The organism is Insolitispirillum peregrinum (assembly GCF_900156605.1).
Taxonomy (GTDB): domain Bacteria; phylum Pseudomonadota; class Alphaproteobacteria; order Rhodospirillales; family Rhodospirillaceae; genus Insolitispirillum; species Insolitispirillum peregrinum.
This window is the reverse complement of record NZ_FTOA01000005.1, coordinates 230687-461372: the sequence shown is the minus strand read 5'-3', so window position 1 is coordinate 461372 and position 230686 is coordinate 230687. Positions and strand designations below refer to the sequence as shown.

At 61.0% G+C, this 230686-nt stretch carries 194 protein-coding genes, 2 tRNA genes, 1 other RNA gene and 2 CRISPR repeat arrays (1 of these 199 only partly in view); of the genes, 72 read left to right on the top strand and 125 right to left on the bottom strand.

What is annotated here, in order from left to right; genetic code table 11:
- The first annotated feature begins 240 nt into the window (after nt 1–240).
- Nucleotides 241–1017 (top strand): ferredoxin--NADP reductase, encoded by a 777-nt coding sequence (locus tag BW995_RS15450; RefSeq protein WP_076401281.1) that lies wholly within the window; start codon nt 241–243, stop codon nt 1015–1017.
- Between the two features lie 606 nt (nt 1018–1623).
- Here the strand turns inward: BW995_RS15450 and BW995_RS15445 are convergent.
- The 4 genes from BW995_RS15445 to BW995_RS15430 form a co-directional block, all read right to left on the bottom strand.
- Complete coding sequence (locus tag BW995_RS15445) at nt 1624–2007, bottom strand: RidA family protein (protein WP_076401280.1); 384 nt, start codon at nt 2005–2007, stop codon at nt 1624–1626.
- Between the two features lie 43 nt (nt 2008–2050).
- Nucleotides 2051–3340: a D-amino acid dehydrogenase gene (locus BW995_RS15440; RefSeq protein WP_076401279.1), complete on the bottom strand. Its 1290-nt coding sequence runs from the start codon at nt 3338–3340 to the stop codon at nt 2051–2053.
- A 20-nt stretch (nt 3341–3360) separates the two neighbouring features.
- Nucleotides 3361–4551, bottom strand: a complete 1191-nt coding sequence (alr, locus tag BW995_RS15435) for an alanine racemase (protein WP_076401278.1) — start codon at nt 4549–4551, stop codon at nt 3361–3363.
- 253 nt (nt 4552–4804) lie between these two features.
- Nucleotides 4805–6379, bottom strand: a complete 1575-nt coding sequence (locus BW995_RS15430) for a sigma 54-interacting transcriptional regulator (protein WP_076401343.1) — start codon at nt 6377–6379, stop codon at nt 4805–4807.
- A 209-nt stretch (nt 6380–6588) separates the two neighbouring features.
- On the opposite strand from BW995_RS15430, the gene BW995_RS15425 reads away from it, so the two are divergent.
- The 4 genes from BW995_RS15425 to BW995_RS15410 all read left to right on the top strand — a co-directional run bounded on the left by BW995_RS15425 (nt 6589) and on the right by BW995_RS15410 (nt 11259).
- A complete protein-coding gene (locus BW995_RS15425; RefSeq protein WP_076401277.1) occupies nt 6589–7929 on the top strand; it encodes a GH1 family beta-glucosidase in 1341 nt (446 codons plus the stop codon).
- Nucleotides 7930–8260: 331 nt separating this feature from the next.
- Nucleotides 8261–9469: an FAD-dependent tricarballylate dehydrogenase TcuA gene (gene tcuA, locus BW995_RS15420; protein ID WP_076401276.1), complete on the top strand. Its 1209-nt coding sequence runs from the start codon at nt 8261–8263 to the stop codon at nt 9467–9469.
- Complete coding sequence (gene tcuB, locus BW995_RS15415) at nt 9456–10523, top strand: tricarballylate utilization 4Fe-4S protein TcuB (protein ID WP_076401275.1); 1068 nt, start codon at nt 9456–9458, stop codon at nt 10521–10523. The genes tcuA and tcuB overlap by 14 nt, the downstream gene beginning before the upstream one ends.
- The gene (locus BW995_RS15410) at nt 10513–11259 is read left to right on the top strand and encodes a cobalt-precorrin-6A reductase (RefSeq protein ID WP_076401274.1); all 747 of its coding nucleotides are present in this window, start codon (nt 10513–10515) and stop codon (nt 11257–11259) included. The genes tcuB and BW995_RS15410 overlap by 11 nt, the downstream gene beginning before the upstream one ends.
- Here the strand turns inward: BW995_RS15410 and cobJ are convergent.
- The 37 genes from cobJ to BW995_RS15225 all read right to left on the bottom strand — a co-directional run bounded on the left by cobJ (nt 11229) and on the right by BW995_RS15225 (nt 51791).
- Nucleotides 11229–12875: a precorrin-3B C(17)-methyltransferase gene (gene cobJ, locus BW995_RS15405; RefSeq protein ID WP_245821492.1), complete on the bottom strand. Its 1647-nt coding sequence runs from the start codon at nt 12873–12875 to the stop codon at nt 11229–11231. The two genes, BW995_RS15410 and cobJ, sit on opposite strands and share 31 nt — an antisense overlap.
- Nucleotides 12872–13606 carry a precorrin-2 C(20)-methyltransferase gene (locus tag BW995_RS15400; protein ID WP_076401272.1) on the bottom strand — a complete coding sequence of 245 codons (735 nt, stop codon included), beginning with the start codon at nt 13604–13606 and terminating at the stop codon, nt 12872–12874. Before BW995_RS15400 ends, cobJ begins: the two co-directional genes overlap by 4 nt.
- The gene (locus BW995_RS15395) at nt 13607–14233 is read right to left on the bottom strand and encodes a precorrin-8X methylmutase (RefSeq protein WP_076401271.1); all 627 of its coding nucleotides are present in this window, start codon (nt 14231–14233) and stop codon (nt 13607–13609) included.
- A gap of 123 nt (nt 14234–14356) precedes the next feature.
- A complete protein-coding gene (gene nikR / locus BW995_RS15390; RefSeq protein WP_076401270.1) occupies nt 14357–14836 on the bottom strand; it encodes a nickel-responsive transcriptional regulator NikR in 480 nt (159 codons plus the stop codon).
- A gap of 58 nt (nt 14837–14894) precedes the next feature.
- On the bottom strand, nt 14895–15242 hold the full coding sequence (locus tag BW995_RS15385; protein ID WP_076401269.1) for a DUF1491 family protein: 348 nt from the start codon (nt 15240–15242) through the stop codon (nt 14895–14897).
- Nucleotides 15235–15639, bottom strand: coding sequence for a lactoylglutathione lyase (gloA, locus tag BW995_RS15380; protein WP_076401268.1), 405 nt, complete (start codon nt 15637–15639; stop codon nt 15235–15237). The genes BW995_RS15385 and gloA overlap by 8 nt, the downstream gene beginning before the upstream one ends.
- On the bottom strand, nt 15639–16832 hold the full coding sequence (gene lpxB, locus BW995_RS15375; RefSeq protein WP_076401267.1) for a lipid-A-disaccharide synthase: 1194 nt from the start codon (nt 16830–16832) through the stop codon (nt 15639–15641). The genes gloA and lpxB overlap by 1 nt, the downstream gene beginning before the upstream one ends.
- Nucleotides 16829–17662 carry an LpxI family protein gene (locus tag BW995_RS15370; RefSeq protein ID WP_076401266.1) on the bottom strand — a complete coding sequence of 278 codons (834 nt, stop codon included), beginning with the start codon at nt 17660–17662 and terminating at the stop codon, nt 16829–16831. The genes lpxB and BW995_RS15370 overlap by 4 nt, the downstream gene beginning before the upstream one ends.
- A complete protein-coding gene (lpxA, locus tag BW995_RS15365; protein ID WP_076401342.1) occupies nt 17652–18479 on the bottom strand; it encodes an acyl-ACP--UDP-N-acetylglucosamine O-acyltransferase in 828 nt (275 codons plus the stop codon). Before lpxA ends, BW995_RS15370 begins: the two co-directional genes overlap by 11 nt.
- A 7-nt stretch (nt 18480–18486) precedes the next feature.
- A complete protein-coding gene (gene fabZ / locus BW995_RS15360; protein ID WP_076401265.1) occupies nt 18487–18972 on the bottom strand; it encodes a 3-hydroxyacyl-ACP dehydratase FabZ in 486 nt (161 codons plus the stop codon).
- Nucleotides 18973–18991: 19 nt separating this feature from the next.
- Nucleotides 18992–20017, bottom strand: a complete 1026-nt coding sequence (gene lpxD / locus BW995_RS15355; RefSeq protein WP_076401264.1) for a UDP-3-O-(3-hydroxymyristoyl)glucosamine N-acyltransferase — start codon at nt 20015–20017, stop codon at nt 18992–18994.
- A gap of 2 nt (nt 20018–20019) precedes the next feature.
- Nucleotides 20020–20673 (bottom strand): OmpH family outer membrane protein, encoded by a 654-nt coding sequence (locus BW995_RS15350; RefSeq protein WP_076401263.1) that lies wholly within the window; start codon nt 20671–20673, stop codon nt 20020–20022.
- A gap of 3 nt (nt 20674–20676) precedes the next feature.
- Nucleotides 20677–23184, bottom strand: a complete 2508-nt coding sequence (gene bamA / locus BW995_RS15345) for an outer membrane protein assembly factor BamA (protein ID WP_245821485.1) — start codon at nt 23182–23184, stop codon at nt 20677–20679.
- Between the two features lie 46 nt (nt 23185–23230).
- Nucleotides 23231–24337, bottom strand: coding sequence for an RIP metalloprotease RseP (gene rseP, locus BW995_RS15340; protein ID WP_076401262.1), 1107 nt, complete (start codon nt 24335–24337; stop codon nt 23231–23233).
- Between the two features lie 19 nt (nt 24338–24356).
- Nucleotides 24357–25553, bottom strand: coding sequence for a 1-deoxy-D-xylulose-5-phosphate reductoisomerase (locus tag BW995_RS15335; protein ID WP_076401261.1), 1197 nt, complete (start codon nt 25551–25553; stop codon nt 24357–24359).
- A complete protein-coding gene (locus tag BW995_RS15330) occupies nt 25544–26311 on the bottom strand; it encodes a phosphatidate cytidylyltransferase (RefSeq protein WP_076401260.1) in 768 nt (255 codons plus the stop codon). Before BW995_RS15330 ends, BW995_RS15335 begins: the two co-directional genes overlap by 10 nt.
- A 138-nt stretch (nt 26312–26449) precedes the next feature.
- Nucleotides 26450–26971 carry a ribosome recycling factor gene (gene frr / locus BW995_RS15325; protein ID WP_217696111.1) on the bottom strand — a complete coding sequence of 174 codons (522 nt, stop codon included), beginning with the start codon at nt 26969–26971 and terminating at the stop codon, nt 26450–26452.
- Nucleotides 26972–27027: 56 nt separating this feature from the next.
- The gene (gene pyrH, locus BW995_RS15320; RefSeq protein ID WP_076401258.1) at nt 27028–27753 is read right to left on the bottom strand and encodes a UMP kinase; all 726 of its coding nucleotides are present in this window, start codon (nt 27751–27753) and stop codon (nt 27028–27030) included.
- A gap of 349 nt (nt 27754–28102) precedes the next feature.
- Nucleotides 28103–29029, bottom strand: coding sequence for a translation elongation factor Ts (gene tsf / locus BW995_RS15315; RefSeq protein ID WP_076401257.1), 927 nt, complete (start codon nt 29027–29029; stop codon nt 28103–28105).
- A 115-nt stretch (nt 29030–29144) separates the two neighbouring features.
- On the bottom strand, nt 29145–29918 hold the full coding sequence (rpsB, locus tag BW995_RS15310; protein ID WP_076401256.1) for a 30S ribosomal protein S2: 774 nt from the start codon (nt 29916–29918) through the stop codon (nt 29145–29147).
- Between the two features lie 251 nt (nt 29919–30169).
- Nucleotides 30170–32155, bottom strand: coding sequence for a methyl-accepting chemotaxis protein (locus BW995_RS15305; RefSeq protein ID WP_076401255.1), 1986 nt, complete (start codon nt 32153–32155; stop codon nt 30170–30172).
- A gap of 13 nt (nt 32156–32168) precedes the next feature.
- The gene (gene dnaE / locus BW995_RS15300) at nt 32169–35654 is read right to left on the bottom strand and encodes a DNA polymerase III subunit alpha (RefSeq protein ID WP_084194892.1); all 3486 of its coding nucleotides are present in this window, start codon (nt 35652–35654) and stop codon (nt 32169–32171) included.
- A gap of 75 nt (nt 35655–35729) precedes the next feature.
- The gene (locus BW995_RS15295; protein ID WP_175617092.1) at nt 35730–36830 is read right to left on the bottom strand and encodes an EndoU domain-containing protein; all 1101 of its coding nucleotides are present in this window, start codon (nt 36828–36830) and stop codon (nt 35730–35732) included.
- Nucleotides 36831–36996: 166 nt separating this feature from the next.
- Entirely contained in the window at nt 36997–37686 is a 690-nt protein-coding gene (locus BW995_RS15290) for an ABC transporter ATP-binding protein (RefSeq protein ID WP_139332943.1), read from the bottom strand.
- A 10-nt stretch (nt 37687–37696) separates the two neighbouring features.
- Nucleotides 37697–38944, bottom strand: coding sequence for a lipoprotein-releasing ABC transporter permease subunit (locus BW995_RS15285; protein WP_076401339.1), 1248 nt, complete (start codon nt 38942–38944; stop codon nt 37697–37699).
- Between the two features lie 162 nt (nt 38945–39106).
- Nucleotides 39107–40420: a proline--tRNA ligase gene (proS, locus tag BW995_RS15280; protein ID WP_076401252.1), complete on the bottom strand. Its 1314-nt coding sequence runs from the start codon at nt 40418–40420 to the stop codon at nt 39107–39109.
- 397 nt (nt 40421–40817) lie between these two features.
- A tRNA-Lys gene (locus BW995_RS15275) sits at nt 40818–40893 on the bottom strand.
- A 135-nt stretch (nt 40894–41028) separates the two neighbouring features.
- Nucleotides 41029–41541, bottom strand: a complete 513-nt coding sequence (locus BW995_RS15270; RefSeq protein ID WP_245821483.1) for a peptidylprolyl isomerase — start codon at nt 41539–41541, stop codon at nt 41029–41031.
- Between the two features lie 146 nt (nt 41542–41687).
- Nucleotides 41688–42194 carry a pantetheine-phosphate adenylyltransferase gene (gene coaD, locus BW995_RS15265; protein ID WP_076401250.1) on the bottom strand — a complete coding sequence of 169 codons (507 nt, stop codon included), beginning with the start codon at nt 42192–42194 and terminating at the stop codon, nt 41688–41690.
- Between the two features lie 9 nt (nt 42195–42203).
- Nucleotides 42204–44924, bottom strand: a complete 2721-nt coding sequence (gene gyrA / locus BW995_RS15260; RefSeq protein WP_139332957.1) for a DNA gyrase subunit A — start codon at nt 44922–44924, stop codon at nt 42204–42206.
- Nucleotides 44925–45399: 475 nt separating this feature from the next.
- Nucleotides 45400–46005: a single-stranded DNA-binding protein gene (gene ssb, locus BW995_RS15255; RefSeq protein ID WP_076401249.1), complete on the bottom strand. Its 606-nt coding sequence runs from the start codon at nt 46003–46005 to the stop codon at nt 45400–45402.
- A 187-nt stretch (nt 46006–46192) separates the two neighbouring features.
- The gene (locus tag BW995_RS15250; protein WP_076401248.1) at nt 46193–47305 is read right to left on the bottom strand and encodes a branched-chain amino acid ABC transporter substrate-binding protein; all 1113 of its coding nucleotides are present in this window, start codon (nt 47303–47305) and stop codon (nt 46193–46195) included.
- Between the two features lie 276 nt (nt 47306–47581).
- Nucleotides 47582–47932, bottom strand: a complete 351-nt coding sequence (locus BW995_RS15245; RefSeq protein WP_076401247.1) for a DUF6867 family protein — start codon at nt 47930–47932, stop codon at nt 47582–47584.
- Nucleotides 47932–48645 (bottom strand): ABC transporter ATP-binding protein, encoded by a 714-nt coding sequence (locus BW995_RS15240; RefSeq protein ID WP_076401246.1) that lies wholly within the window; start codon nt 48643–48645, stop codon nt 47932–47934. The genes BW995_RS15245 and BW995_RS15240 overlap by 1 nt, the downstream gene beginning before the upstream one ends.
- Nucleotides 48645–49535, bottom strand: coding sequence for an ABC transporter ATP-binding protein (locus BW995_RS15235; RefSeq protein WP_076401245.1), 891 nt, complete (start codon nt 49533–49535; stop codon nt 48645–48647). Before BW995_RS15235 ends, BW995_RS15240 begins: the two co-directional genes overlap by 1 nt.
- Nucleotides 49535–50872 (bottom strand): high-affinity branched-chain amino acid ABC transporter permease LivM, encoded by a 1338-nt coding sequence (livM, locus tag BW995_RS15230; protein ID WP_076401244.1) that lies wholly within the window; start codon nt 50870–50872, stop codon nt 49535–49537. Before livM ends, BW995_RS15235 begins: the two co-directional genes overlap by 1 nt.
- 4 nt (nt 50873–50876) lie before the next feature.
- Nucleotides 50877–51791: a branched-chain amino acid ABC transporter permease gene (locus tag BW995_RS15225; RefSeq protein ID WP_076401243.1), complete on the bottom strand. Its 915-nt coding sequence runs from the start codon at nt 51789–51791 to the stop codon at nt 50877–50879.
- A 387-nt stretch (nt 51792–52178) separates the two neighbouring features.
- Between BW995_RS15225 and uvrA the strand changes: the two genes are divergently transcribed.
- On the top strand, nt 52179–55013 hold the full coding sequence (gene uvrA, locus BW995_RS15220; protein ID WP_076401242.1) for an excinuclease ABC subunit UvrA: 2835 nt from the start codon (nt 52179–52181) through the stop codon (nt 55011–55013).
- 276 nt (nt 55014–55289) lie between these two features.
- Here uvrA and BW995_RS15215 read toward each other — a convergent pair whose 3' ends face one another.
- Entirely contained in the window at nt 55290–55670 is a 381-nt protein-coding gene (locus BW995_RS15215) for a DUF4170 domain-containing protein (RefSeq protein ID WP_076401241.1), read from the bottom strand.
- A gap of 433 nt (nt 55671–56103) precedes the next feature.
- Between BW995_RS15215 and mazG the strand changes: the two genes are divergently transcribed.
- From mazG to BW995_RS15190, 5 genes are all read left to right on the top strand, one after another.
- Nucleotides 56104–56916, top strand: coding sequence for a nucleoside triphosphate pyrophosphohydrolase (gene mazG, locus BW995_RS15210; protein ID WP_281251141.1), 813 nt, complete (start codon nt 56104–56106; stop codon nt 56914–56916).
- A gap of 64 nt (nt 56917–56980) precedes the next feature.
- Entirely contained in the window at nt 56981–57439 is a 459-nt protein-coding gene (locus BW995_RS15205; protein WP_076401240.1) for a thermonuclease family protein, read from the top strand.
- Nucleotides 57440–57507: 68 nt separating this feature from the next.
- Nucleotides 57508–57807 (top strand): LysE family translocator, encoded by a 300-nt coding sequence (locus BW995_RS15200; protein ID WP_076401239.1) that lies wholly within the window; start codon nt 57508–57510, stop codon nt 57805–57807.
- Between the two features lie 256 nt (nt 57808–58063).
- Nucleotides 58064–59293, top strand: a complete 1230-nt coding sequence (locus BW995_RS15195; RefSeq protein ID WP_076401238.1) for an NnrS family protein — start codon at nt 58064–58066, stop codon at nt 59291–59293.
- A 221-nt stretch (nt 59294–59514) separates the two neighbouring features.
- Complete coding sequence (locus BW995_RS15190; protein ID WP_076401237.1) at nt 59515–60198, top strand: LuxR C-terminal-related transcriptional regulator; 684 nt, start codon at nt 59515–59517, stop codon at nt 60196–60198.
- 112 nt (nt 60199–60310) lie between these two features.
- Here the strand turns inward: BW995_RS15190 and BW995_RS15185 are convergent, their stop codons facing one another.
- Together BW995_RS15185 and BW995_RS15180 are read right to left on the bottom strand one after the other, a co-directional pair.
- On the bottom strand, nt 60311–62041 hold the full coding sequence (locus BW995_RS15185; protein WP_076401236.1) for a putative bifunctional diguanylate cyclase/phosphodiesterase: 1731 nt from the start codon (nt 62039–62041) through the stop codon (nt 60311–60313).
- 133 nt (nt 62042–62174) lie between these two features.
- Entirely contained in the window at nt 62175–63095 is a 921-nt protein-coding gene (locus BW995_RS15180; RefSeq protein ID WP_076401235.1) for a GAF domain-containing protein, read from the bottom strand.
- Nucleotides 63096–63421: 326 nt separating this feature from the next.
- Here BW995_RS15180 and BW995_RS15175 point away from each other — a divergent pair, with 326 nt between their 5' ends.
- The 3 genes from BW995_RS15175 (at nt 63422) to BW995_RS15165 (ending at nt 68467) form a co-directional block, all read left to right on the top strand.
- Entirely contained in the window at nt 63422–66130 is a 2709-nt protein-coding gene (locus BW995_RS15175) for an ATP-binding protein (protein ID WP_076401234.1), read from the top strand.
- A 111-nt stretch (nt 66131–66241) separates the two neighbouring features.
- Nucleotides 66242–67195, top strand: a complete 954-nt coding sequence (locus BW995_RS15170; protein ID WP_217696105.1) for a diguanylate cyclase domain-containing protein — start codon at nt 66242–66244, stop codon at nt 67193–67195.
- Between the two features lie 840 nt (nt 67196–68035).
- Complete coding sequence (locus BW995_RS15165; RefSeq protein WP_076401233.1) at nt 68036–68467, top strand: DUF423 domain-containing protein; 432 nt, start codon at nt 68036–68038, stop codon at nt 68465–68467.
- 339 nt (nt 68468–68806) lie between these two features.
- On the opposite strand, the gene BW995_RS15160 is transcribed toward BW995_RS15165, so the two are convergent.
- The 3 genes from BW995_RS15160 to BW995_RS15150 form a co-directional block, all read right to left on the bottom strand.
- Nucleotides 68807–69799 carry a lysine-2,3-aminomutase-like protein gene (locus tag BW995_RS15160; protein ID WP_084194884.1) on the bottom strand — a complete coding sequence of 331 codons (993 nt, stop codon included), beginning with the start codon at nt 69797–69799 and terminating at the stop codon, nt 68807–68809.
- Between the two features lie 56 nt (nt 69800–69855).
- Nucleotides 69856–70047 (bottom strand): hypothetical protein, encoded by a 192-nt coding sequence (locus tag BW995_RS15155; protein WP_076401231.1) that lies wholly within the window; start codon nt 70045–70047, stop codon nt 69856–69858.
- Between the two features lie 410 nt (nt 70048–70457).
- Nucleotides 70458–71795 carry a solute carrier family 23 protein gene (locus BW995_RS15150; protein ID WP_076401230.1) on the bottom strand — a complete coding sequence of 446 codons (1338 nt, stop codon included), beginning with the start codon at nt 71793–71795 and terminating at the stop codon, nt 70458–70460.
- Nucleotides 71796–71965: 170 nt separating this feature from the next.
- On the opposite strand from BW995_RS15150, the gene cysS reads away from it, so the two are divergent.
- Entirely contained in the window at nt 71966–73498 is a 1533-nt protein-coding gene (cysS, locus tag BW995_RS15145; protein WP_076401229.1) for a cysteine--tRNA ligase, read from the top strand.
- 185 nt (nt 73499–73683) lie between these two features.
- Here the strand turns inward: cysS and BW995_RS15140 are convergent, their stop codons facing one another.
- Nucleotides 73684–76005 carry a methyl-accepting chemotaxis protein gene (locus BW995_RS15140; protein WP_175617091.1) on the bottom strand — a complete coding sequence of 774 codons (2322 nt, stop codon included), beginning with the start codon at nt 76003–76005 and terminating at the stop codon, nt 73684–73686.
- A 322-nt stretch (nt 76006–76327) separates the two neighbouring features.
- On the opposite strand from BW995_RS15140, the gene BW995_RS15135 reads away from it, so the two are divergent.
- Nucleotides 76328–77047, top strand: a complete 720-nt coding sequence (locus tag BW995_RS15135; protein ID WP_076401227.1) for a PAS domain-containing transcriptional regulator — start codon at nt 76328–76330, stop codon at nt 77045–77047.
- Between the two features lie 150 nt (nt 77048–77197).
- Complete coding sequence (gene cowN / locus BW995_RS15130) at nt 77198–77515, top strand: N(2)-fixation sustaining protein CowN (protein WP_076401226.1); 318 nt, start codon at nt 77198–77200, stop codon at nt 77513–77515.
- Here cowN and BW995_RS15125 read toward each other — a convergent pair.
- The 5 genes from BW995_RS15125 to gcvA (BW995_RS15085) form a co-directional block, all read right to left on the bottom strand.
- Nucleotides 77440–77733 carry a ribbon-helix-helix domain-containing protein gene (locus tag BW995_RS15125; protein WP_076401225.1) on the bottom strand — a complete coding sequence of 98 codons (294 nt, stop codon included), beginning with the start codon at nt 77731–77733 and terminating at the stop codon, nt 77440–77442. The two genes, cowN and BW995_RS15125, sit on opposite strands and share 76 nt — an antisense overlap.
- Nucleotides 77730–79766 carry a CBS domain-containing protein gene (locus tag BW995_RS20310; RefSeq protein ID WP_175617090.1) on the bottom strand — a complete coding sequence of 679 codons (2037 nt, stop codon included), beginning with the start codon at nt 79764–79766 and terminating at the stop codon, nt 77730–77732. Before BW995_RS20310 ends, BW995_RS15125 begins: the two co-directional genes overlap by 4 nt.
- Before the next feature lie 210 nt (nt 79767–79976).
- Nucleotides 79977–80663, bottom strand: a complete 687-nt coding sequence (locus tag BW995_RS15095) for an alpha/beta family hydrolase (protein ID WP_076401224.1) — start codon at nt 80661–80663, stop codon at nt 79977–79979.
- Nucleotides 80650–81360, bottom strand: coding sequence for a TMF family protein (locus BW995_RS15090; RefSeq protein WP_076401223.1), 711 nt, complete (start codon nt 81358–81360; stop codon nt 80650–80652). Before BW995_RS15090 ends, BW995_RS15095 begins: the two co-directional genes overlap by 14 nt.
- 185 nt (nt 81361–81545) lie before the next feature.
- Nucleotides 81546–82469, bottom strand: coding sequence for a transcriptional regulator GcvA (gene gcvA / locus BW995_RS15085; protein ID WP_076401222.1), 924 nt, complete (start codon nt 82467–82469; stop codon nt 81546–81548).
- 169 nt (nt 82470–82638) lie between these two features.
- On the opposite strand from gcvA (BW995_RS15085), the gene phnN reads away from it, so the two are divergent.
- Nucleotides 82639–83211, top strand: coding sequence for a phosphonate metabolism protein/1,5-bisphosphokinase (PRPP-forming) PhnN (phnN, locus tag BW995_RS15080; RefSeq protein ID WP_076401221.1), 573 nt, complete (start codon nt 82639–82641; stop codon nt 83209–83211).
- A gap of 151 nt (nt 83212–83362) precedes the next feature.
- Here the strand turns inward: phnN and BW995_RS15075 are convergent, their stop codons facing one another.
- The 3 genes from BW995_RS15075 to def all read right to left on the bottom strand — a co-directional run bounded on the left by BW995_RS15075 (nt 83363) and on the right by def (nt 85017).
- Nucleotides 83363–83716 (bottom strand): RidA family protein, encoded by a 354-nt coding sequence (locus BW995_RS15075; RefSeq protein ID WP_076401220.1) that lies wholly within the window; start codon nt 83714–83716, stop codon nt 83363–83365.
- Nucleotides 83717–83779: 63 nt separating this feature from the next.
- Nucleotides 83780–84478 (bottom strand): COQ9 family protein, encoded by a 699-nt coding sequence (locus tag BW995_RS15070; protein ID WP_076401219.1) that lies wholly within the window; start codon nt 84476–84478, stop codon nt 83780–83782.
- The gene (gene def / locus BW995_RS15065; RefSeq protein ID WP_076401218.1) at nt 84478–85017 is read right to left on the bottom strand and encodes a peptide deformylase; all 540 of its coding nucleotides are present in this window, start codon (nt 85015–85017) and stop codon (nt 84478–84480) included. The genes BW995_RS15070 and def overlap by 1 nt, the downstream gene beginning before the upstream one ends.
- A gap of 353 nt (nt 85018–85370) precedes the next feature.
- Here def and rpsU point away from each other — a divergent pair, with 353 nt between their 5' ends.
- Nucleotides 85371–85574: a 30S ribosomal protein S21 gene (gene rpsU / locus BW995_RS15060; protein WP_076401217.1), complete on the top strand. Its 204-nt coding sequence runs from the start codon at nt 85371–85373 to the stop codon at nt 85572–85574.
- Nucleotides 85575–86149: 575 nt separating this feature from the next.
- Here rpsU and BW995_RS15055 read toward each other — a convergent pair.
- Complete coding sequence (locus BW995_RS15055; protein ID WP_076401216.1) at nt 86150–86917, bottom strand: DsbA family protein; 768 nt, start codon at nt 86915–86917, stop codon at nt 86150–86152.
- Between the two features lie 77 nt (nt 86918–86994).
- Nucleotides 86995–88323, bottom strand: coding sequence for a M48 family metalloprotease (locus BW995_RS15050; protein WP_076401215.1), 1329 nt, complete (start codon nt 88321–88323; stop codon nt 86995–86997).
- A 136-nt stretch (nt 88324–88459) separates the two neighbouring features.
- Here BW995_RS15050 and BW995_RS15045 point away from each other — a divergent pair, with 136 nt between their 5' ends.
- Together BW995_RS15045 and BW995_RS15040 are read left to right on the top strand one after the other, a co-directional pair.
- Entirely contained in the window at nt 88460–89824 is a 1365-nt protein-coding gene (locus tag BW995_RS15045) for a gamma-glutamyltransferase (RefSeq protein ID WP_175617089.1), read from the top strand.
- Between the two features lie 69 nt (nt 89825–89893).
- Entirely contained in the window at nt 89894–91051 is a 1158-nt protein-coding gene (locus tag BW995_RS15040; protein ID WP_076401214.1) for a pyridoxal phosphate-dependent aminotransferase, read from the top strand.
- A gap of 353 nt (nt 91052–91404) precedes the next feature.
- Here BW995_RS15040 and BW995_RS15035 read toward each other — a convergent pair whose 3' ends face one another.
- Both BW995_RS15035 and BW995_RS15030 read right to left on the bottom strand, forming a co-directional pair.
- On the bottom strand, nt 91405–92307 hold the full coding sequence (locus tag BW995_RS15035; RefSeq protein ID WP_076401213.1) for a hypothetical protein: 903 nt from the start codon (nt 92305–92307) through the stop codon (nt 91405–91407).
- A 457-nt stretch (nt 92308–92764) separates the two neighbouring features.
- Entirely contained in the window at nt 92765–94045 is a 1281-nt protein-coding gene (locus BW995_RS15030; RefSeq protein WP_076401212.1) for a flagellar hook protein FlgE, read from the bottom strand.
- A 347-nt stretch (nt 94046–94392) separates the two neighbouring features.
- On the opposite strand from BW995_RS15030, the gene BW995_RS15025 reads away from it, so the two are divergent.
- The 3 genes from BW995_RS15025 to BW995_RS15015 all read left to right on the top strand — a co-directional run bounded on the left by BW995_RS15025 (nt 94393) and on the right by BW995_RS15015 (nt 99339).
- Nucleotides 94393–95532 (top strand): MFS transporter, encoded by a 1140-nt coding sequence (locus tag BW995_RS15025; protein WP_076401211.1) that lies wholly within the window; start codon nt 94393–94395, stop codon nt 95530–95532.
- A gap of 86 nt (nt 95533–95618) precedes the next feature.
- A complete protein-coding gene (locus BW995_RS15020) occupies nt 95619–98672 on the top strand; it encodes a tetratricopeptide repeat protein (protein ID WP_076401210.1) in 3054 nt (1017 codons plus the stop codon).
- 292 nt (nt 98673–98964) lie between these two features.
- Nucleotides 98965–99339 carry a hypothetical protein gene (locus BW995_RS15015; protein WP_217696104.1) on the top strand — a complete coding sequence of 125 codons (375 nt, stop codon included), beginning with the start codon at nt 98965–98967 and terminating at the stop codon, nt 99337–99339.
- A 202-nt stretch (nt 99340–99541) separates the two neighbouring features.
- Here BW995_RS15015 and BW995_RS15010 read toward each other — a convergent pair whose 3' ends face one another.
- Both BW995_RS15010 and thiS read right to left on the bottom strand, forming a co-directional pair.
- On the bottom strand, nt 99542–100339 hold the full coding sequence (locus BW995_RS15010; protein WP_076401209.1) for a bifunctional sulfur carrier protein/thiazole synthase protein: 798 nt from the start codon (nt 100337–100339) through the stop codon (nt 99542–99544).
- A complete protein-coding gene (gene thiS, locus BW995_RS21425) occupies nt 100332–100541 on the bottom strand; it encodes a sulfur carrier protein ThiS (protein WP_076401208.1) in 210 nt (69 codons plus the stop codon). Before thiS ends, BW995_RS15010 begins: the two co-directional genes overlap by 8 nt.
- A gap of 382 nt (nt 100542–100923) precedes the next feature.
- Here thiS and aroQ point away from each other — a divergent pair, with 382 nt between their 5' ends.
- The 3 genes from aroQ (at nt 100924) to accC (ending at nt 103427) form a co-directional block, all read left to right on the top strand.
- Entirely contained in the window at nt 100924–101361 is a 438-nt protein-coding gene (aroQ, locus tag BW995_RS15000) for a type II 3-dehydroquinate dehydratase (RefSeq protein WP_076401332.1), read from the top strand.
- Nucleotides 101362–101488: 127 nt separating this feature from the next.
- Nucleotides 101489–101947 carry an acetyl-CoA carboxylase biotin carboxyl carrier protein gene (locus BW995_RS14995; protein ID WP_076401207.1) on the top strand — a complete coding sequence of 153 codons (459 nt, stop codon included), beginning with the start codon at nt 101489–101491 and terminating at the stop codon, nt 101945–101947.
- 139 nt (nt 101948–102086) lie between these two features.
- Nucleotides 102087–103427 carry an acetyl-CoA carboxylase biotin carboxylase subunit gene (gene accC / locus BW995_RS14990; protein ID WP_076401206.1) on the top strand — a complete coding sequence of 447 codons (1341 nt, stop codon included), beginning with the start codon at nt 102087–102089 and terminating at the stop codon, nt 103425–103427.
- Between the two features lie 257 nt (nt 103428–103684).
- Here accC and BW995_RS14985 read toward each other — a convergent pair whose 3' ends face one another.
- The gene (locus BW995_RS14985) at nt 103685–104593 is read right to left on the bottom strand and encodes a LysR family transcriptional regulator (RefSeq protein ID WP_076401205.1); all 909 of its coding nucleotides are present in this window, start codon (nt 104591–104593) and stop codon (nt 103685–103687) included.
- Nucleotides 104594–104711: 118 nt separating this feature from the next.
- Between BW995_RS14985 and BW995_RS14980 the strand changes: the two genes are divergently transcribed.
- Nucleotides 104712–105494 (top strand): sulfite exporter TauE/SafE family protein, encoded by a 783-nt coding sequence (locus tag BW995_RS14980; RefSeq protein ID WP_076401204.1) that lies wholly within the window; start codon nt 104712–104714, stop codon nt 105492–105494.
- Nucleotides 105495–105644: 150 nt separating this feature from the next.
- Here the strand turns inward: BW995_RS14980 and BW995_RS14975 are convergent, their stop codons facing one another.
- Nucleotides 105645–106790 (bottom strand): Mrp/NBP35 family ATP-binding protein, encoded by a 1146-nt coding sequence (locus BW995_RS14975; RefSeq protein ID WP_076401203.1) that lies wholly within the window; start codon nt 106788–106790, stop codon nt 105645–105647.
- 253 nt (nt 106791–107043) lie between these two features.
- Between BW995_RS14975 and hflK the strand changes: the two genes are divergently transcribed.
- The 3 genes from hflK to BW995_RS14960 all read left to right on the top strand — a co-directional run bounded on the left by hflK (nt 107044) and on the right by BW995_RS14960 (nt 110487).
- Nucleotides 107044–108177, top strand: a complete 1134-nt coding sequence (gene hflK / locus BW995_RS14970; RefSeq protein WP_076401202.1) for an FtsH protease activity modulator HflK — start codon at nt 107044–107046, stop codon at nt 108175–108177.
- A gap of 6 nt (nt 108178–108183) precedes the next feature.
- A complete protein-coding gene (gene hflC / locus BW995_RS14965) occupies nt 108184–109062 on the top strand; it encodes a protease modulator HflC (protein WP_076401201.1) in 879 nt (292 codons plus the stop codon).
- Nucleotides 109063–109287: 225 nt separating this feature from the next.
- The gene (locus BW995_RS14960; RefSeq protein WP_084194878.1) at nt 109288–110487 is read left to right on the top strand and encodes a cyclic nucleotide-gated ion channel; all 1200 of its coding nucleotides are present in this window, start codon (nt 109288–109290) and stop codon (nt 110485–110487) included.
- Nucleotides 110488–110612: 125 nt separating this feature from the next.
- Here BW995_RS14960 and BW995_RS14955 read toward each other — a convergent pair whose 3' ends face one another.
- Both BW995_RS14955 and BW995_RS14950 read right to left on the bottom strand, forming a co-directional pair.
- Complete coding sequence (locus BW995_RS14955) at nt 110613–111194, bottom strand: MlaC/ttg2D family ABC transporter substrate-binding protein (RefSeq protein WP_175617088.1); 582 nt, start codon at nt 111192–111194, stop codon at nt 110613–110615.
- Nucleotides 111195–111460: 266 nt separating this feature from the next.
- The gene (locus BW995_RS14950; RefSeq protein WP_245821479.1) at nt 111461–112264 is read right to left on the bottom strand and encodes an MlaA family lipoprotein; all 804 of its coding nucleotides are present in this window, start codon (nt 112262–112264) and stop codon (nt 111461–111463) included.
- 333 nt (nt 112265–112597) lie between these two features.
- On the opposite strand from BW995_RS14950, the gene BW995_RS14945 reads away from it, so the two are divergent.
- The 5 genes from BW995_RS14945 (at nt 112598) to BW995_RS14925 (ending at nt 122410) form a co-directional block, all read left to right on the top strand.
- Complete coding sequence (locus BW995_RS14945; protein ID WP_076401199.1) at nt 112598–113557, top strand: ArsR/SmtB family transcription factor; 960 nt, start codon at nt 112598–112600, stop codon at nt 113555–113557.
- A 52-nt stretch (nt 113558–113609) separates the two neighbouring features.
- Entirely contained in the window at nt 113610–114503 is an 894-nt protein-coding gene (gene metF, locus BW995_RS14940) for a methylenetetrahydrofolate reductase (protein WP_076401198.1), read from the top strand.
- A 57-nt stretch (nt 114504–114560) separates the two neighbouring features.
- Nucleotides 114561–118085: a methionine synthase gene (metH, locus tag BW995_RS14935; protein WP_076401197.1), complete on the top strand. Its 3525-nt coding sequence runs from the start codon at nt 114561–114563 to the stop codon at nt 118083–118085.
- 673 nt (nt 118086–118758) lie between these two features.
- Nucleotides 118759–121332 (top strand): PAS domain-containing hybrid sensor histidine kinase/response regulator, encoded by a 2574-nt coding sequence (locus BW995_RS14930; RefSeq protein WP_076401196.1) that lies wholly within the window; start codon nt 118759–118761, stop codon nt 121330–121332.
- Nucleotides 121298–122410, top strand: a complete 1113-nt coding sequence (locus BW995_RS14925; RefSeq protein ID WP_076401195.1) for an HD domain-containing phosphohydrolase — start codon at nt 121298–121300, stop codon at nt 122408–122410. The genes BW995_RS14930 and BW995_RS14925 overlap by 35 nt, the downstream gene beginning before the upstream one ends.
- Before the next feature lie 120 nt (nt 122411–122530).
- Here BW995_RS14925 and BW995_RS14920 read toward each other — a convergent pair whose 3' ends face one another.
- On the bottom strand, nt 122531–123451 hold the full coding sequence (locus BW995_RS14920; protein ID WP_076401194.1) for a tetratricopeptide repeat protein: 921 nt from the start codon (nt 123449–123451) through the stop codon (nt 122531–122533).
- A gap of 225 nt (nt 123452–123676) precedes the next feature.
- Between BW995_RS14920 and BW995_RS14915 the strand changes: the two genes are divergently transcribed.
- Nucleotides 123677–124711, top strand: coding sequence for a GGDEF domain-containing protein (locus BW995_RS14915; protein ID WP_076401193.1), 1035 nt, complete (start codon nt 123677–123679; stop codon nt 124709–124711).
- A 22-nt stretch (nt 124712–124733) separates the two neighbouring features.
- Here the strand turns inward: BW995_RS14915 and BW995_RS14910 are convergent, their stop codons facing one another.
- The 3 genes from BW995_RS14910 to BW995_RS14900 form a co-directional block, all read right to left on the bottom strand.
- A complete protein-coding gene (locus BW995_RS14910; RefSeq protein WP_076401192.1) occupies nt 124734–126167 on the bottom strand; it encodes an MFS transporter in 1434 nt (477 codons plus the stop codon).
- Entirely contained in the window at nt 126154–127269 is a 1116-nt protein-coding gene (locus tag BW995_RS14905; RefSeq protein WP_076401191.1) for an NADH:flavin oxidoreductase/NADH oxidase, read from the bottom strand. The genes BW995_RS14910 and BW995_RS14905 overlap by 14 nt, the downstream gene beginning before the upstream one ends.
- 107 nt (nt 127270–127376) lie before the next feature.
- Complete coding sequence (locus BW995_RS14900) at nt 127377–127892, bottom strand: SRPBCC family protein (protein WP_217696103.1); 516 nt, start codon at nt 127890–127892, stop codon at nt 127377–127379.
- A gap of 114 nt (nt 127893–128006) precedes the next feature.
- On the opposite strand from BW995_RS14900, the gene BW995_RS14895 reads away from it, so the two are divergent.
- From BW995_RS14895 to BW995_RS14885, 3 genes are all read left to right on the top strand, one after another.
- Nucleotides 128007–128948, top strand: coding sequence for a LysR family transcriptional regulator (locus BW995_RS14895; protein WP_076401189.1), 942 nt, complete (start codon nt 128007–128009; stop codon nt 128946–128948).
- Nucleotides 128945–129763, top strand: a complete 819-nt coding sequence (locus BW995_RS14890) for a helix-turn-helix transcriptional regulator (protein WP_175617087.1) — start codon at nt 128945–128947, stop codon at nt 129761–129763. Before BW995_RS14895 ends, BW995_RS14890 begins: the two co-directional genes overlap by 4 nt.
- Nucleotides 129764–129858: 95 nt before the next feature.
- On the top strand, nt 129859–130407 hold the full coding sequence (locus tag BW995_RS14885) for a YbhB/YbcL family Raf kinase inhibitor-like protein (protein WP_076401187.1): 549 nt from the start codon (nt 129859–129861) through the stop codon (nt 130405–130407).
- Nucleotides 130408–131137: 730 nt separating this feature from the next.
- Here the strand turns inward: BW995_RS14885 and cas2 are convergent.
- Genes cas2 through BW995_RS14850 form a run of 7 tightly spaced genes read right to left on the bottom strand, consistent with a single transcriptional unit; the run spans nt 131138 to nt 138739 of the window.
- Nucleotides 131138–131428, bottom strand: coding sequence for a CRISPR-associated endonuclease Cas2 (gene cas2 / locus BW995_RS14880; protein WP_076401186.1), 291 nt, complete (start codon nt 131426–131428; stop codon nt 131138–131140).
- Nucleotides 131429–131443: 15 nt separating this feature from the next.
- Nucleotides 131444–132466, bottom strand: coding sequence for a type I-C CRISPR-associated endonuclease Cas1c (gene cas1c, locus BW995_RS14875; RefSeq protein WP_076401185.1), 1023 nt, complete (start codon nt 132464–132466; stop codon nt 131444–131446).
- Complete coding sequence (gene cas4, locus BW995_RS14870) at nt 132463–133134, bottom strand: CRISPR-associated protein Cas4 (protein ID WP_076401184.1); 672 nt, start codon at nt 133132–133134, stop codon at nt 132463–132465. The genes cas1c and cas4 overlap by 4 nt, the downstream gene beginning before the upstream one ends.
- A 3-nt stretch (nt 133135–133137) precedes the next feature.
- Entirely contained in the window at nt 133138–134061 is a 924-nt protein-coding gene (gene cas7c / locus BW995_RS14865) for a type I-C CRISPR-associated protein Cas7/Csd2 (protein WP_076401183.1), read from the bottom strand.
- Nucleotides 134058–135806 (bottom strand): type I-C CRISPR-associated protein Cas8c/Csd1, encoded by a 1749-nt coding sequence (cas8c, locus tag BW995_RS14860; RefSeq protein ID WP_076401182.1) that lies wholly within the window; start codon nt 135804–135806, stop codon nt 134058–134060. The genes cas7c and cas8c overlap by 4 nt, the downstream gene beginning before the upstream one ends.
- Entirely contained in the window at nt 135803–136471 is a 669-nt protein-coding gene (gene cas5c, locus BW995_RS14855) for a type I-C CRISPR-associated protein Cas5c (protein ID WP_076401181.1), read from the bottom strand. The genes cas8c and cas5c overlap by 4 nt, the downstream gene beginning before the upstream one ends.
- A 15-nt stretch (nt 136472–136486) precedes the next feature.
- The gene (locus BW995_RS14850; RefSeq protein WP_245821477.1) at nt 136487–138739 is read right to left on the bottom strand and encodes a CRISPR-associated endonuclease Cas3''; all 2253 of its coding nucleotides are present in this window, start codon (nt 138737–138739) and stop codon (nt 136487–136489) included.
- A 272-nt stretch (nt 138740–139011) separates the two neighbouring features.
- On the opposite strand from BW995_RS14850, the gene BW995_RS14845 reads away from it, so the two are divergent.
- Entirely contained in the window at nt 139012–139473 is a 462-nt protein-coding gene (locus BW995_RS14845; protein WP_076401180.1) for a MarR family winged helix-turn-helix transcriptional regulator, read from the top strand.
- 260 nt (nt 139474–139733) lie between these two features.
- Nucleotides 139734–140219: a CRISPR direct-repeat array (repeat unit 31 nt; unit sequence GTTTCAATCCACGCCCCCGTGAGGGGGCGAC).
- Between the two features lie 307 nt (nt 140220–140526).
- Here BW995_RS14845 and phoB read toward each other — a convergent pair.
- From phoB to msrP, 15 genes are all read right to left on the bottom strand, one after another.
- Entirely contained in the window at nt 140527–141240 is a 714-nt protein-coding gene (gene phoB / locus BW995_RS14840; RefSeq protein ID WP_076401179.1) for a phosphate regulon transcriptional regulator PhoB, read from the bottom strand.
- Nucleotides 141241–141344: 104 nt separating this feature from the next.
- Nucleotides 141345–142067, bottom strand: a complete 723-nt coding sequence (phoU, locus tag BW995_RS14835) for a phosphate signaling complex protein PhoU (protein ID WP_076401178.1) — start codon at nt 142065–142067, stop codon at nt 141345–141347.
- A gap of 80 nt (nt 142068–142147) precedes the next feature.
- Nucleotides 142148–142999 (bottom strand): phosphate ABC transporter ATP-binding protein PstB, encoded by an 852-nt coding sequence (gene pstB, locus BW995_RS14830; protein ID WP_084194899.1) that lies wholly within the window; start codon nt 142997–142999, stop codon nt 142148–142150.
- A 22-nt stretch (nt 143000–143021) separates the two neighbouring features.
- A complete protein-coding gene (pstA, locus tag BW995_RS14825) occupies nt 143022–144359 on the bottom strand; it encodes a phosphate ABC transporter permease PstA (protein ID WP_084194874.1) in 1338 nt (445 codons plus the stop codon).
- Nucleotides 144359–145756 (bottom strand): phosphate ABC transporter permease subunit PstC, encoded by a 1398-nt coding sequence (pstC, locus tag BW995_RS14820; RefSeq protein ID WP_076401177.1) that lies wholly within the window; start codon nt 145754–145756, stop codon nt 144359–144361. Before pstC ends, pstA begins: the two co-directional genes overlap by 1 nt.
- Before the next feature lie 226 nt (nt 145757–145982).
- Nucleotides 145983–147023 carry a PstS family phosphate ABC transporter substrate-binding protein gene (locus tag BW995_RS14815; protein WP_076401326.1) on the bottom strand — a complete coding sequence of 347 codons (1041 nt, stop codon included), beginning with the start codon at nt 147021–147023 and terminating at the stop codon, nt 145983–145985.
- Between the two features lie 353 nt (nt 147024–147376).
- Nucleotides 147377–148021 (bottom strand): ribulose-phosphate 3-epimerase, encoded by a 645-nt coding sequence (gene rpe / locus BW995_RS14810; RefSeq protein WP_076401176.1) that lies wholly within the window; start codon nt 148019–148021, stop codon nt 147377–147379.
- A gap of 235 nt (nt 148022–148256) precedes the next feature.
- Complete coding sequence (gene fba, locus BW995_RS14805) at nt 148257–149321, bottom strand: class II fructose-bisphosphate aldolase (RefSeq protein ID WP_076401175.1); 1065 nt, start codon at nt 149319–149321, stop codon at nt 148257–148259.
- Between the two features lie 86 nt (nt 149322–149407).
- Nucleotides 149408–151402 carry a transketolase gene (gene tkt / locus BW995_RS14800; RefSeq protein ID WP_076401174.1) on the bottom strand — a complete coding sequence of 665 codons (1995 nt, stop codon included), beginning with the start codon at nt 151400–151402 and terminating at the stop codon, nt 149408–149410.
- Between the two features lie 49 nt (nt 151403–151451).
- Entirely contained in the window at nt 151452–152414 is a 963-nt protein-coding gene (locus BW995_RS14795) for a phosphoribulokinase (RefSeq protein ID WP_076401173.1), read from the bottom strand.
- A gap of 14 nt (nt 152415–152428) precedes the next feature.
- Complete coding sequence (gene glpX / locus BW995_RS14790) at nt 152429–153535, bottom strand: class II fructose-bisphosphatase (protein WP_076401172.1); 1107 nt, start codon at nt 153533–153535, stop codon at nt 152429–152431.
- 134 nt (nt 153536–153669) lie between these two features.
- On the bottom strand, nt 153670–154332 hold the full coding sequence (locus BW995_RS14785; RefSeq protein WP_076401171.1) for a LuxR C-terminal-related transcriptional regulator: 663 nt from the start codon (nt 154330–154332) through the stop codon (nt 153670–153672).
- Nucleotides 154333–154572: 240 nt separating this feature from the next.
- On the bottom strand, nt 154573–157041 hold the full coding sequence (locus BW995_RS14780) for a sensor domain-containing protein (protein ID WP_175617086.1): 2469 nt from the start codon (nt 157039–157041) through the stop codon (nt 154573–154575).
- Nucleotides 157042–157286: 245 nt separating this feature from the next.
- Nucleotides 157287–157946, bottom strand: a complete 660-nt coding sequence (locus BW995_RS14775; protein WP_245821474.1) for a protein-methionine-sulfoxide reductase heme-binding subunit MsrQ — start codon at nt 157944–157946, stop codon at nt 157287–157289.
- Complete coding sequence (gene msrP / locus BW995_RS14770; RefSeq protein ID WP_076401168.1) at nt 157930–158907, bottom strand: protein-methionine-sulfoxide reductase catalytic subunit MsrP; 978 nt, start codon at nt 158905–158907, stop codon at nt 157930–157932. The genes BW995_RS14775 and msrP overlap by 17 nt, the downstream gene beginning before the upstream one ends.
- Before the next feature lie 330 nt (nt 158908–159237).
- Here msrP and BW995_RS14765 point away from each other — a divergent pair, with 330 nt between their 5' ends.
- The 5 genes from BW995_RS14765 to BW995_RS14745 all read left to right on the top strand — a co-directional run bounded on the left by BW995_RS14765 (nt 159238) and on the right by BW995_RS14745 (nt 163134).
- Nucleotides 159238–159747, top strand: coding sequence for an invasion associated locus B family protein (locus BW995_RS14765; protein ID WP_076401167.1), 510 nt, complete (start codon nt 159238–159240; stop codon nt 159745–159747).
- A gap of 143 nt (nt 159748–159890) precedes the next feature.
- On the top strand, nt 159891–161015 hold the full coding sequence (locus BW995_RS14760; protein WP_076401166.1) for an esterase-like activity of phytase family protein: 1125 nt from the start codon (nt 159891–159893) through the stop codon (nt 161013–161015).
- 320 nt (nt 161016–161335) lie between these two features.
- The gene (locus BW995_RS14755) at nt 161336–162034 is read left to right on the top strand and encodes a response regulator (protein WP_076401165.1); all 699 of its coding nucleotides are present in this window, start codon (nt 161336–161338) and stop codon (nt 162032–162034) included.
- Nucleotides 162035–162262: 228 nt separating this feature from the next.
- On the top strand, nt 162263–162988 hold the full coding sequence (locus BW995_RS14750; protein WP_076401164.1) for an MgtC/SapB family protein: 726 nt from the start codon (nt 162263–162265) through the stop codon (nt 162986–162988).
- A 69-nt stretch (nt 162989–163057) separates the two neighbouring features.
- A tRNA-Asp gene (locus tag BW995_RS14745) sits at nt 163058–163134 on the top strand.
- Between the two features lie 47 nt (nt 163135–163181).
- Here BW995_RS14745 and BW995_RS14740 read toward each other — a convergent pair.
- The gene (locus BW995_RS14740; RefSeq protein ID WP_076401163.1) at nt 163182–163961 is read right to left on the bottom strand and encodes a class I SAM-dependent methyltransferase; all 780 of its coding nucleotides are present in this window, start codon (nt 163959–163961) and stop codon (nt 163182–163184) included.
- Nucleotides 163962–164182: 221 nt separating this feature from the next.
- Here BW995_RS14740 and BW995_RS14735 point away from each other — a divergent pair, with 221 nt between their 5' ends.
- Entirely contained in the window at nt 164183–165361 is a 1179-nt protein-coding gene (locus tag BW995_RS14735; RefSeq protein WP_139332941.1) for an acyl-CoA dehydrogenase, read from the top strand.
- A 162-nt stretch (nt 165362–165523) separates the two neighbouring features.
- The gene (locus BW995_RS14730; protein WP_076401162.1) at nt 165524–166732 is read left to right on the top strand and encodes a CaiB/BaiF CoA transferase family protein; all 1209 of its coding nucleotides are present in this window, start codon (nt 165524–165526) and stop codon (nt 166730–166732) included.
- A gap of 111 nt (nt 166733–166843) precedes the next feature.
- Here BW995_RS14730 and BW995_RS14725 read toward each other — a convergent pair whose 3' ends face one another.
- The 3 genes from BW995_RS14725 to BW995_RS14715 all read right to left on the bottom strand — a co-directional run bounded on the left by BW995_RS14725 (nt 166844) and on the right by BW995_RS14715 (nt 170185).
- Nucleotides 166844–169021 carry a protoglobin domain-containing protein gene (locus BW995_RS14725; protein ID WP_076401161.1) on the bottom strand — a complete coding sequence of 726 codons (2178 nt, stop codon included), beginning with the start codon at nt 169019–169021 and terminating at the stop codon, nt 166844–166846.
- A gap of 155 nt (nt 169022–169176) precedes the next feature.
- The gene (locus BW995_RS14720) at nt 169177–169476 is read right to left on the bottom strand and encodes a hypothetical protein (protein ID WP_217696102.1); all 300 of its coding nucleotides are present in this window, start codon (nt 169474–169476) and stop codon (nt 169177–169179) included.
- Between the two features lie 196 nt (nt 169477–169672).
- A complete protein-coding gene (locus BW995_RS14715; protein ID WP_076401159.1) occupies nt 169673–170185 on the bottom strand; it encodes a cache domain-containing protein in 513 nt (170 codons plus the stop codon).
- 192 nt (nt 170186–170377) lie between these two features.
- On the opposite strand from BW995_RS14715, the gene moaA reads away from it, so the two are divergent.
- The 5 genes from moaA to BW995_RS14690 all read left to right on the top strand — a co-directional run bounded on the left by moaA (nt 170378) and on the right by BW995_RS14690 (nt 178233).
- On the top strand, nt 170378–171388 hold the full coding sequence (moaA, locus tag BW995_RS14710; RefSeq protein WP_076401158.1) for a GTP 3',8-cyclase MoaA: 1011 nt from the start codon (nt 170378–170380) through the stop codon (nt 171386–171388).
- Nucleotides 171389–171465: 77 nt separating this feature from the next.
- Nucleotides 171466–174573 (top strand): PAS domain S-box protein, encoded by a 3108-nt coding sequence (locus BW995_RS14705; protein ID WP_076401157.1) that lies wholly within the window; start codon nt 171466–171468, stop codon nt 174571–174573.
- 2 nt (nt 174574–174575) lie between these two features.
- Nucleotides 174576–175805 (top strand): HDOD domain-containing protein, encoded by a 1230-nt coding sequence (locus BW995_RS14700; protein ID WP_076401156.1) that lies wholly within the window; start codon nt 174576–174578, stop codon nt 175803–175805.
- Nucleotides 175802–177046 (top strand): HD domain-containing phosphohydrolase, encoded by a 1245-nt coding sequence (locus BW995_RS14695; RefSeq protein WP_076401155.1) that lies wholly within the window; start codon nt 175802–175804, stop codon nt 177044–177046. Before BW995_RS14700 ends, BW995_RS14695 begins: the two co-directional genes overlap by 4 nt.
- Before the next feature lie 170 nt (nt 177047–177216).
- Nucleotides 177217–178233, top strand: coding sequence for a substrate-binding domain-containing protein (locus BW995_RS14690; RefSeq protein ID WP_076401154.1), 1017 nt, complete (start codon nt 177217–177219; stop codon nt 178231–178233).
- Between the two features lie 112 nt (nt 178234–178345).
- Here BW995_RS14690 and BW995_RS14685 read toward each other — a convergent pair whose 3' ends face one another.
- Nucleotides 178346–179299 (bottom strand): GSCFA domain-containing protein, encoded by a 954-nt coding sequence (locus tag BW995_RS14685; protein ID WP_076401153.1) that lies wholly within the window; start codon nt 179297–179299, stop codon nt 178346–178348.
- 316 nt (nt 179300–179615) lie between these two features.
- On the opposite strand from BW995_RS14685, the gene BW995_RS21250 reads away from it, so the two are divergent.
- A complete protein-coding gene (locus BW995_RS21250; protein ID WP_281251139.1) occupies nt 179616–179747 on the top strand; it encodes a hypothetical protein in 132 nt (43 codons plus the stop codon).
- A gap of 68 nt (nt 179748–179815) precedes the next feature.
- Here BW995_RS21250 and BW995_RS14680 read toward each other — a convergent pair whose 3' ends face one another.
- A complete protein-coding gene (locus tag BW995_RS14680) occupies nt 179816–181426 on the bottom strand; it encodes a fumarate hydratase (protein ID WP_076401152.1) in 1611 nt (536 codons plus the stop codon).
- Between the two features lie 269 nt (nt 181427–181695).
- Between BW995_RS14680 and BW995_RS14675 the strand changes: the two genes are divergently transcribed.
- From BW995_RS14675 to BW995_RS14665, 3 genes are all read left to right on the top strand, one after another.
- The gene (locus BW995_RS14675) at nt 181696–182460 is read left to right on the top strand and encodes a helix-turn-helix transcriptional regulator (protein WP_076401151.1); all 765 of its coding nucleotides are present in this window, start codon (nt 181696–181698) and stop codon (nt 182458–182460) included.
- A gap of 55 nt (nt 182461–182515) precedes the next feature.
- Nucleotides 182516–183481 (top strand): DMT family transporter, encoded by a 966-nt coding sequence (locus BW995_RS14670; protein ID WP_076401150.1) that lies wholly within the window; start codon nt 182516–182518, stop codon nt 183479–183481.
- Nucleotides 183482–183848: 367 nt separating this feature from the next.
- Nucleotides 183849–184520, top strand: a complete 672-nt coding sequence (locus BW995_RS14665; RefSeq protein WP_076401149.1) for a lysozyme inhibitor LprI family protein — start codon at nt 183849–183851, stop codon at nt 184518–184520.
- Nucleotides 184521–184637: 117 nt separating this feature from the next.
- On the opposite strand, the gene BW995_RS14660 is transcribed toward BW995_RS14665, so the two are convergent.
- Nucleotides 184638–185162: an SspB family protein gene (locus tag BW995_RS14660; RefSeq protein WP_076401148.1), complete on the bottom strand. Its 525-nt coding sequence runs from the start codon at nt 185160–185162 to the stop codon at nt 184638–184640.
- 58 nt (nt 185163–185220) lie between these two features.
- Nucleotides 185221–185560, bottom strand: a transfer-messenger RNA (tmRNA) gene (gene ssrA / locus BW995_RS14655).
- A 150-nt stretch (nt 185561–185710) separates the two neighbouring features.
- Between ssrA and BW995_RS14650 the strand changes: the two genes are divergently transcribed.
- The 6 genes from BW995_RS14650 (at nt 185711) to BW995_RS14625 (ending at nt 191680) form a co-directional block, all read left to right on the top strand.
- Entirely contained in the window at nt 185711–186505 is a 795-nt protein-coding gene (locus tag BW995_RS14650) for a thymidylate synthase (protein ID WP_076401147.1), read from the top strand.
- 73 nt (nt 186506–186578) lie between these two features.
- A complete protein-coding gene (locus BW995_RS14645; protein ID WP_076401146.1) occupies nt 186579–187094 on the top strand; it encodes a dihydrofolate reductase in 516 nt (171 codons plus the stop codon).
- Between the two features lie 170 nt (nt 187095–187264).
- A complete protein-coding gene (locus BW995_RS14640) occupies nt 187265–187702 on the top strand; it encodes a response regulator (RefSeq protein WP_076401145.1) in 438 nt (145 codons plus the stop codon).
- A gap of 175 nt (nt 187703–187877) precedes the next feature.
- The gene (locus tag BW995_RS14635; protein ID WP_076401144.1) at nt 187878–188414 is read left to right on the top strand and encodes a sugar dehydrogenase complex small subunit; all 537 of its coding nucleotides are present in this window, start codon (nt 187878–187880) and stop codon (nt 188412–188414) included.
- Between the two features lie 75 nt (nt 188415–188489).
- The gene (locus tag BW995_RS14630) at nt 188490–190196 is read left to right on the top strand and encodes a GMC family oxidoreductase (protein ID WP_076401143.1); all 1707 of its coding nucleotides are present in this window, start codon (nt 188490–188492) and stop codon (nt 190194–190196) included.
- 32 nt (nt 190197–190228) lie between these two features.
- Entirely contained in the window at nt 190229–191680 is a 1452-nt protein-coding gene (locus BW995_RS14625) for a multicopper oxidase family protein (RefSeq protein WP_076401142.1), read from the top strand.
- A 5-nt stretch (nt 191681–191685) separates the two neighbouring features.
- Here BW995_RS14625 and BW995_RS14620 read toward each other — a convergent pair whose 3' ends face one another.
- Genes BW995_RS14620 through metC form a run of 3 tightly spaced genes read right to left on the bottom strand, consistent with a single transcriptional unit; the run spans nt 191686 to nt 194449 of the window.
- Nucleotides 191686–192837: a CobW family GTP-binding protein gene (locus tag BW995_RS14620; RefSeq protein WP_076401141.1), complete on the bottom strand. Its 1152-nt coding sequence runs from the start codon at nt 192835–192837 to the stop codon at nt 191686–191688.
- Complete coding sequence (gene hisI, locus BW995_RS14615) at nt 192834–193238, bottom strand: phosphoribosyl-AMP cyclohydrolase (protein WP_076401140.1); 405 nt, start codon at nt 193236–193238, stop codon at nt 192834–192836. The genes BW995_RS14620 and hisI overlap by 4 nt, the downstream gene beginning before the upstream one ends.
- 23 nt (nt 193239–193261) lie before the next feature.
- On the bottom strand, nt 193262–194449 hold the full coding sequence (gene metC / locus BW995_RS14610; protein WP_076401139.1) for a cystathionine beta-lyase: 1188 nt from the start codon (nt 194447–194449) through the stop codon (nt 193262–193264).
- A gap of 499 nt (nt 194450–194948) precedes the next feature.
- On the opposite strand from metC, the gene BW995_RS14605 reads away from it, so the two are divergent.
- Nucleotides 194949–195224 carry a hypothetical protein gene (locus BW995_RS14605; RefSeq protein ID WP_076401138.1) on the top strand — a complete coding sequence of 92 codons (276 nt, stop codon included), beginning with the start codon at nt 194949–194951 and terminating at the stop codon, nt 195222–195224.
- A gap of 527 nt (nt 195225–195751) precedes the next feature.
- Here the strand turns inward: BW995_RS14605 and BW995_RS14595 are convergent.
- From BW995_RS14595 to BW995_RS14580, 4 genes are all read right to left on the bottom strand, one after another.
- Nucleotides 195752–197968 (bottom strand): sensor histidine kinase, encoded by a 2217-nt coding sequence (locus BW995_RS14595; protein ID WP_175617085.1) that lies wholly within the window; start codon nt 197966–197968, stop codon nt 195752–195754.
- Nucleotides 197969–198226: 258 nt separating this feature from the next.
- Nucleotides 198227–199657 (bottom strand): efflux transporter outer membrane subunit, encoded by a 1431-nt coding sequence (locus BW995_RS14590; protein ID WP_139332939.1) that lies wholly within the window; start codon nt 199655–199657, stop codon nt 198227–198229.
- Nucleotides 199658–199665: 8 nt separating this feature from the next.
- Entirely contained in the window at nt 199666–201618 is a 1953-nt protein-coding gene (locus BW995_RS14585) for a MacB family efflux pump subunit (RefSeq protein ID WP_076401136.1), read from the bottom strand.
- A gap of 3 nt (nt 201619–201621) precedes the next feature.
- Entirely contained in the window at nt 201622–202878 is a 1257-nt protein-coding gene (locus BW995_RS14580) for an efflux RND transporter periplasmic adaptor subunit (protein WP_076401135.1), read from the bottom strand.
- A gap of 185 nt (nt 202879–203063) precedes the next feature.
- On the opposite strand from BW995_RS14580, the gene BW995_RS14575 reads away from it, so the two are divergent.
- The 5 genes from BW995_RS14575 to darG all read left to right on the top strand — a co-directional run bounded on the left by BW995_RS14575 (nt 203064) and on the right by darG (nt 207641).
- Nucleotides 203064–203762 carry a response regulator transcription factor gene (locus BW995_RS14575; protein WP_076401134.1) on the top strand — a complete coding sequence of 233 codons (699 nt, stop codon included), beginning with the start codon at nt 203064–203066 and terminating at the stop codon, nt 203760–203762.
- Nucleotides 203759–205117, top strand: coding sequence for a HAMP domain-containing histidine kinase (locus BW995_RS14570; protein ID WP_076401133.1), 1359 nt, complete (start codon nt 203759–203761; stop codon nt 205115–205117). Before BW995_RS14575 ends, BW995_RS14570 begins: the two co-directional genes overlap by 4 nt.
- 183 nt (nt 205118–205300) lie before the next feature.
- Nucleotides 205301–205927 (top strand): DarT ssDNA thymidine ADP-ribosyltransferase family protein, encoded by a 627-nt coding sequence (locus tag BW995_RS14565; RefSeq protein ID WP_217696101.1) that lies wholly within the window; start codon nt 205301–205303, stop codon nt 205925–205927.
- Nucleotides 205921–206562, top strand: coding sequence for a type II toxin-antitoxin system toxin DNA ADP-ribosyl transferase DarT (darT, locus tag BW995_RS14560; protein WP_076401132.1), 642 nt, complete (start codon nt 205921–205923; stop codon nt 206560–206562). Before BW995_RS14565 ends, darT begins: the two co-directional genes overlap by 7 nt.
- The gene (darG, locus tag BW995_RS14555; RefSeq protein ID WP_076401131.1) at nt 206562–207641 is read left to right on the top strand and encodes a type II toxin-antitoxin system antitoxin DNA ADP-ribosyl glycohydrolase DarG; all 1080 of its coding nucleotides are present in this window, start codon (nt 206562–206564) and stop codon (nt 207639–207641) included. The genes darT and darG overlap by 1 nt, the downstream gene beginning before the upstream one ends.
- A gap of 103 nt (nt 207642–207744) precedes the next feature.
- Here darG and BW995_RS14550 read toward each other — a convergent pair whose 3' ends face one another.
- From BW995_RS14550 to BW995_RS14510, 9 genes are all read right to left on the bottom strand, one after another.
- Nucleotides 207745–209043 carry a glycerate kinase type-2 family protein gene (locus BW995_RS14550; RefSeq protein WP_245821472.1) on the bottom strand — a complete coding sequence of 433 codons (1299 nt, stop codon included), beginning with the start codon at nt 209041–209043 and terminating at the stop codon, nt 207745–207747.
- A 2-nt stretch (nt 209044–209045) separates the two neighbouring features.
- Nucleotides 209046–210011, bottom strand: a complete 966-nt coding sequence (locus BW995_RS14545) for a D-2-hydroxyacid dehydrogenase (protein ID WP_076401130.1) — start codon at nt 210009–210011, stop codon at nt 209046–209048.
- On the bottom strand, nt 210011–212020 hold the full coding sequence (gene tkt, locus BW995_RS14540; RefSeq protein WP_076401129.1) for a transketolase: 2010 nt from the start codon (nt 212018–212020) through the stop codon (nt 210011–210013). Before tkt (BW995_RS14540) ends, BW995_RS14545 begins: the two co-directional genes overlap by 1 nt.
- Before the next feature lie 102 nt (nt 212021–212122).
- On the bottom strand, nt 212123–213379 hold the full coding sequence (locus BW995_RS14535; RefSeq protein WP_076401128.1) for a TRAP transporter large permease: 1257 nt from the start codon (nt 213377–213379) through the stop codon (nt 212123–212125).
- Nucleotides 213376–213936 carry a TRAP transporter small permease gene (locus BW995_RS14530; protein ID WP_076401127.1) on the bottom strand — a complete coding sequence of 187 codons (561 nt, stop codon included), beginning with the start codon at nt 213934–213936 and terminating at the stop codon, nt 213376–213378. Before BW995_RS14530 ends, BW995_RS14535 begins: the two co-directional genes overlap by 4 nt.
- A gap of 2 nt (nt 213937–213938) precedes the next feature.
- Nucleotides 213939–214961 (bottom strand): TRAP transporter substrate-binding protein, encoded by a 1023-nt coding sequence (locus BW995_RS14525; protein WP_084194867.1) that lies wholly within the window; start codon nt 214959–214961, stop codon nt 213939–213941.
- A 132-nt stretch (nt 214962–215093) separates the two neighbouring features.
- A complete protein-coding gene (locus BW995_RS14520) occupies nt 215094–215858 on the bottom strand; it encodes an SDR family NAD(P)-dependent oxidoreductase (RefSeq protein WP_076401126.1) in 765 nt (254 codons plus the stop codon).
- 101 nt (nt 215859–215959) lie between these two features.
- Nucleotides 215960–216961, bottom strand: coding sequence for a transketolase family protein (locus tag BW995_RS14515; protein WP_076401125.1), 1002 nt, complete (start codon nt 216959–216961; stop codon nt 215960–215962).
- Nucleotides 216961–217806, bottom strand: a complete 846-nt coding sequence (locus BW995_RS14510) for a transketolase (RefSeq protein WP_076401124.1) — start codon at nt 217804–217806, stop codon at nt 216961–216963. The genes BW995_RS14515 and BW995_RS14510 overlap by 1 nt, the downstream gene beginning before the upstream one ends.
- A gap of 241 nt (nt 217807–218047) precedes the next feature.
- On the opposite strand from BW995_RS14510, the gene gcvA (BW995_RS14505) reads away from it, so the two are divergent.
- Nucleotides 218048–218974 carry a transcriptional regulator GcvA gene (gcvA, locus tag BW995_RS14505; protein WP_076401123.1) on the top strand — a complete coding sequence of 309 codons (927 nt, stop codon included), beginning with the start codon at nt 218048–218050 and terminating at the stop codon, nt 218972–218974.
- A gap of 341 nt (nt 218975–219315) precedes the next feature.
- Here the strand turns inward: gcvA (BW995_RS14505) and fghA are convergent, their stop codons facing one another.
- A complete protein-coding gene (gene fghA, locus BW995_RS14500) occupies nt 219316–220167 on the bottom strand; it encodes an S-formylglutathione hydrolase (protein WP_076401319.1) in 852 nt (283 codons plus the stop codon).
- 184 nt (nt 220168–220351) lie between these two features.
- Nucleotides 220352–221461 carry an S-(hydroxymethyl)glutathione dehydrogenase/class III alcohol dehydrogenase gene (locus BW995_RS14495; protein WP_175617094.1) on the bottom strand — a complete coding sequence of 370 codons (1110 nt, stop codon included), beginning with the start codon at nt 221459–221461 and terminating at the stop codon, nt 220352–220354.
- A gap of 147 nt (nt 221462–221608) precedes the next feature.
- On the opposite strand from BW995_RS14495, the gene BW995_RS14490 reads away from it, so the two are divergent.
- Nucleotides 221609–222505, top strand: a complete 897-nt coding sequence (locus tag BW995_RS14490; protein ID WP_076401121.1) for a LysR family transcriptional regulator — start codon at nt 221609–221611, stop codon at nt 222503–222505.
- A 282-nt stretch (nt 222506–222787) separates the two neighbouring features.
- Nucleotides 222788–223345: a CRISPR direct-repeat array (repeat unit 31 nt; unit sequence GTTTCAATCCACGCCCCCGTGAGGGGGCGAC).
- Nucleotides 223346–223640: 295 nt separating this feature from the next.
- Nucleotides 223641–224210 (top strand): DUF1850 domain-containing protein, encoded by a 570-nt coding sequence (locus tag BW995_RS20570; protein ID WP_175617084.1) that lies wholly within the window; start codon nt 223641–223643, stop codon nt 224208–224210.
- On the opposite strand, the gene BW995_RS14480 is transcribed toward BW995_RS20570, so the two are convergent.
- The 7 genes from BW995_RS14480 to BW995_RS14450 form a co-directional block, all read right to left on the bottom strand.
- Complete coding sequence (locus BW995_RS14480; protein WP_245821470.1) at nt 224189–225121, bottom strand: LysR family transcriptional regulator; 933 nt, start codon at nt 225119–225121, stop codon at nt 224189–224191. The genes BW995_RS20570 and BW995_RS14480 overlap by 22 nt on opposite strands.
- Before the next feature lie 61 nt (nt 225122–225182).
- Nucleotides 225183–226382, bottom strand: a complete 1200-nt coding sequence (locus tag BW995_RS14475; RefSeq protein WP_175617083.1) for a PepSY-associated TM helix domain-containing protein — start codon at nt 226380–226382, stop codon at nt 225183–225185.
- 11 nt (nt 226383–226393) lie between these two features.
- Entirely contained in the window at nt 226394–226828 is a 435-nt protein-coding gene (locus tag BW995_RS14470; RefSeq protein ID WP_076401118.1) for an ExbD/TolR family protein, read from the bottom strand.
- Entirely contained in the window at nt 226828–227292 is a 465-nt protein-coding gene (locus tag BW995_RS14465; RefSeq protein WP_076401117.1) for an ExbD/TolR family protein, read from the bottom strand. The genes BW995_RS14470 and BW995_RS14465 overlap by 1 nt, the downstream gene beginning before the upstream one ends.
- A complete protein-coding gene (locus BW995_RS14460; protein WP_139332937.1) occupies nt 227289–228032 on the bottom strand; it encodes a MotA/TolQ/ExbB proton channel family protein in 744 nt (247 codons plus the stop codon). Before BW995_RS14460 ends, BW995_RS14465 begins: the two co-directional genes overlap by 4 nt.
- Before the next feature lie 20 nt (nt 228033–228052).
- Complete coding sequence (locus BW995_RS14455) at nt 228053–228700, bottom strand: energy transducer TonB (RefSeq protein WP_076401115.1); 648 nt, start codon at nt 228698–228700, stop codon at nt 228053–228055.
- 22 nt (nt 228701–228722) lie between these two features.
- Nucleotides 228723–230686 carry the 3' portion of a TonB-dependent receptor gene (locus BW995_RS14450; RefSeq protein WP_084194865.1) on the bottom strand. It continues 322 nt past the right edge of the window, so only the last 1964 of its 2286 coding nucleotides appear in the window; its start codon lies beyond the right edge, outside the window; the stop codon is at nt 228723–228725.

The window sequence follows — 230686 nt, the reverse complement described above, 5'->3', positions numbered from 1 at the left end:
TTCCCCTGCAAAAATAATCACCATATTTTTACGTAATTATGTTGCATTTTACAGCAACATGGCAGATATTCGCCGCCACGGCGCACAGGGTGCTTGCTTTTTTTCCGTCCGGCCTTATGAAGCTATCTTAGCGTTCGCAGGTGCGGTTGTGGGGTCTTTCGCCAGGCGTTTCCCCATGCGGTCAGGGCAGCAATCTGGTCAGGCGCATTTCGTTGTCACTACAGTTCCCCCGGAAGGCCCATGTCCAATATCATCGAAGCCACGGTCACTGAAGTTCACCACTGGACCGACTCCCTGTTCACCATCAAGCTAACCCGTGATCCGGGTTTCCGCTTTGAGAATGGTCAATTTGCCATGATCGGCCTGCGGGTTGATGGCAAGCCGCTGATGCGCGCCTATTCGGTGGTCAGCGCCAACTATGAAGAACACCTCGAATTCCTGTCGATCAAGGTGCCGAACGGTCCGCTGACCTCGCGCCTGCAGCACGTTCAGGTCGGTGACACCGTGCTGGTCAACCGTAAGGTGACCGGGACGCTGGTGACCGCCAACCTGCTGCCCGGCAAGAACCTGTACCTGATTTCCACCGGCACCGGTCTGGCTCCGTTCCTCAGCATCATCAAGGACCCGGAAGTCTATGAACTGTTTGACCGGGTGATCCTGACCCACACCTGCCGCACCACCAACGAACTGGTGTACCGCGAGCTGATCGAACGCGATCTGCCGCAGAACGAGTTCTTTGGTGATGTGATTGCCAAGAAGCTGACCTACTACTGCTCGGTCACCCGCGAGCAGCATGAACGTCAGGGCCGCATCACCAGCCTGATCTACACCGGCAAGCTGTTCGAGGATCTGGGCGAAAAGCCGTTCGACCCGGCGGTGGACCGCGTGATGATCTGCGGCAACCCGTCGATGCTGGTCGAGCTGTCGAACTATCTGGAAAGCATCGGCTTTGACGAAGGCGCAGGCAACAAGCCGGGCCACTTCGTGATCGAAAAAGCCTTTGCCGAGGCCAAATAAGGCTTCCCTTTGCCGGGAAAAAGACGATAACGCCGGATGGGACCGCCCTGTCCGGCGTTGTTTTTTGGCCAAATCCCACCCAGACCAGCGTGTGTTACATCTGACGCCACAGTACACGACAGTCAGCGCAGGAGGATGGGCTACCGCCCATACCAGTTCGGAGGTGATGCCCCCGAACCCCCATTTTTTCTTTGAATATCAAATCAATGAGGTATGGGGCCGACTGGCCCCAGCGAGGTTTGGAGCAGCCCTCCATGATACTGTTTTCTATGTTGTTGCAAAAACCGGTTCCCACTTTTCGCACAATGCAGGTTTTTCCATGCCGCATTGTCGTTGCGAAAACCGGTTCCCACTTTTCGCACAATGCAGGTTTTTCCATGCCGCATTGTTGTTGCGAAAACCGGTTCCCACTTTTCGCACAATGCAGGTTTTTCCATGCCGCATTGTTGTTGCGAAAACCGGTTCCCACTTTTCGCACAATGCTCCAGACGGCTATAGCCCCCGCTCCGGCAGGCCGGGGCGAGGGCTATAGTTGCGTGGTAGGGTAGGCTTCGGTGAAACCCGTCAGAGGGACCAGGATCTGACGGGGCGGTGGAACCGCTGCGATCAGCCGATAACGGCAATCGCCTCGATTTCCACCAGCACGTCACGCGGCAGGCGGGCGACCTGCACGGTGGAACGCGCCGGCTTATGGGTCCCGAACGCCGCTTCATACAGGGCGTTGATGGTCCCAAAATGGGCAAGGTCTTGCACAAAGACGGTGGTCTTGATCACCGACGACAGGCTGGCACCAGCCTCTTCCAGCACCGCCTTCAGGTTGGCAAGCACCTGATTGGTCTGCTCTTCGACACCGCCGTCAACGAGGGTGCCGTCTGCCTTCAGAGGGATCTGGCCAGAGGTAAACACCAGATTGCCCAAGGCCATCGCCTGCGAATAGGGACCGATGGCGGCGGGGGCTTTGTCAGTGCTGATGATCTTGAGGTCAGACATGAAATCAGGCCTTGTCTTTAGGGTTTGTCAGGAAAAGCAGCGATTACGCCGCCGAGCGGCGGGATGCCGGGGCAATCGTACCGCCAAAACGGGCTACCGTCAGGCCTTCCATGTCGATAGCGGGGGTTTTTCCACCGATCACGTCAGACAACACGCGGCCCGAGCCGCATGCCATGGTCCAGCCCAAGGTGCCATGGCCGGTATTCAGGAACAGGTTACCGAACTTGGTCGGCCCCATCACCGGCACGCTGTCCGGGGTCATCGGACGCAGGCCGCACCAGAATTCAGACTGTTCAATCGGGCCGCCATCGGGGAACAGGTCGCGCAGCACATGTTCGACGGTTTCCCGGCGGCGCTGACGCAGTTCCAGATCAAAGCCCGCCAGCTCCGCCATCCCGGCCACGCGGATGCGGTCGCCCAGACGGGTCAGCGCCACCTTGTGGGCTTCGTCCATCACCGTTGAAACCGGGGCGGCGTCGGGGTTGGTCACCGGCACAGTGATCGAATAGCCCTTGACCGGGAACACCGGCACATGGATGCCCAGCGGCTTGAGCAGGAACGGCGAATAGCTGCCCAGCGCCACCACATAGGCATCGCCCGTCACCAGACCGTCGGTGGTGCGCACGCCGGTGATGCGGTCGCCGTTGCTTTCGATGGCAGCAATCTTGACGCCCTGACGGAACACCACGCCAGCGGCAGCGGCATGCTTGGCCAGCGTCTGGGTGAACTTGAAGCAATCACCGGTTTCATCGCCCGGCAGGCGCAGGCCGCCGACGATCTTTTCCTTCACGCGGGCCAGCGCCGGTTCATAGCGCACGCAGCCGTCGCGGTCGAGCACTTCATAGGGCACGCCATAGCTGTCAAGCACGGCCATGTCCTTGGCCACGCCATCAACTGCTTTCTGGGTGCGGAACACTTCGAGGGTGCCGAGGGTGCGGTGATCGTATTCCAGACCGATGTCGGCGCGCAGTTGCTTCAGCACGTCGCGCGAATATTCGGCCACCCGGACCATGCGGCCCTTGTTGATTTCATAACGCTCGGCGTTGCAGTTGCGCAGCATCTGCCACATCCAGCTCCACATCGACGGATCGAAGCGGGCATGCAGCACCAGCGGCGCGTGGCGCTCGAACATCCACTTGAACGCTTTCATCGGGATGCCGGGCGCGGCCCACGGCGTGGCATAACCGGGAGAGATTTCGCCAGCGTTTGCGAAGCTGGTTTCCATCGCCGGAGCGTCCTGACGGTCGATGACTTCGACCTGATGGCCGTCCTGGGCCAGGAACCACGCGGTGGTGACTCCGATAACGCCGCTGCCAAGGATGACGACTTTCATGGCTGGGTGCCCTTTTTGGCTCAAAGAGAAGAAGAGACTGAGGCAACACGACCCGTACCGTTGATATAGGTACGGTGATAGCGATTGCCGAGGCTGGTCAGAATTTCATAGCTGATGGTACCGGCTTCGGTGGCCAGATCGTCCACCGTGCGGTGGGTACCGATCAGGTCGATCAGCGCACCGGGATACAGCAGGTCTTCGGGGACCGCCGTCACATCAACGGTGATCATGTCCATCGACACCCGACCGACGATCGGCAGCGGCGTATCGGCCCAATAGGCCCGCGCCGTGCCGCCGAGGCAGCGGAAGAATCCGTCGGCATAGCCAACCCCCGCCGTCGCAATCCGGCTGGGGGCAGAGGTGATATGACCCCGACCATAGCCGACCGACGCCCCGGCAGGCACGGCGCGCATTTGCATGATCTTGGCCCGCAGGCGCACCACCGGCCTCATCGGGTTGGGCTTGCCCGGGGTCGGGTTGCCGCCATACAGGGCCACCCCCGGACGCAGCAGGTCGAAATGCCATTCCTTGCCGAGGAACACCCCCGACGAGTTGGCAAAGCTGGCCGGAACCTGCGGGAAGCGGGCGCGAATGGTGCTAAAAGCCTGCAACTGCTCGCGGTTCATCGGCGACTCTGGTTCATCGGCGCAGGCCAGATGACTCATGATCAGACGCAGGTCAAAGGCTGCGAGCAGCTCGGGGACGGCGTCCAACTCGGCCAGCTCGGCGGCATCCATCCCGGCGCGGGCCATGCCGCTGTCCACCTGCACCCCGGCAGGCAGGCGACGCGACCAGCGACCACACAGGGCCACCCACGCCCGCAACTGCGGCAGGCTGTTCAGGATCGGAATCAGGCCATTGGCGGCACAGGCTTCCTCGGCCCCCGGAGGCGCACCGTGCAGCACAAACAGGTTGGCTGCCGCAGGCAGATGGCGGCGCAAGGCGATGCCTTCGTCCACATGGGCAACAAAGAAGTTCCGGCACCCCGCCGCCGCCAAGGCCTGCGCCACCGGCACCGCGCCGAGACCATAGGCGTTGGCCTTCAGCACCGCAGCGCAATCGGCCCCATCGGCGGCCATCCCCTTCAGGGTCAGCCAGTTATCGACCACCGCGCCCAGATCAATGGTCAGCAGAGCACCGGCATGATCGGCAGCACCGACCGCGATATCAGCCTGTTGGCCCGGAGTGGTGAGAGAAAAGGCGGAGGACATGGGGAGCACCTGTCACAAAAAGAGAGGCACCGGCCCACCGGCACCATGCCCCTCCCAAAGCAACATGCGTGCCAACTGACTCCAGCACAGGAAACAGGCGGCTCTTCGCACCTGCACAGACTATATGCAACGCACAGGGTGTATACTTTTATGTACACTATAAAAATCAACATACTGATATAAAAAGATTTATAACGGAATTTGCAAAATACAGACTGTAACTAAAAAAATACAGTGTATATAAAAATTTACATCACCCACCCAACCCGTATTTCCGCAACTTATTGGCAATCATGGTGTGCGAGGTCCGCAACCGCTGCGCCAGCTTGCGGCTGGAGGGAAAGCGCGGATAAAGCTGTTCGAGCAGCCCCCGTTCAAAGGCATCCCGCGCCTGTTCCCAGTCCTCGGGCCAATCGCCACCCGCCGCATCTGGGGCAAGACTCACCGTTCCGGCCATTTCCCACGGCTCCGCCACCTGCCCCGGCAGGCTGAGATCAAGGTCTTCGCGCCCCAGCACCGAGCGGTCGCACATGGTCACGGCCCGGAACAGCACATTCTGCAATTGGCGCACATTGCCCGGCCAGGGATGCGCCAGCAAAGCCTGCCGCGCCGCCGGAGACAGCGACGGTGCCGGGCGACCGACCTGTACCGCCGCATCATGGACAAAGTGACGGGCCAGCAGGATGATGTCATCCCCGCGCGCCCGCAGCGGCGGCATTTCCAGCCGCAGCACGTTCAGGCGATAATACAGGTCTTCACGGAACGTTCGTTCGGCAACCATCGCCGACAGGTCGCGATGGGTCGCCGCCACGATCCGTACATCCACGGTGATTTCCTTCTCGCCGCCCACCCGGCGAAAGCTGTGGTCATTCAGAAAGCGCAACAGCTTGGCTTGCAGATAGGGACTCATCTCCCCCACCTCGTCCAGCAACACCGTGCCGCCATTGGCAAGCTCCAGCAATCCCGGCTTGCCGCCCTTCTGCGCCCCGGAAAAGGCCCCCGGCGCGTAACCGAACAACTCGCTTTCGGCCAGACTTTCCGGCACAGCGGCACAGTTCAGGGCCAGAAAGGGCGCCCCCTTGCGATGGCTGCCAGCGTGGCAGGCATGGGCCACCAGTTCCTTGCCGGTCCCGGTCTCCCCCAGAATCAGCACCGGAGCATCCAGCAGGGCAAAGCGTGCGCCTTGCTGCCGCAGGGCCTGCACCGCTGGCGAGGTCCCCAGAAACGACTCAAAGTCCGCCGAGCGGAACGGTTGCAGGATTTGCAGCTCCTCTCCCAGCCGGTTCGGCGGGCGCAGGGTCAGGATACCGCCAGTCCCGCTTTCTTCAGTCGGGCGACAGTCGAGCAGATAGGGCTCGCCGCCAACGGTGACTTCCCGTGGCGACAGACGAAAGGCACTGGCGATCAGCTCGGCCTGCAAGGCTCCAGCCCCTTCCGCGCCATCGACCATGCTCTGTAACGGTAGACCGGACAACTGTTCAGGACGCAGGCCGGTGGCCGTGGCCGCCGCCGCGTTCCCAACCACCACCAGCCCGGCGGCATCGACCAGCAGCACCGGGTCCGGCATCGCCGCCAGCAAGGCATCCAGATGCAACCGCCGCCGCGCCCCCGGCAACAGGTCCACCGGCTTGACATCCACCACACTGACCACCAGCAGCAAGGCATCACGCAACGCCCCAAAGGCCGACGTCCCCAGCCCCGGCGCATCGACGAACACATGCGGCGGATCAACCTCTACCGCCACCACATTCAGGCCATAGCCCGCCACCACCCCCAGAATTTCCTGGGCGATGCCGATCCGGTCCTGAAACAGCACATCAATACGCATCAAAGCCTCGCCAGACTGTGGGCCGCAGCCGACCAGCATAGCCGGTTGCGAGGGAGAGCGAAAAGGGTATGCCTCTTGATCTTTGCGCAACGCAGCCCCACACCAGAAGTATAGGGGTGTTGCCTGCCGCCGCTTGACGGAATTTTGAATGGTATTACAGTGAGTTCTACACCCTGACCGATAAACACACAAACCAGAGGGGAAGCGCCATGAGCCATGACACCACCACCGGCTGGCCCAAGGATTTTGTTTGGGGGGTTTCGACATCCAGCTATCAGATCGAAGGCGCTGCACAGGAAGATGGCCGCGCCCCCAGCATCTGGGATACCCGCTGCCGTCTGGGCAAGATCGCCAATGGCGACAGCGGCGATGTGGCCTGTGACCACTATCACCGCTATCGCGAAGACGTTGCCCTGATGAAAGAGTTGGGCATCGACGCCTATCGCTTCTCCGTCGCCTGGCCGCGCGTTCTGCCAAAAGGCAAAGGGGCGGTCAACTTCAAAGGACTGGAGTTTTACGATCGTTTGATCGACGAATTGCTCGCCAACGATATCGAACCGTGGCTGTGCCTTTACCACTGGGATCTGCCGCAGGCCCTGCATGATATCGGCGGCTGGGCGGTGCGCGACAGCGTCGGCTGGTTCGAAGACTATGCCACCCTGCTCGCCCGTCGCTATGGCGACCGGGTGAAAAAGTGGATCACCTTCAACGAATTTTCGGTGTTCACCCTGTTCGGCTATGCCATCGACTGGAGCGCCCCCGGCATCACCGACCGCGACACCCACCTGAAGGCCATTCACCACGTCAACCTGGCCCACGGCGCTGCTGTCGATGTGATCCGCGCCCATGTTCCCGGTGCGGTCATCGGGGCAGTCCATAACCGGCAGGCGGTCTGGCCCGAGCACGGCAAGGAAGAAAACAAGCACGCCGCCGCCCTGCTGGACGAGCACTGGAACCGTGCCTTCCCTGATCCGCAACTGTTGGGCTATTACCCGCCGATGCTGGGGCAGGCGATCGAGCCCTATGTGCAGGCTGGCGACATGGCCCGCATCTGCCGTCCGCTCGATTTCTTTGGCCTGAACCACTATGGCCCGATCTTTGCCAAGGTCGATGACAATCCGAACAGCACCTGGGGCTTTGCCTGGGGCGAAGCCCCCGCCGATGCCGACAAGTCGGAACTGGGCTGGGCGATCTTCCCCGATGCCTTCCGCGATGAACTGATCGACCTCACCCACCGCTACAAGCTGCCGATTTACGTCACCGAAAACGGCTGTGGCGGCGGCGACACGGTTGATGAAAACGGACAGGTGATCGACAACCACCGTGTTACCTACCTCAAGCGCTATACAGCCTCGATGCACGAAGCGATTGAAAAGGGTGCCGATGTCCGTGGTTACTTCGTCTGGTCGCTGCTCGACAACTTTGAATGGGGCTCGGGCTATGGTCCGCGCTTTGGTCTGGTTCATGTCGATTACGAAACCCAGAAGCGGACCAAAAAAGCCTCGTTTGACTGGTACGCCAACCTGATCAAGAGCACGCACGGGGCGTAACCCGCCCTGCTCTGCCAAGCCAGTTTCACCGCCCCGGACCCATCGGTTCGGGGCGGTTTTTCATGCGCCTGCGGCCTGCATACAGGGTCCCTGACCCGGACGCCCTTTTGCTGTAAACCTCTTGCGGCGGTTCAGGATCAGACGAGCAGTACCGTTGTGTCTTTCATGGAATCACGATGTCGTGGTTTAGTCGCATAATTTATCTTCTGAATAATGAAAAGGGGGCGAGCCATCGTCAGGATGACGCTTTCTCTTGACAGACCCTTCTGTAAGAATATTTTGATAAAAATCATACACCCTGTCTTCCCGATCCTGCGGAACACCGAACGCCATGGCCCACACGGACATTCTGGTCATCGGCGGCGGGCTGGCTGCCTTATGCGCTGCCATCACCGCACGCCGGGCCGGGGCTACTGTCCGTCTTGCCGAGGCCGCTCCACGGCCCCTGCGCGGCGGCAATACCCGCCATTCCCGTAACCTGCGCATCCGGCACGATGCCCCCGGCCCACTGTTTCCCCTCACCTATCCAGCAGCAGATTTTCTGGCCGATCTGCACACCGCCAACGCCGGAACAGGCAATCCGCAGCTATGCCACGTTCTGGTTGACCGCTCCGCCGAGTTGCCGGAGTGGCTGGCGGCGCAAGGGGTCGTCTTTCAGACCCGCGACATTCCGCCCTCGCGCAAGACCGCTTTCCTGCTGGGTGGCGGCATGGCGGCCCTGAATGCGCTGTATGCAACAGCAGAGGCGCTGGGGGTCGAGATCCTGTATGATCACCCAATCCCGTCGCTGCTCCTGCACACCCTGCCCGCCTCGGCAGTGATTGTCTGCTGTGGCGGCCATCAGGCCGACTTGCGCCATGGCTTGATCAACCGGGGAACCCCCTTTGCCAACGGAACCATGCTGCGCTCACTGCTGGCACAAGGCGTTGCCGCCGTCGGGCAGGATGGGGCCGCCCATCTGGTGGCCGTCGATGCCCGGTCCCCCAACCATGACGGCGGCATCGTCACCCGCGTTGATGGCATGAATCATGGGATGGTGGTTGACCGGGCAGGCAACCGGTTTCAGGACGAAGGCTCGGTCGTTGGACAGAACCGCTATGCCGTCTGGGGCCGCCTGATTGCCGCTTTACCAGACCGGCAGGCCACCCTGATTGTCGATGCGGACGGCCATACCACCATGCCGTTGTCGGTGTTTCCGCCACTGTCGGCCCCGTCGCTGCCCGCACTGGCGGCGCTGCTGCGCCTGAACGGCGACGCTCTGGCCCGCTCGGCCAAAGACTGCGGGCGGGTACGCCAGCCGCCCTTTTTCGCCTATCCCCTTCGTCCCGGCATCACCTTCACCTGTCTGGGGGTGCAGGTCGATCACACCACCCGGCTGATACTGCAGGACGGCAGCCGGTGCGATACCCTTTTTGCCGCAGGCATGATCATGGCCCCCAATGTGCTGGGAACCGGTTATCTGGCCGGAGGCGGCATGACCATCGGCGCCGTCTTTGGCCGCATCGCGGGCGAGGAGGCCGCACGCCATGTCCTTGCCTGACCCTGCCCGTGACGATTTGGCCGAAGCCCGCCGCATCCTGACCCTGTGTATGGTGTGCAACTATTGCAACGGCGTGTGCGACATGTTCCGAATGACACACCAGCTTAAAAAAGAGACTGTTGCCGGTACGCCCAGCGACCACGCCCAGCCGCTCGGCGATGGGCAACTGATCTGGCTGGCGCACCTGTGCCATGACTGCCGAACCTGCGGGTCGGTCTGCCAGTATGCCCCGCCGCATCCCTTTGCCGTCACCGTTCCCCGGACACTGGCCCGCCTGCGGCAGCAGTCATGGCGTGATCGCCCGTGGATTGCCTGGTCGGTGGTGGTGCTGGTACCGCTGCTAACCCTGTTGCTGGTCCCTTGGAACATCCTGTTTGCCCGCCACCTTGCCCCCGGCGCCTTTTACGCTGTCCTGCCGTGGTCGGCGCTGTGTGCGGTGGCGGGCGTGCCGCTGTTGTGGTCAGTCCTCAGCCTGTGGCGTGATTTGCGCCGTTTCTGGCGCGCAAGCGGCGGCGGAACACCATCATTGACGGCCCTTCTCACCGCCGGAAAAACCCTGATCACCCTGCGCCCCTTGCGCGGCACCGGCCTCGCCTGCGCCAACGGCACCGCCCGCCGCCGGTCCCATCACCTGCTGGTCTCGGGTTTTTTGCTGTGCTTTGCCGCCACCGTCATCGCCACCCTCTACCATCACCTCCTTGGCTGGCAGGCTCCCTATCCGCTGGACAGCCTGCCGGTGGTGCTGGGCAGTACCGGAGGCGTGGCCATGATCGCCGGCAGCAGCGGCATGCTGTGGTATCGCCCCTTGCCTGATCCCGCTGTCGATCCTCCTGCTGCGGGCCTCACCCTGCCGGTGCTGCTGTTTGCCATCGCCGCCACCGGTCTTGCCCTGTTGCTGTGGCGGGAAACGGCGGCGATGGGAATTTTGCTGGCGGTCCACATGGGCTGCGTGGCAGGATTCTTTGCCACTCTCGGGCAGGGGAAATTTGCCCATGCCCCCTATCGCGCAGCCGCTGTGCTGCGGGCCGCACTGGAAAGGCACAATGGTCCGTAACATCCTGATTCTCGGGGGCATTACCGAAGCTTATGCTCTGGCCAGTGCTCTGGTGGACTGCCCCGGTGTGCGGGTGATTTCCTCGCTGGCCGGACGGACCGGCACCCCGCGCCTGCCTGCTGGCGAAGTCCGCATCGGCGGCTTTGGCGGGCCGGAGGGTCTGGCCGGGTACCTAGCGGCGCAGAAGATTGCCGCCGTGGTCGATTGTACCCACCCCTTTGCCTCGCGGATGGGCTGGAACGCGGCGGCGGGCTGTGCCGTAGCGGGAGTCCCGCTGCTGCGGCTGGAACGCCCGGCATGGCGGCGTCAGGACGGAGACCTGTGGGATGAGGTCGATGACTGGCAGCAGGCGGTCGCCGTGGTCGCCAATCATTCCCGGCGGGTTTTGCTGGCCGTCGGGCGGCAGGAACTGGCCCCCTTCGCCACACTGGAGCGACCATGGTTTCTGATCCGGTCAGTCGAGCCCCCCGACCCAATGCCACCCTTTCCACAGGCTGAAATCCTGCTGGCGCGGGGACCGTTCACGCTGGCAGACGAACATGCCCTGCTGACCGGCCAGCGGATTGATACCATTGTGTGCAAGAACAGCGGCGGCCCGACCGATGCCAAACTGACCGCCGCCCGTGCGCTGGGGATACGGGTGGTGATCCGCAATCGCCCGCGCCGCCCCGAGACCGCAACGGCGGCCACCGTCACCGAAGCCCTCTACTGGTTGGGATACCAGCGCGGGGTATAAGCCCACTGCCCACCAGCCCCGCGCGGGAAGTGGCGGGTGAGTGACGAGCCGATGATCACCACCGTTCGCATGTCCACCTGCTGTGGATGCAGCTCGCGCAGGGTGGTGATGGTCATCGCCTCGGCAGGACGGCCAACGTCGCGCCCCAGCACCACCACCGTTTCCGGGGCCCGGTATCGCCGCAGCAGTTCCAGCGCCTCGCCCAGTTGCCACGGTCGCGCCCGCGACAACGGATTGTACAGGGCCAGCACCAGATCGGCCTGTGCCGCGTGGATCAGGCGATCAAGGATCACCGACCACGGTTTCAGGTTGTCAGACAGCGACAGGGTACAGAAATCATGCCCCAATGGCGCACCGGCGCGCGCCGCCGCCGCCTGCGCTGCCGAAATACCCGGCAAGACAACCAGATCCACCCCATGCCACAGCGGATCATCGGAGGCATGCAAGGCTTCCATCACCGCCGTTGCCATCGCAAAGACGCCGGGGTCGCCCGATGACACCACCACCACCCGCTCGCCAGCGGCCGCCAGCTGCAAGGCATGGCGGGCACGGTCCATTTCCACCCGGTTGTCCGAGCCATGCACCACCTGATCCGGACGGAACGGGCCTGCCATCTGCAGATAGGGGTCATAGCCGATCAGATGCCCGGCACGATGCAGTTCGTCCTTGACGGCGGGGGCCATCAGGTCCGCCGCCCCCGGCCCCAGACCAATCACCGCCAGCCGCCCTTGCCGCAGCCCCGGCAGGGACAGGGCGGTCGGGTCAGATGCCTGAGCGATGGCAATCGGGCCATGGTGTCGGGCGTCCGGCAGGTCGGCGTCACCGAAACGAAGCGGGCAGCCCAACAGGGCCGCAGCCTGATGGGCGGCGGGCTGCCCGGCAGCGACCACCGGCACCAGCAAACAGGCCACCGCCTGCACCGCCAGCCGCTCCGCCGCCAGAGCCGCCTGCACCTGTTGCGGCAGGTCGTCGCTCACCTCACGGGCCGCCAGCACCAGCGAGCGGGGATGGAACACCAGTTCCCCCACCTCCGGCTGATGGTCTTCGGTGGTGACCCGCAAAATCAACCGCCCGTTCGGATCATTAACCAGACGACTGGCCGCCAGCCACGGAGCCTGCCCGATCACCCGCACCGTTTCCCCGGCCAGCACGTCAGACATGAAGGCTTTTCCGTCTGCCGGATTGCGCAGCACGTACCCGGATGGCGGATGTTCCAGCGTCAGGGCCAGGCGAACCTCGCCGGTGGTGGTGATCGCCGGAGCCTGCCCCAGCGCCGCCCCGATCCGCCTCGCCAGATCATTGACCCCGCGCAATCCGCCCAGCAGTGGCACCACCGCGCTGCCATCCTCGGCCACCGCCAGCACCGGCGGCTCGACCCGCTTGTTTTGCAGCAACGGTGCCAGCGAGCGAATAATGATGCCGCTGGCACACAGGGCAATGATCGGCACATCACGCTGATAGAGTTCCCGCAGGGTCTCCCCGAAGCCGTCATAGACCCTGTCGGCACCGGTTACCCGCCCCTTCAGACCGTAAATGACCGCCTCCGGCAAGGCTGCTTGCAGACGTCGCGCCGTTGGCAGGCTGCCCTGCCCGAGGATCAGGATCGCCGCCATCATGCTTCCCATCGCGGGCCAGGAACCAGAATCATGGCGAAATAGGGCACACTGTCGGCGACCACCTCGGTCAGCGGCAGGGTGCGCTGGGCGCTCATGGTGGCACGTTCGACATACAGCGCCCGCCCCATCAACCCCAGATCTTCGATCACCTTGCGGGCCTTGGCAAAATTGCGACCCAGTTTCATGATCACCGCCGCGCCGGTATCCGCCAGACGACGGGACAGTTCCTGTTCCGGCAGAACCCCCGACAACACGGTCAGGGTCTGGTTGCGGTAGACCAGCGGAGCCCCCAGTACCGCTGCTCCGGCCAGCATCGAGCAGACACCCGGCACCACCTCGGTCTCAAAACGGTCGGCCAGCCGGTCATGCAGGTACATGAACGAGCCGTAAAAGAACGGGTCACCCTCGCAGATTGCCGCCACATCGCGGCCAGCCTCCAGATGCACGGCAATCTCTTCAGCCATCTGGTCATAAAAGGTGCGCAGGGTGGTTTCATAGCAGAACGGTGGCGGCAATGTTTCCGTTGTCACCGGATAGACCAGTGGCAAGCGAATCTGCCAGTCCTGCAAATACCCTTCGACAATGCTGAAGGCATTGCCTTTTTTGCCTTTGGCAACCGGATAGGCAACAACCGCCGCCGACTGCAGGTAGCGCAATGCCTTGACGGTGATCAGGTCCGGATCGCCCGGCCCGACCCCCAAACCGAACAGTCGTCCCTTGACCGCCACCATTTACTCGTCCTCCGTCGCCAGAGCGTTGAGGGCGGCAGCGGCCATCGCGCTGCCGCCACGACGACCCCGGACCGCCACAAACGGCACGCCCCGGCTGTCATCGGCCAGTTCCTGCTTGGACTCCGCCGCCCCGACATAGCCGACCGGAAAGCCCAAAATCAGCGCCGGGCGCGGTGCTCCGGCATCCAGCATGGTCAGCAGATGGAACAGCGAAGTGGGGGCGTTGCCAATCGCAACCACCGCCCCCGCCAACTGCGGACGCCACAGCTCCAAAGCTGCCGCCGAACGGGTGGTATCCATCTGCCGCGCCAGATCGGGCACCGAGGGATCATTCAGGGTGCAGACAACGCGATTGGCCGCAGGCAGACGGGCACGGGTGACGCCTTCGGCGACCATCCGGCAGTCGCACAGGATCGCTGCTCCGGCGGCCAGCGCAGCCCGACCGGCTTCCCCTGCCCCCAATGAGAACATCAGGCCATCAATGATGTCCGGCATGCCGCAGGCATGGGCCACCCGGACCGCCAGCTTTTCCAGATCGGCAGGAATGCGGGTCAGGTTTGCTTCGGCCCTGATGATGGCAAAGGACTGGCGATAGATATCATCGCCACGGCGGAGATACTCGAGCATGTCGGAGCCTCTGGTTCAAACTGGAGCCTGTCATTCAGGCGGCAGTCATACACCATGCGCTCGTCGTATGAAATATTTGAAAATCGTATGAAATCGTTTTACTGCACGGCCATCCCTACAGGATCAGGTCTTCGGGCGATGGTGAACGTGCGGAAGATCGTGGCCGGGGTGGTCGTGATGATGGTGGTCTTCGCTGACCTGCCGCTCGACCGGCACCGCATGCAGGGACCCGTGACGGACCCCGGTTTCAGCGGTGACCGCATCGGCAAACTGGCGCACGGCAGCGGTTTGCCCCTGCAACACCACCACTTCCATACAGTTGTCGTGATCCAGATGCACATGCAGGGTGGTGTGGGTCAGGTCATGATGGGCATGACTGACCTGCGTCAGTCGCCGCGACAGTTCGCGTTCGTGGTGATTGTAAATGTAGGACAGGCAGGCGATGCAGTCGCCATCCCCGACCTCCCCCAACCGCTCGGCCTCCAGCGTCTGGCGCAGGATGTCCCGTACCGCTTCCGAGCGGTTGCTATAGCCACGACGCTGACTGTACTGGTCAAACTGGGCCAGCAGGTCCTCGTCGAGGGAAACCGTAAAACGATCCATCGGCATGATCCTGAAGCAAGAAATTCGGTGAAGGGGCCACCTGCGGCTTACCCGCACCTTATCCGGCAATCACCGGCTCGACCATCGGGTGCCGTCCGGCGCGATCCTCGATTTCGACCACCCACAGGTCTTCGTCATAGCGAAGCTGGCGGGCAATGTAGTCGTCGGCGGAGGCTTCGCTGACCGGCTCGGGGCCGGTCCCCCGCAGCCATGCCGCCTGTCCGTCCCGATCCCTGATCTGGGTAAAGACAGTGCAACCACCAGCATCAAGGCGGTTCAGCTTGACCAGCACCGCCCCGGCATCGTGATCGCCCGCCCGCACGACGGCGGCAAAGATGTCCTCCGTCATGCAGCGGCGAATCAGGGCCTGTACCCACAAGCGGGCCTTCAGGCGGGCCTCAGTCATGCTGAGAAGCGCGCTCGATCAGTTCGACCTTGTAGCCGTCGGGGTCTTCGATGAAGGCAATCACCGTCTTGCCGTGCTTCATCGGGCCGGGCTCGCGGATGATCTTCACGCCATCGGCGCGCAAGCCGTCGCAGGTGGCGTAAATGTCGGCCACGCCAAGCGCCAGATGCCCGAACCCCGAGCCAATCGCATAGGGTTCCGCCTGATCCCAGTTATGGGTCAGTTCGATCACCGTATGGTCTTTTTCTTCACCATAGCCAACAAAGGCGAGGGTAAAGCGGCCATCGGGATAGTCCTGCTTGCGCAGCAGGGTCATCCCCAGATGGCGGGTATAAAAATCCAGCGACTTTTCAAGATCAAAGACGCGAATCATGGTGTGCAGAAACTGAAAGCTCATCAACCCTCTCCTGACGCAATGGCATCCAGCACCACGCGGGCGGCGCGGTCGCTGGGCAAACCTTCCCCGCCTCCGAACAGCATCATCGCCTGGGCAAAGGCATCACGTTGCCCGGCGCGCACAGATGCATCCGTCAGCAGGGTGTCGATGGTGTTGGCCAAGGTAAGAGCGGTACAGTCTTCCTGCAAGACCTCGGGGATGACAAACCGGTCGAGGACATAATTGATCAGGTTGGCATAGCGGAACGACGTCAGGCGGCGGAACAGCCAGGCCGTCGATGCCGCAACACGATAGGCCACCAGATGCGGCAGCCCGGCCATCGCCAGTTCCAGACTGACCGTTCCCGATGCAGCCAGCGCCACATCACCGGCGGCAAAGGTGTCATAGCGGGCCTGTTCCCCGCGCAGGACGACCGGCGTTCCGGCCCAGGACTGAACCTGCTGTTCGACCTGATCGGCGACGGTGGCAACCGTTGGCACCACCACCCGCAGGCCGGGATGGCGACGGGCCAGAATGGCAACCGCCTCACCGAACACCGGTAATAACCGGCTGGTTTCGCTGCGACGGCTACCCGGCAGAACCACCAGCAACGGGCTGTCATCGCCGAGATGATGGCTGGCGCGGAAACCTGTCCGATCCCCCTGCCCGGCCCCACCTTCGACCACCGGATGTCCGACATGGGTCACCGGCAAGCCATGGCGCTCGAAATAGGCCGGTTCATTGGGCAACAGGCACAGCAGGTGATCGACCGTTCGCGCCACATCGCGGGCGCGTTTTTCTTTCCACGCCCACACCATCGGCGCGACATAATGCAACTGCGGGACTTTCCAGCCTGCCGCAGCCGACGCCGCCCGCACCGAGCGATGGACCCGCTTGGTAAATCCCCAGGAGTCGATGGTAATCAGCACATCCGGGCGGCGGTCGAGAATGGTTTGCGTCAGTTCGCGCACCCGTCGCAGGATGCGGGGAATTTTCGGCACCACCTCGATAAAGCCCATCACCGCCAGCTCGCGCTGGTCAATCAGGCTGTCCAGTCCGCGGGCGGCCATGCTTTCGCCGCCGACGCCCATGAAGTCGACGGTTCCGCCGGTCGCCCGCCGCAGGGCATCCATCAGCCGCCCCCCCAGCAGGTCGCCGGATGGTTCGCCGGTAATGATGCACACCAGCGGCGGGCGGGATGGGGCAGCAGTCATGGGGCAGTCTCTCCGGTGACACCCAGAACGAACAACCCAAGGGCATCCGCGCGGGCAATGGTCTGCGTCCGGTTCACCAGCAACGCCCCCCCGGCGGAAACGGCAATGCCGCGCAAGCCGGCCGCATGGGCCGCTGTAATGGTGTTAACGCCAATCGTAGGCAAATCGGCACGGGCTTCCTGCTGGGGTTTGCGAACCTTGACCAGCACGCCGCCCGGTCCATCGCGCCGCAAGCCAGCACAGCGCGCCAGCATCGCATCGGTACCCTCGATGGCTTCGACGGCCAGAACCAATCCCTGTTGCACCACACAGCCTTGACCGACGTCCAGCACGCCCAGCCCGAGGGCAACCTCAACGCCGCGAGCGACATCCACCAGTGCCTGCTGGTCGGGGGCATGGCAGCCCATCACCCCTGCCGATGCGAGGATTTCCTCGCCCAGCACCTGCTCGACGCCCACCACGGTAAAGCCTTCGCTTTCCAGTTCGCGGATGACGCTTCGCAGCAGGCCATCATCCCCCAGAGCCCGCAAGCCGACACGGGCAAAGAATTTGGTTGCCTTCCAGTCCGGGCGCAGGTCGGCCAGTGACGGACGGCGCACCGGCCCGATCATCACCACCTCTTGCACGCCCTGCTGGTGCAGAATGCCAAAGCCCTTTCCAGCCGCCCCCATGCGGACCACCGCCAGCGGATGGCCGCTGGTCAGCAACGCCGGGTCGGCGAACCCGTCCAGAGCCAGCACAAAATAGGGGCGGCCCTGCCGCTGACAGGCTTCGGCAGCCTTCAGCGGCAGGTCGCCCCCACCGGCAATAATCCCCAGCTTAGGCCGCATCGCCTTCGGTGGCCTGATGGCCGTCGGTGGCCGGGCGGCACAACGCGCGGGAAGAGTGTCCGCCAATGAAGTCGAGAATGTCCCGCACCGCTTCGGCAGAACCATAGGTCTGTTCGACCGCCACCACCCGCTCGGCCATCACACCCTGAGCCGCGTCAAGGAACAGCATCTTGTAGGCGTTGCGGACCGCATGAATGTCTTCGCGACCAAAGCCACGACGCTTCATACCCAGAATGTTCAGGCCTTCCAGACGGGCGCGGTTGCCCATCACCGTGCCATAGGGGATGACGTCGTTTTCGACCCCCGACAGGCCACCAATCATCGCGTGCTTGCCGATGCGCACAAACTGGTGCACCGCCGAGCCGCCGCCCAGCACGGCATAATCACCGATCACCACATGGCCGCCCAGCAGCACATGGTTCATCACCAGACAGCCGTTGCCGATCAGACAGTCATGTGCCACATGCGACCCGATGGCCAGCATCACCCTGTCGCCGACCCGGGTGACCATGCCACCGCCTTCGGTGCCGGGATTGACCGTCACATGCTCGCGGATGATGCAGTTGGCGCCGATTTCCAGCACCGACGCTTCGCCTTTGTACTTCAGATCCTGCGGCGGCAGCCCGATCGAGGCGAACGGATAGATCGTCGTCCCCGCGCCAATGGTGGTGCGGCCATCAATCACCACATGGGACTGGACGGTAACGCCATCCCCCAGCACCACGTTCGGCCCGATGACGGCATAGGGACCAATGGAAACATTTGCACCCAGCTGAGCAGCCGGGTCAACAACAGCGGTAGGGTGGATCGTTACCATCGTCGGATCAATCATCCAGAATCATGGCCGCATAGGTTGCTTCGGCAACCAGCGTACCATCAACCCGCGCCTCGGCACGGAATTTCCACACGTTCCCGCGCGAGCGTTCCTTGAAGACGTGCAGTTCCAGGCGATCCCCCGGCCCGACCGGCTTGCGGAAACGGGCGTTGTCAACGCTCATGAAATACACCAGCTTGCCTTCGGCATCCGGCCCCAGGGTTGACACCACCAGAATGGCCGCAGTCTGGGCCATTGCCTCGATGATCAACACACCGGGCATCACCGGGCGCTGCGGGAAGTGCCCCTGGAAGAAATTGTCGTTCGCCGTAACGTTCTTGATGCCGATGGCGCTTTCGCCCTTGCGCACATCAATCACACGGTCCACCAGCAGGAACGGATAGCGGTGCGGGATCATCTGCATGATCCGATCAATATTGATCACTTCGCCGCCGGTCTCCGCCACTTGCTCGTGAGAGGCTTCTTCCTTCGTCATTGGCCCAATGCCCTCTTTCTCAATCAGTGCGCTTTTTGCGCGTTACCATAGCAGACAGCGCAGCGACTTCGCGCCAGAATTCCTTGATCGGCTTGGCTGGATAGCCCATCACCGCAGTGCCCTTGGGAATATCCCGCATCACTCCGGACTGCCCTGCGATCTGCACGCCATCTTCAATCGACAGATGGCCGGCCAGACCGGCCTGCCCACCGACTACCACGCCCCGTCCCAGCTTGGTGCTGCCCGAAATTCCCACCTGGGAGACCAGCACACAACCAGCACCGAGTTCGACGTTGTGCCCGATCTGGACCAGATTATCAATCCTGCATCCGGGGCCGATCACCGTATCCGGTCCGGCACCCCGGTCAATGGTGGTGTTCGCACCGATTTCGACATCATCGCCAATAATCACCCGCCCCAGTTGAGGCACTTTCAGATGCCCCTTTGGCCCCATGGCAAACCCGAAGCCATCCTGACCGATGCAGCAGCCGGGATAGATATGGACATGCGTGCCAATCAGGGCGTGGGTAATGGTGGCATTGGGACCGACCGACGAATGGGCGCCAATCATCACGCCATCGCCAATCACCACATTGGCGGCGATTTTGACATGATCCCCCAATTCGACATTGGCCCCGATCACCGCCCCGGCAGCAATTTCAACCCCGGTCCCCAGACGGGCCGAAGGATCAATCGTCGCCAGCGGAGACACCCCCGGCACCACCGCCGGACGCGGGTGGAACAGGGCAGCAATCACCGCATAAGCACGGTACGGATCGTTGGTCAGAATCAACGCCATCCCTGCGGGCGCACGGTCGACAAATTCCGGGCGGACAATCACCAGCCCCGCCTTGCTGACCGTAAACTGGTCAATATACTGGCGGTTATCGAGGAAACTGACATGCTCGGCCTGCGCCGTTGACAGCGGTGCCACATCCTGCATCAACGCATCAGGATCGTCCGCCTTTAGCTCACCACCAACGGCCTGTGCCAAAGAGGCCGCCGAAAACGGCCCCTTGTTTTCAAAAAAACGGGAATCAGCCACGACTACTTCGTCTCCTTGGTCGGCGGCAGGCTATCGGGATTGGGCATCGACACCGAAGGCAGCGACGCGTTGACCGCCGCCAGAACCTCGTCGGTGATGTCCATTTCCGGATCGAACAGGAAAACCTGCGACCGATAGACCACAATGTTCATGCCCCGCGCCGTTGCCAGATCCTTGGTATGGCGGATGACCGCCCCCTGGATCTCGTTCATCGCCTGCGTATAGGCACGTTCAAGGTTTCGGCGGCGGATTTCCACTTCCTTCTGGAACGCCGCCACCTTGGACTGGAACTCTTCACGCCGCTTGTTGAAGGTGGCCTGATCAAGCGTTGCCCGTTCCTGCCCCAGTTTCTGGTCAATATCGCGCAAGCCCTTTTCCTGCTCGGCGACACGGGCCTGATAGGCATTGAGATAGCTTTCGCGCTGGCTTGCCACTTTGCGGGCGGCGTCAGCCTTGGCGAGAATCTGCTGAAGGTCAATCACGCCAATCACCGGCTTCACGGCCACCGAGGCCGCCGGCGCCGCCGCAGGGCCTGCCGCCTGCGCAGGCATCCCGCCTGCAAGCAGCAGTACAGCCAACAGGGCTGCCCCACCCACCGGATGCAGGCTCCGCAGAGCCTGCCCGGCGCGTGCCGCAACACCACAGAAGCGAACCATTCCCTAGAACCTCGTCCCGAAGTTAAAGCGGAAGAATTCGGTCTTGTCGTAGTCTTCCTTCAGGATCGCCTGCGCCAGATCGATGCTCACCGGCCCCATCGGCGACACCCAGATCAGCCCGACACCGGCCGACATGCGCGGCGACGATTCCGCCCCGATGTTGCTGCCCGAAATGTTGTCCGGCTTGCCGATGGTGCCGACATCGGTAAAGGCTTTCCCGGTCACGCCCAGTTCTTCGGGCAGGCCGAGCGGGAAGCGCATTTCCGCGCTGGCGGTGGCAATCCAGGTACCACCAAGGGCATCATCGGTGCTGGTATCGCGCGGGCTGGCACCGCCGCTTTCAAAGCCGCGCAGGTTGTCCCCACCCAGATTGAAGTTACGCTGCAGACGCACGTCCTTGTCCAGAATACCGCCGATCACCCCGGCTTCACCGGAAATGGTCAGCACCACATCATCGTCAATCGGGAAGTATTGCGCCGCATCGATGGTCGACCGAACGAAGGATTCATTCCCGCCCAGACCGGCGAAGTCGGCACCAACGCGGATGAAATAGCCTTCACTCGGATCAACCGCGCTGTTACGACGGTCATAAGCGATGGATTCAGAGAACTGTGACAGCACGCTGTCGCCTTCGATCTGTTTGATGTAGATCGACGCATCGCTGGCCACGCTCTTGATGGTGGTCTTGGTCAGCGAGTATTTCAGGGTCTGGCGCAGATACTGGTTATAGTTGAACCCCAGACGAACCGCCCCACCCGTTTCCGAAATGTCATAGGAAGATTCGTCCTGCAGGTCCTGCGTGGTCGAATACAGGTCAAAACCGGCAGCCAGCGGACGATCAAGGAAGTACGGCTCGGTGAAGCTCAGGTCCACGCTCTGCTTGCGCTCGGCGATCTGCAGACCCAGCTTCAGGTCCTGACCACGCCCCAGCAGGTTGCGTTCGCGGATCGAGGCATCAAACAGCGCCCCGGCCGACGACGACCAGCCAACGCCGAAACTCAGTTCGCCGGTGGATTTTTCCTGCACATCAACCTGCACGACGGTCCGGTCGGCGGCAACTTCGGACGGAACGTTGGTCACTTCCACCTTGTCAAAGAAGCCAAGGTTACGGATTTTTTCCTTGGAACGGCGCATCTTGGCAGTGTTGAAGGCATCGCCTTCGACCAACTGCATTTCACGCCGGATCACTTCGTCCAGGGTTCGCACGTTGCCGGTAATGTCGATACGGTCAACGAACACCCGCGGGCCTTCCTGAATGGCATAGGTGATGTTGATGATGCGCTTTTCCTTGTCGCGCTTGACACGCGGACGCACATCAACAAAGGCATACCCCAAAGCCCCCATCGCATCGGTCATCGCCTGCACGGTATCTTCGACCTGATCGGCGTTGTACCAGTCGCCGCTCTGGCCAACGATGTGCGGACGCAGGCTGTCGGCAGACACGTCCGGAATTGCCACTTCGACGTTCAGATCGCCGAATTTGTAGCGTTCCCCTTCGTCGAGGGTGATGGTGACGAAAAAGCTCTCGCGGTCCGGGCTCAGCTCGGCCACGGCAGACACCACGCGGAAATCGGAATAGCCGTTGCGCAGATAATAGCGGCGCAGCAATTCGCGGTCATAGGTCAGGCGGTCCGGGTCATAGGTATCCGCCGACGAGAAGAAGCGATACCAACGCTCTTCACGCGAAGAGATCACTTCGCGCAGCTGGCTGTCGCTGAATTTCTGGTTACCGACAAAGTTGATCCGGCGAATATAGGTCGACGGCCCTTCGTTGATTTCAAAGGCCAGATCGACGCGGTTCTGTTCCAGCTGGATCACCTTGGGATCAACGGTCACGGCGAAACGGCCCGACCGGCGATAAACGTCCAGAATACGCTTGACGTCTTCCTGCACCTTGGTGCGGGTGTAAACCTGACGCGGATGCAGCTGGATTTCCGCCTGCAGCTTGTCGTCTTCGACGCGCTTGTTCCCTTCAAAGGCGATCCGGTTGATGATCGGGTTTTCGACCACCTTGACCACCAGATCATTGCCCCGGCGCGCCATCGCCACGTCGGCAAACAGGCCGGTGGCGAACAGGCTCTTCAGCGACTGGTCCATGCGGGCGCTGTCAAAGGTATCACCGTCTTTCAGCACCATGTAGGCGCGAACGGTGTCAGCCTCGATACGCTGGTTGCCGGTGACCGCCACGCTGGCGATGGTCCCGCCAGAAGCCTCGGGCACCACGGATGCCGCCGGTTCGGCAACAGGTGCCGCCGCCGGGGTGGTCGCCGCAACCGGCGACACCACCGGAGCCTTGCGCGCAACCGGAGCAACCGGTCGCGTCGGCGTTGGCGTCGGAGCCGCCTGTTGGCCGGGCACCCCGGTATTGACGGTAAACTGCGCCCACGCCGTCTGACCAGCCAACGGGCTGATCCCGACCGCGAGAACCATCGCACCAGCGAAAACCCTGCCAAGCCCCACACGGGACAGACGAGCCGCCAGCAAGCGACCACAAGACAGCGCACGACGCACCAAGGTAGCCCCCTTCACAACCGGACCGGATATCATCCTACAGTCCTTATCCACGGACCAGCCGCAGGATATCGTTCCACGTTGAAAAAATCATCAAGCCGATAACGAATACCAGCCCGATTTTTACACCGATCCCCTGGGCCTGTTCCCCCAAAGGACGTCCTCGGATCGCTTGAATAGCATACAAAGCCAGATGACCGCCATCCAGGACCGGCACCGGCAGCAAATTAATCAGGCCCAGATTGATCGACAAGACAGCGATAAAGGTCACAAAGCTCAAAAGGCCATTGCGCGCAGCCTGCCCCGAGAACTCGGCGATCCGGATCGGCCCCCCCAGATCTTCGGTTCCACGGTCACCGCGCACCATCTGCCCCATCGCCACCACCGTCGACGCGGTAATGGTCCAGGTATTTTCAAACGCCTGCCCAACCGCCTCGATCGGACCCAAGGATTTAACTTCTACCGAAGACTGGGAAATGACAACCCCCAGGATCGGGGCTGGCAGGCGGTTCCCCTGTTCGTCAAGGGATTTGGGGTGAGTTGTCACCGTCAGTTCGCCGCCGTCACGAACCACAGTGACCGGCATGGCATCCATTCCGTACAACGGCACCAGCCGCTGGACATCGGCAAATTCTTCTACCGGATGACCAGCGATGGCCACAATGCGGTCACCGGCCAGCAAACCTGCCGTTGCCGCCGCACTGTCAACCCGCACCGATCCGATCACCGCCGGAGCCATCGGACGACCGACGGTCATGAACACAACGGCAAACACCAGAATGGCAAACACGAAATTCGCCGCCGGTCCGGCAAAGACAATAGCCGCCTTGCGCCATAGCGGCTGGCAGGGGAAAGCGACCTTCCGCTCGTCCTCTGTCAGGCCGTTCAGGTCATCTTCGGTCGCGCTGGCGGCATCGGCATCGCCGAAGAATTTCACATAACCGCCGAAGGGCAACAGGCTGAGGCGCCAGCGCGTCCCGTGGCGGTCATAAAAGCCCACCAGTTCACGCCCAAAGCCAACCGAAAAGACTTCGACCTTCACCCCGTTCCAGCGGGCAATCAAAAAATGCCCCAGCTCGTGGACGAACACCACAACGGTCAACAGAACCAGAAACGACCCGCCGGTAGTCAACAAGGAGGAAAGAGCGTCCATTGCCTCAACTATCTACTGTTTATGATATGCCCGAGGCTGCTGCCTGTGACCGCTTCTGGCACAGGACCGCCGCATGGTGGCGCGCTTGCGTATCAAACGCAAACAAATCCTCCAGACTGGACATCGCCGGAGCCCCCAGATCGGCCAGGGTCTGTTCGACCACCGCCGTAATTTCCAGGAATCCCAATCCACCAGCCAGGAACCGGGCAACTGCCACTTCGTTGGCAGCGTTCATGATAGTAGGAGCCGCCCCCCCGCTTTGCAAGGCACCCCGGACCAAAGACAGGGCCGGAAAGCGGTGATGATCAGGAGATTCAAAGGTCAATTGCGCAACCGCCGCCAGATCGAGCCGGGGTGACGGCGCTTCCATGCGGGCTGGCCAGGCCAGCGCCACCGCAATCGGGGTGCGCATGTCCGGGGTGCCCAACTGGGCCAGCACCGATCCATCAACATAGGACACCATCGAATGGATCACCGACTGCGGATGGACCAGAATGTCAATCTGGTGCTCGGGCAGGCCGAACAGGTGGTGGGCCTCGATCAGCTCAAGGCCCTTGTTCATCATGGTGGCAGAGTCCACCGAGATTTTGGCCCCCATCGACCAGTTCGGATGTGCCACCGCCTGTTGCGGTGTGACACTGGCCATCGCGGAGCGTTCCCATGTGCGGAACGGCCCCCCCGAGGCGGTCAGGATGATTTTTTCAATTGACTGCGGACGGTCAAAGTCAAAGACCTGAAAAATCGCAGAATGCTCGGAATCAACCGGCAACAGGGTTGCCTGCGATTTCTGCACCTCGGCCATCATCAGATCACCGGCACAGACCAGCGATTCCTTGTTGGCCAGCGCCACCACAGAGCCGCGACGGACCGCGGCCATGGTTGGCTCCAGCCCGGCGGCCCCGACGATTGCCGACATCACCCACTCCGCTGGCCGCTGCGCCGCTTCGACCACCGCCGCCGCGCCAGCCGCCACCGCAATGCCGGTTCCGGCCAGACCATCCTTCAGGGCAGCATAACAGGCTTCATCGGCCACCACCGCGCACTGCGGACGAACGGACCGAGCTTGCGCAATCAGCAGATCGACGTTCCGGTGCGCAACCAGCGCCTCGACGCGATAGGCACTGCGGTTGCGTTCGATCAGATCCAGCGTGTTCCGCCCGATCGAACCGGTGGAGCCGAGAACCGTGACCGTCCGCTGCGTATCCGTCATCGCCATACCTCCAGCCCGCCATCCATGGCAAGCACCGCCAGCGCCACCAGAGGCGCAGCGGCAATCAATCCGTCCACCCGGTCAAGAACGCCGCCGTGACCGGGGATAATGTTACTGGAATCCTTGACCTGGAACCGTCGCTTGACCGAGGATTCAAACAGGTCACCAATCTGGGACACCGCGGCCAGCACGGCCGAAAACAGGCTCAAGACGCCCACATGCGGGATGTCCGTGATCCACAGAACCAGATCACCAACCAGAACAGCCGCGGTCACACCGCCGATCAATCCAGCCCAGGTCTTGTTCGGGCTGATCCGGGGGGCGAGCTTTGGCCCGCCAATGGTCCGCCCGGCAGCATAGGCACCAATGTCCGTTGCCCAGACAATCGCCAGCAACCACAGCAAAGTGGTCAAGCCGCCAGCTTCACGCACCCAGCTGAGCGCCACCACCGGCACGCCGATATACAACGCCCCCATCGCCAGCCAGCCCGAGCGCGAAAAGGCCGCCGCAGCCAGCATCCCGCACCACACCACCCCCAGAGCCGCAACAGGGGCATAGCCCCCCAACAGCCCGGCGGCAAACACGGCACAGGCGGCAATCTTGCCACTGTTGCTGAACCGGCCCCGGCAGATCCGGTCCCATTCCCACGCCATCACCGCAGCCGCACAGGCCACCAGCGCGTTAAAGACCGGCGACCCTGCCCAAACGGCCCCCAAAGCCAGCGGAGCCATCACCAGAGCCGAGAGGATTCGTTGACGAAGCACAGCTTTCCTTTCGCGCGCAGCCATTTCTGTGCAAGGGGGGAGCCCTCTGCGCAGCCATAAAGGAAAGGCGCCCGGATGGACGCCTGCCCTTTCATCATCAGCCGGACATCGGCCCGGCCCAACAGGTCAACCTGACGGTCAGACCTGCATGATTTCCTTTTCCTTGTGCGCCAGCGTTTCGTCGATGTGCTTGATCGCGTCATCGGTCAGCTGCTGGACTTCGGTCTGGTACTGGCGGGCTTCGTCCTGCGAGATGGTGTTGGCCTTTTCCATCTTCTTCAGGCTGTCGTTACCATCGCGACGCACGTTGCGCACCGCCACGCGGGCGGCCTCGGCGTACTTGGCGGCAACCTTGCCCAGTTCCTGACGGCGTTCCTCGGTCAGGGCCGGGATCGGAATACGCACCGACTGGCCATCAGCCTGCGGGTTCAGCCCCAGACCGGCATCGCGGATCGACTTCTCGACCGCCTTGACCATCGTCTTGTCCCACACCTGAACCGACAGCATGCGCGATTCGGGAACGCTGACGGTACCAACCTGGGCCAAAGGCATGCTCTGACCATAGGCTTCGACCATCACCGGGTCCAGCAGGCTGGTCGCCGCGCGACCGGTCCGCAGACCAGAGAATTCCTTTTTCAGGACTTCCACCGTCTGATCCATACGGTGCTTGATGTCCTTTTTCAGTGCTGCGTAGGTAACGCCATCTCCGGACACGGTTAATTCTCCTCGGTAATGATGGTATAGCGGCCTTCGCCGCGCATGACCTGGCCAAATGCGCCCTGACCATGCATGTTGAACACAACCACCGGCATGCGGTTTTCACGCGCCAGCGCGATTGCCGAAGCGTCCATGACCCGCAGGTCCTTGGTCAGGACTTCGGTATAGCTCAACGCTTCATAACGGGTTGCCTGCGGATCGGATTTCGGATCGGCGGAATAGACACCATCGACCTGCGTCGCCTTCAGCAGGGCATCACAGTTGACTTCGATCGCACGCAAGGCAGCAGCGGTATCGGTGGTAAAGAACGGATTGCCGGTCCCGGCGGCGAAAATCACCACCCGACCCTTTTCCATGTGGCGCACAGCCCGGCGACGGATATACGGCTCGCACACGGCAGACATCGGAATGGCCGACTGCACGCGAGTGGAAACACCGACCTGTTCCAATGCATTCTGGACGGCCAGCGCATTCATCACCGTTGCCAGCATTCCCATGTAGTCGGCGCTGGTGCGGTCCATTCCTTCGGCGGCGCCCTTGACGCCCCGGAAAATGTTACCGCCGCCGATCACCAGACAGACCTGAATCCCTTGCTGCACCACATCCTTGATGTCCTGGGCAATGCGCCCGACAATCGTGGTATCAAGGCCGTAGTCACGGGATCCCATCAACCCTTCGCCGGAAATCTTCAGCAGAACACGACGAAAATCTTTCAGGCTGGGCATGCGATAAGCCTCTGACAATCAAACAGGAAATCAGGAAAGAAAGCATCAGGGCACCCAGCCCCGGAGCATTCCCCCAACCGACGTGTCGGCATATTACACGAAACCGGGGCGCTGTCGTCCTTTTTTGCATGGACAACAGTATGCCGACACACCCGGACACCAAAAAGCCGCCCTGACAAAAGTGCAGGACGGCTTTTCGTTAGCACAGGCACCAGCCGACCTGCGGGGTGGAAAGATCGCCCCGACAAGACGAACAGGAGAGCGTTTTGACGACGCGCGAACAACGCTCTCCACTTTCGATGCCGCATTTTCCGAGCCGTTAACCATAAATGGTCAACTTGAAAATGCTTTAGCCCTTAACGGCAGCAGCCACTTCGGCAGCGAAGTCGCTCTCTTCCTTTTCGATGCCTTCGCCCAGGGCGTAGCGCACGAAACCGGTCAGAGCCACCGGCTTGCCAAGTTCCTTGGCCAGGTTTTCGACAACCTTGCTGATCTTGCTTTCGCCGTCGATCACGAACACCTGCTCCAGCAGGCAGACTTCTTCGTAGTACTTGCGCAGGCGGCCTTCGACCATCTTTTCGATGATCTCTTCCGGGCGACCCGAAGCGCGGGCCTGATCGACCAGCACGGCGCGTTCACGATCCAGAGCGCTGGTGTCAACGCTGTCGCGGTTCAGGAACTGCGGGTTGGCGGCAGCCACGTGCATGGCGATCTGCTTGCCCACTTCTTCCAGACGGGCGGCATCGCCCTCGGATTCCAGGGCGACCAGAACACCGATCTTGCCCAGGCCCGGAGCCACGGCAGAGTGGATGTACGAGGCAACCACACCGTTGGCAACCGACAGGCCGGTCGAACGACGCAGGTTCATGTTTTCGCCAATGGTGGCGATCATGTGGGTCACCTGGTCGGCAACGTTACGGCCGGTGTCCTGATAGGCGGCAACCTTCAGCTGCTCCAGATCACCAACAACGTCCAGCGCCACGGCGGCGACGCCCTTGACGAAATCCTGGAAGCCATCGTTACGGGCAACGAAGTCGGTTTCAGCGTTCAGCTCGACCACGGCAGCCTTGTTGCCAGCGCCGGCAACGGCAACCAGACCTTCGGCGGCAACGCGACCGGCCTTCTTGGCAGCAGCGGCCAGGCCCTTCTTGCGCAGCCAGTCAATGGCACCTTCGAGGTCGCCACCGGTTTCGGCCAGCGCCTTCTTGCAATCCATCATGCCAGCGCCGGTCTTTTCGCGCAGGTCCTTCACCAGGGCAGCAGTAATCTCGGCCATGAGAAAACCCTCTTTCCTATTTGTACGTCAAAGTGACCCCTTAGCGGGGCAGACGAAAGGATAAAACAAAGGCGGCGACCAAAAGCCGCCGCCATGTCACGTCACAGAAAACCGGTTAGGCGGTCTGTTCGGTTTCGGCAACAGCGGCTTCAACCGGGGTGTGCTCGGCAGCACCCAGATCCACACCGGCGGCCGACATCTGGGCCTGAATGCCGTCCAGAACCGAACCGGCCATCAGGTCGCAGTAGGCCTTGATGGCGCGGATGGCATCGTCGTTACCCGGAACCGGGAAGTCGATGCCCGACGGGTTGGCGTTGGAGTCCAGCACGCCGATCACCGGGATACCCAGCTTGTTGGCTTCCTGAACGGCCAGCGATTCCTTGCAGACGTCAATGATGAACAGAACGTCCGGCAGGCCGCCCATTTCCTTGATGCCGCCCAGAGCGCGTTCCAGCTTGTCCATTTCGCGGGTCAGGTTCAGCTGTTCCTTCTTGGTCAGCCCGCGCACTTCACCGCTGCCCAGCAGCTCTTCCAGCTCGCGCAGACGCTTGATCGACAGCGAGATGGTCTTCCAGTTGGTGAGCATGCCGCCCAGCCAACGGTGGTTGACGTAGTACTGGCCGCACTTGCGGGCGGATTCAGCAATGATGTCCTGAGCCTGGCGCTTGGTGCCGACGAACAGCACGCGACCACCGGCGGCGGTCACTTCGCGCACCTTTTCCATGGCGCGGTGCAGCATCGGAACGGTCTGCTGCAGGTCGATGATGTGCACGCCGTCACGCACGCCGTACAGGAACGGCGCCATGCGCGGGTTCCAGCGGCGGGTGTTGTGACCGAAGTGGCAGCCAGCTTCGACCAGTTGACGCATGCTAAAAGACGGAAGAGCCATGTCTTTAAACCTTTTCCGGTTATGCCTCCGCGGGACAAGTGACCGGGACCATTCCCGGCACCGGATGGACGCTGCCATAAGGACAGACGGCCGCAGCCCGCGTGCGTTGTTTCATGGGCCGCCTTTTAACCTCGCTTGATCGCGAAGGCAAGCCCTGATGTGTGACAGTTGGGGGTCAAATGCATTTTCATCAACCAGACACCCCCGCCAGCAGGAAAAAACACCCGCTGGCGGCATGGTCCGGCAGCCGGTCAGGTATTGCGAATCACATCAAGGAAGCGGTCAACCTCACCCCCCAGCGCCTCGGCCTGCCGGGTCAGTTCCGACGCAGACCCCAGCACCCCTTCCGAGACATGCTTGACCCGCGACACCGACGACGACATTTGCTCCATGTCTGCGGTCACTTCCATCGTTCCTTCAGCCGCCTGCTGTACGCTGTGGCTGATTTCCCGCGTTGCCGCACCTTGCTGTTCAACCGTTTGCGCGATGGTTTCAGAAATGGTGCTGATTTCCGCAATCACCGTGGTGATCGCCGCAATATCCTCCACCGCCACCGCTGTTGCCTGCTGGATCTCCGAGATCTGCGACGAAATTTCACCCGTTGCGCGGGCCGTCTGGCTGGCCAGATTCTTGACCTCGTTGGCCACCACCGCAAAGCCCTTGCCCGCATCCCCGGCGCGAGCGGCCTCGATGGTGGCATTCAACGCCAGCAGATTGGTCTGATTGGCAATATCGGTGATCAGGTTCACCACCTCTCCAATGCGGTGAGAGGCCTGTTCCAGCCCCTGAATGTTGTTCGATGTCCGTTCAGCCTGCCCGACAGCCTGTTGGGTAATGACCGAAGCCTGTGCCACATTGCGTGCAATTTCTTCGATTGACGCGCTCAGTTCCTCGGCCGCCGAGGCCACCGTCTGCACACTGGCATTGGCCATTCCGGCCGCCTGCGCCGCGGCATCCGTTCGCTGGACCGTATCAACCGAACTTTGGGTCATTTCCTGTGCGGCGTCTTCCAGTGACTGGGCAGCGTCCTTGACATTCCGCGCAATCACCCGCACCTGCTTTTCAAAGTCATCGGCCATGGCGACGTACTTGGTCACATCATCCCAGTTCAGCATCGGCCCCAGATAGTCACCCCGGGCGTCATAGATCGGACTGACGTAGTTCTCGATGGTGATCCCGGCCATGGTGAACTTGCCCTTGTAAGGCAGTTTTGACGGATCGCCCAAAATCTTGCGGACGAAGTCGCCGTTCTTGTGAAACGACATCACCGGGCGGCCAATCACATCCTCGGCAGCACAGCCCAGACGGTCACCGAACCGCTGCAGGATTTCCTTGGCGGCGTTGTTGGCATAGGTAATGGTCAGCCCGTCAGGCTCACACAACATGACGCGGGCGGGCTGGACATCGACCATTTGCTTCAGGCGGAATGCTTCGTCGACACTTTCCTTCAGCGTCGCCGCCGAGCGGGCCATGTCGCCGATTTCATCGCGTTTGCCGGTGGCCGGAATGGAGACGTTCTGCTCCTTGTTCGCCAGCGCCCGCATCGCTTGCGACAGGGCATTCACCGGACGAATGATCGACAAGGAGATCAGCCCTAAAGTCACGACCACCACCAGCAGGCTCCCCCCGGCAATGATCGAAACGGCGGTACTGGCTGCTGACAAGGTGTCCAAAGTAAACTGGGCTGACTTTTCACGATCGGCAATCACCTTTTGCCGAAAGGTGTCCAGAATTTCCGACAACTCGCCCGAGACCTTGTCCATGTCATCGTCAATGACCCCCAGAACCATCTGGTTGCCCCGCCGAATGGCCGACGGCAGACGCGTGGTGGCAATGGCAGTGTAGGTCTCGACCTTGGCAGCAAAGGTCTTCGCCAGCTCGACTTCCTCAGGGGTGGTCGCCCGGGCCTGTAGCTTATCGACATTCTTGCCCAGAAAGTCGGCGCCATCGACCATGATCTTCATCCGGTCGGGGTGGATCACCTTTTCGTCGGCATCAACCAGCGTATCCATTGCCGCCAGTTGTATGTCGTTGATGACCAGGTTCATGTCGGCAAAAATCTGTGCCTCGGCATCACGCTGTCCACGTTCATTCAGCGCATCAGACAGCGTGTGGTTTGTATACAAAGCCCCGACAGCAAGCGCACCCATGGCAACAGCGACAATGACCGCCACCAAAGCCAGTTTCACCTTGATCGTAAACCGCATCAGCACCCCCAGATGAATCAGACATGACATCTTTATTCGGGCATTATACTTCCCGCACGTTTATCACCCCAGGCGCATCTTTCAAAGCCCCAATGGTTGCACCAGCCAACTGGAAGCCTTCGTTGAGTTGTATTTCCACTTCCTGAGCCGCATTGCAAGCGACCAGAACAATGCGACCATGCCCCCGGCCATCCTGGCTGATGATCTGCCTTAACGTGGGGACGGCCCGTTCATCAGAAAAGTAAACCATCACTTTTTTCGTCGCTTTTGACACCGCATCGTCGAGATATTCGACATGCTGGCCACCCAACCGCAACTGCTCGCCATCCAGACGGGCGTCAATGGTGATCAACAAGGCCTGACCGGAATCCAGCTGCTCACGCGAGGCATTGAGGACTTCGGAGAAGAACATCGCTTCATAGGCCCCCCCGGCATCCGACAGGGAGACAAAAGCATAGCGAGAGCCGTTCTTGCCGACCTTTTCCTTACGCCCACCGACAATCGCCGCCATTTTCACCGGCGATTGCCCGCCATTGCGCAAATAGGTCACCAAATCCGATGACTTCACCACCGACAGGCGCTCAAGGGTAGTGGCATAGCTGTCCAGAGGATGAGCCGACAGGAAAAAGCCGATGGCGGCACGTTCTTCGTTCAGCATCTCGGTCTTGGTCCACGGGCGTTCCAGACGCGGCAGGGTGAACTTTGGCGTATCGTCAGCCCCCCCAAACAGCGAAACCTGCGCCGATAACCGTTCTTCGGAGGCCGCCTGCGCATACTTCATCAGGGCTTCAATGCCGTTGAACACCTCGGCCCGATCGGGATGCAGCGTGTCGAACGCCCCGGCCCGCGCCAGGTTTTCCAGAATGCGCTTGTTGACCGTCTTGGGGTCGATGCGTTTGGCGAAATCATGCAACGAAACGAACCGTCCGCCCTTTTCCCGTTCCTTCACCAGCCCGGCCATCGCCGCTTCGCCAACACCCTTCACCGCCGCCAGCGCATAGCGCACCGCTCCCTTGGGATAGGCATCGCTGAATTCAACCGAGAACCGCACCTCTGAGGCACTGACATCCGGCGGCAGCAACGGCAGTTTCAGGCGCTGCAATTCGGCCTTGAACCCGGCCAGCTTGTCGGTGTTCTGCAAGTCGTAGGTCATGATCGCCGCCATGAACTCGACCGGATAATTGGCCTTCAGATAGGCGGTATGATAGGCCACCAGCGCATAGGCGGCCGCGTGCGACTTGTTGAAGCCGTAGCCGGCAAACTTGGCGATGGTGTCAAAGATTTCAGCGGCACGTTTGCGCGGTGTCCCCCGGGACTCACAGCCGTCCTCGAACATCTCGCGCTGCTTGTCCATTTCCTCCTTGATCTTTTTCCCCATCGCGCGACGCAGCAAGTCAGCGCCGCCAAGCGAATAGCCCGCCAGAGCCTGCGCGGCCTGCATCACCTGTTCCTGATAGATCATGATCCCGTAGGTTTCCTTCAGGATCGGCTCCAGGTCCGGGTGCATGTAATCCACCACCTCGTCGCCCTTTTTACGGGCGATGTAGGACGGGATGTTATCCATCGGCCCTGGACGATACAGGGCCACCACGGCGATGATGTCTTCCAGACAGTCAGGTTTCAGCTTGGTCAGAACGTCGCGCATCCCCTGTGATTCCAGCTGGAACACCCCGGCGGTATCGCCACGGGCCAGCATTTCATAGGAGGGCGCATCGTCCAGCGGCACACGGGTCAGATCGATGTGGATATCGCGCAGTTTCAGCAACCGCACCGCTTCCTGCAACACCGACAGGGTTTTCAGGCCGAGGAAGTCGAATTTCACCAACCCGGCAGATTCCACCCATTTCATGTTGAACTGGGTCACCGGCATGTCGGAATTGGGGTCGCGGTACAGCGGGACCAGCTCGTTCAGTGGCCGATCACCGATCACCACCCCGGCGGCGTGGGTCGAGGCGTGCGAGTACAGACCTTCCAGCTTTTGCCCGATCGACAGCAACTGAGCCACGTTGGGGTCACTGTCACGCAGGGCCTGAAGCTGCGGTTCCTGCTCGATGGCTTCCTTCAGCGTCACCGGGTTGGCCGGGTTGTTGGGGACCATCTTGCAGATTTTGTCCACGTAGCCCAGCGGCATTTCCAGCACACGCCCAACCGAGCGCAACACCGCCCGCGCCTGCAGCTTTCCAAAGGTGATGATCTGCGCCACGCGATCAACACCATAGGCACCCTGCACGTACTGGATCACCTCTTCGCGACGTTCCTGACAGAAATCGACGTCAAAGTCAGGCATCGACACGCGTTCCGGGTTCAGGAAGCGTTCGAACAGCAACTGAAAGCGCAGCGGATCAAGGTCGGTAATGGTCAGCGCCCACGCCACCAGCGACCCTGCCCCCGAGCCACGGCCCGGCCCCACCGGGATATCATGATCCTTGGCCCACTGGATGAAGTCGGCCACGATGATGAAATAGCCGGGGAACCCCATCTGAATGATCACACCCAGCTCGAATTCCAGCCGTTCCCAATAGCTTTTGGCGAGGGCATCGCGTTCTTCCTGCGGCATCTCCTCCCTGTAGACTTGCGTCTTCAGGCGGAATTTCAGGCCGTCTTCGGCCATCTTGCGCAGGGTCTCTTCTTCGGACAGCTCCGCCGCACGGGCCGAGCGCGGCAGGATCGGGTTGATCTTTTCGACCATGAACGCGCAGCGCTGCGCAATCACCATCGTATTGTCGACCGCTTCGGGCAGGTCCTTGAACAGCTCGCGCATTTCCTCCGGCGAGCGGAAATAATGATACGGCGTCAGGCGGCGGCGGTCATTCTGGCTTAGCGTCGCCTTTTGCGCCATGCAGATCAGCACATCATGGGCTTCGTACATCCCGGCGTCGGGATAATAGCAATCGTTGGTCGCCACCAGCGGGATATCGAGTTTATAGGCCAGATCGATCAGATCGCCTTCAATGCGGTCTTCGTCCGGCAAATCATGACGCTGAATTTCGACGTACAGTCGTTTGGGAAATAACGCCTTAAGCCGTGCCAGCGCAGCCTGGGCCTCGTCTTTCTGTCCGGCCAGCAGCAAGCGGCCAATCGGGCCGGACACCCCGCCGGTCAGGCACAACAGCCCGTCATTGTACGCCGCCAGCTGATCCCAGGTAATGTGCGGGGTTTCGTGCCCCAGTGTCTCCATATAGGCCGAGGACACCAGCTTCAGCAGATTGCGATAACCGGCATCATTCTGGCACAACAGCACCAGATCATCGGGTTCAGGACCACGGGCATCGCGATTGCCAAACCCGCGCGGAGCCTCACCCACCTCCTGCTGTAGAGAAACCTGACAGCCAACGATCGGCTGCACGCCTTCCCCTGCCACCATGGTCGAAAATTCAAGGCCCGCAAACAGGTTGCGCGTATCGGTGATGGCCACCGCAGGCATGGCCATCTCTTTACACATTTTGCCGATTTTTTTGGTCGCAATGGCCCCTTCGGACATCGAATAGGCCGTGTGGACGCGCAGATGGACAAAGTTTGCGTAGCTCATGATGCTTTCATCGCAGACCCGCCCACAAAAAAGGCGGAGGACGTGACTTCCCTCCACCTTTTTTTTCCTGACACATTACTGGCAGGAGCGTTCCTTGGTGCTGGGGGAAGCCACCGGATAGAATGTGACAACAGCCTGCTTCTTAATAACCAGCAAAGCCGCATAATCGCCTTGTGTCGTGCTGATATTAGCGACACATGCAGATTTATCTTCTGGCTTTGCCCAGTTTCGAGCAGCTTTCAAAGCTTGAGTGCCATGGATAAGGATGTCAAGCGCCCCCTCGCCATGCACATAGCTTTTCGGGCAAGCCTTTTCCGCCCCGCCGTCGGGGGTCAGGAAAGACACCCCAACACTGTAGACCGGAGCCTTCACCTCGCCCTTGTCACACTGCGGGCCGTCCAGCCGCCCCGCCCAACCGGCGCGCTGGGCCTGCAGATAGCGCCCCTCGAAATGCAGACCGCCCAACGATTTCTTGTTCGGCTCGCCGCAGAAGACATGCTTGAACGCCTTGTTGTCAAACCATGCCGCCGTCAGTTCCTGCGCAAAGGTCGCGGTCGGTGCGTTCGGCGTGGTCAGGCCACCGCCGACCGCCTTCTGAATGGCAGAGAGTTGTTCCGGGAACACCGTCAGCAGGGCGCTTTCAAAGTCCTTGGCCTGCGGCGTGCTGTCCCACGGGCCACAGATGGTCAGGATTGCCGCATCAAAGGCACTGAGGGTTGGAACCGCCGGGGTGTCATCCACCGGGGTCTGTGCCACGCTGTCAAAGAACGGCGCAAAGGTCGGCTTGGGCGCATCGGACTTCTTTGCCTCGTCGGCGGCGGACTTTGGCTCTTTTTGTGGTTCGGCGGGTTTTTGCCCGGCGGGCTTGGCATCTGCGGCCTTTTGCTCGCCAGAGGCCGGAGCAGAAGCAGGCTCCTGCGCCTGCACCACCAGCGTGCCGCAGCTCTGATTGACCCACCGGCGTGGCGTTTCCACGCCGTCAACCGAGATATGCAGCCATTCACCACCGGTCGCATTGCGGCCACTGACTTTATAGGCCTTGCCGACTTCCAGCAGCACGTTGCCGGGATTGGCTTTGGTGTTTTTGCTGCTATAGGCCTCGCAGGCGGTGGTTGCGGTCAAGGTTCCCGTTTCACCAACTTCGGCATTGGCGGCGTGGCTGCCCAAAGCAGCCATCACCACACCGCTCAAAAGCAATTTATAAGAGCAGTTACGGAAAAATACACCCATTTTACACTCCCCGCACGTTATTTCCATACCGGGCGGGGAGTGAAACACACCCCCAGAGTGCAGACAAGAGAAGGCTCCCTAAAATGTAGCCCATCTCCCCTTTTTTCGCCCGTCAGGCAGGCGAAACCTCGCACACCAGACCATCGCGCAAGGTCACCATCCGGTCCATCCGGCGCGCCAACTCGGGGTTATGGGTGGCAATCAGGGCCGACAACCCTTCATCCCGCACCAACCGCAGCAACTCGGCGAAAACAGTCTCCGAGGTATTGGGGTCCAGATTGCCGGTCGGCTCGTCGGCCAGCAGCAGGGCCGGTTTGTTGGCCAGCGCCCGGCAAATCGCCACACGCTGCTGCTCACCGCCCGACAATTGTCCGGGACGGTGGTCAATACGCGCCGCCAGCCCCATACTTTCCAGCAGGGAAACCGCCCGCTTGCGCGCCGCCCCCCGCGAGACACCGGCGATCATCTGCGGCAGGATCACGTTTTCCACCGCCGAAAATTCCGGCAACAGGTGGTGATACTGATAGACAAAGCCCAGATGCGCCCGCCGCAACAGCGTCCGCTGGGCATCGTCCAGACCGTTGGCCTGCTGACCCCCGATCATCACCCGCCCTTCGGTCGGCGGCTCCAGCAGCCCGGCGATGTGCAACAGGGTTGACTTCCCGGCCCCCGACGGCCCGACCAGCGCGACGATCTCGCCACGGGCAATGGTCAGGTTTACCCCGCGCAGAACATCCAGCGTCCCGGCCCCCTGCGGGAACCGCCGCCAGACCCCCCCCAGATCGAGCGCGATTGCGTTCATTGCCTGTCCCTCACTCATAGCGCAGCGCCTCCACCGGATCGAGGCGGGCCGCCCGCCAAGACGGATAGAGCGTCGCCGCCAGACTGAGGCCAACCGCCATTCCCACCACCGACAGGACTTCGCTGTAATCAACCTTGGCCGGCATGGTCGACAGGAAATAGATTTCCGCCGAGAACAGCTCGCGTCCGGTCAGCCCCTGCAGGAACTGGCGAATGACTTCGATGTTTTCCGCGAATGCCAGCCCCAGCGTTACCCCGAACAGGGTTCCAAACACGCCGACACTGGCCCCGGCCAGAAAGAAAATCCGCATCACCGAGCCACGCGATGCCCCCATGGTGCGCAAAATGGCGATGTCGCGCCCCTTGTCCTTCACCAGCATGATCAGGCCCGAGATGATGTTGAACGCCGCCACCAGAATGATCAGGGTCAGGATCAGGAACATCACGTTGCGTTCAACCTGCAACGCGTTAAAGAAGCTGGAATTGGACTGGGTCCAGTCATTGGCGAGATAGCGTGATCCCACCTTGCTCTGGATCGCCCGGATCACCGGCGCCAGCCGTTCGGCTTCCTTGACCATCACTTCCAGATGGCTGATGCCACCGTCCATGCGGAAATAGGTCTGCGCGGCTTCCAACGGCATGTAGATAAAGCTGGAATCGTATTCATACATCCCGACATTGAAAATCGCCGCCACGGTATAGGACCGCACCCGAGGCACCGAGCCAAAGGCCGTCACATTGCCCTTGGGCGAAATCAGGCTGATCTGACTGCCGACCTGCAAACCATAGCGTTGCGCCATCCGCTGGCCGATCATCACCACATCGTCGCCCTGCAGGTTCTTCAGTGACCCGTCAACGATGTGATCGGCAATGGTGGCCCGCCGTTGCAGGTCTTCGGCATGCATCCCGCGCACCAAAGCCCCGCCAGCCGCGCCATTGGCCGAGGCCATCACCTGCCCCTCGACCACCGGAGCAACCGACACCACGCCTTCAATGGACGACAGCGGCGCGATCAGCTTTGGATAGTCGGGCATGGTGCCGCTGGCTTCATAGACCGACAGGTGGCCATTCAGCCCCAGAATGCGACCGATCAGCTCCTGACGAAAGCCGTTCATCACTGCCATCACAATGATCAGTGTCGCCACGCCCAGGCCAATCCCCAACAGGGAAAACCCGGCGATCACCGACACGAACCCCTCTTTACGGCGGGCACGCAGATAGCGCCAAGCCATCATCCGCTCAAAGGCGTCAAAGGCCATCATTCCCCCTGGAGTTATCTGGATAAAAAAACAGACGGCCACACGGGCCTGTCGAATGCTCAATAGAGGCTCTTTGCGTCAAAAATGCGGCGCAGCGCATATCGCAAAGACAAAACCCCTTCCGGACCAAACATGGCCCGAAAGGGGTGCCGTATCATGCTATCAACCAGCCAGCCTGGCCAAAATCGCATCGAACGACAGTTCAACACGCTCGCCAGTGGCACGATTCTTCAACTCGGCAACGCCAGCGGCGACGCCCTTCGGCCCGACGATCACCTGCCACGGCAGACCAATCAGGTCCATGGTGGCAAACTTCGCCCCGGCCCGTTCATCGGCGCGGTCGTCGTACAGCACGTCCACACCAGCCTTTTCCAGCTTGGCGTACAGGTCTTCGCAAACCGCATCGGTTTCCGCCGCACCCGACTTCAGGTTGATCAGGCCAACCTTGAACGGAGCAACCTCTTCCGGCCACACGATCCCGGCCTCGTCATGGCAGGCTTCGATGATCGCCCCCACCAGACGCGACACGCCGATGCCATACGAGCCCATGTGGACATCCACCGGCGCGCCATCCGGCCCGGCCACCGTGCAGCCCATCGGCTTGGAGTACTTGGTGCCAAAGTAGAAAATATGGCCGACTTCGATGCCACGCGCGGAGACCAGATCGTCGCCCAGCTCGGCGCCAGCGCCTTCCTCGTGCATTTCGTCGGTGGCAGCGTACAGGCTGGTCCAGTCGTCAACGATCGGCTGCAGGTCGCCATCAAAATCGACATCCGCCGGAACGGTCTTGTCCAGCACGCCCTTGTGCACGAACACGCCGCTTTCGCCGGTTTCGGCCAGGATCAGGAATTCGTGCGACAGGTTGCCGCCAATCGGGCCGGTGGCGGCACGCATCGGAATGGCCTTCACTCCCAGACGGGCAAAGGTATTCAGATAGGCCACGAACATCTTGTTGTAAGCGCGGCGGGCACCGGCTTCGTCCAGATCAAAGGAGTAGGCGTCCTTCATCAGGAATTCACGGCCTCGCATCACCCCAAAGCGCGGGCGCACTTCGTCGCGGAACTTCCACTGAATCTGATACAGGTTGCGCGGCAAGTCCTTGTAGGAGCGCGCAATCGAGCGGAACAGGTCGGTCACCACTTCTTCGTGGGTCGGCCCGTACAGCATGTCGCGTTCGTGGCGGTCCACAATGCGCAGCATTTCCTTGCCGTAGTCTTCGTAACGGCCCGACTCACGCCACAGGTCCGCCGACTGCACGGTCGGCATCAGAATTTCGACCGCACCCGAACGGTCCTGTTCTTCGCGCACGATCTGCTCGATCTTGCGCAGAACGCGATAGCCCAGCGGCAACCAGTTGTAAATCCCGGCAGTATGCTGGCGGATCAGGCCCGCGCGCAGCATCAGACGGTGCGACACAATTTGCGCGTCGGCGGGGGTTTCCTTAAGGACGGGCAGGAAGTAGCGGGACAGACGCATTCGGCGAACCCTAGCTCTTTATCGGTGAGACAACGTGCGGGGGACTTTAGAGCATCGTGTGAAAAAGTGGAAACCGGTTTTTCACATAAGCGATGCGACGGGAAAAATCAGGCATCGTGTGAAAAAGTGGAAACCGGTTTTTCACATAAGCGATGCGACGGGGAAAATCAGGCCATCAGGGCGCGCAGTTGAAAGAAAGAAGCAGGCTGCCGCCTGCACCGCTCGGGGCCTGAGGCCCCGAACCCCCATTCTTTCTTTCAATATCAAATCAATGGGGTCCGGGGCCTCAAGGCCCCGGCGAGGTATGGAGCAGCGCTCCATGATCCTGTTTTTTTTATCGCCCTGTCGACGAACGATAAAAAAGCCGCCAACCCATTGGATTGGCGGCTTTTTTGAATGGTGATCTCGGCGCGACTCGAACGCGCGACCCGCTGATTAAAAGTCAGCTGCTCTACCAACTGAGCTACGAGATCATACCCACCGGAGAGTTTATTTGACCTCCTCGGCGTCGGGAGGCGCACCATACTTGGAAGACCATGATCCGTCAACATATTATTTTCGGATCGGGTACTTTTTTCAGCGGTACGCCCCCAACACCAGACGACGCCTTACTTCGCGTCGGCGGCAACCTGCATCTTCACGATCTTGTCGGGATAGGCGACCATACCGTTGGCACCGGTGCCCTTTTTGATTTGATCGACGAATTCCATGCCCGAGGTCACTTCGCCCCAAATGGTGTACTGGCCATCGAGGAATGAAGCGTCTTCAAAGCAGATGAAGAACTGGCTGTCGGCGGAATTCGGGTCCTGGGCGCGGGCCATCGACACGGTGCCGCGATGGTGCTTGGCGGTCTTGGAGAATTCCGCCGGAATCTTCTTGCCCGAACCACCGGTACCGGTGCCGGTCGGATCGCCACCCTGAGCCATAAAGCCCGAGATCACACGGTGGAACACCACGCCATCATAGAACCCCTGACGGGTCAGTTCCTTGATCCGGGCCACATGTGCCGGAGCAAGATCGGGACGCATACGGATCACCACACGACCATAGCTCAGGTCCATGTACAGGGTGTTTTCCAGATCGTCCTTTTGGGCCGCAGGGGCTTCGGTGACAGTGCTCATCAGAAACAATACTCCAACCAGGAGGAATTTCAGGAATTTAGGCATTTCGCCCTCTTCGAGGATTGCGCGCAAAAAACGGCTGACGGTTTTTTTCGCACAAACTCGATGAGTTTAACAGGGCATACCGCAACGGACCCCGGTAAAGATCACTCTGCCTGCTCGGCAAAACGCTTCAGCAACGCCGCCTTGACCCCAACGGTCACAAAACTGTCGATGTTGCCCCCCAGTCGCCCGATCTCCTTCACAAAGCGCGAAGAAATGAACTGGCAGCGTTCCGAGGCCATCAGGAAAACGGTTTCGATGGTCGGATTGAGGCGGGCATTCATTCCGGCCATCTGGAATTCATATTCGAAATCCGACACTGCCCGCAGCCCGCGAACCACCACGCGGGCGTGCTGTTCGGCGGCGAAATCCATCAGTAAACCCTCAAAGGGTTTCACGTCGATGCGGGTACCGTTGACTGGCAGGGTGGCAATGGCTTCCCGGGTCAGGGCAACCCGCTCTTCCAGATTGAACAGCGGCCCCTTTCCGGCGTTGATTGCCACCCCGACCACCAGATGGTCGAGCATTTTTGCCGCCCGCTGGATGATATCCAGATGCCCGTTGGTAATCGGGTCAAAAGTTCCCGGATAGACGCCAATACGCTCGACCATTCATGCCCCCTATTCTGCGTCAGAGCTTGCGGCAGTCGGTTCCCCCGCTGCCTGAGCATCCGCCGCCTGCCCGTCTGCCAGTTCGGCATCCGCAGCGTCATCATCCCCCATCTCGGGCATCCATGCTGCCGAGACAACCTTTTCGTCCGAAGCCGTGCGGAACAGGGTCACCCCCTGCGTCTTGCGGCCCGCAATACGCACGTCGTTAACACCCATACGGATCAACTGACCACCGTTGGAAATCAGCATGATCTGGTCGCTGTGCCCGATCGGGAACGACGCCACGACGGCACCATTGCGTTCGGTCATTTCGATGTTGGCAAAACCCTGACCGCCGCGACCAGTCACCCGGTATTCATAGGCCGAGGTGCGCTTGCCAAAGCCGTTTTCGGTGATGGTCAGAATGAACTGGTCCAGCTCGGCAAAGCGCTGGAAGGTTTCGGCATCCAGCAGCGCCGCCGGAGCGTCGCCATCCTCAGCCGAGAACAGTTCTTCGCTGTCAGCCCCTTCGGTCCGGCGCGCCTGCGCTGCCATCCGCAGATAGGCGGCCCGCTCTTCGATCGAAAACTCGACGTGGCGCAGGATCGACATCGAGATCACTTCATCGCTGTCAGCCAGCCTGATGCCGCGCACGCCGGTCGAGGTCCGGCCCGCGAACACGCGCACATCACCAACCGGGAAGCGAATGCACTTGCCGCCACGGGTAGACAGCATCACGTCGTCATCCTGGGTACAGGTGGCAACACCCACCAGACGCTCGCCGCCCTCTTCCAGCTTCATCGCGATCTTGCCGTTCGACATCACGTTGGTGAAATCCGACAGCAGGTTGCGGCGAACATTCCCGGTGGAGGTCGAGAACATCACATGCAGGTTGCTCCAGCTTTCCTCATCCTCCGGCAGAGCCATCACGGTGGCGATGGTTTCGCCTTCCTGAATCGGCAGCAGGTTGACCAGCGCCTTGCCACGGCTGGTGGGTGTCCCCAGCGGCAGGCGATAGACCTTCATCTTGTAGACCATCCCCGAGGTGGAGAAGAACAGCATCGGAGAATGGGTGTTGGCGATGAACAGCGAGGTAACGAAGTCTTCTTCCTTGGTCGCCATCCCGCTGCGGCCCTTGCCGCCACGCTTTTGGGCGCGATAGGTCGATAGCGGCACGCGCTTGATGTAGCCGGTGTTGGTCACCGTCACCACCATGTCTTCGCGGGCAATCAGGTCTTCGATGTCGTGTTCAAACTCGGACTCTTCGAGGGCGGTCCGGCGCGGCGTGGCGTAGGCGTCACGCATTTCCACCAGTTCGCCGCGCAGAATTTCATACAGGCGGTCGTGCGAGCCGAGAATGTGCAGGAATTCCTCGATATCCCCGCCGATCCCGCGCAATTCTTCGTGAATCTTGTCGCGCTCCAGACCGGTCAGGCGGTGCAGGCGCAGTTCCAGAATGGCTCGGGCCTGAGCCTCCGACAGTCGATAGCGGGAGTCCACCACCTGATATTCCGGGTCGGCGATCAGCTCGATCAGCGGCTGCATGTCCGCCGCCGGCCAGTCGCGACCCATCAATTGTTCGCGGGCCGTCTGCGGATCGGGTGCCGAGCGGATCAGCGAAATCACGTCGTCCAGATTGGCAACCGCAATCCCCAGACCGACCAACACATGGGCCCGTTCGCGTGACTTGCCCAGTTCATAGATGGTCCGGCGGCGGATGACATCTTCGCGGAAAGCGATGAAGGCCCGCAGGATCTCCCGCAGGCGCATCATTTCCGGGCGACCACCGTTGATCGCCAGCATGTTGACGCCAAACGAGGTTTGCAGCGGGGTAAAGCGGTACAGCTGGTTCAGCACCACCTCGGGCACCGCATCGCGCTTGATTTCGACCACCACCCGCACGCCGCGACGGTCAGACTCATCGCGGATGTCCGAGATGCCTTCGATGCGCTTGTCGCGCACCAGCTCGGCGATCTTTTCGATCATCGAGGCCTTGTTGACCTGATAGGGCACTTCGGTAACGACGATCGCTTCGCGCCCGGCACGGATTTCTTCGATTTCCGCCTTGCCGCGCAGGATGATCGAGCCGCGTCCGGTGGTATAGGCCGAGCGGATGCCGCCACGACCCAGAATGATGCCGCCGGTCGGGAAATCCGGACCGGGGATGATGCGCATCACCTCGTCTTCGCTCAGGTCCGGGGTATCGATCAATGCACAGCAGGCATCAATCACTTCGCCCAGATTGTGCGGCGGAATGTTGGTGGCCATCCCCACCGCAATCCCGCCTGCGCCGTTGACCAGCAGGTTGGGGAAGCGGGCAGGCAGCACCACCGGCTCGAGGGTGCTTTCGTCATAGTTGGCCTGAAAGTTGACCGTTTCCTTGTCGATGTCATCCAGCAGGGAATGCGCCGTCCGGGCCATGCGGGCTTCGGTATACCGCATGGCGGCCGGCGGGTCGCCGTCCATCGAGCCAAAGTTCCCCTGACCGTCGATCAGTGGCAGGCGCATGGAAAAATCCTGCGCCATGCGAACCATGGCATCATAGATCGCGCTGTCGCCGTGCGGGTGATACTTACCCATCACGTCCCCGACGATACGGGCCGACTTTTTATACGGCTTGTTGAAGTCGTAGCCGCCCTCCTTCATCGCGTACAGGATACGGCGGTGCACCGGCTTCAGGCCATCGCGCACATCGGGCAGCGCGCGGGAGACAATCACGCTCATGGCATAGTCGAGGTACGAGCGCTTCATCTCGTCTTCGATGGTTACCGGGGTGATGTCCTGATCCGAAGGGGTCGGCAGTGCTGGCGGAGTAAGGGGCGTATCGGTCAAGGCTGATAGCTCGGGTTCTATGGCGCGATATGGCAAGCGGACGGGCTGACCGCACCCCCATGCGGGGCATGCGTAACCAGACAATCCGGCACACCGGCCGGGGGACAGCAGACCAGAGAAAAATCCGTCAGAAAACGGCCTCGGTCACGGATAGCAAAACTGGCGGACGGCAGAGAGACTCCCCGCACCGCACCCCCTGAAAGGGGCTGCAAAATGTACCATGCGCCCCACCCCGGAACAACCGTGCAGACGCCGGAGGCCGGGTTTTTTCAGCTTTCGCCGAATGGATATTTATCCGAATGAAATCAATCGACTATGCAGGAGAAATTCACCAGAAGCCCAAAGAAATGGCGGTGGCGCAAAAATAAGCTGCGCCACCGCCCATCTGTTTTCGTCAGAACGGAATTTCGTCGTCCAGATCCATCGGAGGCGGAGCATCCCAGCCCGAACCGCCAGCAGACGAGCGACCGCCGCCACCAGCCGCCGGACGCGTCCCGCCCGAGGCTGCACCACCGCCAAAGCCACCGCCGCCGCCGCCATAGCTGCCGCCGCCATAACCGCCGCCTGTGCTGCTGCCCGAACCGCCCATGTCACCGCCATAGCCCGCATCGCCATAGCCACCGGCATCAGCGCCGCCACCAGCCCCCGGACGACCGTCCAGCAGGGTCAGCTCGCCACGGAAGTTCTGCAGCACGACTTCGGTGGTATAGCGTTCCTGCCCGCTCTGATCGGTCCACTTGCGGGTCTGCAGGGCACCTTCGACATAGACCTTCGAGCCTTTGCGCAGGTATCGCTCGGCAATGTCGGCCAGATTGGGGTTGAACACCGCCACCCGGTGCCATTCGGTCTTTTCACGCCGCTCGCCGCTCTGGCGGTCTTTCCACGTTTCCGACGTTGCCAGCGTGAAGTTGACAATCTTGCCGCCGTTCTGAGTGGTCCGCACTTCGGGATCACGCCCGAGGTTCCCAATCAGGATTACCTTGTTTACGCTGCCAGCCATAGGATGACCACTCCACTAAAAGCCTCGTCTCTGCAGGGACGATGCCCTGCCACTGGCGCGGACTGTAGAAGGTTGGCGGAAAAATCTCAAGGACAGCCCACATTGCACGGCACCAAAAAGAGAACGCCCAGAGGTTTCCCCCTGGGCGCTTTCCGGTCGCAAGCGATTACCGATAGCGGCAAACAGCTTACATTTCAGAGGCGTAGCCGTACTTGCCGCCCTTCCAGGAGTACATCACGTACCCCGGAGCCGTGACGTCACCCTTGGCATCGAAGTTGAACTTGCCCAGAACGGTATCAAAGGTGCCGCTCTTCAGGGCGGCAGCCACCTTGGCGCCTTCGGTGCTCTTGGCAGCGGCAATGGCCTGCACGTAAGCCTGGATGGCACCATAAGTGTACATGGTGTAGCCTTCCGGCTCATAGCCGTCCTTGCGGAACTCGGCGACCACCTTCGAGGCGGCTTCCGACTTGCGCGGGTCCGGGCCGAAGGTCATCAGGGTGCCGTTGCCGGCTTCGCCGGTGATCGACCAGTATTCGTCGGTCACCAGGGCATCACCCGAGATCAGGGTGCTGGTCATGCTCTGCTCGCGCATCTGGCGCGCGATCAGGCCGGCTTCGGTGTGGTAACCACCGTAATACAGGACTTCGATGCCAGCCTGCTTCAGCTTGGTCACCAGCGCCGAGTAGTCCTTTTCACCCGGAGTGATGGTTTCATAGATCACTTCGGTGATGCCCAGACCGTTGAGGGTCTTCTTGGTTTCGTCCGCCAGACCCTTGGAATAGGCCTGCTTGTCGTGGACGATGGCGATCTTCTTGCCCTTGAAGTGGTCAGCAATGTACTTGCCGGCAACGATGCCCTGCTGGTCATCGCGGCCACAGGTACGGAACACCAGCGGGAAGTTCTGTTCGGTCAGCTTCGGGTTGGTCGAAGCGGGCGAAATCTGGACGATGCCTTCTTCGTTGTACACCGCCGACGCCGGGATCGACGAGCCGGAGCAGAAGTGACCGGCGACGAATTTCACGCCCTGGTTAACGAACTGGTTGGCAACGGCCACGGCCTGCTTCGGGTCACAGGCATCGTCACCGACTTCCAGCTTCAGCTTTTCGCCCAGGACACCGCCAGCGGCGTTGATGTCCTTGACGGCCATTTCGGCGCCCTTCTTCATCTGCTCGCCAAAGGCGGCGTAGGGGCCGGTCATCGGGCCAGCGGTCGCAATCACGATCTCGGCGTTGGCAGAGCCAGCGGCAAACAGGGCGACGGTGGCAGCGGCAGCAAGCAGTCCAGTCTTAAGCGTACCCATACGATGCTCTCCCTAGATTCGATAAAGATCGGTCATCCCCGCAGCGGGGAATGGACAAGCAAGGATGGCAGGAAAATGCGGGCGTTTTCCGGAAAGGAAATGCAACCGGATATATGATTTTCAGCGCCCTGCACACCCCCCAGCCCGTGAAGCACTGTTTCAACAGTGTGACGCAATGCGTCTGGAAAAACAAGGCTTTATCAACAAAACCCGCATCAAAAAGATGCAGGGACCGACCGTGATGAAAGTCTGTGCACGGCCGGTCCCGACAGGCCGTTACCGACCCTTGGCCCGCCAGCCGAACAGGCCGGCGCGCTCGTAATGCCACGGATATTGCAGAACCATCTTGCGCGACAGGGTCACGCGATAGGATCCAACCGCGATCAACATCAACAATGCCGTATCAATCAGGAAGCCGCTGAACGACAGCAAATCCCCACGGAACAGGGCATAGTTGAAAAACCGTTCCGCCGCACCCAGCAGAACAGCATAGGGAATGGCCTGCCACAGCGGACGCCACGTCGCCGCCAGCGCGTTGCCGGTCATGAACGCCAGCCAGCCGCCCGCAATCCCGGTAAACAGGATGAAGGTCAGCAGATTGCCGCCCAGAAGGTTGACATGCTCCATTAGTGCGATCCCCCTTCCAGATAGGCCGCCCGGATTTCCGGGTTGGCCAGCAGTTCCTGCCCGGACCCCTGCAGGGTGATCACACCGTTGACCATCACATAGGCCCGGTGCGCCAGCTTCAGGGCGTGAAAGGCATTCTGTTCGACCAGGAACACCGTCATCTTGTCCCGACGGTTGATTTCCTTGATCACGTCAAAAATCTGCCGCACCACCATCGGAGCCAGCCCGAGGGACGGCTCGTCGAGCAGCAACAGACGCGGACGGCTCATCAGGGCGCGCCCGATGGCCAGCATCTGCTGTTCACCGCCGGACAGGGTGCCACCGCGCTGTTCCTGACGTTCCTGCAAACGGGGGAACAGGCTGTAAACCATGTCCAGGTCTTGCTTGAAATACTTGGGATCGGTGCGCAAGGCCCCCATCTGCAAGTTTTCATAGACGGTCATGCGCGGGAAAATGCGCCGGCCTTCCGGTGACTGCGCAATGCCGGTGCCCACCAGATGGTGGGTCGGCATGCGGGTGATGTCACGCCCTTCAAAGGTGATGGTCCCCTTGGCGGCCCGCGGGCTGCCGCAGATGGTCATCAACAGCGTGGTCTTTCCGGCCCCGTTGGAGCCGATCAGAGTCACGATCTCCCCTTCGTTGACCGTAACGTCGATCCCCTTCAGGGCTTCGATCTGGCCATAGAAGGTATGTACGCCGCGAACCTCAAGCATCAGGCCGCTCCTCCTGCCAGATCCTGAGCCACCTCGGTGGGCAGCTCTTCGTCTTCTTCTTCGCCCAGGTACGCCTTGATCACCGTCGGGTCGTTGCGGACAAACTCCGGCGTCCCGTCAGAAATCTTGCGACCATGGTCCAGCACGACGATGTGGTCGGAAATTTCCATCACCACGCTCATGTCATGCTCGATCAGCAGGATGCCGACGCCCTCACTCTCGCGAATGCCCAGCAGCAGGTCGTTCAGCTGCAGGGATTCACGCGGGTTCAGACCGGCGGCAGGTTCGTCCAGACACAGCAGGACCGGACGGATGCACATCGCACGGCAGATTTCCAGCCGACGCTGGTCACCATAGGGCAGGTTCCCGGCTTCCCAGTCGGCGCGGTCATACAGACCGACCTTGTTCAGCCAGTACTTTGCCAGCTCCACCGCTTCCTTTTCGGCACTGGAGTAGCGCGGCAGGAAGGTCAGGCCCGCCAGGGAAAAGGCCGAAGCCTTCATCAAGGCGTTGTGCTGGGCCACGATCAGGTTTTCCAGCACCGTCATCTGCGGGAACAGACGAATGTTCTGGAAGGTACGCGCCACATTCGCCTGCTGGGCGATACGGAAGCCTTCCATCCGTTCCAGCAGGTGGATGCCCTTTTGCGGATGGACCAGGGTCAACCGGCCAACGGTCGGCTTGTAAAAACCGGTCAGGCAGTTGAACACCGTGGTCTTGCCAGCACCGTTCGGGCCGATGATGGCGGTGATTTCTTTTTTGCGGGCCGTGAACGACAGGTCATCGATGGCGGTCAGTCCACCGAAACGCATCGTCAGATGCTCGACTTCCATCAGGGCGTCCGACGGCACCTTGACATCGGTCGGACGCGCCAAGCTCTGGAACACCATTATGCAGCCTCCTTCACCGAAGCCTGATGGTCTTTCGGGTGCAGACGAATGGTCGGTTCACGGAACGCCAGCAGCCCGCGCGGACGCCATACCATGATCAGAACCATCGCCACCCCAAAGGCCAGCATGCGGTATTCCGCGAACTGACGGAACGTTTCCGGCAGCAGGACGATCAGGGCCGCAGCCATCACCACCCCCATCTGGCTCCCCATGCCGCCCAGCACGACGATGGCCAGAATCACTGCCGATTCAATAAAGGTAAAGCTTTCCGGGCTGATGAACCCGGCACGCACCGAAAAGAACGACCCGGCAAAGCCACCAAACATCGCCCCCAGCGCAAAAGCCGACAGTTTGATGTTGGTCGGGTTGATCCCCAGCGAGCGGCAGGCAATTTCATCTTCGCGCAGGGCTTCCCACGCCCGCCCGGCGGGCAGCTTGCGCATTCTCTGGGTGAACAGGTTGGTCAGAACTGCCATCCCGAGAATGACGAAGTACAGGAAGATGATTTTGTGCATCGAGCTGTATTCCAGCCCGAAATCACTGGCAAAGCCACCTTCGCCGCGCGAAAACTCGATCCCGAAGAACGAAATGGCCGGAATGCCGCCGATCCCGTTCGGGCCGCCGGTCACCGGACCCCAGTTGATCAGGATCACGCGAATGATTTCCCCGAACCCGAGGGTGACAATCGCCAGATAGTCACCGCGCAGACGCAGCACCGGGAAGCCCAGCACCACCCCGAAGAAAGCGGCAAACAGACCGGCCAGCGGCAGACAAATCCAGAACGACCAGCCAAAGTGCGTGGCGATCAACGCGTAGGAATAGGCCCCCACCGCATAGAACGCCACATAGCCCAGATCGAGCAGACCAGCCAGACCCACCACAATATTCAGGCCCCAGCCCAGCATGATGTAAATCATGAAGGTGGTGCTGATGAAGATCACATAGCGGGCATTGGCATCGGGAATGACGAACGGCATCAAAATCGCGCACAGCAGGCCCAGCAGACCCAGAACCTTGGCATTCTGGTTCAGCAGGCGCGCAATCGAGTTGTCCCCGGACTTTTTCTTTTCCTGCGGCAGACCACCCTGACGGGCCGCCTTTTGACCGCGCAGAAACGCCAGAACAAAGCGCCCGACGAACATCACCGCCACAGCGATGCCCAGCAGGTCCCAGCGCTTGGTCAGCACCAGATCCGGCCCCTGATTGTCAGCCTTCAGCCCCAACAGCGGCAGACCGAGGGCAACGATCAGCAGCGATGCAATGAAGGCTTCCTTGAGCGCAGGGAACAGCACGTTCGGTGCCGTGGCAGCAGAAGTATCTTTTACTTGTACTGTCATGGCCTTACACCTTTTCCACTTCGGGTTTGCCGAGCAGGCCGGTAGGCCGGAAGATCAGCACCAGAACGAGAATCCCGAAGGTCGCAACGTCCTTGTACTCGATGGTGAAATAAGCCGACCAGAACGATTCGATCAGACCGATCAGCAGACCGCCCAGCATCGCACCGGGCAGAGAGCCAATGCCCCCCAGCACGGCGGCGGTAAACGCCTTCATCCCGGCCAGGAAGCCGATATAGAAGTCGATCACCCCGTATTGCAGGGTCACCATCAGACCCGCCACCGAGGCCAGCACAGCCCCCATGACAAAGGTCATTGAAATGGTGCGGTCAACGTTCACCCCGACCAGACCAGCCATGGTCCGGTCCTGTTCACAGGCGCGCTGTTGGCGTCCCAGCGACGTCCTGGTGATCAGCCAGGTGAAACCAATCATCAGGGCCACCGTCAGCACCAGAATGAAAATCTGCAGATAGCTGACGACGACATCAAAATCGCCCTGATGGAACAGGGTCAAACCACCCTGAATGATGGGTTGAATGGGTTTTACGCGGGCGCCCTGACTGACCTGCACACCGTTCTGCAGGGCAATCGACATGCCGATGGCAGAAATCAGCGGAGCCAGACGGAACGAACCACGCAAAGGACGATAGGCGATGCGCTCGACAGTCCACCCCCACACCCCGGTGAGCACCATGGTGCACAACAGCACCACCACCAGCGCCAGCGGGATATAGCTGATACCCAGCTCCCCCAGCACCAGAAAGGTGATCACGGAAATGAAGGCACCGATCATGTAAATCTCGCCATGGGCGAAATTGATCATCCCGATGATCCCGTACACCATCGTGTAACCGATGGCGATCAGGCCATAAATGGAGCCAAGCGTCAGCCCGTTGATAAGCTGTTGGAGAAAGTAGGCCACCCTACCCCCTAGAGACTTGATTGTTATGTCTATAAAGCCATGAACGGGAGGCTCGACGACCCTCCCGGCCCTGAACCACGCCCTCCGAGCCTACCCCAGACACCCTCTCTGTCAAGCCGCATAACTCACTGTTTTGGGCACCCGAAAAGAGACATTATTCTGTCATACTGCCTGTCATTTTTGCACCCCAAAAATAACGTTAAGTAACACCTACTCTAAAGGGTTGGTCATTGCAGCATATAGTATACGCCGCCCTGTGTGATCATGTTCCCCCTTTGATCTCGATTTTTGCACTGCAAGCTGCTATGGCTATGGCGAACCATCGCTCTTATCTATGGGCAGCACGTCTGGACCACCCCGACCGACGGCCATCAAAGGATACGGACCATGCAAGACATCCGCGTGCGCGGCGCCCGCGAGCATAATCTCAAAAGCATCGACGTCACCTTGCCCCGTGACAAGCTGGTGGTGATCACCGGCCTGTCCGGTTCGGGCAAATCGTCGCTGGCCTTTGATACCATCTATGCCGAAGGCCAGCGCCGCTATGTGGAATCACTGTCGGCCTATGCCCGCCAGTTCCTTGAACTGATGCAAAAGCCTGATGTCGATTCCATCGAAGGCCTGTCACCGGCCATTTCGATCGAGCAGAAAACCACCTCGCGCAATCCGCGCTCGACGGTTGGCACCGTCACTGAAATCCACGACTACATGCGCCTGCTGTGGGCGCGGGTCGGCATTCCCTATTCCCCCGCCACCGGCCTGCCGATCGAGGCCCAGACCGTCAGCCAGATGGTTGACCGGGTGATGGACCTGCCCGAAGGCAGCCGCCTCTATCTGCTGGCCCCCATTGTGCGCGGCCGCAAGGGCGAGTACCGCAAGGAACTGGCCGAGCTGCAAAAAAAGGGCTTCCAGCGGGTCAAGGTTGACGGCACCCTGCACCTGATCGACGAAGTGCCTGCGCTGAACAAAAAGGTCAAACACGATATTGAAGTGGTGGTTGACCGTCTGGTGATCAAGGATGGCCTGCAAAGCCGCCTTGCCGATTCCTTTGAGCAGGCTCTGGCCCTGACCGACGGGCTGGCGATCATCGAGGATGTCACCAGCGAAGAGCGGACCATTTTTTCCGCCAAGTTTGCCTGCCCGGTTTCGGGCTTTACCATCGACGAAATCGAACCCCGCCTGTTTTCCTTCAACAATCCGTTCGGCGCCTGCCCGGATTGTGACGGGCTGGGGGTGCGGATGCACTTTGACCCCGAGCTGGTGGTCCCTGATCCGCGCAAATCATTGCTGCAAGGGGCGCTGGCGCCATGGTCGTCGGCAGGCCAGCCGTCGCCCTATTATCTGCAGGCACTCGAAAGCGTCGCTGCGCACTACAAGATTTCGCTCGATACCCCGTGGCAGGATATCCCTGCCGACATTCAGCACGCCCTGCTGTACGGATCGGGGAAAGAAGAGATCGAGATGACCTATCACGACGGTCGTCGCACCTTCACCGTCGAAAAGCCGTTCGAAGGCGTGATCCCCAACACCAGCCGCCGCTGGCGGGAAACCGACAGCCCGAACGTCCGCGAAGACCTGTCGCGCTATCAGTCCAGCACCCCCTGCCCCAGTTGCAGCGGCAAACGCCTGAAGCCCGAAGCGCTGGCCGTGCGTGTCGGCAGCAAGGACATTGCCGAGATTTCCGACCTGTCGATTGCCGACGCCCTGCACTGGTTCTCGCACCTCGACCAGCAGCTTTCGCCGAAACATCAGGAAATCGCCTCGCGCATCCTGAAGGAAATCAACGAGCGCCTCGGCTTTCTGAACAACGTCGGCCTTGATTATCTGTCGCTGTCACGCACCTCGGGCACCCTGTCCGGTGGGGAAAGCCAGCGCATCCGGCTGGCCTCGCAGATCGGCTCCGGCCTGACCGGCGTGCTGTACGTGCTGGATGAACCCTCGATCGGCCTGCACCAGCGCGACAACGACCGCCTGCTGGCCACCCTCAAGCGCCTGCGTGATCTGGGCAACACCGTCATCGTGGTCGAACACGATGAAGACGCCATTCGCTCTGCCGACTATCTGGTCGATATGGGGCCAGGCGCAGGCAGCCACGGCGGCACGGTGGTTGCCTGCGGCACCCCCGCCGAAGTGATGGCCAGCCCGGACAGCCTGACCGGCCAGTATCTGACCGGCAAACGCAGCATCCCTCTGCCCACCAGCCGCCGCCCCGGCAATGGCAAGACCATCCGCGTGGTCGGTGCGCGTGCCAACAATCTGGCCAACGTGACGGTGGATATTCCGCTGGGCACCATGACCTGCGTCACCGGCGTCTCGGGCGGCGGCAAGTCGTCACTGGTGATTGAAACCCTGTACAAGGGTCTGGCGCGCCAGTTGAACGGCGCGCGTGAACATCCCGGTCCGCATGACGGCATCGAGGGTATCGAGCATATCGACAAGATCGTCGATATCGACCAGTCACCGATTGGCCGCACGCCGCGCTCCAACCCGGTGACCTATACCGGTGCCTTCACCCCGATCCGCGAGTGGTTTTCAGCCCTGCCGGAAGCGCAGACCCGTGGCTACAAGCCGGGCCGCTTCAGCTTCAACGTCAAGGGTGGCCGCTGCGAAGCCTGTCAGGGTGACGGGGTGATCAAGATCGAGATGCACTTCCTGCCCGACGTCTACGTCACCTGCGACGCCTGCAAGGGCAAACGCTATAACCGCGAAACGCTGGAAGTCACCTATCGCAACAAGTCGATTGCCGACGTGCTCGACATGACCGTCGAAGACGGCGCCGAGTTTTTCCAGGCGGTCCCGGCGATCCGCGACAAACTGGAACTGCTGAAACGTGTCGGTCTGGGCTATGTCCATCTTGGGCAGCAAGCCACCACCCTGTCCGGCGGCGAAGCCCAGCGCGTCAAGCTGTCCAAGGAACTGTCCCGCCGCGCCACCGGCCGCACCCTGTACATTCTGGACGAACCAACCACCGGCCTGCACTTTGAGGACGTCCGCAAGTTGCTGGAAGTGCTGCAGGCACTGGTCGATCAGGGCAACAGCGTGGTGGTGATCGAGCACAATCTGGAGGTGATCAAGGCTGCCGACTGGATCATCGACATGGGCCCGGAAGGCGGATCAGGCGGCGGTCAGGTGGTGGCAGCCGGCACGCCGGAACAGGTTGCCCGCACCGCAGGCAGCCATACCGGCTATTACCTGCGCCCCTATCTGGGCCTGGAGCAGTGAGCCGTCACAGGACACGACAGTAAGGAAGCAAGAGCAGGCTGCCGCCTGAACCGCTTGGGGGATAATTCCCCAAACCCCCATTTTTTCTTTTATGATCAAAGGAATGGGGGTCCGGGGCCTCAAGGCCCCGGCGAGGTGTGGAGCAGCGCTCCACCTCCTTGTTTCTCAACTGTCGGAGACTGTGGCATCACGTTCAAGGCTCACGGCCCGCAAAAACAACGGGGGGATGGCCCAACCAGACCATCCCCCCGCCAGTCCGAGACCGCCAGCCGCAGATCAGCGGGCTTCGATCACATAGCGATGCAGGCAGCTGTCAACGGTCCGCCCGGTGATGTCGCGCCAGAAAGTCAGGGCCTGAGCATGGTCGAACGGGCCATAGACCTCGGCATCCTTGCCACCCGCCAGCACGCTGAACGACGGATCGGCGTATTCGCCGCCAACGACGAAATACTCCTGCACCTTGACCTCGTCGGCGGCCTTTACGGTGTACCGAACCATGGCGTTGTCGATGGTCTTGCTGGTGATGTTGCGCCAGAACGCATAAGCTTCCGCTTGCGGGAAGGGGCCGTGAACTTCCAGCTCTTTATCCACTGCCGGGGTCGTGAACCCGGTATCGGCGTACTCACCACCAACAACATAAAACATCTTCTCGCTCATCGCGTTGCATTCCCCAGTCAAATGACGAAACAGATACAGCCCAGACGATACCCCTGCCAATCACGGTTCACAGAAGCACACCCTGCGATGGCCCGTACCTGATGCAGCTGTTATACGCTGTAGCGCAGCAAATGGGAACTACCCGCCCCCACGGGTGGGCCCGAATCCATCCTTATGGGTAGCATGCTTGTTTTTTGGCCGCAATAGCGGTTTCCTCTGGCCCACGCTCAAAAAAAGCACACCAAAACACCCCTGCCCCGGCAGAAAAATCGCAGACAACGCATAGCAGACCTTCTTTTTTCCCATACCGCAGGACCAAATACCGATGACCATCCCCCCTGATGCACCCCGGTCACCATCGACCAGGACCGTTACATCGGCAACAACCCCAGTCGATAGCGGCTCCGAATCGGCATCTGTTGTCCTTGCACAATTGTTGGACCTGATGCGTCAACTGCGCACCCCGGAAACCGGCTGCCCGTGGGACATCGAACAAACCTTTGCCACCATCGCCCCACACACCATCGAAGAGGCCTATGAGGTTGCCGAAGCCATCGAGGCCGACGACCGTCACGCCCTGAAAGACGAACTGGGCGACCTGTTGCTGCAAGTGGTCTTTCACAGCCAGATTGCCAGCGAAGAAGGCAGCTTTGGCTTTCAGGATGTCGCCGCCGCCATCTGTGACAAGCTGGTCCGTCGTCACCCGCACGTCTTTGGCGACACCTCGGTTGCCACCGCCTCGGAACAAACCGTCGCCTGGGAGACCCTGAAAGCCGCCGAGCGCGAAGCCAAAGCCAAAGACAGCGCGACTCCGGTCAGTGCTCTTGATGGGGTATCGACCGCCCTGCCAGCCATGACCCGCGCCCTGAAACTGCAAAACCGCGCCGCCCGCGTCGGCTTTGACTGGGAACGGGCTGCCGATGTGGTGGGGAAAATCGAGGAAGAACTGGCCGAAGTGCAAGCCGAGCTTGGCAACACCATCGAAACGCAAGTGCTCCATGGCGACCATCCCAATGCCAGCCGCCTGCGTGATGAAATTGGCGATCTGTTGTTCTCGGTGGTCAATCTGGCCCGCAAGGTCGGTATCGACCCCGAAGGTGCCCTGCGCAGCACCAACCGCAAGTTTGACCGCCGTTTTCGACTGGTCGAACAGGGACTGGGCCAGCAGGGAAAGACCCCGGATCAGGCCACTCTGGCCGAAATGGAAGCCCTGTGGAAAGATGCCAAGCGTCTGGAAAAGCCGTAGCACCATCGGCAGCGGCGGTTGCTGGCCGCCCGGCTCTTCTCTACTTACCCGAAACGGAATCCCCATGCGCGTCCTGCTCGTTCTGCTCAGCCTGTGCCTGTTGCCTTTGCCTGCGATGGCCGCAACCGTCTCGGGCACGGCCCGGGTCATTGATGGTGACACCGTGGTCATCCGCAAAAAGCACATCCGGCTGATTGGCATTGATGCCCCGGAAAAGCGCCAGACCTGCATGCGCTGGCTGATCATTCCCAGTTCCTGCGGCAAGCAGGCAACATTGATCCTGACCGAGATGGTCAAGCGCAAAACCGTCACCTGCGACATTGTCGACACCGACCGTTATGGGCGGCTGGTCGGGCGCTGCTTTGTTGGCGACACCGACCTGAACCGCGAAATGGTCCGCCGGGGCTGGGCGCTCAGTTACTGGACCAATGACTACAAACAGGAAGAAGGAGAAGCCCGTCTGGCCAAAGCGGGGATCTGGGCCACCCGTTTTGAAAAGCCGTCGGATTTCCGCAAGAAGTAACCAGTGACAGGGCTGGATGTTTACTCTCATCTACAGATGATTTACCCTCTGCCGTCCGTGCCCCGGCGATGGCCTCGCTCTGGAAAACAGGCCTCAGCGCGTTTCTCACCCAGATCAGCAATCCCAAAACAGCCATCGTTTATGGTGGCATCTTTGCCGCACTGTTACCGCCAGTCCCCTCGACTGGGCAAAAGCTGGCTCTGCCCCCGATGATCCTGTGCGTTGAAAGTGGGTGGTACGTCATCGTTGCCATCGCCTTTTCTGCACCAGCAGCCCGCACGGTCTATCAAAGGGCAAAAACCGCCATTGACCGGGTGGCGGGCTGCGTCATGGCCCTGATCGCCATCGCCCTGATTGTGGGAAATTAGAGCGTTGTGCGCAAACGAGGTCGCAGCACACGACAAACAGAAAACATGATCGTGGAGCGCTGCTCCACACCTCGCCGGGGCCTCAAGGCCCCGGACCCCATTCATTTGATAGTGAAAAAAATGGGAGTCCGGGCGGTAGCGTGGTCTTGCGCCCTGCGCAGGCCCGCGTCGTGCTTTTGACCATCGTCAAGGACGCTTCGTTGTTTATCGCCGACAACAGGGATGCTCCCCGGCACCCCTGACAAGGTCAAAGACGATGGTCGCCTCATGGTATCGCTTTTTCTTCGCAGCAGGCTTTCGCCCGTTTTTCCTGCTCGCCGCCCTGCATGCTGCGGCCAGTGGCACTGTCTGGGCAGTCTGGCTGGGGTTGAACAGTCTGGGCCATGACCTTGCCTTCCCCATTGCTCCGCCGCCAACCCTGTGGCATGCCCATGAAATGCTGTTTGGCTTTTTGTCGGCAGCCCTGACCGGGTTCCTGTTGACCGCCGTTCCCAACTGGACCGGCACCGCACCGGTCAAAGGGCGTTGGCTGTTGGCACTGGTTTTGCTGTGGCTGGCGGGCCGCGTCGCCTTCTGGCTGTCCGGCTGGCTGCCCCCGGTTGCCGTCATCGTTGCAGATACCGCTTTCTGGCCTCTGCTGATCTGGCTGATCGGCAGCGCCCTGTTCAAAGCCCCGACCAAACGCAATCAGCCATTCCTGATCCTGCTGATCCTGCTGTGGGCAGGCAATCTGGCAGACCATTTGGGAATTATCGGCGTACTGGCTGATGGCGGCAGTCTTGCCCGTCAGACCACCCTCAACATCATCGTCCTGATGATGGTCATCATTGGTGGCCGCATCACCCCAACCTTCAGTCGCAACTGGCTGGTCAACCATCAGGCCGTCCTCCCGCCCGAGGCATTGCCGTGGCTTGAGCGGGCCACCATTCTGAGCGTCGTTGCCGTCGCCCTTATCGACCTGCTGGCAACCGCCCTGCCCGAGCAGGCCGGGCTGCTGGTCCGGGCCTCAACCGCCGCACTGGCTGCAGTTCTGCTGGGATATCGCCTGTGGCGCTGGCAACCCTGGCGCATTGCCGCCGAGCCCTTGCTGTGGGTCCTGCATCTGGGGGCGGGCTGGCTGGCTTTGGGGTTCGCCTTGCGCGCCTATGCCATGGTATCTGCCGCCGATATCCTGTCCTTGCCGGTTCTTGATCTGACGGCAGCCCTGCATGCCCATTTCATCGGTGCAGCAGGGACCCTGATCCTTGGGGTCATGGGGCGGGCCAGCCGTGGGCACAGCGGCCTGTCCCTGACCGCCGGACGCCTGATGTCCCTCAGCTATCTGCTGGCTGGCGGTGCTGCCGTGGTCCGGATTGTCGGGCCTCTGTTGTGGACATCCTCGCCTTTGGTTGCCCTGTCTGTTGCAGGAACCCTGTTTTCTATCGCCTATGCGGTTTTTCTTTACGACTTCATTCCCGTCCTGCTGATCAAGACCAGTAAGCAATAAGGACTACTCAGGAAAAAGATCACCCAACACCACACAAAAGGAAAAAGAAGATACACCTTTTAGCTGTTCAGGAATGACTCTGGTCTCCCCTATTTTCGGTACTAATCAACAAGCCTCCTGCATTACGCCCTTCGAACAGGCCTTTGCTGCCCACCGCAGGAGATCAAGAGGCCATCGGGTGCTGCCTCACCCGCCCCTCAGGACCGAGTTAGGAAGAGACGATGCGCATTGTATTATGGGACCAGCATCCCATCGTTCTTATGGCCTTGACGCAGATTGTCAGGGATATGGGAACCGACTGGGAACCCCTCCAGCTCTCTGGTGACATATCCTCGGGATTGGCGAGCGAGGTACTGGAAGGGCTGAGACCCTTTGATCTGGTCATTTGTGATCCACGTCCGTCGTCTTTTTCCCACCTGAACACTGCCGACATGATCCGCCTGAAGGCCGCCGTCGGAGACACCCCGCTGCTGATTTTTACCACCTCGGAACATCCCGATGACATTCGCAGCGCCCTCGGGAACGGGGCCAGCGCCTACATCCCCAAGACAACGGACGTCAATCTGCTGGGCACCATCATCAGGCTGGTCCATGCCGGGGGATTATACGTTCCCCCCAGCCTTGCCCATGCCCTGACCTCGCCGCATTTCAACAATGATCCGCTGCCCGGCAGCCCGACACCGCCAGACCGCAGCCATTTGCCATCCCTCACCCAGCGCCAGCATCAGGTTCTGCATTTGCTGTCCGAGGGATTGTCCAATGCCGAAATTGGCGAGCGGCTGCATCTGAACATTTCAACCGTCAAATCCCACGTCACCAGCATCCTGAAAACGTTGGGGGTTGAACGCCGGACGCAGGCGGTTCTGCTGTTCAAAAAAGCAGAGTGGGATCAGTCCCCCGCATAGAGCGTTTTTAGAGCATTGTACGAAAAGTGGGAACCGGTTTTCGTAAAAACAATGTGGCACTACAAAAGGTTGGATCAGCGTGCGTTAAATCTAACGCACGCTGATCTGGCGGTTATCCCCGCCGCTGACGGTTCAGAAAGGCGCTGAAATCACAGGCCGGCATCGGCTTGGCGTACAGATATCCCTGCCCCAGCGTGCAACCATGCTGGCGCAGGAAGTCCGTGTGTCGCGGCGTTTCAATGCCCTCGGCCACCGTTGACAGCCCAAGGCTTTGGGCCATCACCAGAATGGCGCGCACGATGGCCTGATCATCCGTGTCATCGGTCAGATCGCGCACGAACGACTGGTCCACCTTCAGCGTATCAATCGCCAGATCCCGCAAATAGGCCAGCGAGGAATAACCGGTCCCGAAGTCATCAATGGCCAGCGCCACCCCCAGATCACGCAGCGAGCCAAGCACCGTACGGGCCCGCTCCAGATCACGCATCAGGGCGGTTTCGGTAATTTCAACTTCCAGCGCACTGGCGGGCAGGCCGCTTTCTTTCAGCGCCGACAGCACGGTTCCTGTCAGGTCGGTCGCTTCGAACTGACGACCGGAAACGTTGACCGCCACCACCAGATCATCAAAGCCAGCCAGATGCCAGGCGCGGGTATCGGCACAGGCCTGCCGCATCACCCATTCCCCGATACCGACGATGGCCCCTGTTTCCTCGGCGATCGGGATGAACTGGACCGGGCTGACAAATCCCAGCTCGGGGTGGAACCAGCGCAACAGCGCCTCCATCCCGACCACGCGGCCATCACTCAAGGCGACTTTCGGCTGGTAGTAGACCTGTAACTCCCGGCGCTCGATGGCACCGCGCAGCTCCCGTTCCAACTGCAAACGACGGCGGGCGGTGTCTTCCAGTTCGCTGTTGAAGGCGCAACTGGGCACTCCCCTCTGACGGGCAAAGAACATCGCCAGCCCGGCGCGCTGGATCAGCAAGTCGCCTTCGTCACCATCCTGCGGAAACTGCACCGAACCCGACGCATAATCCAGCACCAGCTCGTTGCCATCCACCGCAAAGGGGCGAGCAAAAGCGGTATCGCAGATCGTTTCCCAATCCTGATCGTCAGGCGGCAGGATGACAATGAATTCGTTGTTGCTCCACGAGGCGACAAAGCCCCCCGGCGGGCATGCGGCAGACAGTCGTTCGCCAACGGAGCGCAGGGCCTGTTCCCCGACCACGTGACCAAGGGAGTCATTGACCGCCCCCAAACCATCCACCACCAGAAAGACCAGTCGGCCCCGCTGATCATGCAGATATTCGGCCAGGGTGTGGCGCACCCCTGCGCGGTTCGGCAGGCCGGTAATGGAATGGTGCGTTGCCATGTGGCGGAGTTCGGCGGTCCGTTTTTCAACTTCCCGCTCCAGCATCACTGCCTGATCGCGGTGCTGGGCGTACAATAACTGCGCCTCGATGGCGTTCCGTATCCGCTGGGTGGCCTCGGTGGTATCAAACGGCTTGCTGATAAAATCACGCGCCCCACCGGACAGCGCCCGCATCCGGGTTTCCGGGTCGGTCTGTGCGGTCAGCACAATCACCGGCACATAGCTTTTGACGGTATCGGGCAAACGGGCCAGCACCTGATGGCCATCCATCCCCGGCATGCGGATATCCAGCAACAGCAGGTCGAACTGCTCGCTGGCCAGCATCTCCAGAGCTTCAAAAGGACTGGTAGTCCCGATGACGTCCCTGAACCCCTCGGCTTCCAGCATGTCGCGGAGCAAGGCAACGTTCACCGGATTGTCATCGACGGTGAGGATACGGGCCGCCAATATCTTTTCTTCGGAAATAAACATTGCCTCTATTCCATTACGAGTATCAGGCATCTCCATTAGCATTTTGAGGATGTTACCAGAGCGCCTGCACAGGAAATCAAAAGTATGAGAATTTTCCCGTGTTTTCCATAGCGATAACAGGGATGGGGAACAATTATGTCCCTGACGGCCACAGAACGCCATAAAATCCACCCTTATCCGTCGGCTCGCCATGCATCATGACATGACCGCACTCCCCCGAAGCATCGGGAAGCAGCGTGGCTTCGAGGGTAAAGGGTATCCGTCGCCGAACCGCCCGATGCAGGCAGGCGACGATTTTGCGGCGCTCATCCAGCGGAAAGGCATGCAGAAAAGCATAATACGACGGTGGCATCTGCGGGGGTAAATGCAACGCCCCGGCAACGATCGGCGACCAGGAAACAGGCGCCTCGGCCTTCGCCGGATCATAGGACCAGCAACCAGCCTTGAGCGTCCGCTCAATCATCGACAGATGCAGGGCGGCCAGCCCGTCACTCTCCTGCGGCAGGTGATGCAATGCGGCAAGGCGCTCGGAGGCCAGAACCGCCAGATCCGCCAGTACAGACAGTTCCGTCTCGTCCATCACGTGGGGCAGAACGTCCCGCAAGGAAAAAATGCCAATCACCTCGCCATGTGACCCCATCAGGGGATAGGCCAGATAAAAGCGGACCCCGGCGTTGTGCGGCAACAACGCCAGATCATGGAACCGTTCATCTGTGGCAGGATTGTTGCTGATCACCACATCGCCAGCCCCCCGCACCAGCGTCCGGGACCGGGCACAAAATGACTGCGCCAACGGTACCATCAAGCGTGGTGCCCCGACCGAAGAGCGGCACACCACCCGATCGGCTTCCAGCACGGAAATCCGTGCAACCGGGCAGCCGGTCATGGTCGCAGCCAACGTTGTCAGGCGATCAAGATGTTCATCCCACAGATGGGCAGGCACCGGCAGCGGCCCGTCGAGCCCCCCTTCCTGGGTGGCAGCAAACACGACCGCAGTCGGGGGTACCCCGTCGGTGAAATAGTGATGACCCTCTCGTCCATGAACATGGCTCATGGTGTTGCTCTTTTGGCTGGGGCGGGAGCCGCGTGGGTATAGGAAAGCAGTGTTCATAGTGAACAGCAAAAATCGGGCCAGAAAGATTTCGCTACCCAATCAATGCATTGGCATTTCCCGGACACGGAAAATTCACTAAAATTCCCATTCTGCATTGCAAATTCAAAACTCCGGCCCGCATTGCAATCGCATCCGGCCTGCCATGGTACCCTCCTGCTCCGCCAGGGTGCAGGATGCAAAATCCTCTTCTGTCCCTGAACCCTTGCTGACTATACTATGACCTTCTTTTTGCTTTCATTTCCCACCCCATGCCGTCAGGAGGCACTGTGATCCACGCCACAGGCCAATGGGCCATCCTCGACGCCATCCCCGGCGCCACTGTCGTCATCGACGCCGAAGGCACGATGGCCGCCTGTACGCGAAGCTGGTACAGCCTGTGCCCACAGGCTCGCGGAGAAAGCAATTACCTCGACCTGTTGCGCCGACTGGCCGGTGACCCGAGCCTGCCAGCCGATGATCGCCTGACGCTCGCCTCGGCTGTCGGGCAAATCTGTGACGTGCTGGAAGGACGCAGCCTGGACGCCACCATCATGGTGCGCTGGCCCGCCCCGGATCAGGGCTCCCCCAGCCTTCACCTCGAGATTCATGTTGCCGTCCACGATGCCATGGCCGTCGTTTCCCATCGTGACCTGTCCGGCTTTCACCAGCGGATTGACGCCGCCGAAGACGCCGCCTTTCGCTATGACCGCCTGATCGCCGGCTTGCCGGTGGGGCTGTACTGCAAGGATCGTCAGTCCCGCTATGTCGCCGCCAATCGAGCCTTTGCCGATACGGTCGGACGCGCCCCCGAAGAGCTGATCGGATTGCGCGACGATGATGTGTTTGATCGTACCACCGCCCGCGAACGAACCGATGAAGACCAGCGCATCCTGTCGTCCGGCCGTCCTGAACAGCGCGAAATGGTCCTTGACCTGCACGGACGCCGGATGCACGTCCGTGAAGACAAACGGCCCTTGCGGGATGCCGATGGGACCATTCTGGGCGTCATCGGCCTGTTGACCGACATCAGCGACCAGAAAACCGCCGAACAAACGGCCCAGAACGCCCGCCATCACGCCGAGGCAGGCAACCGCGCCAAAACATCCTTTCTGGTCAACATCGGCCACGAAATCCGCACGCCGATGAACGCTGTGGCCGGCCTGTTGCACGTTCTGGAACAGACCTCCCTGTCAGGCCGTCAAAAGGAAATCGTGGCCCGCCTGACCGCGGCCAGCCAGTCACTGCTCAGCGTCCTCAACGATATCCTTGACGTTTCCGCTCTGGAGGCTGGTCGGCTGGAGCTGATCCTGTCTCCGGTTGCCCTTGATGATGCAATCGGTGAATTGATCTCGGCCTTGCAGCCGCTGGCCCATGATCAGGGACTGGACCTTCAGCTCGATCTGCCGGACAACCTGCCGCCCGCCGTTCTGGCCGACCGTTTCCGTCTGCAACAGGTTCTGGTCAACCTGCTGGGCAACGGGATCAAATTCACCCCAAAGGGCCTGGTCTCGCTGGCCGTACAGGTGATGGGCCAAGACCCTCAAGGGGTGCGGATCCGTTTCATGGTCAAGGATACGGGCATCGGCATGTCGCAGGACCAGCAGGCCGACCTGTTCCAGTTGTTCCAGCAGGCTGACAGCTCGCGCACCCGCCGCTATGGCGGCACCGGTCTGGGGCTGGCTCTGGCCTCGCGGCTGGTGGCGATGATGGGGGGAGCCATCAGTGTCTACAGCCGTCCCGGCGAAGGCTCCACCTTTGAATTTACCCTTGAATTTCAGCCTGTCTCGGCGATTGACCTGCCCCCGCCTGTCGACACACTCCCCCTCCCGCCCCCCTCCGGAGTCCTGCCCCCTGTTGACGCCGACCCGCATGGCACTGATGATCCCTCTCTTGCCAGTATCGAAGAATTTCTTGGCCTGATGGATGAGCTGGATGCAGAAGATACAGTGCAGGACAAGCCCCTGCTCTCCTGGACTGAGGAGGACGGGCAGGGTGACGGAGACGAAAACACCGATAACGAGGAGGAGGACGACGAGCCTCCGCTGGAGCTGACCCTTTCTCTGCCGCCCCTTCAGAACGATGATCTTCAGGATGAAGACGACGATGAAATTCTGGTGGTCGGCAGCACTTCTCCCAAAACCCCATCACCTCCGCCCGAGGAGCGTCACCGCCCCTTGTCGTTCCGCGCGGCCGCAGGAAAGCCGGTGGAGCTGGCCGAAATGGCGGCCCTTAGTGTCAGTTCCCTGCCGTTGCAGGATTTTGATGATCCGGCACCGGCACCGGCGCGCACGTCTCCGGCCAATCCTCCCCCCTTGCCCGCCTGGGCCAAAAACCTGCCAATGGCGTCTTTGGCCGGGCTGGATGTGGTGGCTGCCCTGCACCGGCTGGATGGTGACGGCGAGCTGTTTCTATCCCTGCTGGAGCAATTTGAAGACAGCAATGCCAACCTCATTCCCCAGATGAACAAACTGACCGAGGAGGGAAGCCTCGGGCAGGTTGCTGCCATTGCCCACACCCTGAAGGGCAGTGCCGCCAACCTTGGGGCCTCCAATCTGGCACGCGCGGCCGAAAGTGTCATGCGGCTGGCACGGGCAGAAGATCGGGAAGGCACCGTCGGTGTTCTGGTGCCTTTGCGGCGTCAACTGGCCCTCAGCCTGTACGCCATCGAGGCTCTGCGGCGGCACATCCAGAATCATGTACCGCCCCGCCCGCCAGAACCGCCCACCCCGCCCCCGGCACCGGCGACGGCCGCCGCCAAAGCAGGTACAACCCCACAATTCCGCGCTGAATTTGCCCGCCTGTACGCCTTGCTGAACGATAACAGCATGGCCGCCAACGACCTGTATCAGCACATCCGGCCCGATCTGGTCGCACTGGCGGGCGAAGCCCTGATCCGGGATCTGGGCCGGGCCATCCAGCGGCTGGATTATGCCCGCGCGCTAAAGATTTTGATGGAAGTCGCCATGGGGCTGGAAATTCCACCAACGGCACCTTAGTCTATTCCTTAAGGAAAAAAGGCGCTGCACGCGCGTGACAGCCCTTCCCCAACAGGCTCTTGCCACGCCCGGATTGTTCCCGATCCGGGGAATGCTTTGAGGATAAACAGCGTGGAACTACCGCAGGAACAACGGCTGGCATCAACCGGGTCCATCACGGGTGGGCGTATTCTGGTTGTCGATGACGTGCCCTCCAACATTCATATGCTCAGCAACATTCTGCGCGACGATCACGAGATCATTTTCGCCACGAATGGTCCTGATGCAGTCCGCATGGCCAAAGAGAAAAAGCCGGACCTGATCCTGCTTGACATCATGCTGCCGGAAATGGACGGCTATCAGATTTGCTGCATCCTGCGCGAATTGCCTGATACCCGTGATATTCCGATCATCTTTGTCTCGGCACTGGGGGAAGAAAAAGATGAGGCGCGCGGGCTGGAAATGGGGGCCATTGACTATTTCGTCAAACCCCTCAGCCCCCCCATCGTGCGGGCTCGTGTGCGCAATCACATCGAATTCAAACGCCAGCGCGACCTGTTGCGGGACATGAGCCAGGTTGACGGCCTGACCGGCCTGCCCAACAAACGCCGTGCTGACGATGCGCTGGCCAGTGAATGGCGCCGCTGCCAGCGGTCTGGATCACCGATCTCCATTTTCATGGTCAGCCTGGATCAGTTCAAGGAATACAATCTCAGCCACGGCCATCTCAAAGGCGACGATTGCCTGCGTAAAGTAGCGCGGACCATTGCCGGATACCTCTGCCGCCCCGGTGACATGGCCGCCCGCTATGATGGCAAAGTCTTTATCGCCATTCTGCCCGACACCGAACTGGAAGGCGCCATCCAGTTGGCCGAACAGGCACGCTCTGCCGTTGAAGCCCTGTCCATTCCCTATCCATTGCCGGATAATGACGAACATTCCGTCACCATTTCGTGCGGGGTCAGCACCTGTGTTCCCAGCCTTGACATGATGCCATTCCAACTGATCTCCCGCGCCAAAGAGCAGCTGGAAATGGCGAAAAACAATGGCCGCAATTGCGTCGAAGGCAACGAGCTTTTTGGTTGAACAAACCAGAGCATTGCCCGAAAAACGGGAACAAGTTTTCGCAAAAACAATGCGGCAATACAAAAGGCTAGATCAGCGTGCCTGCATCAGATTTAACGCACGCTGATCTAGCGCTGTGAGCATGAGTCACATCATGGCACACGACAGTTGGCGGGATCAGTGCGGGCTACCGCCCGAACCCGTTTGGTGGCGATGCCCCCCAAGCCCCCATTTTTCTTTAAAAATCAAATCAATGCGGTCCAGGGCCTAACCGCCCCAGCGAGGTGTGGAGCAGCGCTCCACGTCCTTGTTTCCTTACTGCCGTGTACTGTGGATTCACATTCAAGGCTCACAGCTCTAAACATAAAAAGCAGAAAAACACCCTCAGCAAAAATCCACAAGGGCACACGTTCATTATTGTTGTCCATTCGGACATATATCGTCTCGTCAAAAAGACAAAAAGTATTGAAAAGATGTGATTCTGTGATGGCTGTCACATAAATGCGCCCTCCGTTCTGCCACTGTGTTTTTACCGGGGAGCACCCAAACAGTTCAGAGCGTCCACCCATGCAGGGGTCGGAAGGCTCACTTGGGAACGCTGACGGTATCGGTATCCTCTTTCCCTCAAGAGCGCACTTTATGGCGGGGCCCCGTGGTCCCGCCTTTTTTTTTGCCTGTCGGGTCAGGCGCGGTAAATGCCGGAGATCCGTGGGGGGACATCATTTTTTAATGATTTTAAAACAACTCTACTGTGGGGCTCTCTGCCCAGCCATGCTATGACCACAGGCGGTCTCAGAGCATTGCGCGAAAAGCGAAAGCCAATTTTCGCATAATGCTCTCGCTCTGGAAGGACGCCCCTCCATGATTTCGCATCGCCTTGTACAAAAGCTCGCCGGCCTCTGGTTTCTTGTCGCAGGCATCCACGGAGCCTTGTCCGTCGGACTGGGAGCCTACGCCGCCCATGGGCTGGCCGATCAGCCTGCCGCCATCCTCGACCTGATGGAAAAAGCTACCCGTTATCAATTGATCCATGCTGTTGCCCTGCTGGCCGTTGCCATCGGCTCCCTCAGCCCTCTGGCCCGGATTGCCGGTTGCTGGCTGGCGGCGAGCGGGGCCTTGCTGGCCATCGGGACCACCTTGTTTTGCGGTGCTCTCTATGCCATTGCCCTTGGCGGAATTGCAGCGGGTCCGGTTGCCCCCTATGGCGGAACCTCGCTGATTCTGGCGTGGCTGCTGCTGTTTCCGGTCGGCATTCAGGTTCTGCGCCGTACCCCTGTGAAAGACGGAAAATAGGGAGGGCAGTGTACGTGCGTCACACTTGACGCAACACTGGTCCAAAGAACGGACCTGGAGCAGTGAGCGCAAAAGTGGTGCCGGTTTTGCGCTCACTGCGACAAATCAAAAGGTTAGACCAGCGTGCCTGCGTGAGATCACAGGACACGACAGTTGGCAAGAAAGTGCAGGCTGCCGCCTGAACCGCTCGGGGCCTGAGGCCCCGAACCCCCATTTTTCTTTCAATATCACGTTAAGGGGGTCTGGGGCCGACTGGCCCCAGCGAGGTGTGGAGGAGCGCTCCATGATCCTGTTGCACAACTGTCGTGTACTGTGGCGTCAGCTTTAACGTACGCTGATCTAAACCCCGTCATACAGGCTGATGTGTACCTTGCCCGCCCCTTCCGGACGATCGAGAATGTAGGTTGGCCGGGCCAGACCTGACAGTTGGGCATGGACTGCCCGCACGATTGCCCGCCCTTCATCGAGACTCAGGCGGAAATGGCTGGTTCCCGGAGCCGGGTCGGGATGATGCAGATAATAGGGTTTTACCCCATGGCGCACCAGCCCGCGAAACAGATCACACAGGGCCTGCGGGTCATCATTGACTCCCCGCAACAACACAGTCTGCGAGATCAACGGAATGCCCGCCACCTGCATCCGGCGCAGGGCCTGCACCACCTCGGGCGCCAGCTCCTGCCGGTGGTTGATGTGAACCGCCATCCACAGGGCCAGCCGTTCGGGATCACGCCCCTCCCCGGCCAACGCATCCATCATCTCGCGGTTGATCTTGTGTGGATCATGGACCGGCAAGCGGCTGTGAATGCGCAAAACCTCGACGTGCGGGATGTCTTCCAGTGCCTGCATGATCCGCCGCAACCGCCGGGGTGACAGCAGCAGGGGATCGCCGCCCGTCAGGACCACTTCCCACACGGCAGGCGTTTGCCGGATATAGTCCAGTGCCCGTTCCAGCTCCTGATCATTGAGGGCGTCGCCACCCGGTCCCACCTGCTCCCGCCGAAAGCAAAAGCGGCAATAGGCAGCACAGACATGGATCGGCTTCAGCAGCACCCGGTCAGGATAGCGATGGACAATACCCGGCAAGGGACTTTTGACATCGTCCCCGATCGGATCAGCCAGATCATCCGGGGCATCGTACAGCTCGGCGACCGATGGCTGGAACTGGCGAACCAGCGGATTCTCTGGCGGCGCATTGGCCATCAACTGATCAAGAAACGGAGTTGTGCGCACGGCATAGCGTGCCGCAACAGCCTCCAGATCGACAGAAGGGGCAGAGGATGACAGGCCTTCCGCTTGGGAAACCTGGAATGGCAGAGCGCGCTGTTCAGTCATGATGGCTTGAGGTACGCCCCTCTCGCGCTGAAATCAAGGGGCAATCAAACGGCGGCTTAAAGGCGGGAATGGTGGGGCTTTCCGAAATCGGGCCGCAGGACGATGCAGCCATCCCGCTCTTCCATCGCCGTCCGCGCCGGAATATCTGACTTTATTGCTTGGGCGGCCACGCTGCCAAAGCTTTCAAATGCCAGCAGGATATCATCCAGCTCATCGTCAGAAAGGGGAGCAGAGGTATCCATTGCCATGTCGTCTCTCCCGGGCACGGGGGTATGGGCGCTCGAGTCCGGGCCTGCAAACGCTTTCAGGGGCCCGTCAGCAGGAAATGACCCGCCGGGGATCACTGTGGCGCAAGAAAACAGTCATGGGAAGGGACTTCTACACCCCAGAGGCGTAAATGACCCAACCATAACAGAAATCTGGATAATTTCCGCCCCCATTGGTCGATAACAGGCAATTCCACTAGTGAATAAGTTGTCTCAGGGTGTAGCCCGTGCGAGAGCAAGGCGAATCGCACACTCCCGGAGCGGAAAAACACAGGCTCGCGTCACCCCGCACCCGTCGAGGGCCGCACGGAGGCCCTCGACACGATCACAGGCTCGCCATAACCCAGAAAAAAAGTTGGGAATAGAGGCTTCTGCCGCAAGGGGCTGGCAGATCAGGCTTCGGTCTTCTGGAAGATCGAGCCACCCTTGTCGGCCTTGTCCCGACCCGGCAGGATCAGGTTCAACACAACACCAACCAGCGTCGCCAGAGCGATGTTCGAAATGGTGAACGCCGATCCCAGACTCAGTTCCACCTTGCCAATCCCCATCACCAGAATCACCGACACGATGATCAGGTTCCGCTTGCGCCCCAGATCGACATGCCGGTCAATCAGCATGCGCAGGCCGGAACTGGCAATCACCCCGAACAACAGCATCGACACCCCGCCCATGACAGCGGTCGGCACGGTCTGGATCAGGGCCGACACGCTGCCCAGAAACCCGAACAAGGTCGCCAGCACGGCGGCACCACCGATCACCCATACGCTCATCACGCGGGTAATGGCAATCACCCCGACGTTTTCGCCATAGGTGGTGTTCGGCGGCCCGCCCAGCATCCCGGCCAGAGCAGTGGCCAGACCATCGCCCAGAATCGAACGGTGCAACCCCGGTTCGACCAGAAAATTCCGCCCGGTCACCTTTGACAGCACCATCTGGTCGCCCAGATGTTCGGTAATGGTCACCAGTGCCACCGGCGCAATGATCAGGATGGCCGACAGCGAGACGGTGAACGGCCCGGTCACACCGGGAATGGTAAAGGCCGGCATGGCAAACAGCGGCGCATTGATCACGGTGCTGAAATCCACCAGCCCGGCAGCAATCGAGGCAGTATACCCGGCAATGATCCCGAACAGCACCGGCACCAGAGCAAACACCCCGCGCAGGAACATCGTCGCACCGATGGTCACCGCCAGCGTAAACAGGGCAATGCCAAGATGGGTCGTCGAATAGGCCTTGGTCAGCGGATCATTCATCGCCATGCCCACCGCCACCGGCGCAAGGGACAGACCAATACACATGATCACCGGGCCGACCACCACCGGCGGCAGCAGCGCCAGCAGCCAGTCAATGCCCGCCCGCCAGATAAAGAAGGCGACGATGATATACACCACGCCCGACAGGGCGGCCGCGACCAGCGCCCCTTCAACGCCCGCGATCTGCGTCCCGGCAATCAACGGCGCAATAAAGGCAAAGGAAGAGCCCAGATAGGCCGGGATACGGCCACGGGTACAGACGATATACAGCAATGTCCCGATGCCGCTGGTGACCAGCGCCACTGACGGACTAAGGCCGGTCAGGTAGGGCACCAGAATGGTGGCACCGAACATGGCAAACAGGTGCTGGGCCGACAACGGCAGCCAGGCGGCCAGAGAGGGCTTTTCATGAATGTCCAGCACGATATCCGGTGCTGCAGCGGGGGCAGCACCATCGGGTCTGGTGGCGGAAGCCATGGAACGTCTCCGTTTTTGGGGGAGCGGCAAGGAGTATCCTCCTGCCAGATTGGGCGCTAACCTGCCGCAAATTCCCGTCCATCTCAATGGGGAGATGATTGCCCTGCCTGATCGTTCATGCGATGGTACGGCCCACCTTGTTTCCTCTGCCAAAAAGCAAAGTCAGGATCATGACGAAGACTCATCCCTTAATGCTCTTCAACTCCTATGGCCGCGAACTGTCCGAGTTCGTCCCCATCGACCCCGAGCATGTGCGAGTCTACAGCTGTGGTCCGACAGTCTATAACTACGCCCACATCGGCAACCTGCGCGCCTATGTGTTCGTTGACACCCTGCGCCGCACGCTGGCGTGGAAAGGCTATGACGTCACCCACGTCATCAACATCACCGATGTTGGCCATCTGACCTCGGACGCCGACGAAGGCGATGACAAGATGGAAAAGGCCGCCGAACAGCAAAAGCGGACCGTGTGGGACATCGCGGCCCATTACACCGAGGCGTTCCAGCGCGATCTGGGCCGCCTGAACATCATGTCGCCGTCGATCTGGTCCAAGGCCACCGACCACATTCAGGAAATGATCGCCTTCGCGCAAAAGCTGGAAGATCAGGGCGTGACCTACACGCTGGAAGACGGGGTGTATTTCGACACCTCGAAGGTCGCCTCCTATGGCAAGCTGGGTCTGCTGGATCTGGAAGGGCAAGAAGCTGGCAAGCGCGTTTCCGGCCCCGATGGCAAGCGCAACCCCAGTGACTTTGCCGTCTGGCGTTTCAGCCCGACCGACAAGCAGCGCCTGATGGAATGGCATACCCCGTGGGGGATCGGCGCACCGGGCTGGCATCTGGAATGCTCGGTGATGTCAACCAAGTACCTCGGCAAGATGTTTGACATCCACACCGGCGGCATTGATCACCGTCAGGTTCACCACTGCAACGAAATTGCCCAGAACCAGGCCCATGCCTGCACCGATCACCCCGGTGCCAACTGGTGGATGCACAACGAATTTCTGGTCCTGCGCGATTCAGAAAAAATGTCGAAGTCCAAGGGCAACTTCCTGACCTTGCAAACGCTGGTTGACCGTGGCATCCACCCGCTGGTCTATCGCCTGTTCCTGCTGACCGCCTCGTACCGCTCCAATCTGGAATTCACCTGGGAAGCCCTTGATGGCTCCCGCGCCAACCTGCGCCGGATGCTGCTGCGCGTGCAGCGCCTGCGCGATGAGGTCGGCCCGGCGGACTGGCTGCGCATCGCCAGCGAAGCAAAATATCAGAGTGGCGGCCCGTTCACCTATATCCGCAACGCCCTGTGCGCCGGACTGGACCGCGCCCTGACCGGCTATGTCAACGCGCTGGATCAGGCAATTTCCAATGACCTGCACACCCCGCAGGTGCTGGTCAAGCTGGGCGAAATTCTCGACCACAAAAAGATGCCCGCCGAGCAGGCCCTGCGTCTGGTGGCGCTGTATGATCTGGTGCTGGGCCTGAACCTGCTGGTGACCGACCCTGCCGACCTTGCCCTGCGCCCGGCGTCGGCAACCATCAGCGACGAGGAGATCAATGCGTTGATCGCCCAACGCACCGAAGCCCGCAAGGCCAAGGATTTTGCAGCCTCCGACCGCCTGCGCGACCAACTGGCCGAAGCCGGGGTCGCCATCAAGGACGGCCCGACCGGCACCGAATGGGAATGGGTGGTGGCAGGTGCCTAAAAAAACAGGATCGTGGAGCGCTGCTCCACACCTCGCCGGGGCCTTAAGGCCCCGGACCCCATTGACTTGATAGTGAAAGAAAAATGGGGGCTTGGGGGCATCGCCACCAAACAGGTTTGGGCGGTAGCCCGCACTGATCCCACCAACTGTCGTGTACTGTGGCGTCAGGTTTCACGCACACCATTCTAATTCTGCATCGCCTCCAGGAAGGTCGAGACCTGCTGGTCCAGCCCGTTGGCCTGACCGGAAACCTCGTCGGCGGCCATGTGGACGGTCCCGGCGGCATCGGCAGCCTGTTCCATCGCCGCCATCACCATCCCCATGTCGCTGGCCATCTGCTGGCTGTCTTCGGTCGCAACCCGCACGGACGAAGTGATGTCGCGGGTAAAGCTGCCCTGTTGGCTGACTGAATTCGCAATATCGCTGGTGATTTCCCGCATGTGCAGAATGGTTTCCACCACCGATCCGATGGCGATGGTGGCACTTTGCGCTGCCTGCTGCACTTCGCCGATCATGCTGCCGATATCGCTGGTTGCCTGCGCCGTCTGGGTGGCAAGGTCTTTCACTTCATTGGCCACCACCGCAAAACCCTTCCCGGCTTCACCAGCGCGGGCGGCTTCGATGGTGGCATTCAGGGCCAGCAGGTTGGTCTGGTTGGCGATGGTCGAAATCAGGTCGGTGGCCTCCCCGATCCGTTCCACCGCCCGCTGCAGCCCGGCCATCACGTCGGCGGTGGTTTCAGCTTCTTCGACGGCGGTACTGGCAAAGCCGCTGGCGTTCGCCACCTGTCGCTCGATGCCGTCAATCAACTGCACCAGATGGTCGGTGGAATTCTGGATCACGTCAATGTTGCCCATGGTCTTTTCAACCGCATCGGCGGCGGCGGCACTGCGGCTCTGCACGTCCCCCACCAGCCCGGCCATCGAGCGCGCCGACCCGGCCAGCTGGGTCGAGGCATCCAGCACCACCTGCGCCACCTGCTTGACCTGTTCCTCAAAGTCATGGGCCAGCTGCACATAGGCTGACACGTCGTCCCAGTTCAGCATCGCCCCCAGATAGCGCCCGCGCCGGTCATAAATGGCGTTGACAGCGTTCTCGATGGTCAGCCGCCCCATACGGAATTTGCCCTTGTAGGGGAGCTTGGAGGGGTCTTCCAGCACCCGCCGCACGAACGAGCTGTCACGATGGAAGTCCAGCAGGGACCGCCCCAGAACATCCTCGGCCTTGCAGTGCAGGAACGGTTCCATTTTGCGCAACAGCTCGAGGGCTGCCTTGTTGGCATAGGTAATGCGATAGGTTTCCGGCTCGCACAGCATCACCCGTGCGGGCTGAACCTCGACCATCTGCCGCAAGCGGAAGGCTTCGCCGACTGACTGGCGCAGCGTTTCCAGTGCCCGCGCCATGTCCCCGATTTCATCGTGGCGCTGCAAACCGGGAACCGCGATATCGTCGCTGCCATCGGCCAGGTCGAGCAGAGCCTTGCCCATCGTCTGGATCGGCCGGTAAATGGAGCGGGCAATGGCAATCGAAATCCCGGTCACCAGCAACGCGGCAGCGGCAGCAACGGCCAGCAGGACGGCCTTGGTGGTGGCCCGTGCCTGCGCCGCATCCTTGTCAGCTTCGGCGGCAAAGGCTTCGGCAGCGTCGGCGGTTCCTGCTGCCTGTTGTTCCAGCGTGCCAAACGATGCATCCAGTCCGTTCCATGCATCCTTACGGGCACTGACCGCCGCCGTGTATTCCGCCAGTGATTTGGTATAGCTGCTGATCTGGGCCGACAAGGTGGCCTTGGTGTCTTCGCCAAAGGGGCCACCAAAGATGGCAAAGTCCAGCTCGTTGGCTGTCTTTTTCAATTTCCCGGCGGCATCGTCATCCGGCGAGGTCAGGAACTGTTGCTCGAACCGCTTCAGCTTTTGCAAGGTCACGGAAATGGCCCCGGCATTCGGCCACATCGCCAGTTCGGTCTCGATGCTCTGGATCGGGCGGGTCAGCGTTCCCCGCAAACCGTCGGTGGCCGTCAAGCCAATCGCCTGCGTCGCCCCGACATAACGGGCAAACAGGTCATTGGCCTGATCAAAGGTCTGGTCAACGGTCTGCAGACGCGCAATCAGCGGCTGGCTTTCCGTTCGCGTCCCTGCGCGCTGAATCGCCTGCCGGGCTTCTGCATGAGCTGCGGCCAGAATGGCCTGAAACGCCTGCCGGGCGGCCTCCGGGTCATGGGAAACCTGACCGGCGGCCAGCCGCAAACGCAGGACTTCGCTGGCAATGGTGCGGGATTGCTGGGACAGGGCCTGTCCATGGGTCACTCGCTGGGCATACAACGTCGCATAGCCGTCACTGAGGAAATGGACCAGCACCCCAAGGGCCAAAGACAGCAATCCCAGCGCCACCAACGCATAGATGCGCAAGGCGATGGGAACCTTACGCCACGCAGGTGCAGAAGAAGGGGACAAGATATCGGGAGAGGGAGAAGGCGGCAAGGTATCGTCAGCGGTATCCGGCTGGCTCATCATTCTGTCCATTTGCAACATCGGCTGCCCAGCGATCCACCCCGCCCTGACATTGATTGTCCTGCAGGCCTGGGCATGTCCGAGACTGGTCGGACCATGGCAAATCCGGTGCCGTCAGTGTGTGAACTTTCCGTGATGACTTTCGTAGATACACGAATGGTTAACCGCTACCCTTTCGGGTATGCCCGCCATAACGCATTCGCAGCGCACAGAAAAACCGGTCACAGCAGATGGTGACTTGGCATTTTTTCGTCAGACATCCTATGATGACCAATACCTGACCAGCAGATGCACCGACCATGGCACAGCGGAGAAGCCCCCAGTGGATCACAATGCCCTGTACGGATTACAGCACGCTGAACTCGGCATCATTGTTCTCGATTCACACCGTCGCGTTCTGACTGTTTCCCCAGTCGCAGCACAGATGGTCGGCTTGCAGGCCGACGGGATGACTGGCCAGACCCTGGAACAAATCCATCCGCATGGCAGCACCGCCCGTATCCATGCCTTGCTGGATGCCGCCAGTCAGGGGCACAACGACAGCCGCACGTCGTTCCTGTTACCCGTTCCGGGCCGCCTGTTGGTCCTGAAAGCGGTCTTTCTGGTGTCATTGCCCGGGCTGACAGGGGGATGTTACCTGCTCTCCCTGCTCGATACCCGCCATGCCCTGACCCCGGACACAGCCCCTCCGCCTGCCCCAACGGTGGCCCTGCTCAAAATTCCGGTTGAAACGCCACAAGGGGCCTTGCTGATCGACCCGGCAGAAGTCCTGTTCCTGAAGGCCAGCGGACGCTATGCCGAAGTCAAAACCCTGACCGGCCGCCCCCGCCTGTGCAACCTGTCCCTGAAGGAACTGGAGGAACGCCTCGACCCGCAACGGTTCTTGCGGGTTCACCGGGCCTATCTGGTCAACGTCACCTTTGCCGCCGGATTTCGCCGACGGGGTGACAGTTGCGAGCTGGACATGGCCGATCAACCGGCATCGGTGATCCCCATCGGGCGCAGCCGGGTCCAGCTGGTGCGAGACAGGCTGGGGCTATAAAGTCGGACATGGCCTGCATTTGGTAGCCCCTCACCGTCTTTCATGCCAATAGACCGCCGTTCATTCTTCCTCCCCTTCCGCTGACCGCCCTGTCTCTGGCATGGAAAAGAGGCTCCCTCTCCCGCATCGTCAGCAACAGCGAGGACTACCATGAGCGAGGAGACACTTCTCAATCTCGACGGACTGGACCGTTACGTCACATTCAAGGGCATTGACTGCATGGGACTGGCCGATGCCGTCCTGAAGCGGACCACCGCCCTGATCGACGACCCAACCAAAAGCAATGAATTCTGGGAGCGTTTCAAGGTCAAGATGAGCGCGGCCTATGACCCGAACAGCCCGCTGGGAACTCCCGACCCGCTGTATCTGGTCTGCTCGCACACCTATTATCTTTACGACCTGTTCGAAGAATGGGACGACGAGTTGGGAGAGAAACTGGTTCGCGCCATCGAAGACACCTGCTGCTGATACCATTGCAGGGCATAGACCCGCAGCAGGCTGGAAAGGTTTTTGTCCTTTTCCCCGCTGCGGGTGCGGTCGATGTCTGCAATCAGGGCCGTCACCGTCCGCCCCTGCGCGGCGGCAATCTCGGCCAGAGCCTGCCAGAAGGCATCTTCCAGCGAAACCGATGTCGGGTGGCCCAGCAGGCGGATACTGCGCTTGGAGATTTGCGGGCCCGTGCTCACGCGTCCCCCTCTTCCGCCGCAGGCAGGGTAAAGACGACCACCGTCCCTTCCCCCGCAACGGACTCCAGATGGATTTCGCCATGATGGCGATCGACAATCCGCTTGCTTAAGGCCAGCCCGATCCCGTTGCCATTCCCGCGCCCATTGGCTCCGGCCTCTCCCCACTGTGGTTCAAGACGGGGGTGCAGACGCTGGAAAATCTGGAACACACGCTCGTTGTGTTGCGGTTCGATGCCGATCCCGTTGTCCTGCACGCGGAATTCCCACGGCCCGGACGGCAATCGTCCCGCGCTGATGCGAATGCGCAGCGGTCGCTGCAGGTCACGATAGATAATCGCGTTGTCCAGCAGGCAATAAAACAGCCGCTGAATCTGGAGCGGGTCCGCCTGAACCAACGGCAATGGCGCGATATCCACCGTTCCGCCGCACGTCTGCAAGGCAACCGCCACCTCGCGCACCGCCAGGGCAAGGCAGTCATTGCTGTCGCAGGGCTGGAACTCGCTGCCCCGCCGGTTGACCCGCGAGTATTCCAGCAAATCCATGATCATGGACTGCATCCTTTTGGCGCCATCAACGGCGTAGCCGATGAACTCCTGCCCCTCGGGGGGAACATTGGCGCTATAGCGGCGGGTCAGCAAACCAAGGTAGCTGGTTACCATCCGCAAGGGCTGTTGCAGGTCGTGCGACACCACATAGGCAAAGGATTCCAGATCGGCGTTTGACGAAGAGACCTGCTCTAACAGCGCCTGCAACTCGTTGCGCTGCCGCTGCTCCTCGCTCTGGTCGGTGAAAAAGGCAAATGCCCCGGTCACCTGCCCTGCCTCATCCCGCAAGGTGGTGGCATTCACCCGCAAGGGAATTTGCGTGCCGTCACGCCGGACAGCCATCAGGTCGTAGCTGCGGTGATCCTGCTGGTCGATGCGGGAAAACTGGCTGCGGAATTGTTCGACGCTGCTGGCCGTACAAAAACAGGCCGGAGTTTGCCCGATCAGGTCATAGGCCTGATAGCCCAGCATGTGACACAACGCGGCGTTGACCCGCACAATACGGGCCTCGCGATCAACCTCGGCAAAGCCTTCCAGCGTCGCCTCGATGATCTGCCGCTGGCGCTCCTGCCCCAGCCGGATCACCTGATGCTGGCGATCCAGTGCAGCCTGCAGATAGCGGGTATAATCCAGTTCGATCCCGGCCAGAATGTCACGGAACGACAGCAGGGACAGCAGCACCTGATCAGGCCCCAGAACCACCAGATGGCGGATTTTGTGCTGTTCCATCAGGTCATGGGCCTGAATAAGGGGCGTGGTGCTGGTGACGCTCAGCACCGGGTGCGAACACACCTCCTGACAGGTGGTTCCGACTTCCCGCCGACTGGCAACCAGCCGCAAGATGTCACGCTCGGTAATGATGCCATAGGGTTGGCCCTGCCGCAGAACCACTGCCGCATCCCCGCCACGATCGCGCAGGGTCCGCATCACGGCGGCAAGACTGTCTTCCCCCTGTACGGTCAGCGGAGCTTTTTCGACCAGCGACCCGACATCCCGCACGGTCAGATAGGCGTGTACCCCCTGACTGCGGATGACGTCGGTTTGAGAGATGACCCCGGCCAGAGCCCCCTGCTCGGTCACAACAAAATGGCGGGTTCCATGGTCCCGGAAACGAAGAACCAGCTCTTCCAGCGGCAAATCGGCATCAACGGTCAAGACCGGTGAGGTCATGACATCGGCAATCGAACGGCGGCCAGCGTCTGCCGAAGGCAGGTCCAGCGCCAGCGCATCATGTTCCGTCCAGATGCCGAGCGGAACCGAGGCCGCATCCACCACCACGATTGAGGAACAACGACGCGCCACCATCAGCTCTGCTGCCTGCCCCACCGACAGGTCGGGGGAACAGGTCAACACCTGCCGGTTCATGATGTGACGCACCGGCCAGTCACTGCGGCTCATGGAGAGATAGTTTGCCCAGTCGCCCTGCACCGGCGTCCCACGACGAGGTTGATCGGCTGTTATTGTTTCGTATTCTGCCACCGATACCACGCCGGGCTCCTTATCAGATACTCTGTCTTGTCTGCCAGAGCGTTGCATGGCACTTGCCGACGGCCAGATCATGCCCGTCGGGCCGACCCTGTCAGACAAAAGGACAAGAGGGCGACATCATCGCACATCAGCACCCGGAATGGTAGGTGTTTGCCCTGCTGTCCAGCATCCCGGAGCAGAACCGGCCCCCACTTTCCAGCCGATCCCACCCTATGCCAAAGACTGCAAAAAGCCTGTCATGGCGGTAAGCGCCTCGTCAAATGCCTGCACTTCGCTGCGCCCGGATGCCCGGCGCGGCTTGAACGAATGGTCGCCATCCTCCAACCAATGGAGTACGACGGACGGAGACAAGGCCAAAGGAGCCACCGTCTGGTATCCCCCCAAAGCATCCCGCGTCCCCTGACAGATCAGGGTTGGCGTTTGCAGGGCCCCCAGGTGCTGGCACCGCCCCTCCAGCGCCTCTGGCTTGCCTGCCGGGTGGAACGGATAGCCCAGAACCACCAGACCATCTGCCTGCTGTTCATCAGCAATCAGGCTTGCCATGCGCCCGCCCATCGACTTGCCCGCCAGCACCAGACGCCGGGGCTGCCAACGGGCGCGGACTGCGGCAATGGTTTGTCGCCAGCAGTCCAGCAAGGCCGGTTGCCGGTCCGGCGGACGACGCTTGCCGTCGGCGCCACGCCGTGCCGCCATATAGGGAAATTCGAACCGCACCACCAGCCAGCCAGCCGCAGCCAACCCGACAGCAAAGGTTTCCAGAAAGGGCGTATCCATCGCCGCCCCGGCCCCATGAGCCAGAATGATCACCCGTGCATCGGAGTCAGCGGGCGGCGACGGGGGCGTGACCAGCCATCCGGCCTCCCCCCCGTGTCCCGCTGAACCATCAGTCACGGACATCACACCACTCACCGCTGACCTCGATGAAGCCCCGGCTGCCGACCGTGGCCGTGAAATGGTATTCCTTGTCCTTGGAAATCAGCGCATGCTTCAGCGGCAGAACGCCGGAGACAACCTGTTCCTTGCCGCCCTGCGGTGTGAAGGTCAAGGTCACCGGAGCCGTCACGTCAAACCACTGCTCACGGCCGCCATTGGCCGCCGTCCCCTGCCCACTGATAGTGATCCGCTCGTTAAAGCGCACCCAGGTCGCCGAGCCGGTATAATTGCTGGTTCTGGCAAGAAAGCGGCGCGTTTCCGGCGTGGTGCAGTTGCTGGCAATCTGGGCCTGCCCGACAAAAAAGGCGATCCGGTCCGCCGGGACACCCTGTTTCAGCTTGGCCTGCACCTGGTCCAGAATTTCCTGAACATTGGCAGGGGCAACGGTCTGATAGCGGTTCTTCAGTTCCTGCAATTCCTGTCCGGTCTTTGCCAGCGACGCATTCAGTTCGTCAACCTTCTGCGTTTTCTCGCTGGCCTCGACGGTCAGCCGCTCGATTTCGCTCCGCAGGGCGGTGCCGTCCTGCGCCGCCAGCTTCTGCCCGACTTCGTAGGCATAATAGGCAATCGCGGCAGCCAGCCCCCCGACCAGCACCAGCTTAAACAGCCACCCCCAGAACAGGGCGGAAGCTTCACGTTGACGGCGGCTACGGCGGGCCATGGAACAAATCTCCTGTAAGCAACCTGATATATGGCGGCCCCAAACGGGCCTGAACCTCGTTGACGTACCGCCTTATTGTGACAACAACAAGGCAACATCTGATGAATTTTTCACAAAGCACCATGCGTGGAACGCACGACATCCCCAAAAACCGCGAGGACCGGGATCACCGTGCAGAAGATGTTTCAAAATACAAGCTGAGGATTGCCTTTGCGGAACGCCGTTGCTTCCTCGACCAGCCAGTCGCGAAAGGCTTCGGCTGCCGGGCGCAGCGGACGATCCCTGGCCCAAACCAGATAATGCCGCAAGGTTGACTCGCTGCTGACCTGAAACGGGCGCACCAAAGCGCCCCCCTTCAACTCGGCTTCGACCAGCGACCCCCGGCCCAGCGCCACCCCCTGCCCGCGCACAGCCGCATCCAGACACAGGGTCGAATGGCTGTAAGACAATTCTTTCAGCGGACGCAATCCGGCAGCACCAGCCCGCGCCAGCCAGCTGACCCAGCCATGCGAGCCGGTCGTTTTCTCGTAAAGAGTGTCATAAATCAACGTCTGCCGGGACAGATTGCTGGGGGCAGTCAGCGCCACCCGCAACACCGGGGCGCAAACCGGAAACAACCGGTCGGCAAACAGCGGAATGGTCTCCAGATCTCCCGGATTTTCCGACAGCCGGATCGCCATGTCCACATCTTCGGCATACAGATTGACCACCCGCTGATCGGCGTCGATCCGCACCGGATAGTCAGGATGGCGGGCCAGAAAACGTTCCAGACGCGGCATCAGCCATTTGGCGGCAAACGACGGCGAGGCGCTGATGGTCAACGGGCGGCTTTGATCCATCTGCCGGACCACATCATCAACGGTCCGCGCCATCCGGTCAAAGGCATCGGTCAGGCCGGGCAGCAGGGCCCGACCGGCAGAGGTCAACTCGACCGCGCGATGCATGCGGACGAACAGGGTTACCCCCAGCGTTTCTTCCAGCCCCTTGATTTGATGGCTGACAGCCGCCGGGGTCACCGCCAGTTCTTCGGCAGCGGCCACAAAGCCACCATGACGGGCAGCGGCCTCAAACGCACGCAGTGCGTTCAACGGCGGCAAACGTCTACGCATCCCTCATCCCCTGCTTTTTCACAACTCCGACACCTCCGGCGGGGCAAAAACCTATCATGCCGATCCCGCTGCGAGGACAAAAAAATACCACCTGAGCAGGAGAGGCGCTGCGTGGTGACAAGAGTATGCTATGAACGGCGGCTCATTTTCCCAGCCAGGATTCCCCCGGATGTCTGCCGAGTTTTGCGTCCCGCCTGCCCGCCCCCGCCTGTTTTACGTAATTGGCCCATCCGGAGCCGGAAAAGACAGCCTTCTGGCCTATGCCCGCCCACGGGTGGCTGGGCGACCGCTAGCCTTTGCCCATCGCTACATCACCCGTCCGGCCTCGGCGGGCGGCGAAAATCACGTTGCCCTCAGTGAAGCCGAATTTGCCGCCCGCGCGCTGGCAGGCTGCTTTGCCCTGACCTGGAACAGTCATGGCCTGTTGTACGGAATCGGCTGTGAGGTCGAAGACTGGCTGCAGCACGGCCTGAGCGTGGTGGTCAACGGGTCGCGGGAACATCTGCCACAGGCCGCAAGCCGTTTTCCGGCCATGGTACCGATTCTGGTCAGTGTCCATCAGGATGAGCTGCGACGGCGGCTGGAGGCTCGCGGGCGGGAAACCGCCGAGGGCATCGCCGAACGTCTGCGACGGGCCAGCGCCTTTCCGGTCCACCATCCCGCGCTGGTTCAGCTGGACAATTCCGGCCCGCTGGAACAGGCCGGAGAGCAATTGGTCCGGCTGTTGCGCGGCGAGATATAGAGCATTGCGCGAAAAGTGGGAACCGGTTTTCGCAACAACAATGCGGCAGAACAAAAGGTTAGAGCAGCGTGCCTGCTTCCGATTTAACGCACGCTGCTCTAAATAAAACGCCCCCCCCGGCACCGCTGGGCCGGGGGGTATGCGAGCGTTCTTACAGGGCCGCGATCACGATCACTTCGACCTTGTATTCCGGGGCCGCCAGCTTGGCTTCGCCAGTGGCGCGGGCCGGAGTGTGGCCGGGGATCACCCATTCATCCCACACGCTGTTCATTTCTTCAAAATCGGCAATATCGGCCAGCCAGATTTGCGCCTTCAGGATCTTTTCACGGCTGGAACCGGCATCGGCCAGCAGGGCATCAACCGCCGCCAGCGCCTGCCGGGTCTGCTCGGCCACCGAAGACCCCGGCTCGCCCACCTGACCGGCCAGATAGACGGTACCTTGATGGATCACCACTTCACTCATACGCGGGCCGACATGCAGACGGCGAATTTCCGAAGAAGACATGCGATGGAACTCGTCTCTTTTTGAGGGGGGAGGAAAACAGGATTGATCCGATCGAAACGGGCGTTACAGCCCGTTCCGCCGTCCACCGGAACGACGCGCACCAAGCCCCGATCCGGGACGGGGAATGAACGCCAGCGGATTGGGCAGCAGGCTCAATGCCTTGCCGACCGAGGTACCGACAGTCTGCCGCAGACGGATGGCTTTCACCACGTCTTCCACCCGCCGTTCCAGAAACAGCCAGGTTTCGGCAAAGTCTTCCGACTGGTCATCCAGCCAGTACAGCAGGGTCGCAGAATAAACCGCCGACAGCGTGGCGCGCTTGGTGTACCAGCTGAAATCCGCCGAACGATCACCAATGGCCTTCCACATTGCATCGGCAGTGTTCCAGGTGGCCTTGGCACCACCCGCCACCGTCGCAGGCATGGCATAGACCGCCAACGCCCGCCGGATCGATTCCTGATGCGGAGCCCACCGGGTCAGCCGGGCCTTGACCACCGCAATGATGCGATCACGGACGTTCATCTCGGCCAGCGGCAATGCCGCCACGTCTTCGGCCATCAGCCGGTCAGCCAGTACCGTAAAGCATTCAACAGCCGTCGTCACCCCATGGGGGAACAGCCGTTCAGCCGCCGAACTGTCCAGCCCCAGATCCTGACAGGCATGGCGCAACGCTTTGGTGCTCCAACCGTCGAAAGGAACGTGCTCCAGAGCCGCCAGAACCAGTCGTTCCCGCAGGGCGTCAAGGCTTTCTTCGTTGCTCATCACTGTTCTTCCTGTGCTTTGCGCAACTCGCTGACAAATCCAAAGGTGCTCAGGTCATCCATCTGCATCGGGTACAGGATACCGTCAAGGTGATCAACCTCGTGCAGCACCACCCGCGCATGAAAACCGCTGGCCTCGGCCTCGACCGGCTCGCCGTCCAGTCCGACGGCGCGATAGCGGATGCGCGTCGGACGCGGTACCACTCCGGCCATTTCCGGGATCGACAGGCATGCTTCCGGGCGATAGACCACCGTCGGGTCCAGAACCTCGATCTGCGGATTGATCAGGACCGTCAGCGGCACGCCACCGACCTCCCTCACCGCCTCGCTGTCGGCCCGTTCCGGCGGCACCATGAAGATCACCACCCGCGACGACACCGCAATCTGCGGCGCAGCCAGTCCGACCCCACCAGAGTCGCGCAACGTATCGACCATATCACCGACCAAAGCCCGGATTTCGGCGCTGGCCGGATCACCCACCGGTTCAGCCGAACGGCGAAGGACGGGATGGCCCATACGGACAATCTCGCGGACAGCCATCGGGTTCCTCCTGCAATAAGCAACGGATAATCAACGACCTGATTTGTTCTGTTGATAGCATACTCCCTCGCTGTCCGCAGGGAAATTCCGTTTCCGGGGGAGGCCCGCAGCACGCCCGGAAAGCATTTTTCGGGATCGCTGTTGAAAAGAGCCCGGTTTTGCGGCATTTTATGTTCACAAGGTTGCGTTGCTGTGTTACATCACTGCCCCTCCGGGAGAGGCTGGCAGACACACTCGCAGTCTCTTCTTACTGTTCCGCAGAAATCGGCACTCGCCCACTCTGGCAACAGGGTTTGGTGCGTGCGTGTTGGCTGGCTGGAACGCCCCGTAAATCAACAAAGGAGCTGAACCAAGTGCAGGTTCTCGTTCGTGATAACAACGTCGAGCAGGCCCTGAAGGCCCTGAAGAAGAAAATGCAGCGCGAAGGCATCTTCCGTGAAATGAAGCTGCGTCGCTCGTTCGAAAAGCCGTCTGAAAAGAAGGCCCGTGAACAGGCTGAAGCCGTGCGTCGCGCCCGTAAGCTGGAGCGCAAGCGCCTGGAACGCGAAGGCTTCTAAGCCTTCCGGTCCCTGCCGGACTCTCTGGCAGCTTTAGCATACGTTGCATTCTGCTCCCGGGCGTGCCGTTCCAAATGGCGCGCTCTGGTGCTCTTATCACGAAATGGGGTGAGTCCTGTCGCTCGCACCCTCAGGCACAGCCTGACGGGCGGGCTTGGTGAAAGCCGACAGACACCGGTGTCACTACCGGACAAAAAGGCCTTTTCCGCCCGGCGGAAAGGGCCTTTTTCGTTGCAATACAACCGCTGTCCCATGAAAAACGGGGGCCTTTAGAGCATTGTGCGAAAAGTGAAAACCGATTTTCGCAAAAACAATGTGACAGAACAAAAGGTTAGACCAGCGTGCCAGCATCAGGTCACAGTACACGACAGTAAGGAAACAAGGACGTGGAGCGCTGCTCCACACCTCGCTGGGGCCAGTCGGCCCCAGACCCCATTCCTTTGATCATAAAAGAGAAAATGGGGGTTCTGGGCCTCAGGCCCCGAGCAGTTCAGGCGGCAGCCTGCACTTTACTTACCAACTGTCGTGTACAGCGGCGTCAGGTTTAACGCACGCTGGTCCAGGCCTCCACCCCGTTACTTCGCCTTGTTCTCACGAGCGTCGGCGATCAGTTCTTTCAGGTCATCCGGCCCCATCGCGCCGGGAACCAGATGGTCACCGACCACAAAGGCCGGTGTTCCGTTGATCCCCAATTCCCGCGCCAACTGCATGTTGGCCTTCAGAATCTGGCTGATCTCGTCACTGTCAGCGGCAGCGGCGATCTTTTTGGCATCCAGACCGTTTTCCTCAGCCATCTTGGTCAGGCTTTCGGCGGTATAGGTACCCTTGTATTTCATCATCGCGGTGTGGAACGCCTGATAGGCCTTTTCCTTGCGCGCCGCCAGCGACCAGCGCGCCGCCATGATGCTGTCCGGCCCCAGGATCGGCAGCTCTTTCAGCACCAGCCGCACCTTGCCGTCACCCTTGATGACCTCCATCACATGCGGTGCCACCGCCTTGCAATAGCCGCAGCGGTAATCAAAGAATTCGACCACCGTCACATCACCGTCGGGATTGCCCAGCACCGGGTCGCCCTTGCTGTGGAACAGGGCATCAGAGTTGCTTTTCAGGGCGCTTTTGTTGCGCTCCATTTCCTCTTTCTGCTGGCGCTCGCGCAGCACATCAATGGCCTCGGCGATCACCTCGGGATGCTCGACCAGATACTCACGCACCAGCCCCTTGATTTCCGCCCGTTGGGCATCGTTGAAGGTATCGGCCGCACTGGCTGGCGCGGCCACCAGCAACGGAGCAAAACCGGCAAGCAGCATCAAGGCTCGCGGCAGACGAAAGGGAACACACACCATCGCGGAGGATCTCCAGCATTCAGAAAGGGGTCTATAGCCAAGGGGAGAGAGGAAAAGACTCTGCCCCGGAATTCATGTTAACGCCGCCCGCCGTTTTCACGATCGCGGCTGGCTTCGGCGGCCTGCTTGATGTCCTGCAGGCGCAGCCACAGCGGATCACTTTGCTTAACCCCGGCCAACGCCTTGTTGACATGGAACAGCGCCTGACTGTTGTCGCCGATCAGCAAGGCATATTCAGCCATCGCATAAGCGGCCTGTGTTTCATCCCCCCGCTGACCGTACAGCGTGCCCAGCAGACGCCAGCCAAAACTGGTGCCCGGTTCGGCGGTCAGGGATTTGCGCAGGTGCTTTTCGGCCTCGGCGCGGCTGGCATCAGTGCCCATTTCGACCAGCACATGCGAAAAACTGAGGTCAATCAGCGGCTCGTTCGGCGCAAGCTGAACCGCCTTGCGATAGGCATCCGCCGCATCGGGCAAACGGGCATTTTCAAACAGCATCTGCCCCTTCAGTTCCCAGAAATAGGCATCATTGGGATATTCGGTCAGCAGGCTGTCAATCTGCGGCAGCGCCTTGGTCAGCTCGCCCCGGCGGAAATAGGCAATCGAGCGGGCATAACGGGCTACGGCGCTCTGGTCACTCTCGCCGTATTTCTGCAAGGTGCGCGATTGCGGTTCGAGGAAGGCAAACAGCTTGGCCACCATGCGGTCATGGCGCAACTGCTTGTCGGTCGGTGTCTGATAGGGAATATGGACCTGCGCGACATGTTCGCGCACCGCCTCGATACGCTCGCTGGTCAACGGGTGGGTACGGACATAGGGGTCTTGACGGCTGCTGGACAGCATTTCCTGATCGGCCAGCGTCTCAAAGAAATCCAGCAACCCCTGCGCCGACTGGTTGGTCTGGTCCAGCACCTTCAGCGCGTACTGATCGGCAGAGGACTCCTGCGTGCGGGTATACGAGAAGAATTCACGCCCGACCACCTGCTGCCCCAGCGACATCGCCGCCATCCCGGCATCGGCCCGGCCCGCCGCCAGACCGGCCAGCAGCCCCAGAGCCATCGTTCCCATCGAGGCCAGCGTAGCCTTTTCCACCGCATCGTTCAGACGTACCAGATGGCCGCCGACGATATGCCCGGTTTCGTGCGCAATGACCCCGGTCAACTGGCCGGGGGTCTCGGTGCGCAAAATCAGGCCGGAATGAATGAACATTCGGTTGCCAGTGGTGACAAAGGCGTTCAAAACACTACTGTTGAGCACCCGGATGGTGACAGAATCCGGTGGCAACCCTGCTGCGCGGAACAGTGGATTCGCGTAGGAGCGAATGGTACTTTCCACTTCCGCATCGCGGATCACCGACGGAGCCGTTTCGGCTATCGCCCCCTGCAAAGGGGCCAACACTGCAGTCATCGACAGGACCCCGGCACGGATAATGACTTTTATCGAAGATAACGCGCGCAAGGTCTCTACCCCTTCTGTTTGGTCTCAAGGTAAGGTGTCGGCAGACCCGCGTCAATTCACTGCCCCGCGAGGAGGCCTCATCGCCATGCAGTCCGCTTTTGCCCATCGTTTCCGTTCACCGCTGCTGGGCGTGGCCCTTGCCTCGACCCTTGCCGTTACCGGCTGCGGCGACCCGGCCCACGACCTTAAGGTCGGAACGGTTGGCTATGTCAATGGCTTTGCAGGCATGGCTGTCTCGACGGAACCGCGTTCGGTTCTGGTCGCCCGCGATGTTCTGAGTGCGGGTGGTTCTGCCGCCGATGCCGCCGTGGCGATGGCCTTTACCCTTAGCGCCACCCTGCCGACATCGGCCGGACTGGGGGCGGGCGGGGTCTGTCTGGTGCATGATCACACCAGCAAGAAAACGCAGACCCTGTCCTTCCTGCCGCCGCCTGCTGGTGCCTCGATGGTTGGCGCTGCCGAACAGAGCGGCACCCCGATTGCCATCCCGACCATGCCGCGCGCCATGTATGCCCTGTATGCCCAGTCGGGCCGCCTGCGCTGGGAACAGTTGCTGGCCCCGGCGGAAAACATCGCCCGCTTTGGCGAGCCGGTGTCGCGTGCGCTGTCGCAGGAAATCGGCCAGAGCGCAGGCCGCATTGGCAACGACCCGATTGCCCGCCGCATCTTTGCCGCCGATGGCGGTCGCCGTCCGGTGCAGGAAGGCGATACCCTGACCCAGCTTGACCTCGCCACCGTCATCGGACGCCTGCGCCAAAAGGGGGCGGGGGACCTGTACAGCGGCCAGCTGGCCCGGCAATACGTTGACGCCGCCGCCCAACTGGGTGGCCAGATCACCCTTGAGTCCTTGCGCTCCTACAGCCCCGAATGGCGCGATACCATCACCGCCCCGTCGGGGAACGAGACCATCCACTTCCCCAGCGACGGGCTGACCGGCTCGGAAACGGCCAAGCTGTGGAACACCGGCAGCCTGACCTCCTCGCTGGGGGATGAACGGGCGCCGGGGATTGGCGCGACCTCGTTCATGGTGATGGACCTGCAAGGCTCCGCCGTGGTCTGCGGCCTGACGATGAACGGCCCGTTCGGTGCCGGACGCCAAATTCCGACCACCGGCATGTTTGCCGTTGCCCCCGGACCAGCCGATGGGCGCAGCCGGATGCCGCTGGCGGTGGCGATGGTGATGAACCACAACGTCAACGAATTCCGCTTTGCCGCCGCAGCGGCGGGCGGCGGGGCCTTTAATCAGGTGGCGCGGGCCGTTCAGGGCTTCGTCAATGAAACCCCGCTGGCCGACAGCATCAGCGCCATCACCAGCTCGGCCTCTGGCCCGGCCCTGCTGAATGCCGCCTCCTGCCCCGAAGGCTTGCCGTCCCATCCCGGGAGCTGCCGGGCGGCGATTGACAGCCGGGGCTCGGGCTATTCCCTGCTGATTGGTGGCCCCCGCTCGTAATCGCCGATCTCCTCTGTTTCCGTCCGGGGTACAGCCCCGGACGCACTGCTTTTGACCGGATGTGTTTGAATGACTCTCAAGATTGCTGACCGCGCCACCGTGCCGCCGTTCATCGTGATGGATGTCCTGCATGCCAGCGCCCAACGGGCGGCACAGGGCCTGCCGGTGTTTCACATGGCGGCCGGACAACCGTCTGTCGGCATCCCGCACGGCGTCACCGAACGCCTGAAAGACCTGCTCGACCGCGACCCGATGGGCTATACCGTCTCGCTGGGCATCCCCGAGCTGCGCCAGAAAATTGCCGACCACTACCAGACCACCCAGGGCGTCACCATTGCGCCGGAGCGGGTGGTGGTCACCACCGGTTCTTCCGGGGCGTTCATTCTGGCCTTTTCGTCCTGCTTTGCCCCCGGTGATCGCGTTGGTCTGGCCGCTCCCGGCTATCCGGCCTATCCCAGCATTCTGCGCTCCCTTGGCATCGAGCCGGTCCGCATCCCGGTCGGCCCCGACAGCCGCTATCAGCCAACGGTCGAGGTTCTGGAAAAACTGGGCGAAAAGCTCGATGGCCTGATCGTCGCCAGCCCGTCCAATCCGACCGGCACGGTGATGCCCGCTGACGAGCTGGAAAAGCTGTGCCAGTGGTGCGATGCCAACGGCGTGCGGCTGATCTCGGACGAGATTTACCACGGGATCACCTTTGGCGATCCGGCGGTCTCGGCCACCCGCTTTTCGCAGACGCCGGTGATCATCAACAGCTTTTCCAAGTATTTCTGCATGACCGGCTGGCGGCTGGGCTGGATGGTGGTGCCCGAAGACATGGTGCGCCCGATTGAATGCCTGACGCAGAACCTGTTCATCTCGGCCCCCACCCTGTCGCAGTACGCCGGGACGCTGGTCTTTGACCATCTGGAGGAGCTGGAGCAGCGCGTTCAGGGCTATGCCGCCAACCGGGCCTTGCTGCTCGATGCCCTGCCCGCCGCTGGCATCACCCGTTTTGCCCCGCCGGACGGAGCCTTTTACCTGTATGCCGATGTTTCCCACCTGACCAACGACAGCCTGTCGTTCTGTCAGAGGATGCTGGCCGAATGCGGTGTGGCCGCCGCGCCGGGGGTGGACTTTGACCCGATCGGCGGCCAGTCGTCGGTGCGTTTTTCGTTTGCCCGTGACCACCAGCACGTCAAGCAAGCGGTCGAGGCTCTCACCGGCTGGTTAAACCGTCAGTCCTGATAAAAGGGCAGAGGCGAGGGATACCTTGCCTCCGCCCCTTCTCACAGGTCGCGTGTGGGGACACTAGACCAGCATGCGTTAAACCTGACGCCACAGTACACGACAAAAAACAAAAAGATCATGGAGCGCTGCTCCAAACCTCGCTGGGGCCTTGAGGCCCCAGACCCCATTGACTTGATTTTTAAAGAAAAAATGGGGGTTCGGGGCCTCAGGCCCCGAGCAGTTCAGGCGGCAGCCTGCACTTTCTTGCCTAACTGTCGTGTACTGTGACCTGACGCAGGCACACTGATCTACCCTTTTGATCTGTCGCAGTGATAGCGCGCAAAACCGGAACCACTTTTGCGCTCACGGCTCTACAGCGAAGAAAGCAAAGTGAGAAAATCGGCGTAGACCTTATGATAGGTCATCAGGACATTGCGAGACTGCGCAAGCGGCGATGTGGCGAAATAATCAACGTCCATCACGCTTGCCGCTTGCGGAGAATTCCCCTCGGCGCTGACCTTGATGGAATGGGCGAGCACCAGCGGAGCCTGCACATAGTTGCCGGTATGCGACAGACGCCGGACATATTCAAACAGCTCGCCCCCCGGCTTCATCGCCGTATCGAACCGTTTCAGAATTTCTTCTGATTTCTTTTTGATCTCGCCCCCTTTCCGCTGGGCGGCAACAGGGCTTCGCGACAGGGCATTCTGCTCGGTGATCAGGCGATTGGTGTCGGCCACCGCCTTGCGCAAGAATTCATGGAACTCGTCAATTCTGGTACTGGCCGCCTGCAATTTCTTGGGCAGCAGCTTTAATTGGTTCTGCCCGTCATTCAGCAAGGTCAGCGCCGCATCAGCGGCCTTTTCCAGATCCTGAGTGGTGCTCAGGGATTTGGGCGGGCGCTGATCATCAACCAGATTCCACACATACTGGCTGAGTGTTTGATGGGCCTGTTCACGATTGGAATAGGCAGACTTGGCGAACATGACGATACCGGCAACACCGGCAGTCACCGCCACCTGTGGCCCGGCACAGGCTGCAAGGAAAGCCCCCGAGGCAATGGCTGATCCAGCAAGCGTTGCCGCTCCGGCAACCAGTCCCAAAGATCCCGAAGCGTTCCCGAAGGCCCCCAGAGTTTGATTGGTCACATTCGAGGCTGAAAAGCTGCCCCGGTCAATCGACTGGAACCAGTTAGTCAGGGAATGGGAAACACGGCGTACATTGGAGACTTCGATTTTCGCCAACATCGGCGTAAAGGTCGGATTCTCGGTCATTGGCACTCCCTTCATTCATAATATTCAGGGCGGTAAGCCTTTAACCTGACCCTACCCCAGCTCCAGGCTTGGCGCACGGCGGTCTAAAACTGACACGCTGAAACAATCCATTCTTTCTTACACAAATGATTGTGCAAATATAGAAACTTACAATGCCACCTCATTGCTTTGTCCAGAAAGACAAAATGCATCCAATATAACTATAAATTCACCATCAATGCGGGAAATTATAAATAATAACCCCCATACCACATGAAACAGAGTCACCTGCCCATGACTCCAGAAACGCCACAGGGCGGAGAAGGAAACCCTCTCCGCCCTGTGGCAGCAAATCAAGATGGTCGCAACGCAGATTTAGATCAGCGTGCGTTGACTCTGATGCCTGCACGCTGATCTAACCTTTTGTTCCGTCGCAGTGAGCGCAAAACCGGAACCACTTTTGCGCGCTATCACTGCTTTACCGCTTCATGTCGCGCACTTCCTGCGTCATTTCGTCGGCCGTTTTGAAGGCGGTCGAGGCCATGGTATAGGCCTTTTGGGTGACGATCATCTTGGTGAACTGGTCTTCGACGTTGACGTTGGACTGTTCCAGTGCCGTCGGCACAAAGCTGCCGACATCGTTACGGCTGTTGATGCTGCGCAGCGTCACCGCTCCGGATTCATTATTGGCGCGATACTGGTTGCCACTGATCGCCGTTAACTGATCCGGTGCCGCGAAGGTTGCCAGTGGCAACTTGTACACCGGCTGTACGGTATTGTTGGAGAAATATGCCGACAGTACCCCGAACTGGTCGAAGCTGGAGTTCACCAGGGTACCAGTCAGATAGCCGTCATCTTTCGGTGTTCCAACGGTAAAACCGCCAGCATCGGCATACTGGGTCATATCGCTGAGATCAAGCGTGATGTCTGACGCTACGCTGCCATCATTCCAGGTAATTTCCAGCCTGTAGCTGGAGGCATCAGCCGGATCGATAACCCCGTCTTCGTTAAAGGTCACCGTATCGGGGGTCAGATAGGCGGTGTCGATGTTGTCGTTGTTGCTGGTCCCCAGCGACAGGGTCCACTGATTGTCTTCCCCGGCGACCTTGGACCAGTTCAGCACGATATTGTTCCTGGTGGCCGCAGCCCCGCCTTCTGTGGCCGCCACCACGCTGATGCTGGAGTTATAGCTGGCCGCCGAACCATTGTTGTTCGGCACGTTCCCTGACAGGCTGATCGAGGTCGTGGCTTTGGCAGGTGCAATCACGTCTGCATTGACCACCACCGGCACAAGGGTTGAGCCGAAGCCGCCTGCACCATCCGAGAGCCACCCCATCAGGTACTTGCCGTCCTGCGTGGTCAGGGCGGCCCCCTTGTCACTCACGCCATCGCCATTGGTGTCAACGCCGAGATCAACGGTGCGGGTCGAGAAATTGCCCGCACGGGTATAATAGGTGTCACCGCTGCCTGACGGCGTGGTATTGACCACAAAGAAGCCCTGCCCGTTGATCGCCAGATCATAGGGATTGACCGACGAACTGATCGGCCCCTGCCCCGACACGCGCCGGATGTCCACCGGCTGTACCGAGAACGAGGTGAACGATGGGGTCGCGCCATTCTTCAAGGTCTGATAGTGGGTATCGACCTGCTTGTACGACACCGTATTCATGTTGGCGATATTGGAACTCACCTGTCCCATGGCATGGCCATGCGTTTGCAGGGCCTGCATGGAGGTGGAAAAGGATCCCCAAATCGTCATCGCTCTAAACCTCTGGCCTGTCGCCGCCCCGTGGGGGGCTTGCACCTTCTGGTGCGGGCGGAGCTATCGAACTGTTGCTGCAACAGAGGCAAATTTCATGCCACCACTGCAAATTATTTTAAATCAAGGAGTTAGATGCGGACGCACGCCTTAACTCTTTGTACTCTAGGCAGTTTTGGCCGTTTTGACCTGCTTTTTCTGCCGGTCCCGGCATTTTTTTCCGCCAGGTTCATCACCTTACCCCGTATCAGTTAGTTTTTCGTCAACATCGCCACAGGTTCTTGACAGGCCCCGACCTTTCGCCCGAGAAGGGCACTCCCCGTTGATTTCTGGTCTTTTCCTCTCCCATGCCCCAGCTTCCCCCTCTGCGTGCCCAGCAATACGCCACCCGATCCTCGTTCTTCATCGCCGGGTTCGGCCTTGCCGCCTGGGCACCGCTGGTGCCGTTTGCCAAGCAGAACACCGGGCTGGATGATGGCAGCCTCGGGCTATTGTTGCTGTGCCTTGGCTGCGGCTCGTTCGTTGCCATGCCGCTGGCCGGTGTCCTTGCCGCCCGCCATGGCTGTCGGCGCATTCTGCTGCTGGCGATGGTGCTGGTGTGCCTGACCCTGCCGCTGCTGACCCTCGCCGGGTCGCCGTGGGCACTGGCGCTCACCCTGCTGGCCTTTGGCGCCGGGATTGGCACCCTCGATTGCACCACCAACATTCATGCGGTGATGGTCGAACGGGACAGCGACACGGCGATGATGTCGGGCTTTCATGCCTTTTACAGCATCGGCGGACTGGCCGGAGCCGCCAGCATGACCGCCCTGCTGAGTGCCGGGCTGGTGCCGTGGCAGGCGGCCTGCGGGCTGGTTGCCTGCCTGCTGGTGCTGGCGGCCTTCAGCGCTGCGTCCCTGCGCGCCGACTGCGCCCCCGCTGGCGGTACCCGCATGGCCCGCCCGCGCGGCATGGTGCTGGTGATCGGCCTGCTGTGCTTTGCCGCCTTTCTGGCCGAAGGCGCGGTGCTGGACTGGGGTGCGGTCTTTCTGACCGAAGCGAAAGCCGTTCCGGCCAGCTATGCCGGGGCCAGCTTTGTGGTGTTTTCCACCACCATGACCCTCACCCGCCTGCTGGGCGACCGCATCGTTGGCGTTCTCGGCCACCGCCGCGCCATCACCATCGGCGGGCTGGGGGCCTGCGCCGGGTTTGTCCTCGCCGCGCTCGCTCCCGACTGGCCGCTGGCGCTGGTCGGCTATGGCGTGGTCGGCATCGGCTGCGCCAACATCGTCCCGGCGCTGTTTTCCCTCGCTGGCCGACAGACCACCATGCCGGACAGTCAGGCCATTCCCGCCATCACCACCCTGGGATATCTGGGGATTTTGGCCGGTCCGGCGCTGATCGGCTTCGTCGCCCATGCCACCAGCCTGCCGACGGCATTTTTTGCCGTCGCCGGAACGATGATGGTGGTCGCCGCCGCCATGCGCTGGATGCCGCGCGCAATCTAGCGCAGAAGGTTTACGGCTTTTCTCTTTTTTGAGGAGACAGAGGTCTGTACTCTCGGGGAACACGAGATTGATTGGACAAACCAAAGATGCCGGACCGCTCTGTTTCCGCCGAAGGTTCCATCAGCCACAGCATCATTGTCACCGGTGATGGAAGCAGGGTTTCACTGAGCTTCGGGGCATCCGGGCTGGTGCTGCCGGTCGAGCGCAAGCACAGTCGCAGACCGGATCGGCGGCGGCAGCCCCATGAGCTTGACGTGCTCGATCCGGCGCGGGGGCGAATGCCGCTGATCGGGCGGGAGCGCGAGCTGTCCGACCTGCGCGGCTGGCTGGAAAGTGACGCTGACATTTCCGTCCATGCGCTGATCGGCTCCGCAGGCACCGGCAAGACCCGGTTAGCGATTGGGCTGTGCGAGATGATTGAGGCCGAGGGTTCGGACTGGCTGGCCGGTTTCCTGTCGCCCAGCCATCTGCCGCGCCTTGCCGATGCCTTTGCCACCACCGCCTTTGAGTGGACCCGCTCGACCCTGCTGGTGATTGATTACGCCGCACAGGGCTACGAGGCCCTTGGCCACTGGCTCGATCATCTGGCCGCCGGTCCGGCACTGGACGGGGTGAAGCTGCGGATGTTGTTACTTGAACGGCAAGCCCCCGAAGGGTTTGGCTGGTGGCATGAGCTGACGGCCTCGCCGCTGAATGCCTCGGCGGAGCGGCGTGATCTGTTCCGGCGACCGCGCCCCGACACGCTGGCCGGGCTGGCCGATGTCGAGGTGCGGCGGCAGGTGCTGGCCGCAGCCCTTGCCGCGACGGCAGATTTGCACCAGACCACGCCGAAACCCATGCCATCGCCCGAGGATGATCCGGCCTTTGAGAAACGGCTGTCTGAGCCGGTGTTCGGCAACGCCCTGTCGCTGGTGATGGCCGGGGTGATTGCGCACGACATGGGCCTGCGCCCGGCGTTGGCGCTACGGCGGCTGGACGCGGCACGACGCCTCGGACAGCGAGAATTGACGCGGTTCGCCACTCTTGCCGGGCCGGACGCACAGGCGATGCGGCATCTGCTGGCGTTCAACGGCATGGCAGGCGGCCTGCCGGTTGCCGGGCTGACGCAGCAGTTGAACAATGAGCTGTCTGCGCTGGGAGCTTCGGCCCATACACAACGGCTGTCAGAGCTGCTGCAACAGGAACTGCCGCCCTCTCTCCCCCGTGATGGAGAGGCCAGACCGGAGCGACTGGCGACCATCCAGCCCGACCTGATCGGCGAAGCGGTGATCATCGAATCCTTCGAGACCACACCGGAACGGAAAGCCGAGGGGCTGGCAACGCTGCAACGAGCCTATGCGCTGACCGGCGCGGCGACGGCACAGGCCCTGATGCGGCTGATGCAGGACTACGCCTATGCGGTTGAAGACCCAACGGCGAGCGACCCGGAGCGCGCAACGGGAGAGCGGCTGCTGGGATGGCTGCGCGGCCTCGCCGCCTCGCTGACCGATCCCGAGGCGCTGGAGCCGCTCGCCTTTGCATTGCCAGAGAAGACGCTGGTGCTGCGCGACATCGCCGCCGAGATCACAGGACGGCTGGCCTCTGTCTATGAGGCTGCCCTACCGGTAGAGGGTGATGCTCTGGTCCGAAACCTCCATCGGGCGATGATCTGGAAAGGAAATTATGCGTCACGCCTCAGCAATCTAGGGCGACGGGAGGAGGCCCTGTCTGCCGCCGAACGGACTTCAGAACTGGCACGGCACTTGGCCGCTATTGCCCCGGAGACGTTCACGCTCGACCTCGCCACGTCACTGAGCAATCAAGCCAGCTTCCTCAATAATTTAGGGCGACCTGAAGAAGGGCTGGTGGTGGCACAGCAGGCGGTGGATCTGCACCACGCCCTTGCCACGACCCGGACCGGCTCCACCGTACCCAATTTGGCTGCATCTTTGAACAATCTAGCCAACGCCCTCAGCGCTCTCGGACAACGTGAAAAGGCGTTGATGATAGCGCGACAAGCAGAGACGCTATACCGCGACCTCGCCGCAGCCCGACCTGATGCCTTCACGCCCGACCTCGCCGCGTCGCTGAACAATTTAGCAGGTTTCCTCAGCGACCTTGGGCGGCGGGAAGAAGCACTGGCAATGGCGCAAGAGACAGTGGAGCTACGCCGCACTCTCGCCACGTCTCAACCTGACGCCTTCAAACCCGCCTTAGCCACATCATTGAATAATATGGCTAATTTCCTAAGCGATCTAGGGCAGAGGAAAAAGGCTATGGCGGTGGCTCAACAAGCTGTGGATTTGTACCGCGCCCTAGCCGTGGTTTGCCCCGATGCCTTCACCCCCGCCCTCGCCACGTCGCTGAACACTCTGGCCACTTGTATCAGCGATCTCGGGCAACGAGAAGAGGCGCTAGCGGTGGCGCAAGAAGCGGTGGGGCTATACAGTGCCCTCGCCACCGCCCGCCCCGATGCCTTCATGCCCGATCTAGCCGGATCACTAAACACTCTGGCGGTTTTACTCCATGATATCAGGCGACACGAAGAAGCACTGACAGTGGCGCAGCAGGCCGTGGATCTACGCCGCGCCCTTGCTGTGGCTCGGCCCGATGCATTCACGCCCGCCCTCGCCACCTCGTTGAACACTCTGGCCAATCGTCTCAGCGATCTCGGGCAACGTGAAGAGGCCCTGATAGTAGCGCAAGAGGCAGTGAGCTTGCGCCGCACCCTCACTGCAACACAGCCAGAGGCTTTCATGCCCGCCCTCGCCATGTCGCTGAACAATCTAGCCAATTCCCTCCGTTCTCTCGGGCGGCAGGAAGAGGCGAGGGTAATGGCGCAGGAGGCAGTGGATTTGTACCGCACCCTCGCGGCGGCCCAGCCTGATGCCTTCTCAGTGAATTTGTCGATCTCTTTGGGCATGTTCACTGACTTGATGATCTCTTTGGGAGACAAGCAGCGGGCACTGGAAACCTGCACCGAAGCGATACAGGCACTGATCCCAACATTCATGACGACACCACAAGTGGCGGCGCAGTGGATGACAATGCATTTACAGCGTTATAGTTCACTGTGCCAAGATTTAGAACAAGAGCTCGATGAAAGCTGGCTACAACCAATAGTCGATGCCCTTGGAAAAATAAATAACGAGATGGCCTGAAATGAGCCAAATAAAAGGTAAAATCTATGGCATACTCGTAGGGGAAAAGTCAGATAACGATGACTACTCTCTTGATGAGATATTTTCACAGACTAGAATATTAAGGGATAAAGGGCACATCAGGGAGGAACACCTACTAGAGATAAATGCCGACATACTCCGCGGACTAATTGGGACTATTTTTAACGGTGAGCGACCAAAAATTGAGGCCGCATTGGCTGCAATCAAACAGGAGGTTCATATTAGCATGATGACAGGTGATGACAGATCAGTGAAAGCCGGGGGCAATATCGTGGGCTCCCAAATCATCACCGGCGATAACAACATCGCCCAGATGAAGGACATCTCCGTGACCCTGACCTCGGGCGAGGGCGTGGATATTGTTGCCGAGCTGGCCGGGTTGCGGCAGGCGTTGATGGAACTGAAGGCCGGGGATCAGCACGGCAAGATCGACCGGGCGCTTCAGGACGCGGAAGAGGAAGCGGGCAAGCCTCAGCCGAACAAGGACGAGATCGGCTCCGCTGTCGCGCGTGCCGTCAAATATGCCAAGAACGCCAGCGATTTCGCCGAACACGGCAGCAAGATCGCCGAACGGCTTGCTCCGGTGGTGTCCTGGCTGGGAGAGAACGGAACCAAAATCCTGACGCTCGCCGGGATCGCCTTCTGAAGCGCGCCACAGCCCCCAAACGTGCGTCAAAAAAACGGGGTCCGGGGCCGAGCACTGTGAGCTTTGTCGCCCACAGTGCTCACTCTTTGAAGTGCCGTATTGTTTTTGCGAAAACCGGTTCCCACTTTTCGCACAATACTCTCAAGGCCCCGACGAGGTGTGGAGCAGCGCTCCACATCCCTCCCTCCCCCAAAAAAACCGGTCAGATCAGCCCGGACAGCGGCGAGCTGGGGTCGGCGTACAGCTTCTTCGGCATCCGGCCCGCCTGATAGGACAGACGACCGGCCTCGATGGCCAGCTTCATCGCCCGCGCCATGCGGATCGGGTCTTTCGCCTGCGCGATGGCGGTGTTCATCAGCACGCCGTCACAGCCCAGTTCCATGGCAATCGCCGCATCCGAAGCGGTCCCCACCCCGGCATCGACCAGCACCGGCACCGACAGGCTTTCCTTGATCAGGCGGATGTTGACCGGGTTCTGAATCCCCAGCCCCGAGCCGATCAGCGAGCCGAGCGGCATCACCGCCACGCAGCCCATGTCTTCCAGACGCTTGGCGACGATCGGATCGTCGTTGGTGTAGACCATCACCTTGAAGCCGTCCTTGACCAGCAGCTCGGCGGCCAGCAGGGTTTCGGTGATGTTGGGATAGAGGGTTTTCTGGTCGCCCAGCACTTCCAGCTTCACCAGATCCCAGCCACCGGCTTCGCGCGCCAGCCGCAGGGTGCGCACGGCGCTGTCGGCGTCAAAGCAGCCAGCGGTGTTCGGCAGGTAGGTATAGACCTTGGGATCGACATAATCGACCAGCATCGGCTGGCTGGGGTCGGACAGGTTGACGCGCCGCACTGCCACGGTGACGATTTCCGCCCCCGAAGCCTCGATGGCAAGTTTGGTTTCTTCAAAGTCCTTGTACTTGCCGGTACCCACCAGCAGGCGCGAGGTAAAGCGGCGGCCCGCCACCTCGAACCCGTCATCGTGCAGCATGTCAGACAGCGTGTCAGTCATGGGATCCACCCCCGATAAAATGAACAATTTCCAGAACGTCACCCTCAGCCAGAGCCACCTCGGCATACTGTGACTTGGGGACGATCTCGCGGTTCCGTTCCACCGCCACCTTGCGCGGGTCCAGTCCCAGACCCAGCAGCAGGCTGTTGACCGTGGAACCGTCGTCCACGGTGCGGCTTTCGCCGTTCAAAGTGATCTTCATCTGCCGTCCAGAATCAGCGGTTTGCTCTGCCGGGCCGCCCCGTTGCGCGTGACGGGGCCAGCCAGACAGACGAAAGATCGCCGGAGTATGGGGCGGCGGCCGTTGTCATGCAACCCGTCATCCATCACGGGTAATTCTCAAATCATGGCCCACCAGATGACAATTTTGTTGTTTAACCCTACCCGATCGGTCTGGATCAGCCTACCCGCGCCCCGCTCTGGTGGCTGAAAAACCGCCATCCCACCGGCCCTGCCGCGATGCAGTGTTGCCTGTTGGCCCAGAATTGCTATATCCCTACACCATCGAGATGACCGAAATGGCAGACGCGCCCTTGACTCTAGCTTCCGGCTCCACGGCCCCATCCCTTCAGCCTGATGGTTCTCTGCCATCGGTGCTGATCCTCAATGGCCCGAACCTCAACATGCTCGGCACCCGCCAGCCCGAGGTTTATGGTCGGGAAACCCTGGCGGACATCGAAACCCTCTGTCACGCCCATGCCGCCGCGCTGGGCCTGCGGGTTGACTTTCGCCAGTCCAACCACGAAGGCGAGCTGGTGACGTGGATCCAGCAAGCCCGCCTGGAACAGCGCGCCATCATCATCAATGCCGCCGCCTATACCCATACCTCGGTGGCCATTCTTGATGCCCTGCTGGCCGTCGCCCTGCCGACGGTCGAGGTCCATTTGTCCAACATTCACCAGCGCGATGCCTTTCGACACCATTCCTATGTGTCAAAGGCAGCCAAGGGAATGATCTGTGGTTTTGGCAGCCACGGGTACATTCTGGCGCTGGATGCGGTGGCCCGCCTGCTGGCGGTTTGACCGAACCTCTGGCTGGCTGACAGCCGCCGCGCCTGCCCTGTTTCACCCCCTCCCTGCGACCGGAGCACCGGGCCTGACCGTGATTTATCAAGGCCGCTCCTCAAGCATCAGGAACGAGATCAAAACAATGAGCAACGACACCACCAAAAACACCAGCATCGACAGCGAAGCGATCCGCCAACTGGCCTGCCTGCTGGATGAAACCGGCCTGAACGAAATCGAATACGAAAGCGAAAGCGTCCGTATTCGCGTTGCCAAGGGTGGCGGCATGGTGTCCTACGCGGCTCCGGCGGCTGCTCCGGTGGCCGCTGCCCCGGCGGCGGTTGCGGCCAGCGCCCCGGCTGCCGATCACCCGGGCACCCTGAAGGCCCCGATGGTGGGCATGGCCTATCTGTCGCCGGAACCCGGTGCCGCCGTGTTCGTCACCGCCGGCCAGATGGTCAGCGAAGGCCAGACCCTGATGCTGATCGAAGCGATGAAGACCTTCAACCCGGTGCGTGCTCCGCGCTCGGGCAAGCTGACCGCCCTGCTGGTCGCCGATGCCCAGCCGGTCGAATTCGGCCAGCCGCTGGCGATCATCGAGTAAGGTACGCTTCCACCTCTGGGGCTGTGAGTCGTTGATATCCATCGCGCTCACAGCCCCAGCTATTCATCTTGTCGCATTGGTTTTGCGAAAACCGCTTGCCGCTTTTCGCACAATGCTCTGACAGAGGGACGCATTCCCAATGTTTGAAAAAGTCCTGATCGCCAACCGAGGCGAGATCGCGCTGCGCATTCACCGTGCATGCCGCGAAATGGGCATCAAGACGGTGGCCGTCCACTCGACCGCTGACGCGGCAGCCATGCACGTCCGGCTGGCTGACGAAGCCGTCTGTATCGGCCCGCCGTCGGCCAAGGACAGCTATCTGAACAAGGCGGCCATCCTGTCGGCGGCCACCATCACCGGGGCCGATGCCATCCACCCCGGCTATGGTTTCCTGTCGGAAAACGCCGACTTTGCCGAAATGGTCGAAGACCACGGGTTCGTGTTCATCGGCCCCAGCCCGGCGCACATCCGCCTGATGGGCGACAAGGTGACCGCGAAAAAGGCCGCCATCGAGTCCGGCCTGCCGGTGGTGCCGGGCAGCCCCGGTGCCGTGGACAGCGTCGAAGAAGCCTTTGAAGTCGCCAAGGAAACCGGCTATCCGGTACTGATCAAGGCCTCGGCAGGCGGCGGCGGGCGCGGCATGAAGGTTGCCAACAGCGAAAAAGAGCTGGAAGAAGCCTGGCGCACCGCCCGCAGCGAAGCCCTGGCCGCCTTTGGCAACGCCGAAGTGTACATGGAAAAGTACCTCGGCAACCCGCGCCACATCGAAATCCAGATTCTGGCCGACAACCACGGCAACGTGGTCCATCTGGGCGAACGTGACTGTTCGTTGCAGCGTCGCCACCAGAAGGTTCTGGAAGAAGCGCCGTCACCGGCCCTGAACGCCGCCGAACGGGCACGCATCGGGGAAGTTGCCTGCGCCGCCATGCGCACGCTGGGCTACCGCAACGCCGGGACCATCGAATTCCTGTACGAAAACGGCGAGTTCTTCTTCATCGAAATGAACACCCGTTTGCAGGTCGAACACCCGATCACCGAAGCCATCACCGGCCTCGATCTGGTGCGCGAACAGCTGCGCATTGCCGCCGGGGCTCCGCTGGGCTATGGCCAGCAGGATGTCCACTTCACCGGCCATGCCATCGAATGCCGTATCAATGCCGAAAACCCGGAAACCTTCCGGCCCTGCCCCGGCACCGTTGGCGATTATCACCCGCCCGGCGGTCTGGGGGTGCGCGTTGATTCCGGCCTGTTCGCCGGTGCGACCGTTCCGCCGCATTACGACAGCATGATTGCCAAGCTGATCGTCCACGGCAACAGCCGCAACGAATGCCTGATGCGCCTGCGGCGTGCTCTGGGTGAATTCGTGGTCGGCGGCATTGAAACCACCATTCCGCTGCATCAACGGCTGGTGGAGAACACCGATTTCCAGAACGGCGACTATGACATTCGCTGGCTGGAAAAGACCATGCTGAACCTGTAACAGCGACTCTCCGGGCGTTTTCCTGCCGGTGGAAAGCGCCCGGAGTGCTAGAGCAAATCCCGAGCAGATGGACACATCTGCGACGACGTATTTGCTTAAATAACAAATCACTAGAGCATTTACCGTGATCCTTGGAGACCGAGAAATGCTCTAGAGCAGCGTGCGTTAAACCGGACGCAGGCACGCTGCTCTAACCTTTTGTTTTGTCGCATTGTTGTTGCGAAAACCGGTTCCCACTTTTCGCTCAATGCTCTAGTTTACCACTCGCGGCCATCCCGCTGGCTGGAAAACCGTTCGGCCAGAAAGTCCAGAAACAGGCGCACCTTGGCCGACAGCAGATGGCGTTGCAGGAACATCGCATAGATGTCCGCCGCCACCCCGGACCAGTCCGGCAACACCTGCACCAGATCGCCCGAGCGCAGGTAGGGCGCAATATCCCATTCCGAGCGCAACAAGACCCCATGACCGGCCAGTGCCCAGTCAACGGCGATTTCGCCATGGTTGGTCGAAACGGCCCCGTGGACCTTGACCGTCACCTGACTGTTGCCGGATTCCAGCGCCCAGGTATTGAAGGTGTTGAAATTCTCACGGATGAAGATGCACTGGTGCTGCGTCAGCTCACGCGGGGTCTGTGGCGTGCCGTTCCGGTGCAGATAGGCCGGAGCCGCACACAGTAAACGGCGATTGCTGGCGATCTTGCGCGCAATGATGCCGGTTTCGCTGCCCACCCCGAACCGGATGCCGATATCCATCGCCTCGGCTGCCAAATCCAGTGGCCGGTCGGTCAGGTGCAGCACCACCTCCACCGCCGGATGGGCGCCCGTAAACTGCGAAATCAGCGGCCCCAGATGGCGACGGCCAAAGCCGAACCCGGCATTGACCCGCAACAGCCCGCGCGGCGTCTCGCGGCTGGCGGCAAGGTCGTGCTCCAGTTGCTCCAGATCGGCCAGAATGCGGCGGCCTTCCTCCAGATAGCGTTCGCCCTCTGGCGTCAGGCTCTGGCGGCGGGTGGTGCGGTGGAGAAGGCGAACCCCCAGACGCTGCTCCAGCGCCGCCAGACGGCGACTGACCGCCGGAGCCGAGACGCCGAGCTGCTGGGCCGCCGCCGCCAGACTGGAATAGCGGGACAGCGTCAGAAAGAACGCCAAATCTCCGGGATCGCTCATCACAAAGCCCCCTCATTCGTGCATTAAACGCAATAGTTACGGAAATCATACGCCATTTAAGCCAATACAGCATCGAATTACGGTAGGGGTATCCCCTCCCCGTTTTGGATGCACGCCCATGATACCATCCTTTGCCGCCCTTCCCATCCTGCCCATCCTGTCCCTGTTGCCGGTCGGCGCGGTACTCGGCTTTTTTGGCGGGCTGTTCGGCATCGGCGGCGGCATCATCGCCATTCCGCTGCTGATGATGGTATTCGGCATGGAGCAGGCCACCGCGCAGGGAACCGCGCTGGTGATGATGGTCCCCAATCTGCTGATTGCCTGGTGGCGCTATATGCGCAAAGACGCTGGCGACCTGAAGGGGGCGCTGGGCGTGGCGCTGGTGGCAACGGTGATGACCGGCGTCTTTGCCCATCTGGCGCAACGGCTGAACAGCGCCGTGATGCTGTTGCTGTTCGCCCTGTTTCTGCTGGCCCTGGGCCTGAACCAGATCCACCGCAGCCGCACCACGCGGGAGACGCCACCGGCCCGTATCACCGGCCGCTGGCTGCCGCTGGTGGGGATTGTCAGTGGTGGCAGCATGGGCTTGCTGGGCATCGGCGGCGGGCTGGTGGCGACGCCGCTGTTCACCGGCCTGTTCGGCAAGGGCCAACGGGCAGCGCAAAGTCTGGCGCTGGCGCTGGTCACCCCCAGCGCGGTGATGGCGCTGTACACCTATGCCGACCACCAGCGGGTGGACTGGCCGGTCGGGGTGGCTTTGGGGGTCGGCGGGCTGGCAACGGTGGCCTCGGGGGTGGCGCTGGCCCATCGCTGGCCGGAACGGACACTTCAGCGTGCCTTCGGGATCATGCTGATTGCCACCGCTGCTGTTCTGGTGGTCAAAAAGGCGACGGGGATTTAGAGCAAATCCCGAGCAGATGGACACATCTGCGACGACGTATTTGCTTAAATAACAAATCATTAGAGCATCTATCGTGATCCTTGGAGACCGAAAAATGCTCTAGCAGAAAGCCCCGGAGCATGGCCTTGACACCATGCTCCGGGTTTCATCTCAGAAAATCTTGAAGCGCGGACGCGGCTTGGCCGGGGCCCCGCCAACCTTTTCCCACACCTTGCGGGCGATCTCGCCATAAGCCTTGGCATGCGCCCCTTGCGGGTCGGCAACCACGATCGGGGTGCCTTCGTCGGCCGTCTCGCGGATTTTGATGTCCAGCGGGATTTCACCGAGGAAATCGGCCTCAAGCTGCTCGGCGGCCTGACGGGCGCCGCCATGGCTGAACACATGCTCACGATGGCCGCACGACGGGCAGACGTAATAGCTCATGTTCTCGATCACGCCCAGCACCGGCACTTCGACCTTGCGGAACATGTTCAGCCCCTTGCGAGCATCCAGCAGCGCAATGTCCTGCGGCGTCGAAACGATCACCGCCCCGGCCAGCGGCACCCGCTGGCTCATGGTCAACTGGGTGTCGCCGGTGCCCGGCGGCATGTCGACCACCATCACATCGACATCGCCCCATTCGACTTCGCGCAGCAACTGTTCCAGCGCCCCCATCACCATCGGGCCGCGCCAGATGATCGGCGCATCGTCAGGCATCATGAAGCCGATCGACATCACTTTGACGCCGTGGTTTTCCAGCGGCAGGATGCGATCCCCCCGGTTGCCCGGCTTGATCCCGGCCAGACCCATCATCAACGGCATCGACGGGCCATAGATATCGGCGTCGAACAATGCCACCTTCAGCCCCATGCGGGACAAGGCCAGCGCCAGATTGGCGGCGGTGGTGGACTTGCCGACCCCACCCTTGCCAGAAGCAACGGCGATGATTTTTTTCACCCCCGGCAGCTCCAGCTTGCCTGCCCCGGCCTGTTTGGGGGCCTGCGGAGCCTGACCATGGTTGTGGCCACAACTATCGGAATGGGTGTGCGCCGCCGGAGCCGCTGCACGCTGGGCGGTCAGGATCACCGCTGCGCGGGTCACGCCGGGCATGCTCTGCACCACTTCCTCGACCTTCTGCCGCACCGGCTCCAGCTTCGGCCCCAGATCCGCCGGAACCTCGAGGGTCACCACCACGTCCGACCCGTTCTGGATGACGATATCGCCCAGCCAACCGGCGGAAACGACATCCCCCTGAGCGCCAGACAGGGCAATTTCGCGCAAAACCTGAACGACAGCGTCCTTTGTGAGGGCTGACATGCTTGCAAACTCCAAATCTGTTCCAATATGTGTCCAAGGGGTGGGGCAAACGCAGAGCAACAAAGCCCTGACAAAGACATAGCCCTGCCGGTGGATCACGGTTAAGGTTGCCCCATTAGGCCACGGGGAGCGCCTGTTGCAAAGAGGTGTAGCCCATCTTGTTTATAATTCATCTAAAAACTTCACGAGCATGATGAACAACACCCCTACCCTTCCTAAAAAGAACTCTCATTACCGTAAAGGAAAGTAGTCCATGGCTTGGAACAATCAAGGAGGCCCGTGGGGCGGCGGCGGCGGCGGTGGCCCGTGGGGCAACGGCGGCAACGGCGGCAATTCCGGGGGACGTGGCCCCGGTGGTCCAGGCACGCCTCCTGATCTTGATGACATGCTGCGCAAAAGCCAGGAAAAGATCCGCGACCTGTTCCCCGGCGGCAAGGGCGGCTCGTCCGGGCGGGGTGTGGCACTGCTGGTTCTGGGTCTGGCGGTCGTATGGGGCCTGACCGGCTTTTACCGGGTCAATCCCAACGAGCAGGGCGTTGAACTGCTGTTTGGCAAATACGTCAAGACCACCAATCCCGGCCTGAACTACTGGTTCCCGGCACCGATCGGTGAAGTCCAGACTCCGTCTGTCACCCAGACCCGCCAGTTGACCATCGGCTATCGCGGCACCGAAGGTGCCGGCAACGGGCAGGATCAACTGTCCGAAAGCATGATGCTGACCGGTGATCAGAACATCATTGACGTCAATTTCGTCGTTCAGTGGCGGATCAACGACGCTGGCAAGTACCTGTTCAACATTGCCAATGTCGAAGAGACCCTCAAGATGGCTGCCGAAAGTGCCATGCGTGAAACCATCGGACAGGTGCCGCTGGAATACGCCATGACCGATGGCCGCAGCCAGGTCGCCGAACGCACGCAGCGCCTGTTGCAGCAGGTTCTGGACGGCTATGGCGCGGGCGTTTCAATCATGGACGTCAAGCTGCAAAAGGCCGACCCGCCGCGCGAAGTGATTGACGCCTTCAACGACGTCCAGCGCGCCCGTCAGGACAAGGAGCGCCTGCAGAACGAAGCCACCGCCTATCGCAACGACATCCTTCCCCGCGCCAAGGGTGAAGCCGAACGCCTGATTCAGGAAGCCACCGCCTATCGCGAACAGGTCGTTCGTGATGCACAGGGCGAAGCGGCCCGCTTTGTGTCGGTCTATGACAGCTATCGCGGTGCCAAGGATGTCACAGCGCAACGACTGTACCTGGAAACCCTGCAAGGGGTTCTCGCCAAATCCGACAAGGTGCTGATCGACAACAGCGGCAAGGGCAGCGGCGTCATTCCCTACCTGCCGTTACCAGAAATCACCAAATCGGCCAAATCTGGCGGCAAGCAGGAGTAACCAGTCATGAAACAGCACAAACTCCTCCTTCTCGCCGTCGCCGCCATCGCTGTCGCGGTTCTGGCCGTTGCGTCACTGTTCACCGTCCGCCAGACCGAACAGGCCATCGTGGTCCAGTTCGGTAACCCGCGGCAGGTGATCAAGGAACCCGGCCTGCACTTCAAGATTCCGTTCATCCAGCAGGTTCTGTATTACGACAGCCGTATCCTGTCCCTGAACCCGCGCGGGCAGGAAGTACCGCTGGTCGACCAGAAGCGCATCATCGTTGACTCCTTTGCCCGCTATCGCATCGTCGATCCGCTGCAGTTCTACAAGGCGGTGGTCAACACCCGCGTGTTCGAAGACCGTTTCGGCGCCATCCTGAATTCAGCGGTCCGTGACAATCTGGGATCGTCCGAACTTGCTGACCTGCTGACCGAAAAGCGTGGTACGGTGATGCAAAACATCGCCAACTCGGTGCGCCAGCGTTCCAGCGAATTCGGTATCGAGGTGCTGGACGTCCGCATTGGCCGGACCGATCTGCCGGACCAGACATCGCAATCAGTCTACAACCGCATGCGCTCATCCCGTATCTCCCTGGCCAAGCAACTGCGCGCCGAAGGCGAAGAGCTGAAGGTGAAAATTCAGGCCGAAGCCGACCGCGACCGCACCGTTCTGCTGGCTGACGCCCGCAAGAATGCGGAAATCCTGCGCGGTGAAGGCGACGCCCAGCGGAACACCGTTCTGGCCGATGCCTATAACCGTGACCCGGAATTCTTCCGCTTCTATCGCTCGCTGGATGCCTACCGTGAGGCTCTGAACAGCGGCACGACGATGGTGCTCAGCCCGGATTCCGAGTTCTTCAAATACTTCAATACGCTGCCGGGTGACCGTTCATCGCGTTAAAGCAAATCCCGAGCAGATGGCACATCTGCGAAAGATAAAGACCCATTCTGCCCCGCATCCAAGGATGCGGGGCATTTTTTCATCCACCGGATACGACCTCTGGCTGAAACTGTAAGGGGTCATGCCTTTTTCCCGCCCGATTATCCCGAACGTCATAGAGGTTTTTGTTGCAGACTGGCCTGTCGTCCATACACTGGCACCCTTCTCTTTACGGGAGTCCCAATCTTGGCCGCCGGGTCCTCTTTTTCGCTGCTGCGCCGGAGCTGGCGCACCCGTTTGTATTCTCTCCTGATCGACACCGAGCGGCGGAATTGGTGGAACACTGTTTTTGATGGATCAATGGTGCTGTTGCTGTTGCTGTCCACCGGCGCGGTGATCATGGAAAGTGTGCCCGAGATCGAGCAGGAGTACGGCCTGCTGATTGAATGGGTCGATGCCATCACCGTGATTGCCATTTCCGTCGAATACGGCTTGCGCCTGTGGTGCTGCACCGACGACCCCTATTACGCCAGTCTCGGGCGGTTACGGGGACGGCTGGCCTATGCCCTGACTCCCCTCTCGATGCTGGATCTGGTCGCCTTGCTGCCCTATTACCTGGCGCTGATTTCGGCTGTTGACCTGCGTTTCCTGATGGTGCTGCGCCTGTTGCGCATCCTGAAACTGGCCCGCTACTCCCCGGCGCTGTCCACCGTACTGGCGGCTGTGGCTGCCGAGCGCAAAGCCCTGACCGCCGCGCTCTTCCTGCTGCTGGTCTCGCTGGTGCTGGTTTCCGGGGTCATGTATCACATTGAAGGAGATGTGCAGCCCGATGCCTTCGGCACCATCCCGCGCGCCATGTGGTGGGCCATCGTCACCCTGACCACGGTCGGCTATGGCGACGTGACGCCTGTGACCGCAGCCGGACGTATTTTTGCCGCCCTGACGGCTTTGCTGGGGATCATGATCTGTGCGGTCCCGGCTGGCTTGATGGCCTCATCCTTCATTGCCGAGCTGCGCAAGCGCGACTTTGTGGTCAGCTGCCGCCTGGTCGCCCGCGTTCCTTTTTTCCGCAGCCTTGAAGCAGCCCTGATTGCAGAAATTGCCGCAGCCCTGCAGCCGCTGGTCCTGCCGCCCAATTACGTGATCGTCCACAAGGGCGACAGGGGCGACCGGGTTTATTTCATCGTCGAAGGTGAGGCCCGTGTCGAACTTCCCAACAGTCAGGTGACGTTGCGGGCCGGGGAATTTTTTGGCGAAACCGCCCTGCTTTATGATCGCCCGCGTCAGGCTACCGTGGTCACCGCCAGCGAATGCCGCCTGCTCCATCTGGACCGGGAACCATTCCTCGAATTGCTCCGGGCCCAGCCAGCCATCCGCGATGCGGTCGAAAGGGTCGCTGAACAACGCATTGGCCGCCCGCCGGATCATGCAGACAAGCAAATTTAAGATGGACTCTACGAAAAAAAGAATGGGGTCTAGAGCATTGTGCGAAAAGTGGGAACCGGTTTTCGCACAATGCTCTAAAACAGACGCCCCCCGGACAGCCTTCTCCTCACGGAGAGGAGTCACGATCAGGCAGGCTGTTCAGCCTTCAGTCGCTCAATCTGCTGGCGCATCTGCTGCAACAGCGGGGCGACATCGCCGCCATTGTTCTGGATCACCGAAGTATAGTCGGAACGGTAGGTCACCGCCATCGACACGCCTTCAACTTCCAGATCAACCACCAGATACTTGTATTCGCTGTCCGGGCGCTTACGCAGACGCCAGCGCACCAGAATGGGCGGCTGGCCGTCGCCTTGCTCAACCCGGCTGTCAACATAGGCACCACCATCACCATCCTGGACAGCATCACCGATGGTCAGCTTCTGACCATCATAGTCCTTGAAGCGGCGGGCCCAGGTATAGATATTGATATCCTGGAACAGGTTGACAAATTCCTGCTGCTGCTCTGGCGAAGCGGTCCGCCAGGTGCGGCCCAGCACAAAACGGGCGGCGGCAGGCATGTCAAAATAGGTGGAGAAGATGGCGCGGAAGCGGGTGATTTTTTCTGCCTGTGGCAGAGAAACGGTCACAACTTCCTGAATTCCGCGGTTGGCGATGGTTGAAACCAGCGATTTCGCCTGAGCCAAATCATCGGCATCGGCCCAAGCCATCGACGGGACCACCGCAGAGGTGGCCAAAGCCGAAAGGAGCAGCCCAAAAGAACGTCTGGAAATCATGGAAGCCCACATGGTTCTGAAAAGGGGAGGCGAACGTCCGGCAGGATGACGAATATCCCGACAAATGGCAAGGACAGCATGCCCTTCAGGATTGGATCAAAGGATGGACAGACACCAAACATCCGGAAAAGAGACGGAGCGGCAGGATTTTTCTCCTGACCGCCCCGATCATGCCATGCCATCACACCGACAGGAGCAAGTTAGTTTTTCGGAGTGTCAAACTCGGAACCGTTGACCGTCGGAGCGACCGTTTCACTGTTACTGATTTCACGCACACGAATCTGGCGGTACGCACTGCGCATGCTGACATAGGTATCCAGCGACTGCTTTTCCAGCTCGTCGATGGTGTCGAGATAATCCTTGCGCATGTTCAGGGCTGTCGCCCCCATCCGGGCATAGTCGGCTTCTGGCGCCCACGACGGATTCCTGGTCGCATCGTACATGCGCATCGGGTCGACGAACCAGTCCACCGCACTGCCAACCGCATCACGTGCGTTCGACGGCCCCAGCAGCGGCAGAACCAGATACGGGCCTTCGCCCAGACCGGCCACCGCCATCGTCTGACCAAAATCTTCGTTGTGGTAGGGGTAACCCCAATCGGTGGCCACATCGAACACGCCCAGCAGGCCAATGGTGCTGTTGATCAGGAACCGCATCCCGGTATCACCGGCACGGACCCATTCCCCTTGCAGGCTGTCATTGGCCAGCACGACCGGTGCCTTCAGGTTGCGCAGCACGTTGCTGACCCGGCTTTGCAGATAGTCGGGCGTGCCGTCACGATAGGCATAGGCCAACGGACGCAACAGGGTGTGATCCACCACATAGTTGACGCCATAAATGGTCCGGTTCAGCGGTTCCAGCGGATCATTGTCCGAGAACGTGCCGGTGCTCTCTCCCTTGGAGGCACCCTCTTCACCAGCCACGGCAGCCTGCGGAGACATGCCCAGCAGCATCACGGCGAGCGCACCTGCGGCCACACTGGCCTTCAGGGCTCCCCACAGCACGCGGGAACTCTTCCGAGCCGCACGACGAGACGATACGAAGCGTATCATAGGATTCCGTTCCCACATTCGAGCCTGCCCACGCTGTTTCGCTTTCGGCAAAACCATCCAACACTGCGTGATTCTCAGGCGCTTTCCCCAACGAGTTATCTACAGCCGTATCATAAGATCAACAAAATTACCAGCCCGTTAAAGATGTTGTCGGTGTGCTGTCATGCTTTACCCCGGCACCCTCCCCTTTTTCCGCCTGCCGGTCAGAGAAGGGTATAGATTTCTATTGATATAAGGATATCTTTATGTCCATCTATAGCAACACCACTCAGGAAGGGATGCGGCATGAATGACATTCTGGCAGCTTTACGCGCCGCTGGCGAAGAAACCCGCCTGCGCCTGCTCGCCCTGTGTGATCGCGCCGACCTGACCGTCAGCGACCTGACCCGCATTCTGGGTCAAAGCCAGCCGCGCATCTCCCGCCACCTGAAAGTTTTGTGCGACTCAAACCTGCTGACCCGCCTGCGCGAAGGCTCGTGGGTCTTTTTCCGTCTGGAACGTCAAGGCCCCATCGCCACCCTGATCGAACAGATTTTGGCGCAACTGCCCGCTGATGACCCGGTCCTGCTGCGCGACCGCGCCCGACTGGAAGCGGTGCAAACCGAACGCGCCAGCGCTGCCCAAGCCTATTTCCGTGACAACGCCGCCCAATGGAATGCCATCCGGTCGTTGTACGTCGAAGATGCGGCGGTCGAAGAGGCGCTGGTCGCCATCCTGTCAGGCGGCAACGCCGATTACCGGCTGGGGCACCTGCTGGATATCGGCACTGGCACCGGCCGCATGCTGAGCCTGCTGGGTGGCCACGCCGACAGCGCGGTCGGCATCGACCAGAGCCGCGAAATGCTGGCGCTGGCCCGCACCGCCCTTGAAGACGCCGGTCTGCGCAATTGTCTGGTTCGACAAGGCGACATGTATGCCTTGCCGGTTGATGATGCCTCGATGACGGTGGTGATCATCCATCAGGTCCTGCACTTTGCCGAAACCCCGGCAGCGGCCATTGCCGAAGCCGCCCGCGTCCTGGCCCCCGGTGGCCGCCTGATGGTGGTGGACTTTGCTCCGCATGACCTTGAATATCTGCGCGACCAGCATAATCACCGCCGCCTTGGTTTTTCTGTCGAAGAGGTCGAAGACTGGTGCCGCCGGGCGGCGCTGTCTCCGCTTTCGACCCACGACCTTGCAGGCCGCCCACAGGCCGGGCAATCCCTGACCGTCCGCCTGTGGCTGGCCGAACGCCCTGCCACCTGATGCTCCCCTCCTTCACGTTCCTGATCGTTGTCCCTGACAGTGGAGACATTCCGTGACTGCCCCAAACTCCTCTCCGGCTTCGGCCTCTTCCCCGGTGCGTGTCAGCTTTGAATTCTTTCCGCCGAAAACGGAGAAGATGCAGGAAAGCCTGTGGGCGGCGATTGAACGCCTTGCTCCGCTGGCTCCGTCGTTTGCCTCGGTCACCTATGGCGCTGGCGGATCGACACGCGAACGCACCCATGACACCGTTACCCGTATCCAGAGCGAAACCGGCATCCCGGCCGCCGCTCATCTGACCTGCGTTGCCGCCACTCGCGATGAAGTCAATGCAGTGGCGCAAGCCTACTGGAATGCCGGTATCCGCCACATCGTTGCCCTGCGCGGTGATCCGCCGGAAGGAGCCAGCCGCTACCAGCCGCATCCGGGCGGCTATCCGTTTGCCGTTGATCTGGTGCGCGGACTGAAAGAGGTGGCCGACTTTGAAATCTCGGTGGCCGCTTACCCCGAGATGCACCCGGAGGCCAGCTCGCCGCAGGCCGATCTGGACAACCTGAAGGCCAAGATCGACGCCGGAGCCACCCGCGCCATCAGCCAGTACTTCTTTGACATCGACGCCTGGCGGCGGTTCCGCGACCGGGTGGCGGCGGCCGGGATCACCGTGCCGATCGTGCCGGGCATCCTGCCGGTGACCAACTTTGCCCAGGTGCAAAAGTTCTCTGCTGCCTGCGGCACCACTGTTCCGGCCTGGCTGGCCGACCGTTTCGAGGGGCTGGACGACGACCCGGAAACCCGCAAACTGGTCGCCGCCACCACCGCCGCCGAGCTGTGCGAAGCCCTGCGTGCCGATGGCGAACAGGATTTTCACTTCTACACGCTCAATCGGGCTGATTTGACCTTCACGATTTGCCATATTCTCGGCGTTCGCCCGCCGAAGAAGACCGCCTGAGCCTCCACTCCCGCCTCCTCCCGGCGATTTCCACTTTCTCACCATAGCGAGTATCCGATGAGCGATTTCCTGAATCACCTGAAAGAGCGCGTGCTGCTGTGCGATGGCGGCATGGGCAGTCTGGTGCAGGCCCTTTCCCTGTCGGTCGATGGCGACTTTGAGGGGCGGGAAAACTGCACCGAGATTCTCAGCCGCACCCGCCCGGATGTGATCCGCGACATCCACGCCCGCTATTACGCGGCGGGTGCCGATGTGGTGCAGACCAACAGCTTTGGCGGCAGCCCGATCACGCTGGCCGAATTCGACCTGCAGGACGAAGCCTTTGAGCTGAACAAGCGGTCAGTGGAAATCGCCCGCGAAGCCGCCGAAATGTTCGCCCACGATGGCCGCACCCGCTTTGTGCTGGGCGGCATCGGGCCGGGGACCAAGCTGCCGTCACTGGGCCACATCGACTATGACAGCCTGGAAGTGGCCTATACCCTGCAAGCCGCCGGCCTGATCGCCGGGGGCTGTGATGCGGTGCTGATTGAAACCTGTCAGGACCCGTTGCAGTTCAAGGCCGCCATCAACGGCACCAAAATTGCCCGTGCCCAGGCAGGCAAGACCATTCCGATCATGCTGCAGGTAACGGTGGAAACCACCGGCACCTTGCTGGTCGGCACCGATATTTCCGCCGCCGCCACTGTCGCCCACGCACTGGGAGTGGACAGTCTGGGTCTGAACTGCGCCACCGGCCCGGCTGAAATGGCCGACCATGTGCGCTGGCTGTCGGAAAACTGGCCGGGCTTCATCTCGCTGCAACCGAACGCCGGTCTGCCCGAACTGCGCGATGGCCAGACCTATTACCCGCTGCAGCCCAAGGAACTGGCCGACTGGCACGAACGCTTCCTGCTGGAAGACGGCATCAACATGCTCGGCTCGTGCTGCGGCTCGACCCCCGACCACACAGCCGCCGTCAATGCCATGCTCGACCGCATCGGCAAGGGCAGCCGCCCGGCGCCGGTCAAGCGCTCGGTCCACTGGGTACCGTCGGTGGCCTCGCTGTATGGCCGCGTTGAACTGCGGCAGGAAAACGCCTTCCTGTCGATCGGGGAACGCTGCAACGCCAACGGCTCGAAGAAATTCCGCCTGTTGCAGGAAGCCGAAGACTGGGACGGCACCGTCGCCATGGGCCGCGAGCAGGTCAAGGAAGGCTCGCACACCCTCGACGTTTGCACCGCCTATGTTGGCCGCAACGAAATTCACGACATGACCCAGCTGGTCAGCCGCATGCGCGGGGCAGTCAATGCGCCGCTGGTGATTGACTCGACCGAAACCCCGGTAATCGAAGCCGCCCTCAAGCTGTACGGCGGCAAGTCGATCATCAACTCGATCAACTTTGAAGACGGCGAGCATCAGGCCGACGAGCGCATTGCGCTGGCCTGCAAGTTCGGGGCGTCGGTGATTGCCCTGACCATCGACGAAACCGGCATGGCCAAGGACTGCGCCGGGAAAGTGCAGATCGCCAAGCGCCTGCGCGACTTTGCCGTCGCCCGCGGGCTGCCGGAATCCGACCTGCTGTTTGACCCGCTGACCTTCACCATCTGCACCGGCAACGACGACGACCGCCGTCTGGCGATCGAGACTCTGGACGCCATCGAGCAAATCCGCACCGAAATGCCGGAATGCCAGATCGTGCTCGGCCTGTCGAACGTCTCGTTCGGCCTGAAGCCCGCCGCCCGTCAGGTGCTGAACTCGGTGTTCCTGCACCATGCGGTTCAGCGCGGGATGACCTCGGCCATCGTGCATGTGTCCAAGATCCTGCCGCTGCACAAGATCCCGGCCATCGAAGTCGAAGCCGCCGAAGACCTGATTTTCGACCGCCGCAAGGGGGCCGATCATGATCCGCTGCATGCCTTCATCGCCCTGTTCAAGGACCGCGAAGGTGTCGCCGCCGTCAAGCGCGTCCTGCCGACCACCATCGAAGAGCGCCTGAAGCAGCGGATTGTCGATGGCGACCGTCAGGGGCTGGAAGACGATCTGACCGAGGCGATGAACAGCTATCCGCCACTGGAGATCATCAACAGCCTGTTGCTGGACGGCATGAAGGTGGTGGGCGAGCTGTTCGGCTCGGGCCAGATGCAGTTGCCGTTCGTGCTGCAATCGGCGGAAACGATGAAAACCGCCGTCGCCTTCCTTGAACCGCACATGGACAAGATCGACGGTCAGGAAAAGGGCGTGATGGTGCTGGCCACCGTCAAGGGCGACGTTCACGACATCGGCAAGAATCTGGTCGATATCATCCTGACCAACAATGGTTACAAGGTGGTCAACCTCGGCATCAAGCAACCGGTGCAGGCGATCATTCAGGCGGCGCGCGAGCACAAGGCCGACGCCATCGGCATGTCCGGCCTGCTGGTCAAGTCAACGGTGATCATGCGCGAAAACCTCGACGAAATGGCTCGTCAGGGTCTGGACCTGCCGGTGATGCTGGGCGGGGCCGCCCTGACCCGCAAGTTCGTCGAAGAGGATTGCCGTCAGGCCTATGCCGGCCATGGTGGCGCGGGCAACGTGGCCTATGCCCGCGATGCCTTTGATGGTCTGGACCTGATGGCCCGCGTTGCCAACGGCACCTTTGGCGAGCATGTCGCCGCGCAGGATGTCAAGCGCGCCGCCCGTCCGTCGGCGGCGGTCAAAACCGCCAGCAACGACGATCAGGCCAACACCCCCGAGGTCCATTCGATCAACCAGCGTCCGGTGGACTGGGACGAAATCAACCTGCGCCGTCAGGAACTGGCGGCGGCCAGCGAGGTTCCGCAGGCTCCGTTCTATGGTGCCAAGCTGATCGAAAACGTGCCGCTGAAGGCGCTGGTGCCCTATCTGAACGAAGTGATGCTGTATCAGTTCCAGTGGGGCTTTAAAAAGTCGGGCCGTGACCGCAGCGAATGGAAAGACTGGGTCAGCACCGAAGTCCGCCCGATCCTGAAGCGGATGGTCGAGCTGTGCGATGCCGAACAGATTCTGCACCCCAAAGCCGCCTACGGCTACTGGAAAGCCGCCAGCGAAGGCGACAACGTGATCCTGTTTGCCGAAGACGGCACTACCGAAGTCAGCCGCTTTGCCTTCCCGCGTCAGCCGTTCAAGGGTGGCCTGTGTCTGGCCGACTTTGTACGCGACGTCGACAGCGGTGAACGGGATGTGGTCGCCCTGCAGGTGGTCACCATGGGCGAACGGGCCAGCGATGTCGCCCGCGACTGGTTCGCCGCCAACCGCTATCAGGATTATCTGTACCTGCACGGCCTGTCGGTGGAAATGGCCGAAGCGATGGCCGAATACGTCCACAAGCGTATCCGCGCCGAACTGGGCTTTGCCGCCGAAGATCACCGCGAAATCGAAAAGCTGCTGAAGCAGAACTATCGCGGCTCGCGCTATTCCTTTGGCTATCCGGCCTGCCCGAATCTGGCCGATCAGTCCAAGCTGCTGGACCTGCTGGGAGCCGACCGGCTGGGCATCGTGATGAGCGACGAAGACCAGTTGCACCCCGAACAGTCCACCAGTGCGCTGGTTCTGTTGCACCCGCAGGCCAAGTATTTCAAGGTCTAGAGCAGCGCGCCTTAAACCTGACGCGACAGTAAAAAAACAGGATCATGGAGCAGCGTTCCATGATCCTGTTTTCTTTTGTAAAAGGGATTCCGCCTGGGGGAGGGACACTATCAACGGCAGGGTTTACCAAAATTGATGCACTCGCCTCTTGATGTTATACTGTTGCATATCTGATAGGTATTGCTGGCGGAATTAAAGGCACAAATACCCGGTCTCGAGCTCGATGATCCAAAGGAGATGCATGCCCCGGTAGAGGAAAAAGTGTTGCAGATCTCCATGGTATTTGTCTGTGGGTTGTACGTCACGTCACCGGCTTCCCCACACGATGGTCCAAAATTCAGGCACTCGCCAATCGCATTCATGCTGCGGCATTCCTGGGTATCGCCGGTTTCAGGATTATACAGACACCGGGCAAACGCAACGGGGGACAACGCCATCAGGACGATGACCAGACACAGTATCCTTGGGTTCATGATATTTCTCCTGACGTTTCGCGCCTGACCGGAACGGGCACCCGCTTTCCGGGCAAGTCTTCTCATACCACCGTATTACCATCAGTGCTCGGGGAATGTTCCCGGAACCACGGTGCGTTTACGCTGCCCGCCAGAAAGATGGCACAAACGATGCATAGCCTTTCAGCATCATGCAAAGACGGCACTGGAGACCCCATGCCATGCGCCAGCCTCGCTGCCCCGATCGACGGACCATACTGGAACATACCCTGCGCATTCTGGATCAGCGGTCGTTTATCGCGATCACTGTCTTCCTGCTGTCTGGCATGATTGGTTTCTTCGTTCTTTACAATGCAATGTCCAATCAGAAAGAGGATGGTGAGGCCTTGCGGTATGCGGGTCGCCAGGAAGTCCTGTTCCAAAGCATTGCCGCCGAAGCCCTGCGCCTGCGGGGAAGCACATCCGCATCGGAACAGCAGACATCGCTGCAAACCATACAAAATTTGCGGGCAGAGCTGGCTGAAGGTTCGACCTATCTCACCTCGGATATCGTCCCGGTGCAAATTGCAACGTATTATGCGAATCTGTGGCATACCAAGACCGGTGAGGCATTCCTGTTCTTGAAAACCATCGAGCGGGCGTTGTCTGACCCGACCGTTCCGATCCCTCAGCCCTCCCCCCTGCTGGACCAACTGGACACTGGTGCCCAGATGTATCTCGCCCACTATCAGGGCGAAATCCATCATCTGGAATGGTCGATTATCGGAGTGACACTGGTCCAGCTTCTGCTGGTCGCTGTCATCTACGCCACCGTTCTCAAACCGATGCGGAAAACCGTTCATCAGCAAATGCGCCGCATGCAGCTGTTCAGCAAGGCCGTCGAACAGAGTGGCTCGATGGTGGTGGTGACCGATGCCAACAGCATCATCTCGTATGCCAATCAACGCACCATCGCCTATAGCGGCTATCAACTGGATGAACTGGTCGGGCAGACTCCCAGGCTGTTCCAGTCCGACAAGACTTCGCCACACATTTACAAGTCCCTGTGGCAAACCCTGGAAAAAGGGGAGGTCTGGGAGGGCGAACTGCAAAACCGCCGCAAGGATGGCAGCCTGTACTGGGTGCAGGCCACCATTTCCCCCATCAAGACCGAACAGGGAGTCATCGAAGGCTATCTGTCGATTGAACACGACATCACCATTGTCAAACAGGCGCTGGAAGAAAACGAAGAGGTCCGCGAACAACTGTTAACCGCCATCGAGGCCATTGATGACGCCTTTGCCCTGTTCGACAAGAATGAACGCCTGATTCTGTGGAACAGCCGTTGCCAGATGATTTTCCACGGCGTTCAGGACCTGATTCGTCCGGGCATCACCTTTGAAGAGCTGTTGCGCGAAGGCGCCCGGCGGGGCCAGTACAGCGGCGTTGACGATCAGGAGCAATTTGTCCGCCAGCGTCTGGAGTCATTCCGCACCGCCGAAGGTGAATTCGAGATTCAACTGGCCAATGGAACCTGGTTGCTGGGGGCGGATCGCAAGACCGTTGACGGTGGCCGTGTGATGCTGCGGATTGACATCACCCGCATCAAGGAAGTCGAAGAGGCCTTGCGGGTTGCCAAGGGACAGGCCGATGCCGCCAATCAGGCCAAATCAGCCTTCCTGTCTTCGATGAGCCACGAATTGCGCACACCGCTGAATGCAATCCTCGGCTTTGCCCAGATGATGCAGATCATGCCGGGCGAATCCCTTACCAAACAGCAGGACAAGTGCGTCAACCATATCCTGAAGGGCGGGCAACACCTGCTGGAGTTGATCAACGAGGTACTCGATCTGGCCAAAATCGAGGCCGGCAAGGTCGAGGTCTCCATCGAGCCCCTGCATCTGGGAGATCTGTTGGCCGAATGCCTCAGTCTGGTCGCAGGCAGTGCCCAGGCCCGCAACATTTCCATTCACACACCAAAGACCACCTGCATCATCCGGGCCGACCACACCCGGGCCAGGCAGGTGATCCTGAACCTGCTGTCCAATGCCGTGAAGTACAACAGCCTGAACGGATCAATCAGCATCACGACGCACTTGCTGGATGATGGGGATCGTGTCCGCCTGACCGTCAGCGACACCGGACCGGGCATCCCGCTCGAAAAACAGGGAGACATGTTCAAGCCGTTCAACCGTCTGGGGGCCGAAACATCCGACATCGAAGGCACCGGCATCGGCCTGTCCATTACCCGCCAGCTGATCCGGCTGATGGGCGGTGAAATCAGTTTTGTCAGCGTCCCCGGCACAGGCAGTGCGTTCAGCCTTGACTTCCTGACCCACACCTCCCCCGGCATCAGCCTGCCCGCCATTTCCGACAGTGCGCCCATAGAGCGCCTTTATGCCGATCTGGCCGGCACCGTGGTGTGCGTCGAAGACAACCCGGCCAACATCACCTTGCTGGAAATGATCTTTTCGTCTGTGCCAAGGATCAGCGTCTCCATTGCCACCTCTGCCGAGGACGGACTGGAGATCATCGGTCGCACCCTTCCCGATCTGGTGCTGATGGACGTCAACCTTCCCGGCATCAGCGGCTTTGAAGCCGTTGAGGAATTGCGGAAAGACCCGACAACCAGCCACATCCCGGTGGTCGCCATGACGGCCAACGCCGCCAACAACATTATCCCTCGGGGTCTCAGTGCCGGGTTCACCTCGGTCCTGATCAAACCGATCGTCATTCCCGACTTGATGAACATCCTCGCCAACCACCTGCAGGGAGGCCGTCATGCGAACGATTCCAGCGCATCTGCTGCCGAGTAAAATCCTTATTGTCGATGACAATCAGGCCAATGTCGATTTGCTGGAGATGGTGCTGAGCTTCGCTGGCTTTACGTCCATTGACACCACCATCGATCCGACAGTCGTTCCTGACCAGCAGCGCAACAATCACTATGACCTGATCCTCAGCGACTTGCGCATGCCGGTCCTCGATGGCTTTGCCCTGCTCAAGCTGCTGCGGGAAGAGCACTGCACGGCGGAACTTCCCATTCTGGTGATCACCGCGCAGACCGACAACGAAAGCCGCCTGAAAGCTCTCGAACTGGGCGCAACGGATTTTCTCCACAAACCGTTTGACCAGTCAGAAGTCCTGAACCGGGTGGTCAACATGCTGATCACCCGCCACCTGTACAAGCTGCAGGTCGATGCCAATACCGAGCTGGAACGCAAGGTCATGGAGCGGACCAAAGAGCTGCACGAGATCACCAGCTATGTGATCACCAGCCTGGGGCGAGCCGCTGAATTCCGTGACAATGAAACCGGTCTGCACGTTGTCCGCATGAGCAACTATTGCGCCCTGATGGCCCGCGCCATGGGCTGTGACGAGGGCTATACTGAAATGCTGCGGCAGGCCAGCACCATGCATGATGTCGGCAAGATCGGCATCCCTGACGGTATCCTGCTGAAACCCGGCCGCCTGACCCATGACGAATTCCAGATCATGCAGGAACACCCGACCATCGGCGGTAAAATCATTGGCGAACATTCCTCTGGCATGCTGGCAATGGCCCGGATCATTGCCCTGACTCACCATGAAAAATGGGATGGAACAGGCTATCCCGCCGGGCTGAAGGCAGACGACATTCCCATCGAAGGCCGGATTGTTGCGATCTGCGATGTCTTTGATGCCCTGACCTCGGAACGCCCGTACAAAAAGGCGTGGTCGGTCGAAGAAACCGTTCTGCACATGCAAAAATCCGCCGGGAGCCACTTTGACCCCGCTTTGGTTGACGTGTTCTGTTCGATCATTGATCAGGTGCTGTCAATCAAGGACAAATATCAGGAACCGGATGAAGAGGCCCTGCTCTCCCCCTTGCAAGCCTTGGCCATGCGTGTTTGACAATGGAAATAGCGTTTCCCGCAACCAGTTAGAGCGTTTTCACACCGAGCGAAAACGCTCTTCCCTTTGAGTGCCGCATTTTCCGAGCCGTTGACCGTCGACGGTCAACTTGGAAATGCTCTAATGCACCGTGCGCGGACGCAGGAGAGAGGCCGCCCGTGCAGCCTCGATGGACAACAGGCGCGGTTCCAGCCCCTCTCCCCCATAAGGGAGCAATCGCGCCACCTGAACCAGATCATCCGCCGGGGATGCAGGCAGCAGGTTCCGTTCCAGCAACGCCAGTTCAACCAGCACATCGGTCTGGCTGACCATGTCATGACAGCGGGCATACAACGCACTCGCCCGCCGTAATGCCACCATCGCGGCCTCGCGGGTTTCCGTCGCCCGCAGCACACTGCCCAGCGCTGCCAGAGTATGGGCCTGATGCTGAATGTCGCCACAGGATTCATACAGTCCCAGCGCCTGCTCCAGAACAGTCCGGGCATCCTGCAACTGGCCGGATGCATTATGCAATGCGGCCAGATGACGCAAGGTATGAGCCTGTCCGACGCCATCCCTCATCCGGCCATACAGCCCCAGAGCCACGTGCAAGGTTTCACAGGCCAGGTCATCATGCCCCATCAGGCGTTCCAGCCGGGCCAGATGACACAGGGTGGCGGCCTCACCAGCCCGGTCACGCTGGCGGGTAAACAGCTCCAGCGCCTGATGGCACAAGACTTCGGCATCGTCATAGGCTTGCCGGGCTTCGGCGACACGGGCCAGCCCCAGCAGGGCATGCGCCTGATGATGTGGTTGCCCATGGTCATGCAACAGCTCGCGGGCACTGGAAAAATTCATCCAGGCCCCTTGCAGGCGCACATCCGCCAGTTCCAGATCCCCCAGCATCAACAGTGCCCATGCTTCGCCACAGGGGTCATCGTCATGGTGAAAATGATGCCGGGCAAAATCTGCCTTGGACCATGCCTGATCCGTCTCCCCCCGCAGCCACAGGCCTTCTGCCTCACTCATCGCCGTTTCGGCAAAGGATCGTTGGGTGCGCATGATGGCCTCCTGGCGCCTGCTGGTCCGGGCTGGTTCTGCCCCACCTCTCTGGTCCGATCATTGGACGCCTTTCAAGGGCCGCTTTCTGTGACGACACAGAGACAGAACGGCGCTCTTTAGTGGTTTTTTCGGGAAAAAGGTGTATTTATGAGCCTGTCTTAAGGGAACTTCGGGGCAGCGATCCCAGATGGTGGAACAACGACAATGGCATTCGCGCCGAGATCCATGAACCGTACACGATCCATCGCCTTGCAGGCCTTCACACGAATGCAGGAATTGGGTGTCACCCCGACTCCCGAGAACTATGCAACGTGGTTTGCCTATTACAATGGCAGTAACCCCGAGCTGAGCGCCGAGGTTGACCGTCTGGATTTGTCGGGGATGCTGACGGCAGAAAATACCGCCCACCTGCATGACGATTTTCTCGGCATGGCGCAGGAGCGTCGCGGCCTGCAAGATATTTCGATGAAAATCGAAGAGGCAATGCGCAGCCTGATCGAACAGGTCAATCAGGTCGAACGCGGAGCCCAGGACTATGGCAATGCCCTGAACAGCCTGTCCGGGGAACTGAACACCCATGACACCGACAGCGTCAACAGCCTGATCGCCATGGTCATCGGGGAAACCGAACGCATGGCCCTGATGAACCGGGACCTGGAAGAACGGCTGGCGCAATCAGCCTCGGAAATTTCCCGCCTGCGCACCGATCTGCAAACGGTTCGGGTCGAGGCCACCACTGATGGCCTGACCGGGCTGGCTAATCGCAAGGCCTTTGATCAGGACATCCAGACGCAGATCGAGGATGCCGCCCGTCAGGGCTATCCGCTGTCCCTGCTGATCCTCGACATCGACCATTTCAAGACATTCAACGACACCCACGGCCACCAGACAGGGGATCAGGTGCTGCGGCTGGTCGCACGGACCGTGCAGTCTGTCCTGCCTCCGCACTGCACCGCCGCCCGTCTGGGCGGCGAGGAGTTTTGCGTTCTGGCCCCCCGCTTCCCCCTCGGGCACGCCTGTCAGATCGGAGAAAGCATCCGCAAGGCGGTCGGGTCAAAGGTTCTGAAAAACCGCAAGACCGGCGAAGCCCTCGGTCTGGTCACCCTGTCTGTCGGTGTTGCCACCCATGTTTTCGGGGAAACCTCCAGCCAGTTGATCGAGCGCGCCGACGAGGCCCTGTACCTCGCCAAGCACACGGGTCGCAACCGTGTCTGTAGCCAGACCGACCTGCGCCCATCCTCTTTGCAGGCCGGAGCATAACAGCTGCCCCGGCGCTGCCGCGTTACCCTGCGGCAGCATCCGTGGGCTTTTCGATGAAATGATCTCCTGCCCCTCTGGGCAGCCTCAGCAGGTCAAACACCCCCAGAACGCCAACACCAGCTGTCAGCAGAAACGCCGCCCGATAAGCGATACCGTCACCGGTCAGCGTTCCCTGTCCTGCCAGCACTCCGCCCAATCGGACACCGATCGCCCCCAGTGTAATCCCTGCGGCCATCGCAATCTGTGACAAGGTGTTGAACAGCCCGTTGGCATCGGCCATCTGCTGTTTTTCCACATCAGCAAAAGCAATCGTGCCCAGCGCGGTGAACTGCATCGATCGGGTCACCCCGTTGATGAACAGCACCAGCAGCAAAACCACCAAAGGAGTGTCAGGAGTCAGGGTAGCGCAGGCTGCCAGACAGGCGGCGGCCAACAGGCTGTTGGCAATCAGCACCGGGCGATAGCCAAAGCGGCGCAGAACCGGCGTGGTGACACTTTTCATCGCAAAGTTGCCGGCAAAGACCACCAGCAGCAACAGGCCGGAATGGAACGGGCTGTAGCCGAAACCGACCTGAAACAGCAACGGCAACAGGAACGGCGCACTGCCAATGGCCATGCGGGAAATGGACCCGCCGACCATGGCCGCCCGAAAGGTCGCAATGCGGAACGGGGCCAGCGTCAGCATCGGCGCAGAAGCCCGCCGAAGGTGACGCAGGGCCAGCCACCCCATCAGCAGCCCCCCGCCAATCAGCACCAGATTGACCGCTGTCACTGCGGCGGCCAGCCGTTCCAGACCGCTCAGGACGGCAAAAGTGGCCGTCCCGCACAGCACAAAGCCCCGCCAGTCAAAGGGTTGCCGGGCCTCGGGCTGGATGCGTGGCACCAGAAACAGGGCAGCCACAAAGGCGATCAGCCCCAGCGGAACATTCAAAAAGAAAATCCAGTGCCACCCGGCATGGGTGGTGATAAATCCCCCCAGCGGCGGCCCGATCACCGGTGCGGCCAGCGCAGGCCAGACCAGACTGGACATCGCCCCCATCAGCTTGTCCTGCGGCGTATAGCGCAAGATCAGCAGCCGCCCGACCGGAACCATCATTGCCCCGCTGGCGCCTTGCAGGATGCGCAGCGCGATGAAGGTTGGCAAATCGGTACTCAGGCCGCACAGGGCCGAAGACAGGGTAAACAGCGCAATCGCCGAGGTAAAAATCAGTCGCGGCCCGAAACGGTCGGCAAACCAGCCGCTGACCGGAATCAGCACCCCCAGCGCCAGCAGATAGGCACTGATCCCGACATTCAGCTCCACCGCCGACAGCCCGAATGACGTCGCCATTTCAGGCAGGGCGGTGGCGATGATGGTTCCATCCAGCACTTCCATGAACAGCGAGCCGGTGACGAGGAACGTCACCAGCCGCAGACGGAATGCTGTCAGGCCATCGGCCTGCTTATTCTGTAACATTCGCCGACCCACGATAGCGGGACAGCCAGTGCGCATAGGGGGCGGGCATCACCCACGCCGGATTCTGTTCCTTCAGCTTTTGAGCCAGCACATAGGGATAATGCGGATTGGCAAGGTGGGCCCGCCCGATCATCACCAGATCCATCTGCTGGTCGGCAATCACCCGCTCGGCGATTTCGGCGCTGTCCATCGACCACGACGACGCCACCGGAATGGCGGCTTCGCGGCGGACCCGCTCGGCAATCGGGGCGAGGAACGCCGGGGTCGCCCACGGAATTTGAGCATCCGGGATGCCGAAATTGACGCTGACGTTCAGCAGGTCCAAACCGTTTTCACGGAACAGGCGGGTCAGGTCAATCGATTCCGCCAGGGTTTCCTCATCGCGGCCATCATATTCGATCACCCCGAAACGGGCGGTCAGCGGCAGGTTTTCCGGCCACACCGCCCGCACGGCGGCCAGCGTTTCCAGCAGGAACCGGCTGCGCCCGGCAAAGTCGCCGCCATAGGCATCATCGCGGGTGTTGCTGTGCGGCGAAAAGAAGCTCTGCGCCAGATAGCCATGGGCAAAGTGCAGTTCCAGCCACTCAAAGCCCGCCGCCAGTGCGCGCCGGGCGGCAGCCACAAAGTCAGCCTTGACGCGGGCGATATCGTCCAGCGTCATCGCCTTGGGAACCTTCGGCAGATTGGCACCAAAGGCAATCGCCGACGGAGCCAGCGTATCCCAGCCGCGCGGATCATCCGCCGGGATGTGGTCATCGCCATCCCACGGGCGGTTGGCACTGGCCTTGCGCCCGGCGTGGGCAATCTGGATGCCCGGCACGGCTCCGGCGGCCTTGATGCCTCGGGCAATGCGCGCCATGCCTTCGGCCTGCGCGTCAGTCCACAGACCGGTGCAGGACGGGGAAATCCGCCCCTCGGGCGAAACGGCCGTGGCTTCGACAATCACCAGACCGGCCCCACCCCGTGCCATGCCGGTATAATGGGCTTCGTGCCAGTCGGTGGTCAGGCCATCAACGGCGCTGTACTGGCACATCGGCGGAACGGCAATCCGGTTCCGCAGGGTGACGTCTTTGAGGGAAAAAGGAGAAAACAGGGCTGACATGGCACGCCTTCCAGCAATGGGCCGAAACAGGTGGAGACTTAGGGAGCGTTCCGCAAAGCCTCAAGGGTCAACAGAGCAGCCTTTTCTGAGGAGGCCGAAAGCAGGGATCACACGGCCTGAGCGTTGCGGGCACTGAAGATCAAACCAACCAGCCATTCCTGATGGCCATTGATCATCGGGTTGGGCACGGCCACCGCCAAATCCAGTGCGGGCTGGCCATTCTGGGTTTCCTGCGTCAGAACCCGCACTCGCCCCTGCGGCAGGTCTTCGATCAGCCAGGCGTGATGCACATCCAGACGATGCTCTGCATCTCCCTCGACCCAGCCGTGCCACGCTAGCCGCGCCGGAGCCCCCGGGCGGGGCGGCTCACATTCGGTCACTTCCGCCTCGACCGGAAAACCAAAGGTGGTAAAGCGGAACCGTGCCCCCTTGCCCAGTTCCGGGCCAGAGCCATCATGGAAACGAACATCGGCCACATTGCTGTAATAAGTCGGCCAAACATCGGTATTGACCAGATACGGCCAGATATCGGCACAGGAAAGATCGGCCTCGATCACCTCGTTCGAGGCAAAATTGTCACTGAAACCGGGAAGATAGCCATCCGGCCAGATGATGCTGTTCATGGACATTCTCGTCATGTCGGGGCCTGCTGGACAGGCCGTTGAAGCGGATGTCGGTGACAATAGGGGATGCCATGATATAAAAAGAAATCACCATCAAGGATCACAGGCATCAGAATGCGTGATATCAAGACACTTGACCTTAATCTGTTGAAAACCCTCGATGCCTTGCTTGACGAGCGCAGCGTCACCCGCGCTGCCGACCGCCTCGGCCTGACCCAGCCTGCGGTCAGCGGCATGCTGACCCGCCTGCGCCACAGCTTTGATGACCCCCTGTTCGTCCGCAGCCAGCGCGGCATCATCCCCACCCCGCGCGCGCAAAGCCTCGCCGGGCCGGTGAAGCACCTGCTGGCCGACGCCAGCGCCCTGCTCCGGCCGATGGCTTTTGATCCGGCAACGGCGGACTTCAGCGTTTCCGTCGCCGCAACCGACTATGCCGTGCAGGCGGTGATGCTGCCGTTTCTGACCACCCTGCGGCATTTGGCCCCCGGTGTGCGAGTGGCCGTGCGGCCCGTTGATCCCCTTGCCCTGTCCACACAGTTTGAACGTGCCGATGTCGATCTGGCCCTAATCACCCCCGACAGCGCCCCGCCCGAACTGCACGCCCGTCGCCTGTTCGATGAAGACTATGTGTGCGTCCTGCGCCATGGTCATCCCGATACACCGCCCCCCGGACATGCGCTGTCGCTGGACCGGTTTTGCGCCCTTGACCATGCGCTGGTCTCCTATGCCGGACAGCCCTTTCGCGGCATCACCGATGATGCCCTTGCCGCCATCGGTCGCCACCGGCGGGTGGTTCTGTCGATGACCAGCTTTCTGGCCTTGGCGGCCGTCCTGCAAACCACCGACCTGATCGCCGTTGTTCCCCGTCGTCTTGCCTGTGATATCGCTGGCCTGATCATCACCGAACCTCCCCTGCCAATTGCAGGCTTTACCAAACTCGCCGTCTGGCACGACCGCACCCATCGTGCACCAGAATACCGCTGGGTCCGCAGCCTGCTGTTCGATGTGGTCGCCGGAACCGGAGCCGCACGGCATACCGGAGACCGCACGCCATGACGCCTCCTGTTCCTGTACCCTCGTCAGATGACAACAACCATGGCATGCGCGTCCTGCCGATCACCCAGGCAACGGCAGCGACCTTCCCCGACCTGTTCATCCAGTTGACTTTTTTGTGTTTCGTCCGGACCGGCAGCAAGCGCATCCTCTGCCCCCTGACCGGCGAGATGATCGCCCACGAAGGGGATTTGATCCTCTTTCCGTCCGGCTCCGTCGTGACGCTGGAAAACCGCCCGCTGATCAATGCCGACTATCGTGCGGATGGCGTGTACTTTCCCCACGACATGGTACGAACGATTTTCCCCGACAGCAGAGTGGACAGCGAACCACCAGGGATCCAGATCATCCGGGCCGATCCCCTGCGCCCGCTGGAGCTGTTGACGCTGATTGAGGAAACACTGGGCAACGCCACCCTGCCGCCGCCCATCCGCCAGCACCGCCTGCTCGAACCGCTGATCTGGCTGCGCCATCATGGTATCCGCCTGTCGGTGCAGGATGAAGAAGGGCCGCTGGCCCGCTTGCGCTCCCTGATCGAGACCGACCTTGAGCGGCCATGGCGAGCGATGGACGCCGCCAGACATTTTGCGATGAGCGAGCCAACCTTTCGCCGCTGGCTGGCCAGATCGGGCTACAGCTTCGCCAGGGTGCTCCACCATACCCGGCTTGAGAACGGTCTGGCCCTGCTGCAAAACACCCGCACGCCGATCGCGCAGGTCGCCCTGGAGTGCGGCTTCAAAACCCCCTCGCACTTTTCGGATTCGTTCAAGAAGAGATTTGGCCTGAAGCCCACTGCTATCCGCTCCCCCGCAGAATGATCGTTTTTCGACAGTTTTTGAGCGAAGACCGGAAGCGGAAGGCCCGACCAACCCGTATGCTCAGGCCATCACGGATCACACAGAGGAAGAGCATCATGCGTGTTACATCTGTCGTTGTCGGCCTTGCCCTTGCTGGCGCGCTCGCCACCCCGGCCATCGCACAGGACTTCAAACTGACCAGCCCGTCTGTCGCCGAGGGCGCTCCGTTGTCCCCGGCTCAGGTCTTCAAGGGCTTTGGCTGCGACGGCGGCAACACCTCGCCGCACCTGTCGTGGAGCAATGCCCCCACAGGCACCAAAAGCTTTGCCGTCACCGCTTATGATCCCGATGCCCCGACCGGCTCTGGCTGGTGGCACTGGAACGTGGTGAACATCCCGGCCACCATTTCCGAATTGGCCGCCGGGGCCAGCGGCTCAAAGGCTGTGCCCGCCGGAGCCAGCGAGTTGAAAAACGATTACGGCGTCGCCGGGTTCGGCGGGGCTTGCCCGCCCCCCGGCGAAGTCCACCGCTATGTGTTCACCGTCTACGCTCTGGGGGTCGAAAAGCTCGATTTGCCGCAGGATGCCAGCAATGCGCTGGCGGGCTTCATGGTCCGCGCCAACAGCATCGGCAAGGCAAGCATCACGGCGGTTTACACCCGCTGAGGCCCTGTGCGGCGCGGCGGAGAGCGGGGAGGAGGGAAGGATTGTGGAGCGCTGCTCCACACCTCGCTGGGGCCTTCAGGCCCCAGGCCCCGTTTTTTCAGGCATCAGAGTGTGGGTGGGCATACGCCCCCTTCCAGCAGGGGCGGACAGCCCTACTGGCGTGAGGAGGCAACGCACGCGGTCAAAGAGGCCGCAAAATTTTCCGTTGTTTCAATCCACGCCCCCGTGAGGGGGCGACACGCGAGACAGGCCACCACGTGAACCATTAGACGTTTCAATCCACGCCCCCGTGAGGGGGCGACAACGCCGCCCCGGATGCCGGGCAGAAAAAAACGGGTTTCAATCCACGCCCCCGTGAGGGGGCGACGGCCCCCACTATAACAATCTGATGCTGCAAAAGAAAAGAGGCTTGTTGCGCGAACCTCCGGCCTTTTTCCGTAAAAATATATGTACACATATGATATGAAAATGAAAATCAAATATTTTCAATGACTTGGAGCAGCGCGAACCTCCCCGGACAGAGGAGACGGCACTCCAGTTCTGGAAACGGGCGACCAACCGAACCCGCCCGAGGCCCGCCCTCAGGTTTTTCATTTATAATCAAAGGAATGGGGTCTGGGGCCGACCGGCCCCAGCGAGGTGTGGAGCAGCGCTCCACGGTACTGTCGCAGACCGAGCCCCCCAAGGCTCACGACACGCTTGGGGTTCGCGCGGCGATCCCGCCCACCCCTCACCAGATCAAGGGGCCGTTCAGGTCGGTCGCCGGTTTGGCACCGACATGTTCCACCCGGCGCTGCCAGTTTGCCCCCAGATGGTAATAGCGCAGACTGTCGCAGTCGGGGTTGATGATGCCCTCCAGACGGCTTTTCAAGGCCACCCACTGCGCCGGATCGACCTCGATTTCAAAGACAGAGTATTGCACCCGCTGCCCATAATCCTGACAGGCTTTCGAGACGGCCCGCAGGCGGCGGGCTCCGCCCTCATCGGAGGTTTTCACATCATAGGTGACCAGAACCAGCACCGCAGCCCCCTTGCCTTATTTCCACAACCATGACGGATAGGCGTCCAGATCGCCGCGCAGATGGCGGGCGAGCAATTGGGCCTGTAGGTAGGGCACCAGTCCCAGCGGAGCCTTTTCCTGCAAGAAGGGATGCATCCGCTCTTCCTTTTTGCGCTCCTGCCAGGCGGTCAACACCAGCTTGCGCGCCTCATCGCTCAACAGGACCGCCCCGCCCTCGCGCACGGTAAAGTCACCGGCGCGCAATTGGCGGCGATTGAACAGTGACAGCACCAGACGATCCACCAGCACGGGCCGCAATTCTTCCATCAGGTCGAGGGCCAGACTGGGTCTGCCGGGGCGGTCGCGGTGCAGGAAGCCCACCGCCGGATCAAGCCCGACCGCTTCGGCGGCGCTGCGGCAGTCGTGGGTCAGCAGCGTATACAGGAACGACAACACCGCATTCACCGGGTCCAGCGGCGGACGGCGTGAGCGACCCCGGAAACATATCTCGGGGTCAGGAGAGCGGAGCATTGTATCAAAGGCCCCAAAGTACCGCTGGGCGGCCTCGCCTTCGCAGCCCCGCAACTGGTCCGTATCCAGCGCCGTCGCCGCAACATGGCGCATGATCTGCCCCAGACGCTCGCCGGCCTGCTGTAAACAGTCCTGCTGCTGATCGGTCAGGCTGTCGCCATGGTCGCGCAGCGCCCGCAACAGCACTGATCGTTGGTTGGCGATTTTTCCCAGCACGATCTCGTCCGGCTGGTCGCTGGCTGCATACTGGGCGCGACGCAGCAGGACGTTCCCGCTCACCGGGCCTTCAATGCGGGCCTGAAACTTTCCTGACCGCTCCAGAATGACGATGGTGATCCCGCCTTCGGCGCACGCTCCAATCAACGGCGGCGACAAATACAGTCCACCGAACACCACCACCGAAGCCAGCATATGGAAGGGAACCCGCCCTCTGGTTTCCCCCTCCACCTCGATCACCAGATTTTCGCCGTCCTTGCGTAGACTGGCCCCTTCGGTGGTGACATAAACGGTATTGAGCAGCTTTTTCATCGCGTATCCCCGGTATCGTCCTCTGCCAGCATCGCCGCCACCGCCACTTGCCGCCAGTCATCGACCGAACGGCGGACAATCGACGGACGACAGAGTTCGATCAGGGAGCAGGACCGGCAGCGGGTCAGCTTTGCCGGAGGCGGTGGCGTCTGCAACGAGGCGAAGACCGCCGCCAGATCGGCGATGGTTGCCAGCGTCAAGCGGCGCAACGCCTCATCAAACGGAACGGTTTGGCGCCGTTTGGTTTCGGCATAGTACAGCGCGCCCTCGGGGACCGGACGCCCGGTCATCTCCTCCAGACACAGGGCCTGCGCGCACACCTGCACCTCGTCCGCCCGGTGCAGCTTGGGCTTGCCGCGCTTGTACTCGACCGGGAACGGCGTTTCGCCGCCGTCCGCCGCTGGCAGGAACTCGACCAGATCGGCCACGCCCGCCAGATTGAGGCCGCGATGGGTCAGCGGTAACGCCTGCACCCGCCGCACGCCACGACCGGCGCGGCTGGCCGGTTTGTCAACGACGGCGTGCAGGACATGACCTTCGGCGGTAAAGCGGTTGTCGTCCCACTGGCGTTCCAGATGGATCAGCGCCGCCTGCCGCAGGCAGTACACCGCATGCTGGAGAGCCGACAGCGGGATCGGCTCTCCCTCTCTCCCTCCGGCGGGAGTCATGCGTTACAGCCGTTCGATCAGCTCGACCCCAGTCGGCAGGCCGTCGCGGTCAATCTGGACGAGGTAGTCGGAAAAGGCCCGTGCAGGCGGCAGATTGTCGAGACCCCGTTCGCCCGGCAGGCGGAATTCGCCATCGACATTGCGGCCAACGCGCACCCGGTCGAACAGTTGATGTGCCGGAGCATTGCCCAGCGCCGTTTCATGTTTGAACACAATCAGTTTGCGGGTGGTCATTTCCCCCCGTGCCGCCGAGTGGTCATGTTCAAACATGTTGGCCAGCGCCTCGAACAGCAGTTCCTTGTCCTGCTCGCCAAAGCCGGTGCGCTCCGACAGCTTGGCCGAAACGAAGCCGTGCGCCCGGTACAGGCCATAGGGAACGATATGCTTGCGCCCCATGGTGCGGTTGTCGCTGCGCTTGGTGTCGTCCTTTTCCTTTTCGCTGGTCGCCGCCATGCGGGTGATGGTGATTTCCAGCGGCATGATCGGTTCGATCGAGCGGGCAAAAGCCATCTGCACCGGCCCGCGCACCTGACCGCAGTTAATCCCGGTCCCCATCACTGCGCCAAAGGTGCGCACGTCGAAAAAATTATCGCACATGAACTGCCGCAACAGGATGGCTTCGGCGTCATCCTTGGGGGTCAGCTTGTCGCCGGTGCTCTGCTCCGAGCGGATTGCCTTGTAAGCCTCGCGGTGCTTTTCGTTCAGGACCGCCCCGTCCTGCACGTAAATCGCATGCCCCGGCTGGCCGTCGCGGGCGAATTCCACATAGTTGCGGATTTTACGCTTCAGGCTGACGTCAGACACCAGACCATGGTTGGTTTCCGGGTCCATGCGCGGCAAGTTCCCCGCATCCGGGTCGCCGTTCGGATTGCCGTTGATGACTTCGAACAGCACCACAAAATCATAGCGATTGGTCAGGCCACTCATGACGCAGCATCCTTTTGCTCGGTATCGGATTTTTTGAAGAAGCGCTGATGGTAATAGCCCAGAGCGAACAACGCCTGTTCGGCGCTGGACAGCGTTACCGGAAACGGATCAGCCCCCGGCGACATCCGCCCCATGATTTCGCCAATATCCTTCTCGAGATTCACCCGATAGCCCGGGCTGTCCTTGCCCAGACGAGACAGGTGCGGCACCGCACCCTTAGCCAACGCAGGAAACACCCGCCGTGGCTGGGCCGAGGCCGCACCGTAATATTTATCCCTGATGGTCGAATTCAGCTTGTCGCCGAGGGCCGCCGACTGCACGCGTTCATAGACCGCAAACAGCCGCCCCAGCAGATAGCCCTTGTTGTCGTTGTCCGGGTCGAATGCCACCGGCACCTCCTCGTTTTGACGGTTGAAATTACGCAGCAGCAACGCCTTGAGAATACCGACCCGCAGGGCGTTGATCTCGCCATCGGCGCGGATGCGCATCAGCACGGTGGCAAACAGGGTCTGCGGATAGGGGGTGCCGGTCAGGATCGAGCGCATCCAGTTGCCCGCCAGCAACGGCGAGATGTTCTCTTCCTTGCCCAGCGCCGCAGTCTCGCGCAGGTATTGCCACAGTTGTGGCACCTTTTGCCGTGGCCCCGGCTCGACCCGGATATCGTCCAGAAACCGCTGGTAATGGTCGATCAGCGCCCCAAAGGTATCTTCCAGATAGAACCGGACTGACAGGCGGGCCGCATTGGGGGCCAGCCCCAGAACATAAAACCGTACCTTGTCCGACAGTGCAGGATTAAAGGTGGCAATCCGCTCACCCTGCCGCACCTTCTCCAGAATGTCCCCGACCGCTCGGCTCTGCTTGTCTTCATCGACCGATGACAGAAAGCTGCCGAACACACTCTCGGCCTGCTCCGCCAGCTCGGCATCACTGGCATCGGCCCAGAACACCGTCGAAGCATCGCCAATCTGCACCCGATGGCCGCTGTCACGGGCCAGAAAGGCGTTCAGCACGGCGGTATAGCGGGCCGCCACCGCCTCGGACACCGGAGCATTCGCCCCCTGCTCGTGACCATAGGAGGTGAAGGCGTCGAGATTGAACGACACCAGTGACGCCCCGGACGACTGCGCCCCCCATACGCCCTTGATCGACGGATGCAACCGCGCCACCGGTGCGCGCTCGCCAGTCACCAGACAGATCGCGCTTTCACCGCTGTCATCGGCGGCCAGCCGCGCCCACAGGGCTTTCGCTGCCGGACGGTCGTGTAAAAACAGCCGATGGCGTTCGTCTTCCAGTGCGAACACCACGTTCTGGTCTTTCAGCTCCTCGGGCCATCCCAGAGCCTCGTAGTGTTCGGGCCGCCAGTTTTGCAGGAATAGCAGCAGGGCATGCAGACCGATATCATTGCTGCCCGCCAGCGCGGTCAGGTGGCGATCAACAAAGGCCTCATGTTCCTGCGCCAGCCGCTTGCCATTCCCTGCCGTCACCCCCAGCACATAAGATGTTTTGTCCCACAGAAAATTCGGCTTCACGCCTGCCGTGCGCTTGACCGCTTGCGGCACCCCCATCACACGCGGGACCGGCTTCTTTTTGCTGACGTCCCGCAAATCATGCAGCCCGGCCACCGAGCCATCGGCATTCAGCGAAATGCAGCAGGAAATCTTTTCCGACGAAAAGCCACCGGTGGGCAACGCCCCGCGCTGCTCCATCCGTTCACCAATGCGGTTCAGCGATGATAACAGCGTCATCGGCAAATCTCCGCCGCACCGGGTTGCGGGATATTGACCACCCCGTTGGTCATCGTCGCACGAAAGAACATCGCCGACCGTTCCGCCGAGGCATGGTCGATATCCCACAGCATATAACCAAGCTCACGGTCTTCGGTGATCGCAGGCGGCATGGCTTCGGCCGGGTCCAGCAGGCGGAAACGGGCGTCGAACTCCCGCGTCCCCAGACAGGGCTGGTGGAAACATTGCCCGCGTTCGGCCCGGCGATTGAAAATATCGAGGTGCTTGCCTTCGTTGTCACCGTCTCCGGCCCGGCTGGTCATCTCGAAATGCGCCTCGATCACATAGGCGACATTGGTCAACACCGTCGAGGCCCGTTGCTGGCGGTCCTGATCACACAGCAACCGCAAGCCGTCCAGGCTCCGGTGTTTCAGCGCGCTTTTGACCTTGTTCACCGGCACCTTTTGGCCGACCTCGTTGCGGCGGATCGACTGAAAGCGGATCGGTTCCAGCACATGAATCCGGTCAATCACCCAGCGAATGGCCGGCTTCCAGTGAATGGCCTCCAGAATGCCGCGCGCCGCCGATGGCGTCATCACGTCATAGGACACCCGTTCAACCTTCATTTCCGGGCGGGTAAAGCAGGCATAGGGGCCAGAAACGTGCAGCTTTATGCCATAGGGCATCGCGGGGCATCCTCCCTAAAAAAATGAATCACCAAGATAATCGGCATCTTCCCACCGCAGGCCGATGGTCGTTTCATAAAGCTTTGGGGTTTGCAGAACGGGAAACTGCTGCCCGCGCAGATCAGGTGCCACAAACGCCACATGGCCGTTTTCAATCAGCCGCCCCCGGTCGCGGTCTGGAACCTGCACGATATAGGCTTGTAATTCCCGCGCCAACATCCCCGACGGGATTTCCGCAACCGACAGCTTTTTGATGGCCTCGTCCGCCCGCGCATCAAAGGGGATGATCACCGGCACCAGCGCCGTTGAAATCATGCGAAACCGCTCGGCGACCGAGCGATAGGCGAAGTCCACCCCCGATCTGTCAATCCGGAACGCTGTCAGAATCTGTTCAGCGTCCAGACCATCCCCTTTTTGCCAATAGACCTCTTGAAAATAGGCCCGAATGGCCGCCGGAGACAGCCAGTCCTGATGCCGGGCCGCCACATGGCGAAAAGCGGCGATCAACGGCGCAAACGCCTTCAGCGGCGGAGCCTCGGCGGGCTGGAAAATGCTCACCACACTGTCATCCGTGGGCCGCAGCCCCTCGCGGTTGCAGCGACCAGCCGCCTGGGCAATCTGGTCCAGACCAGCCTCGGCCCGCCAGACACGCGGAAAGTCAACATCCACCCCGGCCTCAATCAGCGACGTCGCCACCACCCGGCACGGCTGGTCCGTGCGCAGCCGGTCACGCACATCGGCCAAAATCTGCCGCCGGTGGGCAGCGCACTGGCGGGTGGTCAGGTGGACCATGCCCTCCAGCCCCTTTTTCCCGCCCAGTTCAAACACCTCCAGCGCATGGCGACGACCGTTGACGATCACCAGTCCCTGCGCCGCCTCGGCCAGTTGCTCGCACAGCTGTTCATCGCTCAGCACCCCCGCATCATGAAACCGCACCCGGCGCAAGCGTTGCGCCAACTGCGCCGGATCAGGCGCCAGTTCCCGCCCGGCCACATCCAGCCCCATCAGCGCATCCGCCGGATAATCCTGCTGGTCGAGCGCCGGTTGCGTTGCCGTACACAGCACAATCGTGCAACCGTAATTGCGCGCCAGTTCCTTCACCGCCAGCACCGACGGCTTCAGCAAGCCCAGCGGCAGGGTCTGGGCTTCGTCCAGAATGATGATGCTGCCCGCGATATTGTGCAGCTTGCGGCACCGTGAAGGCCGGTTGGCAAACAGGCTCTCGAACAATTGCACGGTGGTGGTCACGATCACCGGCGCGGCCCAGTCGGCCATCGCCAGCCGCAGCTTGTCTTTGGCCTCACGCCCGATGATCGTCGGTTCATCGAGTGCCGAATGATGTTCCAGCACCACCTCGTCCCCCAGAACCTTGCGAAAAATGGCCGCTGTCTGGTCAATGATCGAGGTAAACGGAATGGCGTAAATGATCCGCCGATGGTCGTGGCTGGCGGCATGGTCCAGCGCAAAACCGAGCGACGCCAGTGTCTTGCCACCGCCGGTCGGGACGGTCAGGGTAAACACCCCGGCAGGCAGGGTCGCCCGTTCCCGCACATGGGACAGGATGGTCCGGCGCAGGGTGTTCACTTCGCTGTCCGCCTGCGGCGTGCGGTCAAAAGCCGCCATGTGATCGTCAAACCGCTGACGCAAACCGGCGAGGCAATCCCGCAGCGCGGGCCACTGGCGGTCGGCGGTCGTGCCGTCAATCCGGCCATAAAAGGCCTCGGTATCCTTGAAATCGGCATCGACCAGAGTGGAGAACAGCATCCGGCCCAGAAATGCCAGCTGGAACCCCGGTACCTGTTTGTCGGGCGTGAAGTTCGCGGGCAGCAGGTCGACAGCCTCCAGCGGGATTTCATCGCGCCACTGTGGTGCCAACCGGGAGGTATCACACTCCGCCAGCCGGTCCTTCAGGCCCCGCCCGTTCCCCATGCCCAACCAGTCGGGCAGCCCGCCATGATGACCGGCAATGGCATAGGCGAGGATTTGAACCAGCAGGCGGTCTTCAGGTTTGGTCATCAGCAGGCCAGACACAACCACCGCCCCCGGCGTTGCATGGTCAACGCTGTCGCTGGCGCCTTCCAGCCTGCGCTGAAAGTCCAGCAGGTACTTTCCGATATCGTGCAGAATTCCAGCCAGCCATGCAGCGCGTTCGCCACCGAAAACGGCAGCAAACATGCTCGCCAGACGGGCAACCGCAAACAGGTGTCCGGCCAGCGTCTGCCAGTCCTGTTTGCTGGCATCCGTCGTCGAATGGGCATAGAAAATCATGCAGATCACCCCCATAAGATGTTCAGGCTAAGGGATAATCCGCACAGGTTCAAGGCCGAAAACGTGTATCCATCCCACCACCACCCGCAAGGGATAGGGGTGGACATCCCGCCTCCGCCAGCACGGATTCCCGCCACCCCTCTGCTACCAAACACCCGCTCTGTTTTCCCTTGCCCACCCCGCAAAGTGATGTAGTATCCCTTTTCTCTGCAGTCCATTTTTCTCGCGGACTCCCGAGACTGTCGTGTGTTCTCCTGCAACTGTCAGATACCGTGATTCAGTCCTACTTTGACACCGTCCAACTGGTCGAACGCCTGCACCGCCACTTTCTGGACGTGCTGCGGACCGAGCTGCGCCGCCTGAGCATCGAAGACATCAATGCCGTTCAGGCCCTGCTGCTGGCTAACATTGGTGCCGAAGACGTGGTGATCCGCGACCTGAAGGACCGGGGATATTACCACGGCTCCAACGTCAGCTATAATATCAAGAAGCTGACCGAAACCGGCTATCTCGAACAGGAACGCTGCTCCCACGACCGCCGCGCCATCCGCCTGAAGCTGACCGACAAGGGCATGACCCTGTGCGATCACATCCGCGAGCTGCAAACCTATCTGTCCGACGAAATGGGCAAGACCGGGCTGTCCGCCGCCCAGATGGATAGCGCCATCCATACGCTGGAAAGCGTCGAGCGGACGTGGACCGACTTCATCCGCTACGGACGCCGTCCGGGCTGAGGGTTTTTAGAGGAAAACACGGTCGTGGAGCGCTGCTCCACACCTCGCCGGGGCCTTCAGGCCCCGGACCCCGTGAGTTTTACGCTTGCCGCAGGTCGCATCAGCCCCAGCCGTCAAAATCAAATACCCCCTGCGTGATCGCGCAGGGGGTATTTGCTGTGACAGGCGCGGTGTATCCGGCGGGGGTTAATACATGCCCCGCGCCCCCGTGAGGGGGCGACATCCTCAATTGGGCGCTTGCCGGGTATGTGGAGTGGTGCGTTTCAATCCACGCCCCCGTGAGGGGGCGACTTTGCCTTAAAGCCGGAACTGGATCTGCCCGGCGTTTCAATCCACGCCCCCGTGAGGGGGCGACCCAGGGTGATGGCCGACGCCATGGCCAGCGGGCAGTTTCAATCCACGCCCCCGTGAGGGGGCGACGGCTGTTCGCATGACACAGGGCAGTTTTGCGCCTGTTTCAATCCACGCCCCCGTGAGGGGGCGACGGATGGGAGACGGCCTTCATCGGCCTGCCTCCCAGTTTCAATCCACGCCCCCGTGAGGGGGCGACTGGCGGTGCGGGTATACATCCGCACCAGTCACAAGTTTCAATCCACGCCCCCGTGAGGGGGCGACCGACCCAGACGATCCCCCACGACCCGGATACCGGCGTTTCAATCCACGCCCCCGTGAGGGGGCGACCGGCGGTCTTGCCGCAGGCCTGAATCTGCTTGACGTTTCAATCCACGCCCCCGTGAGGGGGCGACGGCCACCACTATAACAAACTGTTTTCATTAAAGAAAAGAGGCCTCTTGCGCGAACCTTGGGAATACTTGTGCATAATGATATGTACGCATACATTCACAGAATCAAAATCCTTATATTCCAATACATTACCTCAGCGCGAACCTCCCGGGATTTTCTGACACGCTTGGGGTTCGCGCACCCTGCCGACATGAAAATGCCGCAGGGGATGATACCGGTCTGGCATCATCCCCTGCGGCTCGATCATTTTTACCCGGTCACAGCCGCGCCGTCATGGAGCACGACCTGAAAAAACGGGGTCCGGGGCCTTCAGGCCACCCCGCTGCCCTGCAACGCCGGGTCCGCATCCAGCGCATAGCCCGCGGCGCGCACCGTGCGGATCAGGTCGCTTTCGGTATCGCCGTTCAGCGCCTTGCGCAGGCGGCGGATATGCACATCCACGGTGCGCGGCTCGACATAGATATCCGGGCCCCAGACGGCATTCAGCAGTTCTTCGCGCGAGAATACGCAGCCCGGGTGCTCCATCAGGAATTGCAACAGGCGGAATTCGGTCGGGCCCAGATGGACATAGCGCCCGCCACGGGTGACCCGGTGGGCGGTCAGGTCCATGCTGATGTCTTCAAACCCCAGCGAGCCCTTGTTGGTGGCCGGTTGCGCCCGCCGCAGCAAGGCCCGCACCCGCGCCATCAATTCCGGCATCGAGAATGGCTTGGTCAGGTAATCGTCGGCACCGACATTCAGGCCACGGATCTTGTCCTGCTCTTCGCCACGGGCGGTGATCATGATGATCGGCACATCGCGGCTTTGCGGACGGCGGCGCAACTGGCGGCAGACCTCAATGCCCGACATCATCGGCAGCATCCAGTCGAGCAGGATCAGGTCGGGATTGTTTTCCTCGACCACTGTCAACGCTTCTTCACCATCCGAAGCCTCACACACCCGGAAACCGTCTTTTTCCAGGTTGTAGCGCAGCATGGTCATCAGCGCGCTTTCATCCTCAACGATCATCACCAGAGGCTTCATCGAACAGCTATTCCCTTGAGGGCATCAGGCAAAGGCCCCACGTCGGCCCTTGCCCATGATGCGACAAAACAAAACCCAAAGCACCGGAAAAGAGACCGGGGCGGCTACGCCCCTGTCTCCGGCATCGGCATCTCATCGACCGACGCACCTTTGGGGCGGGGCAACAGGATTGACTGCCCCTTGACCAGAAAATGGATCGTTTCCGCAATGTTGGTGGCGTGATCACCGATGCGCTCGATATTCTTGGCAATGAACATCAGGTGCGTGCAGGCGGTGATGTTGCGGGGGTCTTCCATCATATAGGTCAACAGCTCGCGGAACAGGGCCATGTGCATGGCATCGACATCTTCGTCCCGGTGCCAGACCGCCAGAGCCTTTTCCACGTCGCGCTCGACATAAGCATCCAGCACGTCGTTGATGATCTGCTGCACCATCCGCCCCATGCCGGGAATGCCAGCCACCGGCGTAACCTGTGGCAACTGGTTCAGCACCATCGCCCGCTTGGCGACGTTGGCGGCATAGTCGCCGATCCGTTCGATGTCAGCCGAGATTTTCAATGCGGCCACAATCGACCGCAAATCGTCAGCCATCGGCTGGCGCAGGGCAAGCAGGCGGACGGTCAGGGCATGGACTTCCTTTTCCATCTCGTCAACTTTGCTGTCCCCGGCAATCACCCGCGATGCCAGATCGGAATCCCGGCGGGTGATGGCGTGGATGGCGCTGGCCATCTGGGCTTCGGCCAGTCCGCCCATGCGAACGATAACATTGGTAAGCTGGGTCAGTTCGTCTTCAAAAGACTGAACTGTATGTCCATCATGTGCGCCCACGGCGAACGTTCCTTATGGCGTTGCAGACCGGCAGCAAGGAGCCGCAGCGCAGCCCCCCGCGCCAGATGTTGCAGGGTCCATCAACCAAAGCGGCCAGTGATATAGCCCTGCGTCAGCTTGTGCAGCGGATTGGTGAAAATCTGTTCGGTGTCGTTGCACTCGACCAGATTCCCCAGATGGAAGAACGCCGTCCGCTGGGACACGCGCGCCGCCTGCTGCATCGAGTGGGTGACGATCACGATGGTGTAGTTCTGGCGCAGTTCGTCGATCAGCTCTTCGATCTTTGCCGTCGCAATCGGGTCGAGGGCCGAACAGGGTTCGTCCATCAGGATCACTTCGGGCGACACCGCAATGGCGCGCGCGATGCACAGACGCTGCTGCTGACCACCCGACAGGCCGGTCCCCGGCTGGTCGAGGCGGTCTTTCACTTCGGTCCACAGACCGGCACGTTCCAGCGACGACTGAACCACGTCGTCCATCTCGTCCTTGGTCGAGGCCAGACCGTGGATGCGCGGACCATAGGCCACGTTTTCATAGATCGACTTGGGGAACGGGTTCGGCTTCTGGAACACCATCCCGACACGGGCGCGCAACTGCACCACGTCAACCTTGCGGGCGTAGATGTCTTCGCCATCCAGGGCAATCAGGCCGGTGACCCGCGCCCCGTCGATGATGTCGTTCATCCGGTTCAGCGAGCGCAGGAAGGTCGATTTACCGCAGCCCGACGGGCCGATAAAGGCGGTGACTTCGTTGACCTTGATGTCCAGCGACACACCCTTCAGGGCATGCTTTTCGCCGTAATAGACGCTGCAATCGCGCGCCGACACCTTGGCGTCTTCACCGGGGCCGACCAGCGGCGAACCGGCGGTGCCTTCGCTGCGGGTGGCATCCGGACGGGCGGTTTCCGGGGTGCGGGTCTGTTCGGGAGTCATCGTTTCAACCATCGCCATTGTCTTACCAGCGCCTTTCAAACTTCTTGCGCAGCAGCACAGCGGCCGCGTTCATCGTTACCAGGAATGCCAGCAGCACCATGATCGCCGCCGAAGTGCGTTCGACAAAGGCCCGTTCCGGGCTGTCGGCCCACAGATAGATCTGCACCGGCAACACGGTGGCGGAGTCCATCGGGGTCATCGGAATGTCCACCACAAAGGCCACCATCCCGATCATCAGCAGCGGTGCGGTTTCGCCCAGGGCATGCGCCATGCCGATGATGGTTCCGGTCAGCATGCCCGGCATGGCCAGCGGCAGGACGTGATGCAGGATGGTCTGCAGCTTGGAGGCCCCAAGGCCCAGAGCGGCCTCGCGGATCGACGGCGGCACCGATTTCAGGGCAGCCCGGCTGGCAATGATGATGATCGGCAGGTTCATCAGGGTCAGCACCAGACCGCCTGCCACCGGGGCCGAGCGCGGCATGCCAAAGAACTGCAGGAACACCGCCAGCCCCAGCAAGCCGAACACAATCGACGGAACCGCCGCCAGATTGTTGATGTTGACTTCGATCAGGTCGGTCCAGCGGTTTTTGGGAGCAAATTCTTCCAGATACACCGCCGCCGCGACACCGATCGGAAAGCTGAGGGCCAGCGTGACGATCAGGGTATAGAACGACCCGACCGCAGCGCCCCAGATTCCCGCCAGTTCCGGCTGGCGCGAGTCCCCTTGCGTGAACAGGGCGGTGTTGAAGTGCAGGCCAATGGTGCCCATCGACACCCAGCGGTCATAGATGCCGATCTGGAAATCGTTCACCTTGCGCTCGGCTTCCGCGACGGTCCGGTCGATCTGCCCTTTGTGCAGCATGTCGATGTCCGACGCCACCGGCACCTGCAGGGTGACCTTCTGGCCGATCAGGGCCGGATTTTCCGCCAGCGCATCGCGCAGGGCATAGGCTGCCCCGTCCGACACCATTCCGTACAGATCACGCCGTTCCTTGCGCCCGGTCACATCCGGGAACATGTCGCGCAGCGAGGCCTTGATCTGTGCCTGATAGTCGGCGCGGTTGAGCGCCGCCGCATCGCGGTCATTGCCAATCCCCAGTGCTTCGCCCGAGGTGGCGATGGTCAGTTGCAGTTCGGTCTGCACAAAGGCGGTGTAACCCTTGCCGATAATGGTCACGAACAACAGCACCAGCATCACCAGGGCCAGCACGATCGCCCCCGCCCCATAGGCCCGGAAACGGGCCTCGGAACGATAGCGGGACTTCAGCCCGGCATTGACGGTTTCAGAAATCCGGGACTGTCTGGAAAGAATGTCTTTTTGGGAGGTGGTCATTTCGACCTGCTGCTCTGCGGTTGCCATTATTCATACTGCTCCCTGTACTTGCGAACGACGTGCAAGGCAACAACGTTCAGCGCCAGCGTCACCATGAACAGCACCAGTCCCAGCGCAAAGGCGGCCAATGTCTTGGGGCTGTCAAATTCCTGGTCACCGACCAGCAGGGTTACAATCTGAACGGTCACGGTGGTCACGGCTTCCAGCGGGTTCACCGACAGGTTGGCCGACAAACCGGCCGCCATCACCACAATCATCGTTTCACCGATCGCGCGCGATACTGCCAGCAGCACACCGCCGACAATCCCCGGCAGGGCAGCCGGGATGATCACCCGCTTGATCGTTTCGGACTTGGTTGCGCCCAGACCATACGATCCCTCGCGCATTGAATTCGGCACGGCAGTAATCACGTCATCGGACAGCGAGGACACGAACGGCACGATCATGATCCCCATCACGATCCCCGCCGCCAGCGCACTTTCCGACGACACATCCAGCCCGATGCTTTCGCCCAGACCACGGAAGGCCGGAGCCACCGTCAGGGCGGCAAAGAAGCCGTAGACCACGGTCGGGATACCAGCCAGAATTTCCAGCAGCGGCTTGACCACCGCCCGCACCTTGCGCGGGGCGTATTCGGCCATGTAAATCGCTGACAGCAGGCCAACCGGCACCGCCACCGCCATCGCAATGCCGGAAATCAGCAGCGTACCGAGGAACAGCGGCACCGCCCCGAACGCCCCGGACGACCCCACCTGATCGGCACGCAGAGCCATCTGCGGGCTCCAGTCCAGACCGAACAGGAAGTCGGTCACCGGCACCACCGCAAAGAACCGCATGCTTTCAAACAGCAACGACAGGATGATCCCGACGGTGGTCAGGATGGCGACCATCGAGCAGGCAATCATGAAGCCCCGGATGATCATTTCCACCCGGTTGCGCGCCCGGAAATCGGCATGAATGAAGCGGAACGCCCAGGCTGCCCCGGCAACAGCCAGTGACAGCACCACCACCGCCATGGCGGCGTAACTGGTCTGTTGCAGGCTTTGATAGCGGGCCGCCGCGTCCTGAATATAGGCATTGGCCGTCGAGGCGACATTGCCCGCTGCCGTATTGCGGATATCGTTCAGCAGCAGCTCGAGACGGGCCACGCCCAGCGGCGAGCCATCGGGCTTTTGCAGCATCTCGGTGGGCAGGGCGCCCAGCACCAGATGTTTCAGAATTGTCGGTTCCAGCGACAGCCAGACAGCCAACAGGATCAATGCCGGTCCGCCACACCACAGGGCCACATACAGGCCGTGATAGCCCGGCAGACTGTGCAGGCGGCGTGCATTTCCTTCGACGACCTTGATCGACTGCCCCCGCCCAAAGCGGAAACCGACCACGGCCAGCACCAGCACAACCAGGATCAAAGCGAGACTTTGCATGAACTGCGCGTTCCCCAGATAAGGCCCGTCCGGCATGCCGGAACGGTGATACAGACAAAGTGCGGAAAAAAGGGTTCTGAATGTCGGCTTTCTGCTACCGCATTATGATACTGACAGAAAGTCTTTCCTTTTCCCCGCACCGGTCCCCCGCCACATCATCAGCAGGCGCACCAGAGCGGCAGGAAGCCCGCAGGCTCCCCGCCGTCCGGTACACGGTCAGGAAACCTTAGAGGTCGCCAGCGGTCAGCGTCTTCAGCTTGGTCGCGGCTTCCTTGTACTTGGCGCGCTCGGCGTCCGGCATCGGGATCAGACCCTTGTCAGCCAGATAGCCTTCCGGGCCCCAGGCCTTGTCCGCAGTGAATTCGTTCAGGTATTCCTGAATGCCCGGAATGGTCCCGATGTGGGCCTTCTTGACATAGAACTGCAGCGGACGCGACACCGGGTAGGCACCCGACGAGATGTTGTCGAAGGTCGGCTCCTTGCCGTCAACCTTCGCACCCTTGATCTTGTCGGCGTTTTCTTCGAGGAACGAGTAGCCAAAGATACCGACGGCGGTCTGGTTGGCACCCAGCTTCTGAACGATCAGGTTGTCGTTTTCACCGGCTTCGATATAGGCGCCGTCTTCGCGCACCGACTGGCACTTTTGCTTCAGGGTCTTGTCGTCGCCAGCGTCCTTCAGGGCCTTGGCGGCCGGCAGCTTTTCGCAGGCGGCATCCATCACCAGTTCGGTGAAGGCGTCACGGGTGCCCGAGGTCGGCGGCGGGCCGAGGACTTCGATTTCTTCGTTCGGCAGCGACGGGTTGATGTCGCTCCACTTCTTGTAGGGGTTGGCGACCCACTTGTCGCCCTGCGGAACTTCCTTGGCCAGCGCCATGAACAGCTGCTCGCGGGTCACGTCGAACGCCGGGGCGGCCTTGGCATTGGCAATCACGATCCCGTCGTAACCGACGCGGACTTCGACGATGTCCTTGACGCCGTTCTTGTCGCAGGTTTCAAATTCCGACTTCTTCATGCGACGCGAGGCGTTCACGATGTCCGGGTGCTCGGTGCCAACGCCAGCGCAGAACAACTTGATGCCGCCGCCCGAACCGGTGGACTCGATCACCGGGGTCTTGAAGCTGGTCGACTTGCCAAAGTTTTCGGCAACGACGGTGGAAAACGGGTAAACAGTCGAGGAACCGACGATACGGATCGTGTCACGGGCTTCGGCAGCGCCAGCGGTGGCAACGGTCGCCAGCACGGCAAGGGCGAGGGTCTTCTTCAGCACGGAGGCCTCCAATCGTTGCGCCGACCCTGTGGCCGGGCGCGTCCAGTGAATTCCGGTAAAGCGCGTCAGGAAGGTCCATTTCCTGTCGGCTTGTTGCGAGGCACACTGTAGCGACGGACCGAGACGCCCTTGTGACAGAATGATGAAAGTTTGATGACAGTGACAGCCGCGAGGCATTTTTCTGACAGGCCGTCACATTTTTTTAACAGGAAAAACAATAAGATAACAGAAATGGCGGAAACAGGATCGCCCCCGTTTCCGCCATATCCCTGTCACAAACCGAAAAGGAGATGTCACAATGCCCCTTGTGAACCACAGGGCGCGCACATCCCCTGCACCGTCAAGGCAGGTGATTACCGCAGCGCAGCAATGTTGGCCGCATAATGGTCCGGTCCACCCTTAAAGGCCGCACTGCCCGCCACCAGAACCGTCGCCCCGGCATCGCGGCACAGTTTGGCCGTTTCGGCGTTCACCCCACCGTCAACCTGAATGTCAATCGGACGCTCGCCGATCATCGCCTTGATCCGGCGAATCTTCTCGACTTGCGAATGGATGAAGCTCTGGCCGCCAAAGCCGGGGTTCACCGACATCACCAGCACCATGTCGATCTTGTCCAGCACGTATTCGATCACGCCTTCCGGGGTGGCCGGATTCAGCGACACGCCGGCCTTCTTGCCCAGACTGCGCACCACTTGCAGGGTACGGTCAAGGTGCTTGCCCGCTTCGGCATGGACGGTGATGATGTCCGCACCGGCATTGGCGAAGTCCGCCAGATAGCAATCGACCGGATCAATCATCAGGTGCACGTCAAACACCTTTTGCGAATGCGGGCGCAGTGCCTTGACCACCGCCGGACCGATGGTGATGTTCGGCACAAAGTGGCCATCCATCACGTCGATATGAATCCAGTCAGCGCCAGCGGCATCAATGGCGCGCACTTCCTCACCCAGACGGGCAAAGTCCGCCGACAGGATCGACGGGGCAATCAGAGTGCTCATAAAGGGGGCTCCCGTTTGTCCAGAGCAACAATTGAAACGTGGGCCTGACCCCACAAGACACGGCAAAAAGAAAGCAGGATCATGGAGCGCTGCTCCAAACCTCGCTGGGGCCAGTCGGCCCCAGACCCCATTTTTTGATCATGAAAGAAAAATGGCAGGTCTGAGCCTCATCACCCCGGAACAAAAACAGGCCGCCGGATATTCCACCAGCGGCCTGTTCCTGTTTTACAACGCCTTACTGAACCTTGGGGTCCAGCGAGCCGCTGGCGTAGGCCGCAGCCATCGCATCCAGCGGCAGCGCCTTGATCTTGCTGGCCTTGCCAGCAGCGCCAAAGCGTTCAAAGCGGTCGATACAGACCTTTTCCATCGCCGCCATCGCCGGCTTCAGGTACGAACGCGGGTCGAATTCACCCGGCTTTTCGGCGAAAATCTGACGGATCGCACCGGTGATCGCCATGCGGTTGTCGGTGTCGATGTTGATCTTGCGCACGCCGTACTTGATGCCTTCTTCGATTTCTTCCAGCGGCACGCCGTAGGTCTGCGGCATTTCGCCACCGAACTTGTTGATGATGTCCTGCAGGTCCTGCGGCACCGACGAGGAGCCGTGCATCACCAGATGGGTGTTCGGCAGACGGGCATGGATCGCCTTGACGACGTTCATCGCCAGAATGTCGCCGGTCGGCTTGCGGGTGAACTTGTAGGCGCCGTGGCTGGTGCCGATGGCAACGGCCAGCGCGTCAACCTTGGTGCGGGCCACGAAGTCGGCGGCCTGGTCCGGGTCAGTCAGCAGCTGGGAGTGGTCGAGGGTGCCTTCGAAGCCGTGACCGTCTTCCTTGTCGCCCTGCCCGGTTTCCAGCGAGCCGAGGCAGCCCAGCTCACCTTCGACCGACACGCCGACCATGTGCGACATTTCGACCACCTTGGCGGTCACATCGACGTTGTAGTCGTAGGAGGCCGGGGTCTTGGCGTCGGCTTCCAGCGAGCCGTCCATCATCACCGAGGTGAACCCGCTCATCACCGCCGAGGCGCAGGTGGAGGGCGAGTTGCCGTGGTCCTGGTGCATACACACCGGGATTTCCGGGTACATTTCGCTGACCGCCAGGATCATGTGCTTGATCATGATGTCGCCAGCGTACTTGCGGGCGCCACGGCTGGCCTGCAGGATCACCGGAGCATCGGTCTTGCGGGCAGCGTTCATGATGGCCAGCACCTGTTCCATGTTGTTCACATTGAACGCGGGCATGCCATAGCTGTACTCGGCGGCGTGGTCGAGGAGCTGGCGCAGGGTAATAACGGCCATAATGCTGTACTCCAAGGGCGTCTGGAATTATCAGGGAAGCGCCACAGGCCCCACCTTTTCGGGCAGGGCCTGTGGCCGGGTATCTTTTAGGCGTTTTGCTTCAGGCGCGCCACTGCAATATCAGCGACCGCTTCGGCAGTGATGCCAAAATGCTTGTACAGTTGATCCGCCGGGCCCGAGGCACCGAACGAGGTCATGCCGACAACCGCGCCGTCCAGACCGACATAGCGTTCCCAGCCAAAGGTCGAACCGGCTTCGACGGCAATGCGCAGGCCATCGCCCAGAACCGCCTTGCGGTAGGTGGTCGGCTGGGCATCAAACAGCTCCCAGCAGGGCATCGACACCACCGCGGCCTTGATGCCGACGGCGTTCAGCAGGACCTGCGACTTCAGGGCCAGCTCGACTTCCGAACCCGACGCCAGAATGGTGACGTCGCGCTTGCCGTCTTCCGGCTCGGACAGCACATAGCCGCCCAGCTGGCAGAGGTTTTCCTTGGTGTAGGTGCGGACGGTCGGCAGGTTCTGGCGGCTGAGGGCCAGGAATGACGGACCATGGGTCCACTGCAGGGCCAGCTGCCAGCATTCGGCGGTTTCGATCGGGTCAGCCGGGCGGAACACACGCAGGTTCGGCATGGCGCGCAGCGAGGCCAGATGTTCCACCGGCTGGTGGGTCGGGCCGTCTTCGCCCAGACCGATCGAGTCATGGGTCATCACATAGATCACCCGCTGTTCCATCAGGGCGCTCATGCGGATCGACGGACGGCAGTAGTCCGAGAACACCATGAAGGTGCCGCCGTAGGGGATCAGGCCGCCGTGCAGGGCGATGCCGTTCATGATCGAGCCCATGCCGTGCTCGCGCACGCCATAGTGGATGTAATTGCCGGTGAAATCGGTCGGCAGGACCGACTTCATGTCCTTGGTGATGGTCAGGTTGGAGTGGGTCAGGTCAGCAGACCCGCCAACGATCTGCGGAATGGTCGGAACGACCGCTTCCAGCACCATCTGGCTGGCCTTGCGGGTGGCAACCTTCGGAGTGTCTGCGGCCATCTTCTGCTTGAAAGCGTCAATGGCGGCGTCGGTGGCGTCGGGGATGCGACCCTGCAACGAGGTCACGAAGGTCACCTTGGCATCCGCCGGCAGGGCGTCAACGCGCTTTTCCCACTGCAGACGCTCGGCGCTGCCACGGGTGCCAGCGGCACGCCAGACCGACAGGATGTCGTCGGGAACCTCGAACGGAGCATAGGGCCAGCCCAGCGCGTCGCGCATGCCAGCCAGTTCCTTGTCACCCAGCGGCGCGCCGTGGGTCTTTTCCGAACCGGCCAGCGTCGGGGCGCCCTTGCCGATGGTGGTCTTGCAGGCGATCATGGTCGGCTTGTCGCTGCTGCGGGCCTGTTCCAGCGCCGCCGCAATCGCCACCGGGTCATGGCCGTCGATGGCGATGGTGTTCCAGCCCGACGCCTGGAAGCGCAGGATCTGGTCATCGCTCTGGGCCAGCGACACCTTGCCGTCGATGCAGATTTCGTTGTCGTCCCACAGCAGGACCAGCTTGTTCAGCTTCCAGTGGCCAGCCAGCGAGATCGCTTCCTGCGACACGCCTTCCATCAGGCAGCCGTCACCGGCGATCACATAGGTGAAGTGGTCAACCACCTCGCCGCCGAAACGGGCGGCCAGCATCTTTTCGGCCAGCGCCATACCGACCGCGTTGGTGATGCCCTGCCCCAGCGGGCCGGTGGTGGTGTCAGCCATCTGGATGTGGCCGAATTCCGGGTGCCCGGCGGTGACGTGGCCCAACTGGCGGAAGTTTTCCAGCTCTTCGCGGGTCACATCGCGGTAGCCCAGCAGATAGCCCAGCGAGTACAGCAGCATCGAGCCGTGACCCGCCGACAGCACAAAGCGGTCACGGTCGGGCCAGCGCGGCTGATCCGCATCGAACTTCATGAAGCGGGTGAACAGCACCGCTGCCACGTCGGCCATGCCCAGCGGCATCCCCGGATGGCCGGAATTCGCCTTTTGCACGGCATCAGCGGACAGAAAGCGAATGGCATTGGCAAGTTGGGCGTGGCTTACGGTTTCAGAAGTCATGGTCAATGTTCCCGGCTCACTCGGCATCAGTTGGATGGGACTGGGTGTGTTAAATGGCATAATGGCCCATGGCAGCCTTCACCAGATGGTAGGTGATCAACAACTGCGACAGGGCCAGCGGGTGCGACATGCGGGTTTCCTGACTGGCGTCCATATACTGCCCAAGGTTGGACCGCAAGTGGTTCGCTTCGGGAATCAGGTTCCACAACAGATCCTCCATCGCCTTTGCCCGCTTGTCATCCACGTCGCCTTCGATCTCCAGGACGTCGACGGGCTTGCCGTCAATATCACGAGCAAGCTCTAGCCGGATACCGTTTTTTGACCCCTCGACAATCGGCGTCAGGTCGGGATGCGGCAGGGTCGGGCGCAGCGTATGGCGGGCATTCAGGTAAGAGGCAGTATCCTTGTCGTCTTCCTCGGGTTCCCCCAGAGACGACGCCACAGGATGGCGAAAAGACAGCACCAGATCGGCAAAGGTTCGTTGCGGGCGGATAAAGGTAATACCATCACGCAACCGCTTTTCGATTTGGCGGCGCACTTCATCGGCGGTGTAACCGCGCTTGCTGACGTCGCGCTGCATTTTCCACGCCGCCCGCAATTCTTCCTGCGGTTCGAGGTACAGCTTGACGTCATAGCAGTCCCGCATGGCGCGCGTGGAATAGCCCAGCAGGCCCTCGACGATCATGTATTCGCCCGGCTCGACATATTCCGGCGCGTCCAGCGTGCCGTTGGTATGGTTGTAGACCGGCTTCAGGATCGGACGCCCGGCGCGCAGCAACTGGATGTGCTGCTCCATGATGTCCATATAGTTGCCCTTGGGATCCAGCGCCGACACGCCGCTGAGGGCCCGTTCCTCACGGGAATAGCGGTGATAGTCGTCGGTGCAGATCATCGTCACCCGCGATGGCCCGAGGATCGAGGCAATCCCCTGCGCCAGAGTGGTCTTACCGGCACCAGAGTCGCCGACAATCCCCAAAATCACCGGACGGTTAAGCTTGCGGTTCTTTGGCATGGCGCTCTCCCCGCTCAGGCCCGGCTGTGGCTGGCGGCATCAGCGCCCGGCGGAACGCCGAGGGGGCCGAGGGGGCGGCTGCGATGATAGGTGGTCAGGATCTGGCGCTCGGCCGACTGACCGCAAATCATCAGGGTCTGGGTGCGGACACTGCTGCCTCCTTGCCGCTCCACGCCTTGCAGCAACAAGCCGGTGGTGATACCGGTGGCACAAAAGAACACCTTGTCCGAGGTCACCAGCGTCTCGCAGGGCAGCCAGTCGGTGGTGGAAATCCCCGCCGCCTTGACCGCCAGACGCTCGCTGTTAAGCTGGGGATTCATCCGCCCCATGAATTCTCCGCCCAGCGCGCGGATGGCGCAGGCGGTCATGATCCCCTCCGGGGTTCCCCCGGTGCCCATCAGGCAATCGACGCCTGAATCCGGGATTGCCGCCATCAGCGCCCCGGCAATGTCGCCTGCCGGATAGAGCAGTACTTTGGCTCCGGCGGCATAAATCTCCTGCACCAGATCACGGTGGCGCGGCTTTTCCAGCACGAACACCGTCAGGTCAGACACCGCCTTGCCAGTTTCCCGTGCCACGGTTGCCAGTTTGTCAGCCACCGGTGCCTGCGGATCGATTTTGCCCTTGACCTGCGGCGGCCCAACAAATTTTTCCATGTAAAAACAAGGGCCTGGCTGCAACATTGCCCCGCGCGGAGCCAGCGCGATCACCGCCAGCGCATTGGTCATACCGCTGGCGACATAGCTGGTGCCTTCGACCGGATCGACCGCAATATCAAACTGCACTGGCGCTGCCGGATCACCGATCTGCTCGCCGACATACAGGCTTTGACCCTGTTCGCGGTTGCCTTCGCCCAGAACCACCATCCCGTTGATCGGCAGGCAATCCAGCTCGGCCCGCATGGCAGCGGTGGCGGCGCGGTCGCTTTGTTCCTTGTCGCCCTGCTCGATCCCGGCAGAGGCGGCGCGGGCAGCGGCTTCGGTGATGGTACGCAGGCCATAGGTGAACAGCGGCGCCCGCGGGCGGCGGGACGCACCAGTCTTGCCAGCCTCACCAACAGCCGGAGCCGCATTCGAAGCGTCGCTATGGAAAAGCCCGTAGGGGTCCATCGACCACGGCATCACCGCATCCCTTTATGACTGTCGCAAAAGTGGGCGGGTGATAGCGTACTGTGGGCGGGATGAAAAGCAAAAGGCTCGCCAACCCCGCCAAAAAACAGCGGAAAAGGGCAGTGAGGTCCCTTTTCCGCCCGACATCATCGTCCTTCCCGCCCTTTCAGGTAGTGGGCCACCGCCTGCGCACGGTTCGACACACCCAGCTTGTCATACAGGTTTTTCAGGTGGAACTTGACCGTGTTCAGGGAGATATCCAGCTTTCCCGCAATCTGGGCGTTGGTCAGGCCACTGGCCAGTGCCGCCAGCAGTTCCCGTTCACGCGGGGTCAGCCCCGAGAACGGATCATTGGCCAGCTGGCTGACATCAACGAACGGGAACATCATCCGCCCATCGGCCACCGCCGCCACCGTTTCCAGCAATTGCGCCGGCGGATCAGACTTGGAACAGAACCCGGCAGCGCCCAGCGACATGGCAACACGCGGAATTTCCGGGCTGGCACTGCCGGTATAGACGATCACCCGCGGGGCCGCCGAGCGCCCTTGAAGGGCCTGCAACACGCCACGACCATCCATATAGGGCATTTCCCAACCGATGATGGCGACATCAAAGGTCAGCCGCTCGACGGCTGAAATGAAACGTTCACCATCGGGGGTAGTCGCCACCAACGCGAAACGGTCATCCCCGGCAAACAGCTTGATCAGGCTGCTCATCAGCAACGGGTTCTTTTCGGCGATCACAATGTCGATAGGGCGGCGGCGCTTGTTGCCGGAGCCTTGGCCGTCTTCGTTATTTTCTTCCGACATTCCTGTCTCATCCATTCCCGACGTCAGCAACGCGGCGGAGATTTTCTTATTTCATCCAACGGTTCACAACGACACGGGCCGTGTCATCGATATGTAAAAGAACCGTACCGCAAACAGCCCCCAGAACACCAGCCCCGCCACACCGGCTTTCGTCGCTTTTTAAATTTTAGAGCGATTCCAACTGTTGCGGGCGTCGGTCCTGTTCGTTTTCCGATTCTGTTTATGGGGCTTCTGCGTCGATTAGTCCAGAAGCTCTGGCCGGAAAAACTGGTAATTCGCCTTTCCCTGTTCCTTGGCGTGGTACATCGCCGCATCCGCATGGCGCAGAATATCGTCCGATGTATCGCCATGGTTCGGCAGGACGGCAATCCCGATCGAGGCCGAAACACGCCCCTCACGGACTTTCCCGTCATCAACCGACAGGTCAAACGGCACCGTCAGACTCTCGATGATCCGCCCGGCCACCTGCCCGGCGCCTTCGGGGCTGTCGAGGTTGCCCATGATGATGGTGAACTCGTCACCGCCCAGACGGGCCACGGTATCGGATTCCCGCACGCATTTGCGCAGCCGCCCGGCAGCACCTTTCAGCAGCAGGTCCCCGGCATCGTGCCCCAGCGTATCGTTGACCGCCTTGAATCCGTCAAGGTCGATGAACATCAGCCCGACCATCGTCCCCGCCCGCCGTGCCGCCGACACCGCCTGATCCAGCCGGTCATTGAACAGGGCACGGTTGGGCAGGCCGGTCAGGGAATCATAGTTGGCCTGGAAACGGATGCGCTCTTCGTCGCGTTTGCGCTGGGTGATGTCGTTGACCACGATCACAATCCGGTGCGAAGTCCCGACGCTGTCAGGCACCACCGATGCCGCCAGACGGGCAGCATATTCGCCACCGTCCAACCGGGAACTCCAGAATTCCAGTTCACAGCTCTGGCGGGCCATCAACTCGGCCACCATTTCTTCAAAGACCGGCTCGTTTCCAGGGAACAACACCTCCTGCACCGTGCGGTCCAGGCATTGTTCCGACATCCAGCCGGTGATGCGGGCGCAGGCCGCATTGGCCATTGAAATGCGCCCCCGCGCATCACTGACCAGAATGCCCTCGGCGGTGGTTTCAAACACCGTCCCGGCGACCTTCAGGCGGGCCTCGGCAGCCTTGCGGTCGCTGATGTCGCGGAACACCACCACCACGCCCGAAATGTCGCCGTCATCTTCGATTGGACTGGCGGCATATTCGGCATCAAAGGTATGCCCCGTGCGGGCAACCAGTGTCTGCTCGATCCGCTGGCCCATCACCCCCAGCCGCATCGCAGCCCGGATCCGCAGCCCCTTGCCCTTGCGGCGACCTTCCCCGGCCAGGAACACCTCGTTGGCGGCCCGGCCCTGCAGGTCGCCTTGCTCATAGCCCAGCATTGCCGCTGCCGCCGGATTGGCAAAGGTAATCTTGCCATCCATATCCAGGCCGACAATCCCGTCCCCGGCAGAATCAAGAATGCCCTGCGTCTGCCGCGACAGACGCCGCAGGTCACGGGTTCGTTCCTCGACCTTCTGCTCCAGCTCTTCCTTGTACCGGCGTTCGGCCTCTTCGGCGCGCTTGCGGTCGGTAATGTCGCGGATGATGCCGGTCAGCAAGCGGTTCCGGCCCAGGCGCAACTCGGTTACATTCAACTCCAGCGGGAAGATCGAGCCATCCTTGCGACGGCCCTCCAGCTCGCGCCCCTTCCCCAGCACCCCCGAGGCACCGTTGCTGCGGAATGTTTTCATATAACCGTCATGATGCGATGCATGGGGCTCAGGCATCAGCACTGACAGGTTCCGCCCGACCACTTCACTGCTGCTGTAGCCGAAAATGGCTTCGGCAGCCCGGTTGAACGACTGGATGATCCCCATGTCATCGGCAGAAATAATCGCTTCGGCAACGGTATCGAGAATACCCTGCAACCGCTGTTCACGCTCGCGCACGGCCTCGGCGGACCGCAACTGCTGGCGAATGTCGCGCGCTTCCAGCATGAAACTGTCGGCCCGTCCCAGCGCCGTAAAGCGGGCCTCGACGTCGATTGCTTCACCCTGACGGTCAACAAATTTCAGCGGCAGCAGGCCACTTTCCCCGGCCAGCGTTTCCAGCCCGAGTTCGATCATCGCCTGATAGTCCGGGTGCACGATATCGGGCAGCGTCCGTTCCATCAGGGTGTCGGCATCCAGATCCAGCAGAACCTGGGCCGATTTGTTGGCAAGGGTGATCCGCCCCTGCCCGTCAACCAGACACATGAAATCGAGGGCAAGATTGACCAGCGAGCGATAGCGGCGCTCGCTTTCCAGGATTTCCTGCACCGCCTGCATGCGCTCACCGACCGGATGGGCATGCACCAGATAGGCAGGCCCACGGGCAGCGGCCAGCGTTCCGGCCATTGCCCCCTGCCCCAAAGCCTCGGCGGGGATTGGCAGCACACGCATTTCGACTTCGACCGGATGGCCGCAGGCATCGACCAGCATCAGGGGCAGTGAATCGGCCTCGACCAGTTCGCCCAGGCCGTCTTCGAGAATTGGCTGATAGTCGATATGGATAATGTCGATCAGCGGCTTGCCGATCAGGGATGCGCCATCGGCCTTCCTGTCCAGCAATACCCGTCCGGCGGGATTGAGGTAGGTGATCACCGAATCAACACACAGACAGATCATGTCCGGGCTGAGATCGGCGACATAATCAGCCAAGTCTGAACGGCTTGTGCAGCTGCCCATCGTTGCGCGTTCCCCCCCCGTCATCATACCCGTGACATCCAAATCAGACAGACCCATCACTCTAAGAGTATGCGGCATCACCCTGCAAGTCGAGGGATACCCCGGAGCCATGACCGCGCTGGCTCACGGCTCCGATCCTGTTGATGCTGAATTATTCTTTGAAAGAATGACCGCAGCTACGTTACCGGTAGTCTTTATCCGCTGATAGCGCGCGATATTCAAGACTTAAGTGCTGGGTTTCTCCGGTGCGGGAAAGGAAGGCGAAGGACAAGCAGAAACATCAGACAAACAGCATAGAGCCACGGTGAAGATGTATCCGCTTTGACCATCCAGAAGTAGTGCAAAATCCCTAGAACACTGGCCAGATAGACACTTTTATGCAGAAACACCCAGCGCCGCCCGCCCAAACGGCGAATCAATGCCGGGATCGAGGTCACCGCCAGAACCAGCAGGATCACCGCCGAAGCCATTCCCAGCGTAATATAGGTCCGCTTCAGAATATCGCCCCAGATCACAGCCCAGTCAAAATACTGATCCAGCACGACATAGGACAGTAAATGTAAAAGGGCGTAAGCAAAGGCCCACAAACCCAGGGGCCGCCGCAACCGCATGACCGCAGTCCAGCCGGAAAAACGCCGCAGGGGCGTCACCAGCAAGGCAACCAGCAGCCCGCGCAAGGCCCAGTCTCCCAGAAAGCGGGTGATGGCCTCGATCGGGTTTGCCCCCAGCCTGTCCTGCCACGCCGCCAGCACAACCCATACCAACGGCAGCAGGCAGGCAGCATGCACCACCGGTTTCAGCCAGCGGGGAAACCAGCGCGGATTGATCAGCCCGCCGCCCTGCTGACGCCCACGCACGGCCTCAGTAGAATTTTGCAAGGTCCATCCCCTTGTACAAATCCGCTACCTGCTCGCCATAGCCATTGAACGGCAAGGTTTCCCGTCGGCGAAATTCCCCGATCCGGCGCTCTCGTGCCTGGCTCCAGCGCGGATGATCGACCGCCGGGTTGACGTTGGCATAAAAACCGTACTCGGTCGGACCAGCCTTGGCCCACGAGGTCAGCGGTGCCGTTTCAACAAACGAAATCCGCACGATCGACTTGATCGACTTGAAACCGTATTTCCATGGCACCACCAGCCGCGCCGGGGCACCATTCTGGTTGGGCAGAACACTGCCGTACAGACCCACCGCCAGAATGGTCAACGGATGAACAGCCTCATCCATCCGCAGCCCCTCGACATAGGGCCAGTCGAGAACCGCCCGCCGCACCCCCGGCATCTGGACCGGATCATTCAGCGTTTCAAAGCGGATGAAGCGGGCCGACGACAACGGCTGAAAACGGTCGATCACCGCCTTCAGCGACACCCCGACCCACGGAATGACCATCGACCAGGCTTCAACGCAGCGCAGGCGATAGATGCGTTCTTCCAGCGGCATGCCCAACAGGGTTTCGACGTCCAGAACCCCCGGTTTGGCACAGGCCCCGTCAACGGTGATCGTCCACGGGCGCGGCTTCAGACTGGCCGCATAGCGGACCGGGTCGCCCTTGTCGGTACCGAACTCGTAGTAATTGTTGTAGCTGGTGGCGTCCTTGTACGGCGTCAGCGTCTCGCCGGATGTTGACAACGGGCTTTCCTGCACTCCCGGCAAGACTGCCAGCCCTTCCCCGTCCGCCGGGCGGGACACCGCCGCCTGCGCACGACCGCTCCCCAGCGCCAGGGCACCGCCAGCAATCACACCTGCCGTCCCTTGCAGAAAGGTCCGCCGGTTGAGGTAATCATCATAAGGAGTGACCGCACTCTCGCGTTCCATCCAACGCGCCAACGACCGGATCAGCATAACCAGACGCTCCGTACTGTATAAGGAAGTATTGCGGACACTATGCCATGCCCGTCACCCTTCTGCCTCTCACATGCCCGTGACCATCACTCTCAGCCGCAACACCGGGGCTCAGGGATAAAAAAATTGCAAAAAAGCACAAAAAAGAGTTGGGTCATGCGGTCTACAGTTGCAAGACAGCGCAGAAAGGCCCACTGTCGCGCCTAGCCGATCCACCATGGACCAGACCGACAGCAGCCCCCCGCCACAAGGGAGGCTTTCGGGTTGTTTCCACGGAGGCAGTCGGACTTTTTCTTTCTCTTTCGAAAGCCATCGAGCGAAGGAGTCATCGTGCGTAAGCTTTCTCTGGTTGCCGGCGCTATCGCCGCTACCGTCTGTGCCCTGTCGGCCGCCTCGGCCATGGCTGAAGTGAAGCCGAACCAGAAGTTCGGTGATTGGACCGCCAACTGCGAAGGTGACGGTGCCAAGCGCATCTGCCACATCGCCCAGGCCCCCACCACCAAGGAAGACAAGCGGACCATGCTGGCCGTTGTTGTCGCCATGGTGCCGCAGCAAGATGGCAAAAAGGCCCCCCAGATGACCATCATCGCCCCGCTGGGGACGCTGCTGGTTCCGGGTCTGAACCTGCAAATTGACGACGACAAGCCCAACCGGGTGCCGTTCGTTCAGTGTGCCCAGCCCGGCTGCCGGACCACCCTGACCCTGGATCAGACCGGCGTGCAGAGCTTCAAATCCGGCAAGACGTTCAAGGTGTCCTATGTGATGCCAAACGGTCAGTCGATCACCATTCCGGTCAGCCTGAATGGTTTCTCGGCTGGTCTTGACGGACTGAGCAAGTAACCCCATTTCGGGTTTACCTGCGACACCCTGCCAAAAGGCGCCCGGAGGACTGTCCCCGGGCGCCTTTTGTGTCCAGAATGTTGCACACAGGGCGTCGCACGAAAAACGGGAACCGGTTTTCACAAAACCAACAGGACCATCTCATGCACGCCATCCTTCACACCTTGCGGCGCATCTTTGGCATTCGCCGGATCAAGGGGCTGGTGCTGGCGGGCTGCATGATGGGCGTGACCGCCAGCTGCGCTCCGATCGAGACGGAACTGCTGATACCGGCCCGGACCACCCTGTCAACGTCCCCTCTGTACAAGGCACAGCACCCCTGGTCCGGCCCCCTGCTGGGTGATGGAACGGCCAGAGCGCTGCCGCAGGTCATTGGCGCGGTCGAACTGACCTCGACGGATCCACGGGTGGGGGGATTGTCCGGGCTGACCATCGCGCCAGACGGAACCGCCACCTTCATTTCCGACCGGGGCTACTGGCTTCGCCTGCCACTGCCCGGACAACAGGACCGTTTTCCTTCCGCCATTCCGGACTGGTCGATTGATTTTCTGCATCAGGAACAGGGCCTTCCCCTGAGTGGCAGCAAGGAACTGGATGCCGAAGAGGTCACCAGCACCCCCAACGGCGGGCAGATTGTCAGCTTTGAACGCCATCACCGGCTGGCGTATTACCCACCCCTTGAAAACGGCAGGCCGCCCCTTGCGGGCAACGCCCACCTGCTCCCCCCTCCTCCGGGCCTGCAGGAAGCGCCTTACAACGGCGGCATTGAATCCCTGACGGTCCTGCCCGACGGTCGGCTGATTGCATTGCTGGAGGGCGATCAGGGCGGAGACCACACCACCGGCTGGCTGGCAACGCCGCAGGGCCCATGGTCAGACAGCGTTCCCCCGCTGGTCTGGAGCAGCTTTTCGCTCGCCCTTGACCATGACTTTGTCCCGACCTCCCTCGCCGTTCTGGGAGACGCCCCGGAGACGATGACCGCCATCATTCTCGAGCGCAGCTTTCACCTGACCAGCGGCTTTGCCGCCCGCCTGACCCGTGTGCCGCTGCGTGATCTCCTGAACGCGACCCCAAAGACGCCCCCGATCCGTAGTGAGGTCATCGCCTGGTTGACGCAGGATCCGGTTCAGGACAACTGGGAAGGCCTGACCCGTGACCCGCGAAACCCGCATACTCTGTGGATGGTGACCGACAACAATTACCTCTCCCTTCAGCGGACAATGATTCTGACTGTTGACTGTAGCCTGTGCCTCATCGTCTCCCCTTAAAGTACTCCCTTGGGCCTTTTCGGATTTTTAGAGCAGTGAGCGCAAAAGTGGGAACCGGTTTTGCGCAAAATCACTGCGGCACGACAAAAGGTTAGACCAGCGTGCCTGCGTCAGATTTAGCGCACGCTGGTCTAGGCCGCTTGACCCATTGCATGTTTCGTTCTGATATGCCTAAATATTCACGGATTGCAAATCGGAACCCTTCCTGAAACGCTCGCAATCTGACATGCCAGACGGCCGCATCAACCAGAGGGGTATCCGTGTCCAATAACCGACTCTATACTCGCCGCAGTAATCGCACCCGGGGACGGAATACGTGAATGAAGTTTTTAATTGCCGATGATCACCCTCTGGTCCGTCGGGCCCTGTCCTTGACGCTGGAACGCGTTAGCCCGGGTGCGACGGTGCTTGAAGCCGATACCCTCTCTGCCGCTCTGCGCAGCGCAGAGGAACACCCCGATCTGGACCTGTTCCTGATCGACCTGTTCATGCCCGGCAACAATGGTCTGGAAGGATTGACCCTGGCCCGTTCAGCCGTGTCTCCGGTCCCGGTTGTTGTGGTCTCGGCGGATGAAAGCCACCAATCGGCCCTTGGTGCCCTGGAACGGGGAGCCGCAGGATACCTGCCGAAATCCCTGCCCGAAGACGTCATGCGGGCGGCACTGGCGCTGATTCTGGCCGGAGGCATCTATGTTCCGCCGATGATCGCAGAACGTGCCCTGCGCAGTGCGGCGGACTCCCATGCCGCCAGCAGCCCGTCAGGACAGCAGGGCCTTGAGCATGGGCACGGCCCGTCAATTTCGACACCGGGCATCAACGCCCTGACCCCTCGCCAGCGCGAAGTGCTGGATCTGGTGGTTGAGGGGCTGTCCAACAAGGAAATCGCCGAACAGCTGACACTGGCAGAAGCCACTGTCAAGGTGCACGTCACTGCCATTCTGCGCGCCTATGGTGTCAACAACCGCACCAAGGCGATCAGTGCCGCCCGGCGTGAACGTACCGAACACAGTGCAGGGTAAGCGCCCCTTTCCCCGAACAGGGTAAAAAAGCGCAGAACAAATCCCGAGTGGACAGGCCCCCACTCGGGATTTGTTTTGTCCTGCGCCGGGATGAAGCACAAAACAGGCCTGCCTCTCTGGTACGAAAGACTTTGATCTCACCACCCCGCACAGGCATCGTACCCGATCGACATTTTCCGGTAATACCCCTGACCGGTACCAGTCCAGGGGTAAGTGACGAGTGCAAGTATGGAAACCCTGAAATCCTATTGGTCTGCCCCGGAAATCATCGCCAACAGCCTGATCTTTCTGCATTTGCTGGGGGCGCTGGCGGTGGGTATCGTCCTTGGATACGAACGGTCGTACCATGGGCGGGCCGCCGGAATGCGCACCTATGTTCTGGTCTGCCTGACCTCCACCGCCCTGACGGTGATCAACGGCTTCCCCGGTGCCTGGTACGGCGGCCTGACCCAAACCCCGGCCATTGGCGACCCGACCCGGGTCATTCAGGGCATTCTGGCCGGGATGGGCTTTTTGGGGGCCGGGGTGATCATCCGCGATGGCATGACCATCCGCGGACTGTCAACCGCCGCCTCGCTGTGGATGACCGCCGGGGTCGGGGTCTTGATTGGCGTTGGCTTTTATGCGGCAGCGCTGGCGGCGACCACCATCGCCATCATCGTGATGAGCAGCTTTCGCTGGGTGGAGCGCATCCTGCCGCACCAGACCACCGTCCACCTGTCCCTGACCTATCCCCGCCACCACACCGCCGAGCGGGACGAGATCGTCGCCATTGTCGGCAAGTACGGTTACGAGGCGCAGGACTGGAGCTATACCCTCGACGGCGATCATGATCACTTCAAGTATGACCTGATCCTGCTGGGGCCACGGATCGACCATACCGCCGGGCTGGCTGACGAGCTGAAGGCCATGAATGCGCTGATGAATTTCACTCTGGCCCCTGCCCGCACATAAAAAATCAGGACACTGCATTTTTCTCTTGCCAGCCATCGCACAGGCAGCCTATAAAGCGCCTCCCACAGCGCGGGTGTAGCTCAGTTGGTTAGAGTGCCGGCCTGTCACGCCGGAGGTCGCGGGTTCGAGCCCCGTCACTCGCGCCATTATCAAAAAGGCTCCTTCACCAGAAGGAGCCTTTTTGTTGCGGCGATCACACCGCTGTTGCCACAAAAACCGCCGTGTCCAGTGTAAAGGTTCCGTCGGCCTCAAAGGCAAAATGCTGACGCACATCGGCACTGGCGCACTGCTGCAATGCCCGGATGGCCTGCCGGTGGGTTTCAGGGGTTGCCATCCGCTCGACCCACGAGGTGAATTCCAGCCGTAGCCGCCCCGGGATGACCCGCTCGACGCGGAACCCCGCCTGCTGCAACACCTGCTGCCACGCGCTGACCGAGGCATTGCGCACATGCGATGGATCGCGCAGCAGTTCCAGACTTTGCAGCCACGTATCACACAAGCGGTCCTCGGGTGCCACCACGTCACTGAAAAAGGCCATCGCTCCCGGCTTGGCCACCCGCCGCAAACTGCGCAGGCCGGGCAACAGGTCGCGCCAGTGGTGGGCACTGTAACGACTGGCCACCAGATCAAACGAGGCATCCGGGCAGGTCAACCCCTCGACCGGCAGGCATTTGGTGACCAGAGTGTCAAAGCCGCGCCGCTTCACCTCCTGCTCGACCACCGCCAGCATCTGCGCCGACAGGTCACAGGCCACCACCCGACCGACCAGCGGGGCCAGACAATAGGTGACATGGCCGCCACCACAGCCCGCATCCAGCACGGTGGCCTGTGGCGGCAGGGTTTGGGCGATCTCGGCCAGCAGGCGCAGGTCTTCGCCGTGGGCATGCACGGCACTGGTCAGATAGTCGTGCGCCCGTGGCCCGAAATGGCGGTCAACGACCGCATTATGCGCTGTCTGAGTGGGTGTTTGCATCAAGGCCTCCTGCGGCGGATTGAATGGTCGCACAGCTTTGACCGGTTTTCTGACTGGTACAAGATAAGCATTTATCATGGTATAAAATCTGCCTGCCGTGGAACCCATATGAAACTGATATGGCAGAAAGAGATAAATTGTTTTTGCCTTATATCGAAAGCCAGCGCACCCTGAGCACCAGCCCTCCCAACGAGGGAATGCATCATCAGGAGGATAGGTCCGTGCAGTCGTTTCAATGGGAAGACCCGTTTTTGCTCGATGGCCAGCTGAGTGAAGACGAAAAACTGATCCGCGATTCCGCTCGTGCATATTGCCAGGATCAACTGCAGCCGCGCGTCCTGTCCGCCTACCGAGAAGAACGCTTTGACCGCGAAATCATGTCCGAAATGGGCGAGCTGGGCCTGCTGGGCGCCACCCTGCCGGAAGAATTCGGCGGCGCCGGGGCCAGCCACGTTGCCTATGGCCTGATCGCCCGCGAAGTCGAGCGCGTGGACAGCGGCTATCGCTCGGCGATGAGCGTGCAGTCGTCGCTGGTGATGCACCCGATCTATGCCTATGGCAGTGACGAGCAGAAAAAGAAGTATCTGCCGAAACTGGCCTCGGGCGAAATCGTCGGCTGCTTTGGCCTGACCGAACCCGACGCCGGTTCCGATCCGGGCAGCATGCGCACCCGCGCCAAAAAGGTTGATGGCGGCTATCTGATCAGCGGCCAGAAGATGTGGATCACCAACAGCCCGATCGCTGACATCGCTGTGGTGTGGGCCAAGTCCGACGCCCATGACGGCAAGATCAAGGGCTTTATCGTCGAACGCGGCACCAAGGGCTTCACCACCCCGAAAATCGAAGGCAAGCTGTCGCTGCGCGCCTCGGTCACCGGTGAAGTGGTGCTGGACGAAGCCTTTGTCCCCGAAGAAAACCTGCTGCCCGGCGCCACCGGTCTGGGTGGTCCGTTCGGTTGCCTGAACAAGGCCCGCTATGGCATCGCCTGGGGCGTGATCGGCTCGGCCGAATTCTGCTGGCATGCCGCCCGCCAGTACACGCTGGACCGCAAGCAGTTCAACCGTCCGCTCGCCGCTACCCAGCTGGTACAAAAGAAGCTGGCCGACATGCAGACCGAAATCACCCTCGCCACCCAGGCTGCCCTGCGCGTTGGCCGGATGATGGACGAAGGCACCTGGGCCCCCGAAGCGGTGTCGCTGATCAAGCGCAACAACGTCGGCAAGGCTCTGGACATTGCCCGTCTGGCCCGCGACATGCACGGCGGCAACGGCATTTCCGACGAATTCCAGGTGATCCGCCACATGGTCAATCTGGAAACCGTCAACACCTACGAAGGAACCCACGACGTTCACGCCCTGATCCTGGGTCGTGCACAGACTGGCCTGCAGGCGTTCGGGTAAGGTTTACCCCGTCAGCCTGTTGTCTCCGGGCTGACAGCGCGCCTTCCTGACAGGCTCTTCTCCGGCATTCACAGTGTTGCCCCACGTCCAGCGCCGGGGGAGAGCCTGCCTTTTTTATACCGTTTCCCCACATCGCCCGTTTCCCCGCAAAGGATACCGATCATGGCCGATACTCCTGCTGGCCCCTTGTCGCACCTGCGTATTCTCGACCTGTCGCGCGTGCTGGCCGGTCCGTGGTGCGGCCAGTTGCTGGCCGATCTGGGAGCCGAGGTGATCAAGATCGAACGCCCGCAGGGCGGCGATGATACCCGTGGCTGGGGCCCGCCGTTTCTGGCCGACAGCACCGAAAGCGCCTATTACCTGTCCTGCAATCGCGGGAAAAAATCGGTCACCATCGACATGGCCTCGCCCGACGGTCAGGCGCTGATCCGCGATCTGGCGACCAAATGCGATGTGGTGCTGGAAAACTTCAAGGTCGGCGGCCTGAAAAAATACGGCCTCGACTATGACAGCCTGAAGGCGGTCAAACCCGATCTGATTTACTGCTCGATCACCGGCTTTGGTCAGGATGGCCCCTATGCCCAGCGGGCGGGCTATGACTTCATGATTCAGGGCATGGGCGGCATCATGAGCCTGACCGGCGAGCCGGACGGCCTGCCGACCAAGACCGGGGTTGCCTTTACCGACATTTTCACCGGCCTGTATTCGACCGTCGCCGTGCTGGCTGCGCTGACCAAACGCGACCGCAGCGGCGAAGGTCAGCATATCGACATGGCCCTGCTGGATGTACAGGTCGGGGTGCTCGCCAATCAGGCGATGAATTACCTGACCTCGGGCAAAGCCCCGCGCCGGATGGGCAATGCGCATCCGAACATCGTTCCCTATCAGGCCTTTGCCACGCAGGACGGCCACCTGATTCTGGCCGTTGGCAACGATGGTCAGTTCGCCCGCTTCTGCACGCTGGCCGGTCGCCCCGATCTGGCTGAAGACGAGCGGTTCCGCACCAACGCCAGCCGCGTTGCCAACCGCGCCGAGCTGGTGCCGGTCGTCGCCGGGCTGGTTGCGATGCGCACCACCGCCGACTGGATTGCCGTGCTGGAAGATCAGGCGGTTCCCTGTGGCCCGATCAACACCCTTGATCAGGTGTTTGCCGACCCGCAGGTGATCGCGCGCGGCCTGAAACAAACCCTGCCGCACCCACAGGCCGGAACGGTCGATCTGGTCGCCAACCCGATCCGCTACAACGAATGGCCGTCGGTGGCCACCTCGGCTCCGCCCACTCTGGGGCAGGATACCGCGGCGGTGCTGGGCAGCCTGTTGGGCCTCAGCGACGACCAGCAGACCGCGCTGCGCGAAAAGGGCGTTCTGTAAAAAATATACATCCCGAGATACGGCAGCCCTGGGCAGAGGGTCTGCCGCAGGCTCCCCGGCAGACATCCCCTACCGCCTGCCGGGGAGCTTTTTTTTATTTCCGCGTCGCCGTTATTTCAAGGTCATTACCAGCCGCAGCGCTCCCCAGTGCTGGCCACAAATGATCAGCGGCATCGAAATGTCCCGCATCATCACCACGTTGCCGTCCCCGATGTCACGGGCATAGGTCTGTAACAGGAACGGCTTGGTGTTGCGGGCGGCAGACAGGCCGGTGCGGTCATTAAAGATGCGGCGATTGCGGCAGTACGCATTATTCCACGCCGGATCATCGCCTTGCGGCTGGGAGTACTGACTGTTATGGGTCGGCAAGTACCCGTTGCGATCGACCGCACAGCACAAGGCAGCCTTTGGCAGTTCCTTTAGAACTTCGTCCTGCAACGCTGGCAGAATGGCATCAAAGACCGGCAGATAGCGCACGGTAAACTGTGGCGGATTGCTACCCGGAATCAACTGATACTGCGTATCGAACAGCTCTTCGGGCTTCAGACGCCGCTCTTGCACCGCCTTTTCGATCACCTGTACGACCATGTCCCGCCGCTGCGCCAGATAGGTCTTGATGCTGTCGGTTTCAGCGGCAGCCTGTTGCAAAATCCCCTGCAACCGCCCACGCAGTTCATCGCCCACGTTCAGGAATTCCAGTCGGTATCCATAGGGCAACTCACCAGCCACCCGTACCCGGACTTTGCCCAGCCTGGAAATATCGAGGGTCAACAAAGCCCCGGGCTGGACGTCTTTGGCGGCAATCCGTGCCTGAGCCCCGCCCAGCGACACTTCGATCAGGGTCACCCGTGCCCCGCTTTCAACGATGCGGCCATCCATTTCAATTGGCATGCGCAGCGAACGGCGGCGGTCTGCCGACGGAAAACCACGGACGGTTACCGTCAGGCGGGAATGCAGTTGTTCGACTTCCGAAGTTACTTTCGCCGCACAGGTCTGCAGTGAACTGGCTGTATCGGCTGAATGGTCAACTTGTTCCATGATGCCAAGGACGCCTTTTTCCGCCTCGGATGCACTGGCGGCGGCGATCCCGGCGGTCTGATTGATTTCTTGCGCTGACCGCATCTGTTCGGAGGTCGACTTCTGAACGGTTTCGGTGATATCGCGAATGCCGCCAATGGACTGGGCAATTTGCTCGATGGCGCTGACCGCTGCACGCACCGCCCCGGTAATATCATTCACCTGCACGGCAATTTCCCCGGCGGCAGTTTCGGTTCTGCGGGCAAGATCCTTCACCTCGTGCGCGACAACGGCAAAGCCTTTGCCGTATTCACCAGCGCGAGCCGCTTCGATGGTTGCGTTCAGGGCCAGCAGGTTGGTCTGCTTGGCAATCCCCTGGATCAGCTCCAGCCCGTTGGCCACCCGCCCTCCCACTTCAGACAGGGCCTGAATGACACCGCTGGCTTCATTGGCCTGCTCGACGGTAGACGAGACATAAAGGGTAGCCTGATCGACGCTGCTGCGGGTTTCCCGCGATGTGGTTTCCATCTCCATGGCGGCATCGGCAACAGCCTGAATACAGGACGACGCCGACTCAACAGAGTTCTGGACCGTTTGGGCATCAAGGCGGATCACATCCATCGTCTGGGTCATCGCCGACGACAGCTCCAGCAGGATCGCGTTTTCTTCGGCCGCCACCCGCGAGGCGGTGGTCATTTCCTCTTCGATGAACGAAGCCATCGCTTCGCTTTCCTGCTGGCGGTTTTCCCGTGACGACAGATCAAAATAAGCCCGCAAGGCAACACTCATGTCCAGCATCACCGCCCGGATGAACGTCTGCATACCAGTGACTGACAGGCCGGCTTTTTTCCCGAAGAGACCGGTGATTCTGGTGCCATCCCCCTGTAACTCACCAAGCATCGCGGTCAACAGGCGGGCATAGCTGCCGATGTACCAGTCGGGAGTCAGTCCGACCCGGACATGGGCAATGCCGATCCGCTCGGCCCGGCGGAAATAGTCCGGCCCCAAACCGCCCGTCAACAGCGCTTTCCAGTGGTTTTTCTGCGCGGCCTTCAGCTGCTCGAGGCCCGGCCCCTTGCCCAGTGTTCCCCGCAGTTCCTCGGTTTGCTGAATGTCGCTGTAAAAGCGGTCCAGGACACCATCCAGATACGGCTCGATTGCCCCCCACACCTGCCGTAGATCCTCGGCACGGTCTCCCCCCATGCCGAAAAAGGCAAGTATACGGTGCTCGGGGCTATCGTCCCTGTCGTGCTGTGGATTGGGTCCCGGCATCGCTGCCCCCTTAAAGACGGTTCCTGTGATCCGTCAGGGAATGCGAATTGTATGCCAGATGCCAAAGACGACCCCCGGCATAACCACAGCCTCAAAAGGCGATCAAAAATACACGGAAATGCACTTTGCTTCGCAATATGCAATCCATCTTGCAGTTAGTTGATGCCGACCTCGGGGGGACGCGGCAGGGCAATCGTCCGGTCAGAGGCGCCCTCGGGCGCGTCGGCATGGGTCATAAGGATGGTCATCGCCTCCATCGAGGTATCGATGGTCCAGCGCACCTGCGCTTCTCCCCGGCCATTTCCGGCAGCGACCACTTCGGGCAGAACATGCTTTTGCAGCAATCCGGCCACCCCGGCCAGCGCCCGCGCAGCCAGCCGCAGGTCTCCGGCCTTCACCGTATAGCTCCCCTGTGCCTCGACCTGCGATGCAATGGCAAGCAGAACATCCATCATCGCCGCAACATCAGGGGAAATTCGCTCGGTGGTCCGGGCAAAATACCGTAACTGCGCGCAATAAAACCCATACCCCGACATTGACCGCTATCCATTCCATGAGTCAGCACCAAAAATCCCGGACAGGCCCGCAGTTCCTGTCCGGGATTTTCCTTACTACAGCCTCGCCGGAAGGAGAAGCCCCGGTAACCGTTGCTTATTCGTGGTAATAGCCAACGCCGACAATGCTGTCGCCGACCTTCTGGATCAGCGAGCGCTTGTGTTCCACCTTGTTGGTCGCCCGGTTCAGCCAGACGTAATCGACGCTGCCTTCCCCCTTGCCTTTAGCCAGAGCAACCATTTCCCGCACCAGCGCCTTGCCTTCGGCATCCTTCAGGTCGATTGCATCCATGCCAACCAAAGCGGGGTTCCCGCCCGAGGCCAGATAAATGCCTTTCATATCAAAGACAAAGACATACAGCTCGCCTTCGATGAACCCACCTTGACGGTCACTGAAAGCCTTAAAGGCCACATCCTGTCCATCAGCCTTGATTTTTGCCACCGCACGGGCCAGCAAGGCCTGAGCCTGTTCAGCGGTCGCCGTCCCGGCCTGAGCCTGCTGCCCCACCACCAGATGACCCGCCGGAGCCACGGTCACCCCCTGCATCACAGTCCCGCCGATGGTCAGCGCCAAGGCTGCGAGACCGAGCGAGCGCAGTTTCGTCTTCATGTTTTCAGCCCCTTTTCCAGCTATGCAACAAAGAGCAGCAGTGTCGAATATCCCTGCAAGACGCGCTGTAGGACTTTGGTTGCATGACCGGGGGCTTTATCTCGCCGGCCTGTCTGCCCCCAGCCCCAACAAGACAATTTGACGACAGACAACAAGCTCCCTAGGTTAACAGTAAACAGGAGCACCGTTCGCATGATCGACCCCTTTGGCCGCCGAGTAACCTATCTGCGCGTTTCCGTTACGGATCGCTGTGATTTGCGCTGCGTCTATTGCATGTCCGAGGACATGACCTTTCTGCCGAAAGCCGACCTGCTGTCGCTGGAAGAGCTGGCGCAGGTCTGTAGCGGCTTTATTGGTCTGGGAATCGAAAAAATCCGCATCACCGGCGGCGAGCCGCTGGTGCGCAAGAACGTCATGCACCTGATGGAGCGGCTGGGGTCATTGCTGGTGCCCGCCGGTCACAGCGGGCCGGGGTTGCGCGAACTGACCCTGACCACCAATGCCACCCAACTGGACCGCCATGCCAGCGCCCTGCGGGCCTGCGGCGTGCGCCGGATCAACGTGTCGCTCGACAGCCTGAACCCCGACCGTTTCCGCACCATCAGCCGCTGGGGCGATCTGGACAAGGTGCTGAAGGGGCTAAAGGCAGCCCGGCAGGCCGGATTACAGGTTAAAATCAACATGGTCGCCCTGCGCGGGGTCAATGATGACGAGTTGCTGCCGATGGTTGCCTGGTGCGGTGCCGAAGGCTTTGACCTGACACTGATCGAAACCATGCCGATGGGGGAGATCGACATCCATCGGGCTGATCAATACCTGTCGCTGGCCGAAGTCCGCCAGCGGATTGAACAGCGCTATACCCTGACCGACATCCCCGACCTGAACACCGGCGGCCCGGCCCGCTATGTCCGCTGCCATGAGACCGGGGGACGGATCGGCTTCATCACCCCGATGTCGCACAATTTCTGCGAAAGCTGTAACCGCATCCGTCTGACGTGTACCGGCCAGCTATACATGTGCCTTGGGCAGGATGATCATCTGGACCTGCGCGAGGTCGTCCGTCAAAATCCGGATGCGCCGCACGCCGTGCAGGATGCCATTCTGGGGGCCATCGCCCGCAAGCCGAAAGGGCATGATTTCGTCATTGACCGTTCGGTGTCGGCCCCGGCGGTGGTTCGCCACATGAGCGTAACCGGCGGCTGATACTGGCATGGTTTTTGCTGTACATCCCTGCAGAGCCCTGCCTCCCGAACGCAGCGGCCTGTGGACGGAGGAGCAGCATGAACCCCATCCTGCGCCAGCAACTGGCATCCATCAGCCTGCAGATCGCTGCCGGTCAGACTGATTTCACCTGCCTGTTTCGTGACATCAACGAGACGTACACCACGCTCGAACGCCAGCACAGCTCTGACGAACGCCTGATTGAGCAGCTGCGGGACGATCTGGCCCGCATCCAGAAAGACCGCCAGCACGCCGTCGAGGTGGAAACCAGCCTGCTGCTGGACACCATCGGCGATGCCGTTCTGTTGCTGACACCGGACGGAATGATCCAGCAGGTCAATCGGGCCGCCCTGCAAACCTTTGCCTGCAAGGCCGCCGAGCTGATCGGCAAATCAATCGACAGCCTGCTGGTTTCCTCGAAAGACCTCGATCCTCCCCAGCAGGACGACGATGGCGATGACCTGCCCGCTCCCCGCTCGACCTCCTCCGGGAACGAAATGAGGGCCCAGCGCCTGAATGGCGAGACCTTTCCGATCGAAATCAAGATCGGTGAAAAGCCCGGCGGCAGCGGCCAGGTCTATGTCGCCATCATCCGCGACATCACCCAGCGCAAACAGCATGAATACGCCCTGCGCGAAAGCGAAGGCCGGTTGCGCGATCTGGCCGGATCGGCCTCGGACTGGTTCTGGGAAACCGACCCCGAGCACCATTTCAGCTTTCTGTCCAAAAAGACCCGCGAGGTTCTGGCCGTAGACCCCGAAACGCTGATTGGCAAGGGTTGGTACAACACCGGCCTCAGCATCGACAGCAAACAGGGCCTGAAACTGGCCGCCGACCTGCACCAGCACAAACCGTTCCGTGATCTGGTTTACGAATTTTCCTTTGGTGACAGCCATCGGACCATCCGGATCAATGGCGTGCCCCATTTCGGCCCGCACGGGCAATTTCGCGGCTATCGCGGAACAGGGCGGGATATCACCCACGAAGCCGAAATCGAGCAGCGGGCCAACATGGTGGAACGCCAGTTTGCCGCCGCAATGGAGGTGATCACCGACGGCTTTGCCCTGTATGACAAGGACGACCGGCTGGTGATCTGCAATCGCCCGTACCGCGAGATGTTCAGGCAGGTGGCCGACACCCTGACCCCAGGCACCAGTTTTGAAATCATTTTACGGGCCGCTCACGCCAAGGGTATTTACACCGACGAGAATGGCACTCCGCAACCTGCATCCTTTATTGAACGGCGCCTGCACGATCATCGCCACCCCAGCGCCGAGGGCGTCATTCACCGCACTTCGGATGGACGCTGGATTCATAGCCGCGAGTTTCGCATGCCCGATGGCGGCACCGTCGGGCTGCGCAGTGACATTACCGCCCTGAAGGCCCGCGAATCACAACTTCAGGCCCTGCAACGCCAGACCGAACTGGTGCTGAATTCGGCGGGGGACGGCATTGTCGGCATCGGGCTGGATGGCCGGATTACCTTTGCCAACCCGGCCGCCCGCCAGATCCTGAAAGCCGGAGACGTGACGCTGGAAGGGTCATCGGCCTACGTCCTGTTCCCCGACACCGCAACCATGCCCCTGCAAAGCACGCTGAATGGCGAGCAAGGAGTTGCCAACCTGGCGCAAACCCTCAATTGCCTTGATGGCAGCAATTTTTCCAGTGAATGCATGATTGCCCCGATGCTGGACAACAACCGGGTGGCCGGGGCGGTGATGGTTTTCCGCGATATCACCTTGCGCAAGCTGTATGAAGAAGCCGTCACCACCCATCAGCGCCAGCTTGAACATCTGGTTGCCGAGCGCACCGAAAAACTGCGTGCCGAGATCAAGGAACGGGAACGCACCGAGCAGGCTTTGCGAGGCAGCGAAAACCGCCTGCGCAGCATTACCGACACGCTGGTCGAAGGCGTTCTGGTGATTGACTCCGAAGGTCGCATCCTGTTTGCCAACACATCGGCCCGCCAGCAAATTCTGGCCGATACCCATCTGTCATTATTCGATACCCATTTTCAGGATCTGTTGAGCGTGGTCGAAAACGACGCCCCCGTACCGTTTGAAGGCAGCCCCATTCAACAGGTTCTGCACGATCACCGGATCATCCGCAACGACGATGCCCTGTTTTCGACCACCGATGGCCGCACCCTGCAAGTCGGCTATGCCTGCGCCCCCCTGCCAGAAGGGGACAATGAGCATTATGGTGCCGTCCTGTCGTTCCGCAACATTCAGGCCCTGAAGCTGGCCCAGCAGGAAGCCTTGCAGGCCTCGCGTTTTGCCAGCGTTGGACAGCTGGCCGCCGGCATCGCGCACGAGATCAACACCCCGATCCAGTATATCGGTGACAACCTGCAATTCATCGCGGACTCCTTTAACGGGCTGCAACGCCTTCATGAAGGCCAGAACGGGCTGCTTCAGGCATTGTCAGAGTCTCCTGATGATTCTGAGCGCCTGCGTCAACTGGCCGCCACCGTGCAAAAGCAGGCAGACGAGATTGATCTGGAGTACCTCACCGAAGAAATCCCGACCGCCATTCAGCAATCGCTGGAAGGCGTGGTTCAGGTCACCCGGATCGTCAATTCCATGAAGGAATTCTCGCATCCCGGAACAACAACCAAAATCGCCACTGACATCAACAAGGCCTTGCAAAGCACGCTGGTGGTCAGCCGGAACGAATGGAAACATGTTGCCACCCTCAGCACAGACTATGCCAATGATCTGCCCAGCATTCTGTGCCATCCCGGCGAGATCAACCAGGCATTCCTGAATCTGGTGGTCAACGCCAGCCACGCCATCGAAGATTGCCACCTGCCCAGCGAAAACGGGCAACCATCCGGAAAGATCAGCATTTCCACCCGGTTACTGCGTGATGCCAATCAGCCAGATGAAGAATGGATTGAAATTCGTATTGCCGACAATGGTGGCGGCGTTCCCCCAGCCATCAGGGACAAGATATTTGACCCGTTTTTCACCACCAAAGATGTTGGCAAGGGAACCGGACAGGGACTGGCGATCAGCCGCGATGCCATCACCAACAAGCATCATGGCAAAATCTGCTTCGAAGACAACGAAGTCGGCGGCACCACTTTTATTGTCTGCCTGCCCGTCCATGACGAAGACATCAGCACGCCGACCGAACAGCCTTCAGATGCCACCGGGAGGGCCTGATCATGACCACACCTACCCCCCGCATCCTTTTCGTCGATGATGACCGCAACATCCTGCAAGGCCTGAAGCGCATGCTGTACAGCCAGCGGGATCAATGGGAAATGCACTTTGCCACCGGCAGCGCCGACGCGCTGGCGGCGATGGATCGGGCACGCTATGACATGGTGGTTTCCGACATGCGGATGCCGGATCTGGATGGTGCCGACCTGTTGTCACTGATTGAAAAACAGTCCCCCTCAACCATCCGCATCATTCTGTCGGGCTACGCCAAAGACAACAGTATCCTGCGCACCGTGGCCCCAGCCCATCAGTACATGGCCAAGCCCTGCGACCCCCGCAGCCTGATTGCCATCCTTGATCGGGCACTGGCCCTGCGGCGCAGCCTGCAGAACGAAGGATTGCGCCATCTGGTCACCTCGTTGCGCAACCTGCCAACACCCCCGACCATCTTTTCCGAGCTGATGCGGGCCATTGACTCGCCCACCGCTTCGGCTGCCACCGTGGCCGAGGTGATCGGGCGCGACGTCGCCATGACCGCTGCCCTGATGAAAATGACCAACTCGGCTTTTTTCTCCACCCACAGCGCCGTTGCCAGCCCCTTGCAGGCCGTCCGCCTGCTGGGACTGGAAACCGTGCGCGCCCTGTTGCTGTCTGCCGGGCTGTTCCGCCAGTTCAGCGGGTCATCGGCAACAGCGTCCCTGCTCGATACCATCAACCGTTTCAGCCTGCATCTGGGGATGATGGCCCACAGCATCGCGAAGGATCTGTCTCTGGACTCCCAGGCCTGCACCATGGCCTTTTCCGCTGGTATGTTGTCCCATATTGGAACCCTGTTGCTGGTCGATCAGATGCCACACCGCGTCCTTCAGGTGCAAGCCCACATCAAGGGCGGTCAAACCCTGGAACAGGCCGAACAAAACAATCTCGGTGCCTCTTATACCGAACTGGGAGCCTATCTGCTGGGCCTGTGGGGTTTTGACAAACCCATCCTCGAAGCCGTGATGTACCAGAACCACCCGGATCGCTGTCCGGCCCCGGCCATCAATATTCTGACCTGCCTGCATATTGCTGTCGGTCTTGCTCCTGAATTCCCCCTGTTTGCCCCGGCGCGGGCCGACCTGCCGCCCGAACCATATCTGAATGAAGCCTATCTCGACTCCCTCGCCCTTACGCCCCGCCTGGCAAAGTGGCGCCTTCGCAGCCAGCAGACATTTATGGAAGGTGTGGCATGAAAGGTAAAATTCTTCTCGTTGACGACGATGCCAACCTGCTGGCCTCCCTGAACCGCCAGCTCCGTCGCCATTATCCGGTTGATGTCGCCGAAGGTGGCCAGCAGGCCCTGTTCGCCATCCAGACCCACGGCCCCTATGCCGTCGTGGTCTGCGACATGCGCATGCCCGGCATGGACGGAGTGCAGGTTCTGCGCAAAATCCGCGACCTCAGTCCGAATACCATCCGCATCATGCTGACCGGCAATGCCGATCAGCAGACCGCCATGGATGCGGTCAACGAAGGGGCCATCTTCCGCTTTTTCAACAAACCGTGCAGCACGGAAACCTTGTGCAAGGGGCTGGACGCCGCACTGGAGCAATACCGCCTGCTGACCGCCGAAAAGGAACTGCTGGAAAAAACCCTCTCTGGCAGCATCAAGCTGTTGATGGATGTCCTCTCGCTTGTTGCCCCCGAAGCCTATGGGCAAGCCACCCGCATGCGAGACTGGGTCCATCGCCTGATCACCGAATGGAACCTGCCCTCCCGCTGGCAACTGGAACTGGCCACCATGCTGTCGGCCATCGGCCATGTCACCATTCCGACCGAAATCACCCAGAAAATGGCCGATGGAGTCATTTTATCGCCCATTGAGGAAGGCATCGTTGTTCACGCCCCCGAAGCCGCCCGCAAGCTGATTGGAAACATCCCCCGCCTGTCGGTGGTTGCCAATATCGTGGCCTTGCAAAATCGAGGCTATGACGGCAGCGGCTTTCCGGTTGACGCTCCGAAGGGAGATGCCCTGCCTCTCGATGCCCGCCTGCTGTACCTGATCAAGGATGTTGCCCGCGTCTGCGGAGAGAAAGAGCCAACCGCGGCCACCTTCAGGACTCTGGAGGCCCACAAGGAACGCTATGACCCGATCCTGTTCCGCAAGGTGCGCGACGCCATGTCACGCTGGAACAATACCCCTGAACTGAGCGACATCGAACGGGAAGAGGTGAAAATCAGTGGGCTGACCGCCGATCAGGTGCTGGCCGAAAACATGGAACTGGAAAACGGCCACATGATTCTGGCTGCCGGAGCCCGCCTGAATGTCGCCCTGATCGAACGCATCCACAATCTGGCCAAAATCCACCCGATCAAGCAGCCGATTGTCATCATTCAGCCGTGGGTCATGCGAGCGCATCAGGCTGGTGCCATTGCCGGGGTTACGCCTGCTGTGGCAGCAGGAACGGGAGTCTCCCCATCAGGCAATAATTGAACTTTTTATGATATCCCCCCCTTTCCCTTGCGCAGACGATCAAAAAAGACCATTAACGCCTCTATGGTTTGGTCTTTTCCGTCTGCCGATCATCAATGGCTGCAGATGGCGCTCTGTCGTGCTGTAGTCGATGGCACAGAAACGATCCGTTACAAAGGGGCCTTGCGGTTATGAGATCAGTGCGTTCCCTGTTCACCGTTGCCGCCGTACTCGGCCTGGCTGCGACTTCGGCAGCAGAGGCCGCACCCCGGCAGGAAATCCGCATCGTCGGCTCGTCAACGATGTTCAACATTACTTCCGAAGTGGCGGAACAATTCGGCATCCGAAAACAACATCCATCCCCGGTGGTGGAATCCACCGGGACCGGTGGCGGGTTCAAGCAGTTCTGTCAGGGAATTGGCGACAGCACCCCCGACATTGTGACCGCTTCGCGCCAGATGACTGACGCCGAAAAGGACCTGTGTGCCCACAATGACGTTGGCACCGTCCTGGAATTTCCGGTCGGACAGGGCGGTCTGGTGATCATCAATGCCCGTGAAAAGGGACCGTTGTTCAACCTCACCCGCGACCATCTGTGGAAAGCTCTGGCGGCCCGCCTGCCCGTGCAGGGAAAAATTCAGGCCAACCCCTATCACAGCTGGCACGAAATCGATCCGATCCTGCCGGACCTGCCGATTCTGGTCTATGGACCGCCGCCGACCTCGGGCACCCGGGATGCTCTGGTCGGGATGGTGATTGAACCCAGCTGCCTTGCCAACGACAGCATCCAGTCCATGCCCGAGGCAGACCGCCTCCCGCTGTGCATGAAGCTGCGCGAAGATGGCGCTTATGTTGATGCGGGCGAGAATGATGACACGCTGCTGCGCCGGACCTCGGCCAACCCCAAAGCCGTCGCCGTCATCGGTTTCCATGCGCTCGGCGATGATCCAACCCTGAAAGCCGCCCCGATCGAAGGTGTTCAGCCATCAGCCGTCAGCCTGATGAGCAACAGCTATCCGTTGATGCGCGACCTGTATGTCTATGTCAAGAAAGACCACCTGCCGCGCGTCCCCGGTCTGGCCGATTTCGTCCGCCTGTACCTGAGCGAAGACATGATCGGTCCCGGTGGGCGTTTGCAGGATGACGGGCTGGTTCCCTTGCCTGCCAAACAGCGGCAGGACAGCCAGAAAGCGGCTGAAAATCTGTAACCCTGTGCGGTAAGCCCTGTGTGGTAAACAAGGTATGGGGCCTTTCTGGCCCCGGACCTTTGAACGGGCGCCGTGTTGCGTGAAAACCGGCACATCGTTTTCACGCGGGTCCTTATTCCCCGGAACAATAATTCCGCCCGAAAATCTTCATGATCATTTCGATCAGCTCGGGCTTGACGTGCCGATTATCCTTCAGATACGGATCGGCAAAGACTTCCTTGACCAGCTCATAGGACGGGAAGTAGTAGACGTTCTCGATATTGCGCTGCATCAGTTCATCAAGGGCAACCCGCAAAATCGCCTTGGAAACCGAATTTGCCGTGATGCAGCTGACCGGGCGAAAGGTTGCCATCAGCGGGATCGGCGACAGGGTGAAAATCACATTGCAATCCGGTACGTGTTTCTTGACCAGCGCGCAGATTGCCAGCAGGTTTTCGCGGTTTTCCTCGACCGTCGTCAGGCGGAACCCATGGTGCTCCTCATCAAACATCGACGCCGGAATAGCCCGCCAAAAAGCCCGCCCTGATTGTTTGTCGTACCAGATTTCCGACAGCCCAAGCGTGATGATCAGGGTCGAGGTCTGCCGCAACAGGTCGGCGGTCGTCTGGCGGACGCTGTCATCCGGGGTGACAATTTCCTTGTGTTCCCCGAACCACAGTCCATCGACCAGGCTCTTGTTTTCAAAGGCCCATTCCAGTTGCTCGCGGATCGAAAAGGTGTTTACGATCCCATCCCCAAAGCGGATGATGTGCGATTGCAGGTTCAGCTTTTTGCCCAGAACGTTATAGCCCTCGCGCAGCAGCCAGTCGGAGATGTTCTGCGCAAAACAACTGCCAAACGCTGTTACCACCGACGTTTTGTCAATCAGTGGCGCAGGCGGCAACCAGCCCTTCAGGACATAGCGCTCGGCGGCGTCTTCCTCGGCAAAATTCATCCTGGTCGGGATGTAATTGATCGTTGATCCGCGATACCACGTTCCATGGAATCGCTGGTTATGGTCCCCCATTTTCACCACGATTTCCTGCAGAGGCGTTTCCTCTTGCAGGGTTTCCAGTGTGTCATCCATGTCATTGCACTCCCTTGGATAAACCACGGTCATGGTGCAGGCGTTTGGTTAAGAAATCAGCTCTGGTCGCGCTACAAAGGGAGACTTCGCCTCGGAAGAGAATTTATTTTCCGAACAGGGCTTGAGGATTATCCTCCCGGCCTCATATCAGGCGGAAGGATCAAAAACCTATCCTTGCATCCCCTCCCCCACCCCTGACAGTATGAGGTTCCTCGTGTCTCCGGCGTGCCCGCACATTCTTCGTATCGAGCACCACTCAGACCACGACCGCTACGGCAATCCCCGGCGCAGCGTCGTCGTGTGGTCGGCTGTTCCCATGGACCCTCATGCTCACGGCTATGATGCCGCCTCGGCGGCGGCTGTCCTGCAGGCTGCCCGCTGGCACAAGTCCTGCCACCCCGATGCCGAGGTTCGCATCGAGAGTGCCTGCCATCACACTCCGCTCTGACCGCCCCCGCGACAAACAAAACGGGGGCTTTCGCCCCCGCTGTCTTCGCACCGTAATCTGCCGCAGGCTTACAGCTGCTTGAAGAAGTCGTTGCCCTTGTCATCAACGATGATGAAGGCCGGGAAGTCTTCGACCTCGATCTTCCACACCGCTTCCATGCCCAGTTCGGGGTATTCCAGCACTTCGACCTTCTTGATCGCGTTCTGGGCCAGAATGGCCGCCGCGCCACCAATAGAGCCGAGGTAGAAACCACCGTGCTTTTTGCAGGCCTCGGTCACCCCCTGACTGCGGTTGCCCTTGGCCACCATCACCATCGAACCGCCATGGGCCTGGAACAGGTCAACGTAGGCATCCATGCGGCCCGCAGTGGTCGGGCCGAACGAGCCGGACGGCATGCCTTCCGGGGTCTTGGCCGGACCGGCGTAATAGACCGGGTGGTTCTTGAAGTAGTCAGGCAGACCGGCACCGGAGTCCAGACGCTCCTTCAGCTTGGCGTGGGCGATGTCGCGGGCGACGATCATCGTTCCGCTCAGGCTGACACGGGTCTTGATCGGATACTGGGCCAGCGTCTTGCGGATATCGTCCATCGGCTGGTTCAGGTCAATCTTGACCACCTGTTCCGACATGCGGTCGGTGCGGACTTCCGGCATGTATTTGGCCGGATCGCGTTCCAGCGCCTCGAGGAACACACCGTCTTTGGTGATCTTGCCCCACATCTGGCGGTCAGCCGAGCACGACACGCCAATCCCCACCGGGCAGGATGCCCCGTGGCGCGGCAGACGGATCACCCGCACGTCATGGCAGAAGTACTTGCCGCCGAACTGCGCGCCGATGCCCAGCGTGCGGGTCAGTTCCAGCACCTTCTGTTCCATTTCGATGTCGCGCACGGCATGGCCCTGATTGCCACCGGTGGTCGGCAGGCCGTCGAGGTAGCGGGCCGAGGCCAGCTTGACGGTCTTCAGGTTGGTTTCCGCCGAGGTGCCACCAATGACAATCGCCAGATGGTACGGCGGGCACGCCGAGGTGCCGATGTAGGGCAGCTTTTCCAGCAGGAACTTTTCCAGGCTGGCCGGGTTCAGCAGCGCCTTGGTTTCCTGATACAGGAAGGTCTTGTTGGCCGAGCCACCGCCCTTGGCCATGAACATGAACTTGTAGTACATGCCTTCGGTGGCATAGAGGTCAATCTGGGCCGGCAGGTTGTTGCCGGTGTTGACTTCGTCGAACATGTTGAGCGGGCTCATCTGCGAATAGCGCAGGTTGAGGCGGCTGTAGGCATCGACCACGCCCTGGCTCAGGTAATGGGCGTCGTTGGCGCCGGTCCACACCTGCTGGCCTTTTTTGCCCATGATGATCGCGGTGCCGGTGTCCTGACACATCGGCAGAATGCCGCCCGCCGAAATGTTGGCGTTCTTCAGCATTTCCAGCGCCACAAAGCGATCGTTGGGCGAGGCTTCCGGGTCATCAATGATGGCGCGCACCTGGGCCAGATGGCTGGGACGCAGCAGGTGAGACACATCGTGGAAGGCTTCATCGGTCAGACGGGTGAGGGCCTCGGGGGCCACCACCAGCATGTCCTTGCCGTTAAAGCTCTCGACACGGACGTAATCGCCCTCGAGCTTGCGGTATTCGGTCTTGTCCTCACTCAGAGGGAACATTTCAGCAAAGGCGGCGTCGATCATTCCAACCATCCCTGGCAATCCGGTGGCGCACCAGCGGGCCTCGCCCACGCCCCCTGCCCGCCCTTTCCTGACCAGCGGCACAGGGTGGGAGACAACCCGCCCGTTTGGGCAGAGGGTATAAAAGGAATCCCTGCAAAGGTCCAGTGTTGTTGCGCAAAACCAGCCCCACTTTTGTGTTCACTGGCCTATGCACGTCGGCCTATGCACGCTGACGGCAATCCACTATTCTGCCCCTTCCCATCACAAGGTCCGTGTCAGGAGTGGGTGCGATGACCGTTTCATCCTTCTTTGCCCTCTCCTTGCGGGAGTACAGCGCCGACAGTCTGGCGCATCAGCACGATCACGCCCAGTTGGTCCTGCCGCTGATCGGGTCGCTGGACATTGACATTACTGGCCGTGGGGCGCAGCTAACCCGCCAGCTTGCCGCCTATGTCGAGCCGGGCCAGCGCCATGCCCAGACCAGTGCCCAGCCCAACCGGTTTCTGATTGTTGACCTTGACAGCAACCGCCTGCCCCCGACCCTTGCCGATCACTTCACCGACCAGACCTGGCTGCCGCTCAGCCCGGAGGCCAACAGCCTGATCGACTACATGGGCGCATCGCTGCAAAAGGGCGGCATCCCGGACCAGCGCCTGCAACTGTGGTCCCCGTTGCTGCTCGAAGCTCTGGCGGGTGACAGCCTTCCTCCTCCCTCACGCCTGACCCCTCTGCTGGCGGCCTTGAGCAAGGACCCGTTCCATCCCTGGACCACCAGCGAAATGGCGAACCGCGTGGGCCTGAGCAACAGTCGTCTCCATGCGGTCTTCCGCGCCGAGTTGCAGACGACCCCCAAGGCGTGGTTGGCCGAAGCCCGTCTTGGCCGCGTCCGGCACTGGCTGGCATCCACCCGCTTGCCGCTGGCCGAGATCGCCTATCGCGCAGGCTATGCCGACCAAAGCGCCCTGACCCGCGCCTTGCGCAAGGCGACCGGCATGACCCCTGCGGCCTATCGCGCCTGCCATCAGGAGTCCCGGCCCAAACAACAAGAGTCCTGATCAAGACTGCCTCCCGCCATGGTGGCCATAGTGGGCGACCATTCAGGAGACTTTCATGGTCAAGACACACAATACCATTGCGGGCGTCCTCTTTGGCATGGGGGCAGGCATGATGTGGGGGCTGGTGTTTCTCGCCCCCGAAGTCATCCGCGATTTCAGCCCGCTTCACCTGACCGCCGGGCGTTATCTGGCCTATGGCCTGCTTTCCCTGCTTTTGATTATGCCGCGCTGGCGGGCCATTCGCCATCACCTCACCCGGCGGGAATGGGCCGCCCTGTTCCGGTTGGCATTTCTGGCCAATACCCTTTACTACGTCCTGCTTGCCAGTGCGGTCCAACTGGCAGGGATCGCCCTCACCTCTCTGGTGATTGGTTTCATGCCGGTTGCGGTGACGATCATCGGCAGCCGTGATCGCAATGCGGTGCCGTTGCGGGCGTTAATCCCGTCGTTGCTGCTGTGTGCCGCCGGGGCGGTGTGCATTGGCTGGTCTGCCCTGCGCGATTTTTCCGCCGCCCCGGACACAGTGATCGGCCTTCTGTGTGCCATCGGGGCGCTGGCATCGTGGACAACCTTTGCCGTCAACAATAGCCGCTGGCTTGCGCGCGTAGAGCCTCTTTCCGCTCAAGACTGGAATCTTCTCACCGGTCTGGTAACCGGGGTTCAGGCGCTGGGGCTGATTCCGCTGGTGCTGCTCTTTGCCCCCACCGCATCGCACGATCTACAGGCATGGGGAAAACTGACAGCCGTCTCCCTCATCGTGGCCCTGCTGGCGTCGATTGTCGGTAACAAGTTCTGGAACCAGATGAGCAAGCTGTTGCCGCTGACGCTGGTCGGGCAGATGATCCTGTTTGAAACCGTTTTTGCCTTGCTGTACGGCTTTTTGTGGGAACAGCGCTGGCCGACGGCTCTGGAAGGCACCGCCTTTGCGCTGGTGGTCCTCAGCGTTCTGTCGTGCCTTTCCGGCCATCAGCGCCACCACCGTCGTCAGGAGATGCAAGGCGTGCCGGGCCTAAATACCTAGCAGGGTGCGTTCAATCTGACGCTACAGGACACGACAATTGGGGGGATCAGTGTGGGCTACCGCCCAAACCCGTTTGGTGGCGATGCCCCCAAACCCCCATTTTTCTTTAAAAATCAAATCAATGGGGTCCGGGGCCTCAAGGCCCCGGCGAGGTTTGGAGCCGCGCTCCATGATCTTTTTGTTTTTTGTCGTGTACTGTGATCCGACGCAGGCACACTAATCTAACCTTTTGTTCTGTCGCATTGTTTACGCGAAAACCGGTTCCCACTTTTCGCACAACGCTCTAGACCAACTCATGGTAGTATGACACGAGTGTATATGCAGTGCATGAAGCCCGTTCTCTGCCCTCATCCGACAGGAGCCTCCCATGACCGTCCATCCCATCGCCGGAGCTGCCATCGCGCTCGGCCTGCTGACGATTGCCCCGGCACACGCCGCCAGCTTTGACTGTGCAAAAGCGGGTACCATGATCGAAAAGGCCATCTGTGGAGACCCTGCCCTCTCGGACCTCGATAGTCAGCTTGCACAAGCGTACAAGGGAGCACTGGCAACAACCAGCAACAAGGACGGGCTAAAAACTGAACAGAAAGCCTGGCTGGCCCAGCGCAATCAGTGCCAGACGCCGGCCTGTCTGACCGGTGCCTATCAGGCACGCCTGAATACCCTGCAGGGGAAAAGCAACCTGACGGCAATGACCGGAACAGCGACCTCGGGTATCACCGGAACCTATCTGGTCCAAAAGGGCGATATCTTTTCCAGTGAAGTCAAGGTGCTGCAGACCAACAGCGCCACCATCAGGTTCTCGATCTCTGCCGTCTACCGGATGAATACCGGCGAACTGAGCGGCGAAGCGGCCCTACAGGGCAATCGTGCCACCTATTCCAGTACCGAATACGGGGAATGTTCGCTGGCCCTGACCTTTGGCAGCCACAAGCTGGACGTGGTACAAACCGGCGATTGCGGAATGGGGATGAACGTGTCCAGCACTGGCAGCTACAAGCAAACCTCCAGCGCGCCTCCGACAATCGAAGAAAACTGAAGCGTGGAGCAGCGCTCCGCAGTCTTGTGTTCTTCCTGTCGTGTATGGTGGTCAATGGCACAAAAAACCCCGCAGTCCGAGGCTGCGGGGTTTTTTGTCTGATCCAGTGGGACCGGCTTACTTTTTGCGGAAAGCGTCCAGCGTCGCCACTTTGCTGTCACCGCCCTCGGTGGTCTTGGCGTCGGCGGCGGGCTTTTTGCCAGCGGCATCACCAACACCATTTTCGTCCAGAATACCGTCAATTTCCAGATCGTCTTCGTCGAGGAACTCGTCGAAATCGCCATCAAGTTCGATCTGGAACTGCAGGCCGAACTTGGCGTAGGGGTCAGCGAAGGCGGTCACCGCTTCGAAGGGGACCTTCAGGTATTCGCGCTTGCCCGAGAACGACAGCTCGATCGAAAACCACTCCGGCTCGACAGTCAGTTCCCAGAACTGGTGCTGGAGCACGATGGTCATTTCGTCGGGGTGCATCGCCTTCAGACGCGGCGGCATCTGCACGCCGGAATGGCCGGTGCGAAAGGTGATATAGAAATGGTGCTGACCGGGCAGACCGCTGTCACGGGTCATAATCAGGGCTTCGCGCAGCACACCGCGCAAGGCACGCTCGACCAGCTGTTCATAGGAGATGCTCGGCTCGTCCACTCTACTCGAGTCCTTACGTCAAAGGGCGGCCTGCCACCTTGACACCGCCCGAAAAGCAAGTGGAGGGCTTCTGTTGCCCGGTGCCCTCCGAACCGCGCTTACCGGTTATTAAGCGGCAGCGGCATACTCAACGTTGTCGTTGGCATGTGTAAATATAGCCCGATGACGGCGGTACAATGCCGGATACAGTCTAGCCCTTTACCACGCATGTCGATCCTGTTTCGCCCCCACAGCGTCCGTCGGGATCGCAATCCCTTGAGTGACGAACCTTGGAGTGGTGGAGGCGCCGGGCACTGCCCCCGGGTCCATAACGATTATTTCGACTAGAGTTTAGCATCATAGACAGGGCGAACCCTGACAGGGCCAAATATAAGGCGTTCCTCTGACAGCGCAAGTGTTATTGTGAAGACTCCGTCCCGGCCTGTCCTGCCCCCCCTGCCTGCGGGCAATGGTCAGGGCGCAGCAGGCTTGTTATGTTATGGTCCGCCGTCTATAAAGCCGCCCCTATCGGCTTTCTGTCCTGACCCCAGCACCGCAAAGATTCCATCATGCAGCAATATCTTGACCTGATGCGCCATGTGCTGACCAACGGCACCCGCAAGGAAGACCGGACCGGCACCGGTACCCTGTCGGTATTCGGCCATCAGATGCGTTTTGATCTGGCGCAAGGCTTTCCGGTGCTGACCACCAAGAAACTGCACCTGCGGTCGATCATCCACGAATTGCTGTGGTTCCTGAAGGGCGAAACCAATATCGCCTACCTGCGCGACAATGGCGTGACCATCTGGGATGAATGGGCCGATGAAAACGGCAATCTGGGGCCGGTCTATGGCGCCCAGTGGCGCTCGTGGCCAACCCCCGATGGCGGCAGCCTTGACCAGATCAGCGCCGTGCTGGAGCAAATCCGCCGCAACCCGGACTCCCGTCGGCTGATTGTCTCGGCATGGAACCCGGCGCAGGTGGACTCGATGGCCCTGCCGCCCTGTCACTGCCTGTTCCAGTTTTACGTCGCAGAGGGCAAACTGTCCTGCCAGCTGTATCAGCGCTCCGCCGACATTTTTCTCGGCGTGCCGTTCAACATCGCCTCTTACGCCCTGCTGACGATGATGATTGCGCAGGTCTGCGGCCTGCGGCCGGGGGAATTCGTTCATACGCTGGGGGATGCCCACCTGTACCTCAATCATCTGGAACAGGCACAGATGCAACTGGCACGAACACCCCGCCCGCTGCCGCAGATGCACCTGAACCCCGCCATCACCGACCTGTTCGCCTTCCGCTACGAAGACTTCACCCTCGAAGGCTATGTGGCCGAGCCCTCGATCAAGGCGCCGATTGCAGTTTAGGGCACCCCACCCTACCCTACACCTCACCCAGTCCCTGTGGTCTGTTCCGTCCCTATAGTCAAATGAGCAAACGATGACTTTGTCGCTGGTGGTCGCGGTGGCCGATAACGGTGTGATTGGCCTGAACAACAGCATGCCGTGGCATCTGCCGGATGATCTGCGCTATTTCAAACAGACCACCATCGGCAAGGCGGTGGTGATGGGGCGCAAAACCTATGACTCTCTCGGTCGCCCACTGCCCCAGCGCCATAACGTGGTGCTGACCCGCAGCCAGAGCTGGACACCCGCCGCCGACCATGCCGACCGCATCACCATCGCCTACAGCCTGCCGCATGCGCTGGAGCTGTGCCGCCAGCATGACCCCGGGCAAGAGGTGATGATCATCGGCGGCGCGGATATTTTTGCCATGGCCCTGCCGCTGGCCGACCGGCTGTATCTGACCGAGGTCCATCTGGACCCGGCGGGCGACACCTATTTCCCGCCCTTTGACCGCAGCGAATGGCACGAAATCAGCCGCCAGCCGGGGGCCCCCGCCGAAAATGGTCGCTGCACCCACGAATTCGTTGTCCTGGAACGTCGCGCTGTATAAAATTACATACTCCTGTTGACATTTTTCTGTTACCGCTTGACGAGCCTCTTTGCGACCGCACAAAGTGAGAGCAGGCTGCTGTGGTTTCACCGTTGTTGGACCACACCTCTGCCTGCCCCGTTCCCCTTGTCTTCCCCCGTACAAGGCTCAGCCGCCGGAGAAATGGTGAGATGGCCCTCAATCGACCGATCGAAATTCTGCTGGTGGAGGATAACCCGGGGGACGCCCGCCTGACGTTCGAGGCTTTGCGCCATGGGACAAGCACCAGCAACATCCATCACGTCAGCGATGGCGAACAGGCTTTGCACTATCTGCGCAAAACCGGCCCGTTCGTCGATTCACCAACGCCGGACATCGTGCTGCTGGACCTGAACCTGCCCCGCCGCAATGGCCGCGAAGTGCTTGCCGACATGAAAAGCGATCCCGCCCTGCGCTCGATTCCGGTGGTGGCGCTCACCACCTCGTCGGCCCGTGACGATGTGAACGCCTGCTATGCGCTGGGGGCCAACGCCTACATGGTCAAGCCGGTAGAATTCGACCGCTTTGTCGAAGCCATTCGCAGCTTTGAAGAATTCTGGCTGCGCACCGTCACCCTGCCCAAGACCTGATACTGCCTGATTTTGTCCCCCGGTTGATCCCTGTTGCCCTTTAGCCATAACCCGGCAGGCAACGGGACAACCATTTGACAGCTCCCCCAACAGACACAATCATGAAGGGAACACATCAGAGCATGCCGCCTGTGCATGATCTCTGGGGGGAACCATCAAACAGGGGGACAGGGGCATGAACACCCACGATGAGCGACCTGCGGATAGCAGTCGCCGCACGGTGCTGGAAGGATTGGGAGCCTTGGGCGTGGTCAGCGCAACAGCGGCGCTCCCCTTTGCTCCGGCCAGTGCGCACGCAGCCCTGCAAGAATCGGCAGCCGATGACGAAATCCGCGAAGCCCCGGCCGATTTCCTCGCCCTTTCCTCCAAACTGACCGGCATTCCCCTCGATAACAGCTATATCGAGCTGGGTAACCGCATCTGGACCGCCCTCACCCCAACCGCGGCGGCGGAAAAGGAATTGCGCGCGCTGTTCTACTTCATGCGGATGGGAAAAGGCCACTGGGAAGACAACATCAGACTGGCCGGGAAAACCGCCATCGCTGGCAAGGTCGCGCTGATCTGGTACACCGGTGCCGTTGACTTTACCGCCACCACCGGCGGCGAGCGGGTGATCACCTATGACAACGCTCTGGCCTGGCGCGCCTGCACCTTTACCAAACCCCCGGCCAACTGCGGCGGGCCGTTTGGCTACTGGCACGATCCGGCCTGATTTTTCCATTCCTTTGACAGACCGTCACGCCTGCATTTTTCCCACCTGCGTTTTTTTAACGGGGAACCCTTTGCCATGACCTATCGCCCTGCCCCCCTGCCCAGCCAGCCAGAAGAAACCATTACCGCCGACGTGATCGTGATCGGAGCCGGCGTTGCCGGTGGCATGAGTGCCTGGAAACTGGCGCAGGCAGGCCATTCGGTGGCCATTCTGGATGCTGGTCCGAAAATTCGCCGCGATGAAGCGGTGGCCCGCTTTCACCGCACCCCGTGGAAAGACGCCAATTCGCCCTATGTCAGCCCGCCGTGGGCTCCGGCCCCGGATGGAGCCTGTGACTATTATGTCCAGAATGGCTGTCCCCTGCCGGGGGCCAGCAGCGACCTTGACCTGTTTCAGGGGATTTATGTCCGTGGCGTCGGCGGCACCTCGTGGCACATGACCGGCCACGCCGAACGGTTCCAGCCCAACGATTTCCGCACCCGCAGCGCCTATGGCGTCGGCGATGACTGGCCGATCAGCTATCAGACCCTCGAGCCCTGGTACTATCAGGCCGAAATCGACTGGGGGGTGGCGGGCAGCATGACCGACACCATCGCCCCGCCGCGCGAAAAGCCCTATCCGATGCCGCCGGTTCCCCTGACCTGGCTGGACCGACAAGTGGCCGCCGCCGCCGCCACCCTGTCGCCGCCGGTCGAGGTCAAGGGCTATCCGCACGCCCGCAACTCGGTGGCCTATGACAACCGCCCGCAGTGCTGCGGCAATGCCAACTGCCGGATCATCTGCCCGATCGGGGCAAAGTACGACGGCAGCGTCCATGTGATGAAGGCCGAACAGGCCGGAGCCCGCCTGTACCCCGAACGGGTGGCCTGGCTGATTGAAACCACCCCGCCCAGCGCCGGACAGCCCGAACGGATCACCGCCGTCTGGTTCAAGCACCCTGATGGCCGCGTCGGCGTCGCCCGGGGCAAGCTGTTCATCATTGCCTGCCACGCCATTGAAACGCCGCGCCTGTTGCTGCTGTCCGCCTCGGATCGTCACCCGAACGGCATCGCCAACAGCTCGGGGACCGCTGGTCGCTACCTGACCGGCGCGGTGGATGTCGATACCTATGGCTGGAGCCCCAACCCGGTCTATCCCTATCGCGGCCCGGTGACCGCAACCGGCGGTTTCCTCGGGCTGCGCGACGGCGAGTTCCGCAAGAAATTTGCCTCGGTGGCAACCTTCATCGTCAACGGCGGCATCAACATGGCGCTGGGCCCGATGATCGAAGCCCAGACGGCGATCAACGATGGCCTGCTGGGCGAGGCGCTGGCAAAGGAAGTCGCCAGCCGCAGTTCCCGCGAAGTTTATCTGTCGAGCACCGTCGAGGTGATGCCGTCCGCCGACAACCGTCTGACGCTTGACGAGCACCTGACCGATCCGCTGGGCCTGCCGCGTCCTCACCTGCACTATCACGTTGATGACTATACCCGCGAAGGCATCAAGGAAGCCCGCGAGCGCGACCTGTCGGTATTGCGGGCGATGCGGGCGACCAACATCACCCAGTCGCCACCGATGGGGTCCGCCGCCATCATCGCCGGGACCACCCGCATGGGGGATGACGCCAAGACCTCGGTGGTTGACAGCTTTGGCCGCAGCCACGATCACCCGAACCTGTTCCTGCTGGGCAACAGCACCTTTGTCACCACCACCGTCTGCTCTCCGACACTGACCAATGCCGCCATCACCTTGCGGGCCGCCGATCACATTCTGGCCACCTGGCGGGACAGCATTGCGTCCTGAAATCCCCTTTCCGTTGTCGCAGGATCATCCCCATGAGCACACCGCGCCCCCCGTCCCTGCTGTCCCGTCGTACCATTCTGAAAGGTGCCCTCGCCGGAGCGGGCGTCCTGTCGCTGACCAGTTGCGCTGGTCAGGATGGTCTGATCTTTGGCCCGCCGCTGGTCGAACCAAAGCCCGCCCCGCGCACCGCAGACGGCGAGGTGGTCATCGAAGCCAACGAGCGGCCTTACGCGCTGGCGGGCCAGACCGTCAGCCTGCGCCATTACAACGATCTGGCGGTCGGGCCGGTGATCCGGGTGCGCGGCGGCGAGACGCTGCGCCTGCTGTTGAAAAACGCCCTGCTGCCCACTGGCGGCGACTATCTGTGTACCGCGACGCCCGACGACCAGCCGGACAACGTGCCGCATGGGCTGGGGACCACCAACATGCACCTGCACGGTTTGCATGTGTCGCCCAACTCGCCCGCCGACAACATCCTGATGATGGTCAAGCCGGGGGAGTCCTACCATTACCGCTATGACATTCCCGCCGACCACCCCAACGGCACCTATTTCTATCACGCCCACTTCCATGGCTCGGTGGCGTTACAGGTGTCGGGCGGGATGGCCGGGCCGCTGATTGTCGAAGGCCCGCTCGACGACATTCCAGAAATCAAGGCTGCCCGCGAGCGCATTCTGGTGCTGCAAAGCCAGCGCTTTGATGGCGCCGGGCGCTGTGATGACTATGCCCTGCTGGACCGCAACGGCCCGACCTATGTCAACGGACAACAGGCCCCGGTGATCAGCCTGCAACCGGGTGAAGTGCAGCGCTGGCGGATCATCAACGCCACCCATGCCAGCTTTTACAGCCTGCAGGTCGCCCAGCACCTGCTGGTCGGGCTGTGCTATGACGGCAACCCGCTGCCCTACACCCAGACCACCGAGCGCCTGCGGCTGTCCCCCGGCAACCGGGCCGATGTGCTGATCAAGGGCGGTGCCCCCGGCATTTACGCCCTGACCGGCATCGACACCCAGGAACTGATTGCCTGGGTGCGGGTGGAAGGCCCGCCGCAGGACATGCCGCTGTATCAGGGCAGCCTGCCGGTTCCCCCCGAGCTGCTGCCAATCAGCGACAGCGACGTCACCTATGGCCGCCGCCTGACCTTTGGCATGACCGGTGCCCCGGACCATGTACTGTTCACCATCAATGAACAGCCGTTTTCCTGCTCTGATACGTGGAAAATTCCGCTGAACGCGGTCGAGGAATGGCACATCACCAACCAGACCGCCGACATTCACCCGTTCCACATCCACGTCAACCCGTTCCAGATGCTCAGTGGTGGCCGGGTGCCTGCCGGGCGCTGGCTGGATACGGTTGAAATCCCCCCGTATCAGAGCATCGCCTTTCGCACCCGCTTCCGTACCTATACCGGCACCTTTGTGTTCCACTGCCATGTACTGACCCACGAAGACATGGGGATGATGCAGGGGATCGAGGTGGTTTGACCGCCTTACACCGGCGACTGCCCGAGGGTATCGACCAACAGGCGTTCAATCAGCGCCCGGTCGATATCGCGGGTGATGAACACAATCCGCGAGCGATGATCATCACTCGGCCAACCGGGCAAACCGGCAGGCGGATGGAAAACATGTTGCACGCCGTGAACCACCACCGGCTTGGGCTCGTCCTTGACGTTCAGGATGCCCTTGATGCGCAGAAGGTCTTCGCCCCGGCTGGCAATCAGGATCTCCATCGCTGTCACAAAGGCATCCCAGTCCAGCGGCTGTTCAAAGGCCAGTGAGTAGGCCCGCACCCGGTCGTCATGGCGATTGACGTCGTGGTGGTGGTGATGCTCGTGGCCCTCATGGTCGTGGCCGTGGTGATGATCCGGGTGGTCACAGTGCTCGTGCGTACAGTCATGCCCATGATGATGATCATGGTGATGGCCCTCATGGGCCTCGGCCTCACGATAGGCTTCTTCGCGCAGCCAGCGCGCCACATCCGGATGCTTGCTGGCCGACGAGAACAGCCCGGCGTTGATCAGCTCATCCGGCTCGGCCTGCCCATGCTCCACCCACAGCAGCGGAGCCGCCGGGTTGATCCGCCGCAGGCGCGCCACCAGTGCCTCCCGCGCCGCCGGACCGGCCAGCAGGTCGCCCTTGGTCAGCACCAGACGGTCAGAGACCGCAATCTGCTTCACCGCCTCGGGCTGACGGTCGAGCTGGCTGGTGGCATTCACCGCATCAACGGTGGTGACAATCCCGTCCAGCCGATAGCGCGCCGACAGCAGCGGGTCGGTCATCAGGGTGTGCAGGATCGGCGCCGGATCGGCCAGCCCGGTGGTTTCAATCACCATGCGGGTGAATTCCGGCACCACACCGCGCACCCGTTTCAGAAACAGGTCGCGCAGGGTGGTCACCAGATCCGAACGGACGGTACAGCACACACAGCCGGAATTCAGCAGCACCACATCATCATCGACCGCTTCGACCAGCAGATGATCAAGGCCGATTTCGCCGAATTCGTTGATCACCACCGCCGTTTCGCCCATCGCCGGATGCTTGAGCAGGGCATTGAGCAGCGTGGTCTTTCCGCTGCCCAGAAAGCCGGTCAGGATGGTGACGGGAATGGTATCAGCCAGCGGCAGCGGGGTATCACTCATTTTCCGTACAAGTCCTTTTCACTGACCAGCGGCTCGCTGATGGTGGTCAACTGGTTGCCGCGAATGGCGAGAAAGAAGCAGTTGCGGCGACCGGTATGACAGGCCACGCCTTCCTGATCGACCAGCGCCAGCAGGGTGTCGCCGTCGCAATCCAGCCGCAGATCGACCAGATTCTGCACCTGCCCCGAGGTTTCGCCCTTGCGCCACATCGCCTGCCGCGAACGCGACCAGTAACAGACGCGGCCCAGCCGCAGGGTTTCTTCGATGGCGTCCCGGTTCATGTAGGCCATCATCAACACTTCGCCGGTGTCATGCTGCTGAGCGATCACCGGCACCAGACCGTTGCTGTCGAATTTGACAGCGGCCAACAGCTCGTACAGGGCAGCGGTAGAAACCGTCATCGTCCTCTTTCCTTACACAAAAATCACAGCGCGGCCACAGCGGCCTTCAATCGGTCGAATCCCTGTTCCAGATCGGCAATCAGGTCATCGGTATCTTCGAGGCCAACGTGATAACGCACAATCGGCCCGGTTCCGGCAGGCAGCGGAGCAGCGGTCCGCAGCGGCGTTGCCGGAACCACCAGACTTTCAAAGCCGCCCCACGAATACCCCAGCTTGAAGAAATGGTAATGGTCGAGCATCTCGTTCACCGCCGCCTCGGGCAGATCACCCGACGCCGGCAGCGCCAGTTCAATCGAAAACAGGCCGCAACCGCCGGTGAAATCGCGTTTCCACAGGTCATGACCGGGACAGCCCGGCAAGGCCGGATGCAGGACACGGGCGACCTCGGGACGGCTTTCCAGCCAGCGCGCCACCGTCAGACCGGCCTCGAAATGCTGCCGCAGGCGAATGGGCAACGTGCGGACACCGCGCAGCCCAAGGTACACTTCCTCGGTCCCCACCGCGTGGCCCATCAGGCAGACGTGGTTCTTGATACGCTCCCACAGGGCGCGGTCGGCGGTGGCAATGGTCCCCAGCATGGCATCGGAATGGCCACCCAGATATTTGGTCGCCGCCTGCAACGACACATCCACCCCTTTTTCAAACGGCTGGAACGACAGCAGGCCCCAGGTATTGTCCATCACCACCAGCACCCCGGCGGCATGGGCGGCCTCGGCAATCGCCGGGATGTCCTGCACTTCAAAGGTCTGCGAACCGGGGCTTTCGGTAAACACCACCCGCGTGTTGGGCCGGATCAGGTCGGCAATGCCCGCACCGATCATCGGATCGTAATAGGTGGTCTCAATGCCATAGGTGACCAGAATCTGGTCACAGAAGGCCCGGGTCGGGTAATAGGCGCTGTCAACCATCAGCAGGTGATCCCCCTGCCGCAGCAGGGCCAGCAAGGTCGAACTGATCGCCGCCAACCCGGAACTGACCAGAATCGCCTTGCTGCCGCCTTCGATCTCGGCCACCGCTTCCTCGAGGGCGCGGGTGGTTGGCGTGCCATAGCGGCCATAATAGGTCACGTCGAATCGCTGGGAATGACGGGCTTTCAGCTCGGCCACTGTCGGAGCCAACACTGTCGACGCCCGGAAAACCGGCGGATTCACCACGCCTTCAAAGCGGTCAGGGTGCAGACCGGCATGAACGATACGGCTTTCTTTCTTCATCAGACCAGGCTCCGGGGTGGCGGCTGTCGCGGATACAAAGGGTCGCATTGTGCCTGCCCGGACAGGGTCGGCACAAGGGGGCAGTTCTGTTTACTCCTTGAAAAACAGCCCTATCACCCCGATTTTCTACGACTTTGGGTGGAATGTGTGCATACGCGGGTATGGCGACTTTCCGCCACCCCCTTTCCATGGGAATGGCGGAATTGGTGACATGCATATGACGCATATCCGACCCGTCGTTTTCAAGCATCTACCGCAGCGCAGAAAAGTATACCAATGCCGTGCGCTATCAAGGCCATATGGGAGCACAACCCGCACAGCGGGTCTTAGGTAACTCTTTCCTGATATAGACTTTTTGGTAGTGTGCAGTCGCAGCATATGTTATGTTGCACTGCAATGAAGAACAGAAAAGAGTTCTTCAAAACCGATCGCCCACGATCGGTTTTCACTGACAAAAAGGCCCCGACAGGGCCGCCACTATGGGTAAGGAGTCACCATCATGGCCGTTACGCCGACCGCAACGCACGCTTACAACCTTTTTGCCCTGACCATGGAAAGCCGCTATGGCAACAACTGGCGCGCCAGCATCGCGCCGGAAACCATTGCCGCGCTGGCTGATGAAATCGTCATGGGCTTTGGCGGCCACGCCGTCAGCCCGACCCTGACCCAGAGCGGCGGCAGCGCCCCGACCGTCTGGCGTTTCCCCGATGGTTCCCATGCGCGCACTGGCCATTTCGGCCTGCGCCGGGAAGACCTGGAAGAACAAGCCGCCTGATTTTCCGCAGCAAGATGCGCAAAAGCGGAATCCCTTTTGCGCTCGCTGCCCTCGGCTGCCTGCTTTTCCCGCGTTTACCCATCGCGGCAAAACCTGAAAATCCCCGCCAGCAATGACGGGGATTTTTTCTTTAAACTTACTTGTCTGGGTGCACGGTAATTACCGCTATCTTTCGGGGCAATTCCTTAAATCGTGTCCTGGCTTACCGCATTTTGAACAACGTCGCACATTAGGACAGTTCCTTATGTCATGCCCCGGCTTACCACAGCCAGAACAACGTCGTACATTGGGGCAATTCCTTATATCATGTCCCGGTTGACCACAACCAGAACAACGCCTCACATTAGGGCATGTCTGAGAATTATGCCCTTCCTCACGGCAAAGAGAACAGGCCATTACACATTTCTCCTAGAAAAAAATTCTATCTGCAATCATCAAGGTTAATTATATGATGCAGATAAATACGATTGGCAACTTCAAAATCTACACGTTTCAGGCAGTATAGCCAGTACGCTCCTACGAATTTTCTACCCCGTCAGGGCATCCACCACCGGCAACCACACCTTCAGCGCACACCCCTGCCCCTGCGCACCACACCCGCCATCGGGATCAACCCAGATCCGGCCCTTGTGCTGTTCGACAATCTTGCGGCAGATGGCAAGCCCGATGCCGGTCCCGCTGTATTCGCCCTCGCCATGCAGGCGCTGGAACATTTCGAACACCTTGCTGCGATAGTCTTCGGGGATGCCGATACCGTTATCGGCCACGGTGATTTCCCATCCGCCATTATCCTGCCGGGCGAACACGCGAATATGGGGGGACCGATCGGTTGCATGGTATTTCAACGCATTGCCGACCAGATTCTGGAACAGGCGGACCAGCTCCCCCCGCTCGCCTTTCAGCACCGGCAGACTTTCGGCCACATCCAGATGGCCCTGCGTTTCGGCAATGGCGACCGACAGGATTTCCTGCACATCCCGCAGCACTTCCTGTAACGGAACCGGCTGAGGCACCGCCGCATCACGCCCGACATGGGAATAGGCCAACAGGTCGAGGATGACTTGCTGCATCCGGCGGGCGGCATCGACGGCAAAGCCCAGAAACTCCTGCCCCTCGGAGCTGAGGGCGTCTCCGTTGCGCATTTTCAACAGTTGGAGATAGCTCATCACCAACCGTAACGGCTCTTGCAGATCATGCGAAGCAACATAGGCGAACTGCTCCAGCTCGCTGTTGGTGTCCTCCAGATCCTGCACCAGTCCATGGAGACGGGTTTCATAGGCCCGCTGTTCGGTGACGTCGTAAAAGGCCGAAAGAACCACCTGCGTCCCATCCAGAACCACCGTACGGGCTGAAATGTTGGCCCAGAAATCACTGCCCTGCGAGGTCAGCATGTGGGTTTCAAAGCCGTTCACGCTGCCATTCTGCTCCAGAAACGAGATCATTTCCTCGCGATGGCGGGAGTGAATCCAGAATTCACGCATCAACCGCCCGACGAAGGCATCTTTCTCCAGACGGAACAGGGCACAGGCAGCATCGTTGGCGGCAATGACCTCGGAGGTCGCCACGTTGTTGAGGATGAACGGAACCGGCGAAACATCAAAAATGAACTGCAACTGCTCCTGCGTCCGCAGCGCGGCTTGCTCCTTGACCTTCAGCTGGGCCAGCACCGTTCCCAATTGCTCGACCGACTGGCCGATGGCGTTGAATTCCCGCAGGGATGACGGCTCGACATGCACGGCGGTTTCGCCACGGCGGATGGCTTCCAGCGCCGAATGGGCGCGCAAAATCGGCCCCATGGTATGGCGGACCAGAAAGACCATCACCGCCCCCAGCACCAGCAAGGCGATGCCCGACGCCAGACCGACCAGAATGACCCCGCTATGGCCCATCGCCACAATATCAGAGGCAGACTGGCTGGCATTGGCCGCTGCATCGGCAGACAGGCTGTTGGACAGCTCGGCCAACTGACGACGGGCGGTGGCGGTTTCACTGCGCACCTGTTCCCGCACCGCCAGGGATTCCGCCCGCAGGTCGAAAATGACCGAAAAACGGTTCATCTCCTCCAGAGTAAAGGCCCGTCCCCCGGTGCGGGGCACGGCCCCGTTCTGACTGACGGTGGCCATTTCCTGCCCCAGAACGGCAAACCGTTCGCGCAGGTTCTGCAAACGGGCCTCGGTCGGCGCAATGGCGGCCTCGTACAACACATGGCGGGTTTCAAACAACAACTGGGTGGCATAGCTGTCGGCCTTGCCCACCGTCCCGCCCAACGGCGGCAACAGGGCATCGACCCGAATCAGATGCCCGGTGATCGACTGGTCCAGCGCATCGCGCATGTCGGCCCGATAGGCGCTGCGCCGCACCGCGTGCAGCGCGGCGTCCAGTTTGCTCTGCACATCAATGTTGGCCACCAGCGCAAACTGGTGGGCAATGCTTTCCGATTCATTGAGGGCGCTGGCCCGGTCATCACGGTCGGTGGTGCCAAGGATCATTTCAGCGACCCGCGCCAGATCCGCCGCCATCACCGCCTGTTGCTGCTGGAGCAGAACCTGCGGCACCACCTCTTGCTCGGCCTTGTCAGCGATGGTGACAATGCGCAGAAAGGCCATCACCACCATCAGGGCCGCCACCCCCAGCAGGGCGGCAGCGCCAAGGGACAATCCCCACATCGCCGAACGATACGACAGCTTGCTGTCCGGCTCTCCGGGCACGGCTCCACCACGGCCTTCAGCGCCAACTGAAGACATGATCATCGGCCCGGTATTTGACGGACTTTTTTGACCAGAGTGCATCGCCCCCACAACGACCATCAGAAACAGACTGGTCATGCTATCATTGCCATTTCCTGCCATCCGACAGAAAAATGGCAACCATGGCTAAGGGAACACACTTTGTCAGGGGTTAGAGCGTTTTCACACCGAGCGAAAACGCTCTTCCCTTTTAGGGCCGCATTTTCCGAGCCGTTGACCGGAGACGGTCAACTTGAAAATGCTCTAAAGGGGGGCCTATTGCTGCACAGCCCCCATGCCACCGCCCAGCGCCTTGTACAACGTTGCCTGTGCCTGCAGGCGGTTAAAGCGGTTTTCCAGCAAAGACACCTGCAACGTGCGGCGCTTTTCCTGTTCGTCCAGCCATTCCTGCATGGTGGCCGCCCCGGCGTTGTAGCGCACCTGATAGATGTCCTCGACCTGTAGGGCCGCATCCAGTGCCCGCTGTAAACGGTCGGCCTGATCGGCATAGGTCCGGCGGGCCGACAGGGCGTTTTCGATTTCGGCAAAGGCGGCGTAGAGGGTTTGGCGGAACGACACCACCGCATCCTGATAGTCGGCCTCGGACACCTTGACGTTCATCTGCATTTCGTTCCAGTTCAGGAACGGCAGGGTCAAGCCAGCCCCCAGCGTCAGCACCGGATTACTGAGCAGATTGAGCAAGGTCGCACTTGAACTGCCACCACCGCCGGTCAGCGTCAACTGAGGCAGGTAATCGGCCTGTTTGGCATCAACGGTTGCCAATGCTTCACGCAGGCGCAATTCAGCCGCCCGGATATCGGGGCGACGGGCCATCACCGACGACGGTACTCCGGCCTGCACCGCCGGAATGGGGGTGGTGGGCAAATGCAGCTCATCCAGCCCCATCGCCCTGGGCGGGCCATCAAACAGCACCGCCAGCGCGGTCTGGCTTTCGATCAGGCTTTGCTCGATCTGGGTCGCCTCGGCCTCTTGTGTTTCAACACTCTGCTGGGCCTGCAACAGCTCCAGCGGCGAGGCTGCACCGCTGTCCACCTGCGCCTGCACCAGATCCAGCGACCGCTGGGTATAGGCAATGCTTTCGCGCGCCAGCCGCATCCGGTCCTGATAATACAACACCTGCCAATAGAGGGTGGCGGTGGTGGCGGTCAGCGACAGGGCAGTGCTGGCGCGGTCCTGTTCGGTGGCTTCGGCTTCCCAGCGGGTGGCGTCGGCGGCCCGGCTGAGGCGGCCCCACAGATCGGCTTCGTAACTGACCGAGCCATTCAGGCTGTAACTGCGCTCGGTGCCCTTGCTCGAACCGGCAGAGCCGCTGCCGCTTTGGGTATTGCGCAGGGTCTTTTCCGCCTGCCCGGAGCCATCGACCGACAGCGACGGCCACAGGGCGCGCTCGGACAGACCCGCTTGCAGGCGCGCCTTGCGCACCTTGATCGCCGCCGAGGCCAGATCATTGTTCTTCGTCAGGGCCTCAGCGATCAGGCGGTCAAGCAGCGGGTCGTTGAAGTCCCGCCACCACGGGTCAACACTGACCTGATCAACCGACACACCACCAGCAGTCTGCCACCATTGCGGCGGCGCCTGCACCGTCGGGGCCTGGTATTCCGTTTCCAGTAATGGCCCGCAGCCTGCCAGCAAAAGGGCGGTACCCGCCAGCAGAACCCAGCGCAGGGGCATACGATATTGTTGCATCTGGACCATCATTCCCGCGCCAAAGCCTCCACCGGATCAAGCCGCGCCGCATTGCGGGCGGGCAGAAAACCAAAAATCACCCCGATCAGGGTCGAACAGACAAACGCCGCTACAATCGAGGTGGTCGAATAGACCATTTTCACCGAGCCGATCAGATCGGTCAGAACCAGCCCCAGCGACAACGCCACCAGCACCCCCAGCACGCCACCCAGCAGGCAGACCAAGACCGCTTCGATCAGGAACTGGCGCAGAATGTCATTCTGCCGCGCCCCGACCGCCATGCGCACGCCGATTTCGCGGGTTCGTTCGGTCACCGACACCAGCATGATGTTCATCACCCCGATGCCACCAACAATCAGCGAAATCACCGCGATCATCGACACCAGCAAGGTCATGGTGCCGGTGGTGCTTTGCACCGTCTGGCGGATGCTGTCGGTGTTCATGATGAAGAAGTCTTTCAGCCCGCCATGACGACGCTGCAACAGCTTGGTCAGCGCCCCTTCGGCGACCGTCATGTCGTAATCATCGCGCACACGGATGATGATGTTACCCAGATAGGACTGGCCGCTGATCCGGCTCATGGCGGTGGTATAGGGCACCCACAGCCGCAAGGTTTCCGCATTGCCGAACGGGCTGGTCTTCGGCTTGGTCACCCCGATGATCCGGTGTGGCACCTTGCCGAGAAAAATCACCTCGCCGACCGGATTGCCGCCGGATGGGAACAGCTTTTTATAGGTGGTGTCGTCAATCACCACCTCTTGCGACCGCCGTTCGACGCTCTGGTCGTTAAAGGCGATGCCGCGGGCCATCTCATAGCCCTGCACGCGGAAGAACTGTGGCCCGACACCGGACACTGAAGCGCTCAGGTCCAGATTGCGATAGCGCAACACCACCGTACTCGACACGCTGGGGGTCACACTGTCCACGTAAGGCTGTCCGGCCAGCGCGGTGGCATCATCCGGCACCAGCGTTTGCACCTTGGCCGAATCACGGTCACCAAAGCCCTTGCCGGGGAACACCTGAATGGTGTTGGTCCCCATCGCATTGATGCTGGACAAAATCTGTTGCTGCGAGCCGGTACCCAGCGCCACCACCGACACCACCGAGGCGATACCGATGATGATCCCCAGCATGGTCAGAAAGGTACGCATGCGGTGGAACAGCATCGCCTTGACCGCCATCCGCAGAGCTTCGCCATAGCGGTCCAGTTCTGCCCGCAGGCCGCTCTTGCCCAGCGCCGACGGCGGAGCCTTGGCGGCTCCGGCACGCACGGCTTTCTGGCGGCGGTCAGCGATGATTTCGCCGTCGCTGATTTCGATGATCCGCTCGGCATGGGCGGCCACGTTCGGATCATGGGTCACGATGATGATGGTGTGGCCTTCGCCGTGCAACTCGGCCAGCAGCTTCAGCATCTCCTGCCCGCTGTGGGTATCGAGCGCCCCGGTCGGCTCGTCGGCGAGGATCACGCGCCCGCCGTTCATCAGCGCGCGTGCCACGCTGACACGCTGTTGCTGACCGCCGGAAAGCTGGCTTGGCCGGTGTTCCAGCCGGTCCCCCAGCCCCAGACGGCGCAGCAAGCTGTCCGCCCGGCTGCGGCGGGCCTCGCGCGGCGCGCTGGCATAAATAGCCGGAATTTCAACGTTTTCCAGCGCGGTCAGCGTCGGCAACAGGTGGTACCGCTGGAAAATGAAGCCGAAATGTTCGCGGCGCAGCTCGGCCAGTTCGTCACCGTCCAGATCGCGCACGTCGCGCCCGGCAATGCGATAGCTTCCCCGGGTGGGCCGGTCCAGACAGCCGAGAATGTTCATCAGGGTCGATTTCCCCGATCCCGACGTGCCGATGATGGCCACCATCTCGCCAGCCTCGATGGTCAGCGAGACCTTTTTCAGCACGGTGATTGTGTCGTCTCCGGCGGGAAATTCCCGCTCCAGAGCCTCCAACTCAAGCAAGGGTGCGCTCATCGCTTAAAACCCCATCGGCCCGCGTGGCCCGCGCCGCTCGCCACTGCTGGCGGCGGATTTGGCGCTCTGGTCGGTGCTGATCACCCAGTCGCCTTCTTTCAGACCGTCCAGCACCTGCGCCGTCACGTTGTTGTTGATGCCAACCTTGACCGTGCGGGTCTCGATTTTCCCCGGCTCGCCGCCATCGACCTGCACCTGATAGCTGCCATCCTTGCGACGGTCGCCCAGTGCCGAGGCCGGAATGGTCAGCGCCCCTTTGGCTTCGTTCAGAATGATCGACACCTCGGCGGTCATGTCGATGCGCAGCTTGTGCTCCGGGTTCGGCACATCAAACACGCCGTTATAGTAAATGGCGCTGCTGGAGGACGAACTGGACGAGGAACTGGAGGAAGAGCTGGACGACGAACTGGAACTGCTGGTCGTTTCGCTGTACGAGGTCGGCCCCGGTTCGATCGAGCGTAACGAGGCTTCATAACGATGATCCGGCTCGCCCAGAATGGTGAAGTACACCTTTTGCCCCGGCTTCACCCGCACCACGTCGGCTTCGGAAATTTCCGCCTTGATGGTCATGGTGTCCAGTTGCGCCACCTGCACGATGGTCGGGGTGGACTGGCTGGCGTTGACCGTCTGCCCGACTTTCACCGGCACCGACACAATGGTGCCGTCCATCGGTGCGGTGATTTCGGTATAGCCCAAATCGAGCTTGGCGGTATCAACCGCAATTTCCGCCTGCGCGATTTCCGCATCCAGCGCGGCAATGTCGGCACGCGCCGTCGCCAGCGTGGCTTCGGCGGCATCATAATCCTGCCGCGAACTGGCGTTACGGCTGATCATCTGCTGCTGGCGGGCGAAATCCAGCTCGGCCTGCCGCAGCGTCGCCTGTTTGGCGGCCTTTTGGGCCTTGATGTTGGCCAGCTCGGCCTGAGCCTTGCGCAGGCTGTTCTGCTGGGTCAGCGAGTCAATCTGCGCCAGCTTTTGCCCGGTCGTCACCCGGTCGCCAAGCTGCACGTTGATGGCGTCAATCTTGCCCGACACCTGCGCGCCGACACTGACCATCTCCAAGGCTTCCAGCGTACCCGAGGCCAGCACGGTTTCCGAAATGTCGGCCTTTTGCACCTGCACCATCGGCGGCAGGCTGGGCGGTGCGGGCGGGAACATCAGCATCCAGCCACCGGCCCCAACCGCCAGCACGACGGCCAGAACAGCGGCCCGTTTCAGCAAACGCGCCCGTTTCGTCGAGGGGGATTTTGTCTCAGTCACCGTACCGCACCATCGTTGATAAAACTCTGATCGATACGATACCCCGTCGGCCCGCAATCCCGAGGTTAAGTCTGTGCAAGCGGATGGTAAAGGTTGTGTAAAGAGCCGCCACCCCATGGTGCCAGCCCCCTGACAGGCCCTGTTTCCTCGCTTATGATGCAGGCAGAGCATGATAAGGAGCAGGCATGCGGATCTTGCTGGTTGACGATGACGTGCAACTGACCTCGCTGCTGGCGGAGTACCTGACCGCCGAAGGCTTTGAGGTCGAAGCGGTCCACACCGGCGACGCCGGAGTAACAGCGGCGCTGTCCGGGCGTTTTGCTGCCGTGATCCTTGACATCATGCTGCCACGGATCGGCGGCATTGACGTGCTGCGCCACATCCGCCACAGCAGTTCGCTGCCGGTGATCATGCTGACCGCCAAGGGCGACGACATCGACCGGGTGATCGGGCTGGAAATGGGCGCTGACGATTACATGCCCAAGCCCTGTTACCCGCGTGAACTGGTCGCCCGCCTGCGTGCGGTGCTGCGCCGGACGCATGAACCGGCAGCCCCGGCCCCGGCGGCTCCGCCGGACGAACTGGTCAACGGCCCGTTGCGGCTGGCCTCCGGCTCGCGGCGGGTGTGGTGTGGCAGCGTGCAGCTTGAGCTGACCGCCTCGGAGTTCAACGTGCTGGAAGTGCTGTTGCAGGCTATCGACACGGTGGTCAGCAAGGATGAACTGTCGTTGCGGGTGCTGGGCCGCCCGCGTGAGCCCTATGACCGCAGTATTGATGTCCACATCAGCAACCTGCGCCAGAAACTGGCGGCGTCGCTGGGGGCCGAGCAGGTGCCGATCGAAACGGTGCGCGGCGTTGGCTATCTGATGAAGGCCCTGCCATGACCCCGCTGCACCAGCAAGGCCGCCACCTGTTCCGTCTGGTGCTGGGGCAGCGGCTGTTCTGGAAAATCCTGCTCGGGTTCTGGCTGACCTTCATCCTGATCGTCGAAGGCCTGTGGATTTACATCGCCCTGCTGGGCGACAGCCACCGCCCCGGCGATACCTATTACCTTGATGCCTCGGCCAGTTCCCATGTTGCCTCGATCAGTTGGGCCATTTCCACCGGCGGGCTACAAGGAGCCACCACCCTGATCCAGAGCTGGCCCGAGCGTGACCAAGCGATGGTGGCGGTGGCAACGCCGGAAACCCGCTCGCTGTTACCCGAGACCGTGCGCTACCGCGATGCCGAGGCTGTCGCGCCTGATGGCACCCGCTATCTGATCCGCCACCGCCTGCCCGACGAGCCGCGCCGCCCGCGACAAATTCCCTATCCGTGGCAGATGCCGCCCGAGCTGTGGGTGATGGGGGTGGTCGGCGGGCTGGGGTTTGCCTCGGTGCTGGCGTGGTACCTGATCCGCCCGATCCAGACCTTGCGCAGCGGCTTTGGGCGCCTCGCCGGGGGAGATTTGCACGCCCGCGTGCAGGGCGTGATGGGCAGCCGCCGCGACGAGCTGGCCGATCTGGCCCATTCCTTTGACCGCATGGCCGAGCGGCTGGAAAAGCTGGTCGCCGCCCGTGACCAGTTGCTGCACGATGTCTCGCACGAACTGCGCTCGCCGCTGGCCCGCCTGCACATGGCGGTTGGCCTCGCCCGCCAGTCGCCGCAAAAGCTGGAGGCAACGCTGGATCGCATCGAAGCCGAAGGCAAACGGCTGGACGACATGGTCGGCGAGCTGCTCACCCTGTCGCGCGCCGAAGCCGGTGGCAAGGACGGCGAGAGCTATTTCGCCGTCTATCACCTGATCGAAGCGGTGCTGGCCGATGCCGCCTTTGAGGCGCAAAGCTCGCAGGTCCAGATCACCGCCCGGCTGCGCGAGCTGACCGGCGTCGATGCCGAAGACGGCCCGATCCTGTCCGGCAACGCCAGACTGATCCGCCGAGCGCTGGAAAACGTCGTCCGCAACGCCCTGCGCTACAGCCCCGGCGGCGGTACCATCACCGTCACCGCCGCCCCCGACACCGTGCAGGGAACACTGGTAATCACCATCGAAGACGACGGCCCCGGCGTGGCCGACGACGATTTACCCAACCTGTTCGAGCCGTTCGTGCGCGGTAGCAACAGCAGCAGCGACAGCGGCTTTGGTCTGGGGCTGGCCATCGCCCGCCGCGCCATCGAGGCCCACCAGGGCACCATCTCGGCCCGCAACCGCGCCCATGGCGGGCTGGCGGTGCGGATTGCGTTACCGATGGGGGAGTGAGGGGTATTCACTCTCATCATACCCCCCACACAAAGGGCGAAGACCATACACACTTAAAAGATGATTTAATTACAAAATAATCAATTTTTACATTGACATCACAGCATCAAAGAATGCACAAATGAACATGCACTCAATAAGTGTATATTTTCATCAAAAACATATGGAAGGATATCCAATAAAATGGCAAGACTCTCCGAGATAAATAAAATGAAAGATTCAACAAAAGATAAAAAAGATTCAATAAAAGATAAAAAGCTTATATATCATATAACAACTCTCGATAATTTTGAAAAAATACTTGAAAGAGGATTATTGCCAAGATCGCACGCATCCAATTTTATGGATATCGCTGATCACAACATTCTTCAAAAAAGGAAAAAAAATGGTTTAGACGAATGCGTTCCATTTCATTGGTTTGCAAAAAACCCGTTTGATGGACGTGTCCAAACAGATTACCCAAAAAAAGATTTTGTTTTGATCTCTGTTTACAGGGACACAGCCAAAAAGAACAACTGGAAGATCATTCCCCACCACCCGTTGGCAACTGGTGAATTGGAGATCATGGACTATACAGACGGCTTCTCCGCTATCGACTGGGAAACGATGGACACAAGAGATTACCACAATGAGCACACAAAAAGCGTCTGCATGGCCGAATGCCTTGCCCCGGGAGTGGTGCCAGTGAGCATGTTCGCCAAAATTTTTGTCAAGACCGACACCGTTGCAGCGACTGTCCGTGCAATGATAAAAGAGGCAAACGCGACCACTGGTATTACCGTAAATCCTGGAATGTTTATTTCTTGCTGACGAAGCTCAACCCAAAAAAAGCGCTGATATGGCGGATACTTCACCGGGATAACATTCCTTGGGTGCTGGATAACGGCCTTCACTGTGCGAATAGCGCCGTAAAGGCTCCCGCTTGGACTGACATCGGCAACCCGGAATTGATCAGTAAGCGTGCAGAGCGTCCCGTCCCGATCGACCCAAGAGGCTTTTTGGGAGATTACATTCCGTTTTATTTCACACCACTTTCACCAATGATGATGAACGTCCTTACTGGGCGAGGTGGAGTATCAAAAAGAAAGCACGAAGAAATAATAATTCTTGCCTCCAGTCTCCCAAAAATAAATTCCATGGGAACTCATTTTGTGTTCACCGATAGCCATGCATATTACATGTGGGCAAATTTTTACAATGATTTAAATGACCTCCACAATATTGACTGGCAAATCATACAAAACCGGAATTTCAATCGGGATGCTGATGATCCTGTCAAATTCGAACGCTATCAAGCTGAAGCGCTGATTCACCGCCACTTGCCCGTTGAGGGACTTTTAGGAATGGTGTGCTACAATGACGACGTTAAAGCTGACCTCGAGCATGAGGTACAGAAGCGCAAGCTGAGCTTATCGGTCCATGTTCGAACGGGGTTGTACTTCTAATGATTCAGTATGTTCAAGGCAATTTGCTAGACACGCAAGCTGAAGCATTGGTGAACACGGTAAATACGGTTGGCGTGATGGGAAAGGGGATCGCTCTGATGTTTAAGGAGCGCTTTCCGGAAAACTTCCGCCTGTATGCATCAGCCTGCAAATCTGGTGGTGTCCAGGTCGGAAAAATGTTTATCACCGAGGTCAATGAGTTAGGCGGGCCTCGATGGATTTTCAACTTTCCAACCAAACAACACTGGCGAACGCCATCGCGCATGGAATGGATTGTTAATGGCTTGCAGGATTTGCGGGCTGCCTTAATCGAAAAGAACATCAAATCCGTGGCGATACCCCCGCTTGGCGCTGGAAATGGCGGTTTGCGGTGGGAGGAGGTTCGGCCAGCAATCGAATCTGCTCTGGGAGACATGCCCCTCGACATCATGGTATTTGAGCCAACCCAAAAATATCAGAATGTCGCAAAAAGAGCCGGAGTCGAAAAATTAACTCCGGCACGAGCCTTGATTGCAGAGCTGGTACGAAGCTATTGGATATCTGGCATGGAATGCAGCCTGTTGGAGATCCAGAAGTTGGCATGGTTTCTTGAAAGAATGATTGAATACTATAACCCAGAAGACAATCCCCTGAATCTTCATTTCACCGCCCATAAATATGGGCCCTATGCCAATCGGCTTGACAAGCTGCTCAACAATCTTGATGGAAGCTATTTACACTGCGAAAAACGCATCAGCGATGCAAGCCCTCAGGATGTCATTTGGTTCGATGACAGTCGTAGGGAGCATCTTCGCGTGTACCTGAACAGTGAGGCAAAAGCATATTTGCCAGCCTTAAGAGCAACCATAGACCTCATTAATGGCTTTGAATCTCCTTTCGGAATGGAGCTTTTATCCACAGTTGACTGGCTCCTAAATCGGGACGGTGTTGCCGATACGGTAGAGTCCATACGTGCAGGATTGCAGCACTGGAAAGCTGGGCCTGAGTTTGCTCGCCGTAAAGATAAACTATTTAATGACGATGCACTGCAAATTGCCCTCCAGCGCCTGAGAAGCACCATCCCGAGCACAGCCTCCTAATCCGCAACCGTTTCCGCCTGTAACATAAGCCCATTCATGGGGCCTAGGGCCGACTGGCCCCAGCGGGGGGCGGGGCAGCGCCCCGCACACTTCCCCCCCCCCCCTACACCACCAGTATCGCCCGGAAATCGTTGACATTGGTGCGCGTCGGGCCGGTGGTCACCTGATCACCGATAGCGGCAAAGAAACTGTGGGCGTCGTTGGTATCCAGCGCCTCCAGCGGGCGCACTCCGGCGGCCAGAGCGCGGTCGAGGGTGTCGGGGGTGATCACCGCTCCGGCGACCTCTTCGCGGCCATCGACACCATCGGTATCCGCCGCCAGCCCGTACACGCCAGCCTCCCCGGCAAGGGTGATCGCCAGCGACAGCAGGAATTCAACGTTGCGCCCGCCACGTCCATTGCCGCGCACGGTGACGGTGGTTTCGCCGCCGGACAGCAGGATGCAAGGCGCAGTAAAGGGCTGTTGATGGCGGGCGACATGGCGGGCCAGACCGGCCATCACCTTGCCAACGTCGCGGGCCTCGCCTTCCAGAGCGTCACCCAGAATGTGGACCGCAAAGCCTGCTTCGCGCCCGACGGCGGCGGCAGCCTCGAGGGCCATCAGCGGCGTTGCAATCAAGTGGATTTCGGCCCGTTGCAAACGCGGATCATCGGGCTTGACGCTCTCCCCCGCCCCCGAGGTCAGGATATCGAGCGCCGCCGCTGGCAGGTCGAGGCCATACCGGCGCACGATGGCCAGCGCATCGGCGCAGGTGGTCGGGTCGCCGACGGTCGGGCCAGAGGCGATATCGACCGGGTTATCGCCCGGCACATCGGACAGCACCAGTGTCACCACCCGCGCCGGGTGAAAGGCGGCTGCCAGACGCCCGCCCTTCACTGCCGACAGGTGGCGGCGGACGACATTCATTTCACTGATGGTCGCGCCCGAGGTCAGCAGCGCCTGATTGACCTGCTGCTTGTCGGCCAGCGTCAGCCCCGGCAAAGGCGCTGCCAGCAATGCCGAGCCGCCGCCCGAGATCAGGCACAACACGGTATCCTGTTCGCTCAGGCCCTCGGCCAGCCGGAACAGGCGCTGCGTTGCCTCCAGCCCGGCCTGATCGGGGACCGGGTGGGCGGCTTCGACGATTTCAATCCGCTGGCACGGCTCGGCATAGCCATAGCGGGTGATCACCAGCCCGGACAGCGGGCCGTCCCAGTGGTCCTCCACCGCTTTGGCCATCGCCGCCGAGGCTTTGCCAGCGCCCACCACCACCAGCCGACCGCCCTGCCGTGGGAGGGATAACGCGGGCAGCAGAGGGGGGATGGCGAGCGCTGGCTGGGCCGCACCCACCGCTGTTGCAAACAGGCGCCGCAGCAGGTCGCCTGCCTGCGCAGAGGTCATGGTACGTCCCGGTGTGGTCATGATCAGAAGCTCCCTGCCACCAGATTGCTGGGGGTGCCGTTGACGAAGTTCTCGATATTGTCAATCAACTGGTCAGACAGGGTTTGCATCGCCTCGTCCGACGCCCACGCCACATGCGGGGTCAGGATGACGTTCGGACGATGGGCCAGCCGCATCATCGGGCTGTCGGCGGCGGGCGGTTCGCCGTCGGTGACATCAAAGCCGATGCCGCTGATCAGGCCCTCGTCCAGTGCCGTCACCAGATCATCCTCGACCACCAGACCACCGCGAGCGGTGTTGATGATCAACGGCTTGCGCTTCATTTTGCGGAACTCGGCCAGCCCCAGCAGGTTGCGGGTGGCCGGAGTCAGCGGGCAATGGATCGAAATGATATCGCTGGTTTCCAGCACCTCGTCCCACGGCGTGTACAGTGGTCCCATCGGCGGCGCATTCTTGTGGGCGGCAAACAGCGGGGTCATGCCAAAGGCCCGCCCCAGCTCGGCCACCCGCTGGCCCAGCACACCCTCGCCGATGATCCCCAGCCGTGAACCGCCAAGGTCGCGGATCGGGTGATTGAAGAAACAGAACTGGCTGGCCTTTTGCCATTCGCCCGCCAGCACGTCCTGACGATAGGGCACGATCGACCGCCGCAGGGCGAGGATCAGGGCAAAGGTGTGTTCCGGCACGGTGTTGATCGCATAGCCCCGGATGTTGCTGACCGCAATGCCATGCTGCTGGCACCACGCCTTATCAACACAATCGGTGCCGGTGGCGGCGACCGCCACCAGCTTCAGGTCCGGCAACTGCGCCAGCACCTCGGCGGTCAGCGGCACCTTGTTGGTGATGGCAATCGACGCCCCGGCCAGCCGCTCGACCACCTGATCGGCGGTGGTCTTTTGATGTTCGACGTACTCATGCGCAAACGCCGGGCGACGCACGGTGATTTGCGGTGCAATGGTCGAACGGTCGAGGAAGACAATCTTGTGCATCACGCAGGTTCCTTGCAGCAGGAGGACGAGGCCAACAGAGAATGGGCCTGTTGTACAATGGCTTCAACGGTAATGCCAAAATGTTGGTACAGCTGGTCTGCCGGGCCGGAGGCTCCAAAGCCGGTCATGCCGACAAAGCCGCCCTGCCGCCCCAGATAGGCATCCCAGCCAAAGCGCAACGCTGCCTCGACCCCGATACGAACACCGGTGGTTCCCAGCACCTCGTCACGATAGGCGGCGTCCTGCTGGTCGAACAGCTCCCAGCAGGGCATCGACACCACCGCCGTTGCAATGCCTGCCGCCTGCAACTGCTGACGGGCAGCGACGGCAAGATGGACTTCGCTGCCAGTTGCCAGCAACGTCACCTGACGCGGGCCACCCTCGGCGGGTTTCAGCAGATAGGCTCCACGGCGGACGCGGTTTTCCACGCCACCATCACCGCGCACTGGCGGCACCGGCTGTTTGGCAAATACCATGGTGGACGGCGTGCGGGTCTGTTCCAGCGCCACTTCCCAGCATTCGGCCACTTCGACCGCATCGGCCGGACGGAACACCAGCATGTTCGGCATCACCCGCAGGGCGGCCAGAATTTCCACTGGCTGGTGGGTCGGGCCGTTTTTGCCGACCCCAATGGAGTCATGGCTGAAGACGAATTTGGCGGGCAGTCCCATCAGTGCCGCCATCCGCATCGCGGGCCGCTGGTAATCGGAAAAGGCCAGATAGGTGACACTCAGCGGATTGACGCCGCGATGGGCGGCCATGCCGTTGACCATCGCCCCCATCAGGTGCTCGCGCACGCCGCAATGGACATAGCGCCCGGCGGGATTGGTGGCGGTGAAGGCCGCCAGTTGCCGCTTGTGATTGGTCGGAGCTTCGAGGTCGGCACAGGTCACCAGCAGATCGGGAGCCACCGTACACAGACGGCTGATCACCTCGCCGGAACACTGGATGGTCGAGAGCGGCTGAGGATTGGCGGCCATTTCGCTGGCGTAATCCGCCAGCACATCCTGCCAGCATTCCGGCAGTCGCCCGTCCTGCCCATCGCGGAAGGCTGCCGCCTGCGCTGCGGGCAAAGCCGCCAGCCGGGTATGCCAGCCGACATAATCCTGCGCGCCATGCTCGCCCGCCGCCCGCCAGCCCGCCAGAATGTCCGACGGGATGTCGAACCCGCCATGCGGCCAGCCCAGCGCCTGCCGGGTGGCGGCGAGGTCTTCGGGGAACAGGCGGGCACTGTGGCCGCCACGCTGACCTTGCAGGCGCGGAATGCCCTTGGCGATCACCGTTTTACAGGCAATCATCGACGGACGCGGGTCGCGGTGGGCCAGAGTAATCGCCGCCGAGACGGCTTCGACATCGTGACCATCGACCTCGATTACCTGCCAACCGGCCACCCGGAAGCGGTCCGCGACATTTTCACTGATCGACAGCTCGGTTGATCCGTCGTCGGTGATCTGGTTGTCGTCCCAGAAGAAGGTCAGCTTGCCCAGCCCCAGATGCCCGGCAAGCTGAATCGCTTCCTGACCAATGCCTTCCTGCAAACAGCCGTCACCGACAAAGGCATAGGTGCGGTGATTGACCACTCCTTCACCGAAACGGGCGCGCAGGTGGGCTTCGGCCACTGCCATCCCCACCGCATTGGCAATCCCCTGCCCCAGCGGGCCGGTGGTGACTTCGATCCCCGCCGCCGGGTCGTATTCCGGGTGCCCGGCACAGTGCGAGCCCAGTTCGCGGAAGCTCTTGACCTGCTCCAGGTCGATTTTCTGATAACCAGTCAGATGCAGCAAGGCGTACAGCAGCATCGACCCGTGGCCGTTCGACAGCACCACGCGGTCACGATCCGGCCACAGCGGGTCTTGCGGATTGAACCGCAGGTGGCGGGTATAGAGGGCGGTGGCAATTTCGGCCATCCCCAGCGGGACGCCCTGATGGCCTTCGGTTGCGCGTTCGATGGCATCAATGGCCAGCACGCGGATGGCATCGGCCAGATGCCCAGGGGTTACAGGTGCCATCACACCAGTCTCCACAAAGAGGAAAGGAGGGGGCCGTCACTCCCCCTCACACAGTCAGGAGGAGCGCACATCAGGCCAGCAAGGGAGAGGGAGAGAGAATACTCAGAGCGTCATGAAGGGAACGAAGGCAAACAGCAGCACGGTTCCCAAACCAACCGCATAGTACGGCCACAGCTCGCGCATGGCGGCGATGATCGACACCCGCGCAATCGAACTGGAGATGAACAGGGTGGTTCCCACCGGCGGGGTATAAAGGCCAATGGCCAGCGTCAGCACCATCATCAGGCCCAGTTGCAGCAGATCCAGACCGATGCTCTGCGCCAGCGGGACAAAGATCGGCCCCAGCAGCAGGATGGCGGCGGCCAGATCGATGAACATCCCCACCACCAGCATGATCACGATCATCGCCAGAATGATCAGCCATGGGGATTGCAGGGTTTCCAGACACCAGGTGGCAAAGGCTTGCGGCACCTGGGCATAGGTGATCAGCCAGCTGACCACTGCCGAGCCCATGATCACCAGCATCACCACCCCGGTGGCAACACAGGCCGCGATCACTGCCTGGGCAAAGCGGCGAAAGGTCATGTCACGGTAGATGAACACCCCGGCAGCCAGAGCATACAGCACGGCCATCACCGACACTTCGGTCGGGGTGGCAATGCCAAAGCGCAGCAGCACCAGAATCAGCAGCGGCATCGCCAGTGCAGGCAGGGCATCGCGGAACAGGCGCAGGCAGCGGGCGCCGTCAAACGGCTTGCGGGACAAGGGGAACCCGCGCAACCGGGCCGAGACATTACACACCGTGACAAACCCGGCGGTCAGCATCAGGCCCGGCAACACCCCGGCGAGGAACAGCTCGGACACCGAGACACTGGAAATCAGCGAATAGAGGATGAACGGGATCGACGGCGGGATCAGAATGGCGATGGTCGAAGCCGCCGCGTTGTTGGCGGCGGTAAAGGCCGCCGGATAGCCTTCCCGCTTTTGCCACGGGATCAACATCCCGCCCAGCGCGGTGGCATCGGCAACCGCCGATCCAGACACGCCACCGAACACGCAACTGCCGACCACACTGACCGACCCCAGTCCACCGCGATAGCGTTGCACCAGTTCGGTGGCGAAATTGACCAGCTTGTCGCCCAGCGTGCCACTCATCATCAGGCTGCCGGACAGGATGAAGAACGGCAGGGCCAGCATCGGGAACGACTGGGTCTGGCCGACCATCTGCTGGGCCAGCACCATCACTGGCAGGGAAGACCCAAGGGCAATGGCCCCGCCCGAGGCAATCACCAGCACATGGGCCACCGGAACGGCCAGCGCCAGCAAGCCAAAGAACAACAGGATCAGGATCGAGATCATTGCACACTATCCTCCGGCCTGCCTTGCGGTGCCGCGTCGGCTCCCAGAATGAACACCCGTACGGCAATTGATGCCGCGCCAATGGCGGTCAGGATCGAGCCGATCGCCAGCGCATAAAACGGCAAGCTGCCCGGCGTTCCCAGAACAGGGTTGATTTCTGCTGCGGCAATGATCGCCAGATCCAGTGCCGTTTTGCACAGCATCACATAGGCAACGGCAACCACCGCATTGATAAACACCACCAGCGCCGTACGCAGGGCCGGGGACAGCACCCGCATGATCAGGTCAACGGCGATGTGATTGCCACCGCGCACCGCCAGCACCACCCCGGACATGATGAACCACGGGAACACCTGCTTGGGCAACTCTTCTGCCCAGTCGATGCCGCCGACATGGATCACGTAGCGGGCTCCTACCCCCACCGAGATCAGGAACAACAGGGCCAGACCGGTGGACAGCGCCATGCCTCGGCACAGCGCTTCCACAGTACGGTCGATGGCGTCGAGAACCCGGAGGACCGGAGACCGACCCTCAGTGGCGTCCACAGCCGCCATCATGATCAGGCCCCCGCCGCAGTGCGCAGCTTCTTGACGAAATCACCAAACGGCTTTTTCTGCCAGTCGTCGTACACCGACGCCGTCTTTTTGCGGAAGGCTTCACGGTCGATGGTGTTGAGCGCCACCGCCGGATTGTTGGCAAAGTCGGCCTGCAGTTTGGCTGTTGCCTCGCCCACCAGACTGATCTGCAGCAGGCTGGCTTCGCTGACCGCTTCACTCACAATGTCGCGGGCTTTCTGGTCCAGACGGCCCCACGCCGCCTTTGACATCAGCACCGGCGTTGATTCCCACTTGTGGGCCGACAGGCTGATGTACTTGTTGACTTCAAACAGTTTCGAGCTGGCAATGTTGGTCAGCGGATTTTCCTGACCGTCCACCACCCCTTGCTGCAAGGCGATATAGAGTTCCGAGAACGGAATCTGGGCGGTTGCCGCCCCCAGCGCCTTGAAGATGTCAATCGTCATCGGATCGGACGGGGTGCGGATTTTCAGACCGGAGAGGTCTTCGGGGGTGTTGATCGGGCGCTTGCTGTTGGTGATGTGGCGAATGCCGTTGTCCCACCAGTCGAGCGGGACCATCCCCACCGCATCAAACTTTTCAGCCAGCGGCTTGCCCAGTTCGCCCTTCAGCAACAGGACCGCTGCGGCGACTTCGGGGAACAGGAACGGCAGGCCAAAGGCGGCCATTTCCGGCACCAGTGCCGATGCCGTTCCTTGACTGTTGGCGGTGATGTCCAGCGTGCCCATGCGGACCGCGGTCAGCATCGCCGCATCATTCCCCAACTGTTCGGCCCCGGCAACGAACACCTCGATGGCACCGTTGCTCTTGGCCTTGACCACTTCGGCAAACTTTTCCGCCGCCAGCGAGCGCGGGTTGCCCGGCGCGGCACCGTGCCCAAAGGTCAGGCGCATCGGCTGGGCGGCCCGCAGAACGGACGGGGCTGACAACGTGGCCGCACCGGCGACCATGAAACCACCCGCCCGCAGCAGCGAACGACGGGAAACGGAGAAGGTGTTTTTGGACATGGGGTCCTCCCTGAGGATGGGATTGTTTGTATCCGCTGTTGTTTTTGCTCGCGGCTTTGGAGCCTGTATGGCTCGGGCAGGATGATGTTATTATGCGAAAACAGGCCGTTAAGGTCGTAACCGTTAGCCGGGTTAACCGTGGATCAGCATGCCTCCGTTCACGTCAATCACCGCCCCGGTAATATAGGACGACAACGGCGAGGCGAGGAAGAGGAAGGCACCGGCAACGTCCTTCGGCTCCCCTAAACGGTTGAGGGGAATCCCGGCCAGGATCTCGGTCCGCTTCTCATCGCTGATCTTGCCGGCGTTGATGTCGGTCTGGATCAGGCCCGGCGTAACGCAGTTGACGCGAATGCCGTCGATGCCGAATTCACGCGCCATCGCCTTGGCCAGCCCCAGCACCCCGGCCTTGGCTGCCGAATAGTGCGGGCCACCCAGAATGCCGCCACCGCGCTGGGCCGACACCGACGACATGCAGGCAATCGCCCCGCCGCCGTTTTTCTGCATGAACGGCACCACCGCTTGCGACAGGTACAACACGCCGCGCAGGTTGACGTCCAGAATGCGATCCCAGCTGGCCGGATCAATGTCCAGCGTCTTGACCGGCTGGGTGATCCCGGCGTTGTTGATCAGGATGTCAATGCTGCCCAGATCGGCGGCAATCTGTTCGGCAGCGGTCTGGCAGGCCGCGCGGTCGGTGACGTTGCAGGCATAGCCACGATGCTGCGGCCCGATCAGCGCCGCCGCTTCGGCAGCCGCCGCGCCGTCAAGGTCAAGAATGGCAATGGTTGCGCCGTGTTCGGCAAACAGGCGGGCGGTGGCCATGCCGATCCCGCGCAGGGACGCAGCGCCGGAAATGGCGGCAACCTTACCAGCGAGAAGAGAAGAAACCGTCATCGTCAGATCATCCTTGGAAAACGTTTTGAAAGGGAAGTCGGGGGCGTTGAGTGCCAGCGGTCGGCAGCACCCGTTTCAGGCCCGGACAAAGGAGGAAAAGGTCAACCCAGCCAGTCCTTGAGGCGGCCAGTCATCACCGAGGTCGAAATGCCATAGCGGTCATGCAGCGTCGGCAAGGCCCCGGCATCAAGGAAGGCATCCGGCAGGGCAATATGGCGGAAGGCCGGTGAAACGCCTGCCTGCAACAAGGCCAGCGCCACCGCTTCGCCCAGACCACCAATCACCGTGTGGTTTTCGGCGACCACCACCAGACGACCCGGACGGCTGGCTTCGCGGACGATGGTGCTGATATCCAGCGGCTTGATGGTCGGAACATGCAGCACGGCGGCGCCGATCTGGTCCTTGTCCAGCGCCCCGGCCACTTCCAGCGCCCGCATGGTCATGATGCCCGACGAGATGATCAGCACATCCGGCCCGTCGCGCAGCATCCTGGCCTTGCCGATTTCAAACTGATAGCCGTATTCGTCCAGCACCAGCGGCACGTTACCGCGCAGCAGGCGCATGTACACCGGCCCCTGATGGGCGGCCATCGCCGGAACGGCCTGTTCGATTTCCAGCGCATCGCAGGGGTCGATCACCGTCATCCCCGGCATGGCCCGCATCAGCGCCAGGTCTTCGGTCGCCTGATGGCTGGGACCATAGCCCGAGGTCAGCCCCGGCAGGGCGCAGGCAATCTTGACGTTCAGGTGTTCTTCGGCAATCGACTGGTGGATGAAATCATAGGCGCGCCGGGTGGCAAACACCGCGTAGGTGGTGACAAACGGCATCGCGCCTTCGCGTGCCATGCCTGCTGCGGCCCCCATCAGCACCTGTTCGGCCATCCCCATCTGGTAAAACCGCTCGGGATAGGCTTTGGCAAACAGATGCAGGTCAGTGTATTTGCCCAGATCGGCGGTCATGCCGACCACATCGCTGCGCTGTTTGCCCAGTTCGATCAGAGCATGGCCGAACGGAGCGGACCTGGTGCGCTGACCTTCGGAGGCAATCGAGGCAATCATCGCCGAGGTGGTCAGGCGCGGCTTTTGGGGGGTGGTGGCAGACATCAGAAAGTCCTCCCGGCGTCCAGAGCCTGCAAGGCCAATTGCCATTCATGCGGCTCGACGCGGATGAAGTGGTTCTTTTCGCGCTGTTCGAGGAACGGCACCCCCTTCCCCATCAGCGTATCGGCGATGATGATGCGCGGGCAGGCTCCCGGATAGGCGCGGGCGGCGTCAAAGGCGGCGCGGACAGCATCGATGTCGTTGCCATCAACCCGCTGGGTGAACCAGCCGAACGCCTGCATCTTTTCCACCAGCGGCTCAAAGGCCATCACGTCCGAAGACGGGCCGTCGGCCTGCTGGTTGTTGATGTCAACGATGGCGATCAGGTTGTCGAGCTTCCAGTGGGCGGCGGACTGGATCGCTTCCCACACCGAGCCTTCATCCAGCTCGCCGTCGGAAAACAGGGTGTAGACGAAGGAGTCCGATCCCTTGCGCTTCAGGCCCAGACAGCGGCCAACGGTCAGCGCCAGCCCCAGCCCCAGCGAGCCACCCGACATTTCCATGCCCGGCGTATAGGCCGCCATGCCCGACATTGGCAAACGGCTGTCATCGCTGCCATAGGTTTCCAGTTCATCCTGCGGAATGATCCCGGCTTCGATCAGGGCGGCGTACAGGGCAATGGCGTAATGCCCGTTCGACAGCATGAAACGGTCACGGCCTTCCCATTCCGGGTCTTCCGGGCGATAGGTCATGGCGTGGAAATAGGACACCGCCAGCACATCGGCGATATCAAGAGCCTGAGCGATATAGCCTTGTCCCTGCACTTCGCCCATCAGCAAGGCGTTGCGCCGGATGCGATAGGCCCGTTCTGCCAGCGAAGCATTATGCCCGGGAGGGGGTGTGGTCACGGTACTCTCCTTTTTGCCAGAGCAAATCCCGAGCAGATGGGACCATCTGCGACGACGCATTTGCTTAAACGACCAAACCAAATCCCGCCCTGCTCTCTGCCCCGACAGCAGGGCGGGCGGGCTGTGTAGCCTGAGGCATGAGTTTATTGAATGCCTGTCATCAAAAGATAAGGGCTTGTCTTTTCAGGCTCAAACGAATAAGGATCACTCTCAGGTGAAATGAATTCATGTATTTGCTACAATGCAACATCGGGTCTCTCTCAAGGCAATCCAAGCCTTTGAAGCCGCCGCCCGCCACGGTTCTTTCGCGCTTGCAGCAGAAGAATTGCTGGTCACGCCGTCGGCTGTCAGTCATCAAGTGAAATTTTTAGAGGAACAGATCGGTGTCCGTCTGTTCCACCGGGTGCACCGCGCCGTCACCCTGACCGACGCCGGTCGCCGCTATGCCGAAGAAATCGCCGCCGCCTTTGCCCGCATCGATGCCGCCACCCGCAATGTCGGACGCACCGAAAAGACCGACATCCTGACGGTTCATTCCACCCCCAGCTTTGCCACCCAGTGGCTGATGCCGCGTCTGGCCCGTTTCAGCGCCCGCCACCCGGACATTGACGTGCGCCTGAACGCCTCGGCAACGCCCAGCGACCTGCTGAGCGAAGATGTGGATGTCGATATCCGCTATGGCTCGCGGTTACAGCCGACCGGAACGATCGTTATTCCCTTTCCGGTCGAAACCATTGTGCCGCTGTGTGCCCCGCACCTGCTGGAAGGGCCACACCCGTTGCGCACGGTCGAAGACCTGCGCCATCATGTCCTGATCCACAGCGAACGCTGTCTGGTCGGCTGGGCCGACTGGCACCGCGACCATCGCAAGGTGAAGCTGGACATTGCCCACGGCCCGCGCTTTGACCGTTCGTTCATGTCGATCAGCGCCGCCGTTGATGGCATGGGGGTCTGTCTGGAAAGCCTGCTGCTGGTCCAGCGCGAGCTGCAAACCCGTCGGCTGGTGGCTCCGTTTGGCCTCAAGGGGCTGCAAGTGCAGGGCTATACCCTCAACATCCTGAAAACCCGCAACGATCTGCCCAAAATCCAGCGCTGGCAGGAATGGCTGTTCGCCGAGCTGGAACGCCCGGCGAACGACAGCAGCCCCCGGCAGCGCAGTGGCGGATAGACCAGCGTGCGTTAAACATCACAGGATACGACAGTTGGCAGGGAAGCGCAGGCTGCCGCCTGAGACCGCTCGGGGCCTGAGGCCCCGAACCCCCATTTTTCTTTTATGATCAAAGGAATGGGGTCTGGGGCCTTAGAGCATTTTCAAGTTGACCGTCTCCGGTCAACGGCTCGGAAAATGCGGCACTCAAAGGGAAGAGCGTTTTCGCTCGGTGTGAAAACGCTCTAAGGCCCCAGCGAGGTGTGGAGCAGCGCTCCATGATCCTGTTTTTTGTTTTGTCGCAGTGATTTTGCGCAAAACCGGAACCACTTTTGCACTCACTGCTCCAAGGCGAGGGGGAACTACCCCTTCAGCGCCTCGGCGTGATACCGCAGGTGGTCTTCGATGAACGAAGCGATGAAGTAATAACTGTGGTCATAGCCAGCCTGCATCCGCACGGTCATCGGGTGGCCGACGCGGGCCGCTACCTCTTGCAGGATTTCCGGGCGCAGTTGCGTATCAAGGAAATCGTCACGGTCGCCCTGATCAATCAGGATCGGCAGGCGCTCGGCGGCAGTTTCCATCAGCACACTGGCATCCCATTCGCGCCAGCTCTGGCGGTCCAGCCCGAGATAGCCGCTGAACGCCTTTTGCCCCCACGGCACCGCCATCGGATTGACGATCGGCGCAAAGGCCGACACGGCGCAATAGCGGCCCGGATTGCGCAGGGCACAAATCAGCGCCCCATGGCCGCCCATCGAATGGCCCATCACCGAACGCACGTCACTCACCGGGAAAGCCTGCTCGATCAGGGTCGGCAGCTCGGCAACAACATAGTCGTACATCCGGTAATGACTGGACCACGGCTGTTGCGTCGCGTTCAGATAGAACCCGGCACCCAAACCGAAATCATAGGCCTTGTCCGGGTCATCGGGCACGTCTTCGCCGCGCGGGCTGGTATCGGGGGCGACCAGCGCCAGCCCCAGTTCGGCAGCAATCCGCTGCGCTCCGGCTTTGGTGATGAAATTCTCGTCAGTGCAGGTCAGGCCGGACAGCCAGTAGACCACCGGCACCGGGGATTCGGCACTGGCTCCGGGGGGCAGGAAAATGGTGAACACCATCTCGCAGCCCAGCGTCGCCGAGGTATGGCGATAGCGTTTGTTCCAGCCGCCAAAGGTCTTGTTGGCGGCCACCAAGGTCAATTCACCGGTCATCATCATACCCCTGTCACATGGTTGGGCACACACACCGGAGGGGCCTGCATCGCTCTGACACAGGTCCCCCCGATCATGGCTTTAGAGCAAATCCCGAGCAGATGGACACATCTGCGACGACGTATTTGCTTGGATAACAAGTCACTAGAGCATTTATCGTGATCCTTGGAGACCGAGAAATGCTCTAGTAGATCACCACACTGCGGATGCTCTTGCCTTCGTGCATCAGGTCAAAAGCGGTGTTGATCTCGTCAAGGCCCATGGTGTGGGTGATGAAGGTGTCCAGCTCGAAGTCGCCCTTCAGGTAGCGTTCGACGTAATCGGGCAACTCCGACCGGCCCCGCACGCCGCCAAAGGCCGAGCCGCGCCACACGCGGCCAGTCACCAACTGGAACGGACGGGTGCGGATTTCCTGACCGGCACCGGCAACGCCGATGATCACCGACTCCCCCCACCCCTTGTGGCAGCATTCCAGCGCCGAGCGCATCACATCGACGTTGCCGATGCACTCGAACGAGTAATCAACGCCGCCATCGGTCATTTCGACCAGAACATCCTGAATCGGGCGGTCGAAATCCTTGGGGTTGATACAGTCGGTGGCCCCCAGCTTGCGGGCGATATCGAACTTGTCGGTGTTGATGTCGATGCCGATGATCCGTTCGGCCTTCGCCATCACCGAGCCGATAATCGCCGACAGGCCAATGCCGCCCAGACCGAAAATCGCCACCGTCGAGCCGGGTTCGACCTTGGCGGTATTGATCACCGCCCCCATGCCGGTGGTGACGCCACAGCCCAGCAGGCAGACCTTTTCCAGCGGCGCCGCCTTGTTGATCTTCGCCAGCGCGATTTCCGGCAGCACGGTGTATTCCGAGAAGGTCGAGGTGCCCATGTAGTGGAACACCTCTTTGCCACCGACCGAGAAGCGGGTGGTACCATCGGGCATCAGGCCCTTGCCCTGGGTGGCGCGGATGGCCTGACAGAGGTTGGTCTTGCCCGACAGGCAGAACTTGCACTTGCCGCATTCCGGGGTGTACAGCGGGATCACATGGTCCCCCACCGCCACCGAGGTCACCCCCGGCCCGATTTCCTCAACGATCCCGGCGCCTTCATGGCCGAGGATCGCCGGGAAGATGCCTTCCGGGTCATCGCCGGACAGGGTGAAGGCGTCGGTGTGGCAAACGCCGGTGGCAACGATGCGCACCAGCACTTCCCCGGCACGGGGCGGGGCAACCTGCACCTGTTCGATGGTCAGCGGCTGGCCTGCGGCCCAGGCAACGGCGGCGCGAGACGTAATCATGGACAAGACTCTCCTGCAAAAACATGGTGCTCAGTCTGCCATGCCGTTCGCCTGCTGATTAGCCTCTGTTGTCGCAAGACATTATTGCACAACAGGGATAATCTTTGGCGATTGCCCATCATTAACCATTTTCAGGGAGAAAGCATGAGCCACTGGGAAGGCATCGACGAATTCGCCGCCGTCGCCGATTGCGGCAGCTTTACCCGCGCCGCCGAGCGGCTGGGCGTGTCGTCCTCGCACGTCAGCCGCCACATTGCCGCCCTCGAAGACCGCCTGCAAACCCGCCTGTTCTACCGCACCACCCGCTCGGTGCAGTTGACCGAAGCCGGTCGGCTGCTGCACGGCCATTGCCAGCGACTGATCGACGACCGCGACGAAGCCTTTCGCTCGCTCAGCGAGCTGCAACAGACCCCCACCGGCCTGCTGCGCATGACCTGCGCCGTCGCCTATGGCGAACGCTTTGTCGTGCCGCTGGTTAATGATTTCCTCGAAAAGTATCCCCGCCTGCAAGTCGATATCGTCCTCAGCAACCAGACGATGGATCTGGTACAGGATGGCTTTGATCTGGCGGTGCGGCTGGGGCGTCTACAGCCGTCGCGCCTGATCGCCACCCGTCTGGCTCCGCGCCAGATGTACCTGTGTGCCGCGCCGTCCTATCTGGAACGCTATGGCACGCCGCACAGCCTGTCGGACCTGCAAACCCATCGCTGCCTGTCAGGCAGCACCGACCACTGGGTGTTTCAGGTCGATGGCGAAGACTGGCTGTTCAAGGCCCATAGCCATGGCAACGGGCACTGGCGCTGCAACAGCGGCACCGCCATCCTCGACGCCGCCCTGCGCGGGTTCGGCCTGTGCCAGTTGCCGGATTATTACGTGCAGGACCACATGGCCGCCGGGCGGCTGGTGTCCTTGCTGCCCGGCCATCAGCCCCCGAACACGGCAGTGTGGGCGGTCTACCCGGAACGGCGGCATACACTCCCCAAGGTGCGGATGATGGTTGATCACCTGCGACAGGGATTGCGCCAGTGTACGCCCCCGTAAGGGGAGCGCAGAGCGGCAGAGTCACGGGACACGACGGTTGAGGAACACGATTGGGGAACACAGTTGAGAAACAAGAACGTGGAACGCTGCTCCACACCTCGCCGGGGCCTTGAGGCCCCGGACCCCATGAAGACAAGCGTAACGCAGAAAGGCTGCCCCCGTACAGATTCGAGGGCAGCCTTTTTTGGTCGGTGATCCAAGAACAGAGGCGGTGTTGGATGCCGATACGCCCCCGTGAGGGGGCGACGGCCCGAAGGCCCCCATCAGGCTCGACCATAGGGGGTTTCAATCCACGCCCCCGTGAGGGGGCGACCACCCGGTCCCTCTCGAAGGACCAGATCGCGAAGCTGTTTCAATCCACGCCCCCGTGAGGGGGCGACGTCTCCAGCGCTTTCCGTCGCTCTGGATCAGCGACGGTTTCAATCCACGCCCCCGTGAGGGGGCGACGGGCGGAAACCGGCCTTGGATCGACCTTTGCGCCCGTTTCAATCCACGCCCCCGTGAGGGGGCGACACCAGAACGTCAATTGGGTCATAGTCGCCCCCTTGTTTCAATCCACGCCCCCGTGAGGGGGCGACCACTTGGGCCACCTCATCAATCGCGTAACCAGCCTCGTTTCAATCCACGCCCCCGTGAGGGGGCGACAAAGGCTTGGGCATCGAGACGACCAACGAACTACGTTTCAATCCACGCCCCCGTGAGGGGGCGACCGTAGCGACCTTCGGCGATGGCCCGACGCAAGAGGTTTCAATCCACGCCCCCGTGAGGGGGCGACGTAAAGCGTGACCGCCTTTAGCTTGCGAATACCAGTTTCAATCCACGCCCCCGTGAGGGGGCGACGGCTTCTACTATAACAACCTGATGCTGCAAAAGAAAAGAGGCCTGTTGCGCGAACCTCGATAATTTTGGCGCATAATAATATGTATACAAACAATATCAAGAACACTCTTCTTTATTTTCAATGACTTATCCCAGCGCGAACCTCCCCGGAAGCACAGACGGCCCACCGCCGGTAAATACAGCCCAACAGCCCGCCGGAGCCGTCACTACCTGGGGCCTTATCATACTGAAAAGAAACAAAACGAATCCCCAGCCAGCAAAGGACTCAACCTCTTGGCGGGATCGGCAGACGGCCATGAGCCTCCTCGGATGGAAAAACACGCTTGGGGTTCGCGCAGGCGGCGTTATCGCCTACACTGCGGCGTCTTCCCCCTGTCCCCCCACCGCCGGAACCATCCCCACCATGAGCAGCAGCCTCGCCATCGCCCTGTGCATCAGCCTGCTGGGAGGCAAGGGAGCCGCCCCCTTGCCGTCGGAAACGGCCACCCTCCACTGGGATCACAAGGCCGAGGCCGTCCAGCGGGAAGAACGCTGGAGCCTGTCGCCGCAGGGCCTGAGCAAGACGCTGAGCCGGGTAAAGGCCGCCGATCCGGCGATGACCTTCATCCCGCCCGATGCCCGCCGCGAGGGGGAATGGTATGTGCAGACCCCGCAAGACCCGCCGATTGCGCAACTGGTGCTGCCTGCCAGTGATCATGTCGCCACTGCCACCCTGTGCAGCGGCAAACGCTGTGCGCCGTTGCGATCGTGGCTGACCAGGGCCGGTCAGGGCAAAAATGCCGAAGCCCCCAAACCGGCCAAAGGCGAGCCGATCCGGCGGTCGACCCTGTTGCCGGTGGTGCTTTACCCCTGTTCGCGCCAGTAACCGGCAGTGATCAACTCGTCCAGCCGGGCCGCCATCAGCGACCGCACCGCCTGTGCTGCCACCGACAAGGGCCGGGTCGAGGCATGGGCGAGCGAAATCCGCCGTTCGATGCGCGGGTTGACGATTGGCACCTGCACCAGCGTTGCCCCCACCGGGCCACTGCTAGCCACCCGCTTGGAAACGATGGTATAGCCGACGCCTTCGGCCACCAGCGCCTTGATGTGTTCCAGCGAGTCGATTTCCAGAATGACATTCGGGCTTTGGCGCGCCACCAGCGCCGCCTGCTCGACTTCCTCGCGCACCCCATGCGGGCGGCTGGGCAAAATCAGCGGTAACGGCAGAACCTCGGCCAGATCAACGCCAGCCGCCCCGCGTGCCGCCAGCGGATCACCGGGCGGAGCGGCCAGTTGCAGGTATTCTTCGGCGATGAACTCGCTGGCCAGCCCCGGCACGCCTTCGGCCCCGAACACCAGCGCCACATCGACCATCCCGCTGTGCAGCCAGTCCAGCATGTGGCCGGACAATCCTTCGACCACCCGCAGATGCACCGCCGGATACAGCCGCCGCACCGCCAGCGCCAGCGGCACGGTCAGCAGCGGCCCCAGCGAGGTCGGGATACCCACCGACGCCGGGCCAGCCGGGGCGGCTTCCAGTCCGCGCACCTCGTCACGCAGGGCAGACACCTGTTGCAGGATCACCGCCGCCTGCTGGGCCAGACGGCGGCCACTTTCGGTCGGCACCACCCCGCGCGGCGTGCGCAGCATCAACTGGCAGCCCAGATCATCTTCCAGTTTCTTCAGGTGCTGGCTGAGGGCAGGCTGGGCCACATGCAGGGCCTCGGCAGCACGGGACACCGAACCATATTCGACGATGCCGACAAAATAGCGCAGTTGCCGCAGATCCATGTTCATCCCCATCCCATGCCATAACATTTTCTTATGGTATGGGACGGGGAAAGACGAATGTAAAGGGTCAGGCGCGGGACACCTCGCCTGACCCCACAGCCGCACCGACGTTTTTACGTCGTTTCTGCCGTCGCAAAGCGGCTTTGCGCGCCCACATCCACAGGCCGCTGACCATCAGCACCACCGGTACCAGCCCGGCCAATGATGCCACCACCCGCCCGAGGGTGCCAAAGCTGAGACCATAGTGCAGCCACACCTGTTCGGCCAGAAACAGATCGCCCGCCGAGGCGGTGGCCGGGGAACGTTGCTCGATCACATGCCCGTCATCCGCCGCCAGCAACAGCGTCACCCGTCCCCGGCTGCTGCCGCGATAAAAGTCCGGGTTCATCAGGATGCGATAGGGGTCTCCGGCCATCACCGGCGGCAGGATCATGGTCATCTCATAGCCGGGAAAGGCCTGTGCAGCATGTGCCATCGCCGACGAAAACGCCGCCAGCGGCTGGTCTGCCTGCCTCTGGCCGGGTCCGCTCCCCATTCTCATCATCGACGGCAACGGCGCAGCCAGCGGGGAAAAGACCCCGACCACCGTGCGCGTTGCCTCCCGATAGCCCAACGTCATGGCGGTAAAGCCAAAAATAACCAGCGGGATCATCGCCCAGAAGCCAAAGCTGTTATGGATGTCCAGCAGCAGGCGGGCTTTGGGCGTCCCGCGCCGCCAACTGACCGAGCGCCAGAACTTTTTCCGCAAGGGCCACCACAAGTATAACCCGCTGAGGGCGGAAAACAGGGTCAGCACCCCGATGGCCCCAAGGATTTCCTTTCCCCACCAGTCACGCAGCAACAGATTGTGGTGAAATTGCCCCATGAAGGCCAGAAAGCCCTGTCGCGGCACATCGCTGCCGAGGATACGGCCATCCGCCGGATCAACCATGTAATTGGTCATCGGAGCCGAAAAGCCGCCCTGCGCCGACACCGACACCACCCACACCGGCCAGACCTCATTCGGCGGAGCAACGGCCCGCACCGGGCGGTCATCGCGCAGCCTGACCGCCGCCAGCACCGCGTCCGGCGGCGCCCCTTGCACTCCCGGTGCCGACGAGGCAAACAGGGCGGGGTCGGTCAGTCGCAGAATTTCCCGTTTCCAGGTGATCAGCACGCCACTGATGCACACTGCGCACAGGACCACCCCCATCACCAGCCCGATCCAGCGATGCAGCGAGGCCCACAGCCGCCGCCCCGCAGCGCGCGGCTCCCTCTTTCCATTCACGGGTTTCCCGCTCATTGTCCGTGGTCTCCACTATCGGGCGGCTGAGCCAGCGCCAGCGTCGTGACCCCTTGCCGCTGGGCGCTGGCCAGAATGGCGGCCACCGTATCCCAGCGGGTGGCATGGCGCGGGATCACCTGCACTTCCGGCGGTGTTGGCTGCGCCGCCAAAGCATGGAACAACGCCTCCAGCGCCGCCGGGTCTGTCACCGGCGTTTCGTTCCAGCGCCACTGCCCGTCGTCCTGCGCCACCAGTCGCACCGGCGGCGGCCCAACCGGGGTTTCCGCCTCGCCCGGCGCGGGCAAGGCCATCTCAAGGCTGTGCGTGGTCAACGGAATGGTGATAATCAGCATGATCAGCAACACCAGCATCACATCAATCAGCGGCGTGGTGTTGATATCGGCCAACAGCTCGTCTCCCGAACCGTCCGCCCCGGTCATCATCGCCATCAGTGGCCTCCGTCCGTCGGGTCGGTCACAAAGCCGACAGGGCTGATCCCCAGCCGCTCGCACAGGGCCAGCACCGGAGCCACCGCCCCATAGGCCGCTGCCCGGTCGGCGCGGATCTGCACTCGCAGATGATCCGCTGACGGCGCGGCCTGCGTGGTCAGGCGTGCGTCCAGGGCGCCCAGATCGGCCAGCGGTTCATCGTTCCAGAACAGGCGTCCATCCGCCGTCACCGCCAGCGTCACCATCCCCGCCGTCGGCTGGTTGGGGGCGCTGCGCTCGTGCGGCAACGACAGCGGGATGGACTGCACCGCCACCGGCACGGTGATCAGGAAAATGATCAGCAACACCAGCATCACATCGACCAGCGGCGTGGTGTTGATCGCCGCAGTCACCTGCTCCGGGGCCTCGTCAGCAGACCGCAGGCGGCGGCTGGAGGCGTGGGAGGAGAGGAAAAAGGTGCTCATGAGGGACGTCCCCCCACCAGCACCGCGTGCAGGTCGGCGGTGAACGACCGCAACTGGTCCTGTGCAATTTTATTACGGCGGACCAGAATGTTATAGCCCATCACCGCCGGAACGGCGACCGCCAGACCGATGGCGGTCATGATCAGGGCTTCGCCCACCGGCCCGGCCACCTTGTCAATCGACGCCTGCCCGGATACGCCGATGGCGGTCAGGGCGTGATAAATACCCCAGACGGTCCCGAACAGGCCCACAAACGGGGCCGTTGAACCGACCGTCGCCAGCAGGGCCAAACCGCCCTGCAACTGGCTGGTGGCGTCATCGACCGCCCGTTGCAGGGTCATGGTGATCCAGCCATGCTGATCCAGCGTTCCCAACAGCCGGTCTTCCGGGTGCTGCGCAGCGGCGATCCCGCTGGCGGCAATCTGGCGGAACGGGCTGGTGGCGGCAAGGCAGCCTTCCCCCTGCGCCAGACTGGCGGCATGCCAGAACCGGTTGCGGGCCTGACGGGCATGGCCGAACAGCCGCCATTGCTCGCAGGCCTTGGCGGCCATCAGCGCCCAGCTTGCCAGCGACATCAACAGCAAAAAGACCAGCGTGCCACGGGCAACCCAATCCCCCTGCCCCCACAAGGCATGCAGGCCATAGGGATTGGCATCGCTGGAGGTCTCGGCCAAGGCCGCCGTATCGCTCAGCCCCCACAGGACAAGCGCCATCACGGCGACAGACAACAATTTGTTCATGGTGATATCCTTTGCGCCGCTCATGTCAGGCGCCATACGTAACGGATTTTCGCCCACGCCTGCGTCGGGACGCCGCCCTGGGTTCCGGGTTGAAAACGACAGCGTGCCAGAGCCACGCGGGCGGCTTCGTCCAGCCGCTCAAAGCCACTGCTTTCGGCGATTTTGCTCTCCAGCACCTGCCCTTGCGGGCCGATCAGGAACATCAGCACCACCGCCCCGCTTTCCTGCAACCGGCGCGAAGCCGCCGGGTAGTCCGGTGCGGCACAGCGTCCGGCCGGATCAACCTTTGGCGCCACCTCGGTCGGGGGCGACGGAGCAGGCTCGGGGCGGACGGCAGATGCCAGAGGGACAGCAGGAGCCGCCTGCTCTGCCACCACCGGCGGACTGTCTGGCGGCTTGGGTTTTGCCGGGGTCGCCCGGGCTTTCTGGACCACGGTCGGGGCTTTGGGTTTTGGCGGCACCACTGGCGGCACCGCAGCCACCTGTGGCGCGGGCTGAGATTCTGGCAGCGGAGCAGGCGGCGGCACAGGTGGGGCAACCACCGGGGCCGCGATGATCCGCGCCATCAACACCGGCGGGGCTGATGGCGGGAGCGGGGGCGGCTTACCCCAGACCAGCGCCAGCGCGCCACCGTGAAGCAGGGCCGCAAACGCCAGCCCTGCCATCATCGATCCTCGCCAGCCTTGTTGCCTAGTAATCAACCTTGACCCCGGCGAACAACGTCGTCGAAGGATAGGGGTGATAGACATAGGCGCGGGTGGCAAAGGCATTATCAATGCCGCCGTTCAGCGTCACCCAGTCGGTCAGCTTGTAATTCACCTTGGCGTCGGCAATCAGGTATTCGCTGTTGCCGCCATAGACACCATGATTGATGTCCGAGTTGTCCAGATTGGAATAGGACGCCGAGGCATAGCGCAGCCCGCCGGAATAGCTGAGATCGTCATCCTGATGCCACGTCGCGGTCAGCGAGGCCCGCCATTCCGGGATACGCGGCACTTGCCGCCCTTCGCTGGTCAGGTTGGTGGGGTTTTTCAGGATTTCGCTGTCAGTATAGGTGACGCTGCCGCTGAGGTCCAACTGGTCCCACACCACGCCGTTTTGCGTAAAGGCCGTTTCAATCCCGCGCATGCGCAGGGATTCAACGTTCTGGTAGGTGGTGGTGTTCAGGGCGGTATCAGTCTGGGAAATCAGCGCACTGTGGACGTTTTCCTGGAACAGCGACACCCGCCACGTCCCGTCATTGACCGCGTACTCGTTGGTAAAGTCATAGGCCCATGCCCGTTCCGGCTGGAGGTCGGGATTGCCGGTGATGATCGTCGAGCCAGAGGTGATCTGCTGGAACATTTCGGTGACGGTCGGGAAACGATAGGCCCGCCCGACCGAAAGACGGTGTGACCATTCCGGCGACGACTGATAGGCCAGCGCCGCCTTGGGGGAGAACGTCGTTGCCGAGCGGTTTTCATAGTTGGCATCGCTGGCCGCCGAATGGTTGCTGCCGTCAAAGGCTTCCCAGCGTTCGCCGCGCCCGCCCAGAGTCAGCGTCCAGTCGGGGTGCACCCGCCAGACATCCTGCACGTACAACGCCTGTGTCCGTGTCTTGCCTTCCGACGACGACTTGAACGAACTTTCCGTACCCTTTTGCCATTCCAGCGTATTGCTGACCGTCTGGTCAAGGCTGTACTGGTCAACATGATAGCCGACCGAAACCTCGTGGCGGCTTTGGCGGTTGCCATCCGGACGCCAGATGCCGCCGACATTGGCACTGGCCCACCCAGACCCGTTCATCGAGGTGATCGTCCCCACCGAGCTGTTGCCATAGTTGGTCGCCGCGCGGGTTTCATCGGTCAGATAGCTGTACAGGCTGGCATCCACCGCCCAGTCAAACGTCCCGCCCGCATCCTGTTTCAGCGCCACCCCGTTCATCAGGTGCAGGCTGTCCGACTGGCTGGGGTTCATCGACACGCTGTAAACCTTGCCGCCGATGTTGACTTTGCCGTTATACAGCGGCTTGCCGTTGGCACCAGTGAGGTAACTTTGCACAGAGGTATCAGAGTCATTCGACCACAGTCCGACCTGATAGGTCGCCGTCAGCGTCGGTGTCACATCATAAACCAGCTTCAGCTTGCCATTGTCCTGAATCGAATGGTCAATGCTGGTCGCCCCGAACACATAGCGGTTGAGGCCTTTTTCGCTGATGTCCTGCGCATAGCCGGTGACCGTCTGCCCAACGCCGGTGGTGGTGGTCGTTGCGGTGGCAAAGCTCATCGGCTGGCCCTGATTGTCCAGATGATCCGCCCCCAGCCGGATATGCAGGCGATCACTCACCTTTCCCGCCGCCGACGCGGTCAGGTGATCACCCGTGACGGTTTTCTTGCTGTTGTACAGGTCATAGGACTGCTGGATCAGTTGCGCCGAGCCGTGAAACTCGGTCTTGTCGGGGACTTTGGTTTCCAGCACCACCACGCCACCGATCGAATTGCCCGGATAGAGGACCGAGAACGGCCCGTAAATGATGTTCACCCGCTCGATTTCCTCCGGCGAGACCATCCCCCAGCGCGGCGGGTAGCCATAGCTGTTGCCGAGATAGTTGGAAATCAGCATCTCGTCGGCATAAACCGCCGTCTGGGCGCTGGAGGTGGTGCCGTTGGTCCGCA

Bases quoted from the DNA above. Each gene is read 5' to 3' on its own strand.
- BW995_RS14715 (WP_076401159.1), bottom strand. From the start codon at position 170,185: ATGAAGACGAAACTGCGCTCGCTCGGTCTCGCAGCCTTGGCGCTGACC.
- BW995_RS15010 (WP_076401209.1), bottom strand. From the start codon at position 100,339: ATGACTGACACGCTGTCTGACATGCTGCACGATGACGGGTTCGAGGTG.
- cas8c (WP_076401182.1), bottom strand. From the start codon at position 135,806: ATGACGCTGTTATCATCGCTGAACCGCATTGGTGAACGGATGGAGCAG.
- BW995_RS14690 (WP_076401154.1), top strand. From the start codon at position 177,217: ATGAGATCAGTGCGTTCCCTGTTCACCGTTGCCGCCGTACTCGGCCTG.
- proS (WP_076401252.1), bottom strand. From the start codon at position 40,420: ATGCGTCTGTCCCGCTACTTCCTGCCCGTCCTTAAGGAAACCCCCGCC.
- BW995_RS14675 (WP_076401151.1), top strand. From the start codon at position 181,696: ATGACCGTTTCATCCTTCTTTGCCCTCTCCTTGCGGGAGTACAGCGCC.
- BW995_RS15215 (WP_076401241.1), bottom strand. From the start codon at position 55,670: ATGAGCGAGAAGATGTTTTATGTTGTTGGTGGTGAGTACGCCGATACC.
- tcuB (WP_076401275.1), top strand. From the start codon at position 9,456: ATGTCCTTGCCTGACCCTGCCCGTGACGATTTGGCCGAAGCCCGCCGC.
- BW995_RS14635 (WP_076401144.1), top strand. From the start codon at position 187,878: ATGAACACCCACGATGAGCGACCTGCGGATAGCAGTCGCCGCACGGTG.
- BW995_RS14680 (WP_076401152.1), bottom strand. From the start codon at position 181,426: ATGATCGACGCCGCCTTTGCTGAAATGTTCCCTCTGAGTGAGGACAAG.
- BW995_RS14470 (WP_076401118.1), bottom strand. From the start codon at position 226,828: ATGGCGATGATGACCGGGGCGGACGGTTCGGGAGACGAGCTGTTGGCC.
- BW995_RS14900 (WP_217696103.1), bottom strand. From the start codon at position 127,892: ATGAACAGCATCATCTGGCCGGATGGCTATCTTCCCGGTTTCAGTGAC.
- BW995_RS14585 (WP_076401136.1), bottom strand. From the start codon at position 201,618: ATGAGCGCACCCTTGCTTGAGTTGGAGGCTCTGGAGCGGGAATTTCCC.
- BW995_RS15160 (WP_084194884.1), bottom strand. From the start codon at position 69,799: ATGACTGAACAGCGCGCTCTGCCATTCCAGGTTTCCCAAGCGGAAGGC.
- BW995_RS14695 (WP_076401155.1), top strand. From the start codon at position 175,802: ATGAAAGGTAAAATTCTTCTCGTTGACGACGATGCCAACCTGCTGGCC.
- hflC (WP_076401201.1), top strand. From the start codon at position 108,184: ATGAAACAGCACAAACTCCTCCTTCTCGCCGTCGCCGCCATCGCTGTC.
- BW995_RS14885 (WP_076401187.1), top strand. From the start codon at position 129,859: ATGCGTGTTACATCTGTCGTTGTCGGCCTTGCCCTTGCTGGCGCGCTC.
- BW995_RS14750 (WP_076401164.1), top strand. From the start codon at position 162,263: ATGGAAACCCTGAAATCCTATTGGTCTGCCCCGGAAATCATCGCCAAC.
- accC (WP_076401206.1), top strand. From the start codon at position 102,087: ATGTTTGAAAAAGTCCTGATCGCCAACCGAGGCGAGATCGCGCTGCGC.
- BW995_RS14460 (WP_139332937.1), bottom strand. From the start codon at position 228,032: ATGAACAAATTGTTGTCTGTCGCCGTGATGGCGCTTGTCCTGTGGGGG.
- BW995_RS14515 (WP_076401125.1), bottom strand. From the start codon at position 216,961: ATGTCTGCCACCACCCCCCAAAAGCCGCGCCTGACCACCTCGGCGATG.
- BW995_RS14700 (WP_076401156.1), top strand. From the start codon at position 174,576: ATGACCACACCTACCCCCCGCATCCTTTTCGTCGATGATGACCGCAAC.
- cas7c (WP_076401183.1), bottom strand. From the start codon at position 134,061: ATGAGTGGCCTGACCAATCGCTATGATTTTGTGGTGCTGTTCGAAGTC.
- BW995_RS15425 (WP_076401277.1), top strand. From the start codon at position 6,589: ATGAGCCATGACACCACCACCGGCTGGCCCAAGGATTTTGTTTGGGGG.
- BW995_RS14975 (WP_076401203.1), bottom strand. From the start codon at position 106,790: ATGTCAGCCCTCACAAAGGACGCTGTCGTTCAGGTTTTGCGCGAAATT.
- BW995_RS15095 (WP_076401224.1), bottom strand. From the start codon at position 80,663: ATGTCCGTGACTGATGGTTCAGCGGGACACGGGGGGGAGGCCGGATGG.
- BW995_RS14490 (WP_076401121.1), top strand. From the start codon at position 221,609: ATGAGCCACTGGGAAGGCATCGACGAATTCGCCGCCGTCGCCGATTGC.
- BW995_RS14665 (WP_076401149.1), top strand. From the start codon at position 183,849: ATGACCGTCCATCCCATCGCCGGAGCTGCCATCGCGCTCGGCCTGCTG.
- cobJ (WP_245821492.1), bottom strand. From the start codon at position 12,875: ATGATGGCGGCGATCCTGATCCTCGGGCAGGGCAGCCTGCCAACGGCG.
- livM (WP_076401244.1), bottom strand. From the start codon at position 50,872: ATGACAGTACAAGTAAAAGATACTTCTGCTGCCACGGCACCGAACGTG.
- BW995_RS15205 (WP_076401240.1), top strand. From the start codon at position 56,981: ATGCGCGTCCTGCTCGTTCTGCTCAGCCTGTGCCTGTTGCCTTTGCCT.
- BW995_RS14895 (WP_076401189.1), top strand. From the start codon at position 128,007: ATGCGTGATATCAAGACACTTGACCTTAATCTGTTGAAAACCCTCGAT.
- BW995_RS14985 (WP_076401205.1), bottom strand. From the start codon at position 104,593: ATGAGCGATCCCGGAGATTTGGCGTTCTTTCTGACGCTGTCCCGCTAT.
- BW995_RS14850 (WP_245821477.1), bottom strand. From the start codon at position 138,739: ATGATTTTCTATGCCCATTCGACGACGGATGCCAGCAAACAGGACTGG.
- msrP (WP_076401168.1), bottom strand. From the start codon at position 158,907: ATGCTGATCCGGTCGTTGGCGCGTTGGATGGAACGCGAGAGTGCGGTC.
- BW995_RS14595 (WP_175617085.1), bottom strand. From the start codon at position 197,968: ATGTCTTCAGTTGGCGCTGAAGGCCGTGGTGGAGCCGTGCCCGGAGAG.
- cysS (WP_076401229.1), top strand. From the start codon at position 71,966: ATGACGAAGACTCATCCCTTAATGCTCTTCAACTCCTATGGCCGCGAA.
- BW995_RS14795 (WP_076401173.1), bottom strand. From the start codon at position 152,414: ATGCCAAAGAACCGCAAGCTTAACCGTCCGGTGATTTTGGGGATTGTC.
- BW995_RS14550 (WP_245821472.1), bottom strand. From the start codon at position 209,043: ATGACCACACCGGGACGTACCATGACCTCTGCGCAGGCAGGCGACCTG.
- BW995_RS14465 (WP_076401117.1), bottom strand. From the start codon at position 227,292: ATGAGCACCTTTTTCCTCTCCTCCCACGCCTCCAGCCGCCGCCTGCGG.
- tkt (WP_076401129.1), bottom strand. From the start codon at position 212,020: ATGGCACCTGTAACCCCTGGGCATCTGGCCGATGCCATCCGCGTGCTG.
- BW995_RS14545 (WP_076401130.1), bottom strand. From the start codon at position 210,011: ATGCACAAGATTGTCTTCCTCGACCGTTCGACCATTGCACCGCAAATC.
- BW995_RS14785 (WP_076401171.1), bottom strand. From the start codon at position 154,332: ATGTCGGAAGAAAATAACGAAGACGGCCAAGGCTCCGGCAACAAGCGC.
- BW995_RS14525 (WP_084194867.1), bottom strand. From the start codon at position 214,961: ATGTCCAAAAACACCTTCTCCGTTTCCCGTCGTTCGCTGCTGCGGGCG.
- BW995_RS15180 (WP_076401235.1), bottom strand. From the start codon at position 63,095: ATGAGCCATGTTCATGGACGAGAGGGTCATCACTATTTCACCGACGGG.
- BW995_RS15040 (WP_076401214.1), top strand. From the start codon at position 89,894: ATGACTCTCAAGATTGCTGACCGCGCCACCGTGCCGCCGTTCATCGTG.
- BW995_RS14720 (WP_217696102.1), bottom strand. From the start codon at position 169,476: ATGATGGATGTTCTGCTTGCCATTGCATCGCAGGTCGAGGCACAGGGG.
- frr (WP_217696111.1), bottom strand. From the start codon at position 26,971: ATGGATCAGACGGTGGAAGTCCTGAAAAAGGAATTCTCTGGTCTGCGG.
- BW995_RS15440 (WP_076401279.1), bottom strand. From the start codon at position 3,340: ATGAAAGTCGTCATCCTTGGCAGCGGCGTTATCGGAGTCACCACCGCG.
- BW995_RS15335 (WP_076401261.1), bottom strand. From the start codon at position 25,553: ATGGCGATGACGGATACGCAGCGGACGGTCACGGTTCTCGGCTCCACC.
- thiS (WP_076401208.1), bottom strand. From the start codon at position 100,541: ATGAAGATCACTTTGAACGGCGAAAGCCGCACCGTGGACGACGGTTCC.
- BW995_RS15035 (WP_076401213.1), bottom strand. From the start codon at position 92,307: ATGACCGAGAATCCGACCTTTACGCCGATGTTGGCGAAAATCGAAGTC.
- BW995_RS15245 (WP_076401247.1), bottom strand. From the start codon at position 47,932: ATGGAGCATGTCAACCTTCTGGGCGGCAATCTGCTGACCTTCATCCTG.
- BW995_RS15270 (WP_245821483.1), bottom strand. From the start codon at position 41,541: ATGAGCACTGTCACCGAAGCCCCTGCGGCCCAAAAGGACGATCTGGAA.
- tsf (WP_076401257.1), bottom strand. From the start codon at position 29,029: ATGGCCGAGATTACTGCTGCCCTGGTGAAGGACCTGCGCGAAAAGACC.
- rpsB (WP_076401256.1), bottom strand. From the start codon at position 29,918: ATGGCTCTTCCGTCTTTTAGCATGCGTCAACTGGTCGAAGCTGGCTGC.
- BW995_RS15290 (WP_139332943.1), bottom strand. From the start codon at position 37,686: ATGAACGCAATCGCGCTCGATCTGGGGGGGGTCTGGCGGCGGTTCCCG.
- BW995_RS15385 (WP_076401269.1), bottom strand. From the start codon at position 15,242: ATGACTGAGGCCCGCCTGAAGGCCCGCTTGTGGGTACAGGCCCTGATT.
- BW995_RS14650 (WP_076401147.1), top strand. From the start codon at position 185,711: ATGCAGCAATATCTTGACCTGATGCGCCATGTGCTGACCAACGGCACC.
- BW995_RS14915 (WP_076401193.1), top strand. From the start codon at position 123,677: ATGAACCGTACACGATCCATCGCCTTGCAGGCCTTCACACGAATGCAG.
- BW995_RS14685 (WP_076401153.1), bottom strand. From the start codon at position 179,299: ATGGATGACACACTGGAAACCCTGCAAGAGGAAACGCCTCTGCAGGAA.
- BW995_RS15285 (WP_076401339.1), bottom strand. From the start codon at position 38,944: ATGGCCTTTGACGCCTTTGAGCGGATGATGGCTTGGCGCTATCTGCGT.
- BW995_RS15150 (WP_076401230.1), bottom strand. From the start codon at position 71,795: ATGGCTTCCGCCACCAGACCCGATGGTGCTGCCCCCGCTGCAGCACCG.
- BW995_RS15350 (WP_076401263.1), bottom strand. From the start codon at position 20,673: ATGGTTCGCTTCTGTGGTGTTGCGGCACGCGCCGGGCAGGCTCTGCGG.
- BW995_RS15250 (WP_076401248.1), bottom strand. From the start codon at position 47,305: ATGGGTACGCTTAAGACTGGACTGCTTGCTGCCGCTGCCACCGTCGCC.
- hflK (WP_076401202.1), top strand. From the start codon at position 107,044: ATGGCTTGGAACAATCAAGGAGGCCCGTGGGGCGGCGGCGGCGGCGGT.
- fghA (WP_076401319.1), bottom strand. From the start codon at position 220,167: ATGACCGGTGAATTGACCTTGGTGGCCGCCAACAAGACCTTTGGCGGC.
- metC (WP_076401139.1), bottom strand. From the start codon at position 194,449: ATGAAGAAAGAAAGCCGTATCGTTCATGCCGGTCTGCACCCTGACCGC.
- glpX (WP_076401172.1), bottom strand. From the start codon at position 153,535: ATGCCGTGGTCGATGGACCCCTACGGGCTTTTCCATAGCGACGCTTCG.
- alr (WP_076401278.1), bottom strand. From the start codon at position 4,551: ATGTCCTCCGCCTTTTCTCTCACCACTCCGGGCCAACAGGCTGATATC.
- BW995_RS21250 (WP_281251139.1), top strand. From the start codon at position 179,616: ATGGACCCTCATGCTCACGGCTATGATGCCGCCTCGGCGGCGGCTGTC.
- BW995_RS15195 (WP_076401238.1), top strand. From the start codon at position 58,064: ATGGTCGCCTCATGGTATCGCTTTTTCTTCGCAGCAGGCTTTCGCCCG.
- BW995_RS14945 (WP_076401199.1), top strand. From the start codon at position 112,598: ATGAATGACATTCTGGCAGCTTTACGCGCCGCTGGCGAAGAAACCCGC.
- BW995_RS15430 (WP_076401343.1), bottom strand. From the start codon at position 6,379: ATGCGTATTGATGTGCTGTTTCAGGACCGGATCGGCATCGCCCAGGAA.
- BW995_RS15055 (WP_076401216.1), bottom strand. From the start codon at position 86,917: ATGGTGTGTGTTCCCTTTCGTCTGCCGCGAGCCTTGATGCTGCTTGCC.
- BW995_RS15305 (WP_076401255.1), bottom strand. From the start codon at position 32,155: ATGTCATGTCTGATTCATCTGGGGGTGCTGATGCGGTTTACGATCAAG.
- BW995_RS14605 (WP_076401138.1), top strand. From the start codon at position 194,949: ATGGCCGTTACGCCGACCGCAACGCACGCTTACAACCTTTTTGCCCTG.
- BW995_RS14630 (WP_076401143.1), top strand. From the start codon at position 188,490: ATGACCTATCGCCCTGCCCCCCTGCCCAGCCAGCCAGAAGAAACCATT.
- uvrA (WP_076401242.1), top strand. From the start codon at position 52,179: ATGCAAGACATCCGCGTGCGCGGCGCCCGCGAGCATAATCTCAAAAGC.
- BW995_RS14640 (WP_076401145.1), top strand. From the start codon at position 187,265: ATGGCCCTCAATCGACCGATCGAAATTCTGCTGGTGGAGGATAACCCG.
- BW995_RS15295 (WP_175617092.1), bottom strand. From the start codon at position 36,830: ATGGCTGCTTTGGGCAGCCACGCCGCCAATGCCGAAGTTGGTGAAACG.
- BW995_RS15400 (WP_076401272.1), bottom strand. From the start codon at position 13,606: ATGGTGGCGGTCAAGGGACGACTGTTCGGTTTGGGGGTCGGGCCGGGC.
- BW995_RS14925 (WP_076401195.1), top strand. From the start codon at position 121,298: ATGCGAACGATTCCAGCGCATCTGCTGCCGAGTAAAATCCTTATTGTC.
- BW995_RS14995 (WP_076401207.1), top strand. From the start codon at position 101,489: ATGAGCAACGACACCACCAAAAACACCAGCATCGACAGCGAAGCGATC.
- BW995_RS14480 (WP_245821470.1), bottom strand. From the start codon at position 225,121: ATGAACATGGATCTGCGGCAACTGCGCTATTTTGTCGGCATCGTCGAA.
- pyrH (WP_076401258.1), bottom strand. From the start codon at position 27,753: ATGCCCAGCCTGAAAGATTTTCGTCGTGTTCTGCTGAAGATTTCCGGC.
- BW995_RS14740 (WP_076401163.1), bottom strand. From the start codon at position 163,961: ATGCAAACACCCACTCAGACAGCGCATAATGCGGTCGTTGACCGCCAT.
- dnaE (WP_084194892.1), bottom strand. From the start codon at position 35,654: ATGAGCTACGCAAACTTTGTCCATCTGCGCGTCCACACGGCCTATTCG.
- tkt (WP_076401174.1), bottom strand. From the start codon at position 151,402: ATGACTTCTGAAACCGTAAGCCACGCCCAACTTGCCAATGCCATTCGC.
- BW995_RS14570 (WP_076401133.1), top strand. From the start codon at position 203,759: ATGACCCCGCTGCACCAGCAAGGCCGCCACCTGTTCCGTCTGGTGCTG.
- BW995_RS15155 (WP_076401231.1), bottom strand. From the start codon at position 70,047: ATGGCAATGGATACCTCTGCTCCCCTTTCTGACGATGAGCTGGATGAT.
- BW995_RS15050 (WP_076401215.1), bottom strand. From the start codon at position 88,323: ATGACTGCAGTGTTGGCCCCTTTGCAGGGGGCGATAGCCGAAACGGCT.
- gcvA (WP_076401222.1), bottom strand. From the start codon at position 82,469: ATGCGTAGACGTTTGCCGCCGTTGAACGCACTGCGTGCGTTTGAGGCC.
- tcuA (WP_076401276.1), top strand. From the start codon at position 8,261: ATGGCCCACACGGACATTCTGGTCATCGGCGGCGGGCTGGCTGCCTTA.
- BW995_RS15020 (WP_076401210.1), top strand. From the start codon at position 95,619: ATGCCGGACCGCTCTGTTTCCGCCGAAGGTTCCATCAGCCACAGCATC.
- BW995_RS14755 (WP_076401165.1), top strand. From the start codon at position 161,336: ATGAAGTTTTTAATTGCCGATGATCACCCTCTGGTCCGTCGGGCCCTG.
- BW995_RS14520 (WP_076401126.1), bottom strand. From the start codon at position 215,858: ATGACGGTTTCTTCTCTTCTCGCTGGTAAGGTTGCCGCCATTTCCGGC.
- moaA (WP_076401158.1), top strand. From the start codon at position 170,378: ATGATCGACCCCTTTGGCCGCCGAGTAACCTATCTGCGCGTTTCCGTT.
- BW995_RS14455 (WP_076401115.1), bottom strand. From the start codon at position 228,700: ATGATGGCAGGGCTGGCGTTTGCGGCCCTGCTTCACGGTGGCGCGCTG.
- BW995_RS14920 (WP_076401194.1), bottom strand. From the start codon at position 123,451: ATGCGCACCCAACGATCCTTTGCCGAAACGGCGATGAGTGAGGCAGAA.
- BW995_RS15410 (WP_076401274.1), top strand. From the start codon at position 10,513: ATGGTCCGTAACATCCTGATTCTCGGGGGCATTACCGAAGCTTATGCT.
- BW995_RS14530 (WP_076401127.1), bottom strand. From the start codon at position 213,936: ATGATGGCGGCTGTGGACGCCACTGAGGGTCGGTCTCCGGTCCTCCGG.
- ssb (WP_076401249.1), bottom strand. From the start codon at position 46,005: ATGGCTGGCAGCGTAAACAAGGTAATCCTGATTGGGAACCTCGGGCGT.
- rseP (WP_076401262.1), bottom strand. From the start codon at position 24,337: ATGGACGCTCTTTCCTCCTTGTTGACTACCGGCGGGTCGTTTCTGGTT.
- cas4 (WP_076401184.1), bottom strand. From the start codon at position 133,134: ATGACTCCCGCCGGAGGGAGAGAGGGAGAGCCGATCCCGCTGTCGGCT.
- cowN (WP_076401226.1), top strand. From the start codon at position 77,198: ATGAGCGAGGAGACACTTCTCAATCTCGACGGACTGGACCGTTACGTC.
- BW995_RS14890 (WP_175617087.1), top strand. From the start codon at position 128,945: ATGACGCCTCCTGTTCCTGTACCCTCGTCAGATGACAACAACCATGGC.
- BW995_RS14565 (WP_217696101.1), top strand. From the start codon at position 205,301: ATGGCAAGACTCTCCGAGATAAATAAAATGAAAGATTCAACAAAAGAT.
- BW995_RS14590 (WP_139332939.1), bottom strand. From the start codon at position 199,657: ATGCAACAATATCGTATGCCCCTGCGCTGGGTTCTGCTGGCGGGTACC.
- lpxB (WP_076401267.1), bottom strand. From the start codon at position 16,832: ATGACTGCTGCCCCATCCCGCCCGCCGCTGGTGTGCATCATTACCGGC.
- gloA (WP_076401268.1), bottom strand. From the start codon at position 15,639: ATGAGCTTTCAGTTTCTGCACACCATGATTCGCGTCTTTGATCTTGAA.
- fba (WP_076401175.1), bottom strand. From the start codon at position 149,321: ATGGCCGTTATTACCCTGCGCCAGCTCCTCGACCACGCCGCCGAGTAC.
- BW995_RS15240 (WP_076401246.1), bottom strand. From the start codon at position 48,645: ATGCTTGAGGTTCGCGGCGTACATACCTTCTATGGCCAGATCGAAGCC.
- BW995_RS14620 (WP_076401141.1), bottom strand. From the start codon at position 192,837: ATGAGTGATACCCCGCTGCCGCTGGCTGATACCATTCCCGTCACCATC.
- BW995_RS14670 (WP_076401150.1), top strand. From the start codon at position 182,516: ATGGTCAAGACACACAATACCATTGCGGGCGTCCTCTTTGGCATGGGG.
- BW995_RS14575 (WP_076401134.1), top strand. From the start codon at position 203,064: ATGCGGATCTTGCTGGTTGACGATGACGTGCAACTGACCTCGCTGCTG.
- BW995_RS14905 (WP_076401191.1), bottom strand. From the start codon at position 127,269: ATGTCAGCCCTGTTTTCTCCTTTTTCCCTCAAAGACGTCACCCTGCGG.
- pstA (WP_084194874.1), bottom strand. From the start codon at position 144,359: ATGGCAACCGCAGAGCAGCAGGTCGAAATGACCACCTCCCAAAAAGAC.
- phoB (WP_076401179.1), bottom strand. From the start codon at position 141,240: ATGAAGCCTCTGGTGATGATCGTTGAGGATGAAAGCGCGCTGATGACC.
- cas5c (WP_076401181.1), bottom strand. From the start codon at position 136,471: ATGCCCTATGGCATAAAGCTGCACGTTTCTGGCCCCTATGCCTGCTTT.
- BW995_RS15235 (WP_076401245.1), bottom strand. From the start codon at position 49,535: ATGGTGTTCCAGAGCTTGGCGCGTCCGACCGATGTCAAGGTGCCGTCG.
- BW995_RS14705 (WP_076401157.1), top strand. From the start codon at position 171,466: ATGAACCCCATCCTGCGCCAGCAACTGGCATCCATCAGCCTGCAGATC.
- BW995_RS15025 (WP_076401211.1), top strand. From the start codon at position 94,393: ATGCCCCAGCTTCCCCCTCTGCGTGCCCAGCAATACGCCACCCGATCC.
- phnN (WP_076401221.1), top strand. From the start codon at position 82,639: ATGTCTGCCGAGTTTTGCGTCCCGCCTGCCCGCCCCCGCCTGTTTTAC.
- BW995_RS15445 (WP_076401280.1), bottom strand. From the start codon at position 2,007: ATGTCTGACCTCAAGATCATCAGCACTGACAAAGCCCCCGCCGCCATC.
- BW995_RS15030 (WP_076401212.1), bottom strand. From the start codon at position 94,045: ATGACGATTTGGGGATCCTTTTCCACCTCCATGCAGGCCCTGCAAACG.
- BW995_RS14725 (WP_076401161.1), bottom strand. From the start codon at position 169,021: ATGCCGGGACCCAATCCACAGCACGACAGGGACGATAGCCCCGAGCAC.
- darG (WP_076401131.1), top strand. From the start codon at position 206,562: ATGATTCAGTATGTTCAAGGCAATTTGCTAGACACGCAAGCTGAAGCA.
- fabZ (WP_076401265.1), bottom strand. From the start codon at position 18,972: ATGACGAAGGAAGAAGCCTCTCACGAGCAAGTGGCGGAGACCGGCGGC.
- metH (WP_076401197.1), top strand. From the start codon at position 114,561: ATGAGCGATTTCCTGAATCACCTGAAAGAGCGCGTGCTGCTGTGCGAT.
- BW995_RS15190 (WP_076401237.1), top strand. From the start codon at position 59,515: ATGCGCATTGTATTATGGGACCAGCATCCCATCGTTCTTATGGCCTTG.
- hisI (WP_076401140.1), bottom strand. From the start codon at position 193,238: ATGACGGTTTCTACCGCTGCCCTGTACGAGCTGTTGGCCGCTGTCAAA.
- gyrA (WP_139332957.1), bottom strand. From the start codon at position 44,924: ATGAAGCGCTCGTACCTCGACTATGCCATGAGCGTGATTGTCTCCCGC.
- nikR (WP_076401270.1), bottom strand. From the start codon at position 14,836: ATGGATCGTTTTACGGTTTCCCTCGACGAGGACCTGCTGGCCCAGTTT.
- gcvA (WP_076401123.1), top strand. From the start codon at position 218,048: ATGCAACATCGGGTCTCTCTCAAGGCAATCCAAGCCTTTGAAGCCGCC.
- def (WP_076401218.1), bottom strand. From the start codon at position 85,017: ATGGCTGTCCGCGAGATTGTCCGTATGGGCCATCCCGTCCTTCGCCGT.
- BW995_RS15045 (WP_175617089.1), top strand. From the start codon at position 88,460: ATGCAGTCCGCTTTTGCCCATCGTTTCCGTTCACCGCTGCTGGGCGTG.
- BW995_RS14535 (WP_076401128.1), bottom strand. From the start codon at position 213,379: ATGATCTCGATCCTGATCCTGTTGTTCTTTGGCTTGCTGGCGCTGGCC.
- BW995_RS20570 (WP_175617084.1), top strand. From the start codon at position 223,641: ATGAGCCTCCTCGGATGGAAAAACACGCTTGGGGTTCGCGCAGGCGGC.
- BW995_RS14955 (WP_175617088.1), bottom strand. From the start codon at position 111,194: ATGGCTTGGGCCGATGCCGATGATTTGGCTCAGGCGAAATCGCTGGTT.
- BW995_RS14730 (WP_076401162.1), top strand. From the start codon at position 165,524: ATGGCCGATACTCCTGCTGGCCCCTTGTCGCACCTGCGTATTCTCGAC.
- BW995_RS14625 (WP_076401142.1), top strand. From the start codon at position 190,229: ATGAGCACACCGCGCCCCCCGTCCCTGCTGTCCCGTCGTACCATTCTG.
- BW995_RS15185 (WP_076401236.1), bottom strand. From the start codon at position 62,041: ATGTTTATTTCCGAAGAAAAGATATTGGCGGCCCGTATCCTCACCGTC.
- BW995_RS15395 (WP_076401271.1), bottom strand. From the start codon at position 14,233: ATGCTCGAGTATCTCCGCCGTGGCGATGATATCTATCGCCAGTCCTTT.
- cas1c (WP_076401185.1), bottom strand. From the start codon at position 132,466: ATGAAAAAGCTGCTCAATACCGTTTATGTCACCACCGAAGGGGCCAGT.
- lpxA (WP_076401342.1), bottom strand. From the start codon at position 18,479: ATGGTAACGATCCACCCTACCGCTGTTGTTGACCCGGCTGCTCAGCTG.
- BW995_RS14645 (WP_076401146.1), top strand. From the start codon at position 186,579: ATGACTTTGTCGCTGGTGGTCGCGGTGGCCGATAACGGTGTGATTGGC.
- pstB (WP_084194899.1), bottom strand. From the start codon at position 142,999: ATGACTCCCGAACAGACCCGCACCCCGGAAACCGCCCGTCCGGATGCC.
- rpe (WP_076401176.1), bottom strand. From the start codon at position 148,021: ATGAGCACTCTGATTGCCCCGTCGATCCTGTCGGCGGACTTTGCCCGT.
- BW995_RS15070 (WP_076401219.1), bottom strand. From the start codon at position 84,478: ATGAGCAACGAAGAAAGCCTTGACGCCCTGCGGGAACGACTGGTTCTG.
- BW995_RS14930 (WP_076401196.1), top strand. From the start codon at position 118,759: ATGCGCCAGCCTCGCTGCCCCGATCGACGGACCATACTGGAACATACC.
- coaD (WP_076401250.1), bottom strand. From the start codon at position 42,194: ATGGTCGAGCGTATTGGCGTCTATCCGGGAACTTTTGACCCGATTACC.
- BW995_RS15200 (WP_076401239.1), top strand. From the start codon at position 57,508: ATGGCCTCGCTCTGGAAAACAGGCCTCAGCGCGTTTCTCACCCAGATC.
- BW995_RS14760 (WP_076401166.1), top strand. From the start codon at position 159,891: ATGCACGCCATCCTTCACACCTTGCGGCGCATCTTTGGCATTCGCCGG.
- BW995_RS15090 (WP_076401223.1), bottom strand. From the start codon at position 81,360: ATGGCCCGCCGTAGCCGCCGTCAACGTGAAGCTTCCGCCCTGTTCTGG.
- pstC (WP_076401177.1), bottom strand. From the start codon at position 145,756: ATGCAAAGTCTCGCTTTGATCCTGGTTGTGCTGGTGCTGGCCGTGGTC.
- BW995_RS15370 (WP_076401266.1), bottom strand. From the start codon at position 17,662: ATGCGGCCTAAGCTGGGGATTATTGCCGGTGGGGGCGACCTGCCGCTG.
- BW995_RS15165 (WP_076401233.1), top strand. From the start codon at position 68,036: ATGATTTCGCATCGCCTTGTACAAAAGCTCGCCGGCCTCTGGTTTCTT.
- BW995_RS15140 (WP_175617091.1), bottom strand. From the start codon at position 76,005: ATGAGCCAGCCGGATACCGCTGACGATACCTTGCCGCCTTCTCCCTCT.
- BW995_RS15450 (WP_076401281.1), top strand. From the start codon at position 241: ATGTCCAATATCATCGAAGCCACGGTCACTGAAGTTCACCACTGGACC.
- BW995_RS14910 (WP_076401192.1), bottom strand. From the start codon at position 126,167: ATGTTACAGAATAAGCAGGCCGATGGCCTGACAGCATTCCGTCTGCGG.
- BW995_RS15075 (WP_076401220.1), bottom strand. From the start codon at position 83,716: ATGTCTTCTTCGGAAATTCGCCGTCTGCATGTCGGCCCGCGTATGAGT.
- BW995_RS14980 (WP_076401204.1), top strand. From the start codon at position 104,712: ATGATACCATCCTTTGCCGCCCTTCCCATCCTGCCCATCCTGTCCCTG.